Annotated in this window: 209 protein-coding genes, 1 tRNA gene, 1 pseudogene and 1 riboswitch (2 of these 212 only partly in view); of the genes and pseudogenes, 89 read left to right on the top strand and 122 right to left on the bottom strand. The window is 65.8% G+C overall.

Annotated elements, in window-relative coordinates; all coding sequences use genetic code 11:
* From rplT to QZ471_RS12105, 5 genes are all read right to left on the bottom strand, one after another.
* Positions 1–196 carry the 5' portion of a 50S ribosomal protein L20 gene (gene rplT, locus QZ471_RS12125; RefSeq protein WP_058762410.1) on the bottom strand. Its footprint begins 161 nt before the window's first position, so the window shows 196 of its 357 coding nt (coding positions 1–196); it begins with the start codon at positions 194–196; its stop codon lies beyond the left edge, outside the window.
* Between the two features lie 30 nt (positions 197–226).
* Positions 227–421, bottom strand: a complete 195-nt coding sequence (gene rpmI / locus QZ471_RS12120) for a 50S ribosomal protein L35 (protein WP_007159200.1) — start codon at positions 419–421, stop codon at positions 227–229.
* 61 nt (positions 422–482) lie between these two features.
* Positions 483–1016 (bottom strand): translation initiation factor IF-3, encoded by a 534-nt coding sequence (gene infC, locus QZ471_RS12115; protein WP_295464006.1) that lies wholly within the window; start codon positions 1014–1016, stop codon positions 483–485.
* A gap of 20 nt (positions 1017–1036) precedes the next feature.
* Positions 1037–2959 (bottom strand): threonine--tRNA ligase, encoded by a 1923-nt coding sequence (thrS, locus tag QZ471_RS12110; RefSeq protein WP_295464004.1) that lies wholly within the window; start codon positions 2957–2959, stop codon positions 1037–1039.
* Positions 2960–3165: 206 nt separating this feature from the next.
* Positions 3166–3447, bottom strand: a complete 282-nt coding sequence (locus QZ471_RS12105) for a hypothetical protein (protein WP_295464002.1) — start codon at positions 3445–3447, stop codon at positions 3166–3168.
* A 416-nt stretch (positions 3448–3863) separates the two neighbouring features.
* On the opposite strand from QZ471_RS12105, the gene QZ471_RS12100 reads away from it, so the two are divergent.
* Positions 3864–4586, top strand: a complete 723-nt coding sequence (locus tag QZ471_RS12100) for a YfdX family protein (RefSeq protein WP_295463999.1) — start codon at positions 3864–3866, stop codon at positions 4584–4586.
* A gap of 194 nt (positions 4587–4780) precedes the next feature.
* Here QZ471_RS12100 and QZ471_RS12095 read toward each other — a convergent pair.
* From QZ471_RS12095 to QZ471_RS12080, 4 genes are all read right to left on the bottom strand, one after another.
* A tRNA-Val gene (locus tag QZ471_RS12095) sits at positions 4781–4857 on the bottom strand.
* A gap of 89 nt (positions 4858–4946) precedes the next feature.
* Entirely contained in the window at positions 4947–5459 is a 513-nt protein-coding gene (locus QZ471_RS12090; protein ID WP_295463997.1) for a DUF2937 family protein, read from the bottom strand.
* Between the two features lie 18 nt (positions 5460–5477).
* Positions 5478–6251, bottom strand: a complete 774-nt coding sequence (locus QZ471_RS12085) for a class II glutamine amidotransferase (RefSeq protein WP_295463995.1) — start codon at positions 6249–6251, stop codon at positions 5478–5480.
* A gap of 98 nt (positions 6252–6349) precedes the next feature.
* Positions 6350–6823: an MFS transporter gene (locus tag QZ471_RS12080; protein ID WP_295463993.1), complete on the bottom strand. Its 474-nt coding sequence runs from the start codon at positions 6821–6823 to the stop codon at positions 6350–6352.
* Between the two features lie 89 nt (positions 6824–6912).
* On the opposite strand from QZ471_RS12080, the gene QZ471_RS12075 reads away from it, so the two are divergent.
* The 9 genes from QZ471_RS12075 to QZ471_RS12035 all read left to right on the top strand — a co-directional run bounded on the left by QZ471_RS12075 (position 6913) and on the right by QZ471_RS12035 (position 17144).
* Positions 6913–8934, top strand: a complete 2022-nt coding sequence (locus tag QZ471_RS12075) for a S9 family peptidase (RefSeq protein ID WP_295463992.1) — start codon at positions 6913–6915, stop codon at positions 8932–8934.
* Between the two features lie 59 nt (positions 8935–8993).
* On the top strand, positions 8994–9749 hold the full coding sequence (locus QZ471_RS12070) for an SRPBCC family protein (protein ID WP_295463989.1): 756 nt from the start codon (positions 8994–8996) through the stop codon (positions 9747–9749).
* Positions 9750–9951: 202 nt separating this feature from the next.
* Positions 9952–10803: a MurR/RpiR family transcriptional regulator gene (locus QZ471_RS12065; RefSeq protein WP_042135834.1), complete on the top strand. Its 852-nt coding sequence runs from the start codon at positions 9952–9954 to the stop codon at positions 10801–10803.
* A 41-nt stretch (positions 10804–10844) separates the two neighbouring features.
* A complete protein-coding gene (gene ddpX / locus QZ471_RS12060; protein WP_295464696.1) occupies positions 10845–11420 on the top strand; it encodes a D-alanyl-D-alanine dipeptidase in 576 nt (191 codons plus the stop codon).
* A gap of 251 nt (positions 11421–11671) precedes the next feature.
* Positions 11672–13237, top strand: a complete 1566-nt coding sequence (locus QZ471_RS12055) for an ABC transporter substrate-binding protein (RefSeq protein WP_295463986.1) — start codon at positions 11672–11674, stop codon at positions 13235–13237.
* Between the two features lie 48 nt (positions 13238–13285).
* Positions 13286–14302 (top strand): ABC transporter permease, encoded by a 1017-nt coding sequence (locus tag QZ471_RS12050; protein WP_295463984.1) that lies wholly within the window; start codon positions 13286–13288, stop codon positions 14300–14302.
* Between the two features lies 1 nt (position 14303).
* Positions 14304–15179, top strand: a complete 876-nt coding sequence (ddpC, locus tag QZ471_RS12045) for a D,D-dipeptide ABC transporter permease (protein WP_295463982.1) — start codon at positions 14304–14306, stop codon at positions 15177–15179.
* Position 15180: 1 nt separating this feature from the next.
* Complete coding sequence (locus QZ471_RS12040) at positions 15181–16164, top strand: ABC transporter ATP-binding protein (protein WP_295463980.1); 984 nt, start codon at positions 15181–15183, stop codon at positions 16162–16164.
* Entirely contained in the window at positions 16161–17144 is a 984-nt protein-coding gene (locus tag QZ471_RS12035) for an oligopeptide/dipeptide ABC transporter ATP-binding protein (RefSeq protein ID WP_295463978.1), read from the top strand. Before QZ471_RS12040 ends, QZ471_RS12035 begins: the two co-directional genes overlap by 4 nt.
* Positions 17145–17158: 14 nt before the next feature.
* On the opposite strand, the gene QZ471_RS12030 is transcribed toward QZ471_RS12035, so the two are convergent.
* A complete protein-coding gene (locus tag QZ471_RS12030; protein ID WP_295463976.1) occupies positions 17159–17608 on the bottom strand; it encodes a YcgN family cysteine cluster protein in 450 nt (149 codons plus the stop codon).
* 136 nt (positions 17609–17744) lie between these two features.
* Between QZ471_RS12030 and QZ471_RS12025 the strand changes: the two genes are divergently transcribed.
* Complete coding sequence (locus QZ471_RS12025; protein ID WP_295463974.1) at positions 17745–18341, top strand: nitroreductase family protein; 597 nt, start codon at positions 17745–17747, stop codon at positions 18339–18341.
* Here the strand turns inward: QZ471_RS12025 and QZ471_RS12020 are convergent.
* From QZ471_RS12020 to rnd, 3 genes are read right to left on the bottom strand one after another with little or no spacing between them, the layout of a single operon-like run.
* Positions 18326–19267 (bottom strand): D-2-hydroxyacid dehydrogenase, encoded by a 942-nt coding sequence (locus tag QZ471_RS12020; protein WP_295463972.1) that lies wholly within the window; start codon positions 19265–19267, stop codon positions 18326–18328. The two genes, QZ471_RS12025 and QZ471_RS12020, sit on opposite strands and share 16 nt — an antisense overlap.
* On the bottom strand, positions 19264–19566 hold the full coding sequence (locus tag QZ471_RS12015) for a YcgL domain-containing protein (protein ID WP_295463970.1): 303 nt from the start codon (positions 19564–19566) through the stop codon (positions 19264–19266). Before QZ471_RS12015 ends, QZ471_RS12020 begins: the two co-directional genes overlap by 4 nt.
* A complete protein-coding gene (gene rnd, locus QZ471_RS12010) occupies positions 19563–20717 on the bottom strand; it encodes a ribonuclease D (RefSeq protein ID WP_295463968.1) in 1155 nt (384 codons plus the stop codon). Before rnd ends, QZ471_RS12015 begins: the two co-directional genes overlap by 4 nt.
* A 284-nt stretch (positions 20718–21001) precedes the next feature.
* Between rnd and QZ471_RS12005 the strand changes: the two genes are divergently transcribed.
* Entirely contained in the window at positions 21002–22309 is a 1308-nt protein-coding gene (locus tag QZ471_RS12005; RefSeq protein WP_295463966.1) for an outer membrane protein transport protein, read from the top strand.
* 54 nt (positions 22310–22363) lie between these two features.
* On the opposite strand, the gene QZ471_RS12000 is transcribed toward QZ471_RS12005, so the two are convergent.
* The gene (locus tag QZ471_RS12000; RefSeq protein WP_295463964.1) at positions 22364–23383 is read right to left on the bottom strand and encodes an NAD(P)-dependent alcohol dehydrogenase; all 1020 of its coding nucleotides are present in this window, start codon (positions 23381–23383) and stop codon (positions 22364–22366) included.
* 102 nt (positions 23384–23485) lie between these two features.
* Between QZ471_RS12000 and QZ471_RS11995 the strand changes: the two genes are divergently transcribed.
* Complete coding sequence (locus tag QZ471_RS11995) at positions 23486–24415, top strand: LysR family transcriptional regulator (protein WP_295463962.1); 930 nt, start codon at positions 23486–23488, stop codon at positions 24413–24415.
* 6 nt (positions 24416–24421) lie between these two features.
* On the opposite strand, the gene QZ471_RS11990 is transcribed toward QZ471_RS11995, so the two are convergent.
* From QZ471_RS11990 to cobO, 11 genes are all read right to left on the bottom strand, one after another.
* The gene (locus tag QZ471_RS11990) at positions 24422–26572 is read right to left on the bottom strand and encodes a bifunctional diguanylate cyclase/phosphodiesterase (RefSeq protein WP_295463960.1); all 2151 of its coding nucleotides are present in this window, start codon (positions 26570–26572) and stop codon (positions 24422–24424) included.
* A gap of 164 nt (positions 26573–26736) precedes the next feature.
* Positions 26737–27468: an adenosylcobinamide-GDP ribazoletransferase gene (locus QZ471_RS11985; RefSeq protein ID WP_295463958.1), complete on the bottom strand. Its 732-nt coding sequence runs from the start codon at positions 27466–27468 to the stop codon at positions 26737–26739.
* On the bottom strand, positions 27468–28019 hold the full coding sequence (gene cobC / locus QZ471_RS11980) for an alpha-ribazole phosphatase family protein (RefSeq protein ID WP_295463956.1): 552 nt from the start codon (positions 28017–28019) through the stop codon (positions 27468–27470). The genes QZ471_RS11985 and cobC overlap by 1 nt, the downstream gene beginning before the upstream one ends.
* Positions 28012–29070, bottom strand: a complete 1059-nt coding sequence (gene cobT / locus QZ471_RS11975) for a nicotinate-nucleotide--dimethylbenzimidazole phosphoribosyltransferase (protein ID WP_295463954.1) — start codon at positions 29068–29070, stop codon at positions 28012–28014. Before cobT ends, cobC begins: the two co-directional genes overlap by 8 nt.
* Positions 29067–29588 carry a bifunctional adenosylcobinamide kinase/adenosylcobinamide-phosphate guanylyltransferase gene (cobU, locus tag QZ471_RS11970; protein WP_295463952.1) on the bottom strand — a complete coding sequence of 174 codons (522 nt, stop codon included), beginning with the start codon at positions 29586–29588 and terminating at the stop codon, positions 29067–29069. The genes cobT and cobU overlap by 4 nt, the downstream gene beginning before the upstream one ends.
* Positions 29589–31040, bottom strand: coding sequence for a cobyric acid synthase (locus tag QZ471_RS11965; protein WP_295463950.1), 1452 nt, complete (start codon positions 31038–31040; stop codon positions 29589–29591).
* Complete coding sequence (gene cobD, locus QZ471_RS11960) at positions 31037–32026, bottom strand: threonine-phosphate decarboxylase CobD (protein WP_295463948.1); 990 nt, start codon at positions 32024–32026, stop codon at positions 31037–31039. The genes QZ471_RS11965 and cobD overlap by 4 nt, the downstream gene beginning before the upstream one ends.
* Positions 32019–32927, bottom strand: a complete 909-nt coding sequence (gene cbiB, locus QZ471_RS11955) for an adenosylcobinamide-phosphate synthase CbiB (RefSeq protein WP_295463946.1) — start codon at positions 32925–32927, stop codon at positions 32019–32021. Before cbiB ends, cobD begins: the two co-directional genes overlap by 8 nt.
* Entirely contained in the window at positions 32924–33574 is a 651-nt protein-coding gene (gene bluB, locus QZ471_RS11950) for a 5,6-dimethylbenzimidazole synthase (RefSeq protein WP_295463944.1), read from the bottom strand. Before bluB ends, cbiB begins: the two co-directional genes overlap by 4 nt.
* Entirely contained in the window at positions 33571–34869 is a 1299-nt protein-coding gene (locus QZ471_RS11945; protein WP_295463942.1) for a cobyrinate a,c-diamide synthase, read from the bottom strand. The genes bluB and QZ471_RS11945 overlap by 4 nt, the downstream gene beginning before the upstream one ends.
* The gene (gene cobO, locus QZ471_RS11940; RefSeq protein WP_295463940.1) at positions 34863–35489 is read right to left on the bottom strand and encodes a cob(I)yrinic acid a,c-diamide adenosyltransferase; all 627 of its coding nucleotides are present in this window, start codon (positions 35487–35489) and stop codon (positions 34863–34865) included. Before cobO ends, QZ471_RS11945 begins: the two co-directional genes overlap by 7 nt.
* Positions 35490–35583: 94 nt before the next feature.
* Positions 35584–35779, bottom strand: a riboswitch (cobalamin riboswitch).
* A 97-nt stretch (positions 35780–35876) separates the two neighbouring features.
* Between cobO and QZ471_RS11935 the strand changes: the two genes are divergently transcribed.
* The 4 genes from QZ471_RS11935 (at position 35877) to QZ471_RS11920 (ending at position 38366) form a co-directional block, all read left to right on the top strand.
* The gene (locus QZ471_RS11935; RefSeq protein ID WP_295463938.1) at positions 35877–36206 is read left to right on the top strand and encodes a four-helix bundle copper-binding protein; all 330 of its coding nucleotides are present in this window, start codon (positions 35877–35879) and stop codon (positions 36204–36206) included.
* A gap of 139 nt (positions 36207–36345) precedes the next feature.
* A complete protein-coding gene (locus QZ471_RS11930; protein ID WP_059227978.1) occupies positions 36346–36714 on the top strand; it encodes a YggL family protein in 369 nt (122 codons plus the stop codon).
* Between the two features lie 68 nt (positions 36715–36782).
* Positions 36783–37616 (top strand): metallophosphoesterase, encoded by an 834-nt coding sequence (locus tag QZ471_RS11925; RefSeq protein WP_295463935.1) that lies wholly within the window; start codon positions 36783–36785, stop codon positions 37614–37616.
* 132 nt (positions 37617–37748) lie between these two features.
* Complete coding sequence (locus QZ471_RS11920) at positions 37749–38366, top strand: DedA family protein (protein WP_295463933.1); 618 nt, start codon at positions 37749–37751, stop codon at positions 38364–38366.
* Here QZ471_RS11920 and QZ471_RS11915 read toward each other — a convergent pair.
* The 9 genes from QZ471_RS11915 to ttcA form a co-directional block, all read right to left on the bottom strand.
* Positions 38363–40606: a molybdopterin cofactor-binding domain-containing protein gene (locus QZ471_RS11915; protein ID WP_295463931.1), complete on the bottom strand. Its 2244-nt coding sequence runs from the start codon at positions 40604–40606 to the stop codon at positions 38363–38365. The genes QZ471_RS11920 and QZ471_RS11915 overlap by 4 nt on opposite strands.
* Positions 40603–41079 (bottom strand): (2Fe-2S)-binding protein, encoded by a 477-nt coding sequence (locus QZ471_RS11910; RefSeq protein ID WP_295463929.1) that lies wholly within the window; start codon positions 41077–41079, stop codon positions 40603–40605. The genes QZ471_RS11915 and QZ471_RS11910 overlap by 4 nt, the downstream gene beginning before the upstream one ends.
* Before the next feature lie 2 nt (positions 41080–41081).
* Positions 41082–42308 (bottom strand): cytochrome c, encoded by a 1227-nt coding sequence (locus QZ471_RS11905; RefSeq protein ID WP_295463926.1) that lies wholly within the window; start codon positions 42306–42308, stop codon positions 41082–41084.
* A 290-nt stretch (positions 42309–42598) separates the two neighbouring features.
* Positions 42599–42919, bottom strand: a complete 321-nt coding sequence (locus QZ471_RS11900) for a hypothetical protein (protein ID WP_007159236.1) — start codon at positions 42917–42919, stop codon at positions 42599–42601.
* Positions 42920–42973: 54 nt separating this feature from the next.
* Complete coding sequence (locus tag QZ471_RS11895; protein WP_295463922.1) at positions 42974–43510, bottom strand: C40 family peptidase; 537 nt, start codon at positions 43508–43510, stop codon at positions 42974–42976.
* Between the two features lie 97 nt (positions 43511–43607).
* Complete coding sequence (locus QZ471_RS11890) at positions 43608–44279, bottom strand: NlpC/P60 family protein (RefSeq protein WP_295463920.1); 672 nt, start codon at positions 44277–44279, stop codon at positions 43608–43610.
* 69 nt (positions 44280–44348) lie between these two features.
* Entirely contained in the window at positions 44349–45113 is a 765-nt protein-coding gene (locus tag QZ471_RS11885; RefSeq protein WP_295463918.1) for an NAD-dependent protein deacylase, read from the bottom strand.
* A complete protein-coding gene (locus QZ471_RS11880) occupies positions 45110–45781 on the bottom strand; it encodes a DNA-3-methyladenine glycosylase I (RefSeq protein WP_295463916.1) in 672 nt (223 codons plus the stop codon). Before QZ471_RS11880 ends, QZ471_RS11885 begins: the two co-directional genes overlap by 4 nt.
* Positions 45781–46605: a tRNA 2-thiocytidine(32) synthetase TtcA gene (gene ttcA / locus QZ471_RS11875; RefSeq protein WP_295463914.1), complete on the bottom strand. Its 825-nt coding sequence runs from the start codon at positions 46603–46605 to the stop codon at positions 45781–45783. The genes QZ471_RS11880 and ttcA overlap by 1 nt, the downstream gene beginning before the upstream one ends.
* A gap of 97 nt (positions 46606–46702) precedes the next feature.
* On the opposite strand from ttcA, the gene QZ471_RS11870 reads away from it, so the two are divergent.
* On the top strand, positions 46703–47323 hold the full coding sequence (locus QZ471_RS11870; RefSeq protein WP_295463912.1) for a DNA-J related domain-containing protein: 621 nt from the start codon (positions 46703–46705) through the stop codon (positions 47321–47323).
* A 19-nt stretch (positions 47324–47342) separates the two neighbouring features.
* On the top strand, positions 47343–47843 hold the full coding sequence (locus QZ471_RS11865; protein ID WP_295463910.1) for a SprT family zinc-dependent metalloprotease: 501 nt from the start codon (positions 47343–47345) through the stop codon (positions 47841–47843).
* A gap of 45 nt (positions 47844–47888) precedes the next feature.
* On the opposite strand, the gene QZ471_RS11860 is transcribed toward QZ471_RS11865, so the two are convergent.
* The gene (locus QZ471_RS11860) at positions 47889–48626 is read right to left on the bottom strand and encodes a dienelactone hydrolase family protein (RefSeq protein WP_295463908.1); all 738 of its coding nucleotides are present in this window, start codon (positions 48624–48626) and stop codon (positions 47889–47891) included.
* A gap of 55 nt (positions 48627–48681) precedes the next feature.
* Entirely contained in the window at positions 48682–50586 is a 1905-nt protein-coding gene (gene htpG / locus QZ471_RS11855) for a molecular chaperone HtpG (RefSeq protein WP_295463906.1), read from the bottom strand.
* Between the two features lie 299 nt (positions 50587–50885).
* Here htpG and QZ471_RS11850 point away from each other — a divergent pair, with 299 nt between their 5' ends.
* Together QZ471_RS11850 and QZ471_RS11845 are read left to right on the top strand one after the other, a co-directional pair.
* On the top strand, positions 50886–51659 hold the full coding sequence (locus QZ471_RS11850; RefSeq protein ID WP_295463904.1) for a hypothetical protein: 774 nt from the start codon (positions 50886–50888) through the stop codon (positions 51657–51659).
* Positions 51660–51830: 171 nt separating this feature from the next.
* Positions 51831–52112 (top strand): hypothetical protein, encoded by a 282-nt coding sequence (locus QZ471_RS11845; protein WP_295463902.1) that lies wholly within the window; start codon positions 51831–51833, stop codon positions 52110–52112.
* Between the two features lie 56 nt (positions 52113–52168).
* Here QZ471_RS11845 and brnQ read toward each other — a convergent pair whose 3' ends face one another.
* The 10 genes from brnQ to sdhC all read right to left on the bottom strand — a co-directional run bounded on the left by brnQ (position 52169) and on the right by sdhC (position 64995).
* Positions 52169–53512, bottom strand: coding sequence for a branched-chain amino acid transport system II carrier protein (gene brnQ / locus QZ471_RS11840; RefSeq protein WP_295463900.1), 1344 nt, complete (start codon positions 53510–53512; stop codon positions 52169–52171).
* A gap of 205 nt (positions 53513–53717) precedes the next feature.
* Positions 53718–54605: a succinate--CoA ligase subunit alpha gene (gene sucD, locus QZ471_RS11835; RefSeq protein ID WP_295463897.1), complete on the bottom strand. Its 888-nt coding sequence runs from the start codon at positions 54603–54605 to the stop codon at positions 53718–53720.
* Entirely contained in the window at positions 54605–55771 is a 1167-nt protein-coding gene (gene sucC, locus QZ471_RS11830; RefSeq protein WP_295463895.1) for an ADP-forming succinate--CoA ligase subunit beta, read from the bottom strand. The genes sucD and sucC overlap by 1 nt, the downstream gene beginning before the upstream one ends.
* A 183-nt stretch (positions 55772–55954) precedes the next feature.
* Positions 55955–57391 (bottom strand): dihydrolipoyl dehydrogenase, encoded by a 1437-nt coding sequence (gene lpdA / locus QZ471_RS11825; protein ID WP_059226985.1) that lies wholly within the window; start codon positions 57389–57391, stop codon positions 55955–55957.
* 79 nt (positions 57392–57470) lie between these two features.
* The gene (odhB, locus tag QZ471_RS11820) at positions 57471–58694 is read right to left on the bottom strand and encodes a 2-oxoglutarate dehydrogenase complex dihydrolipoyllysine-residue succinyltransferase (RefSeq protein ID WP_295463892.1); all 1224 of its coding nucleotides are present in this window, start codon (positions 58692–58694) and stop codon (positions 57471–57473) included.
* 42 nt (positions 58695–58736) lie between these two features.
* Complete coding sequence (locus QZ471_RS11815; RefSeq protein WP_295463890.1) at positions 58737–61568, bottom strand: 2-oxoglutarate dehydrogenase E1 component; 2832 nt, start codon at positions 61566–61568, stop codon at positions 58737–58739.
* A 186-nt stretch (positions 61569–61754) separates the two neighbouring features.
* Complete coding sequence (locus QZ471_RS11810) at positions 61755–62459, bottom strand: succinate dehydrogenase iron-sulfur subunit (RefSeq protein WP_007159253.1); 705 nt, start codon at positions 62457–62459, stop codon at positions 61755–61757.
* A gap of 11 nt (positions 62460–62470) precedes the next feature.
* Positions 62471–64243 (bottom strand): succinate dehydrogenase flavoprotein subunit, encoded by a 1773-nt coding sequence (gene sdhA, locus QZ471_RS11805; RefSeq protein WP_295463887.1) that lies wholly within the window; start codon positions 64241–64243, stop codon positions 62471–62473.
* Between the two features lie 3 nt (positions 64244–64246).
* A complete protein-coding gene (sdhD, locus tag QZ471_RS11800; protein ID WP_027596955.1) occupies positions 64247–64615 on the bottom strand; it encodes a succinate dehydrogenase, hydrophobic membrane anchor protein in 369 nt (122 codons plus the stop codon).
* Positions 64609–64995 carry a succinate dehydrogenase, cytochrome b556 subunit gene (gene sdhC / locus QZ471_RS11795; RefSeq protein WP_177339194.1) on the bottom strand — a complete coding sequence of 129 codons (387 nt, stop codon included), beginning with the start codon at positions 64993–64995 and terminating at the stop codon, positions 64609–64611. The genes sdhD and sdhC overlap by 7 nt, the downstream gene beginning before the upstream one ends.
* Positions 64996–65341: 346 nt before the next feature.
* Between sdhC and gltA the strand changes: the two genes are divergently transcribed.
* Positions 65342–66622 carry a citrate synthase gene (gene gltA / locus QZ471_RS11790; protein ID WP_295463881.1) on the top strand — a complete coding sequence of 427 codons (1281 nt, stop codon included), beginning with the start codon at positions 65342–65344 and terminating at the stop codon, positions 66620–66622.
* A 132-nt stretch (positions 66623–66754) separates the two neighbouring features.
* Here the strand turns inward: gltA and QZ471_RS11785 are convergent, their stop codons facing one another.
* The 6 genes from QZ471_RS11785 to ppsA form a co-directional block, all read right to left on the bottom strand.
* Positions 66755–67810: an OmpA family protein gene (locus QZ471_RS11785; RefSeq protein ID WP_295463878.1), complete on the bottom strand. Its 1056-nt coding sequence runs from the start codon at positions 67808–67810 to the stop codon at positions 66755–66757.
* 100 nt (positions 67811–67910) lie between these two features.
* Positions 67911–68495 (bottom strand): RNA polymerase sigma factor SigX, encoded by a 585-nt coding sequence (sigX, locus tag QZ471_RS11780; RefSeq protein WP_295463876.1) that lies wholly within the window; start codon positions 68493–68495, stop codon positions 67911–67913.
* Between the two features lie 56 nt (positions 68496–68551).
* Entirely contained in the window at positions 68552–69376 is an 825-nt protein-coding gene (locus QZ471_RS11775; protein ID WP_295463875.1) for a mechanosensitive ion channel domain-containing protein, read from the bottom strand.
* 5 nt (positions 69377–69381) lie between these two features.
* Positions 69382–69642 carry a hypothetical protein gene (locus QZ471_RS11770; RefSeq protein WP_059226964.1) on the bottom strand — a complete coding sequence of 87 codons (261 nt, stop codon included), beginning with the start codon at positions 69640–69642 and terminating at the stop codon, positions 69382–69384.
* 48 nt (positions 69643–69690) lie between these two features.
* Positions 69691–70692, bottom strand: a complete 1002-nt coding sequence (locus tag QZ471_RS11765; protein ID WP_295463872.1) for a zinc transporter ZntB — start codon at positions 70690–70692, stop codon at positions 69691–69693.
* A gap of 137 nt (positions 70693–70829) precedes the next feature.
* Positions 70830–73199: a phosphoenolpyruvate synthase gene (ppsA, locus tag QZ471_RS11760; RefSeq protein WP_295463870.1), complete on the bottom strand. Its 2370-nt coding sequence runs from the start codon at positions 73197–73199 to the stop codon at positions 70830–70832.
* Positions 73200–73326: 127 nt separating this feature from the next.
* Here ppsA and QZ471_RS11755 point away from each other — a divergent pair, with 127 nt between their 5' ends.
* A complete protein-coding gene (locus tag QZ471_RS11755) occupies positions 73327–74145 on the top strand; it encodes a pyruvate, water dikinase regulatory protein (protein ID WP_295463868.1) in 819 nt (272 codons plus the stop codon).
* A gap of 48 nt (positions 74146–74193) precedes the next feature.
* Positions 74194–74823 (top strand): LysE family transporter, encoded by a 630-nt coding sequence (locus QZ471_RS11750; protein WP_295463866.1) that lies wholly within the window; start codon positions 74194–74196, stop codon positions 74821–74823.
* Between the two features lie 14 nt (positions 74824–74837).
* Here the strand turns inward: QZ471_RS11750 and QZ471_RS11745 are convergent, their stop codons facing one another.
* The 6 genes from QZ471_RS11745 to QZ471_RS11720 all read right to left on the bottom strand — a co-directional run bounded on the left by QZ471_RS11745 (position 74838) and on the right by QZ471_RS11720 (position 82525).
* Positions 74838–75827, bottom strand: a complete 990-nt coding sequence (locus QZ471_RS11745) for a hypothetical protein (RefSeq protein WP_295463864.1) — start codon at positions 75825–75827, stop codon at positions 74838–74840.
* Positions 75828–76018: 191 nt separating this feature from the next.
* Positions 76019–76519, bottom strand: a complete 501-nt coding sequence (locus QZ471_RS11740; protein ID WP_295463862.1) for a GNAT family N-acetyltransferase — start codon at positions 76517–76519, stop codon at positions 76019–76021.
* Between the two features lie 91 nt (positions 76520–76610).
* Entirely contained in the window at positions 76611–79013 is a 2403-nt protein-coding gene (locus QZ471_RS11735; RefSeq protein WP_295463861.1) for a TonB-dependent siderophore receptor, read from the bottom strand.
* 434 nt (positions 79014–79447) lie between these two features.
* On the bottom strand, positions 79448–81442 hold the full coding sequence (locus QZ471_RS11730) for a CHASE2 domain-containing protein (protein ID WP_295463859.1): 1995 nt from the start codon (positions 81440–81442) through the stop codon (positions 79448–79450).
* A gap of 10 nt (positions 81443–81452) precedes the next feature.
* Positions 81453–82082, bottom strand: a complete 630-nt coding sequence (locus QZ471_RS11725) for an OmpA family protein (protein WP_295463856.1) — start codon at positions 82080–82082, stop codon at positions 81453–81455.
* Complete coding sequence (locus QZ471_RS11720; RefSeq protein WP_295463854.1) at positions 82079–82525, bottom strand: FecR domain-containing protein; 447 nt, start codon at positions 82523–82525, stop codon at positions 82079–82081. Before QZ471_RS11720 ends, QZ471_RS11725 begins: the two co-directional genes overlap by 4 nt.
* A 272-nt stretch (positions 82526–82797) precedes the next feature.
* Here QZ471_RS11720 and QZ471_RS11715 point away from each other — a divergent pair, with 272 nt between their 5' ends.
* The gene (locus tag QZ471_RS11715) at positions 82798–83364 is read left to right on the top strand and encodes a fructose-2,6-bisphosphatase (RefSeq protein WP_295463852.1); all 567 of its coding nucleotides are present in this window, start codon (positions 82798–82800) and stop codon (positions 83362–83364) included.
* A 6-nt stretch (positions 83365–83370) separates the two neighbouring features.
* Here the strand turns inward: QZ471_RS11715 and QZ471_RS11710 are convergent, their stop codons facing one another.
* Positions 83371–83754, bottom strand: a complete 384-nt coding sequence (locus tag QZ471_RS11710; RefSeq protein WP_295463850.1) for a DUF1090 domain-containing protein — start codon at positions 83752–83754, stop codon at positions 83371–83373.
* Positions 83755–83840: 86 nt separating this feature from the next.
* The gene (locus QZ471_RS11705; RefSeq protein ID WP_295463848.1) at positions 83841–84650 is read right to left on the bottom strand and encodes an inositol monophosphatase family protein; all 810 of its coding nucleotides are present in this window, start codon (positions 84648–84650) and stop codon (positions 83841–83843) included.
* A gap of 267 nt (positions 84651–84917) precedes the next feature.
* Between QZ471_RS11705 and QZ471_RS11700 the strand changes: the two genes are divergently transcribed.
* The 9 genes from QZ471_RS11700 to xylB all read left to right on the top strand — a co-directional run bounded on the left by QZ471_RS11700 (position 84918) and on the right by xylB (position 93904).
* Positions 84918–85358 carry a hypothetical protein gene (locus tag QZ471_RS11700; RefSeq protein ID WP_295463846.1) on the top strand — a complete coding sequence of 147 codons (441 nt, stop codon included), beginning with the start codon at positions 84918–84920 and terminating at the stop codon, positions 85356–85358.
* Between the two features lie 162 nt (positions 85359–85520).
* A complete protein-coding gene (locus QZ471_RS11695) occupies positions 85521–85766 on the top strand; it encodes a hypothetical protein (protein WP_295463844.1) in 246 nt (81 codons plus the stop codon).
* 153 nt (positions 85767–85919) lie between these two features.
* Positions 85920–86237, top strand: a complete 318-nt coding sequence (locus QZ471_RS11690) for a hypothetical protein (protein WP_295463842.1) — start codon at positions 85920–85922, stop codon at positions 86235–86237.
* A 214-nt stretch (positions 86238–86451) separates the two neighbouring features.
* Entirely contained in the window at positions 86452–87777 is a 1326-nt protein-coding gene (locus tag QZ471_RS11685) for a sugar ABC transporter substrate-binding protein (RefSeq protein ID WP_295463840.1), read from the top strand.
* Positions 87778–87898: 121 nt separating this feature from the next.
* Entirely contained in the window at positions 87899–88831 is a 933-nt protein-coding gene (locus QZ471_RS11680) for a sugar ABC transporter permease (RefSeq protein WP_295463838.1), read from the top strand.
* Positions 88832–88841: 10 nt separating this feature from the next.
* Complete coding sequence (locus QZ471_RS11675) at positions 88842–89675, top strand: carbohydrate ABC transporter permease (protein WP_295463836.1); 834 nt, start codon at positions 88842–88844, stop codon at positions 89673–89675.
* A 19-nt stretch (positions 89676–89694) separates the two neighbouring features.
* On the top strand, positions 89695–90792 hold the full coding sequence (ugpC, locus tag QZ471_RS11670; protein WP_295463834.1) for a sn-glycerol-3-phosphate ABC transporter ATP-binding protein UgpC: 1098 nt from the start codon (positions 89695–89697) through the stop codon (positions 90790–90792).
* 68 nt (positions 90793–90860) lie between these two features.
* A complete protein-coding gene (locus QZ471_RS11665; protein WP_295463832.1) occupies positions 90861–92336 on the top strand; it encodes a mannitol dehydrogenase family protein in 1476 nt (491 codons plus the stop codon).
* A 71-nt stretch (positions 92337–92407) separates the two neighbouring features.
* Positions 92408–93904 (top strand): xylulokinase, encoded by a 1497-nt coding sequence (gene xylB / locus QZ471_RS11660; protein ID WP_295463830.1) that lies wholly within the window; start codon positions 92408–92410, stop codon positions 93902–93904.
* 56 nt (positions 93905–93960) lie between these two features.
* On the opposite strand, the gene ybaK is transcribed toward xylB, so the two are convergent.
* Together ybaK and QZ471_RS11650 are read right to left on the bottom strand one after the other, a co-directional pair.
* Positions 93961–94431: a Cys-tRNA(Pro) deacylase gene (gene ybaK, locus QZ471_RS11655; protein ID WP_295463828.1), complete on the bottom strand. Its 471-nt coding sequence runs from the start codon at positions 94429–94431 to the stop codon at positions 93961–93963.
* Entirely contained in the window at positions 94428–95492 is a 1065-nt protein-coding gene (locus tag QZ471_RS11650; RefSeq protein ID WP_295463826.1) for a diguanylate cyclase, read from the bottom strand. The genes ybaK and QZ471_RS11650 overlap by 4 nt, the downstream gene beginning before the upstream one ends.
* A gap of 224 nt (positions 95493–95716) precedes the next feature.
* Here QZ471_RS11650 and QZ471_RS11645 point away from each other — a divergent pair, with 224 nt between their 5' ends.
* The gene (locus QZ471_RS11645) at positions 95717–96154 is read left to right on the top strand and encodes an HPF/RaiA family ribosome-associated protein (protein WP_295463824.1); all 438 of its coding nucleotides are present in this window, start codon (positions 95717–95719) and stop codon (positions 96152–96154) included.
* Between the two features lie 82 nt (positions 96155–96236).
* The gene (locus QZ471_RS11640; RefSeq protein ID WP_295463822.1) at positions 96237–97295 is read left to right on the top strand and encodes an oxidoreductase; all 1059 of its coding nucleotides are present in this window, start codon (positions 96237–96239) and stop codon (positions 97293–97295) included.
* On the opposite strand, the gene QZ471_RS11635 is transcribed toward QZ471_RS11640, so the two are convergent.
* Both QZ471_RS11635 and rlmKL read right to left on the bottom strand, forming a co-directional pair.
* Positions 97289–98323, bottom strand: a complete 1035-nt coding sequence (locus tag QZ471_RS11635; protein WP_295463820.1) for an acyltransferase — start codon at positions 98321–98323, stop codon at positions 97289–97291. The two genes, QZ471_RS11640 and QZ471_RS11635, sit on opposite strands and share 7 nt — an antisense overlap.
* 169 nt (positions 98324–98492) lie before the next feature.
* A complete protein-coding gene (gene rlmKL / locus QZ471_RS11630; RefSeq protein ID WP_295463818.1) occupies positions 98493–100664 on the bottom strand; it encodes a bifunctional 23S rRNA (guanine(2069)-N(7))-methyltransferase RlmK/23S rRNA (guanine(2445)-N(2))-methyltransferase RlmL in 2172 nt (723 codons plus the stop codon).
* Positions 100665–100983: 319 nt separating this feature from the next.
* Here rlmKL and rmf point away from each other — a divergent pair, with 319 nt between their 5' ends.
* Positions 100984–101199, top strand: coding sequence for a ribosome modulation factor (rmf, locus tag QZ471_RS11625; RefSeq protein ID WP_074529880.1), 216 nt, complete (start codon positions 100984–100986; stop codon positions 101197–101199).
* Positions 101200–101314: 115 nt separating this feature from the next.
* Here the strand turns inward: rmf and QZ471_RS11620 are convergent, their stop codons facing one another.
* Positions 101315–102334, bottom strand: coding sequence for a quinone-dependent dihydroorotate dehydrogenase (locus QZ471_RS11620; RefSeq protein ID WP_295463817.1), 1020 nt, complete (start codon positions 102332–102334; stop codon positions 101315–101317).
* A 314-nt stretch (positions 102335–102648) separates the two neighbouring features.
* Here QZ471_RS11620 and QZ471_RS11615 point away from each other — a divergent pair, with 314 nt between their 5' ends.
* Positions 102649–103524: a hypothetical protein gene (locus tag QZ471_RS11615; RefSeq protein WP_295463816.1), complete on the top strand. Its 876-nt coding sequence runs from the start codon at positions 102649–102651 to the stop codon at positions 103522–103524.
* A gap of 6 nt (positions 103525–103530) precedes the next feature.
* On the opposite strand, the gene QZ471_RS11610 is transcribed toward QZ471_RS11615, so the two are convergent.
* The 4 genes from QZ471_RS11610 to QZ471_RS11595 form a co-directional block, all read right to left on the bottom strand.
* Complete coding sequence (locus QZ471_RS11610; RefSeq protein WP_295463815.1) at positions 103531–104100, bottom strand: biliverdin-producing heme oxygenase; 570 nt, start codon at positions 104098–104100, stop codon at positions 103531–103533.
* Between the two features lie 12 nt (positions 104101–104112).
* The gene (locus QZ471_RS11605) at positions 104113–106524 is read right to left on the bottom strand and encodes a response regulator (RefSeq protein WP_295463814.1); all 2412 of its coding nucleotides are present in this window, start codon (positions 106522–106524) and stop codon (positions 104113–104115) included.
* Between the two features lie 102 nt (positions 106525–106626).
* Entirely contained in the window at positions 106627–107088 is a 462-nt protein-coding gene (locus tag QZ471_RS11600; RefSeq protein ID WP_295463813.1) for a response regulator, read from the bottom strand.
* A gap of 8 nt (positions 107089–107096) precedes the next feature.
* On the bottom strand, positions 107097–109346 hold the full coding sequence (locus QZ471_RS11595) for an ATP-binding protein (protein ID WP_295463812.1): 2250 nt from the start codon (positions 109344–109346) through the stop codon (positions 107097–107099).
* 214 nt (positions 109347–109560) lie between these two features.
* On the opposite strand from QZ471_RS11595, the gene QZ471_RS11590 reads away from it, so the two are divergent.
* Complete coding sequence (locus QZ471_RS11590; protein ID WP_295463811.1) at positions 109561–110589, top strand: alpha/beta hydrolase; 1029 nt, start codon at positions 109561–109563, stop codon at positions 110587–110589.
* A 94-nt stretch (positions 110590–110683) separates the two neighbouring features.
* Here QZ471_RS11590 and QZ471_RS11585 read toward each other — a convergent pair whose 3' ends face one another.
* From QZ471_RS11585 to QZ471_RS11575, 3 genes are all read right to left on the bottom strand, one after another.
* Positions 110684–115531, bottom strand: coding sequence for an NAD-glutamate dehydrogenase (locus tag QZ471_RS11585; protein WP_295463810.1), 4848 nt, complete (start codon positions 115529–115531; stop codon positions 110684–110686).
* A 192-nt stretch (positions 115532–115723) separates the two neighbouring features.
* Entirely contained in the window at positions 115724–115933 is a 210-nt protein-coding gene (locus QZ471_RS11580; RefSeq protein WP_059232214.1) for a SlyX family protein, read from the bottom strand.
* Positions 115930–116346 (bottom strand): HIT family protein, encoded by a 417-nt coding sequence (locus tag QZ471_RS11575; RefSeq protein WP_295463809.1) that lies wholly within the window; start codon positions 116344–116346, stop codon positions 115930–115932. The genes QZ471_RS11580 and QZ471_RS11575 overlap by 4 nt, the downstream gene beginning before the upstream one ends.
* 372 nt (positions 116347–116718) lie before the next feature.
* Between QZ471_RS11575 and QZ471_RS11570 the strand changes: the two genes are divergently transcribed.
* Together QZ471_RS11570 and QZ471_RS11565 are read left to right on the top strand one after the other, a co-directional pair.
* Positions 116719–118008 carry an OprD family porin gene (locus QZ471_RS11570; RefSeq protein ID WP_295463808.1) on the top strand — a complete coding sequence of 430 codons (1290 nt, stop codon included), beginning with the start codon at positions 116719–116721 and terminating at the stop codon, positions 118006–118008.
* 155 nt (positions 118009–118163) lie between these two features.
* On the top strand, positions 118164–119870 hold the full coding sequence (locus tag QZ471_RS11565) for a proline--tRNA ligase (protein WP_295463807.1): 1707 nt from the start codon (positions 118164–118166) through the stop codon (positions 119868–119870).
* A 16-nt stretch (positions 119871–119886) separates the two neighbouring features.
* Here QZ471_RS11565 and QZ471_RS11560 read toward each other — a convergent pair whose 3' ends face one another.
* Together QZ471_RS11560 and QZ471_RS11555 are read right to left on the bottom strand one after the other, a co-directional pair.
* Positions 119887–120174: an acylphosphatase gene (locus QZ471_RS11560; RefSeq protein ID WP_295463806.1), complete on the bottom strand. Its 288-nt coding sequence runs from the start codon at positions 120172–120174 to the stop codon at positions 119887–119889.
* Positions 120171–121424, bottom strand: coding sequence for a YihY family inner membrane protein (locus QZ471_RS11555; protein WP_295463805.1), 1254 nt, complete (start codon positions 121422–121424; stop codon positions 120171–120173). Before QZ471_RS11555 ends, QZ471_RS11560 begins: the two co-directional genes overlap by 4 nt.
* 91 nt (positions 121425–121515) lie before the next feature.
* Here QZ471_RS11555 and arsC point away from each other — a divergent pair, with 91 nt between their 5' ends.
* Complete coding sequence (gene arsC, locus QZ471_RS11550; RefSeq protein ID WP_295463804.1) at positions 121516–121869, top strand: arsenate reductase (glutaredoxin); 354 nt, start codon at positions 121516–121518, stop codon at positions 121867–121869.
* On the top strand, positions 121866–122465 hold the full coding sequence (gene wrbA / locus QZ471_RS11545; RefSeq protein WP_295463803.1) for an NAD(P)H:quinone oxidoreductase: 600 nt from the start codon (positions 121866–121868) through the stop codon (positions 122463–122465). Before arsC ends, wrbA begins: the two co-directional genes overlap by 4 nt.
* 15 nt (positions 122466–122480) lie before the next feature.
* On the opposite strand, the gene hda is transcribed toward wrbA, so the two are convergent.
* Both hda and QZ471_RS11535 read right to left on the bottom strand, forming a co-directional pair.
* Positions 122481–123185 carry a DnaA regulatory inactivator Hda gene (gene hda / locus QZ471_RS11540; protein WP_295463802.1) on the bottom strand — a complete coding sequence of 235 codons (705 nt, stop codon included), beginning with the start codon at positions 123183–123185 and terminating at the stop codon, positions 122481–122483.
* Positions 123186–123282: 97 nt separating this feature from the next.
* Positions 123283–124353, bottom strand: coding sequence for a DUF2066 domain-containing protein (locus tag QZ471_RS11535; protein WP_295463801.1), 1071 nt, complete (start codon positions 124351–124353; stop codon positions 123283–123285).
* Between the two features lie 269 nt (positions 124354–124622).
* Here QZ471_RS11535 and purM point away from each other — a divergent pair, with 269 nt between their 5' ends.
* The 3 genes from purM to QZ471_RS11520 are packed head-to-tail and all read left to right on the top strand — an operon-like array spanning position 124623 to position 127075.
* Positions 124623–125684: a phosphoribosylformylglycinamidine cyclo-ligase gene (purM, locus tag QZ471_RS11530; protein WP_295463799.1), complete on the top strand. Its 1062-nt coding sequence runs from the start codon at positions 124623–124625 to the stop codon at positions 125682–125684.
* Positions 125681–126346: a phosphoribosylglycinamide formyltransferase gene (purN, locus tag QZ471_RS11525; protein WP_295463797.1), complete on the top strand. Its 666-nt coding sequence runs from the start codon at positions 125681–125683 to the stop codon at positions 126344–126346. The genes purM and purN overlap by 4 nt, the downstream gene beginning before the upstream one ends.
* A gap of 15 nt (positions 126347–126361) precedes the next feature.
* Positions 126362–127075, top strand: a complete 714-nt coding sequence (locus QZ471_RS11520) for a DUF3108 domain-containing protein (RefSeq protein ID WP_295463795.1) — start codon at positions 126362–126364, stop codon at positions 127073–127075.
* A gap of 74 nt (positions 127076–127149) precedes the next feature.
* On the opposite strand, the gene QZ471_RS11515 is transcribed toward QZ471_RS11520, so the two are convergent.
* A complete protein-coding gene (locus QZ471_RS11515; protein ID WP_295463792.1) occupies positions 127150–127635 on the bottom strand; it encodes a GNAT family N-acetyltransferase in 486 nt (161 codons plus the stop codon).
* A gap of 217 nt (positions 127636–127852) precedes the next feature.
* Between QZ471_RS11515 and QZ471_RS11510 the strand changes: the two genes are divergently transcribed.
* The gene (locus QZ471_RS11510) at positions 127853–128032 is read left to right on the top strand and encodes a hypothetical protein (RefSeq protein ID WP_295463789.1); all 180 of its coding nucleotides are present in this window, start codon (positions 127853–127855) and stop codon (positions 128030–128032) included.
* A 236-nt stretch (positions 128033–128268) separates the two neighbouring features.
* Here the strand turns inward: QZ471_RS11510 and QZ471_RS11505 are convergent, their stop codons facing one another.
* Genes QZ471_RS11505 through QZ471_RS11495 form a run of 3 tightly spaced genes read right to left on the bottom strand, consistent with a single transcriptional unit; the run spans position 128269 to position 132004 of the window.
* A complete protein-coding gene (locus tag QZ471_RS11505; protein WP_295463787.1) occupies positions 128269–130494 on the bottom strand; it encodes a xanthine dehydrogenase family protein molybdopterin-binding subunit in 2226 nt (741 codons plus the stop codon).
* Positions 130491–131477, bottom strand: coding sequence for a xanthine dehydrogenase family protein subunit M (locus tag QZ471_RS11500; protein WP_295463774.1), 987 nt, complete (start codon positions 131475–131477; stop codon positions 130491–130493). The genes QZ471_RS11505 and QZ471_RS11500 overlap by 4 nt, the downstream gene beginning before the upstream one ends.
* The gene (locus tag QZ471_RS11495; protein WP_295463771.1) at positions 131474–132004 is read right to left on the bottom strand and encodes a (2Fe-2S)-binding protein; all 531 of its coding nucleotides are present in this window, start codon (positions 132002–132004) and stop codon (positions 131474–131476) included. The genes QZ471_RS11500 and QZ471_RS11495 overlap by 4 nt, the downstream gene beginning before the upstream one ends.
* A 318-nt stretch (positions 132005–132322) precedes the next feature.
* Here QZ471_RS11495 and paoA point away from each other — a divergent pair, with 318 nt between their 5' ends.
* The 3 genes from paoA to QZ471_RS11480 are packed head-to-tail and all read left to right on the top strand — an operon-like array spanning position 132323 to position 136201.
* Positions 132323–132991, top strand: coding sequence for an aldehyde dehydrogenase iron-sulfur subunit PaoA (gene paoA, locus QZ471_RS11490; RefSeq protein ID WP_295463767.1), 669 nt, complete (start codon positions 132323–132325; stop codon positions 132989–132991).
* On the top strand, positions 132988–133968 hold the full coding sequence (locus QZ471_RS11485) for a xanthine dehydrogenase family protein subunit M (RefSeq protein WP_295463766.1): 981 nt from the start codon (positions 132988–132990) through the stop codon (positions 133966–133968). The genes paoA and QZ471_RS11485 overlap by 4 nt, the downstream gene beginning before the upstream one ends.
* A gap of 10 nt (positions 133969–133978) precedes the next feature.
* Positions 133979–136201: a xanthine dehydrogenase family protein molybdopterin-binding subunit gene (locus QZ471_RS11480; RefSeq protein ID WP_295463763.1), complete on the top strand. Its 2223-nt coding sequence runs from the start codon at positions 133979–133981 to the stop codon at positions 136199–136201.
* A 10-nt stretch (positions 136202–136211) separates the two neighbouring features.
* On the opposite strand, the gene QZ471_RS11475 is transcribed toward QZ471_RS11480, so the two are convergent.
* Positions 136212–137522, bottom strand: coding sequence for an SGNH/GDSL hydrolase family protein (locus QZ471_RS11475; protein WP_295463761.1), 1311 nt, complete (start codon positions 137520–137522; stop codon positions 136212–136214).
* 106 nt (positions 137523–137628) lie between these two features.
* On the opposite strand from QZ471_RS11475, the gene QZ471_RS11470 reads away from it, so the two are divergent.
* Positions 137629–138534: a LysR family transcriptional regulator gene (locus QZ471_RS11470; protein WP_295463759.1), complete on the top strand. Its 906-nt coding sequence runs from the start codon at positions 137629–137631 to the stop codon at positions 138532–138534.
* Here QZ471_RS11470 and QZ471_RS11465 read toward each other — a convergent pair.
* A complete protein-coding gene (locus QZ471_RS11465) occupies positions 138531–139424 on the bottom strand; it encodes a DMT family transporter (RefSeq protein ID WP_295463757.1) in 894 nt (297 codons plus the stop codon). The two genes, QZ471_RS11470 and QZ471_RS11465, sit on opposite strands and share 4 nt — an antisense overlap.
* A 22-nt stretch (positions 139425–139446) precedes the next feature.
* Entirely contained in the window at positions 139447–140349 is a 903-nt protein-coding gene (locus tag QZ471_RS11460; protein ID WP_295463755.1) for a DMT family transporter, read from the bottom strand.
* A gap of 104 nt (positions 140350–140453) precedes the next feature.
* On the opposite strand from QZ471_RS11460, the gene QZ471_RS11455 reads away from it, so the two are divergent.
* The 5 genes from QZ471_RS11455 to QZ471_RS11435 all read left to right on the top strand — a co-directional run bounded on the left by QZ471_RS11455 (position 140454) and on the right by QZ471_RS11435 (position 143443).
* The gene (locus QZ471_RS11455) at positions 140454–141410 is read left to right on the top strand and encodes a LysR substrate-binding domain-containing protein (protein WP_295463753.1); all 957 of its coding nucleotides are present in this window, start codon (positions 140454–140456) and stop codon (positions 141408–141410) included.
* A gap of 55 nt (positions 141411–141465) precedes the next feature.
* Complete coding sequence (locus QZ471_RS11450) at positions 141466–141846, top strand: lysozyme inhibitor LprI family protein (RefSeq protein WP_295463751.1); 381 nt, start codon at positions 141466–141468, stop codon at positions 141844–141846.
* 70 nt (positions 141847–141916) lie between these two features.
* Complete coding sequence (locus QZ471_RS11445; RefSeq protein WP_295463749.1) at positions 141917–142573, top strand: DUF2726 domain-containing protein; 657 nt, start codon at positions 141917–141919, stop codon at positions 142571–142573.
* 16 nt (positions 142574–142589) lie between these two features.
* Positions 142590–142916: a hypothetical protein gene (locus QZ471_RS11440; RefSeq protein WP_295463747.1), complete on the top strand. Its 327-nt coding sequence runs from the start codon at positions 142590–142592 to the stop codon at positions 142914–142916.
* A gap of 53 nt (positions 142917–142969) precedes the next feature.
* Positions 142970–143443 (top strand): GNAT family N-acetyltransferase, encoded by a 474-nt coding sequence (locus tag QZ471_RS11435; protein ID WP_295463745.1) that lies wholly within the window; start codon positions 142970–142972, stop codon positions 143441–143443.
* Between the two features lie 133 nt (positions 143444–143576).
* Here QZ471_RS11435 and QZ471_RS11430 read toward each other — a convergent pair whose 3' ends face one another.
* A complete protein-coding gene (locus QZ471_RS11430) occupies positions 143577–144593 on the bottom strand; it encodes a LacI family DNA-binding transcriptional regulator (RefSeq protein ID WP_295463743.1) in 1017 nt (338 codons plus the stop codon).
* Positions 144594–144779: 186 nt separating this feature from the next.
* On the opposite strand from QZ471_RS11430, the gene QZ471_RS11425 reads away from it, so the two are divergent.
* Together QZ471_RS11425 and QZ471_RS11420 are read left to right on the top strand one after the other, a co-directional pair.
* Positions 144780–145313 (top strand): gluconokinase, encoded by a 534-nt coding sequence (locus tag QZ471_RS11425; RefSeq protein WP_295463742.1) that lies wholly within the window; start codon positions 144780–144782, stop codon positions 145311–145313.
* A 61-nt stretch (positions 145314–145374) separates the two neighbouring features.
* A complete protein-coding gene (locus QZ471_RS11420; RefSeq protein ID WP_295463740.1) occupies positions 145375–146727 on the top strand; it encodes a GntP family permease in 1353 nt (450 codons plus the stop codon).
* A gap of 4 nt (positions 146728–146731) precedes the next feature.
* Here QZ471_RS11420 and QZ471_RS11415 read toward each other — a convergent pair whose 3' ends face one another.
* From QZ471_RS11415 to QZ471_RS11400, 4 genes are all read right to left on the bottom strand, one after another.
* Entirely contained in the window at positions 146732–148285 is a 1554-nt protein-coding gene (locus QZ471_RS11415; protein ID WP_295463738.1) for an alkaline phosphatase D family protein, read from the bottom strand.
* Positions 148286–148349: 64 nt separating this feature from the next.
* Positions 148350–148652 (bottom strand): putative quinol monooxygenase, encoded by a 303-nt coding sequence (locus QZ471_RS11410; RefSeq protein WP_295463736.1) that lies wholly within the window; start codon positions 148650–148652, stop codon positions 148350–148352.
* 86 nt (positions 148653–148738) lie between these two features.
* Positions 148739–149140: an RcnB family protein gene (locus QZ471_RS11405; protein WP_295463734.1), complete on the bottom strand. Its 402-nt coding sequence runs from the start codon at positions 149138–149140 to the stop codon at positions 148739–148741.
* 79 nt (positions 149141–149219) lie between these two features.
* Positions 149220–149474, bottom strand: coding sequence for a hypothetical protein (locus tag QZ471_RS11400; protein WP_295463733.1), 255 nt, complete (start codon positions 149472–149474; stop codon positions 149220–149222).
* Positions 149475–149637: 163 nt separating this feature from the next.
* Here QZ471_RS11400 and QZ471_RS11395 point away from each other — a divergent pair, with 163 nt between their 5' ends.
* From QZ471_RS11395 to trmA, 3 genes are all read left to right on the top strand, one after another.
* Positions 149638–151029: an MFS transporter gene (locus QZ471_RS11395; RefSeq protein ID WP_295463731.1), complete on the top strand. Its 1392-nt coding sequence runs from the start codon at positions 149638–149640 to the stop codon at positions 151027–151029.
* Between the two features lie 124 nt (positions 151030–151153).
* Complete coding sequence (locus QZ471_RS11390) at positions 151154–152449, top strand: NCS2 family permease (RefSeq protein WP_295463729.1); 1296 nt, start codon at positions 151154–151156, stop codon at positions 152447–152449.
* Positions 152450–152706: 257 nt separating this feature from the next.
* A complete protein-coding gene (gene trmA / locus QZ471_RS11385) occupies positions 152707–153795 on the top strand; it encodes a tRNA (uridine(54)-C5)-methyltransferase TrmA (RefSeq protein WP_295463727.1) in 1089 nt (362 codons plus the stop codon).
* A gap of 378 nt (positions 153796–154173) precedes the next feature.
* Here the strand turns inward: trmA and QZ471_RS11380 are convergent, their stop codons facing one another.
* Together QZ471_RS11380 and QZ471_RS11375 are read right to left on the bottom strand one after the other, a co-directional pair.
* Entirely contained in the window at positions 154174–155094 is a 921-nt protein-coding gene (locus QZ471_RS11380) for a Gfo/Idh/MocA family oxidoreductase (protein ID WP_295463725.1), read from the bottom strand.
* A gap of 50 nt (positions 155095–155144) precedes the next feature.
* Positions 155145–156029, bottom strand: a complete 885-nt coding sequence (locus tag QZ471_RS11375) for a LysR family transcriptional regulator (RefSeq protein ID WP_295463724.1) — start codon at positions 156027–156029, stop codon at positions 155145–155147.
* A gap of 109 nt (positions 156030–156138) precedes the next feature.
* Between QZ471_RS11375 and QZ471_RS11370 the strand changes: the two genes are divergently transcribed.
* Together QZ471_RS11370 and QZ471_RS11365 are read left to right on the top strand one after the other, a co-directional pair.
* Positions 156139–157284, top strand: coding sequence for a YbfB/YjiJ family MFS transporter (locus QZ471_RS11370; protein ID WP_295463722.1), 1146 nt, complete (start codon positions 156139–156141; stop codon positions 157282–157284).
* Positions 157285–157436: 152 nt separating this feature from the next.
* Positions 157437–159083 carry an acetolactate synthase large subunit gene (locus QZ471_RS11365; protein WP_295463721.1) on the top strand — a complete coding sequence of 549 codons (1647 nt, stop codon included), beginning with the start codon at positions 157437–157439 and terminating at the stop codon, positions 159081–159083.
* Positions 159084–159235: 152 nt separating this feature from the next.
* On the opposite strand, the pseudogene QZ471_RS11360 reads toward QZ471_RS11365, so the two are convergent.
* The 3 genes and pseudogenes from QZ471_RS11360 to QZ471_RS11350 all read right to left on the bottom strand — a co-directional run.
* Positions 159236–159564 (bottom strand): annotated as a pseudogene (locus QZ471_RS11360) (M24 family metallopeptidase); the annotation flags it as partial.
* Positions 159565–159666: 102 nt separating this feature from the next.
* The gene (locus tag QZ471_RS11355; RefSeq protein ID WP_295463719.1) at positions 159667–159819 is read right to left on the bottom strand and encodes a hypothetical protein; all 153 of its coding nucleotides are present in this window, start codon (positions 159817–159819) and stop codon (positions 159667–159669) included.
* 150 nt (positions 159820–159969) lie between these two features.
* Positions 159970–160326 carry a YajD family HNH nuclease gene (locus QZ471_RS11350; protein ID WP_295463717.1) on the bottom strand — a complete coding sequence of 119 codons (357 nt, stop codon included), beginning with the start codon at positions 160324–160326 and terminating at the stop codon, positions 159970–159972.
* Positions 160327–160551: 225 nt separating this feature from the next.
* Between QZ471_RS11350 and QZ471_RS11345 the strand changes: the two genes are divergently transcribed.
* Positions 160552–160827, top strand: coding sequence for a metal/formaldehyde-sensitive transcriptional repressor (locus tag QZ471_RS11345; protein ID WP_295463715.1), 276 nt, complete (start codon positions 160552–160554; stop codon positions 160825–160827).
* A 7-nt stretch (positions 160828–160834) separates the two neighbouring features.
* On the top strand, positions 160835–161761 hold the full coding sequence (dmeF, locus tag QZ471_RS11340; RefSeq protein WP_295463712.1) for a CDF family Co(II)/Ni(II) efflux transporter DmeF: 927 nt from the start codon (positions 160835–160837) through the stop codon (positions 161759–161761).
* A 49-nt stretch (positions 161762–161810) separates the two neighbouring features.
* Here the strand turns inward: dmeF and QZ471_RS11335 are convergent, their stop codons facing one another.
* The 3 genes from QZ471_RS11335 to QZ471_RS11325 form a co-directional block, all read right to left on the bottom strand.
* Positions 161811–163430, bottom strand: coding sequence for a bifunctional aspartate transaminase/aspartate 4-decarboxylase (locus QZ471_RS11335; protein ID WP_295463710.1), 1620 nt, complete (start codon positions 163428–163430; stop codon positions 161811–161813).
* A 16-nt stretch (positions 163431–163446) separates the two neighbouring features.
* Positions 163447–165144 carry an aspartate-alanine antiporter gene (gene aspT / locus QZ471_RS11330; RefSeq protein ID WP_295463708.1) on the bottom strand — a complete coding sequence of 566 codons (1698 nt, stop codon included), beginning with the start codon at positions 165142–165144 and terminating at the stop codon, positions 163447–163449.
* A gap of 385 nt (positions 165145–165529) precedes the next feature.
* Positions 165530–165961, bottom strand: a complete 432-nt coding sequence (locus tag QZ471_RS11325) for a carboxymuconolactone decarboxylase family protein (RefSeq protein ID WP_295463706.1) — start codon at positions 165959–165961, stop codon at positions 165530–165532.
* Between the two features lie 206 nt (positions 165962–166167).
* Here QZ471_RS11325 and QZ471_RS11320 point away from each other — a divergent pair, with 206 nt between their 5' ends.
* From QZ471_RS11320 to QZ471_RS11305, 4 genes are all read left to right on the top strand, one after another.
* Positions 166168–167571: a PLP-dependent aminotransferase family protein gene (locus QZ471_RS11320; protein WP_295463704.1), complete on the top strand. Its 1404-nt coding sequence runs from the start codon at positions 166168–166170 to the stop codon at positions 167569–167571.
* A gap of 389 nt (positions 167572–167960) precedes the next feature.
* Positions 167961–169592, top strand: a complete 1632-nt coding sequence (locus tag QZ471_RS11315; RefSeq protein WP_295463702.1) for a methyl-accepting chemotaxis protein — start codon at positions 167961–167963, stop codon at positions 169590–169592.
* 252 nt (positions 169593–169844) lie between these two features.
* On the top strand, positions 169845–170552 hold the full coding sequence (locus tag QZ471_RS11310) for a hypothetical protein (RefSeq protein WP_295463700.1): 708 nt from the start codon (positions 169845–169847) through the stop codon (positions 170550–170552).
* Between the two features lie 134 nt (positions 170553–170686).
* Complete coding sequence (locus tag QZ471_RS11305; RefSeq protein ID WP_295463698.1) at positions 170687–171880, top strand: DUF2252 family protein; 1194 nt, start codon at positions 170687–170689, stop codon at positions 171878–171880.
* Between the two features lie 8 nt (positions 171881–171888).
* Here the strand turns inward: QZ471_RS11305 and QZ471_RS11300 are convergent, their stop codons facing one another.
* Positions 171889–172593, bottom strand: a complete 705-nt coding sequence (locus QZ471_RS11300; protein ID WP_295463696.1) for an MgtC/SapB family protein — start codon at positions 172591–172593, stop codon at positions 171889–171891.
* 406 nt (positions 172594–172999) lie between these two features.
* On the opposite strand from QZ471_RS11300, the gene QZ471_RS11295 reads away from it, so the two are divergent.
* A complete protein-coding gene (locus QZ471_RS11295; protein WP_295463694.1) occupies positions 173000–175612 on the top strand; it encodes an excinuclease ABC subunit UvrA in 2613 nt (870 codons plus the stop codon).
* Here the strand turns inward: QZ471_RS11295 and QZ471_RS11290 are convergent.
* Positions 175609–176742, bottom strand: coding sequence for an MFS transporter (locus QZ471_RS11290; RefSeq protein WP_295463692.1), 1134 nt, complete (start codon positions 176740–176742; stop codon positions 175609–175611). The two genes, QZ471_RS11295 and QZ471_RS11290, sit on opposite strands and share 4 nt — an antisense overlap.
* Before the next feature lie 329 nt (positions 176743–177071).
* Between QZ471_RS11290 and cobF the strand changes: the two genes are divergently transcribed.
* From cobF to QZ471_RS11270, 4 genes are all read left to right on the top strand, one after another.
* On the top strand, positions 177072–177833 hold the full coding sequence (gene cobF, locus QZ471_RS11285) for a precorrin-6A synthase (deacetylating) (protein ID WP_295463690.1): 762 nt from the start codon (positions 177072–177074) through the stop codon (positions 177831–177833).
* A gap of 162 nt (positions 177834–177995) precedes the next feature.
* On the top strand, positions 177996–178406 hold the full coding sequence (locus QZ471_RS11280; RefSeq protein WP_295463688.1) for a hypothetical protein: 411 nt from the start codon (positions 177996–177998) through the stop codon (positions 178404–178406).
* An 87-nt stretch (positions 178407–178493) separates the two neighbouring features.
* Entirely contained in the window at positions 178494–179870 is a 1377-nt protein-coding gene (locus tag QZ471_RS11275) for a PepSY-associated TM helix domain-containing protein (RefSeq protein WP_295463686.1), read from the top strand.
* 759 nt (positions 179871–180629) lie between these two features.
* Entirely contained in the window at positions 180630–181238 is a 609-nt protein-coding gene (locus QZ471_RS11270; protein WP_295463684.1) for an NAD(P)H-dependent oxidoreductase, read from the top strand.
* 133 nt (positions 181239–181371) lie between these two features.
* Here QZ471_RS11270 and hutH read toward each other — a convergent pair whose 3' ends face one another.
* The 4 genes from hutH to QZ471_RS11250 all read right to left on the bottom strand — a co-directional run bounded on the left by hutH (position 181372) and on the right by QZ471_RS11250 (position 190228).
* The gene (hutH, locus tag QZ471_RS11265; protein ID WP_295463683.1) at positions 181372–182904 is read right to left on the bottom strand and encodes a histidine ammonia-lyase; all 1533 of its coding nucleotides are present in this window, start codon (positions 182902–182904) and stop codon (positions 181372–181374) included.
* Positions 182905–183546: 642 nt separating this feature from the next.
* Entirely contained in the window at positions 183547–184428 is an 882-nt protein-coding gene (locus tag QZ471_RS11260) for a transglutaminase family protein (RefSeq protein WP_295463681.1), read from the bottom strand.
* A complete protein-coding gene (locus QZ471_RS11255; RefSeq protein ID WP_295463679.1) occupies positions 184428–186908 on the bottom strand; it encodes a circularly permuted type 2 ATP-grasp protein in 2481 nt (826 codons plus the stop codon). The genes QZ471_RS11260 and QZ471_RS11255 overlap by 1 nt, the downstream gene beginning before the upstream one ends.
* 11 nt (positions 186909–186919) lie before the next feature.
* On the bottom strand, positions 186920–190228 hold the full coding sequence (locus QZ471_RS11250; protein ID WP_295463677.1) for a transglutaminase family protein: 3309 nt from the start codon (positions 190226–190228) through the stop codon (positions 186920–186922).
* Positions 190229–190431: 203 nt separating this feature from the next.
* Here QZ471_RS11250 and QZ471_RS11245 point away from each other — a divergent pair, with 203 nt between their 5' ends.
* On the top strand, positions 190432–191631 hold the full coding sequence (locus tag QZ471_RS11245) for a putative zinc-binding peptidase (RefSeq protein WP_295463675.1): 1200 nt from the start codon (positions 190432–190434) through the stop codon (positions 191629–191631).
* A 13-nt stretch (positions 191632–191644) separates the two neighbouring features.
* Here the strand turns inward: QZ471_RS11245 and QZ471_RS11240 are convergent, their stop codons facing one another.
* Positions 191645–192025, bottom strand: coding sequence for a diacylglycerol kinase (locus tag QZ471_RS11240; RefSeq protein WP_295463673.1), 381 nt, complete (start codon positions 192023–192025; stop codon positions 191645–191647).
* A 136-nt stretch (positions 192026–192161) separates the two neighbouring features.
* The gene (gene erdR / locus QZ471_RS11235; protein ID WP_295463671.1) at positions 192162–192812 is read right to left on the bottom strand and encodes a response regulator transcription factor ErdR; all 651 of its coding nucleotides are present in this window, start codon (positions 192810–192812) and stop codon (positions 192162–192164) included.
* A gap of 181 nt (positions 192813–192993) precedes the next feature.
* Between erdR and QZ471_RS11230 the strand changes: the two genes are divergently transcribed.
* On the top strand, positions 192994–193890 hold the full coding sequence (locus QZ471_RS11230) for a DMT family transporter (protein WP_295463669.1): 897 nt from the start codon (positions 192994–192996) through the stop codon (positions 193888–193890).
* Here QZ471_RS11230 and QZ471_RS11225 read toward each other — a convergent pair.
* Positions 193883–194620, bottom strand: a complete 738-nt coding sequence (locus QZ471_RS11225) for a tRNA-uridine aminocarboxypropyltransferase (RefSeq protein WP_295463667.1) — start codon at positions 194618–194620, stop codon at positions 193883–193885. The genes QZ471_RS11230 and QZ471_RS11225 overlap by 8 nt on opposite strands.
* 141 nt (positions 194621–194761) lie before the next feature.
* Here QZ471_RS11225 and QZ471_RS11220 point away from each other — a divergent pair, with 141 nt between their 5' ends.
* On the top strand, positions 194762–195169 hold the full coding sequence (locus QZ471_RS11220) for a quorum-sensing-regulated virulence factor family protein (protein ID WP_295463665.1): 408 nt from the start codon (positions 194762–194764) through the stop codon (positions 195167–195169).
* A 14-nt stretch (positions 195170–195183) separates the two neighbouring features.
* Entirely contained in the window at positions 195184–196263 is a 1080-nt protein-coding gene (locus QZ471_RS11215; protein WP_295463663.1) for a TIGR00730 family Rossman fold protein, read from the top strand.
* A 525-nt stretch (positions 196264–196788) separates the two neighbouring features.
* Here the strand turns inward: QZ471_RS11215 and recX are convergent.
* From recX to QZ471_RS11200, 3 genes are all read right to left on the bottom strand, one after another.
* Positions 196789–197241, bottom strand: coding sequence for a recombination regulator RecX (gene recX, locus QZ471_RS11210; protein WP_295463661.1), 453 nt, complete (start codon positions 197239–197241; stop codon positions 196789–196791).
* Between the two features lie 66 nt (positions 197242–197307).
* Positions 197308–198351, bottom strand: coding sequence for a recombinase RecA (gene recA / locus QZ471_RS11205; protein WP_295463659.1), 1044 nt, complete (start codon positions 198349–198351; stop codon positions 197308–197310).
* 87 nt (positions 198352–198438) lie between these two features.
* The gene (locus QZ471_RS11200; RefSeq protein ID WP_295463657.1) at positions 198439–198939 is read right to left on the bottom strand and encodes a CinA family protein; all 501 of its coding nucleotides are present in this window, start codon (positions 198937–198939) and stop codon (positions 198439–198441) included.
* 165 nt (positions 198940–199104) lie between these two features.
* Between QZ471_RS11200 and QZ471_RS11195 the strand changes: the two genes are divergently transcribed.
* The 9 genes from QZ471_RS11195 to fdxA all read left to right on the top strand — a co-directional run bounded on the left by QZ471_RS11195 (position 199105) and on the right by fdxA (position 209152).
* Entirely contained in the window at positions 199105–200145 is a 1041-nt protein-coding gene (locus QZ471_RS11195) for a substrate-binding domain-containing protein (protein ID WP_295463655.1), read from the top strand.
* A 56-nt stretch (positions 200146–200201) separates the two neighbouring features.
* Entirely contained in the window at positions 200202–200984 is a 783-nt protein-coding gene (locus QZ471_RS11190) for a TIM barrel protein (RefSeq protein WP_295463653.1), read from the top strand.
* Positions 200977–201906: a sugar kinase gene (locus QZ471_RS11185; RefSeq protein ID WP_295463651.1), complete on the top strand. Its 930-nt coding sequence runs from the start codon at positions 200977–200979 to the stop codon at positions 201904–201906. The genes QZ471_RS11190 and QZ471_RS11185 overlap by 8 nt, the downstream gene beginning before the upstream one ends.
* Positions 201907–201950: 44 nt before the next feature.
* Positions 201951–203234 carry an MFS transporter gene (locus QZ471_RS11180; RefSeq protein WP_295463649.1) on the top strand — a complete coding sequence of 428 codons (1284 nt, stop codon included), beginning with the start codon at positions 201951–201953 and terminating at the stop codon, positions 203232–203234.
* Positions 203235–203249: 15 nt separating this feature from the next.
* Complete coding sequence (locus QZ471_RS11175; protein ID WP_295463647.1) at positions 203250–204233, top strand: D-glycerate dehydrogenase; 984 nt, start codon at positions 203250–203252, stop codon at positions 204231–204233.
* A 52-nt stretch (positions 204234–204285) separates the two neighbouring features.
* On the top strand, positions 204286–204492 hold the full coding sequence (locus QZ471_RS11170; RefSeq protein WP_295463645.1) for a hypothetical protein: 207 nt from the start codon (positions 204286–204288) through the stop codon (positions 204490–204492).
* Positions 204493–204559: 67 nt separating this feature from the next.
* Entirely contained in the window at positions 204560–206092 is a 1533-nt protein-coding gene (locus QZ471_RS11165) for an ATP-binding protein (RefSeq protein ID WP_295463643.1), read from the top strand.
* 91 nt (positions 206093–206183) lie between these two features.
* Entirely contained in the window at positions 206184–208760 is a 2577-nt protein-coding gene (gene mutS, locus QZ471_RS11160) for a DNA mismatch repair protein MutS (RefSeq protein ID WP_295463641.1), read from the top strand.
* Positions 208761–208828: 68 nt separating this feature from the next.
* A complete protein-coding gene (gene fdxA, locus QZ471_RS11155) occupies positions 208829–209152 on the top strand; it encodes a ferredoxin FdxA (RefSeq protein WP_059226533.1) in 324 nt (107 codons plus the stop codon).
* Between the two features lie 432 nt (positions 209153–209584).
* On the opposite strand, the gene rpoS is transcribed toward fdxA, so the two are convergent.
* The 8 genes from rpoS to QZ471_RS11115 form a co-directional block, all read right to left on the bottom strand.
* Positions 209585–210577 carry an RNA polymerase sigma factor RpoS gene (gene rpoS, locus QZ471_RS11150; protein ID WP_295463638.1) on the bottom strand — a complete coding sequence of 331 codons (993 nt, stop codon included), beginning with the start codon at positions 210575–210577 and terminating at the stop codon, positions 209585–209587.
* A gap of 110 nt (positions 210578–210687) precedes the next feature.
* Positions 210688–211476 (bottom strand): peptidoglycan DD-metalloendopeptidase family protein, encoded by a 789-nt coding sequence (locus QZ471_RS11145; RefSeq protein ID WP_295464694.1) that lies wholly within the window; start codon positions 211474–211476, stop codon positions 210688–210690.
* A gap of 225 nt (positions 211477–211701) precedes the next feature.
* Positions 211702–212340 (bottom strand): protein-L-isoaspartate(D-aspartate) O-methyltransferase, encoded by a 639-nt coding sequence (locus QZ471_RS11140; protein WP_167371488.1) that lies wholly within the window; start codon positions 212338–212340, stop codon positions 211702–211704.
* A gap of 38 nt (positions 212341–212378) precedes the next feature.
* On the bottom strand, positions 212379–213134 hold the full coding sequence (gene surE, locus QZ471_RS11135) for a 5'/3'-nucleotidase SurE (protein ID WP_295463636.1): 756 nt from the start codon (positions 213132–213134) through the stop codon (positions 212379–212381).
* On the bottom strand, positions 213122–214180 hold the full coding sequence (truD, locus tag QZ471_RS11130; protein WP_295463634.1) for a tRNA pseudouridine(13) synthase TruD: 1059 nt from the start codon (positions 214178–214180) through the stop codon (positions 213122–213124). Before truD ends, surE begins: the two co-directional genes overlap by 13 nt.
* Positions 214177–214650 carry a 2-C-methyl-D-erythritol 2,4-cyclodiphosphate synthase gene (ispF, locus tag QZ471_RS11125; RefSeq protein WP_295463631.1) on the bottom strand — a complete coding sequence of 158 codons (474 nt, stop codon included), beginning with the start codon at positions 214648–214650 and terminating at the stop codon, positions 214177–214179. The genes truD and ispF overlap by 4 nt, the downstream gene beginning before the upstream one ends.
* A gap of 209 nt (positions 214651–214859) precedes the next feature.
* Positions 214860–215714, bottom strand: coding sequence for an S-formylglutathione hydrolase (gene fghA, locus QZ471_RS11120; RefSeq protein WP_295463629.1), 855 nt, complete (start codon positions 215712–215714; stop codon positions 214860–214862).
* A 38-nt stretch (positions 215715–215752) separates the two neighbouring features.
* Complete coding sequence (locus QZ471_RS11115) at positions 215753–216865, bottom strand: S-(hydroxymethyl)glutathione dehydrogenase/class III alcohol dehydrogenase (protein WP_295463627.1); 1113 nt, start codon at positions 216863–216865, stop codon at positions 215753–215755.
* A 101-nt stretch (positions 216866–216966) separates the two neighbouring features.
* On the opposite strand from QZ471_RS11115, the gene QZ471_RS11110 reads away from it, so the two are divergent.
* Together QZ471_RS11110 and QZ471_RS11105 are read left to right on the top strand one after the other, a co-directional pair.
* On the top strand, positions 216967–217872 hold the full coding sequence (locus QZ471_RS11110) for a LysR family transcriptional regulator (protein ID WP_295464691.1): 906 nt from the start codon (positions 216967–216969) through the stop codon (positions 217870–217872).
* A gap of 108 nt (positions 217873–217980) precedes the next feature.
* Positions 217981–219147, top strand: a complete 1167-nt coding sequence (locus QZ471_RS11105; protein ID WP_295463625.1) for a hypothetical protein — start codon at positions 217981–217983, stop codon at positions 219145–219147.
* Here the strand turns inward: QZ471_RS11105 and ispD are convergent.
* From ispD to tilS, 6 genes are all read right to left on the bottom strand, one after another.
* Positions 219144–219875 (bottom strand): 2-C-methyl-D-erythritol 4-phosphate cytidylyltransferase, encoded by a 732-nt coding sequence (gene ispD, locus QZ471_RS11100; RefSeq protein WP_295463623.1) that lies wholly within the window; start codon positions 219873–219875, stop codon positions 219144–219146. The two genes, QZ471_RS11105 and ispD, sit on opposite strands and share 4 nt — an antisense overlap.
* Positions 219876–219879: 4 nt before the next feature.
* A complete protein-coding gene (locus QZ471_RS11095; RefSeq protein ID WP_007159473.1) occupies positions 219880–220158 on the bottom strand; it encodes a septum formation initiator family protein in 279 nt (92 codons plus the stop codon).
* 165 nt (positions 220159–220323) lie between these two features.
* Complete coding sequence (gene eno / locus QZ471_RS11090; protein WP_295463618.1) at positions 220324–221613, bottom strand: phosphopyruvate hydratase; 1290 nt, start codon at positions 221611–221613, stop codon at positions 220324–220326.
* Positions 221614–221692: 79 nt separating this feature from the next.
* The gene (gene kdsA / locus QZ471_RS11085) at positions 221693–222541 is read right to left on the bottom strand and encodes a 3-deoxy-8-phosphooctulonate synthase (protein ID WP_295463616.1); all 849 of its coding nucleotides are present in this window, start codon (positions 222539–222541) and stop codon (positions 221693–221695) included.
* 2 nt (positions 222542–222543) lie between these two features.
* The gene (locus QZ471_RS11080) at positions 222544–224172 is read right to left on the bottom strand and encodes a CTP synthase (protein ID WP_295463614.1); all 1629 of its coding nucleotides are present in this window, start codon (positions 224170–224172) and stop codon (positions 222544–222546) included.
* A 142-nt stretch (positions 224173–224314) separates the two neighbouring features.
* Positions 224315–224513 carry the final stretch of a tRNA lysidine(34) synthetase TilS gene (tilS, locus tag QZ471_RS11075; protein WP_295463612.1) on the bottom strand. It continues 1118 nt past the right edge of the window, so only the last 199 of its 1317 coding nucleotides appear in the window; the start codon falls outside the window, past its right edge — the gene reads right to left on this strand; it ends in the stop codon at positions 224315–224317.

Raw genomic sequence — 224513 nt, 5'->3', positions numbered from 1 at the left:
TGATACGAGCGATCCACAGAGCGCGGAACTGACGCTTACGCTGACGACGGTCACGGTAGGCGTATTGGCCTGCCTTGATTACCGCTTGCTTAGCGACGCGGAAGACGCGCGAACGGGCACCGTAGTAGCCTTTGGCGAGCTTCAGGATTTTCTTGTGACGGCGACGAGCGATGACGCCACGCTTAACACGAGCCATGGGTAACTTCCTTTAAATTCTTGACCAGGATTAACGAAGGCGCAGCATGCGCTCGACCTTTTGGACGTCGGATGCATGCATCAGCGACGTACCGCGCAGCTGACGCTTACGCTTGGTGGTCATCTTGGTCAGAATGTGGCTCTTGAAAGCGTGCTTGTGCTTGATGCCACCAGCAGTTTTCACGAAGCGCTTCGCAGCGCCGCTTTTGGTTTTCATCTTTGGCATGTTCGGATACTCCGCATTGAGTGATTACGCATAACAGCAAGGCCTGCCAGTGCCCTGGTAGTTACTTTTTCTTCTTGGGGGCGATGACCATGATGAGTTGGCGTCCTTCCATCTTAGGATGCTGCTCAACGGCGCCATGTTCGGCGAGGTCGGCTTCGACCCGCTTCAACAGCTCCATGCCCAGCTCCTGGTGGGCCATCTCCCGGCCGCGGAATCTCAACGAGACCTTGGCTTTGTCCCCCTCGGTTAGGAAACGTACCAGGTTGCGTAGTTTTACCTGGTAATCCCCTTCTTCCGTCCCTGGACGAAACTTGATTTCTTTGACCTGAGCCTGCTTCTGGTTCTTCTTCGCCGCCGCGACTTGCTTCTTCTTCTCGAAGACGTGCTTGCCGTAGTCCATGATCCGGCAGACCGGGGGTACGGCGTCGGCGGTGATTTCCACCAGATCCAGCTTGGCGTCTTCGGCAGCCTGCATGGCCTCCTGGATGGAGACGATGCCTACTTGCTGACCATCGGCGCCAATAAGGCGAACTTCCCGGGCGGTGATATTTTCGTTGATCGGTGCCCGAGGTGCGGCTCGCTTGTCTTGTCTCATGTCACGCTGCTTGATAGTGATTACTCCGATTCTTGCCGGCCACGCCGGGAAACCGCTTGCGTGAGCAGCTCGCGGAAACGCTCGATGGGCATGGAGCCCAGGTCAACGCCTTCACGGGTACGCACGGCAACGGATCGTGTCTCAACCTCCCGGTCTCCAATAACCAGGAGATAGGGAACCTTGAGCAAAGTATGCTCGCGGATTTTAAAGCCGATCTTCTCGTTTCTCAAGTCGGCCTTCGCGCGGAAGCCCTCGGCGTTCAATTCGCCGACGACCTGCTGAGCGAAATCGGCCTGCTTGTCGGTGATGTTGAGCACCACCGCCTGGGTCGGCGCGAGCCAGGCCGGGAACTGGCCGGCATAGTGCTCGATGAGCATGCCGATGAAGCGCTCGAAGGAACCGAGGATGGCGCGGTGCAGCATCACCGGGCGCTGACGGCTGTTGTCTTCGGAGACGTAGCTGGCGTCGAGGCGCTCGGGCAGGTTGGGATCGTACTGCAGGGTACCACACTGCCAGTTACGACCCAGGCAATCCTTGAGGGTGAACTCGATCTTCGGCCCATAGAAGGCGCCCTCACCCGGCTGGTATTCCCAGTCCAGACCCGAGGCATTGAGGGCGTCGGCCAGTGCCTTCTCGGCGCGATCCCACAGCTCTTCCGAGCCAACGCGCTTGGCGGGCCGGGTAGAGAGCTTCATGGCCACGTCGGTGAAACCGAAGTCGGCGTAGACCTTCAGGGTCAGTTTGATGAAGTCGGCCGCTTCCTTCTCCACCTGCTCCTCGGTGCAGAAGATGTGGGCATCGTCCTGAGTGAAGCCGCGCACGCGCATGATGCCGTGCAGGGCGCCGGACGGCTCGTTGCGGTGGCAGGCACCGAATTCGGCCAGGCGCAGCGGCAGGTCGCGGTAGGACTTCAGGCCCTGGTTGAACACCTGCACGTGGCATGGGCAGTTCATCGGCTTGACCGCGAAGTCACGGTTTTCCGAGGCCGTGGTGAACATGTTCTCGGCGTAGTTGGACCAGTGCCCGGAACGCTCCCAGAGGATGCGGTCGACCACCTGGGGCGTCTTGATCTCCTGGTAGCCGTGCTCGCGCTGGACCTTGCGCATGTACTGCTCGAGCACCTGATAGACGGTCCAGCCGTTGGCGTGCCAGAACACCATGCCGGGGGCCTCTTCCTGCAGGTGGAAGAGATCGAGCTGCTTGCCGATGCGGCGGTGATCGCGCTTCTCGGCTTCCTCGATGCGCTGGATATAGGCGGCCAGCTGCTTCTTGTCGGCCCAGGCGGTGCCGTAGATGCGCTGCAGCTGCTCGTTCTTGGCGTCGCCGCGCCAGTAGGCGCCGGACAGTTTGGTCAGCTTGAAGGCCTTGAGGAAGCGGGTGTTCGGGACATGCGGGCCCCGGCACATGTCGACGTATTCCTCGTGGTAGTACAGGCCCATGGCCTGCTCCTCGGGCATGTCGTCGATCAGGCGCAGCTTGTACTCCTCACCCCGGGCCTTGAACACCTCAATGACCTCGGCGCGCGGCGTCATCTTCTTGATGACGTCGTAGTCCTTGTCGATCAGTTCGCGCATCCGCGTCTCGATGGCCGAGAGGTCATCGAGGGTGAAGGGACGCTCGAAGGCGATGTCGTAGTAGAAGCCTTCGTCGATCACTGGACCGATGACCATCTTGGCGGTCGGGAACAGCTGCTTGACCGCATGACCCACCAGGTGGGCGCAGGAGTGGCGGATGATCTCCAGCCCGTCCTCGTCCTTGGCGGTGATGATCTGCAGGTTCGCATCCTGATCGATGAGATCGCTGGCATCGCGCAACTGGCCGTCGACACGGCCGGCGATGGTGGCCTTGGCGAGACCGGCACCGATGGACTGGGCGACTTCGGCTACGGTGACGGGCTTGTCGAATGGACGTTGGCTACCGTCGGGGAGAGTAATGACAGGCATGGCGCCTCCTCAACTCAGTGGTGACCCATACCAAGGGCCACATGGTGGGATTGGCCAGTAAGCAGCCGCACCGCTGGAAATCCTGCCGCACAGTGGCAGGGCCGCAAGGCATTCCGAGGCGACGCGAAAGGATCACTGGAAGTTTGGGACGGAAATCCTTTCAGAAACGGCCACCTGGCGCAACTCCGCGAAGGCGGCCGAGCGGATCAGCGCGGGGCGCCGGGATACTTCTTGAGGAATTGCTTCTGCATTTCCTGGCAGTTTTCCATCAATGCCTGGCGATCGGCTGGCGAGGTATCCGGGGCGTTGGCGCGCGCCAGGCATTGGTCGATGGCCTGCTGCTCATTGGCACGATTGGTGGGTGTGGCATTGTGGCGATAGACGTAGATGATGGAGCCGAAGACCACCACTGCGAACAGGATCGACAGCAGGATCAAGCCCAGGCAGCCCCCCTTGCCAATCTGCCGTCCTTCACCCACTTGAGACATCGCCCTCTCCTCGTCGCTACGGACCGCCCTGCGCCGCTGTCACGGATCAGCTGGCGGTCCCGGAAAAAATCGTCCGCCAGTCTACGTGAAAACGTCCGGTGCCACGAAGGAGGCAAGAGGTCACATCCCGGTAGTGCAGTCTTTACCCGCAGCAACATTCAATTTTCGACCAGGCGTTAAGCCCTCTATAACTTCGTACCCAATCCCGGAACACCTTCCTTAACTAATCTTAAGATTAAATACGCCAGACTAATTTCCTCAACAAATCTGTTCAGCCCGCATTCAAGAAATCACCCAAAACTGTTAATCCGGACTTAAGACGCAAGGCGGAGTATCGATCCCAGGCACTACAGAACTTGGTTCTGGTACCTGAGCGATAAACTTACTTCAATTGCATATCCCGCTGGAGGCAGCAAATGAACGTCAAGAACAAACTGGCAAAGAGCATGCTGGTAGTCGCCATCGTAGCCGCCTGCTCGTCCGCTGCAGTGTACGCCGCCACCGAAACGCCCGCCGCGAACGAGCTGAGCAGCTTCCAGGCGCTGTCCACGGAAGGCCAGAAAGCGTTTTCGGATATATCCAATGCACGCGTCGAGTTATTCCAAGGCCACCCGAAGAAGGCCGAGGAACAGGTCAAGGCAGCCCAACATGCGCTTAAACTTGCGCAAACGGATAATACGTCCTTCATCAAGGCCGCCAAGGATCTGAATGCCAAAGACAGCCAGGGCACGGCCGATATGGATACTACCGGAAAGACCTGGCTACCCATCTGGGGTGACACCATTATCCAGGACAACTACTTGGCCAGCCCGCAGAAAGTCAAGGCGGTTGCCGACGCCAACCAGAAACTCAAACAGGGTGATGCCAAAGGTGCCGCGGAAGTGCTACGCCTGGCCGGCGTCAACGTCGACACGTCCATTGCCTTGGCGCCGCTCAAGCAGACCATCGCCGATGTCGATCAGGCGGCGAAGCAGCTAGGCAACAACAAGTACTACGAGGCCAATCTGACCCTCAAGCAGGCTCAGGACGAGGTACGTTTCGCCTCGACGGACGTGAACTTCGTCCCGAACGGCAAAGGCCTGCAGCCCGTAGGCTCCTTCACCGAAACGGTCACCCCGACCACCAGCCAGTCGAAGTAGCGACTCGAGCTGTCCGGCGCCCTCTGCGGCGCCGGAGGCGCGAACCGACCAACCTCAAGAGAGGCCATCCAACCGGAACGCCTCTCGGTTTTTTGGATAGGGACCCGAGGCATTCGGATAAGACAGGCAAACGAAAAAGGGCGACCCTCTCGGATCGCCCTTTTTCGTTACCCGCCAGCAGTGCGGGTTTTGTTTGGTAGGCACGATTGGATTCGAACCAACGACCCCCACCATGTCAAGGTGGTGCTCTAACCAACTGAGCTACGTGCCTGCTGTGGGTGCGCATTCTACAGAGCGGCACCGGAGCGTCAAGCCCTTTTTTCAGCTAAACGCCTGAAAACGTGAATTTTTTTCTGCGACCTAGGAAATCCGCCGCGCCGGTCGCCTGGGGTAGAGCAGGATCGACAGCCACAGGGCGAGGGTTTCCAGGATCACCGCCAGCGCCAGGCCGAGTCCGACGCCCCAGGCGATGGCCGCTGGGGTAAGTACGACCTGATAGCGGTACTGCCGCAGGGTCTCGTCACGCAGCTCGGGATTGGGACGCACCAGGATGCGCCAGGCCTTCTCGTACCAGGGCCCCTGCAACGCCTGCCACTCTTCGTCGAACAGGGCATTGCGGCGCATCAGTATGCCGAGGCTGTCGGCGTCGCTGCGGAAGACCGGGTCGTCGCTCGCCTGGTAGTGGGCCAGCAGGCGCTCGAGGCTGCCCTCGAAGTATTGCTCCGCGGTGCGCCGGAAACCGCTCAGGGACTGCTCGGACTCCAGCCGATGGGCATCCACCCGCTGCTCGTAGTCGAGCATGAATCCTGGCACCTGGACCCCGACCAGCAGGGCCACGGAGAACAACAGCATACGGATATAGCTACGCAACATCGCCGGTGAGGTTCCTATTCAGACGCGGCCCTGGGTGACGATCTCGCCATTCCACCAGAGATGCCATTCGCCAGGCTGGTGCAGGGTCCAGACCTCGTCGGAGGTCAGGGGTTCGGTGGCGACAATGGTGACCACGTCGTCGGGGGTGGTCTCGGCCTTGAAGTCGACATGGACTTCGGCATCGCGCAGGTGAGCCGGCCCGAAGGGTGCACGACGGGTAATGTGGCCCAGCTTGGTGGTGCAGAAGCTGAACAGCCAGTCACCGTCGCTGAGCAGGCAATTGAAGACGCCCTTCCGGCGAAAGCCGTCGCAGGCATTCACCAGTTGGGGCAGCAGCATCTCCACCGGTACCGGCTCGGGAAAGCGCTCGCGGACCTGGTCCAGCAGGCTGCAGAAGGCCGCCTCGCTGTCGGTATCCCCGACCGGGCGGTAGAAGCGCGGCTCCGGCCAGAAGTCCTGCAGTTGGCCGTTGTGGGCGAAGCTCCAGTAGCGGCCACCCAGCTCGCGCACGAAGGGATGGGTGTTGGCCAGATTGACGCCCCCGACATTGGCATGACGGATATGGCCGATCACGGTGTGGCTCTTGATCGGATAGCCCTGGACCAGCTTGGCCACCTCGGAGTCGGCGCCCGGCAGGGCGTCCTTGAACAGGTGCAGCCCCCTACCCTCGTAGAAGGCCACGCCCCAGCCGTCGCGGTGCGGACCGGTGCGGCCGCCGCGTTGCATCAAGCCCTGGAGACTGAAGACCAGATCCGTGGGCACGTTGGCACTCATGCCCAGCAATTCACACATGTCCGTCCCTCCGGGGTGGCTGCCTGATTCGATCGCGGCTGCCGCCGCTGCCCATGGCAAGCATGCTGAATGGGTGACGCCCCGGGCGCAAGCCTGGATTAAAGCCGGGGTTCGACGCGCTCGCCACGGCCACGGGTTTCGCGGCGCTCGGCGGGTGCGGGGGCTCCGCGCCGTGCGGCGGGCGCTTCCGGCAGCGGGTCGTCCGCGGGGTCGGTCGTGGCAACGGCGGCCGTCTTCGGCCGTGAACGCCAGTACAGCCAGCGAACGATGACGAAGACCAGGTAGAGCACAAGGGCGAGGGCCCCGGCGACGGAGAGGTCCGCCACCGCCGACCAGGCGCTGTTACCCACCTTGAACACCAGGTCGAGCACGGTCACGGCGATGGCCGGCGCATAGAAGCTGTGCTCCGGGTCGGCGATGGTCGGGGTCAGCAGGAGTACCGCCGCGACCAGGCGAATGGGTTCGCGCAGCCAGCGCCAGAGCCAGCCGGTGGCCTTGAAGGTCACCACCAATAGCAGCAACGCGGCGATGGCGTAGACGGCCCAGGCGATCAGGTACTCTTGCTCGGTCATTGCGATCCATGGCGATAGCGGGAAGGGGAAGCCTATGATAACGGTTTTGCCCCGACCGCGTGCTTCCACGCGGCGCACAAGGAGCCCGCATGACCCAAGCCCCCACCGCTCGCCGCGCCCCTGGTGACGACCCTTACGTCTGGCTGGAACAGCGCGACGCTCCCGAGGTGCTGGCGCACCTGGAGGCAGAGAACGCCTATCTGGAGGCCGAGCTGGCGCCCCAGGCCGCCCTGCGTGAGCAACTGTTCGAGGAGATCCGCGCACGCATTCGCGAGACGGACCTGTCGCTGCCGGTCCCGCGTGGCGACTATCTCTATTACCAACGCACCCAGGCCGGCGACGAATACGGCCGCAACTACCGCTGCCGCCGTCCGGCCGCTGGCGACCTGACGCCGGATGCCGCGAGCGAGGAACTGCTGTTCGATGGCAACGCCATCGCCGATGGGGGCTTCCTCTCCGTCGGTCGCTTCACCGTCAGTCCGGACCAAAGCAAGCTCGCCTACAGCCTGGATCAGGTCGGCGACGAGACCTACCGGCTCTATGTGAAGGATCTGGTCACCGGCCAGGTGACCGAGCTGCCCTTCGAAGAATGCGACGGCAGCCTGACCTGGGCCAACGACAGTCGCACCCTGTTCTTCGGCGAGCGGGACGACGCCCATCGTCCGCACAAGCTCTATCGCTATCACCTGGGCGATGCCGAGCCGCAGCTGGTCTTCCACGAGACCGATGGCCGCTTCTTCCTCGGCTGCTATCGTTCCAGTTCCGAGCGCAAGCTGTTGCTGCTGTCCCACAGCAAGACCACCAGCGAGGCCTGGGTGCTGGACGCGGATCGGCCGGACGAGGCCTTCGTCTGCCTGGCGCCGCGTGAGGAAGGCCATGAGTATTTCCCCGACCATGGCGTCGATGGCTGGTACGTGCGCAGCAACCAGGACGGCATCAACTTCGCGCTGTACCGGGCTGCCGAAGAGCGTCCCACGCGAGCGCATTGGGAGTTGCTGGTGCCTCATGATCCGGAGGTGATGCTGGAGGACGCGAGCCTGGGCGCCCATGCCCTGGTGCTGAGTCTGCGCACCGCCGGCCTGCCGATCCTGGAGGTCCGTCCCTACGGCCAGGCGCCCTATCGCGTCGAGCTGCCGGACGAGGTCTACAGCCTGGATGCGATGGACGTGCTGGAATTCCACAGTCCGGTCATGCGCCTGCGCTACGAGGCGCTCAATCGTCCGGCGGAGATTCGCGAGCTGGAGCTGGCCAGCGGCACCCAGCGGGTGCTCAAGCAGGTGCCGGTGGAAGGCCCCTTCGATGCCGATGCCTACGAGAGCCGCCGCCTGTGGGCGACCGCGCCCGACGGCACCCGTATCCCCATCAGCCTGGTCGGCCGACGCGACCTGCCGCAGAGCGCCCCACTCTACCTCTATGGCTATGGGGCCTACGGCCACAGCCTCGACCCCTGGTTCTCCCATGCCCGCCTGAGTCTGCTGGACCGTGGCGTGCGCTTCGCCATCGCCCATGTGCGTGGCGGCGGCGAGCTGGGCGAAGCCTGGTATCGCAGCGGCAAGCTGGAGCACAAGCAGAACACCTTCGACGACTTCATCGCCTGCACCGAGCACCTGCTGGAGCAGGGCCTGACGACACCAGAACGGATCGTCATCAGCGGCGGCAGCGCTGGCGGGCTACTGATCGGCGCAGTGCTCAACCAGCGGCCCGACCTCTATGCCGCGGCCATCGCCGAGGTACCCTTCGTCGACGTGCTCAACACCATGCTCAAGCCGGACCTGCCGCTGACCGTGACTGAGTACGACGAGTGGGGCGATCCGAACCAGCCGGAGGTACGCGAGCGCATCGCCGGCTACGCGCCCTATGAAAACGTGAAGGCCCAGGCCTATCCGGCGATCCTGGCGGTGGCGGGCTATCACGACACCCGGGTGCAGTATTGGGAAGCGGCCAAGTGGGTGGCGCGATTGCGCGAGCGGCGTACCGACCAGGCACCTTTGCTGCTGCTCAAGACCGAGTTCGGCGCCGGGCACGGCGGCATGAGCGGGCGCTACCAGGCCCTGCGCGATGTGGCGCTGGAATATGCCTTCGTCTTCCGTGTCCTCGGTCTGAACAGCTAGACGCAGGGAACGGCGGGGGCTCTGGGCAGGTCTTTTCCACAGTTGAAGGAGAACCTGACATGCATCTAGACGCCCCCACCCCCCCTCTCGCCCCCCCAACCCGCGACGACGCCGCCGTGCGCGGCGTGGAACGCCTGGCCTCGCTGGCGGGCGGTGGCCTGCTGCTGAGTCGCGGCCTGGCACGCGGCGGCCTGCTCGGCCTGCTCAGCGGGGCGACCGGCGCCTGGCTGCTGACTCGCGGCCTGCGCGGGCGCTGCCCGGTGCGCCGGGTGGTGGCCAACACACGTTTCGAACGCGACGTGCGCCGCTCGCTGGCCTGGCATTCGGCTGCCTCCCAGACCCGCCGGATCGTCATCGCCCGCCCCCGCGATGAGCTCTATCGCTTCTGGCGAGACTTCTCCAACCTGCCGATCTTCATGCGCCACATCGAACGGGTGGACGTGCTCAACGACCGCTACTCCCACTGGGTGGTCAAGGCGCCCATGGGGCGCTTCGAATGGGACGCGGAGGTCACCGACGACATCCCTGGCCAGCTGATCGGCTGGCGCTCCTGCGGCTATGCCGGCCTGAACAACCTGGGCTGGGTCAGTTTCGCCGAGGTGCCAGGTGGCACCGAGGTGACGGCGGTGATGGCCTACGAACCCCCGGCCGGTCGCCTGGGCCATCTCTTCGCCCGCCTGCTGCGCCGCGATCCCGGTACCCGCATCGCCCAGGACCTGGCCGAACTCAAGGTCCTGCTGGAGCGGGCCCACGCGGTAAGCGACCGCTATGGCGCGGTGGAGCGCACCTCGCACATGGAGTCGCCCCTGGGCTGACACTCCTGTTGCAGCGGCGTCTCGCCCGAGACGCCGCCTGATCCATCCCTTCCCCGCGCTTATCTCCAAGCGACACCTCTCCCCTCTTTACGACACTCCCATGACAGTCGGCCTCCGGCTGCTTGCGATGCCTGGAAAAGCGATGTTAGCTTGAGAACAACAGAGAGATAAATGACAGCTAGATAACATTGCAGGCCTCGGCGTGACCAAACCCCTCTTCTTCCAAGCCCTCGAAGGTGCCTTCGCCGACCTCACGCCCACCGGCAAGAGAGTCGCGGGTTACCTGTTGGCCAATCCGGAGAAGCTACCCTTCGAGACCGCCGACAGCATCGCCCAGCGCACCAACACCACCGGTATCTCCGTGGGCCGGCTGCTGCGTTCCCTGGGCTATCGCAACCTCGACGAGGTCAAACAGAGCCTGAGAGACGAAGGTCTGGAAGCCTGGCGCATCACCGACCGCTTCAGTGCCTTTCGCCAGCAGAGCGGACGCAGCGATGCGCTGGACCGCTCCCTGGCCGCCGAGCTCGCCGCCATCGAGGACGTCTACCAGCTGGCCCGCGGCCCGGTATTCGAACAGGTGGTCCGGCAGCTGACTGGCGCGGACGCGGTGTTCATCGCCGGTATCCAGACCACCCGCGGGGTGCTCGGCAGTTTTCACAGCCTGCTTGAATACATCCGGCCCAAGGCTTTCTACGTCGATGGCCTGTCGGGCACCTACGCCGACATCTTCAACAGTGGCTTCGCCCAGCCCTACCTGGTGGTAGCCGACTTTCGCGCCTATTCGAGTGTTGCTCGCAAGCTGTGCGAAGCCGCACGCGATGCCAGGCTGCCCATGGCGCTGATCACCGACTACCACTGCCCCTGGGCGCGGGACTATCCCGCCGACCTGCTGCAGCTGCGCCCGGAGGTCGACCAGTTCTGGGAGTCACCAGCCCCTCTCGCCTGCCTGCTCAACCTGCTGGTGTCAGCGGTGGCGGATCGCTCCGGCGATGCCCTGGAACAACGGGTGGCCAGCAACCGCGCCCTGCAGCAGCGCTTCGGGCAATTCGAATGAGCCCCGACACCCCTCTTTATTCCAAGGAAGCTCCCCGTACCGTGAACCATCCAGAACTCGTCGAGATCGACGCCCACCGCTACGGCGTGGACATCCACCTGGTCTATGCGACCGCCGACAACCTGGCCGGCAAGGTGCTCTACCAGGACGCCCACTGCCTGCTGCACCAGGATGCCGCCGCCCGCCTGAAGCGGGCCAGCGAATTGGCACGCCAGGCTGGCCTGCGCCTGCAGGTGCTGGACGCCTACCGTCCGCCCTACGCCCAGCAGCTGCTCTGGCGCGTGCTGCCGGATGCCCAATACGTGAGCGATCCGGCCCTGGGCTCGCATCACAGCCGTGGGGTGGCAGTGGACGTCACCCTGCTCGACGAGGCCGGCGTCCCCCTGGACATGGGCACCGGTTTCGACGACATGCGCGAACTCTCGCACCTGTTCAATCCGGCCGTTCCCGCCGCCGCGCAGCGCAATCGCCTGCTGCTGCTGGGCGTGATGCAGAGCGCCGGCTTCACCTTCATTCCCAGCGAGTGGTGGCATTTCGAGCTGCCCGACGCACGCCGCTATGCCTTGATCGACTACCACCACCTCAGCCCGGAGGATCTCGCCGCCCTGCTGAGCTGATCCAGCCGGCGACCGGATCGTTCGAATCCGGCGCCGCGAGCCCAACGCTCGATAACCTTGCCCACTGCCGAAACACCCTTAGAGCCTGTTCAAAGGCTGCTGCGCGTCGGCCAAACGGCGTTGAAAATGCCTTCGGAATGCTCGTTTACCGCTCGTAAACTCCGCTTCCTCAAGCATTTTCGCCTTGTTTGGCTCTAGCTCGCGAGACTTTGGACAGGCTCTTACAACCCCAAACAATCCGAGGTACCGGCATGTTTTCGTCTTCGCGCACCTTCGTTTCATCGGCGTCCCGCCTGCTTGCCCTGGTTTCCCTGCTGGGCCTCGGCGCCTGGCAACCGGCCAGCGCTGCCACGGCCGCCGACACTCTGGTCATCGGTAAGCCGGCGGATCTGCAGACCGTCGACCCGGGCGTGACCTTCGACAACAACGACTGGACGGTGACCTACCCGGCCTACCAGCGCCTGATGCGCTACAAGGTGGAAGACGGCAAGGGCAGCACCGACGTCGAGGGCGATCTGGCCAGCGGCTGGACCGTGTCCCCGGACAACCTGGTGTGGACCTTCACCCTGAAGCCCGGCAACAAGTTCGACGACGGCAGCGAGGTCACCGCCGAGGCGGTCAAGTTCTCCATCGAACGCCTGATGAAGCTCAAGCAGGGCCCGTCCAGCATCTTCCCGGCAGACATGACGGTGACCGTGGTGGACCCGCAGACGATCAAGTTCACCCTGCAGAAACCCTTCGCGCCTTTCCTCTTCGCCCTGGCCCACGACGGCGCCAGCGTGATCAACCCCAAGGTGGCGAGCACCCATGGCAAGGACGTGGACGCCTGGCTGGCCGGCCACACCGCCGGCTCCGGTGCCTATCGCCTCGCCGCCTGGCAGAAGGGCCAGTCGCTGACCCTGGAGCCCAATCCGCACTACGCCGGCAAGGCACCCACCCTCAAACAGGTGGTGATCCGCATCATCGCCGAGCCCTCGGTACGCCGCCTGCAACTGGAACAGGGTGACCTGGACATCATCGAGGACCTGCCGGAAGACCAGGTCAAGGCCCTGGCGCAGAAGCCTGGCTTCGTCACCACCGCCTACCCCTCGCTGCGGGTGACCTACCTCTACCTGAACAACAAGCGCGCCCCCATGAACGACGTGCACGCGCGCAAGGCGGTGGTCGACTCCCTGGATTACCAAGGCATCGTGGAAGGCATCGCCATGGGCAAGGCCAAGCTGATGAACGGCCCGATCCCGGACGGCATGTGGGGCCACGATCCGAGCCTGCCGTTGCCCAAGCAGGACCTGGAAGCCGCCCAGGCCGCCCTGGGCAAGGCACCCAAGGTACGGGAGCTGCAATTCCTCTACTCGGACAAGGACCCGGCCTGGGAGCCCATCGGCCTGACCCTGCAGGCGGGGCTGAGCACCCTCGGCGTCAACCTCAAGATGGAGAAGCTGGCCAACGCCACCTTCCGCGAACGCCTGGGCAAGGGCGACTTCGACGTCGCCATCGGCAACTGGAGTCCGGACTTCGCCGATCCCTACATGTTCATGAACTTCTGGTTCGACAGCGCCAACGCCGGCCTGGCCGGCAACCGCTCCTTCTACAGCAATCCCAAGGTGGACCAGTTGCTGCGCGACGCCGCCAGCGTCAGCGACGTGGCCCAGCGCAAGGCGCTGTACCAGGAAGCCCAGAAGATCGTGGTGGGCGATGCCGCCTACGCCTACCTCTACCAGAAGGCCTACACGGTGCCGATGCGCGCCGCGGTCAAGGGGTACGTGTTCAACCCCATGCTCGAACAGGTCTTCGATTTCGCTGCGATGTCCAAGTAAGGGCGACGGGCGCCGGCCCGCTCCGGCGCCCGCCTCGCGAGGTAAGCCATGGCCTTCTTCCATCTGCTGCGCAAGCAGTTGACCGATATCCTCATCGTGGTGATCGGAGTCTCTCTGATCACCTTCGTCATCTCCCACCTGATCCCCGGTGATCCGGCACGGCTGATCGCCGGCGAGCGCGCCAGCGATGAGATCGTCGCTGGCATCCGCCATCAGCTGGGTCTGGACCTGCCGCTGTACCAGCAGTACTTCCGCTACATGGGCGACCTGCTCCAAGGCGACCTGGGCCAGTCGATCCGCACCCATCGCCCGGTGCTGGAGGACCTCAGGCTGTTCTTCCCGGCCACCCTGGAGCTGGCCCTGGCGGCGCTGCTGCTGTCGATCCTCATCGGCGTACCCCTGGGCGTGCTCTCGGCGGTCTACAACAACCGCTGGATCGACCATATCAGCCGTACCCTGGCGGTGGCCGGCATCTCCACCCCGGCCTTCTGGCTGGGCCTGGGGCTGATCGTGCTGTTCTACGGTCATCTCGGCTGGCTGCCCGGCGGCGGTCGCCTGGACCAGGGGCTGACGCCACCGCCTTCGGTGACCGGCTTCTATCTGATCGATACCCTGCTGGCGGGCGATCTCACCGGTTTCGTCAGCGCGGCCAAGCACCTGTTGCTGCCGGCGGTCACCTTGGCTTTCGTCAACCTGGGGGTCATCACCCGGCAGATCCGCGGCGCCATGCTCGAACAGTTGGGCGAGGACTACATCCGCACCGCCCGCGCCTATGGCCTGTCGCAGACCACCGTGGTGCTGCGCCATGCGCTGCCCAATGCGCTGATCCCCTCCATCACGGTGATCGGCCTGGCGCTGGGCGACCTGCTCTATGGCGCGGTGCTCACCGAGACGGTATTTGCCTGGCCGGGCATGGGCGCCTATGTGGTCAAGTCGATCCAGGCGCTGGATTTCCCGGCGGTGATGGGCTTCGCCATCGTGGTGTCCTTCATCTATGTGCTGCTCAACCGCTTCATCGATCTGCTCTACCGGCTGGTCGATCCTCGCATCGGCAAGGTGAACTAGCATGACGACCCTGACCGCTTCGCGCCCCCTTTGGCGGGAGCAACTCGCCTGGCTGGCCTGGCGCATCCGCCGCAATCCACTGATGCTCACCGGCCTGCTGATCACCCTGCTGGTGCTGCTGTGCATGGTCGCCGCGCCCTGGCTGGCACCCTATCAGCCCAACGCCCTGAAACTCACCGCGCGCCTGCAGGCACCTAGCGCCCTGCACTGGTTCGGCACCGACGAAGTGGGCCGCGACCTGCTCAGCCGGGTGATCTACGGCAGCCGCCAGTCGGTGGGCGTCGGTCTGTTCGTCGCCTTTGCCGCCTGCGCCAGCGGCGGCCTGCTCGGCTGCCTGTCGGGCATCGTCGGCGGCGCCTTCGACCGGCTGATGATGCGCCTGATGGACATCATCCTCTCGGTGCCTTCGCTGGTGCTGATCATGGCCCTGGCCGCCGCCCTCGGGCCGAGCCTGTTCAACGCCATGCTGGCCATCACCCTGGTGCGCATCCCCTTCTATGTGCGCCTGGCGCGTGGCCAGACCCTGAGCATCCGCCAGCTGGCCTATGTCCAGGCAGCGCGTACCTTCGGCGCCGGCAAGTGGCACCTGGTGCACTGGCACGTGGCGCGCAACGCCCTGCCGCCGCTGCTGGTGCAGTTCAGCCTGGACATCGGCAACGCCATCCTCATGGCCTCGGCGCTGGGCTTCATCGGCCTGGGAGCCCAGCCGCCCACCGCGGAATGGGGCGTGATGGTCGCCAGCGGCCGCAATTTCATCCTCGACCAGTGGTGGTACTCGACCTTCCCCGGCCTGGCCATCCTGGTCACCGCCATCGGTTTCAACCTGCTGGGCGATGGCATCCGCGATCTGCTCGATCCTCGCCAAAAGGGCAAATGACATGGGCCAGCCCGTACTGCACATCGACCAGTTGAACCTGGAATTCCCCGGCTTCCGCAGCAGCGCCAAGGCGCTCAATGGCGTCAGCCTGAGCGTGGCCCCTGGCGAGATCGTCGGCGTGGTGGGCGAGTCCGGCTCCGGCAAGTCGGTCACCGCCATGCTCACCCTCGGCCTGCTGCCGCCCGGCAGCTACCGGGTCACCGGCGGTAGCGTCAACCTGGTGGGTCGCGACATGCTGGCCTTGAGCGAGCGCCAACTGATGGAGGTGCGCGGTCGCGAGGCGGCGATGATCTTCCAGGAGCCGATGACCGCACTCAATCCGACCCGGCGCATCGGCCAGCAACTGTTGGACGTGATCCGGCGCCATACCAGGCTGGATGCCGCCCAGGCCCGCGCCAAGGCGATCGAGTTGCTCAAGGACATGCACATCGCCGATCCCGACCAGATCCTCGAACGCTATCCCTTCGAGCTGTCCGGCGGCATGCGCCAGCGCATCATGATCGCCCTGGCCTTCTCCTGCGATCCCCAGCTGTTGATCGCCGACGAGCCGACCACGGCGCTGGACGTGACGGTGCAACGCCAGGTCTTGCTGCTCTTGCGCGAGAAGGCCCGAGCGCGCGGCACCGCCATCCTGCTGATCACCCACGACATGGCCCTGGTGTCGCAATTCTGTGACCGCGTCTATGTGATGTATGCCGGCGGTATCGTCGAACAGGGCATCACCGCCACGGTGATGCAGGCGCCGCAGCACCCCTATACCCAGGGCCTGCTGGCCTGCCTACCGGAGAAGGCTGTGCCGGGTAGCGACCTCGCCAGCATCCCCGGCCAGGTGCCCAACCTGGCGCAACTGCCCGGCGGTTGCACCTTCAAGGACCGCTGTGCCCGACGCCATGGGCGTTGCGAAACGCGCCCGCCGCTGCTGGCCACCGCCACCCCCGATCACCTGAGCGCCTGCTGGTTGCAGGCGGAGGACGCCCCGGCATGACCCCTCTTTCTCCTTCCGCCATGCCGCTGCTGGAGCTCAGCGGCGTCGAGGTGCGCTATCCTGTGGGCCGCGACTGGCTCGGCCGCGGCAAGGGCCAGGCCCACGCCCTCAATGGCATCGACCTGCGACTCTTACCTGGCGAAACCCTGGGCGTGCTGGGCGAATCCGGTTGCGGCAAGAGCACCCTGGCCCAGGTACTGATGGGGCTGGTGGAACCGGTCAGCGGTTCCCTTCAGGGCACGGCGCGCGGCGAGCGCAACATCCAGATCGTCTTCCAAGACCCGCAATCCTCGCTGGACCCGCGCCTGCCGGTGTGGAAGCTGATCACCGAGCCGCTGGTGGTGCGCGGTCGCCGCTCCACGGCAGAATTGCGCACCGTCGCCGAACGCCTGGCGCGCCAGGTGGGCATCCGTCCGGAATACCTGGATCGCTATCCGCACCAGTTCTCCGGCGGTCAGCGCCAGCGCATCGCCATCGCCCGGGCGCTGTCGTCCGATCCGGATATCATCATCCTCGACGAACCTACCTCGGCGCTGGACATCTCGGTGCAGGCGCAAATCCTCAACCTGCTGGCCCAGCTGCAACGCGAACGCGGCCTGACCTTCGTGCTGATCTCCCACAACGTCTCGGTGGTGCGCCACCTGGCCGACCGGGTAGCGGTGATGTACCTGGGGCAGATCGTCGAGCTGGGCGCCGCGGCGGAGGTGCTGGAGCAACCCAGTCATCCCTACACTCGGCTCTTGCTCGAAGCGGTGCCGCGGCTGGATCAGCCCTTGACCGGCGACGCCGCCGCCCAACGCACCGAGTTGCCGGGCAATCGGGTGCTGCCGAGTGGCTGCTTCTTTCGGGATCGCTGCCCCCAGGCCGGCGCCGGCTGCGAAAGGCCCCAGGCCTTACTGCCGGCGACGCGGGTGGCGGTGCGCTGCCATCGCGCGGCTGGCCTGGAGTCGCCGTTGCTGATGAATGCCGCGCAGGCCTGAGCCCTAGGCGGCGCCTAGCCGGCGCGGAAGATCAGATAGTCTTCCCAGTCATCCTCGGCTACCTGGGTCTCGCTGAGCATGCGGCCGGACTGGGAGATGCCGGCCTTGTGCACCGCCTCGCGATCATCGCAGATCAGCGGGTGCCACTCGGGCAGGTCCTTGCCTTCGGCCACCAGGCGATAGCCGCAGGTGGGCGGCAGCCAGGCGAACTGGTCGGCCTGGGCCGGGGTGAGCTGGATGCAGTCGGGGACGAAGCGGGTACGCTCGGCGTAGCGGCTGCACTGGCAGGTCTTGAGATCCAGCAGCTTGCAGGCGATGCGCGTGTAGTAGACGGCGCCATGGTCTTCGTCTTCCAGCTTCTGCAGGCAGCACAGGCCACAGCCGTCGCACAGCGACTCCCATTCCTGGGCATCGAGCTGGTCGAGGGTCTTGCGCTTCCAGAACGGCTGGGTGATGGCGGCCATGGCAGAGGTCGTGCAAAGAAAGGGGGCGCGCAGTCTAGTGCCGCACGCCGCCAGCGCCAAGCACCGTTCGCGCCCTTGTCGGCTCCGCCCGGCCGGATTACCGTGCGGGACTCTCCTTTCCCACCGTGGTGAAGCCATGACCAGCAGCAGCCGTACCCCGCAATACCCCGTCGATGAACAATTCGTGCAGCGTTGGTCGCCGCGCGCCTTCGCACCGGTCGAGATCGAAGAAGAAACTCTGCTCGGTTTCATCGAAGCCGCCCGCTGGGCGCCTTCCGCCTTCAACGCCCAGCCCTGGCGCTTCCTCTATGCCCGCCGCGGCGATGCCCACTGGGAGCTGTTCCTCAGCCTGCTGGCCGAGTTCAACCGCGGCTGGGCCCAGCACGCCTCGGCCCTGGTGATCATCCTGTCGAAGACCACCCACACCCGCGCCGGCAGCGGCGAGGAAGTGCCCTTCCCCAGCCACAGCTTCGATGCCGGCGCCGCCTGGGCCTATCTGGCGCTGCAGGCGACCAACGCCGGCTGGCACGCCCACGGCATGGCGGGTATCGATCGCGAAGGCATCCAGCACGAACTCAAGGTGCCGGCCGCGTTCAAGGTCGAGCTGGCGGTGGCCATCGGCAAGCTGGGCGACAAGGCCAGCCTGCCGGAGTCCTTGCAGGGACGCGAATTGCCCAGCCCACGCCTGACCATCGAAGAACTGGCGGTGGCCGGTCCCTACACCCTCGGCTGAGCCGCGAGATCGACGGCGCCGCGCAGGGGTTGCCGCTGTTGCAGGCGCTGGAGATTGTCGAGGAACAGCTGGACGGCCGCCGCTGGTGGCGTAGGCCCGGCGACATGGGCAGTGAGTTGCAGGTTGGGCGCCTGCCAGAAGGGATGCTCGGCCGGCAACGGCTCCTGGCGAAACACGTCCAGCACTGCCCCGCCCAGTTGGCCGCTTGCCAAGGCCGTGATCAGCGCCGCGTCCACCACACTGGTGCCCCGTCCGGCATTGATGAACAGGGCGCCCGCGGGCAGGGCCGCGAAGAAGTCCGCGTCATAGAGATCCCGGGTGCTGGGGCTGTCCGGCAGCAGGTTGACCACGAAGTCCGCCGCGGCTGCGGCTTCCTGCAATGCCGTCAGCGGCACGACCCGCGCGAAGCCGGGGATCGTCCGTGCACTGCGGGCGACACCGGTGATGCTCAGGCCGAAGGGCGCGAACAGCCGGGCGATGTCCTGGCCGATGTCCCCTGCCCCGACCAGCAGCAGACGCCGCCCGGCCAGGGTACCCGGCGCCCGGGTATCCCAGCGGCGCTCGCGCTGGCTGAGCTGGCGCGCGGCTACCTGACGCTCGTGCTGCAGCAGGTAGGTGAGCACGTATTCGCCAATGCTCTGGCCGAACAGCCCCACGGCGCGGCTGAAGCGGTAGTCGCAAGGCAGATCCGCCGCCAGCAGCGGCGCATAGCCGGCCCAGGTGGATTGCAGCCAGGTCGGCTTGGCGCCACGGCGCAGCAAGTCCGCCGCCCGGTCAGGCTGCCCCAGCCAATAGCATGTCCCTCCAGCCAGGCACTCGGCCTCGGCCAGATCCCGAGCCACCCGCAGGTCGAGGCCGGGGGCCTGTGCCTGCCAGGCGTCGACGTAGCCGGCTGGCTCGGACTCCAGCAGCAGGACGGCGGTCATAGCGGATCGTTGAGCCGCAGCAGTTCTTCGGGCAGGTGCTCGATATAGTCGTCGCGTTCCAACTCCGGTGGCGGCATCTGCAGGTGATAGCCCTGCTTGTCGATGTTCTCGAGGACCTTGGCGACATCTTCCCGCGCCAGCTTGCGCTCCGGGGTGAGCACGAACTCGAAGGCCAGGGCCGGAGGGCCGAAGGCGGTGAGCAGGCCCTCGGGGACGCGACTCAGGCCCTTGAGCTTGTCGACATAGAGGTACATTTCCGGCTTGCGCGGGCTGCGATAGATGGAGCAGAGCAATTTCATGGGGCGTTTTCCAGGGGCGCCGGCGTGGTGCGTTGCGCCTGCAGGTGGTCGAGAAGGGCCTGGCCGAAGCGCTCGCGACGCCAGCCACGCAGGTTGTCGGGCAGGCGGTATTCGCCATCGGGCCAACCGGTGCGCAGCAGGGCTTCGAGCACCTTCTTGCGCAGCATCAGCTCGGGCGCCATGCCCAGCGCCTGGGCATCACGCTCGCCGATGGCACGCAAGGCCTTGAGCAGCGGCGATACCTCATGGGGCAAGGGCTCGCCCTGCAAGTCCGGCCACTGCTCGGCGGGCGTGGCGGCACCCTCGGCGATCAATTGCAGGAGGGTATCGCCATCCTGGCGCACGGTGCGCGGATGCATGTCGTCGATGCGCGCCAAGGCCTGCTTGTCGGTAGGCTGGAAGCGCGCCAGCGGCCACAGCGAGCGCTCGCGTAGCACATGGTTACGGGGCTGGTCGCGCTCGCGGGCGGTGACCTCGCGCCAGTGGCAGAGCACTTTCAAAACCGCCAGTTGCTGACGCGACAGCCGCCAGGCCAGCTTGACCTCGCGGTAGGCCTCCCAGGGATCGCTGGTGCGACGCAGATTGGCCACCAGTTCGGCACCGTCTTCCAGCAGCCAGGTACGGCGCTGGTCATCCAGGCGGGCGTCCAGGTACTGGTAGACGTCGACCAGATGGGTCACGTCGGCCGCCGCGTAGCGTTCCTGCAGGGGCGTCAGGGGTCGTTGCAGCCAGTCGGAGCGGGTCTCGTCCTTGGGCAGGTCGATCTGCAGCACCTCGGCCACCAGCCGCGAATAGCCCATGGAGTGCGCCAGACCCAGGTAGGCCGCCGCCAGTTGGGTGTCGTACAGCGGCTGCGGCAGGCTTCCGGTCAAACGCAGCAACACTTCCAGGTCTTCGCTGCAGGCATGCAACACCTTCACCACGCCGACGTCTTCCAGCAGCGCGGCAAAGGGTGCCCAGTCGCCGATGCACAGGGGATCGACCAGATAGGCCTGCTCGCCGTCGCCGATCTGGATCAGGCCGGCCTTGGGATAGAAGGTATCGACCCGCATGAATTCGGTGTCGAGGGCGATGAAGGGCAAGGTCCGGCAACGCTGGCAGAGCGCCGCCAGCGAGGCGTCGTCGCGAATCCAGTGGGGGGTGGAAGTCAAGGGCTCACTCCAGGCAAGAGAGCCGACAGTATAAGCCACCCGGCCGGCGGGCATCGGCTCTCGTCACGGGCCTCGCCCGAGCCGACGGGTGAGCCTTCCAGCGTCTTTCCGGGTGGGTTCGTCGGCTGAACGCCCGATGAACCCGCCGGACCAAACGTGACCGAATAGTTTTTTTTGTATTCGTAAGCGCGGCCTGCTAAAAGCAGAGTGTGCGCAGGTACTCACTCGGACTTGGGAATCCGCGGAGGTAAGCGCTTCTCGCCTTTCAATGGAGCTGCAAGAGCATGAAAACAATAAAACTCACCCTACTTGCATTGGCCGTCTCGAGCGCTTCCGGCTATGCACTGGCCAACGGCCTGGCCATCAACGAACAGAGCATCAGCGGGATGGGCACCTCCTTCGCCGGACGCTCTTCTTCCGCGCAGGACGCCTCCACCATCTATGGCAACCCGGCCGGCATGTCGCGCCTGGGACGTGAAGTGTCCGTGGGTGGCGCCTACATCCATGCCAAGGTGGACATCAAGGACGTCAACGCCCGCTATGCCAACGGTCAGCAGGTGCCCGGTACCAACGACGGCGACATGGTGCCCAACTCGGTGGTGCCCTTCGGCTACTTCGTGACGCCAGTGGATGATCGCCTGCACTTCGGCCTGGGCGTCTATGTGCCCTATGCGCTGATCAGCAACTACGAGCACGCCTTCCAGGGCCGCTACCAGGGCCAGGCGAGCAAGGTGGAAGTCATCACCGTGCAGCCCACCGTCAGCTACAAGATCACCGACAAGGTCTCCATCGGCTTCGGTCCGACCATCAACCGCATCGAAGGCAAGCTGAACAGCAACCTGAGCGCCGGTGCCTTCGGTGGCGGCGATGCCCAGGTCAAGATCGATGGCGACGACACCGCCTACGGCTTCAACGTCGGGGTCCTGGCGGACCTGACCGACGACCTGACCTTCGGCCTGACCTATCACTCCAAGGTCAGCTACGAACTCAAGGGCCATACCGAAGTCAGCGGCGCCGGCAGCGCCGTCCCGGCCTTCAACTCCATCCTCAGCCGGCTCAACGGCAAGTACGATGGCAGCCTGGATCTGACCCTGCCGGAAAGCACCGACGCCTCCTTCACCTATCGCCTGAACAACGCCTGGACGCTGTATGCCGGCGCCACCTGGACGCGCTGGAGCCGCCTGCAGTCCATCACCGTGGAGAACGAAGGCACTCCCACCCTGCCGGTGCTGGGCAACCGCCTGGGCGAGATCACCGAGGAGTTCAACTGGAAGGACACCTGGTCCTACGCCGTGGGCGCCGCCTATCAGCTGAATCCGCAATGGGTGCTGCGCGCCGGCATGGCCATCGACCCCTCCCCGGTGGACAACGCCGACCGCAACGTGCGCGTCCCGGTGGGCGATCGCAAGACCTTCTCCCTGGGCGCGGGCTGGTCCCCGACCAAGGAGATGACCATCGACGTGGCCTACGCCTACCTGTGGGAAGACAACGTCAAGGTCAACCGTGCCCCCGACGCCCTGCGCGGTGGCTACAGCGCCAAGTACGACAACAGCGCCCACGGCCTGGGCGCCCAGCTGACCTACCGCTTCTAAGCGCCAGGTTCCGCTGTCACGAAGCCGCCGCGAGGCGGCTTCGTGCTGTTCGGCTCACGCCATACGTACCACCACCTTGCCGAAGGCACCGCGGGCCAGGTGTTCCAAGGCTGCGGGCAGTTCGGCCAGGGTGTATTCAGCGGCCACCACGGGCGTGATGCCTGCCTGGTCGATCCAGCGTATCAGGTCTTCCAACTCACGACGGCTGCCAACACTGACGCCCTGGATGCGGGCGCGCTTGGCGAACAGCGTCGCGCAGGGAACCTGCAGCTGGAAGCCTTCCAGCACCCCGACCATGGCGATCACCCCACCCGGCGCCAGGCTATCCAGGGTCGGGCCCAGATCACCGCTGGCGAGCGCCACGGCGACATCCACTCCGCGGCCACCGGTGGCCTGCCAGACCTCTTCGGCCCAATCGGGGCGGCTGCGATCCACCACTCGCTGGACGCCCAGGGCCTGTGCCTGGGCGCGCTTCTCGGCGCTGGCGCTGGTCAGCACCACCTGGGCACCGAGGCTCAGCGCGAGCTGGGCAGCGAACAGCGCCACACCACCGCTGCCCTGTACCAGCACCCATTGGCCTGCTCGCAGCCGCCCGACCTCCAGCAGGCTGTGCCAGGCGGTGAGGCCCGCGCAGGTCAGGGTGCTGGCACCGGCGTCGTCCAGGGTCTCCGGCGCGGCGACCATGTTGTCCTCGTGCATCACCACGTACTCGCCTAGTACGCCAGGCAGCTCCGCGCCGCCGAAGGCCGCATCGGGCGCCCGCCCCGGCAGGGGCTCATCGAGCCAGTGGCGCCAGAAGGTGTTGATCACCCGCTGGCCGAGCCCTACCCGGCGAACGCCTGCCCCGAGTGCCACCACTTCGCCAACCAGATCCGAACCGGGCACCAGGGGGAAAGGCAGCGGACTGCCCATGCCGTTCTCCAGCACCAGACGGTCGCGATAGTTGAGGGATACCGCTCGCACCCGAACCAGCACCTCCCGGTCAGCGGGCTGGGGAACGGGCGCTTCGACCAGGCGGAGGTGGGCGGCGCCATAGGCGTGCAATTGCCATTGCCGGGCGGAGATCGGATGCATGGGAATTTCCTCGGTGGGTAGTTCCGCACAGCTTATTGAATAGCCCGGCGCGCCAGTTGCGCGACAAATTCTCAGGATCGAATAGCCAGACACGACAATCCCATGATCAGAGCGGACTCCCTGGGCGGCATCGCCGCCTTCGTCCAGGCCGTGCAGTCGGGCAACTTCAGTAGCGCGGCACAGCGGCTGCATCTTTCCCGCTCGGCGGTCGGCAAGGCGGTAGCGCGCCTGGAAGAACAGCTGGGCGTCCAGCTCTTCCAACGCACTACGCGCAGCCAGAAACTCACGGCAGAGGGCGAGCTCTTCTATCAGCGCTGCCTGCGCATCCTGGCCGAACTGGAGGGTGCCGAGGAAGAACTCGGCGGAGACCACCAGAGTCCACGCGGACGGCTACGGCTGAGCATGCCGGTGCTGTTGGGCCGCCGCTGCCTGGCGCCGATCCTGTTGGAACAGGCCGAGCGCTGGCCCGACCTGCAACTGGAGCTCTCCTTCAGCGACCGCAAGGTGGACCTGTTGGAGGAAGGTATCGACTTGGCCATCCGTAGCGGTTCGCTGGACGATACGCCCGGTCTGCGGAGCCGCAGCCTGGGACGGCATCTCATGGTGGTCTGCGCGGCACCCGCCTGGCTGGCTCGCCACGGCACACCACAGAGCCTGGACGAGCTGGCGCAGCAGCCGGCAGTACTCTATGGCCGCGGTACCCAAGGGGCGAGCTGGGCCTTCCAGGACACCGCGGGCAAGTTGCTCGAGATCCGGCCACCGGCCCGGCTGCTCCTGGACGACCTCGAGGCCATGCTCCAGGCGGCTTGTCGGGGGCTCGGGGTCACGCGTCTGCCGAGCTGGTTGGTCGAGGCGGCGCTGCGCGAAGGCGAACTGGTGGCCCTCACCTTCGCCGAGCGTGCCCAACCCATCGAGATCCAGGCGATCTGGCCGGCCATGCGACAACTGCCCTTGCGGGTGCGTCTGGTGCTGGACGAGTTGGTGGAGCGCCTGCCGCCATTGCTCGGCGGGGCGGCGGTCAGCCAGCCCTGAGCCCGCTCAGGCGAGCACCGCCCAGCGCCCCTGGTGCGCGCCGTACCAGGCCTCGAACACCTCCCTGGGCATGGGGCCAGCCACCAGCAGCCCCTGCAACTGGTCACAGCCCATGGCCGTCAGCAAGGCGGCAGCTTCGGGCGTCTCCACCCCTTCGGCCACCACTCGCAGCCCGCGCAGTTGACCCAACTGGACCAGCAGGCGAATGACTTCCTGATCGCCCGGCAGTTGAGAGTGCTCGATGAACTGCTTGTCGATCTTCAACTCGTCGATGGGGAAGCTGCTCAGGCAGGCCAGCGAGGAATGGCCGGCGCCGAAGTCGTCCAAGGCCAGTTCGAAGCCCATCGCCTTGAGTTGCCTCAGACAGTCGAGCACCTGGACCGGATTGCTCATGGCGCGCGACTCGGTGATTTCCAGGCAGAAGCTCTGGGCGATGGCGCCGGTCTCGTCGAGCAGGCGGCCGATGCGGCCGATGAAGGCCGGATGTTCGAGATCCAGCAGCGAGAGGTTGACGTTGAGCGTGAGCGAGCCCAGCGGCCAATCGCGCTGCAGCCGCATGCAGCGCTCGAGAATCCAGAGGGTGATGTCGCAGATCTTGCGACTCTGCTCGGCGATGCCGACGAAGACCTCCGGCCCAAGCAGACCAAGTTCCGGGTGCTGCCAGCGGATCAGTACCTCGGCACCGGCGATGCGCCCGTCCGCCAGGGAGATCTTCGGCTGCAGATAGAGCCGCAGCTGATCGTGATCCACAGCCAGGTCCAGGGCATCGAGCAGGGCGATGCCGAGTTGGCGCTGGCGCTCCTGCTCCGGGTCGTGGAAGGCATAGGGCAGCTGTCGCCGCCGGGCCTCCTGCAGGGCGGTCTCGGCGTTGGCCAGCAGCCCCTCGGCACCCTCGCCATGCTCGGGATAGCAGGCGATGCCGAAGGTGATGCGCAGGGAGACGCGCTGATTGCCGCTGACCACCGGTTTTTCCACCAGGTTGCGCAGGGAGAGCAGCGCCGCCTCGGCGGAGCCGGCATCGAACCAGGGCAGCAGGAGCACGAAGGTGTCGGCACCGATCCGGGCCACGCCATTCTCCTCCGGCGCCGCGACCCTGAGGCGCCGGGCCAGATGACGGAGGATCTTGTCGCCGCCTTCCTGGCCGAGCAGTTCGTTGATGTTACGGAAGTTGGCGACATCCAGCAGCAGCACGGCGAAGCGCCCCAGGGGGGCCTGCTCGATGCGCTGGCGCAGCTCCAGCACCAGGCGGGTCTGGTTGGGCAGCCGGGTCAGCATGTCGCGGAACGCCAGCTGGCTGATGCGGCGCTCCCGGGCGGCCAGGGCGGCGCCCATCTGGTTCATGGCCCGCCCCAGGCGGCCCACCGGATCTCGCCCCTCCTTGAGCCCGAGCTGGTAATCGCCGTCGGCGATGCGCTCGGTAGCCTGCCCGAGGCGCAGCAGGTAGCGATTGAGCGCTCCCGCCAGGATGCGCGCGACCAGCGCACCCAAGGCGAAGATGAGCACCCCGATGAGCAGCGACTCCAGCAGCGCCGAGCGCTCCGCCGCTGCTATGCCTTCCATGAACATATCCGCCCCCATGACGACCACTTGCCCGTCCCGGCCGGGAACGGCCAGGAACAGGGAACGAAAATTACCGAAACCATCCTGGTATTCGGCGAAACGGGGTTGGTGATCGGTGAACACCGCGCGCAGCTCCGGCGGAGCCTGCTCGTAGACCTGGCGATAGTCGCCGTAGTAGCCGATGCGGATGTCCTCTTCGCTGGCCGAGTCCATGATGAAGCGGAACTCGTCGCCATCCTCGACGAAGGCGTAGAGCGCTGCCAGACCCGCCTTCTGCGCATAGCGATCGAGGGTCACGAGGGTGCGGTGATAGCGCTGCGGATCGGCTTGCGCGGGATCCTGCAGTTGCGCCAGGTAGTCCTCGCCGAGGATCTCGGGCAAGGCCAGGGCAGCGCTCATCAACCGGTAGTCGATGCTCTGGCTGCTGACGTCACGCGCCTGGCGATAGCTGTGCAGGGTGAACAGCGTGGTGCCCAGGGCATCCACCAGGATGAAGGCCAGCAGAAACTTGGCGAACAGACTGCGAGGCTTGAAACGAAGGCGGGGTTCGGCGGCGATTTCCTTGGCCGAATCCGCGCGCGAATACGCACCGGGCATTAGGGCTCCTTGTCCTGCTGACGACGACTCCCTCCGGACCCGCGCGTGTCTTGGGTGGCTGTCGCATCAGGGCGATACCACAGGCCTTCTTAGCGGTTAACGGGGCAAGCTTCAAGGCGCACGGTGGCAAACTTCCCGCCATCTCACAGTTAGGCCGAGTATTTTCAGTGCGCCACCAAGGCCAGGACGACCAGCACCGCGGTTTCGCTCAGCTCCAGCAGGGCCCCGGCAGTGTCGCCGGTAGTGCCGCCGAGGCGCTGGCGGAAGGCCCGGCGCGCCAGCAGCGCGATCGCGGCGGTGGCGATCAGGGCGAATCCGCCGAGGGGCAACAGCAGCAACAGCACCGCGCCGCCGACCAGTACCCCGCGCAGGGTCGCCCGCGGCAGGTGGCGACTGAGCAGTTCACCGAGTCCGCCCGGGCGGACGTAGGCCGTGGTCAGCAGCAGCCAGGGCAGCGCCAGGCGCCCGGCCAGGGGGGCCAGCCACAGGCAGCTGGACGACTGCGGCAGCAGCACGACCAGGGCGCTCCACTTGAGCAACAGGGTCAACAGCAGCGCCAGCACGCCCATGGGGCCGCAGGCCGGGTCCTTCATGATCGCCAGGGTGCGCTCGCGATCACCATAGCCGCCGACCCAGGCATCGGCGGTATCGGCCAGGCCGTCCAGGTGCAGGCCGCCGGTCAGCATCACCCAACCCGCCAGCACCAGCGCCGCCTGCAGGAACACTCCACTCCCCGCCCCCAACCAGGCGATCAGGCTCAGCAGCCCCCCGAGCAGCAAGCCCACCACCGGATACCAGAGCACCGAGCGGCCCACGGCCTCCGGCGGCGGCATCCCCGGCAGGCGAACCGGCAGGCGGGTGAGGAATTGCACGGCGATCAGCAGCGGCAAGGGCATCAGCAGGGCTCCAGCGTCAACGCTTGCAGCGTCGCGTAAGGCGCCTCGACCTGCAGCAGGTCCTTGGGCGCAAGACCGAGCTGGCGGGCCAGCAGCAGACGGATCACACCGCCATGGGTGACGATCAGGCTGCGCCGCTCTTGCAGCCGCGGCTGCCAGCGCGCCACGGCGCCGAGCACCCGTTCGGCGAAGGCGGCTACCGGCTCGCCCCCGGGCGGCGTATAGGCATAGGGATCGGCCCAGAACCGCCCGAGGGCCTCGGCCTGCTCCTGCATCAGGTCGGCGGCGCTACGTCCTTCCCACTCGCCAAAATCCAGCTCGCGTAACGCTGGCTCCAGGTGCAGCGTGGCGCCCTGCTCCGCCGCCAGCCACTCGGCGAAACGTGCACAACGCTGCTGTGGTGAACTCAGGATCAGGGCGAACGGTGGCAGCTCGGCGACGGCCGCGCGCAGCTGCGCCCAGCCCTGCGCCGACAGTGGCGGATCAAGGCGACCGCGAAAGCCCTCCGGACCTTCGGTAACGCCATGGCGCAGCAGCCAGCAATCAGTCATGGGCACGGTCGGAGACGCTGGCTTCGGCGAAGGTCGCCATCTCGCTGTGCAGGCGACAGGACAGCTGTAGCAAGGGAACGGCCAGGGCCGCGCCACTGCCCTCGCCCAGGCGCAGGCCCAGGTCCAACATGGGCTCGCCGCCTAGGGCTAGCAGCACGGCGGCATGGCCGGGTTCGGCGCCGCAGTGGGCGAACAGCAGCCAGTCCCGGGTATCGGGTTGTAGGCGCAGGGCGCAGAGCGCCGCCACCGAGCAGATGAAGCCGTCCACCAGGGTCGGCAGGCCCTGCTGGGCGCAGGTCAGGTAGGCACCGGTCAGGGCCGCCAGCTCGAAGCCGCCCAACCGGCGCAGCAGTTCGTAGGGATCCTGTAGCGCTTCGCCGTGGCGCAGCAGGGCGCGCTGGATGACCGCGACCTTGCGTGCCACGCCGCTGGCGTCCAGACCGGTGCCCGGGCCGGCCAGGGCCTGGGGCGAGGTATCCAGGAGCACGCTGGCCAGGGCGCTGGCGGCGGTGGTATTGCCGATGCCCATCTCGCCACCGATGAACAGGTCGGCGCCGTGCGCCCGGGCGCGCAGCACGGCATCGCGGCCGGCCTGCAGCGCGGCCTGGCACTGTTCGTGGGTCATGGCCGCGGTCAGGGTGAAGTTGGCGGTGCCGGGGCCCAACGGCAGGTCGATCACCCCCGGCAGCGCCTCCAGGGGCGTGACGGTACCCAGGTTGACCACTTCCAGGGTGGCGTCGAGTTGCCGGGCCAGCACGCTGATGGCCGCCCCGCCGCGGACGAAATTGCGCACCATCTCGGCGGTGACGGCCTGCGGATAGGCCGAAACGCCCTCCTCCACGACCCCGTGGTCGCCGGCGAAGACGGCGATGGCCGTGCGCTCCAACACGGGCCGGGAGGTGCCCTGCAGGGCTGCCATCTGGATGGCCAACGCCTCCAGGTCGCCGAGCGAGCCGCTCGGCTTGGTCAGGACCGCCTGCCGCTGGCGCGCAGCCTCGGCGGCGGCGGTATCGGGTTGGCGGCAGGGTCCTTGCCACCAGGGCATGCTCATAGCGGGGTTCCTTTGAGGATGAGGGGTAGCCCGGCCACGGTCAGTACCACGCGGTCGCAACGCGCAGCCAGGGCTTGGTGCAATTCGCCAGCGGCGTCGACGTAGCGCCGCGTCAGCTCGCCCAGCGGGACGACGCCCAGGCCGGTTTCGTTGCTGACGAAGATCAGTCGGCCAGGCAACTGCGGCACGGCATCGAGCAGTTCGGCACAGGCCTGGTCGAGACGCTGGGGATCGTCGAGCAGCAGCAGGTTGGTCAGCCAGAGGGTGAGACAGTCCACCAGCAGGCAGCCGTCCGGCGCGGCCAGGGCGCGCAGCCGTTCGGCCAGCGCCAGGGGTTCCTCCACCAGCGCCCAGTGCGCCGGCCGGCGGGCGGCATGGCGCTCGATGCGCCGCGCCAGCTCAGCGTCGCTGCCGCCGGCGGTGGCGATGTAGGTGACGGCGAGGCCGGACTCGGCGGCCAGGCGCTCGGCCAGGGCGCTCTTGCCGGAGCGAGCGCCGCCGAGGATGAATTCGCGCATCTAGAGCTCGCAGAGGGCGCGCAGGCGCCCGGTGTCCAAGTGGTGTTCGACCAGATCGGCCAGGCGCTCCAGATCGCGTTCGCGCAGGGCGTGGTAGTCCAGCTGTTCGGGCTCGGCCAGGCCGGCCCAACGCAACAGCGCGACGCTGGCCGCGGGCGATTCGAACAGGCCGTGCAGATAGGTGCCCAGCACCTGGCCGTCGGCGCTGAGGCTGCCGTCGACCCGGCCATCGGCGAAGCGCAGCACCGGGCGCTCCAGCGCCGGGCCCTGGCTGACGCCGGCATGGATCTCGTAGCCGACGAACTCGGCCCCGCCGTCGCACAGCGAGCCACGCACGTTACGCAGCTGCTTTTCCGCCGCCAATTCGGTGGTCATGGCCAAGAGCCCCAGACCGGCGCTATCGCCCGGTGTCCCTTCCAGGCCAAGAGGGTCGGCGATGCACTCGCCGAGCATCTGGAAACCGCCGCAGATACCCAGCACCCGGCCGCCGTAGCGCAGATGACGGGCAATGGCCGTGTCCCAGCCCTGGGCGCGCAGGAAGGCCAGGTCGCTGCGCACGCTCTTGGAACCGCCGAGGATGATCAGGTCCGCCGCCGGCAGGTCTTCGCCCTGGCGCACGAACAGCAGCTCGACCTGGGGATGCAGGCGCAGTGGGTCGAAATCGGTGTGATTGCTCAGCCGCGGCATCACCGGTATCGCCACCCGCAGGCGCGGCCCCTGCTTGGCGACCTGGCCGGTGGCCAGGCGATCCTCGGCTTCCAGGTGCAGGTCGTGGAGATAGGGCAGCACGCCGAGCACCGGCTTGCCGGTGCGCGCTTCCAGCCAGTCCAGTCCCGGTTGCAGCAGGGCCAGGTCGCCGCGGAAGCGGTTGATGATGAAACCGGCGACGCGCGCCTGCTCGCTGGGTTCGAGCAGGTCCAGGGTGCCGACCAGATGGGCGAAGACGCCGCCGCGGTCGATGTCGGCCACCAACAGCACGGGGCAGTCCACCGCCTCGGCGAAGCCCATGTTGGCGATGTCGCCCTGGCGCAGGTTGATCTCGGCCGGCGAGCCGGCGCCCTCCACCAGCACCACCCGATACTGCGCCGCCAGCCGGGCATGGGAGGCCAACACGGCTTCGCGCGCGATGGGCTTGTAGGCGTGGTAGGCCTTGGCGTCCATGCTGGTGACGGCGCGACCATGGATGATCACCTGGGCGCCGACATCGGTGTTGGGCTTGAGCAGCACCGGATTCATATCGGTATGCGGGGCGAGTCCGCAGGCTTGAGCCTGGACCGCCTGGGCGCGACCGATCTCGCCACCGTCGGCGGTCACGGCGCTGTTGAGCGCCATGTTCTGCGGCTTGAAGGGCACCACGCTCACGCCCTGGCGATACAGCCAGCGGCACAGCGCGGCCACCAGGGTGCTCTTGCCGGCGTCGGAGGTGGTGCCCTGCACCATCAAGGTACTCATGAGGAACTCCGGTAGCGGGCCAGGCCCTGGTCGAGGCGCTGCCAGCCGGACTCGTCGGCGGGCAAGCCGAATCTCAGGGCACTCAGGGCGGGAAACAGCCGGGTGAAGATCGCCTGGCGCGCCAGGTGTTCATGCAGGGCCGCGGCGTCCGGGCGGCGCAGCAACTGGAACAAGGCACAGCCGCCGCTGGGCGGCAGGTGGTGGGCGGCGAGCAGGGTCGCCAGCCGATCGCCGGCCTGGAGCAAGGCCGTGCGTTGACACTCGTGCGCCGCGACATCCGCCAGCACCTGCCGGGCGAGATAGCGACTCGGGCCATTCACCGTCCAGGGACCGAGGTACTCGTCGAGGCGCGCCAGGAAATCGGGCGCGGCGAGCACGAAGCCCAGGCGTAGGCCAGCCAGGCCGAAGAACTTGCCGAAGGAGCGCAGCACGATCAGCCCGGGCAGATCGCTGTAGGGCGCCAGACTCAGGTCTGGCGTCGGGTCCATGAAGGCCTCGTCGACCACCAGCCAACCGCCGCGCCGTTCGAGCCGACCGTGCCAGTCCAGCAGCCGCGCGGGCGGTAGTTGCTGTCCGGTGGGATTGTTGGGATTGACCACCACCAGCACGTCGAGCGAATCGAGTCCGGCCGTGATCTGCTCCTCGCTCAGCTCAAGCACCTCGTGCCCGGCGCGACGCCAGGCCAGGGCGTGCTCGGCGTAACAGGGGGCGAGCACCGCGATGCGCGCGGGTGCCCGCAGGGTCGGCAGCGCCTGGATGGCGGCCTGGGAGCCTGCCACCGGCAAAGCGATAGGTGCACGGTAGTAGGCGCAGGCAGCCTCCACCAGGCCATCGTCGGGCTCGGGCAGGCGCGCCCAGGAACTGGCGGGAATCTCCGGCAGCGGCCAAGGCCAGGGCGCGAGTCCAGTGGACAGGTCCAGCCAGTCTGCCAAGGGGATATCGTAAGTACGCGCCGCGCGGCGCAATCGACCGCCGTGCTCAAGCAAGCAGCAACCCTCCCAGGGCGATCAGCGCTGTCCATAGCCAGGCACCGCGGCGGACCAGCTTGAGGGCTCGGGTGATGGCCAGGAAGGTCGGTGCCGGGCCGCGCCCGAGCACAGGACGCTCGTGCCACTCACCGTGGTAGCGCGCCGCCCCGCCCAGGCTCACGCCCAGGGCACCGGCGCCAGCGGCCATCACCGGACCGGCGTTGGGGCTGTCCCACAACGGTGCCTGGGTGCGCCAGCATTCGATGGCGTTCCAGAAGCGGCCGAGTCCGGCGTAGGTCAGGGCGACCAGGCGCGCGGGGATATAGTTGAGCACGTCATCGAGACGCGCCGCGGCCCAGCCGAAGCGCTCCAGGCGCGGGGTGCGATAGCCCCACATGGCATCCAGGGTATTGGCCAGGCGATAGAGCACCACGCCCGGCGCGCCGAGCAGGGCGAACCAGAACAGCGCGGCGAAGACGGCATCGCTGCCGTTCTCCAGCACCGATTCGGTGGCGGCGCGGGCGACGGCGGTCTCGTCCAGCTCCGCGGTTTCACGGCTGACCAGGTAACCGACCCGCTGCCGTGCCTCCGGCAGATTATTGCGCTGCAGGGCGCGTGCCACCGGTTCGGCATGCTCGCCCAGGCTGCGCAGCCCTATGGCCAGGTAGAGCGCCAACGGCTGGATGATCCAGGCCAGCCAGCCGATCTGGCAGAGCAAGGCGGTGAGCAGCACCCAGGGCAGCACGGCAAGACTCCAGGCCATGACTCCGTGGCTGCGCCAGCCGCGACCCCCGGGATTGAGACGCGCCTCCAGGCCGTCGGCGAAGCGCCCGAACAGCACCAGGGGATGGGCGCGCCGCGGCTCACCGAGCAGGAGGTCGAGCAGCATCCCGACCACCACCGTGAACGCCAACATCATGGTTTCCGGCCCCAACGATTCTCGAAGACCAGTTCTTCCAGGGGACGGCCCTGCCGCCAGCCCTCTTCTTCCAACATCGGCCGCTCATAGAAGGCCTCGACCGGCCCCAGGCAGAGAATGGCCGCCGGCTGGGAGCCTTCGGGCATCCCCAGCAGGCTGCGCACGGCTTCCGGTTCGAACAGCGAGACCCAGCCCATACCCAGGCCTTCGCAGCGCGCCGCCAGCCAGAGATTCTGGATGGCGCAGGACAACGAGGCGAGATCCATCTCCGGCAGGGTACGCCGCCCGAAGATGTGGGTTTCACGGCCGTCCATGAGGGCCGCCACCAGCACTTCGGCGCAATCGAGGATGCCCTGCACCTTGAGCTTCATGAACTCGTCGCTGCGCTCGCCAAGGGCCTCGGCGGTGGCACAGCGCTCCTCTTCCACCAGCTCGTGCAGCCGCTGGCGCAAGGCCGGATCGGTGATGCGCAGGAAGCGCCAGGGCTGCATCAGCCCCACGCTGGGCGCGTGATGAGCCGCGCTCAGCAGGCGCGCCAATTGTTCGGCGGGCACCTCGCCACCGCAGAAATGCCGCATGTCGCGGCGCTCGGCAATGGCTCGGTAGACGGCGGCTCGTTCGGCGGGGGTATAGGGCGTCGTGGTCACGGCTTGAACATCGCGGCGGCCGCGGCGGGTGCCGACGGCATGTAGAAGTGAATATAGCTGGCGGTAAGGCGACCGTCGCGGTAGACCGCCTCGGCCACCGCCTTGCCATTGGGGCACAGCCCGCGCGCCCAGGGCGCTTCCGGGGACTCCAGGGCGGAATGGTGATAGGTGTGGCCGCGCAGGGTGCCCTGCTCGAATTCCACCGACTGCAACGCCAGGGCGGTCAGCCGCGCCTGCATCCGCGCGCTGCCCGGCAGCAGGCCGAGCATGGTGGCGGACTCACCGGCCTTGTCGGTCAGTTCATCGAGCAGATAGAGCATGCCACCGCATTCGGCCAGGATCGGCTTGCCGGCGGCGTGGTGAGCGCGGATGGCCGCGCGCATGCCCAGGTTGTTGGACAGTGCCTGCAGGTGCAGCTCGGGATAGCCGCCGGGCAGATAGAGGCTATCCACCTCGGGCAGTTGGCTATCTGCGAGTACGGAAAAGAAGGAAAGCTCGGCGCCCAAGGCGCGCAAGAGATCGAGGTTGGCCTGGTAGATAAAGGCCAGAGCCGCATCCCGTGCCACGCCGATACGCACCCCGGCCAACAGCGGTTCGACGGACGTTGGCTGCGGGGCGGCAAAGGCTACGGGTGGCGGCAATTCGATATCGGAACTGGCCGCCAGGGCGTCGGCAGCGGCGTCGAGACGGCGATCCAAATCGGTGACCTCGTCGGCCTGGATCAGCCCGAGATGGCGACTGGGTAGTTCGATGCCGGCATCCCGCGGCAGGCTGCCGAAGAAGGTCATACCCGCCGGTAGGCTGCCCCGGATCAACTGGGTCTGCCGCGAACTGCCACTGCGATTGGCCAGCACCCCGGCGAAGGGCAGACTCGGCCGGTAGTGGGCCAGGCCATAGGCCAGGGCGCCAAAGGTCTGCGCCAGGCCGGCGGCGTCGATTACCCCCAAGACCGGCACGCCGAAGCGCTCGGCCAGGTCCGCCGCGGAGGGCTGACCGTCGAACAGGCCCATGACCCCTTCGATGAGGATGAGATCGGCCTCCCCCGCCGCTTCCCACAGCAGCCGCCGACTCTCGGCTTCGCCGATCATCCAGAGATCGAGCTGGTAGACCGGCGCGCCGCTGGCGCGGGCGAGGATCATCGGGTCGAGGAAGTCCGGACCGCACTTGAATACCCGCACTCGTCGGCCCTGACGAGCGTGCAGCCGGGCCAGGGCGGCGGTGACGCTGGTCTTGCCCTGGCCGGAGGCCGGGGCGGCGATCAGCAGCGCCGGGCAATGCCGCGTTGCCCCTACCATTCGATGCCCTGCTGGGCGCGGACGCCGGCCTGGAAGGCATGCTTGACCAGGCTCATGTCGGTCACGGTATCGGCGGCCTCGACCAACGCCGGCGGAGCGCCGCGGCCGGTGACCACCACGTGCTGATGGGCTGGACGCCCGGCGAGGTCAGCGAGCACCTGGTCGACGTCCAGGTAGCCATGCTTGAAGGCGATGTTGAGTTCGTCCAGCAGCACCAGGCCGATGGCCGGATCGCGCAGCAGCTCCACCGCCACCGCCCAGGCCGCGGCAGCCGATTGCAGGTCGCGGGCACGGTCCTGGGTGTCCCAGGTGAAGCCCTCGCCCATGACGTGGTAGCGCACCTCGTCCGGGAAGCGCTTGAAGAAGAGTTGCTCGCCGGTGTCACGACGGCCCTTGATGAACTGCACTACCCCCACCTTCATGCCGTGGCCGAGGGCGCGTGCCGCCATACCGAAGGCCGAGCTGCTCTTGCCCTTGCCGATGCCGGTATGCACCAGCAGCAGGCCGCGTTCCTCCTGGGCGTCGGCGATGCGGGCACCGATCACCGCCTTCTTGCGCACCATGCGCGCCCGGTGGCGCTCGTCGCGCTCATCGCTGGAAGTATCGGGGGTATCGGTCATGGCGGTTCTCCGGATGCGGGCGCGGCGGAGAAAAGGGCAGAGACGCCGCCCGCACAAGGCAGGTGACGACGCCGCGCGACGCCCTCCGCATCGCCGAGATGAACGCAAGCGTGGCCGGTCTCCGGGCTGGTGAGTCGATACCCTGGGGCATCCACTGCGCCCCTTCCCGGCCGGGGCCAGTGGGTGTCGCGCAGCTACTACTCAACTACCGTTGCGGGGGCAGCGCCGGCTCGACCGGCTTCCCTGTTTCACCCCGGCTCAGGCGGGGCACCACGTGCAAGGGCGCAGGGTACGGACTAGCCCGGAGAGCGTCAATCGATCGCTCGGCTCGAACTCGACGTCTGGCGAATGGGTCCACCCTAGGCACCCACCGTAAGGAGCTACCGGATGACCGATGCCACCCTCGCCGCCTGCATCAAGGCCTGCCTCGACTGCGCCGCGGCCTGCGAAACCTGCGCCAGCGCCTGCCTGAGCGAAGCCCATGTCGACATGATGCGCGACTGCATTCGCCTGGATCGTGACTGCGCCGACGCCTGTCGCCTGGCCGCCACCTTCATGCAGCGCGGCAGCGACCGCGTCGCCGAAGCCTGCGCCCTGTGCCTGGCCACTTGCCGCGCCTGTGCCGCAGAGTGCGGCAAGCACAAGGCCGACCACTGCCAGGCCTGTGCCCGCGCCTGCGAAGCCTGTGCCGAGGCCTGCGCGGCCATGGCGGCCTGAGAGCGCTCAAGCTGGTAGTGCGCGCTCTGGTCGCAGCCAAAAGGTGCCTGCCGACCTGCCGCTAACGCGGTCGGCATTGGCATTAGCGACCGACGCCAGGGATAATGCCCGCCCTTTCATCGACATCCAGGCCTTCGCCATGACCGATACCAACCAAGATCCCCGTTTGAGCCGCATGAAGCGTCGCCTGCGCAAGAAGCAATACCTGGGCGAATTCCAGGAACTGGCCTTCGAAATCAAGGTGAGCTTCAAGAACGAACTCAGCGAAGACGATCTGGACACCTTCCTGGGCGACTTCATCGACTACGTCGAAGAGCGCAAGCTGGACTACATCGGCGGCTTCGACAACGCCTGGGTCGAAGGCACCATCATGGCCAACAAGCGCTACACCTCGCCCACCGCGGAAGACCGTACCGCGCTGCTGGACTGGCTGAAGGCCCGCGCCGAAGTCGGTGAAGCCAGCGCCAGCGAACTGCATGATGCCTGGCATCACGACGGCGAAGTCTAACTAGACTCGCCGGATAGCTTGGCGCCCGTTGCGGTCGTAAAGGGGAATCCGTTGGAAACCAGGTCCTCATGACGACCCTCCTGCAAATCTCCGATACCCACTTCGGCACCGAGCAACCCGCTGTGGTCGCGGCCCTGGAGGCCCATGTCCGCGAACACGGCGCCGATGTCCTCATCCTCTCCGGGGACATCACCCAACGCGCCCGCCGCGAACAATTCGCCGCCGCCAAGACCTTCGTCGAACGCCTGGAAAGCTATGGCATTCCCCGCACCCTGGTGATCCCGGGCAATCACGACCTGCCGCTGTACAACGTCTTCGCTCGCTTCCTGACGCCCTATGGCAACTATCGCCGCCACTTCGGCCAGGACTTGGAGCCCAGTTTCGAGAACGACGAGCTGCTGCTGGTCGGTCTCAACACCACCGCCCCGCAACGCCACAAGGATGGCGCGGTGAGCCCTGAGCAGATCGAGCGCGTGGCCGAGCGTCTGCACCGCGCTGGACCCGCGAAGCTGCGCATCGTCATTGCCCACCAGCCGTTCGGCGCTCTCGAACTCAGCGACCTGAGCAACCTGCAGCACAACGCCGACCAGGCCCTGGCCACCTGGGCCGATGCCGGACTGGACCTGGTGATGGGTGGGCACATCCATTTGCCCTACGTCCTGCCGCTGAGCCGCCAGTACCCGGCCCTACCCCGCGAGGTCTGGATCGTCCAGGCTGGTACCGCTCTGTCTTCCCGCGTCCGCGGCACCTCGCCCAACTCCTTCAATCGCCTGCTGGTCGGCGAAGGCGCGGAAAAGACGGTTGACGTGGAGCGCTGGGATTTTCAGGGCGATCGTTTCGTGGTCGGCGAACGGCACGAATTGCGCTGGCAGGCAGCCCAAGACGCCCTGGCCTCGACCTGAGGGACTTACCTGGGCCCGTCTATTGCGGGCTCCTGCGCACTTTCAGCAATGGAAATTGATTCAAGCTGTTGAAACGGCTGGCAGACTTCGAGCGCCGCGTAGTCTTAGGACTTTCGGCAGGAGAGGCCACCCATGGAATCCTTGACTCAATCGCTGCTCGGTTTCATCGAAACCCATCAGGCCTGGGCGCCGCTGATCGTCGGACTGCTCGCCTTTGGCGAGTCCCTGGTGTTGCTTGGCGTCTTCATCCCGGCTACGGCGCTCATGCTGGTGGTCGGGGGCCTGGCCGGCTCGGGTGTGCTGTCCCCGGCACCTCTGGTGCTGGCCGCCATCATCGGCGCCATCCTCGGCGACATCTGCTCCTACATCATCGGCCGCTGGCTCGGGCCCAGCATCGTCCACCGACCGCCCTTTCGCCGCTATCGCAAGCAGGTGGCCCGGACCCGGCTGTTCTTTCGCCGCTATGGGTTCTTCGCGGTATTCGGCGGGCGCTTCCTGACCATGATCCGCAACACCGTGCCCCTGGTGGCCGGGATGATGGCCATGAACCAGCTGCGCTTCCAGTCGGCCAACGTGCTCTCGGCCATCGTCTGGGCGCCGCTGATGATGGCGCCGGGGTATCTGGCCGCCAAGGGCGTCGATCACTTCAGCTTCGCCGGCAACGAACCGCTGTGGATCGGCGCCGGCGTGGTGGCCCTGCTGGGTGCGGGTGGGGTGCTGTTCTTCAAGCAGCGGATCAGGCGCGCCTAGCCGTCGGCCAGCGCCGCGAGCAGACGCGCCCGGGTCAGGGGCGCCTCGCGCAGGCGTACGCCGGTCGCGGCGGCTACCGCATTGGCGATGGCCGCCGGGATCGCCGCCGTGGTGGCCTCCCCGGCGCCTACCGAGGGCTCTTCCGGGCGGTCGAGCAATTCCAGCTCCAGCTCGGGCAAGTCGCTGAAGGTCAGCGGTGGATAGGCGCCCCACTCCAGGCTGGTCACCCCCTGGTGATCGAACTGCACCTCCTGCTTGAGGGTGCGGGCGATACCCTGCACCACGCAGCCCTCCAACTGGTTGCGTAGGCCATCGGGATTCACGATCAACCCGCAATCATGGGCCACCACCACCCGGGTGACGCGAATGCCAGTCGCCCGACTCACCGCCACCTCCACCACCGCCGCCACATAGGCGTTCTCGTTTTCGTAGCGTAGGAAAGCCAGGCCCTGTCCGATGGCGGGACTGCCGTCCCAGGCGGACTTGCGCACCGGCGCCAGTTGCCAACCGGCCTTGGCCGTGGCGGCCTGCAGTACCGCCCGCGCCCGCGGGTCCTGCAGATAGCGCAGGCGGAATTCGAGGGGATCGACGCCCGCGGCCAACGCCAGCTCGTCCATGAAGGATTCGTTGGCAAAGGTATTGCCGACCGCTCCCAGGGCGCGCAGGGCCGAGGGCCGTAGCGGCGAGTCGCTAGCCTCCAGCCAGTGAGTGGACACCTGGATGTTGACCAGATCGTAGTCCAGCGGCGCATTGCGATTGCCACCCCCACGACCACCCTTGAGCGGCAGGTTGTAGGCCAGCTGCCCGGCGAGCAACGCTGCCGCGCCAGTCTGGCCATTGGGGCGAGTCAGATGGGTAGGCGTCCAGTTGGCGAAGCGCCAGGCGAGCAGATCGCCTGCGGCGCTCAGGCCGCCGGCCAGGCGCATCAGCATCGCCGGGCCCTTGGGATTCCAGCCATGCTCGTCGGCGCGACTCCACTGCACCCGCACCGGGCGACCGCACAGCTTGGACAGCAACGCCGCATCGGCCGCCGCGTCGTCCGCGCCATTGTGACCGTAGCAACCAGAGGCCTGCTGGTAGATGACGTGGATGCCGTCTTCCGGCAGCCGCAGGAGCTCGGCCAGTGCCGCGCGCAGTTGATAGACGCCCTGGGTGCCGCTCCAGACGGTGGCACCTTCGGCGCGCACGTCCGCCACCGCACAGGAGGGGCCGATGGAGTCGTGGTTCTGGTAGGGCCAGCGGTACTCCGCCGTCAGCCGCTGCGCCGCGTGCTGCAGCTCCTGCTCGACGTCGCCTACCTCCTGCTGGACGTCCGCCGGACCGCCCTTGGCTTCCAGATGTCCATAGAGCTCGCCCGGTAGCGGCAGGTCCGGCACCAGGCTCCAATCCACCCGTAGCGCCGCCGCGCCTTGCCGCGCCAGCCACGGCTGCTCCGCCAGCACCGCGACGAAGGCGCCCTCGTAGACCAATTGCGCCCCGGCGGGCAGCGCGCTGGCGTCGAGGCCACGAATGCTCACCCCCGCCAGGCGCGCCGAGCCGGTACAGGGCGGACGCACCACACAGCCGTGCAGCATGCCGGGCAGGCGCAGGTCATGGACGTAGTCAAAGGTGCCGAACAACTTGGCGGGAATGTCCTCCCGCGGTACCGAGGTACCCACCAGGCGATAGTCCTTGGTCGCCCGGGTGCGCACGCCCTGATTCACCAGCCGTCCCAGGGGCCGCCCGCCGACCAATTCGCCATAGCTGACGAAGCGCCCCGTAGGATCGCCGCGGTACACCACGCGCCCGTCCACCGTATCCACCACCGCCAGGTCCAGCCCCAGCCGCCGGGCCCCTTCCAAAAACAGGAATTGCCGCGCGCTGGCGGCGGCCTTGCGCAGTTGCGCACCGCCCACCTGCAGACTCTTGCTGCCGGCGGTGATGCCCTGGTCGGGAGTCAACCGGGTATCGCCCTGGATCAGGTGGGTGGCACTGAAGGCCACACAGAGTTCTTCGGCCACGATCTGGCGTAGCGCCGTGCTGACCCCGGTCCCCAGTTCTACTTTACCGCTATAGACGGTGACCTGACCCTGGATGTCTATCGCCAGCCAGGCATCCAGTTGCCGCTCGTCGAGGGTCTTGGCGAGACTGGCGGCATCGCTAGGCGTGGGTAGCACCTGGGCTGCGACCGGGCGCTGCAGACTCAACCCGAGCAGCAAGACCGCCCCACCACCGAGGAAGGCGCGTCGTGACAGACTCATGCCTGACGCTCGCGCAAGAGCACCGCCGCCCGCTTCACTGCGCGCAGAATCCGATAGTGGGTGCCGCAACCGCAGAAATTGGCCGCCAGCGCCTGGCGAATCTGGCTATCGCTCGGCTCGGGGATCCGCTCGAGCAAGGCCTTGGCGGTCATCACCATGCCCGGGATGCAATAGCCGCACTGGGCCGCCTGCTCCTCGATGAAGGCCTGCTGCAGCGCATGGGGCGCTTCCGGCGTCCCCAAACCTTCCAGGGTGAGCAACTCCCGCCCAACGAAGGAGGTGGCGGGCAACAGGCAGGCGCGTACCGGCTTGCCATCCGCCAGCACCGTACAGGCGCCGCATTCGCCCAGGCCGCAGCCGAATTTCGGCCCCTTGAGCCCCAGCTCGTCACGCAGGGCCTCCAGCAGGGGCATGCGCGGATCGACGTCGAGTTGCCTGGCCTCGCCGTTGACCCTGAGTTCGATGGCCGCCACCGCTATTTCTCCTGTTCCCGCGCCGCCGCCACGTCCGCGGGACGGACGTCGGCAGCCTGGCCGCCGAAGTGGCGGCCGATGTAGTTGGCCAGGTCGGCGAGCTGCTGGTCACTGAGCAGATCGCGATAGGCCGGCATGAAGGCATGCTCGGTACGCCCCTGACGGTCTATCCCATCGAGTAGCACCCGTATCAGGTTGGTCCCTGCCGGGTCGCGCACCGCCGAATAGTTGCTGAAGGATTTGGGATAGGGCCCCGCCGGTCCCCGGTCGTCTGGCGAATGGCAACTGGCGCAGGCCGACTGCAACAGGGCGGCGCTTTCCGCCTCGGCAGCGCTGAGTGATCCGCCCTCCCCGGGCGGCTGTACCTCGGCGCGCGCCGGCACCGCACCGGGCTTGGCCGGCAGCGTTCGCAGGTAGGCGACCAGGGCACCGAGATCGGCATCGCGCAGATAGCGGGTACCGCCACTCACCACCTCGGCCATGGGCCCCGCCGCCACCGCCTCGCCCCGCTGATGGCCTTCGCGCAGGTAGCTGGCGAGCTTGGCATCGCTCCAGCCAGCGAGGCCGCGCGGATCGCTGGTGAGATTCCAGGCGGCCCAGCCCTGCTGGGTCGCCCCGGCATAGGCGCGATCTCTGTCCAGCCCCTGGCTCCAGGTGCGCGGCGTATGGCACTCCTGGCAATGCCCGACCGCCTCGGCCAGGTAGGCACCGCGCGCCACCTTGGCATCCGCCAGGGCAGGCAGCGGACCTGGGGTGAAATTCAGCCATTTCCATCCGCGGATCAGCGCGCGCTGATCGAAGGGAAAGCGCAGGGCATTGGCAGGCGGCGCATAGGGTATCGGACGCTGCACCTGCAGGAAGGCGAAGATGGCCGCTACGTCTTCATCGCTCAGGCGGGTATAGGCCGTATAGGGAAACGCAGGATAGAGCTGCTCGCCATTCCGGCCGAGGCCTTCATGCAACGCGCGGCGAAACTCCGCTACCGTCCAGGCACCCAATCCCTGCTGGCGATCAGGGGTGATATTGCTCGAATAGAGCCGGCCGAAGGGAGTGTCGAAGGCTACACCCCCGGCGAAGGGCGCGCCGTCGGGCCGCGTATGACAACCCTGGCAATTGCCCAGGCGAGTCAGGTACTCGCCACGCGACAGCGTCGTCTCGTCCGCCCGCGCCAGGCTGACGGTAGACAGAAGCAGGGTCCCTGCCAGACACGACAGGGCGAGGGATCTCATCGGCTCTCCTTCTGAGCGCGAACCGGGCGACCGATTGCGTCTGGTTTTTCTTCATCCTAATCGGCAAGTCGGCTGCTTGCGGTACTCGACCCCGGAGGTGAGATGCAGGCGACAGTTTGCGCTCAGGCCGTGACGTGCGGCTTTACAAAGCCAGACGAGGCTCTCGCTGCAGATTCTCGCTCGGGGGCTAGCACCTCGCCCCGGCTATCGTTCGCCCGCAAGCGCAGCGCGCGCACCCACCGGACAGGACGGGACAAGGGCATAATTCCGAACTATAGGGGTGGTATTATTCAACGCTTGGGCACGAAGCCATCGGGCTTGGCGGCCAGCCAGTCGACGAACTGGCGAATGCGGGCATCGCTCAGCAACAACTCGCGACTGTTGTATTCCAGCGCCAGGGTCTTTTCGTCGAAGGTCTGATGGATGTGGTTGTGGCAGGGCCGGCAGACCCAGAGGGTGGCGGTGATGCGGCTGACGCGGTCAAATCTTTTGCGCACGTAGGCCTTGTCGTGCAGCGAGCGAGGAATCAAGTGATGACGGGTGAGCGGCGCCGCCCGACCGCACAGCTCGCAACGAGCCGGCTGGGGCGGCAGACGTATCGCCTGGGGCATGCTGGGCTCCGGTCGGGCTGGATACTCATTCGAGCGGCCCGGGCGGAACGGGGTTCAATAGCCGCCGGCGAGACTCGGCGTGACCAGCACCCGCTTGGCCTGCAGATAGCTCTTCTGCCAGTAGGGCTTGGCCAGGCTGTCCAGCCGCACCGTACCGCCCGTACGCGGCGCATGAACGAAGCGCCCCTCGCCCACGTAGATGCCGGCATGGCTCACTTCGCGTCCACCCGCCGTAGCGAAGAACACCAGATCGCCCGGCTGCAGGGCATTGCGTGCCACGTTGGGCGAACCCAGGGTGATCATCTCCCGAGTCGAGCGTGGCAGGGTGACCCCCGCCGCGTCGCGGTAGACATAGCCGATCAGGCCGCTGCAGTCGAAGCCGCCGGCCGGGGTGTTGCCGCCATAGCGATAGGGTGTCCCGACCAGGCCGATGGCCCGGAAAAGCACGTCGTTGGCCGCCTGAGCCTGGCTTTCGAGCAACGGACGGGAGACCACCGGCGCGGTTGGTGCTGGGGGCTGGGGCGGGCTACCGGCGCAGGCGGCCAGCAGCAGAAAGACGCAATACAATCCTAGGCGAGCCGCCTGCGGCATGGATGAGATCCTTAGTTGTCCATCGATCGCCGTCGGCCTGCCACGCAGCACCTACGGGTCCTCGCGGCCTACCGGGCGAACATCGCGACAGTAGACCTCAGCGCAGTACGCGCTTGCCTTCCAGGAAACTCACCTTCCAGTACTGGTCGTCCAGGCTGTCCACCCGCACTCCCCCGCTACGACGGCTGGAGGAATGGATGAACTTGCCTTCGCCCATGTAGATACCAGTGTGACTGACCCGGCCACGGCCGTTGCTATTGAACAGCAACAGATCGCCGGGTTCCAGATCGTTCTTGCTGACTACCGGTACCTGGAGGTCGATGATTTCACGCGTGGAGCGCGGCAGCTTCATGCCGGCCCGCTCGCGGAACACGTAATTGACGAAACCGCTGCAATCGAAACCGGCCAGGGTGCTGCCACCCTTGCGATAGGGCGTACCGACCAACTGGGTGGCGCGGTTGAGAATCTGATCCGCCAGATTCGGCAGTGCCTGGCGCGGACCGACCTCACGATCCCAGTCGAGCTGACGCGGCGACTGGCTGTGGGGGAACGGCGGGCGCGGCTGCGCACCCTCGGCTTCCGCGGCCGCCGGCTCCAGACCGGTCGAGGTGCCGAGCGTGCCATGCAGAGCGGCGGTCTGCAGCGGCTGCGCGGAGGTGGAACGAGCTTGGTCAACGACGGCGTCGGAGGACTGCGGGACACTCGCGCAAGCGGCGAGGAGGCAGACCAGCGTCAGGGGCACGAGGGGTGCGAGGCGATTCCTTGGCATGGGCACGACCGTGTCGTTTTTTCAAAGTTTCGACACCTTGCCGACCTGAGTCACAGTTGGCAAGTTTTTTTAGCCGCCGATGTGACTCAAAAGCCAAGGAAGGACGTCTACGGCCCTTTTTCTCACCTGAACGGTCGCCAGACCGCTCAGCGCGGAACGGTCCGGATTGATCTCGACGAGGTCCCCGCCCTGGGCCAGGGTCCGCCCCACCGGCTCCTGGATGTAGGCGAAAGCCGCTGTCGTGCCCACGGCGATCACCAGGTCGAATCCCTGATCCACCGCCGCATGCAAACGTAGCAATTCGGCACCCGGCAGAGCCTCCTCGAACAGCACCACCGGTGGTCGCAGGATACCACCACAATTCGGGCACCGCGGCGGTAGCGGTCCCGCCAGGCAGGCCCCGGCATCCGCCACCGGCAGCGCGCACGCCATGCAGGCCAGCGGCTCCAGCTGGCCATGGATCTCGATCAGCCGCTCGGGCGGAAAACCCGAGCGGCGATGGAAACCGTCGATGTTCTGGGTCAATACCCAGCTCCCGAGCTCACGGCGGCCGAAGTCGGCGATCGCCTGGTGCGCCGCATTGGGCGCCGCCGCGGCGCAGGCCCGCCCCAGCTGGGCGAGATAGCGCCAGCAGACCTCGGGACGCTGGCGCAGCATGCTGCCCGACAGCGCCGCCTCGATGGGAATCCCCTCGTCGGTGAGACCGTTGTACAACCCGACCAGGCCGCGATACGTCGGCAGACCGGAATCGGCGGAGAGTCCCGCTCCAGTGATGAACAGCACCCGTTCGGCGCGCTCGAGCAATCGCCGGGCACGCCCCAGGGCGTCGCTCAATGATTCACCGTGTGGGCCAGCATCACCGACAGCTGACACAGTGGCCGCCCGCTCTGCTCCTGCCAGAGATTGAAGGCTTCCTGCATCTTCTGCCGGTCACGCTTGGCGGTGGGTGCCTTGTCGAGGATGTTCTGCGCCTTGAGCGCCGCGACCACGTCGTCGGTGGCGACGAAGGTGTCCTTACCGGCCATGCGCAGGAAGCGTTGCGCCGACAGACCGCCCAGCTGGTTGCCGCGCTTGGTCAGCAGCTCCCACAGTCCGACGATGTCCCGTTCCGGCCACTCGGCCAGCAGGCGGCCGAAGCTGCCGTGGGTGCGCTGCAGATCGAGGATAATCTGGGCATTGATCGGCACGCTGCGCAACTTGCCCAGGTGGCGGATCAGCCGGGCGTCCTGCATCAGCCGCTCCAGGTGCTCACCGCCCATGAGCACCACCTTCTCCGGATCGAAGCCGAAGAAAACCTCCTCGAAGGCCGGCCACTTGGCGTCCACCAGGCTGTGCTTGAGCCCGGCGCGAAAGATGCGCCGGGTCAGCAGCGACAGGTAGCGGTCATCCCCCACGGACTTCAGGGCCGCGGCGTCCACCGGTTGCGGCAGGCGCGCCTCCAGGGCGGCCAGCGAGCCGAAGCGATTGACAGAGTACTCCAGCAGCCAGGCGTAATCCCGCATCAGAGATTCATCACCTGGACGAAGCGCGGCGTGGCGCTGTCGTCGACCTTGAGGCTGGCGAAGTCGAACAGCTCGCGATCGGCGAGTTGCGACGGCACCACGTTCTGCAGCGCGCGGAACATGATCTCGGTACGGCCTGGGGTCTTGCGCTCCCACTCCAGTAGCATCTCCTTAACCACCTTGCGCTGCAGGTTTTCCTGGGAGCCACAGAGGTTGCAGGGAATGATGGGGAATTCGCGCAGCACGGCGTAGGCCTCGATGTCCTTCTCGCTGCAATAGGCCAGCGGGCGGATCACCACGTTGCGGCCATCGTCGGCGCGCAGCTTGGGGGGCATGGACTTGAGGGTGCCGCCATGGAACAAATTGAGGAAGAAGGTTTCTACCATGTCATCGCGATGATGGCCGAGCGCCATCTTCGTCGCGCCGATCTCATCGGCAAAGGTGTAGAGAATGCCCCGCCGCAGGCGCGAGCACAGCGAGCAGGTGGTCTTGCCCTCCGGGATCTTCTCCTTCACCACGGAATAGGTATCACGTTCCAGAATGTGGTACTCGATCCCCAGCTCCTTCAGGTACTGAGGTAAAACGTGTTCAGGAAAGCCCGGCTGCTTCTGGTCGAGGTTGACCGCCACGATCTCGAAATTGATCGGCGCGACCTTCTGCAGATAGAGCAGCATGTCGAGCAGGGTGTAGCTGTCCTTGCCACCGGACAGGCAGACCATGACCTTGTCGCCGTCCTCGATCATGTTGTAGTCGGCGATGGCTTCGCCGGTAAGACGGCGCAGGCGTTTCTGCAGCTTGTTCTGGTTGACCGAAAGGGTGCCCATGGATGAATCCGCGAAAGGAAAAAACGAAAGGCCGGCATTTTACGCTCAAAGCGCTCCGCGCCCTACCCCGAACGTCAGCCGGGAGCGACCAGCGACCATGAATGAGGCGCTGGAATTGAAGACGGCCCTGCATCGTGAGCTGCTGCGCGCCGGGACCTGCCTGTCGGAATACGAGCTGCTGCAGGCGCTGCGCCGGTCCGGCTCGCCCTTGGTGCCACCGCGCCCGGTCACCGACAACTACGAGCTCTTCCAGCTGCACTTCCGCGTCTTCAACGCCCTCTATCTCCTGCGCGATGAATTGCGTGCCGAACAACGCGCCGAGCTGGTCATCAGTGCCTTGCGCATCGAATTGCGACCCTATCTCAGCGCCCGCCCCGGCCTGGTGGTGGCCGACTCGCTACGCGCCTATTACCTGGACCTCAGCCAGCTGGATACCACCACCCCAGAAGACGTGGCCAACTTGCTCAATCATTTCTGGGCCCTGGTGAATGGCGAGTCCGATCTGCTGGAAGCCCTGCGCCTGCTCGGCCTGGACCGATCGGCGGACTATGGCCAGATTCGCCGACGCTATCGGCAACTCGCCAGCCGGCATCATCCCGACCATGGCGGCAGCACCGGCCGTCTGCAGGCCATCAATGCCGCCATGGATACGCTGAGACGTCACTATGGTCATCAGCCGACCGCGGACGCTAGGGCTCAGGCGCCGGCTTCGGCATAATCACTCGCCTCGCCAGAGGTTGCCCATGCCTGAACAACTCACAGAACGGGTCGAAGACTGCTATCGGCAGGCCGAGGCCTTCTTCAAACGCCGCTTCCCTCGTCCGGAAGTCAGCCTGGCCTTGCGCGGCCAGCGCGCCGGCGTCGCCCATCTCACCGAGAATCGGCTGAGATTCAATCGGCAGCTCTACCAGGAAAATCGTGCCCACTTTCTCGAGCAGACCGTGGCCCACGAGGTGGCGCATCTGGTGGCTCATCAGCTGTTCGGTGGAGCCATCCGTCCCCATGGCGAAGAGTGGCAACTGATCATGCGGGGGGTTTATGGCCTGCCGCCGGATCGCTGCCACACCTACGAATTGCCGCAACGGACGCGCACCCTCTACCTGTATCGCTGCAGTTGCCCGGATGGTCGCTTCGAATTCACCGCCCAACGTCACGCCCTGGTACGCAAGGGGCGCCGCTATCTCTGCCGGCGTTGCCGCGGCCCCCTGGACTTCACCCAGGAAGTCATCCAGGGCTGATACCTGCCGAAGCCTGGAACGGCTCCGGCGGGATCAGACCAGGACTCAGCCCTGAGCGAAGACTTCGTCGAACAGATTGTGCATCGCCAGGAAGGCCCGCTTGGCCACCACCGGGTGGTACTGCTGCTTGCCGGGGTTATTGGCTTCGGGATCGGTGAAGGAATGCACCGCGCCGCCGTAGCTCAGCAGTTGCCAATCCACCTGGGCGGCATCCATCTCCTGGCGGAAACCGGTGAGTTGCTCGTCCGGCACCAATGGATCGGAAGCACCGTGCAGGATTAGCACCGGACCGGTGATGCGAGCCGCATCGGCCGGGTTGGGCGTGTCCAGATTGGCGTGGAAGGTCACCACGGCGCTCAGGGCCGCACCGTCGCGAGCCAGTTCCAGCGCCGCGCAACCACCGAAGCAGAAGCCGATGGCGGCGATCTGATGGACGTCCACCGCGGCGGTTTCCGCCTGGGCGATCAGCGCGGCATAGGCCGCCTGCATACGCTGGCGCAGCAGGGCACGATCGGAGCGAATCGGCGTCATGGCCGCCAGGGCTTCGTCGGCGTTCTGCGGACGAACGTCACGGCCATAGAAGTCGACCACGAGATAGGCCAGGCCGTCGGCCTCGGCCAGGCGCTTGGCCTGCTCCACGGCGCCATGGGAAACCCCCATCCAGTTCGGCGCGAGCAGCACGCCCGGCCGGGTGGGCGTACCACTGGTGGCATACACCAGCTGGCTCTCGAACGTCTGCCCATCGATTTCGTAGGAAACGGGTTTTACAGTGACATCGACCATGGGGTCCTCCGATGAGTGAAAAGAGAAAAGCCCGCCGAGGCGGGCTTCTGCATCTTTAAGCGGACAATTCCACCAGCAATTTGTTTAACCGGCGGACGTAGGCGGCGGGGTCCTTGAGGCTATCGCCCGCGGCCAGCGCAGCCTGATCAAACAGGATGTGCGACAGGTCGGCGAAGCGGTCCTCGTCGGGCTCGCCATCGAGTTTCTCGATCAGCGGATGCTGCGGGTTGATCTCGAAGATCGGCTTGGAATCCGGGGCCTTTTGGCCGCTGGCTTCCAGGATGCGGCGCATCTGCAAACCGAGGTCCTGCTCGCCGATGGCCAGGATCGCCGGCGAATCGGTCAGGCGATGGGAGACGCGTACCTCGCTAACCTGGGCATCCAGAGCCTGCTTGAGGCGCTCCACCAGCCCTTCCTTGGTCTTGGCGACCTCTTCCTGGGCCTGCTTGTCTTCTTCACTGTCCAGCTTGCCGAGATCCAGATCGCCACGGGCGACGTCGACGAAGTGCTTGCCGTCGAATTCGGTGAGGTAGCTCATCAGCCACTCGTCGATGCGATCGGTCAGCAGCAGCACCTCGACCCCCTTCTTGCGGAAGACCTCCAGGTGCGGGCTGTTCTTGATCTGGGCGTGGCTCTCGCCGGTCAGGTAGTAGATCTTGTCCTGGCCTTCCTTCATCCGGCCGAGGTAGTCGGCCAGGGAAACGTTCTGGGCATCATCGCCGTTGTGAGTCGAGGCGAAGCGCAGCAGCCCGGCGATCTTCTCGCGGTTGGCGAAATCTTCCGCCGGACCTTCCTTGAGCACCTGGCCGAAGTGGCCCCAGAACGACTGATACTTCTCCGGCTCGCTCTTGGCCAGCTTCTCCAGCATATCCAGCACCCGCTTGGTCAGCGCCGACTTCATGGAGTCGATCACCGGATCCTTCTGCAGGATCTCGCGGGAGACGTTCAGCGACAGGTCGTTGGAGTCCACCACACCCTTGATGAATCTCAGGTACAGCGGCAGGAACTGGTCGGCCTGGTCCATGATGAAGACGCGCTGCACATAGAGCTTGAGGCCCTTGGGCGCCTCGCGCTGGTACAGATCGAAGGGCGCGCGCGCCGGAACGTACAGCAGCGAGGTGTATTCGAGCTTGCCCTCGACCTTGTTGTGGCTCCAGGTCAGGGGATTCTCGAAGTCATGACCGACGTGCTTGTAGAACTCCTGGTAGTCCTCGTCCTTGAGCTCGGTACGCGGACGGGTCCAGAGCGCGCTGGCACGGTTGACGGTTTCCCACTCGGGCTCGGCGGGCTGCTCCTCGTCGCTGCCGTGGTGCTCCTTGGGCAGTTCAATGGGCAGGCCGATGTGGTCGGAGTACTTCTTGACCACATTGCGCAGGCGCCAGCCATCGGCGAATTCGCTCTCCTCGGGCTTGAGGTGCAGCACGATGCGGGTACCGCGCTCGGGCTTGTCGATGGTCGCGACCTCGAACTCCCCTTCACCCTTGGACGACCAGTGCACGCCCTCACTGGTGGGCTGGCCGGCGCGACGGGTATAGACATCGACCTGGTCGGCGACGATGAAGGCCGAGTAGAAGCCGACGCCGAACTGACCGATGAGGTTGGAATCCTTCTTCTGGTCGCCGCTGAGGTTCTTCAGGAAGTCAGCGGTACCGGACTTGGCGATGGTGCCGAGGTGGGCGATGACCTCTTCACGGCTCATGCCGATGCCGTTGTCTTCGAGGGTGACCGTACCGGCCTCCTTGTCGAAGCTCAGGCGAATCTTCAGCGTATCCCCACCTTCCAGCAGTTCGGGCTTGGACAGCGCCTCGAATCTGAGCTTGTCGGCCGCGTCGGAGGCGTTGGAAATCAATTCGCGCAGGAAGATTTCCTTGTTGGAATACAGCGAGTGAATCATCAGGTGAAGCAGCTGCTTCACTTCGGTCTGGAAGCCTAGGGTTTCCTTTTGAGTCTCCACACTCATGCTACGAACTCCGCTATCGATAGATACGCACCAGTTGGTCTGGCGATGAGGCGGAGATGGGGGCTGACGGCGGTATTTCAAGCCTGGCGCTCGGCGGGAGGCTGTCGTTCGTAGCCCCTTTCCCATTCCTGCCAAGACGGGTCCAGCGCCTCGCGCGGGCGGCGTATAAGCCAACTTTCCTGGCAAGGCAATAGCGAATCTGACCGATTGCGCGCGCCTGGCTACCGGCCGATGGTGCCGCTCGAGCACCAGCGACCGAGACGCCCGAGCGTCGGTCGATAGCCGCCCCAGGAGCCCCCATGCCGCAGCCTTCCTTGCCCACCGCCCTGCTTCTCGCGACCACCCTGACCCTGGTGGCCTGCGATCCGCCTGCGGAGCCAGCCAAGACCGCTCCTCGAGCCACCGAGGCGCCCCAGACGAACAACGCCGCCATCAGCGCCCTGCCCGCTCTGCATGTCGTCCTCACCTGGGAATCGCTTCCCAATGGTGAAAATATGGTGCTCAAGAACTATCGGGCGAAGCTCGACGCCTGTCAGGGCTCCGGCTGGCCCACCCGGGCGCTGTCGGCGGAAGAGGAAGCCAAGCTTGGCAAAGGCGAGGTCGACATTGCCATCGATGCCCGCCGCCAGGCCGCGCGCCAGATCCAATGGAGCTTCGGCACTGCCGGCGACGATGAGCAAAGTACCTGCCTGATCACGCTGGACGCGCACGAGGACCAGAGCGAGATCGAAGACAAGGACGGCATTTACGAAGCCATCGACGACGCCACCCGCAACCAAGATCGACTGACCTACCAGGCCGCTGGCTGGACCTTGCTGGGCGAAGCCGAGATCCAGGGCCAGCCCTGTACCCGCTGGCGGAACGAGCGTCAGGAGGTCTGCATGTGGTCCGGCGGACTGAAGTGGGGCTTCAGCGAAGCGCCGGCCGATGTAGCGGGCTGCACCGTCGATGGCGCCGGCGACTATCTGACCGATATTCCGCTGCTGGGCCAGCCCTCGCCGGGCGGTGGTGGCTGCCGCTTGCAGGTCAAGACGTTCAGCCTTGGCCAGGGGCTGCTACCGACCAGCCAATGAGGCGTCGGACCCAGGCCGCGAGTGCTCTCCACGCCACGAAGCCCCAGCTAGACGCCTGTCTTCGTTAGTGAAGCCGCACCTAATTCTGCAGATCAAAGTGAGGAAGCGAGGAACTTAACTTTTACCCCGGCGCTCGAACGGGCTGTCGTGTAGTTCATAAGGAGAAAACACATGAAAAAGCCCTTCGCTCTTGCCCTGCTGTTCACTGCCGCCTTCGGTCTCGCCGCCTGTGACAAGCCTTCCGAAAACAAGGCTCAGGATGCTGCCAAAACCGAGCAAAAAGCTCAGGAAAACCTGAACAAAGCCGCTGAGCAGAGCAACAAGGCTGCCGAACAGCGCAATGAAGCCGCCGCCGAGGCCGCCAAGGAGCAATCCAAAGGCGAGGCCACTTCGGTCAACCCGGCTACTGGTACCACCAACAGCACCGCGCCGGCTACCCAGCCCAAGCCGTAAGCTGATCGGATACGAAAAAAGCCCGCTAATGCGGGCTTTTTTGTGTCTGGCCGGAATCAGGAACGCGCGGGGCGCGCCTCGACTTCCGTCTCGTCCGCCTGCCTCCTGCTTCTCAGGCCTTCCAATCCCAGGGCGACGAGCCCCACCGCTACCGCCGGCAGCAGCCAGCCCAGGCCCGAGTCGGCCAGGGGGAGCCAGAGTACCGCGGCATTCAGATAGGGCACCGTCAGGTGTGCAGCCTGCAGGCCATCGAGAACACCGAAGGCCAGGGCCACCAGCAGCACCGGCCCGATGATGCGACCGGGCGCCGCCCAGCGCGCACTGAAGAAGCTCAGTACCACCAGGGCAATGCACGGTGGATAGATGGCGGTCAGGATCGGCACCGAGATCTGAATCAGCTGCGTCAGCCCCAGGTTGGATACCAGCAGCGAGAAGGCGGCCAGCAGAACCACCAGGCTGCGATAGCTGAACGGCAGGAACTCGCTGAAGAACTCCGCGCAGGCGCAGGTCAGGCCCACCGCCGTCACCAGGCAGGCCAGGGTGATCAGCACCGCCAGGAAATCACTGCCGACACTGCCAAAGGTGTGCTGCACATAGGCATGCAGGACCTCGGCACCATTGCTGGCATGGGGCACCAGGGCGCCGCTGCCGGCGCCGAGCTGGAACAGGCTCAGATAGACCAGTACCAGGCCGACCCCGGCGATCAGGCCGGCGATGATGGTGTAGCGCGTCAGCAGCTGCGGCGCCGTGACGCCCCGCGCGCGGATGGCGTTGACGATGACGATACCGAATACCAGGGCGCCGAGGGTATCCATGGTCAGGTAGCCGTTGACGAACCCCTGAGACAGGGCGCGCGAAGCGTATTCGGGCGCCGCGGTCGCCGGGCCGCCGGCCGGCCAGAACAGCGCCGCGCCACCCAGCACCGCCAGCGCCAGGATCTTCAGTGGGCCGAGGAAACGGCCCACGGTGTCGAGCAGGCGGCCCGGATAGAGGGACACCAGCAGCACCACCAGGAAGTACGCCAGGCTGTACAGGAACAGCGGGATAGGGCCATTGCCCAGCAGCGGCGCGACACCGACCTCGAAGGACACGGTCGCAGTGCGCGGCGTGGCGAACAGCGGCCCTACCGAAAGGTAGCAAACGATGGCCAGCGCCCGGGCTGCCGTGCGGCCGAGAGGCCTGCTCAGGGCATCCATGCCGCCACCGACCCGTGCCAGGGCGATCAGGGTCAGCACCGGCAGACCGACCGCGGTCAGCAGGAAGCCCAGGGCGGCGCTCCAGACATGCTCGCCGGCCTGCAGGCCGACGATGGGGGGAAAGATGATGTTGCCCGCGCCGACGAACAACGCGAACGTCATGAATCCAAGGGCCAGGACGTCCCGGCTTTGCAAAGCTTTCATGGAAGGCAGTACCAGCAATGAGGAAAACGAGGCAGCCCGCCCTCGTGGGAGCAGGTCTTGGTAAAGCCACGGCGTGGCCGATGGAGCGGAAAGGTTGTCATCCTAACGAATTAGCCGCGAAAAGGCAGCCGGCAGGCGATGAGGCGTACGGCGCCCCACAACGAAAAAGGCCGCCCGAAGGCGGCCTCTTCCCAGTCAGTCAGGCTCAGGCCTTCTTGACTTCCCAGCCGGTCAGCTCGGCCAGGGCCTTGCCGATGTCAGCCAGGGAACGCACGGTCTTCACACCAGCGTCCTGCAGGGCGGCGAACTTCTCGTCCGCAGTGCCCTTGCCGCCGGAGATGATGGCGCCGGCGTGGCCCATGCGCTTGCCGGGCGGTGCGGTGACACCAGCGATGTAGGACACCACCGGCTTGGTCACGTTGGCCTTGATATAGGCCGCGGCTTCTTCCTCGGCGCTGCCGCCAATCTCGCCGATCATCACGATGGCTTCGGTCTTCGGATCGTCCTGGAACAGCTTCAGGATATCGATGAAGTTCGAGCCCGGGATGGGGTCGCCGCCGATGCCCACGCAGGTGGACTGGCCGAAGCCGGCGTCGGTGGTCTGCTTCACGGCTTCATAGGTCAGGGTGCCGGAACGCGACACGATACCGACCTTGCCCGGCAGGTGGATGTGACCGGGCATGATGCCGATCTTGCACTCGCCGGGGGTGATGACGCCGGGGCAGTTCGGGCCGATCAGGCGTACGCCCAGCTCGTCGCACTTCACCTTGGCATCCAGCATGTCGAGGGTGGGGATACCCTCGGTGATGCAGACGATCAGCTTGATGCCACCGAAGGCTGCTTCCAGGATGGAGTCCTTGCAGAAGGGAGCCGGCACGTAGATCACCGAGGCGTCGGCGCCGGTGGCTTCCACGGCTTCGCGCACGGTGTTGAACACCGGCAGGCCCAGGTGGGTGGTGCCGCCCTTGCCGGGAGTCACGCCGCCGACCATCTGGGTGCCGTAGGCGATGGCCTGTTCGGAGTGGAAGGTACCCTGGCTACCGGTGAAGCCCTGGCAGATGACCTTGGTGTCTTTGTTGATCAGGACGCTCATTACTTACCCTCCGCGGCCTTGACGACCTGCTGGGCAGCGTCGGTCAGGCTGGTTGCCGCGATGATGTTCAGGCCGCTTTCGGCCAGGACCTTGGCACCGAGTTCGGCGTTGTTGCCTTCCAGGCGAACCACGACCGGCACCTTCACGCCGACTTCCTTCACGGCACCGATGATGCCTTCGGCGATCATGTCGCAGCGCACGATGCCGCCGAAGATGTTCACCAGAACGGCCTTCACGTTGCTGTCGGACAGGATGATCTTGAAGGCTTCGGTCACGCGCTCTTTGGTCGCGCCGCCGCCGACGTCCAGGAAGTTGGCCGGCTTGCCGCCGTGCAGGTTGACGATGTCCATGGTACCCATGGCCAGACCGGCACCGTTGACCATGCAGCCGATGCTGCCTTCCAGGGCCACGTAGTTCAGCTCCCACTTCTGCGCATGGGCTTCACGGGCGTCGTCCTGCGACGGGTCGTGGAAGGCGCGCAGCTTGGGCTGACGGTAGATGGCGTTGCTGTCGATGTTGATCTTGGCATCCAGGCAGTGCAGGTTGCCGTCTTTCTTGATCACCAGCGGATTCACTTCCAGCAGGGCCAGGTCGTAGTCCTGGAACAGCTTGGCCAGACCGACGAAGATCTGGGTGAACTGCTTGATCTGGTCACCTTTCAGGCCCAGCTGGAAAGCCAGGTCGCGGCCCTGGTAGGGCTGAGCGCCCACCAGCGGATCGACGGTTGCCTTGAGGATCTTCTCCGGAGTGTCGTGCGCGACTTTCTCGATGTCCACGCCACCTTCGGTGGAGGCCATGAACACGATGCGGCGGCTGGAACGATCGACCACGGCGCCCAGATAGAGCTCCTTGTCGATGTCGGTGCAGGATTCGACCAGGATCTTGCTGACCGGCTGACCGTTGGCGTCGGTCTGGTAGGTCACCAGACGCTGGCCCAGCCACTTGGCGGCGAATTCCTTGGCTTCTTCCTTGCTCTTGACCAGCTTCACGCCACCGGCCTTGCCGCGGCCACCTGCGTGGACCTGGGCCTTGACGACCCACTCGTCGCCGCCGATACGGCCGCAAGCCTCGTAGGCCTCCTGGGGGGTGTCGACAGCGTAGCCTTTGGAAACGGGCAGGCCGTATTCAGCGAACAGCTGCTTACCCTGATACTCGTGGAGATTCATGCTTGTCTACCGTCTTCGTTGGGTATTGCGCATTCGACGCTGTGCGTTCTCCGAGCCGTCCTCCGGACGGTCGCGGGCACCGCGCCACCTGTGACCCCTGCCTTGCAAGAGTCCGAGGCGCCTTCCAGCGGTGGAGCCCTAAGGCTCCACGGCGGTCGGCCACCCCGTGGTTCTGTCAATCTCTTACCGCTTCTTGCGATTCACCGCGTGGATCGCATGACCATTCACCGCCAGAGCCGCTTCGTGCAGCGCCTCGGACAGGGTCGGGTGCGAGAACACCATCATGCCCAGGTCTTCGGCGCTGGAGCCGAATTCCATGGCGATGGCGCCCTGCTGGACCAGTTCCGCCGCGCTCGGGCCAACCACATGGACACCCAGGACGCGATCGGTCTTGGCATCGGCCACGACCTTGACGAAACCGGCGGTGTCGTTGGCTGCCAGGGCACGACCGCTGACCGCGAAGGGGAAGGTGCCGACGTTCACTTCGACGCCTTCGGCCTTCAGGGCCTGCTCGGTCTTGCCGACCCACGCGATTTCCGGGTGGGTGTAGATCACCGAGGGCACCAGGTCGTAGTTCATCTGCGCCTTGTGACCGGCGATGCGCTCGGCGACCATCACGCCCTCTTCCGAGGCCTTGTGCGCCAGCATCAGACCGCGCACGCAGTCACCGATGGCGAAGACGCCCGGCACGCTGGTGGCGCAGTAGTCGTCGACGTAGATGTAGCCACGTTCGTCGCTTTCCACACCGCTGTCGGATGCCAGCAGGTCGGTGGTGACCGGACGGCGGCCCACGGCGACGATCAGGCGATCGAAGGTGATCTGCTTCTCTTCACCGCCTTCGGTGTAGTTGACGGTGACTTCCTCACCCTTGACCTCGGAACCGGTCACGCGGGCGCCCAGACGGATGTCCAGACCCTGCTTGGAGAGGATCTTGTAGGCTTCCTTGGAGACCTGGTCATCGGCGGCGACCAGGAACTTGTCCAGGGCTTCCAGCACGGTGACTTCGGCACCCAGGCGAGCCCAGACCGAACCCAGTTCCAGGCCGATGACGCCGGCACCGATCACGCCCAGACGCTTGGGCACGCTCTGGAATTCCAGGGCGCCGGTGGAGTCGACGATGACCTTCTGGTCCACCGGAGCCGGCGGGATGTCGATGGGACGCGAGCCGGACGCCAGGATGACGTTCTCGGCCTCGACCACCTGGACGTTGCCGTCCAGACCGGTGACTTCGACCTTCTTGCCGGACAGCAGCTTGCCGTTGCCTTCCAGCAGGGTCACGCCGTTGGCCTTGAACAGGGTAGCCACGCCGCCGGTGAGGTTCTTCACGATCTGGTCCTTGCGGCCGATCATGGTGGGCACGTCGATGGTGACGTTCGGCGCGTCGATGCCGTGGACCTTAAAGCCCTCGTGGGCCTCGTGGTACTTGTAGGAGCTGTCCAGCAGCGCCTTGGACGGAATGCAACCCACGTTCAGGCAGGTACCGCCCAGGGCGATCTTGCCTTCCTTGCCCTTGTAGCGCTCGACACAGGCGGTCTTCAGACCCAGCTGCGCGGCGCGGATGGCGGCCACATAGCCGCCAGGGCCGGCGCCGATCACCACTACGTCGAATTTGTCGCTCATACACTAATCCCCTTGGAGCAGCTTCAGGCATGAAAACTTGAGCGGTGCGAGGCCCCTGCCCCGCACCGCGAAAGCCGGATCAGATGTCCAGCAGCAGACGCGCCGGATCTTCCAGCAGGTCCTTCATGGTGACCAGGAAGGTCACGGCTTCCTTGCCATCGATCAGGCGATGGTCGTAGGACAGCGCAAGATACATCATCGGCAGGATCACTACCTGGCCGTTCACCGCCATCGGACGCTCCTGGATCTTGTGCATGCCCAGGATCGCGGTCTGCGGCGGGTTGACGATGGGGGTGGACAGCAGCGAACCGAAGACACCACCGTTGGAGATGGTGAAGGTACCACCCTGCATGTCTTCCAGGGTCAGCTTGCCGGCCTTGGCCTTCTTGCCGAACTCGGCGATGGTGCCTTCCACCTCCGCCAGGCTCATGAACTCGGCGTTGCGCAGGACCGGAACCACCAAGCCACGGTCGCTGGACACGGCGACGCCGATGTCCTGGTAGCCGTGATAGACGATGTCGTTGCCGTCGATGGAGGCGTTGACACCCGGCTGACGCTTGAGCGCCTCGGTAGCGGCCTTGACGAAGAAGGACATGAAGCCCAGGCGCACGCCATTGTGCTTCTTCTCGAACAGGTCCTTGTACTTGGAGCGCAGGTCCATGATCGGCTTCATGTTGACCTCGTTGAAGGTCGTCAGCATGGCCATGCTGGACTGGGCTTCGACCAGGCGCTCGGCGACCTTGGCGCGCAGGCGGGTCATGGGCACGCGCTTCTCGGTGCGGTCGCCCGCGGCGGTCACCACCGGAGCGGCGGCGGCAGCGGCCGGCTTGGCAGCCGGAGCGGCGGCGCCGGACTTCTTGGCTTCTACCGCGGCGACGGCGTCTTCCTTGGTGATGCGACCGCCCTTGCCGGTACCGACCAGGGTGGCCGGATCGATGCCGTTCTCTTCGGCGATCTTGCGCGCGGCCGGCGCCAGGATCGGGTCTTCGTCGCTACCGGCGGCAGCGGGCGCAGCGGCCGGGGCACTGGCAGCGGCCGGCTGGGCAGCCGGAGCAGCGGCGGTAGCGCCCTCTTCCACGCGAGCGATGACTTCTTCGCTCAGCACGGTGTCGCCTTCGTTCTTGATGACCTCGGCCAGGACGCCATCGGCAGGTGCCACGACTTCCAGCACGACCTTGTCGGTTTCGATGTCGACCAGCAGTTCGTCACGCTTGACCGCTTCACCGGGCTTCTTGTGCCAGGTGGCGACGGTGCCGTCAGCGACCGATTCCGGGAAGGTAGGGGCTTTGATCTCGATAGCCATTCTATGAATTTCCTTAGTGATCTCTAGTAGTCGCGTGGCGAATCAAACGGAGAACGCATCTTGCAGCAGTTTTTCCTGCTGCTCGGCGTGCATGGAGGCATAGCCGCAGGCCGGAGCGGCGGACGCGTCGCGACCGGCGTATTCCAGACCCAGGCCCTGCTTGTAACCGGACACGGCGCGGCGCATGTGATGCTGGCTGCAGTACCAGGCGCCCTGGTTCATCGGCTCTTCCTGGCACCAGACCACGCGCTCCAGGTTCGGGTAGCCGGCGAGGACCTCGGCCAGGTCGTCTTCCGGGAACGGATAGAGCTGCTCCAGGCGGACGATGGCGATGTCCTGGCGATTCTCGCTGCGGCGCTTCTCCAGCAGGTCGTAGTAGACCTTGCCGCTGCACAGCACCAGGCGCTTGACCTGCTGGGCGTCGATGGGGTCCAGCTCGTTGATCACGGTCTGGAAGGAGCCATGGGCCAGGTCCTCCAGGGTCGAGATGGCCAGCTTGTGGCGCAGCAGCGACTTGGGCGTGAGCACCACCAGAGGTTTGCGCAGCGGGCGGATCACCTGGCGACGCAGCAGATGGTAGATCTGCGCCGGAGTGGTCGGTACGCAGACCTGGATGTTCTGCTCGGCGCACAGCTGCAGGTAACGCTCCAGACGGGCCGAGGAATGCTCCGGCCCCTGGCCTTCGTAGCCGTGGGGCAACAGCATGGTCAGGCCGCAGAGACGACCCCACTTGATCTCGCCACTGGTGATGAACTGGTCGATGACGACCTGGGCACCGTTGGCGAAGTCACCGAACTGGGCTTCCCAGACCACCAGCGCGTTGGGCGTGGTGGTGGCGTAGCCGTATTCGAAGCCGAGTACCGCTTCCTCGGAGAGGAAGGAGTCGTAGATCTCGAACGAGGGCTGGTTTTCCGCCAGGTGCTGCAGGGGCACGTAGGGCACGGCGTCCTTCTGGTTGTGCAGCACCGCATGGCGGTGGGAGAAGGTGCCACGACCGACGTCCTGACCGGTGATGCGGATCGGATGGCCTTCGTGCAGCAGGGTGGCGTACGCCATGGTTTCGGCGAAGCCCCAGTTCAGCGGCAGGCCGCCGGCAGTCATCTTCTGGCGATCCTCGAGGATCTTGCCGACCTGACGCTGGACGACCACGCCTTCCGGGATCTGCAGCAGCTTGTTGGCCAGGTCCTGCAGGGTCTTGAGGTCGAAACCGGTGTCGTGGCGCGCGGTCCAGGCATGACCCAGGTAGGGCTTCCAGTCGACGAACAGGTCGCGATTGGGCTCCTTGACCAGGCTGGCCACCACGTGACGGCCCTCGTCGAGGGCGCCGCGGTAGGCTTCGAACTGCGCCTGAACCTGCTCGGCGTTGACCACACCGGCCTGGGTCAGGGCATCGGCGTAGAGGTCGCGGGTGGTACGCTGCTTGGCGATCTGCTGGTACATCAGCGGCTGGGTGCCGCTCGGCTCGTCGGCCTCGTTGTGACCACGACGGCGGTAGCAGACCAGGTCGATGACGATGTCACGCTTGAACTGCATGCGGTAGTCGACCGCCAACTGGGTGACGAACAACACCGCCTCGGGATCGTCGCCGTTCACGTGGAAGATCGGCGCCTGGATCATCTTGGCGACATCGGTGGCGTACTCGGTGGAGCGCGCATCTTCCTGGCGATTGGTGGTGAAGCCCACCTGGTTGTTGATGACGATGTGCAGGGTGCCGCCGGTCTTGTAAGCCCGGGTCTGCGACATCTGGAAGGTTTCCATGACCACGCCCTGGCCGGCGAACGCGGCGTCGCCGTGGATGGCTACGGGGACGACCTTGTCGCCGGTACGATCGCCGCGGCGATCCTGGCGGGCACGCACCGAACCTTCCACCACCGGAGAGACGATCTCCAGGTGCGAGGGGTTGAACGCCAGCGCCAGGTGGACTTCGCCACCCTGGGTCATGACGTTGGAGGAGAAGCCCTGGTGGTACTTCACGTCACCGGAGCCCAGCTCGACCAGCTTCTTGCCTTCGAACTCGTCGAACAGGTCGCGCGGATTCTTGCCCAGGGTGTTGACCAGGACGTTCAGGCGGCCGCGGTGGGCCATGCCGATCACCAGTTCCTTGACCCCATAGGAGCCGGAACGCTGGATGATCTCGTCGATCAGCGGGATCAGGCTCTCGCCGCCCTCCAGACCGAAACGTTTGGTGCCCGGGTACTTGGTGCCCAGGTACTTCTCCAGGCCTTCGGCAGCGGTCAGACGCTCCAGCAAATGGGTGCGGACTTCGGCGGAGTATTGCGGGCGGCCACGGACGCTTTCCAGACGCTGGAGGAACCAGCGGCGCTCTTCGGAATCGACGATGTGCATGAACTCCGCACCGACCGTGCGGCAATATGTCTCTTGCAGCGCATCCCGGATTTCGCGGAGAGTTGCCTCCTCCTTGCCGATGAACAATTCACCGGTACGGAAGGTGGTATCCAGGTCGGCGTCGGTCAAACCGTAGTGGTTGAGCAGCAGATCGGCAGGCGGTTGACGCTTCCACAGCCCCAGCGGATCAAGCTGGGCGGCCTGATGGCCCTGCAGACGGAACGCCTGGATCAGCCGCAGAACTTCGACCTGCTTCTTCTCGTGTTCGGAGCTGACGGTACCGGCCGATACCGGTTGAGCGCGCCGCTGGTTCTTGCCCAGCAGGACGAAATGGTCGCGAATCGCAGAGTGCGCGACGTCCGGCGAATTGCCGGTTACCGCGGGCAGCTTCTGGAAGTAGGTACGCCATTCTTCCGGTACTGCATTGGCATCGTGCAGAAACAGCTCATAGAGCTCTTCCACGTAGGCAGCATTACCGCCGGACAGGTGAGCGCTGTCCCACAGTTGCTGCATCTGACTTTCGTGCATCTAGTTCACCCCTTCGGCAGAGATAGCATCAGCCGATGACCCAACCCATACCTGAGGCCTGGTCGCTTTGCGGCTGCGCCGACGCCCGGATGGAATTCCGGGTATCCCTGAATGGACGTTGGTTGACTCAAACTATCAAGGTCACTAACGAACCCGCCCGGCACAACTGGCCGGGCGGGACGTGGATCAGGTACCGCTCTGCAGCAGCATCGCCCGAACGTGGCCGATGGCCTTGGTCGGGTTCAGCCCCTTGGGACAGACCGCCACGCAGTTCATGATCGAACGGCAACGGAACACGCTGAACGGATCGTCCATGGCGGCCAGACGCTCCTGGGTCTTGGTGTCGCGACTGTCGGCCAGGAAACGATAGGCCTGTAGCAGCGCAGCGGGGCCGAGGAACTTGTCGGGATTCCACCAGAAGGACGGGCAGGACGTCGAGCAGCAGGCGCACAGGATGCACTCGTAGAGGCCGTCGATCTTCTCGCGATCTTCCGGGCTCTGCAGGCGCTCGATGGCGGGTGCCGGGGTCTCGTTCTGCAGGAACGGCTTCACCTTCTCGTACTGCTTGTAGAAGATGCTCATGTCCACGACCAAGTCACGGATGACCGGCAGACCGGGCAGCGGACGCACCACCAACTTGTCGTTCTTGACCACGGCCGACAGCGGCGTGATGCACGCCAGGCCGTTCTTGCCGTTGATGTTCATGCCGTCGGAGCCGCACACGCCTTCGCGGCAGGAACGACGGTAGGAGAAGCCTTCATCCTGCTCTTTGATCAGAGCCAGGACGTCCAGCACCATGAGGTCCTTCCCACCGGTATCGACCTGGAACTCCTGCATGGACGGCAGGCCGTCCTGATCCGGGTTGTAACGATATACGCTGACTTTCAACATGGTGGTCACCTTTAGTAAGTCCGAACCTTGGGTTCGAACATCGGTACGGTCTTGGGCGCGAAATTGACTCCACGCTTGGAGACCCGCTTTTCACCGGGGAAATAGAGGGTGTGGCACAGCCAGTTCTCGTCGTCACGCTCTTCGAAGTCTTCGCGAGCGTGGGCGCCGCGGGACTCCTTGCGGTTCTCGGCGGCGATAGCGGTCGCTTCGGCCACTTCGAGCAGGTTCTGCAGCTCGAGGGCTTCGATGCGGGCGGTGTTGAAGCCCTGGCTCTTGTCGTTGATCTTGACCTTGGCGATGCGCTCGCGCAGCTGGGCCAGCTCGGCGATGCCCTTCTGCATGTACTCACCGGTGCGGAACACCCCGAAGTAGTTCTGCATGCAGGTCTGCAATTGCTTGCGCAGGGTCGCGACGTCTTCGCCGGTGGTGCGCTCGTTGACGCCGGACAGGCGCTGCAGCGAGGCCTCCAGGTCGGTCTCGGAAGCACCGCGGTGCTCGATGCCGTCCTTGAGCGCCTTCTCCAAGTGCAGGCCAGCCGCACGGCCGAAGACCACCAGATCGAGCAGCGAGTTACCACCCAGGCGATTGGCACCGTGCACGGACACGCAGGCTACTTCGCCCACGGCGAACAGGCCTTCGATGATCTTGTCGTTGCCGTTGGCGTCCTGAGTGATGGCCTGGCCATGAATGTTGGTGGCGATGCCGCCCATCATATAGTGGCAGGTGGGGATCACGGGAACCGGTGCGACGACCGGATCGACATGGGCGAAGGTCTTGGACAGTTCGCAGATGCCGGGCAGGCGGCTGTGCAGCACCTCTTCGCCCAGGTGGTCCAGCTTCAGCAGCACGTGGTCGCCATCGGGACCACAGCCATTGCCGGCCAGCACTTCCTTGACCATGGAACGGGCGACCACGTCGCGACCGGCCAGGTCCTTGGCGTTGGGCGCATAACGCTCCATGAAACGCTCGCCGTGCTTGTTGATCAGGTAACCACCCTCACCACGGCAACCTTCGGTGACCAGTACCCCGGCGCCGGCGATGCCGGTCGGGTGGAACTGCCACATCTCGATGTCCTGCACCGGCACGCCGGCGCGCAGGGCCATGCCGACGCCGTCACCGGTGTTGATCAGGGCATTGGTGGTGGAGGCATAGATACGGCCAGCACCGCCGGTGGCCAGCACGGTGGCCTTGGCCTTGACGTAGACGGTCTCGCCGGTCTCGATGCAGATGGCGATGACGCCGACGACGACGCCGTCCTGGTTCTTCACCAGGTCCACGGCGTACCACTCGTTGAGGAACACGGTGTTGTTCTTCAGGTTGCCCTGATAAAGCGTGTGCAGCAGGGCATGACCGGTACGGTCGGCTGCGGCACAGGTACGGGCAGCCTGGCCACCCTTGCCGTAGTCCTTGGACTGGCCACCGAAGGGACGCTGATAGATGCGGCCCTGTTCGGTACGGGAGAACGGCAGACCCATGTGCTCGAGTTCGAACACCGCTTCCGGGCCTACGGAACACATGTATTCGATGGCGTCCTGGTCACCGATGTAGTCGGAGCCCTTGACGGTGTCGTACATGTGCCAGCGCCAGTCGTCGTTCGGGTCGGCCGAGGCGATGGCGCAGGTGATGCCGCCCTGGGCGGACACGGTATGGGAACGCGTCGGGAAGACCTTGGTGATCACCGCGGTCTTGTGTCCGGACTGGGCCAGTTGCAGGGCTGCGCGCATACCGGCGCCGCCGCCACCTACGATGATGGCATCAAACGAAATATGACGAATTGTGGACATAGATCAAACACCCCAGAAGATCTGCACGCCCCAGACGAAGAACGCGAACATCGCGAACCCGCATACCGCCTGGAAGAGGAAACGCACGGCGGTGGCACCCTTGCCGATCGCCATGGTGGTCAGGTAGTCGGTGGAGATGGTCCACATACCGACCCACGCATGAACGCAGATGGACACCAGCGCCAGCAGGCTGAAGATGCGCATCAGGGTGTGGGAGAACAGGCCATGCCATTGCTCGAAGGTGAGCCCTGGGTGAAGGATCAGATAGCCGATGATGAAGAGGAAGTAGACCGCGAGGACGACTGCCGAGACCCGTTGCGCCATCCAGTCGTAGAGACCGGAACGCGAAAGATTGGTGACGTTGGTTACCATACCCAAACCCCTGCCAGAATGATCAGAACTGCGGAAATGACCAGCACTAGCTGCGCGCCCAGCTTGCCACCCTGCAGGGTTTCGCCGGCACCACCGTCCATGATCAGGTGCCGAATGCCGGCGACCAGGTGGTAGAGCAACGCGGACAGCAGACCCCAGATCACGAGCTTGACCAGCGGATGCGCCAGAAAAGCTTTCACCTGACCGAAGCCTTCCTCGCTACCCAGCGACAGGTGCAGCCCATAGAGCATTACCGCGATGCCGAGGAACAGGATGACGCCGGAGATACGGTGAAGGATCGAGGTATAAGCTGTGATAGGAAGTTTGATGGTCCTGAGATCTAGGTTTACAGGTCGTTTGCTATTCACGGCTTCTTTCACACTGAGGGCCCAATTGCGGTCGGGCTAGTTATAGGAGATCCCACATCTGCTAAGCGCTTCCGCAAGGAAGCGCCGACCGCTCGGCATCAGGCTTACCGACCCGGTACGGTCGGGCGAGAATTATAGACAGTTAGCCTACTCATGACAAACGCGGATGCCCGATTCCGACGTCGCCAGCTGATATTCAGAAGCCTGCGTGTTAATGTCTTTTCGCCGCACAATCTGCCCAGAAAGAGCCTTTAGGGTGATATTTTCGTAAATTGACTTTCAAATTTATCCCTCTATAGTAAGCGAGGCCCTGAGTGGAGGGTTTATTGATGATTTCAAAGCAAAATAAGGAGGCCTAATGGCTGACAAGAAAGCGCAGTTGATCATCTCGGGAGCGGATCCGGTTGACCTGCCCGTTATGTCCGGCACGCTTGGCCCGGACGTGATCGATGTTCGCAACCTCACCTCCACTGGTGTGTTCACCTTCGACCCGGGCTTCATGTCCACCGCGTCCTGCGAGTCCAAGATCACCTACATCGATGGTGACAAGGGCATCCTGCTGCACCGCGGCTATCCCATCGAGCAATTGGCGGAGAAATCCGACTATCTCGAGACCTGTTACCTGCTGCTCAAGGGTGAATTGCCGAACACGCAAGAAAAAGCGGAGTTCGTCGATACCATCAAGAACCACACCATGGTTCACGAACAACTGAAGAACTTCTTCAACGGCTTCCGCCGCGACGCCCACCCCATGGCCATCATGTGCGGTGTGGTCGGCGCCCTCTCGGCCTTCTACCACGACTCCCTGGACATCACCGATCCGCAGCACCGCGAGATCTCGGCGATGCGCCTGATCGCCAAGATGCCGACCCTGGCCGCCATGGTGCACAAGTACTCCATGGGCCAGCCGATGATGTACCCCCGCAACAACCTGGGGTATTCGGAAAACTTCCTGCACATGATGTTCAACACCCCGTGCGAGGAAAAACCGATCAGCCCGGTGCTGGCGCGCGCCATGGATCGCATCTTCATCCTGCACGCCGATCACGAGCAGAATGCCTCCACCTCCACCGTCCGCCTGGCCGGTTCTTCGGGTGCCAACCCCTTCGCCTGTATCGCCGCGGGCATCGCCGCTCTTTGGGGTCCGGCGCATGGGGGCGCCAACGAGGCGGTGCTGAAGATGCTGGACGAGATCGGTGACGTCGCCAACATCGACAAGTTCGTGGCCAAGGCCAAGGACAAGAACGATCCGTTCAAGCTAATGGGCTTCGGCCATCGCGTGTACAAGAATTTCGATCCGCGTGCCACGGTGATGAAGAAGACCTGCGACGAGGTCCTGGCCGAACTGGGTATCAACGATCCGCAGCTGGAACTGGCCATGCGCCTGGAAGAGCTGGCCCGGAAGGATTCCTATTTCGTCGAGCGTAACCTCTACCCGAACGTGGACTTCTACTCCGGCATCATCCTCAAGGCGATCGGTATCCCGACCAGCATGTTTACCGTGATCTTCGCCATGGCCCGTACCGTTGGCTGGATCTCGCACTGGCAGGAAATGCTGTCCGGTCCGTACAAGATCGGCCGCCCGCGCCAGCTGTACACCGGCGTGACCCAACGCGACATTCCGGACGATCGCGGCTGATTCAGTCGCGTCGTGCAGAACCCCGCCTCGGCGGGGTTTTTTATGGCTGCCTTCCGCCCGATTATGGAACGGAATCGGCAGGCACAAAAAAGCCCGCACTAGGCGGGCTTTTTTGCATCTAGATCAGGCTAATTACTTGGCCTGAGCTTCGACTTCAGCTTCTACGCGACGGTTAACGGCGCGGCCAGCTTCGGTGGAGTTGTCCGCAACCGGACGGGACTCACCGTAACCAACGGCGTTAACGCGGCTGCCTTGCACGCCGTACTGGTTGACCAGCACGTTACGCACGGCATTGGCACGACGCTCAGACAGCTTCTGGTTGTAGGCGTCGGTGCCGACGGAGTCAGTGTGGCCTTCAACGGTAGTAGTGGTCTGCGGGTACTGCTGCATGAAGTCAGCCAGGTTCTTGATGTCGGCGTAGCTGTTGGGCTTGACCACGGCCTTGTCGAAATCGAATTTCACGTCCAGCTCGACGCGAACGGTTTCGGCAGCAGCCGGGCAGCCGGTAGCGTCAACGGTGACGTTGGCCGGGGTGTTCGGGCACTTGTCGACGTTGTCGCAGACGCCGTCGTTGTCGGAGTCGGTGCAGACGTCGGCAACGGGAGCCGGGGCCGGAGCCGGGGCAACGGCTTTCTTGGTGGAACCACCGAAGTTCAGACCAACACCTACAGCAGCGCTCCACTCGGTGTCGCCGTAGTCGATGTTGTAGTTGGCTTGTACGCCGGTACGGGCGTACAGGTTCTCGGTGAAGTAGTACTTCAGACCAGCGCCGACGTTGGCGTAGGTGGAACGGTCACGACCACCTTCGTTGATGTCGCGGTTGCTGATGGACTGGTGAGCGAAGCCACCGGACACGTAGGGACGCAGGCCCACACCCGGCTGACCGAAGTGGTAGTAGGCGTCCAGAGCGGCCAGGCTGCCCTTGATGTTCTTGTGGCCCAGGTCATGGTCGCCACGGGCGTTGTGGTACTCACCGTAGGACAGCGCCAGCTCGACGTCGTCGGTCAGGAAGTAGCCAACGGAGCCACCGTAGAGGTCAGCATTGGTCATGTTGCGCTGGCTGTCGGTGAACAGACGGCTGCCGAACAGCTCAGTCTCGACGGCGCCTTGACCTTGTGCCAGGGCGCTCAGCGAGGCGCTTGCCAGCAGGGAGCCGATAACGACGCCCAAGGTGCTCTTCAGTTTCATCCTTTGTATCCCCATTCTAGTGGTACTAATTCCGGCAATCTCCGGAGGCTTCGACAACAAGTTTTCGTGAAGTTCAAAAACTTACGGCAGACTCATCCCGTCAGCTCTCAACTTCAGCTGCGAACTTGTCACGCAGTTTGTCGAGTGCCCGCTTGTATCGCATCTTGGTGGCGCTGAGGCCCATGTGCATGATATCGGCGATCTCCTGGAACTCCAGCTCGGCGACGAAGCGCAGCACCAGAATCTCCCGATCGACCTGCCCCACATGGACCAGCCAGCGATCCATCCCTCCCTTTTCTTCCAGCTTCGGCGCCCGTTCTTCCGAGGCTTCTTCCATCGGATCCAGGCTTAATGCCTCCACCAGTCGCCGCTTGCGGCGCTCCTTGCGGTACTGAGTGATGCACTCGTTGTACGTAATGCTGTACAGCCAGGTCTTGAATTTCGATTTCCCCTCGAAATTCTTCAAACCGTAAAGCACCTTCAGCATGATCTCCTGGCAGACATCGTCCGCATCCCGGTCGTTCCCCAGGTAGCGGGCGCAGACGTTGAACAGGGTGCGCTGATAGCGGCGCATGAGTTCTTCGTAGGCTCGCGTCACGTGGAAGAGTTCACCATGCGCACGCTGCACCAGCTCTTCGTCACTGAGCGAGGTCGGGTCGTAGGCATAGGGGGCGGACTTGTTCAAGACGGAAGATGACTACCAAAAATTGGCGGGCATGATAGCCATCTCCGCAGCGCCTGTCAGCGGCTGCGCACCTGAGCCTCCAGTAATAGACGGTTCGGCAGCGAAACGATATCGCCCTCCTCGGTCAAGATGAGGGTTTTTGCGGTACCGATTTCCTCGATCTCGCCTTCGACGTCCGCCAGGGTCACCCACTGGCCCACTTCATAGAGTTCGCGCACATAGATGCCGGCCAGAATCTGCGAGACCAGCCCCCGGCTACCGAGCCCCAACGCCAGGGCCGCGGCCAGGGCGAAGGCGGTGAGCACGATGGCGATGACCATGTTCAGCAGTTCGGTCTTGATCTCCAGTTGGCCGACGGCGACCGAGATCGAGATGATGATCACCAGGCCCTGGGCGAGACGCCCCAGGCCCGCGGCGTAGTCCAGGCCGACGCCCTCGGCCGCGCCATGGACCAGGCCGCTGACCAGCTGTGCCAGCAGCACACCGACGATCAGCACCAGGGCCGCGCCGAAGATCTTCGGCACATAGAGCGCCATGACATCCAAAGTGGAAGAGACGCGCTGCAGACCCAGGGACTCGGCGGCCGAGACCAGGAACACCAGCAGCACGAACCAGTAGACGATGCGGCCGATCAAGGTGGTGACCGGCATGCGGATGCCGATCTTGGCCAGTTGCTTGGTGACCCCGGCGCCGGCGAGTACCCGGTCCAGGCCGAGCTTGGCCAGCACCTTGGAGAGTACGGTATCGAGGATCTTGGCGACGGCGAAACCGGCCAGGATCACCACCAGGGCGCCGAACACATTGGGAATGAAGCCCGCCACCTTGCTCCACAGGGTGGTCATGGCGGACAGCAGGCTTTGGGTCCAGATATCGAATTCCATCTACTTCAGGATCTCCGCGAAGAAGGATCGGTCCGCCCGGTGCGACGGGACCGCGGCTTCAGATGAGGGGCGCCATTGCCCAGCGCCATCAGCAGCGCCGACATCCAGTGGCGGCCGATCAGATCGAAGAGCGCGCCGGCACCGACCTGGCGGTTGGCGGTCTTGAGCACCCGATGCAATCGGGCCTGATCATCGCCCTCCTCGTCCTGGGCTTGCGCCGGGGTATTGAGGAGCGCCTTGAGGGACGCTTCGAAGGGATCGTGCATAGGCACCTCGCTGGTCGTGTTCTCTTGACGCAGCGAGGTGGAAGCGGGTCACAGCCAACGCAGTCGCCGGAACAACCAGACCTGGAAGAGCGACACCGCGGCGATCAGCAGGCAAGCGGCTACGAAGCCGAAGGGTGACGAGGATCCCGGCAGGCCGCCCATGTTCATCCCCAGCAGGCCGGTGATGAAGCTGATGGGCAGGAAGAAGCCGGTGATGATGGCGAGCAGATAAAGGGTGCGATTGGTCTTTTCGGTGGTCGCCCGCTGTTCGGCGTCCTGCAGCAGCGCGACCCGCTCGCGCATGACCTCGAGTTCTTCCAGATTGCGTACCAGGCTGTTGTGCAGTTCGCTCCAGTAGCCCTGGCTGTCCGCCTCGACGAACCAGGCGGGCTTGCCGCGGGCGAGATCGGCGTAGATGTCGCGTTGCGGGGCCAGGTAGCGCCGCAGTCCGGTCGCCCGGCGCCTGAGGGTCAGCACCTGGGCGTGATCGGGCAGGCTGCTCTCGTCCTGGTCGACCTGCTCTTCGAGACCATCGAGCTGATCGGAGAGACCCCGCACCAGATCGTCGACCCGGCTGGTCATGTAGCTGGCGAGGTAGAGCACCAGGTCTCCGGCGCTCTGGGCACCGATGCCCGCCTCCAGGTCCTCCTGGACCTCGGCAGCGGCCTTCATGGGTCTCATGCGCAGGGAGATCACTCGACGTCGGTCGACGAACACCCGCAGCGAGACCATGTCTTCGGGGACGGCACCGGGGTTGAGGTTCACCCCGCGCAGGAACAGCAGCAGACTGTCGTCAGGCTGATTGACCAGGCGTGGACGGGTCGCCTCTTCGAGCAACAGGTCGCAGGCGAACTCGCTCAGGCCGCTGGACTGGCGCAGCCAGGCCTGGGCCTCGGGGACGCTACGGTCCCAGTGCAACCAGAGGGTTTCATTGGGTGCGGGTTCTACATCAGCCAGTTCGCGCCGGCTCAGGCGGCGACCACCGCCACGGCCATCGAGGAGATAGCCATAGATCAGGCCCTGTTCCACATCGCTGTCGTACTGCTGCATCTGGCGTCTCTTGCAGGGATCGCCAGGCGATCCGGTGGACGCGGCCCTGTGAGCGCAACGGCCGCGTCCGGGGAAAAATGAATGGTTTGATCCCTGGAGGGGTCACCCCGCCCTTCGGCAGCGGGGTGACCCTGGGATCAGGCGTTGCCTTCGGCCAGGAAGAACCAGGTGTCGAGCACGGAGTCGGGGTTCAGCGAGACACTCTCGATGCCCTGCTCCATCAGCCACTTGGCCAGGTCGGGGTGGTCCGAGGGGCCCTGACCGCAGATGCCGATGTACTTGCCGGCCCGGTTGCAGGCGGCGATGGCATTGGCCAGCAGCTTCTTGACCGCCGGATTCCGCTCGTCGAACAGGTGGGCGATGATGCCGGAGTCGCGGTCCAGGCCGAGGGTAAGCTGGGTCAGGTCATTGGAACCGATGGAGAAGCCGTCGAAGTGTTCGAGGAACTCGTCCGCCAGCAGGGCGTTGGAAGGCAGCTCGCACATCATGATGACGCGCAGGTCGTTCTCGCCACGCTTGAGACCGTTCTCGCCGAGCAGCTCGACCACGCGCGCCGCCTCGTCCAGGGTGCGCACGAAGGGCACCATGAGTTCGACGTTGGTCAGGCCCATCTCCTCGCGCACCTTCTTCATGGCGCGGCATTCCAGCTCGAAGCAGTCGCGGAAATTCTCGCTGATGTAGCGGGAGGCGCCGCGGAAGCCCAGCATGGGATTCTCTTCCTCGGGTTCGTAGAGCTTGCCGCCGATGAGGTTGGCGTACTCGTTGGACTTGAAGTCCGACAGGCGCACGATGACCTTCTTCGGCCAGAAGGCGGCGGCCAGGGTGGAGACCCCTTCCACCAGCTTCTCGACATAGAAGCCGACCGGATCCGAGTAGCCGGCGATGCGCTTGTCGACGCTTTCCTTCACGTCGAAGGGCAGGCTGTCATAGTTGAGCAGGGCCTTGGGGTGCACGCCGATCATGCGGTTGATGATGAATTCGAGGCGCGCCAGCCCCACGCCAGCATTGGGCAACTGGGCGAAGTCGAAGGCGCGGTCGGGATTACCGACGTTCATCATGATCTTGAACGGCAGCTCGGGCATGGCATCCACCGAGCTCTGGCGGATGTCGAAGTCCAGCTCGCCTTCGTAGATCAGGCCGGTATCGCCCTCGGCACAAGAGACGGTGACGGTCTGGCCATCCTTGAGCAGGCTGGTGGCGTTACCGCAGCCGACCACCGCCGGGATACCCAGCTCGCGGGCGATGATGGCGGCATGGCAGGTGCGACCGCCGCGGTTGGTGACGATGGCGCTGGCGCGCTTCATCACCGGCTCCCAGTCGGGGTCGGTCATGTCGGAAACCAGGACGTCACCGGGCTGGACACGATCCATCTCGCTGACGTCGCGGATGATCTTGACCTTGCCGGCACCGATGCGCTGGCCGATGGCACGACCCTCTACCAGCACCTGGCCCTTGTCCTTGAGCAGGTAGCGCTCCATGACGGTGGCGCTGGCGCGGCTCTTCACGGTCTCGGGGCGGGCCTGGACGATGTAGAGCTTGCCGTCGTCACCATCCTTGGCCCACTCGATGTCCATGGGGCGACCGTAGTGACGCTCGATGATCAGCGCCTGCTTGGCCAGTTCGGTGACCTCGGCGTCGGTGATGGAGAAACGGGCACGGTCGGCGGGCTCGACGTCGACGGTACGCACGGAGCGACCCGCCTTGGCTTCTTCGCCATAGACCATCTTGATGGCCTTGCTGCCCAGGTTGCGTCTGAGGATGGCCGGGCGACCGGCTTCCAGGGTGGGCTTGTGGACATAGAATTCGTCCGGGTTGACCGCACCCTGCACCACGGTCTCGCCCAGGCCATAGGCGGCGGTGACGAAGACTGCATCGCGGAAGCCGGACTCGGTGTCCAGGGTGAAGAGCACGCCGGCGGCGCCGGTCTCGGAGCGCACCATGCGCTGCACCCCGGCGGACAGGGCGACCAGCTTGTGATCGAAGCCCTGGTGCACGCGGTAGGCGATGGCGCGGTCATTGAAGAGGGAGGCGAAGACTTCCTTGGCCGCGCGGATGACGTTGTCGACGCCACGGATGTTGAGGAAGGTTTCCTGCTGGCCGGCGAAGGAGGCATCGGGCAGGTCTTCGGCGGTGGCCGAGGAACGCACGGCGACGGCCAGGTTGGGGTTGCCGGCGGAGATCTCGGCGAAGGCCTTGCGGATCTCGCTATCCAGACGCTCAGGGAAGGGAGCGTCCATCACCCACTGGCGGATCTGGGCGCCGGTCTTGGCCAGGGCGACGACGTCATCGACATCCAACGCATCGAGGGCCGCATGAATGCGATCGTTCAGGCCGCTCTGCTCGAGGAAATCGCGGTAGGCCTGGGCCGTGGTGGCGAACCCGCCCGGAACGGAGACGCCCGCGCCGGCCAGGTTGGCGATCATCTCGCCGAGGGATGCGTTCTTGCCGCCCACACGCTCGACGTCATGCACGCCGAGCTGCTCCAGTGAAATTACATATTCGTCCAAGGTCTTCTCTCCATCTTGTGTCTTTGTGGGAAAGCAGTACGCCTCGGCGCTCGCCCCATGGACAGTGGACGGCGGTGGGTTACAGTGCAGCGATCCCTGCTCCGTACGCCACCAGGACGTCCATGCCATGCAACGAACCGCCTTCTTCATTTCCGACGGTACCGGCATCACGGCCGAAACCCTCGGTCAGAGCCTCCTGGCCCAGTTCGGGGACATCACCTTCAGGAAGGTCACGCGACCCTACGTGGATACGCTGGACAAGGCCAGGGCCATGGTACAGCAGATCAATGCCGCGGCCGTGCAGGACGGCGCGCGGCCCATCATCTTCGATACCATCGTCAACCGTGACATCCGGGCCATCCTGGACCAGTCGAACGGGTTCATGATCGACATTTTCTCGACCTTTTTATCCCCACTCGAACGGGAACTTTCCGCCGAATCTTCGTATTCGGTAGGGAAGTCACATTCGATCATGCACAACAGCCACTACATGGAGCGCATCGAGGCCGTCAATTTCGCACTCGAAAACGACGATGGTGCCCGCACCACCCACTATGCGCAGGCCGATCTCATCCTGGTGGGGGTCTCGCGCTGCGGCAAGACGCCGACCTGTCTCTACATGGCGCTGCAATACGGCATCCGCGCGGCCAACTATCCGTTGACCGAAGAGGATATGGAGCGCCTGCAACTGCCTGCATCGCTCAAGGCCTATCGCGACAAGCTGTTCGGTCTGACCATCGACGCCGAGCGCCTGGCCGCGATCCGTCACGAACGCCGGCCGAACAGTCGCTATGCGAGCTTTGCCCAGTGCGAATTCGAGTTGCGCGAGGTGGAGAGTCTGTTCCGCCGCGAGAACATCCCCTTCATCAACACCACGCATTTTTCCGTGGAGGAAATCTCGGCGAAGATTCTGGTGGAGAAAGGGGTGGAAAGGCGGTTTAAATAGCGCACCACCCTCCTCCTTCGCGCCTGCGTGGCGCCCCAGGCGACCGCCATGAATCTCGTCGATGCCCTGCTGTTCTTTCCGGTCGCCCTGCTCATCGCCCTGACGCCCGGCCCGAACAATTTCTGCTCGTTGAGCAACGGCATCCGCCATGGCGCCGTCACCGCGGGGCTGGCTGCCCTGGGGCGCGACCTGGCCTTCGTGGTGTTCCTGGTGATCTCGGCGGTGGGCCTGGGTGCCATGCTGCTGGCCTCGGAGACGGCCTTCACGGTGATCAAGTGGATCGGCGCGCTCTATCTGCTCTACCTGGGTGTGAAGAGCTGGCGCAGCCGGGCCTTCGATGGCCTGGACCTGGACGAGCCGGGCAATGCGCAGCCGCGCCCGCTGCACCGGCTGATGCTGCAGGAATTCCTCATCGGCATCAGCAACCCCAAGGCGATCCTGCTGTTCGCCGCGGTCTTCCCGCAGTTCATCGATCCCAACCAGCCCACTACCCAGCAGTTCGTCTACCTAGGCGGGACCCATCTGTTCGCAGAGCTGGTCGCGGCCTTCGTCTATGGGCTGTTCGGGCGGCAGATCCGCCGCTTCATCCGCGGCCCGCGGGGCATCCGTCGCCTCAACCAGGCCACCGGGGCGTTCTTCGCCAGCGCGGGTGGGCTGCTGCTGACCGCCCACCGCTAGCGAGCTCGCCGTCCTCAGCGAGCGGCGAGTCCGGCCTGGGCGCCCAGTTTCGCCAGGGCTGCCTCTATCGCCGACCAGGCTCTGTCCTGGTTGCCCGCCACTGCCGGCTTGGCTTCCGCAGCCGCACGGGCAGCCCGGACCAGTTCTCCGAATGCCGCCTGCGTAGCCGTCGACCACGCCTGGTCAGCTGCCAGCCAAAGGCGCTCCTTGAGACGCTCACCGGCCTGGCGGGCGAACTGCAACCGGCGCTCCCGTGCGCTGCCGTCCGCGTCATGCTGCTCGATCAGGCCAAGGGAGAGTGTCTTGTAGGCCGGCAAGCGGTCGAGGAGACCTTGTTGGACCTGGACGGTCGCGGGCCAGTCGACGTGCAGGCCCTCGACCGGCAAGCCGGTCGCCAGCCCCAGATTATCGCTCAGCTCACCGTCACGCACGGCCAAGAGCTTCTTGAGCGGCTCACGCTGCAGCAGGTTGTAGGCCCGCTCGAAGGCGGTCCGCCAGGCGAGCGGCAGCTCCAGGCTGAGGATGGGTTCGTCGATCTGGACCCACTCCACGCCCTGGGAGGCCAGCCGGGCGAAGATTTCACCGTAGACCGGCAGCAGCCGCTCGAGCAGCTCCAACCGGTCGAAGGCGGGATCGAGGGAGCGACCGAGCCACAGGTAACTCAGCGGCCCAAGGATCACCGGCTTGACGGCGAGGCCCAAGGCACGGGCCTCGGCCACCTCGGCGAACAGCTGATCCCAACCGAGCGCGAAGGCCTGGTCACGGCTGAATTCGGGAATCCGGTAGGTTAGCTCGCCCAAGAACCAGGGCGCCCGGACTTGCCGGACCTGGTTAGCCGCTTCGAGCGCTTCGCCCCCGGACACCTGCCCGACCAGATAGGAATGGGCGAGGATGCGATCGCCCCAACTGAAGTCAGCGACGCCGATCAGCTCGATGCCCGCCGCCTGTTGGGCGCGCCAGGCCTGCTGACGTTGCTGGCGGCCGGCTGCGACGAGATCGGCCACGGCGCGACCGGGATGCGGCCTGGTCGCCAAGGGGCCTTCGCCATCGCGTTCGAGCCAACCAGAACCTTGGGAATGAAGCCTGACCATCGCGCACCTCCAACTAACGAGGTGCCGATTGTCCTATCACGGGACACATGAGACAAACTCAGGTTTCTTGTATAGAACTCAAGTTTTTCTCATACAGCGGCTTGTCAGGATTTGAAGCGTGCCATGCTGTAGCAATCGACGAAGACGCCATCGCGCAACGCATAGCGGCGCAGCAGGCCCTCCTCCTCGAAGCCGAACTTGCGGTACAGCGCCAGGGCCGGCTCGTTGTCGCTGAAGACGGTCAGCTCCACTCGCTGCAGGTTCATCCAATTGTCGGCGAGGTCGAGCAGCGCGGCCAGCAGCTGGCTACCTATGCCCTGCCCCTGGCAATCCCGGGCGACGCCCATGCCGAGGGCACCACAATGCTGGCGGCGGATGCGTGGCTGCTGTTCGAGACTGGCGCTGCCCACTACCCGTTCCTGCAGCAGGGCGACCAGGGCTACCCGCCCCTCGCGTTCACCGCTCTGGCGCTGCCGCCATTGCTCGGCGGTCTGGTAGGGCAGCTGCAGCACCTGGCGGGCCACGGCCGGATCGCCATAGAGGGCGGCCAAGCCCTCGGCATGGCGGTCGGCATAGCGTTCGAGGTGGATGGCGGGACGGGACACGGGCGGCACTCCTTCGCGGAAGCCCGCAGCTTCGCCCAGGTCCGAGGCGTGGACAAGGGCGAAGCGAGAGTTGCCTAGGTCGGCAGCGGGGTCAGAGGGTCCACTTCAGACTGAGCATGACGTTGCGCGGATCGCCGTAGACGCCCTGACCAGTGCCTTCCGGAATACCCTGCCAGTACCTTTCGTCGAAGACGTTGTTGAGGTTGACGCGACCATCCCAGTGCTCGTTGAAGCGATAACCCGCCATCAAACCCATGACGGCATAGCTGTCCTGCTTGGCTTCGCCGTTGCCGACCCGCTGGAAGGTCTCACTCTGCGCCTGCATGTCCGCGCCGATCCGCCATTTGTTAAGGGCACCCGTCAATTGATAGCTGGTGGCGGCCTTGAACAGATGCTTGGGCTGATCCGGTGCGAAGCGACGATCCTCGAACTGAACATCCTTGGTGTATTCGCTCAACAACAGGGTATAGGCGGCCGAGGCCTGCCAGTTGGGCGCCAGTTGGCCGGAAATTTCCGCGTCGATGCCACGACTGCGGACTTCGCCGGCTGCACTGTAGCAACTCTGCGCCGGATAGCCGGGGCAGAAGGTGGCCTGGTTGGCCGGCAGGTAGGCGCGGTTTTCCTGGAGGGTATCGAACAGGGCGACGGAGGCGTTCAACGCACCCTCGAAGTAGCTGCCCTTGAGACCGATTTCGTAGCTCTTGCCGGTCATGGGCGCCAGGACCGAGCCAGCGGCATTCTGTTCGCTCTGCGGCTTGAAGATCTCGGTGTAGCTGGCGTATACCGAGTAGGTGTCGTTCAGGTCGTAGATGATGCCGGCGTACGGGGTGACTTCGCGTGTGGCCTTGTAGTCGTTGTCGCTGTACAGGTTATCGAAGTCGTACCAGCTGACGCGGCCGCCGACGATGACGTGCAGCGGATCGACGGGGTTGAAGCGCGCCGCCGCATACACCGCCTCTTCGGTCGTGGTGTTCTTGCTGGCGTAGGGCGTCAACGCGGCCTTGTCCGGTTTGACGACGCTGCTGGGCCGGAAGTTGAAGATGTCGACCGGAGTCACGCCCGAATAGCCCCCCCGTTGATAGAACTTTTCCTGGCGCCGACTGATCCCGGCTACCAGCTCGTGTTCTCGCCCCAGCAACTGGAACGGGCCGCTGACCGAGGCATCGAGATTGAGCTGGTCGGAATCGGTGCGGTAGGCGCCGGAGGCGGTGCCGAGGTCGCTGACGGAGGTGTAGCTGTAATCCGCCGCCGTGGAGGTCAGGTAGTTGGAGAAGGTATCGGAATTCGCCCAGACCTGTTGCGCCGCCAGCTTGGCCTTCCAGCCATTGTCGAAGGTGTGGGTGATGTCGGAGAACAGGGTGTAGGTGTCCTGATCCCAGTAGGACCAGTCGCCACTGAGGAAGGTGGAGCGTGACAGGTGCAGGTCTTCGCCGTTGGGTCCGCTAGGCAGGCTGCCCCAGTCGGAGGTCTTGTCCTCGCGCTGCTTGGACGCGCCTATGGTCCAGGTGGTGCTATCGGAGAGATCGGCTTCGAGCACGCCGTAGAAGGTCTGCCGCTGGCGCTCGCGTACGTCCTGGAAGCTGTGCCCGTCCTCATAGGCTGCGACGGCCCGGCCGCGCAGGGTACCGGCTTCGTTCAGCTTGTTGGAGGCATCGACCTCGGTGCGGTAGCGATCCCAGCTGCCGGCACTGGTGGTGACGCTGACTTGCGGGAAGGCGGTCGGCCGCTTGCGCACCAGGTTCAGGGTGGCCGAAGGATCGCCCGCGCCCGTCATCAGGCCGGTGGCGCCGCGCACCACTTCGACGCGATCGTAGAGGGCCAGGTCCGCCGAGGACAGGGTGTCCAGGGTGAAGGTACCCGCGGTGGTAGGCAGCCCGTCGTACATGATGTTGTCGATGCGGAAGCCGCGCGAGAGGAATTCCTGGCGATCGCCACCGAACTTGTTCAGCGTCACCCCTGGGGCGTAGCGCACGACGTCGTTGAGGTCGCTCATGCCCTGGTCTTCCATGCGCTGCCGGGTGATGACGCTCACCGACTGGGGCGTCTCGCGGATGGACAGCGGCAGGCCGGTGGAGGTGCTCATGGCCCCGGTGGTGTAGGAATGGGTGCCCTCGGTGGTCGCCCGGCCACTGAGCGAGCCGTCGTCGGCGGTGATGGTGGTGGCGTCAAGGGCCAGGCTCCCCGACGCCGCCTGGCTGGCCACCGGGGCGACGGTGGCGACGTTGCCCGTGACCGAGGCGGCCAGGCCGCTGCCGGCCAGCAGGCGTTGCAGGGCGATTTCCGGCTCCAACCGACCCGCTAGCGCCGGCGCACGCTTGCCCGCCAGGGCGGCAGGATCGTAGTTCACCTGCAGGCCACTGGCGCGCGCGAAGCTCTGCAAGGCATCGGCGAGCGGCTGCGCGGGTTGTGACAACGAAACGGGGGCGGCCTGGGCGAGCGCTGCCACGCCGAGCGAAACGGAGAGCGCCAGGATGCGCACGGAAAAGAGCTGCATGTCGTTGGTCGTCCTATCGAGAGGCTACCGACCCGTCCGTACCCCACGTAAGGACTCGCTGGAGGCTTTCCAGGGACCGGCAGCCGATGCCGTCTTGCGCGGCGGACGCAGGCTAAGCAACTCCAATGCGTATGTAAATGCAAATTAATATCATAAGTGACACCATATATTCATTTGTTCGCCGCGGACCGCTCAAGAACGCGACTTTCCGGCCAGCGGCCATCGGTCAAAATTTTCGCCGTATTTTCAAGAAGATGTTGCGAGAAGCAGCGGCACAGCGCTGGATGAAAGTAGCCTTTGGCGGTCGCGGCTCTGCAGGCTCAACCGGCCAGTGTAGGAGTCCCCTGGGAACCAGGCGCAGCCGCCTCCCCTTGCGGAAAGGCTTAGAGGCACGCAAGAACAGCTAGGTAGAGCCGGCGAAGCCTGGGATTCGCTCAGAGCAGGCGGCGGGTGCCGCTGCTTTCGTCGCGGAAACGCTTGGCGATGGCCAGGATCTGCGGCTCGATGGCGAGGAAGGCATCCAGTATCCGCGGCTCGAAGGTACTGCCGCTCAACTCTCGCATGAGCTCCAGGGAGTGCTCGTGGCTGAAGGGCTCCTTGTAGCAGCGCCGGCTGATCAGGGCGTCGTAGATGTCGGCCACCGCCATGATGCGCCCGGCCAGGGGGATGTCGGTCCCGGCCAGCCCGTTCGGATACCCCGTGCCATCCCACTTTTCATGGTGGGTACCGGCGATGTCGGCGGCCAGGGCAAGGAAGTTGTCGTCCTCCAGGTGGCTGGCGGTATTGAGGATGATCTGGCGACCGAATTCGGCGTGCTTCTGCATCACCGCCATTTCTTCCGGAGTGAGTCGGCCCGGTTTCAGCAGGATGGCGTCCGGCACTCCGACCTTGCCAATGTCGTGCAAGGGCGCGGAGAGGAACAGCAGCTGGATGTATTCCGGCGTCAGCAGGTCAGGATCCTGGCCCGTGCGGTGCAGCTCCTCGGCGATGGCGCGCACATAGTATTGGGTGCGCTTGATGTGGGCGCCGGTTTCGGGATCACGGGTCTCGGCCACTGCAGCCATGGACTCGATGGTGACCTGGCGCGAGCGCTCCAGGCGTTTGCGCCAGCGCTGTTCGTGACGCTGGGCGACCACGATCCGCGTCACCATGGCGAGGCCGGAGAGCACCACCACCAGCAGCAGCGGGCCGGCCAGGGGCATGAAGATGCCGTGCGCCCCGAACAGCCAGGCGCCGATCAGCAGGGGCGCGACGATGAGGGTAACGGCCAGCAGCGCGAAGCGGCCCTGGCTGCGATTGACGAAGAAGCCGGCCGACAGCAGCAGACCGCAGAGCAGGCAGAGCGCCAGCTGCAAGGGACCGGCGAATTGCGGGACCCGCACCAGGGTGGCATCCAGCAGATCCTGGGCCAGGGCCGCCTGCAAGCGAGCGCCGGAAAAGATCTGCCCGAGTGCCGTGGCATGGAAATCGTTGAAGCCCGCCGCCGAGACGCCGACCAGCACGATTTTCCCACGGAGCGCGCCGTCCGGCAGGGCGCCCCTGAGCACATCCAGCGCGGAAGAGCGCGGATAGCGTTCGGCATCGGCATTCAATCGCAGTAAGGCCTGGCCCTGGTCGTCGATGGGCAGGCGCAGACTACCAAGCAGCAGGGTCGGTCCGATGGGGCCGGACTCGATCACGCCATGGGTCAAGCCGAGCGCCCGCATGGTAGCCGCCAGCGCCAGGCTCGGATGGACGATGCCCTGATGGCTCATGAGCAGGGGTACCCGGCGCACGACGCCGTCGCTGTCGCGCTGGCTGTTGATGAAGCCGCTGAATCGCGTCTGGCTGGCGATGGCGGGGACGCTGTCCAGCACGCCACTGGCCGTGGGCAGGCGGAGAGTATCGAGCGCCCCCTCGAAGCCGACACCGGTACGCAGACCGCTGGTGGGGGGGAGGCTTTTATCGAGGGCAAAAAAGCGCGCGCCGACCGCGCCTACCTGGTCCATGACGTGGCCGAGGTAGCCGTCGTTGTCCTGCAGGTCCACGGGCACGCCGGAAAAGCTCAGCTGCACGCCGAAATCGTCCTGGAAGGTCTGCTGCAAGGCCTTGAGCGAAGTCCGGTCGGGCTCGCTGAAGAGGATGTCGACGGCAATCGCCGCCGGCTGGGCTTCGGCGATCCGGCTCAACAGTTCGGCCACCCGATAGCGCGGCCAGGGCCATTGGCCAAGGGCCGCGAGGCTGGCTTCATCGATGCTCACCACCTGGACCCGGGTAGCGTCCCGATCCGGCGTGAAGAGCCGGCTGAGCTGGTCGTAGGAGAGTCGATTGAGATACTGCAGCGGAGCGACGTCAAGCAGGGCGCCGATGCCGAAGACCAGGGACAGCCCGAGACTGAGGGCGAACATCCAGGGAGCCCGGCGACGCAGCACGGAGGCGACGGAATTCATGCATCGGCCTCTAGAGGATCAGGATCTCGACCCGTCGATTGCGCGGCTCGGACTTGCCAGGGCGAGAGGGTACCAGCGGAACCTTGTCGCCGAAGAATTCGACGTTGATGGGCAGCTTGGGATCGAGACGCTGGAGCAAACCGGCGACCTTGCGCGCACGCTGGGCAGAGAGATCGAGGTTGTAGGCGGCGGTCCCGGACGCATCGGCATGACCGAACACCGAGATTTCGGTAGGCATCCGCTGGCGCGCCGTCTCCAGCACTTCGGGCAGCAGCGCCTTGGATTGCGCGGTGAGCTCCATGCTGTCGGAGAGGAAATTGAGGATGAACGTCTTGGGTGGGGAAGGCTGAGCCGCGAGTACCGCGCGATGCTGCTGTTCGAAGGCCGGCTGTCCCACTGCCTGCGGAGGCGTAGGCGCCTCACCCACGCGGCCAACGGTCACTTCGGCGAAGCCTTGATCGATCGACTGCTGCCCACCGGCATTGCGGACAGTGACCGCCCCGACGTGGCCGTCTTCGTCAGGCATCAGCGTCACGCGCGTTTGTGGTTGATTGGCGCAGCCCACCGTCAGCAGGGCCAGCAACAGGACGCTGGCCAGGCGAGCGCGGGAGGAAAGCCCGGAAAGGAAGGAAGCCTTCATTGCGCCTGGACCAGGAAACGGGTGCCGCGCACGCCTATGGTGGCGGTGGGTGTCTCGATCTTCACCGAATCCGGGGCGACCTTGCCGATCTTGCCGGAGGAGTAGATCGCCGATCCCTTGTGCAGATAGAGCGAAAAGCCATAGCGGCTGCTGCGCGGCTCGAAGACGTAATCACGCAGTTGGATATCAGCGCCGCTGCCCAGGGTGAGCAAGGTACCGTCGACGAAGACGATGGCCGCGGTAGCCTCGGGCCCGGCCTGCAGCCGGTCCGAGACCTGCAGGGTGTCTCCGGCGTGGGCATCGAGGGTCGTCGTCTGACGCTCTATCTTGACGCTGCCGGAAAGACTCTTGATCAGCGCCACATGGCCGTCTTCGGCAGCGAACAAAGGATTTGCCAACATCCACAACAGCAGCAACAACGAGGCGAGCGAAGGTCTTCTCATGGCGTCCTTGTCCCAAGACAGAGGGGCTCGGCGCGGCTCACGGGCTTAGGCCCGTGACCGGCGGAGAGCCAAGAGTCTGGCCGGGACAGCGATCCGTAAACAGCCTCTATGTCGCCATTTTCGTGATGCATGTCACCTTTTGTAGTTAAAAAAGCCAAGCGGCAGGTCAAAGGGTATGAGTGGCACATTGACATCATCGTCAGCCTTCGTACCCGTTCGAGACGAAAAGCCGTGGCTGCGGTCTAGAAGCCATCTTTCTCAAGGCAGGCGTCATGCACATCATCCTGGTCCGCCACGGCAAACCCGATCTCTCCAGCAAGGCTCGCTGCACGCCCCGGGAGATGAAGGAGTGGGTAGCCCGCTATCAGCAGGCCCCGGTACCCGGTGACCAGGTGCCTAGCGAGACACGCCAACTGGCGCAGCAGGCGGGTCAGGTCCTGAGCAGTCCGATCAGTCGTTGCGTACGTTCGCTGGAGTATCTGGTGGGCCACCCGAACAGTCCGACCGATGAAGTCTATGCGGAAGCGCACCTGCCCTATCTGGAAGTGGACGCCCCCCGGCTGCCGGTCAAGGCCTGGCGCCTGCTGTTTCGTTCGGCGTGGTTCCTAGGCTTCGCCGCCCATACCGAGTCCATCGGCAAATCATCCGTACGGGCGAGCGAGGCGGCCGAGCGACTAATCGAACTGGCCGAGCGGCACGGCTCGGTGCTCTTGATGGGCCACGGGATCATGAACGTGCTGATCGCCTGGCAGTTGCGCAAGCGCGGCTGGCGTGGCCCTCTGCATCTGCTGCTGAAGGACTACTGGCAGCCGAGCATCTATCGCCAGGACCAGCGCTGAAGCCGCTCAGCGCTGCAGTTCGGCACGCGCCTCCGCCAATTCCCGGCGAGCCTCGCTCAGTTTGTCGACGCGCTTCTGGATCTTGTCGGCGTCGCCCTCGGCGCGGGCTTCCTGCAACTCCCGCTCGCGCTCGCCGACCTGGCGGAGTTTGTCCTGGATGTCGTCGAGGCGCTGCTGACGCAGGCCGTCATCGGTGCAGGTCGCCTGCACCTGGCTCAGCGCCCGGCGCAACCCCGCCACCCGCCCGCGGTTGCCTTGCGCCTCGGCCGCGGCGATCTGGCGCTCCAGGTCGAGCCGCTTCGCGGCGCAACCCTTCGCCTCGGCCGCCTGGGCCCAGCCGGGCAACACCAAGACGGTAGCCAACAGCGTACCCATCAGCCTGGCGTTCATCGTCGTCTCCCCCTGCGAATGTTGCGGATTTGGACCAGCCGCTGCGGCGATCGTCCTGCCCACAGCGGTGGGAGGTCCCGGCGCCCTCAGCCGTCCAGCGAGGGACCGACCAGGGCGGCGAGCTGGTCGTAGACGCCGGGCGCCGCTACCAGCAGCGGATTGCCGTTGACCAGGCCGTCGTTGCGCAGGAAGGCATTGCGGCGGCCCCCAGCCTCCTGGATGAGGACCAGACCGGCCAGGCAATCCCAGCCATGGATGAGGGTTTCGTAGTAGCCGATCAGGCGTCCGGCCGCCACGTAGGCGGTCATCAAGGCACCCGAGCCGTTGCGGAAGAATTGGCCGCCCTCGGCCAGCAGGCCGGTGACGAAGGGCAGGAAGTGTTCCTTGCCGCGGCGGTGGGTAGTGCCCAGACCGGTGAGGCCCTGGCGGATGTCGGTGGCGGCATGGACACGCAGCGGCTGGTCGTTGACGAAGGCGCCGTGGCCGCGCAGGCCATGGAAGAGTTCGCCGTGATTGGGGTCGGCGATGGCACCGAGCAACGGCTCGCCGTCACGCATCAGACCGATGGAGACGCACCAGTTGTGCAGGCCATTGAGAAAGGGCGCGGTGCCATCGATGGGATCTATGACCCACAGATAGGGTGCGCTCAGGTCGGTGGCGCCGCCCTCTTCGCCCAGCAGCCCATCCTCGGGAAAGCGTTCGCTCAGGCGCTGGCGGATCAGGTCTTCCAGGGTCTTGTCGGCGATGCTGACCACGTCTTGCAAATCATCGCCCTTGTGATCCACCTGGAGGGCGCCGCGCTGCCGATAGAAATCGAGGCCGCGCTGAGCCGCCTCCCGGGCGATTTCCTGGACGGCAAGGTAGCGGGCGGCGATGGCGGGATCGAGAGTGGTCATGGGCGTTCCTGTGGCGATAAAGAGACCAGGGTGCCAGCTCGACGCAGGGAAAAGAATCCCTCGCGGGCCGAGAGGCCAAGCAACGCAGCGGTCCCGCTGGCCGCGACAGTGAAGTCTGACTTAAGGCCGTGGTCATTCCCATGTCATCTCCCTAATGCAGTCTGTCGGTTACCTACAGTCGATACGGCGAAATGCGTCAGTGGATCGCACCAAATCCGCTGGCAGCCGGTCAGAATCCTTGAGCGCTCGATGTACCCGGAGGACGCCATGACCGCCCAAACGTCGCTTTTCCAAGGCAATGGTCAGCTGCAGCAGCTGCGCCGACTGATTCCCAGAAAACATTTCGAAAACCTGGAGCGGCATCTCGAATTGCTGGCCCAAGAGTTCCCGCTGTTCGATCACCCTCCGCTGGTCATCGATTGCCCCGTTGCCGAAACCCTGGAAAACCTCGGTATCCGCGCCTTCCAATGGCAAGGCACAGGCGACATGCCGCAGCGCATGGCGCTGGGCAGTGCCCTCATGGGCGAAGGTTTCAAGGCACAGTCCAGCACGCCGGAATACACCCTCTATCTGAACAACCGCGGTGAAAAAGTGTTGTTACGTCAGGAACCCCAGGGCAGTCGGACGTTGCTGAGCCTGGTTTCGGACAGCACCGCCCTGTTCGCCTACCTGGCCGCTCAGCACAGCGAGGCCGCACCGGTCTGTTGAAGCACTAGCGCCCTGTTCGCTCCGGATCGCCAGCGGTGTGACAACCTAGCGATCCGGAGTGGAAAGCAGGTCACATTTGTGCATTAAGGTATAACTATTGGGGAACCAAAACCTACATGGAATGGTAGAGTCGCGGTTCAGATCCACCAGGAGACCCAAGGAATGGGAATTCGCACACTGGCCAGCGCCTTCGCCCTTTTCATCACCTTCGATGCTCAGGCGGCCACTCTTCCGTCAGTGCCCCAGCCCAGGCTCGCCGATCTCGGCCTCAAGGCCAACACCGCCCTCCCCCATGCCATCGTTCCCGGCGCCGACTCGCGTGCCGCTGGCGACAAGTCGGTTACCGATGAGGCGCGCTGGCTCAACGAGCGCCTGCCTTTAGCCCAGGAACAGCGCTGGGTTTTCTGAGCGCCATCGCCCGGGCAGGTAGTTGCCGACGAATGACACGGCGCTTCGCCTATTTTTCTTCCTGTCGTTGGAATGAAACGTTTTTTTGCAGGTCCGTCTGGATCTATAGGCAGTCTATTCGAACTGCCTTTTTGACGTGCCCTTGGAGCTGCCATGAAACGCCTATCCTTCGTACTGTCGCTCGTCGTTCTGTCGGGTTGCAGCTCGGCGCCCCCGTCCCCGCCAGCTGACCCCTCTCAATTCAGCGGTCGCTCCCAGGCGCAGCTCAGGCAAAGTTTTGGGACGCCTCAGCATGTATCGCAACTGGATTCGTTGATGGTCTATGAGTACCGCAACCTGCGTGCGCCCGGCAGTGCCACGCCCGTCTATTCCTTCCTGATCGAGAATGAGCGGGTAATCGAATCCACGCCCGGCACCTTGCAGCTGTATCGCGAAGACGGCATCACCAAGGTGAAGGCGCAAAGCCTCTGACGGGGTCGCGACTGATAGCCCTCTATAGCAAACCCTCCTGCTTGAGGTGCAAAAAAGTACAGTTTTTGGTGTCTTCGAGCATTTGTTTCCCACGCGCCATCGGGCTGTAATCCATCCATGGCTTCCGCTGCAAAGGCCGTCACCACGGGCTGCGCGGTGGGTTACAACAACAAGAAAGACGTCCGCTGCTTTTGCACAGGACGCGGAGTGCACGATGAAAACAACACCAAAAGCGCTTTTGTTGTCCGCGGTCACCCTCTCTGCCGGTATCACCTTCTCGCTATCGCTGCAGGCGGCCGAGACGGTCACCATCGCCACGGTCAACAACAGCGACATGATCCGCATGCAGCGGCTGTCCAAGACCTTCGAAGAACAGCATCCCGACATCAAGCTCAACTGGGTGGTGCTCGAAGAAAACGTGCTGCGCCAGCGTCTGACCACCGATATCGCCACCCAGGGCGGCCAGTTCGACGTCCTCACCATCGGCATGTACGAAACCGGTCTCTGGGGCGCCCAGAACTGGCTGGAGCCGATGAAGGATCTGCCCGCCAACTACGACCTGGAAGATCTCTTCCCCTCGGTGCGTGAAGGCCTGTCGGTCAAGGGCACCCTCTATGCGCTGCCCTTCTACGCGGAAAGCTCCATCACCTATTACCGCAAGGATCTGTTCAAACAGGCCGGCCTGACCATGCCCGCCCAGCCCACCTGGACGCAGATCGCCGAATTCGCCGGCAAGCTACACCAGCCGGACAAGGACCAATACGGTCTCTGCCTGAGGGGCAAGGCCGGCTGGGGCGAGAACATGGCACTGGTCACCACCATGGCCAATGCCTTCGGCGCGCGCTGGTTCGATGAGAAGTGGCAACCGGAATTCACCGGTCCGGAGTGGACCGCGGCGGCCAACTACTACGTCACCAACATGAAGAAGTACGGCCCGCCCGGCGCCTCCAGCAACGGCTTCAATGAAAACCTGGCGCTGTTCAACAGCGGCAAGTGCGCCATCTGGGTCGATGCCAGCGTGGCCGGTTCCTTCACCATGGACAAGAGCCAGAGCAAGGTCGCCGACAGCGTCGGTTTCGCCGCCTCGCCGCGGGAGGTCACCGACAAGGGCTCGTCCTGGTTGTACGCCTGGTCGCTGGGCATCCCGGCGACGTCCAAGCACAAGGACGCGGCCAAGACCTTCGTTACCTGGGCCACCTCCAAGGACTACGCCAAGCTGGTGGCGGACAAGGACGGCATCGCCAACGTGCCGCCGGGCACCCGCAAGTCCACCTACAGCCAGGCCTACATGGATGCGGCGCCCTTCGCCAAGGTGTCGCTGGAGATGCTGCAGCACGCCGATCCGGCGCATCCCTCGGCCAAGCCGGTGCCTTACGTGGGGATCCAGTACGTGACCATCCCCGAGTTCCAGGCCATCGGCACCTCGGTCGGCAAGCTGTTCGCCGCCGCCCTTACCGGGCAGATGGGGGTCGAACAAGCTCTGCAGGCCGCGCAGCAGTCCACCGCTCGGGAAATGAAGCGCGCCGGCTATCCCAAGTAGTCCTCGGCGCCGGGTACCGCCACGCGCGGTACCCGGCTTCGTGGCCTTTCCCGCCTGAACCGCCCCTGGCCTCGCGAGACGCCAGGGACCCGCCTCGGCCCCTGCCTTGCGGAGCATTGCCATGCAGACTTCTACGCTCAAGACGCCCGTCGTCGATACCCCCACCGCCCCTGTGCGCCGTCAACGCCGCCGCGCCAGCCCGGGCTGGTTCCTGATCAGCCCCTCGGTCGCCCTGCTGCTGGTGTGGATGCTGGTGCCCCTGGGCATGACCATCTGGTTCTCGCTGATCCGCTACAACCTGCTGTATCCCGGCGAGCACGCCTTCGTCGGCCTGGAAAACTTCGAATACTTCGTCACCGATGCCGGCTTCTGGCCCGGCATGACCAACACCCTGCTGCTGGTGGGCAGCGTGCTGGCGATCAGCGTGGTCTTCGGTGTGCTGATCTCGGCGCTGCTGGAGGCCAGTGAGTTCTTCGGCCGCGGCCTCGTGCGCGTCCTGTTGATCTCACCCTTCTTCATCATGCCCACGGTCAGCGCCCTGATCTGGAAGAACCTGATCTTCCACCCGGTCTCCGGCATCCTCGCCGCGGTATGGAAGCTGTTCGGCGCCACCCCGGTGGACTGGCTGGCCAGCCATCCGCTGCTGTCGATCATCCTGATCGTCTCCTGGCAGTGGCTACCCTTCGCCATCCTCATCCTGATGACCGCCATGCAGTCGCTGGACCAGGAACAGAAGGAAGCCGCCCGCCTGGACGGCGCCGGTCCGCTGGCGATCTTCTGGCACCTGACCCTGCCGCACCTGGCGCGCCCCATCGCCGTGGTGGTGATGATCGAGACCATCTTCCTGCTGTCGGTGTTCGCCGAGATCTACACCACCACCAGCGGCGGTCCGGGCTTCGCCTCCACCAACCTGGCCTACCTGATCTACAACCAGGCCCTGCTGCAATTCGACGTCGGCCTGGCCTCCGCCGGCGGCCTGATCGCCGTACTCATCGCCAACATCGCCGCCATCATCCTGGTACGGATGCTCGGCAAGAACCTGACCCAACAGTGAGGACCCCATCATGCTGACGCTCAAGCAATCCCGGCGCCTGCAGAGCCTGCTGCTGGGCCTGCTCGCCTGGCTGGTGGCGCTGCTGCTGTTCTTCCCGATCTTCTGGATGGTGCTGACCAGCTTCAAGACCGAGATCGACGCCTTCGCCACCCCGCCGCAATTCTTCTTCATGCCGACGCTGGAGAACTACCTGACCATCCAGGCGCGCAGCGACTACTTCCACTTCGCCCTGAACTCGGTGGTGATTTCCTTCGGCGCCACCTTCATCAGCCTGCTGCTGGCCCTGCCGGCCGCCTACTCCATGGCCTTCCACGAGACCCGCCACACCCAGCGTCTGCTGCTGTGGATGCTCTCCACCAAGATGCTGCCGGCGGTGGGCGTACTGGTGCCCATCTACCTGCTGGCCAAGCAGTTCGAGGTGCTGGACAGCCGGCTGCTGCTGATCGCCGTCTATACCCTGATCAACCTGCCCATCGTGGTCTGGATGGTCTACACCTACTTCAAGGACATCCCCAAGGACATCCTCGAGGCGGCGCGCCTGGATGGCGCCACCACCTACCAGGAAATCGTTCGGGTGCTGCTGCCGATCGCCAAGGGCGGCATTGCCTCCACCATGCTGCTGTCACTGATCCTGTGCTGGAACGAGGCCTTCTGGTCGCTGAACCTGACCTCCTCCAACGCGGCGCCCCTTACCGCGCTGATCGCCTCCTACTCCAGCCCCCAGGGCCTGTTCTGGGCCAAGCTCTCCGCCGTCTCGACCCTGGCCTGCGCGCCCATCCTGATCTTTGGCTGGATCAGTCAGAAACAACTCGTCCGCGGCCTGTCCTTCGGCGCGGTGAAATAAGAACAAGAGGATTCCCATCATGGCCAATCTGAAAATCCGCAGCCTGCGCAAGGGCTTCGACGCCATCGAGATCATCAAGGGTGTCGACCTGGACATCCACGACCGCGAATTCGTGGTCTTCGTCGGCCCGTCCGGTTGCGGCAAGTCGACGCTGTTGCGCCTCATCGCCGGCCTGGAGGAAGTCACCAGCGGCACCCTGGAACTGGACGGACGCGACATCACCGAGGTCTCGCCGGCCAAGCGCGACCTGGCCATGGTGTTCCAGACCTATGCCCTCTATCCGCACATGAGCGTGCGCAAGAACCTTTCCTTCGCCCTGGACCTGGCCAAGGTCGACAAGCAGGAAGTGGAGCGCAAGGTCAGCGATGCCGCGCGCATCCTCGAGCTGACGCCCTTGCTGGAACGCAAGCCGCGCCAGCTCTCCGGTGGCCAGCGCCAGCGGGTGGCCATCGGCCGGGCCATCGTTCGCCAGCCGAAGATCTTCCTGTTCGACGAACCCCTCTCCAACCTGGATGCCGCCCTGCGCGTGCAGATGCGCCTGGAACTGGCGCGGCTGCACCAGGAGCTGCAGGCCACCATGATCTACGTGACCCACGACCAGGTGGAAGCCATGACCCTGGCGACCAAGGTGGTGGTGCTCAACGGTGGCCGCATCGAGCAGGTCGGTTCGCCCCTGGAGCTCTATCACCATCCGGCCAACCTCTTCGTCGCCGGCTTCCTCGGCACGCCGAAGATGGCCTTCCTCAAGGGCAAGGTGGCCGCCACCGACGCCCAGGGCGTCGAGGTGGCGCTGGAGGCCGGCCCGCGCCTGCGTCTGCCGCGGCGGGGCGATGGCCTGGCGGTCGGCAGTCCGGTGACCCTGGGCATCCGCCCGGAACACCTGCGCCTGGCCGCCGATGGCCAGTTGCCGGTGATCACCGACGTGGCCGAGCGGCTGGGCAGCGACACCTATTGCCATATGGTCACCGAGGCCGAGGAACCCCTGACCGTACGGGTGCCGGGCGACTGCGCCGTGGCCTATGGCGAGCGCCAGCGCCTGGCGCTGGATGTGGAGTTCTGCCACCTGTTCGATGAGCAGGGCCGCGCCGTGGCACCGCTGCTGCGCCAGGCCGCCTGACCGTCATCTCCCTTTCCCGCCCCTGCCCGCCCCCAGTGGCAGGGACGCCGCCTTCCAGGATCGTCGTCATGAAACTCAATCGCCAAAATCTCGACCAGCTTCCCGACTACATCGCCAAGCCCGCCTACGCCGCCTGCGAGTTGCGCCAGGGCATCGTCCACATTGGCGTTGGCGGCTTCCACCGCGCGCACCAGGCCATCTATACCGAAGCCCTGCTCAACCAGGGCCGTGACCTGGACTGGAGCATCTGCGGCGTCGGCCTGCGCGCCGAAGACCGCGCCATGCGCGATGCCCTGGCCGGCCAGGACTATCTCTACACCCAGGTGGTGCTGGCCGACGAGCCGGACACCGAGGTGCGGGTGGTGGGCGCCATCAGCGGCATGCTGCTGGCCGAGGACGGCACCCAGACCCTGATCGACAAGCTGGCTCACCCCAGCACCCGCATCGTCTCCCTCACCATCACCGAGGGCGGCTACTGCATGGACGACAGCACCGGCGAATTCAACTTCAAGCTACCGCAGATCCAGCACGACCTGCAGCATCCGGGCGATCCGCGCAGCGTCTTCGGCTTCCTGCTGGCGGCCCTGGCCAAGCGCCGCGCCGAGGGCACCGGGCCCTTTACCGTGATGTCCTGCGACAACCTCCCGCACAATGGTCAGGTCACCCGCAAGGCCCTGCTGGCCTATGCCGCCCTGGTGGACGAAGAGCTGCACGGCTGGATCGCCGAACACGTCAGCTTCCCCAATGCCATGGTCGACCGCATCACCCCCATGACCAGCGCGGCCCATCGCGAGGCGCTGCTGGCCGAACACGGCGTCGAGGATGCCTGGCCGGTGGTTTGCGAGCCCTTCCTGCAGTGGGTACTGGAAGACAAGTTCGTCGCTGGCCGTCCGGCCTGGCAGGATGTCGGTGTCCAGTTCACCGACGACGTCACCCCCTACGAGGAGATGAAGATCAAGCTGCTCAACGGCAGCCACCTGGCCCTCACCTACCTGGGCTTCCTCAAGGGCTACCGCTTCGTCCACGAGACCATGGCCGATCCGCTGTTCGTGCGCTATATCCGCACCTACATGGACGAAGACGTCACGCCCCAGCTGGCACCGGTACCCGGGATCGACCTCAGCGACTACAAGGACACCCTGATCGAGCGCTTCTCCAACCGCGCCATCGCCGACCAGCTGGAGCGGGTCTGCTCCGACGGCTCCTCCAAGTTTCCCAAGTTCACCGTGCCGACCATCAATCGGCTGATCGAAGATGGCAAGGACCTGGATCGCGCCGCCCTGGTGGTGGCCGCCTGGGCGGTCTATCTGCGCGGTGTCGACGAGACCGGGGCGACCTATCGCATCCCCGATCCGCGGGCCAACTACTGCGAGGAGCTGGTGCAGGATCAGAAGAACCTCACCGAACGCCTGCTGGGTGCCGAGGAAATCTTCGGTAAGCACATCCCGAAATCCGCGGCCTTCGTTGCCGCCTTCGAGCGGCAGCTGTACAACTTGCGTACCCATGGGGTCAGCACGACCTTGCAGACCCTGCTCGGCGACTAGCCTTGGCAAAAGCTGCCTGGTCAGCGTCGATGATTCATACGAGCCCAAACAACAACAAGGAGCGGCCAGGCATGAAGTTTCTCGGGATAGACTGCGGCACCCAGGGCACCAAGGCGGTGATCCTGGATGTCGAGCAGGGTGTGGTCCTGGGTGAAGGCAGTGCGCCTCACCCCCTGACCGAGGGCGCCAATGGCTGCCGCGAGCAGAATCCGGCGGACTGGATCCGGGCGCTGGTGGCGGCCACCCGCGCTGCCCTGACCCAGGCCGGCAGCGATGGCCAGGACATCCTCGGCGTCGGCGTCTCCGGCCAGCAGCATGGCCTGGTGCTGCTCGACGACAGCGGTAAGGTGCTGCGTCCGGCCAAGCTCTGGTGCGATACCGAATCCACCCCGGAAAACCAGCGGCTCCTGGAACACCTGGGCGGCGTAGAGGGCTCCATCGAGCGCCTGGGCCTGGCCATCGCCCCGGGCTATACCGTCTCCAAGCTACTCTGGACCAAGGAGCAACACCCGGAGGTATTCGCTCAGATCGCCCAGGTGCTGTTGCCCCACGATTACCTCAATTTCTGGCTGACCGGGCGGGCCGTGGCCGAATACGGCGACGCCTCGGGTACCGGCTATTTCAACGTGCGGACGCGCCAGTACGACCTGGAGCTGCTGCGCCATATCGATCCCAGCGGTCGCCTGGAGCGCGCCCTGCCGGCCCTGATCGACGCCGACCAGCCGGTCGGGCGTCTGCGTCCGGAAGTCGCCAGCCAACTGGGTATCAATCCCCAGGCACTGGTCTCCAGCGGCGGCGGCGACAACATGATGGGGGCCCTGGGCACCGGTAACAGCCGCGCCGGCCAGATCACCCTGAGCCTGGGCACCTCGGGCACCCTCTATGGCTACTCCGACGAACCCCGCATCAGTGACCATCCTGCCGTCGCGGGCTTCTGCTCGTCCAATGGCGGCTGGCTGCCGCTGATCTGCACCATGAACCTGACCAACGCCAGCGGCCAGATCCGCGAGTTGCTCGGCCTGGACCTGGCCGAGTTCACCCGTCTGGTGGCCGAGTCGCCGGTCGGTGCCGAGGGGGTGCTGATGCTGCCCTTCCTCAATGGCGAACGAGTACCGGCGTTGCCGACCGCCACCGCCAGCCTGCACGGCCTGACCGCTACCAACCTGACCCGCGCCAATCTGTGCCGGGCGGTGGTCGAGGGGGTGAGCTTCGCCCTGAGATACGGTTTCGATCTGCTACGCGACCTGGGCATGCCCGGCGATACCCTGAGACTGATCGGTGGCGGCGCCAAGAGCCCGGTGTGGCGGCAACTGATCGCCGATCTGATGAACACCCCGGTGGTCTGCCCGGTCCATGGCGAAGCCGCGGCCCTAGGGGGCGCCCTGCAGGCCGCCTGGTGCTGGAGTCGCGAGCAGGGCCGCCCGGAGTCGCTGGACAGCCTCACCGAGCGCTGCGTGCACCTGGACCCAGCCAGCCGCGCCGAACCGGATGCCGCGCGGGTCGCCCAGTACGAGGCGGCCTACCAGCGCTATCGGCAGCAGTTGCGGGAGAGCTATGGGGTAGCCTAGCGGTGGGATGCGGTGGAAAACGCTACGCGGTTTTCCACCCTACCTGATGCAACAGCTCAAGCCTTGCCGATCGGCACGAAGGGGGCGTCCAGCAGGCGCGCCAGGTCCGTTGGTGCCAGAGCCACTTCCAGTCCGCGGCGACCGGCGCTGACATGGATGGTCGGCAATTCCGCCGCGGACTCATCGATGAAGGTCCGCAGCCGTTTCTTCTGCCCCAGCGGGCTGATGCCCCCTACCAGGTAGCCGGTGCTGCGCTGGGCCTGGTCGGGCTTGGCCATCTCCAGCTTCTTGACCCCAGCCGCCTGGGCCAGGGCCTTGAGATCCAGGGTGCCGGCAACGGGCACGATGGCCACCAGCAATTCCTGCTTTTCGCTTGCGGCCAGCAGGGTCTTGAACACCGTCGCCGGCGCCAGGCCAAGCTTTTCGACAGCTTCCAGGCCGTAGGAAGCCGCCTTGGGATCATGGTGGTAACTCAGGACTTCGTGGGGCACCTTGCTCTTCTTGAGCAATTCTATCGCGGGGGTCATGCCAGCACTCCTTGGGGATCGGCCACCTCCGCCCGCCCGCGGCCCTGGGCCTTGGCTCGGTAGAGCGCGAAATCGGCGGCCTGCAGCCAGTGGGCGACGTCATCGTAGACCCGTTCGAAGCCGGCGATGCCGCAGCTCAGCCCCACGCGCTCATTCTGCCGATCACCCGGTCCGCCCGCCTGCAGATCACGCAGCCGTTCCTGCAGCCGTCGGACCAGTTCGAGGGCCTGTTCGGGGGAGGTATCGGGCAACAGGATACCGAATTCGTCGCCGCCGAAACGACCGGCAAGGTCGCTGGTACGGATGGTCCGCGCCAGCAGACTGGAAAACTGGCGGAGCATCTCGTCTCCTGCCTGGTGGCCGAAGCGGTCGTTGATCGTCTTGAAGTTGTCCAGATCGATCATCACCAGGCTGGCCGTGGCGCCACTACGCTTGCAGCGAGCGAATTCCCGTTGCAGCAACTGATCCCAATGCGTGCGATTGTGCAGCCCGGTCATGCCATCCTGCTTGCTGAGCAGCTCCAGTTCCTGCTTGCGGCGAGACAGTTCCCGCGCCAATCGGTAGCTCACCCAACCCAGGGCCCAGGGATAGCCGACGATCATCGGCAGGCAGGCATAGATCTGCGTAGTGGTAGTTTCGGTGGCCACGGGATGCCGCAGCACCACCAGCCCGACGAGGATACCCGCGAGTTGCGCCAACAAGCCGCGGCGCCAGAAGCGCATGCCGCCCGCGCCCAGCATGTTCATGCCGGTCATGGCGAGCAGGGTCACGCTGGGCAGCAGATTGAAGCCCATGCTGGCGGCCCAGAATCCGGCCGATCCGCAATCCAGCAGCAGGTTGCGCAACTCCGTGCGGTAGGGATCCTTCGAGCGGATTGCCCAGAGGTAGGCCAGGGGGGACCACAGCAGGCCGTTGGCCAGCAACAGCAGCCACAGCCAGGCGGAGACGTGCTGGGTGATCTGGACCGACAGGATGCAGATCACACTCAGGATCAGGCCGATAGCCCGGGGCAGCCAGAGTCTTCGAGCGAAGCTGCGGCCACGGGCGAGCACATCCGGCATCAGAAAACCCCACTGCAACAAGCGATAGGCGAGCCGCGCATTATCGGGGGACCGCGGCAAATTGCCAGCACCCCAAGGCGCAAGCGCCGTTTTTCGCTAAGAACGACGTGAATGGACAGTGCCAGATGGAAACACGTCGTGACACGTCCTCCAGACGAACAGCCTTGAACCTCGGCTCTACCGGCCTCATCCAATTAGCAGGCCCGTCACATAGAGGAAGCCTCATGCAAGTTCAAGTCAACAGCAATCACCACATCGAAAGCAGTGCCGGCATGCAGAATTGGGTAGCGTCGGTGGTGGAAGACCGCCTCGACCGCTTCGACGAACTCCTCACTCGGGTCGAGGTGCACCTCAGCGACGAGAATGCCGCCAAGGCCGGTGCCCAGGACAAGCGCTGCCAGATGGAAGCCCGCATCAAGGGCCACCAGCCGCTGTCGGTGACGCACAAGGCCGAGTCGCTGGACCAGGCAGTGGACGGCGCGGCCGACAAGTTGCTGCGGGCCATTAGCAACCTTTCCGGCAAGTTGGAGAAAAAGCGCCTGTCCGGCGGCGAGCTCAATGATCCCATCGCTCTGGAGGACTCCGACGAATTCAAGGATTCCCTGCTCCAGGACGAATTCCTCGAGCGGGAGCAACTAGCCCAGGAACAGCAGCTGAAGTGATGCTGCGCTAAGCTCGCTCTTCCTACCGAGGCCGCTCACCGAGCGGCCTCGGTCTTTTTCCCGTCGGCAAAAGGATCAACGCATGTCCGCCCCCTTCCGCGTCGCCCTGATCGGTTATGGCTTCGTCGGCCAGACCTTCCATGGCCCGCTGCTGAATTCGATTCCCGGCCTGAGCCTGAGGCTGGTCGCCTCGCGCGACGCCGCCCGCGTCCAGGCCGATCTGCCCGGGGTACGGGTAAGCGCGGACTATGCGGCAGCCGTGCGCGATCCAGCCATCGACCTGGTGGTCATCGCCTCACCCAACCAGACCCACGCTCCGCTCGCCAGCGCCGCCCTGGCCGCTGGCAAGCACGTGGTGGTCGACAAGCCCTTCACCGTGACCCTTACCGAAGCCCGCCAACTGGCCCAGGAAGCCGAAGCAGCGGGCCGGCTGTTGTCGGTGTTCCAGAATCGGCGTTGGGACAGCGATTTCCTCGGGCTGCAGACAGTGCTCGCCAGCGGCGCCCTGGGCGACGTCACCAGCCTGGAATCACGCATCGAGCGGTTCCGCCCCCAGGTACGGGATCGCTGGCGCGAAGCCGACCTGCCCGGCAGCGGCCTCTGGTTCGACTTGGGGCCGCACCTGCTGGATCAGGCGCTCTGCCTGTTCGGCTTGCCGCAGCATCTGCAGGCCAGCCTGGTGCGCCAGCGCCCGGGCGCCCGCACCGACGACTGGTTCCAGGTACAGCTGGACTATGGGGCACTCCAGGTCACCCTGAGAGCCGGCATGCTGGCGGCTGGCGGCGTCCCGCGTTTCCTCGCCCAGGGCACCGCTGCCAGCTGGCTGAAGCTGGGCGCCGATCGCCAGGAAGACGCCCTCAAAGCGGGTGTTCGCCCGGGCGGTCCCGACTGGGGTCAGGATCCCGATCCGGGTTGGCTCATCGCGGCCGACGGCGAACGCCAGGCACTGCCGACTCCGGCGGGCGATCATCGGCGTTACTACCTGGCGCTGGTCGAGGCCCTCGCCGGCCGCGCGGCCAATCCCGTTCCGCCAGCCCAGGCCTGCGCCCTCATGGCCTTGCTGGAAACGGCGCAGCGTTCGTCGAGGGAAGGTCGCGCCCTGGCGCCCGAACTCGACGACGCCGAGCGCTCGGCCTACTGACTGCTCGCCCAGTGCGGACGCTTGACCAGCAGGCGTTCGCCGAGCTGGCGCAGTATCCGCGAGAGCCGCCGCTCGATCCATTCGTAGCTGGCCCAGGCCAGCAGCAGGATCACCGGCAGGCACACCGCCAGGGTCTGGTAAGGGGTGAGGCCCCATTGCTGATGCAGCCAGTAGTCGCCCAGCCAGAGCACGATGACGTGCACCAGGTAGACCGAGTAGGACCAGTCCCCCAGGGCCTTGCACAGCCGCGATCCAGCGAACCAGGGTTCGAGGATGACGCAGGCGCCGACCAGCACGGCGCTGGGCACGCCCCAGGTCAGCAAGCGCCAGGGATGATCGGCCGGGAAGGCGACCAGGCAAGCCAGCGCCAGCAACGCGGCCAACGATGCCATGGGCTTGGAACCCTGCAGCGCGCCGCGCCGGTAGAGCGCCGCCAGGCCTACGCCCAGGAGGAATTCGAAGATGATCGGATTGCGGTAGAAGTTGCTGACGAAGGACTCGCGCGTCAGTACCAGGCTGACCAGGATCACCAGCAGGCTGACCACCCCGATCCGCCAGCGCTCGGCCACCCCGAAGGACAGCGCGAAGAGCAGGTAGAACAACATCTCGAAGTTCAGCGTCCAGCCTACCGGCAGGATCGGATAGTGGCCGAAACCCGCGGGATTCTCGCTGGGGATGAAGAACAGGGAGAGCAGCAACTCGCGCGCCGCCAGGCCATAGACCGGCATCACATCGCTGGCGAGGTAGAGGATCAGCGCGGTCACCGCGGTATACAGCCAGTAGGCCGGGGCGATACGGGCGATGCGTTGCCAGAGAAAGGTGCTGCGCCGGATCGGACGGCCTGCGGTGGACAGCTGGATCACGAAGCCGCTGAGGACGAAGAAGATGTCGACCCCGACCTGCCCACGGGTGGAGAGCAGATGACCGCCGAGGCTGTCGGCGTGGAAATCGAAGAACACCTGCATGAAGTGATGGAAAACCACCAGCCAGGCGGCCAGGGCCCTGAGTGCCTGCAAGGAAACCAGCATGGAAAAACGCGCCCCTCCTGTCGTCCGCTCGAACACGGCCAAGCGCCGCGCCGTCATTCTGGACGGCACGGGCAGCTCATGCGGCAGCCGTGGCAGGCTGGGTTGCACGGGGTCACACCCTGGGCCGGTGGATGCCGACCCCGTTCAGCGCCAGTTCAGCCGTTGAGCGTCACTGCAGGGTGAGGCGCCAGGCTCTATGGATTTTCGGATTGCGGGCGAAATCCGGGTCCAGGGTGCTGGCGGTGATCTCCTCGACGCGATAGCGCTGGGTCAAGCCTTCGTCGAGTTCGAACTTGCGGAAGTTGTTGGAGAAGTACAGCACCCCGTTACGGCTCAGGTGAGCCATGGCCGAATCGATCAGCCCGACGTGGTCACGCTGGACGTCGAACACCCCTTCCAGGCGCTTGGAGTTGGAGAAGGTCGGCGGATCGACGAAGATCAGATCGTATTCACCGCGATCATTCTCCAGCCAGTGCAGCACGTCGCCCTGCTCCAGGCGATGCCGCTCGGAGAAACCGTTGAGTGCGAGGTTGCGCCGTGCCCAATCCAGATAGGTCCGCGAGAGATCCACGCTGGTGGTGGTGCGCGCCCCGCCCACGGCGGCCTGCACCGTGGCGGCGCCGGTGTAGCAGAACAGGTTGAGGAATCTCTTGCCCTGGGCCTCCTGACGCAGCCGCAGGCGCAGCGGGCGGTGATCCAGGAATAGACCGGTGTCCAGGTAGTCGGTGAGGTTGACCAGCAGCTTGGCATCGGCTTCCTCCACCTGCAGGAATTCACCCTGGGCGGCCTGGCGCTCGTACTGCTTGGTGCCGCTCTGCCGCTCGCGGCGCTTGACCACCACCCGCGAGGGATCGACACCGAGCGCCTGGGGAATGGCCGCCAGGGCATCGAGCAGGCGCGCCTGGGCCTTTTCCGGATCGATGGAGCGCGGCGGTGCGTATTCCTGCACATGGACGCGATCGCCATAGAGGTCCACGGCCACGGCGTACTCGGGCATGTCGGCGTCATAGAGGCGGTAGCACTGCACGCCCTGGTTGCGCGCCCATTTGCCCAGCTGCTTGAGATTCTTCTGCAGACGATTGGCGAACATCTGTCCACCTTCGCTGAGCTTCGCGGGTTCGGCGGCAGCGGTCGCCGCCGGGCGCTCGCCGTTGCGGCTGCCGGTCACGAACTGACGGGACTCGACCTCGAACATCAGCAGCTTGCAAGGCAGGGCGCCGTTCCAGAAGGCGTATTGCTTGTGGCTGCGGATGCCCATGCGCTTGCCCAATTCGGGCGCGCCGGTGAATACCCCCGCGCGCCAGCCCAGGCAGGCCTGGCGCAGCCGCTCGCCGAGATTCTGGTAGAGGTACAGCAGGCTGGCTTCGTCGCCCAGCCGCTCGCCATAGGGCGGGTTACAGATCACCAGGCCGGTCTGGCCCTTGTCCGGGCGCGGCTCGAAGCTAGCCACTTCACCCTGGTAGACCTTGATCCACTCGGAAAGCCCGGCCCGCTCGATGTTGTTGCGCGCCGGTTGGATCAGCCGCGGATCGGCCTCGTAACCGCGGATCCACAACGGCGTCCTGGCCAGGCCCGCAGCGGCTCGCGCTTCAGCCTCCTGGTGCAGTTGCTGCCAGAGGGCAGGCACATGGCCCAGCCAGCCGGAAAAGCCCCAGCGCTCGCGGCGCAGGTTGGGGGCGATGTCCGCCGCCATCAGGCCGGCCTCGACCAGAAAGGTGCCCACCCCGCACATGGGGTCGGCCAGGGCGCCACCGGCCGCGGCCAGGGCCGGCCAGCCGGCACGGATCAGTACCGCGGCCGCCAGGTTTTCCTTGAGCGGCGCCGCGCCCTGCTGCAGGCGATAGCCACGCTGGTGCAGGCTCTGACCGGAAAGATCCAGCGAGAGAATGGCCTGACCGCGCTCCAGGTGCAGGTGGACCCGCAGGTCAGGGGCGATCTTGTCCACGGTGGGCCGTTGCCCGGTGCGCTCGCGCAGGCGGTCGACGATGGCGTCCTTGACCTTGAGGGCGCCGAAATGGGTGTTGTCGATACCCGCGCCCTGGCCACTGAAGCCCACCGCCAGGGTACCCGTAGGCGCCAGGTGCTCTTCCCATTCCACGCCATGCACGCCCAGGTAGAGTGCCTGGGGGTCTTCCACCGGGAAGCGGGCCAGTACCAGCAGCACTCGGTTGGCCAGGCGTGACCAGAGGCACAGGCGGTAGGCATCCGCGAGACTGGCCTCGCCACGCACCGCCGCGGTCTGGCTGCGTGCCTCCTGCAGGCCGAGGCCCTGGGCCTCTTCCAACAGCAGGGTCTCGAGGCCCTTGGGGCAGGTGAGGATGAGTGAGTGCATCGCGGACATCTTTGAATCCATAGGTAGGAGGGCGGGAACTTTTCTGCCTTTGGTCGGATTACCGGGCGGAAAATACCCCCTCGAAGAAAGTTTGACTGCGTCTCAACAAGCCGCAGTGGCGGCATTCTGGCGACGACATATCGCCTTTTCATTTCGATCTGATTACGGCTTATAGCTAAATGGTCGTTCCCAGGTCACGTTTCATTGGTTAGTAATTGATCACCCGCGCTGCTCAGGCACGGGGCGGATGTCAGGAAGCCGGCTCTGGCATCCAGGCCTGCAACGGGCCATGGACAATCTGCAAGTCAACCGATGAGGGCACTACCCTATGAGAAGACTCAAGCGTGATCCAATGGAACGAGCTTTCCAACGTGGTTATCAGCACGGCATTGTGGGCAAATCCCGGGATCTCTGTCCCTTCACTCAGGACGCCGTTCGGCAGGCCTGGCTCAGTGGCTGGCGCGAGGGCCGTAGCGACCAATGGGACGGCTACGTGGGCACCGCCGGTCTTCAACGCATGAATCAACTTCAGGCCGCAGGCTAATTCGATTTCACTAGGGCAAGCCCCAGGGCTTCCATGACAGTCTGGTTTTCCAGTTAGATCCCTCTCCAGGATCTGGGACTAGGTCCCACGGGGGCTCGTGAAGAGCCCCCTCCCCTCAGGACCGAGCCGCCGCGATGGCGTCCACCGCCTCGCGAATCAGCGCCGGGCCACGGTAGATGAAGCCACTGTAGATCTGCACGAGACTGGCACCCGCCGCGATCTTCTCGGCGGCATCCTCGCCCGAAAGAATGCCGCCCGCGGCGATGATCGGCAGGCGACCGCCCAACTCACCCGCCAGCACCCGGACCACGTGGGTACTCTTCTCCCGCACCGGAGCTCCCGACAGCCCGCCCGCCTCGGCTGCATAGGGCAGATTCTCCACCCCCTCGCGACCCAGGGTGGTGTTGGTGGCGATGATGGCGTCCATCCCCGCATCGCGAATCGCCTGGGCGGTGAGCACGATCTCTTCGTCGGTCATGTCGGGCGCGATCTTGATGGCGATGGGCACCCGCCGCCCATGACGCGCCGCCAGGTCTTCCTGCCGTTGGCGCAGTGATTCCAGCAGACTCTTGAGCGCATCGCCGAACTGCAGGCTGCGCAGACCGGGCGTGTTGGGGGAACTGACGTTCACCGTGATGTAACTGGCGTGGGCATAGACCTTGTCCAGGCCGATCAGATAATCGTCCACCGCCCGCTCCACCGGGGTATCGGCATTCTTGCCGATGTTGATCCCCAGCACACCCTTGAAGCGCGCCGCCCGGACCCGCTCGATCAGGGCATCCACGCCCGCATTGTTGAAACCCATGCGATTGATGATGGCGTCGGCCTGTTCCAGGCGGAACAGCCGTGGCTTGGGATTGCCCGGTTGCGGACGTGGCGTCACGGTGCCGATCTCGACGAAGCCGAAGCCCAGGCCGGCAAAGCCGTCGATGGCAGTGCCGTTCTTGTCGAGGCCGGCGGCCAGGCCCACCGGATTGGGAAACTCCAGCCCCATGACCTGCACCGGCAGGCGACCCGGTTGTCGACCCAGCCCGGTCAGACCTAGGCGCCCGGCGGCGCCGATCAGATCCAGCGCGAGCTCGTGGGAGCCTTCCGGGGACAATTTGAACAGCAAAGGACGGAGCGCGTCGTACATGGCGGACTCACAGGCGATTCGGAAACCGCGCATTATACAGGCTTGCCACCTGCCATACGTCGCTCGCCACCAAGCAGCATGGTCGCTCATGCAAAAGATCGTACCTTTCGGGAATCATTTGACGATAATGCGGTCTTTGCCACGCTAGTCTGCGGTCTTGTGCAGTCGTAGCGATCCGGTAGGCCAAGGCCAGGCATGGCAGGGCCAGAACTGGTGAAGCCAACCGGATCGCGAATCGCCGCCTCTCACGGGCAGCCAGTACCAGCGCCACCGCTCCTGTATCGGTCATGCAGTTCCCTTTCGCCGGAGACCCCATGAGCAACAACGCCAACCTCCTGGGCGGCCCCTGGTCTTCGCTGGCGTTGCATCTGCATCCGTCGCTGGCGAGCCGGCGCATCCAGCGCTGCCTCGAGCGTCTGGCCGATGCCTTCACCCCCCTGCCCCCACCACGGGAGAGCCTTTGGTGGGATGACGGACATCCACTCCAGCTGCTCCTCGGCCTGCCCCGTGCGGCCCTGTCCGGCCCTACCCAGGAAATCAAGAGCGCGGCCCATGCGCTGCTGAGCCAACTGGTGGTCGCCGAGACGCTGCAGTCGCCCTCGTTCGACCTGCGCGCCCTGGATGGCCTTTGCCACCGCCCCCAGGAGCAGTTCCCGGACGACGCGGTGCACCTCGAGGAACTGGCAGCCCTGCCGGCGGCCCGCGAGCAGGTCCGCATCATCGGTTACCGCGATTTCCAGGCGGCGCTCTATCGCACCCTGCCCACACTGTCCTCCGAGCATCCATTGAAGCTGCGCCAGGCCAACTGGCGCGGCCAACGCTTCTTCCTCGACAACGACGCAGCCACCACCCTCGCCTTCGCCAGCATCGTGGCCTACGCGCGGATTCGCGGCATCGCCGTGGAAGTCCCGGTGCAGGTACAGCAGTTGCGGCTCGAGGCGGCGGCCATCGAGCGCCTACACGAGGCCTTCACCCTCTATGCGCTGCCCAATGCCGTGTGGAATCACCCGGACTTCATCCAGGTCCTGCTCGGCCTGAAGCTCGACTACGCCCGCCTGTCCATGGCGGCGCCGGGACAGGATCTGGAATGGCTGCTGTTACCCAATGCCGTGGCCGGCACCCGGATACTCGCGGAAAGCCTGGAGCGGCTGGGTGCCGCCGAGGTCATCAGCTACCTGAGAGGCTTCTGAGCGGCCTCAGGACGGCGACGCCGTGCTTGGCGCATAGCGCAGCCCTGCCTTCAGGAAGACCGCGAAGGCCAGACGCTGGCCGGCCAGCATCGCCGGGTGCAGCGCCGGATCATCACCGGCTTGGTCCAGACGCTCGAGAAAGGCTGGCCAGGCGCCCTTGGGAGGTACATGACCGAGATAGGCGCGCGCCTCGCGCACGCCTTCGTCCGGGCTCTCTGCCGCATGACGATCCAGCAGTCGCGATCCCAGCCGCGAGCCTTCCAGCACATAGGCCACACCCCAGCATTCGCCTTCATCGAGCGTCCGTTCGAAGACCTCGGCTGGCGGAGACGCGACCTGCAGGCGCTGCAGATCGATGCCAAGGGCCTGGGTACGCCGTCGCTCCGCCCAATCGGGTAACAACCGCTCGATACCGGATCGCTCCAACAGGGCTTCCAGACCGAACAGTGCCTGGGCATGGGCTTGCAGAAAGGCGATGTAGTCGGAGCGACTGTGCAGCGCATAGCGACCGAAAGCCGCATCGACCTGCCCATGCAGGGCACCGCCTTCGGCACGCAACATTTCACGGATGGACACGCAAATACCTCGTCAGGCCGGCGACGGCTGGGGCTTCTCGCCCCGCAGCGCGGCTTGCAGGCGCGCTGCCAGGTCCGCTTCACGGAAGGGCTTGGGAACGATGAAGGACTGTTCGGGATCGAGTTCGCCCAGCTCGGCATACCCAGTGATGAAGACCACCGGCAGCTGTGGCAGCCGCTTGCGCACCTGGCGCGCCAGCTCGGCGCCGTTCATGCCGGGCATGGCGAAGTCGGCCAGCAGCAGGTCGATCTGCGGATCGCGCTCCAGGGCACTTAGCGCAGCGAAGCCGTTACTGGCTTCCACCACCTGGTAGCCCAGATCGGCCAGCAGCGCCGCGGTCACGTTGCGGACTGCGTGATCGTCATCGACCAGCAGGATGCGCCGCTCGGCGGCCTGCTCGTCGCGCCCCAGAGTCGGCACGCCCACCGGATCCTGGGCCTCGTCGGCCTCGGTACGCGGCAGATAGACCAGCACCGTGGTGCCCGAGCCCATCCGCGTCTCGATGCGTACCCCACCCCCGGACTGCTTGGCGAAGCCGAAAACCTGAGCCAGCCCCAGTCCCGAGCCCTTGCCGACTTCCTTGGTGGTGAAGAAAGGTTCGAAGGCTTTGGCGAGCACCTCCTCGCTCATGCCGGTACCGGAATCCTGCACGGCCAGCAGCACGTACTCGCCCGGCTCCGGTTCTTCGGGCCGTTGCGGGGGCTCGCTGATCACCTGGTTCGAGGTGCTCAGGCGCAGGGTGCCCCCCACCGCCATGGCATCCCGGGCATTGATCGCCAGGTTGAGGATGATCAGCTCGATCTGGGTCGGGTCGACCAGGGCGTGCCAGCAGTCGGCGCGCAGGTGGGTTTCGATCCAGACACTGCCGCCCATGGTGCTGCGCAGCAGTTCGAGCATGCCCTCGACCGTCTCGTTGAGCTTGACCGGCTTGGGCGCCAGGCGCTGGCGCCGGGAAAAGGCCAGCAGCTGGGCGGTGAGCTTGGCGCCCCGCTCGCCCGCTTCGCGGATGTTCTGCACCCGCCCCTGGGTCTTGTCGCTGGCACCCAGGCGGCTCAGGTCGCGCTCGAGGAAACTGGCGCTGCTGAGAATGACGGTGAGCAGGTTGTTGAAGTCGTGGGCCACCCCGGCGGTGAGCTGGCCAACGGCTTCCAGGCGTTGCATCTGCTGCAGGGTCGCCTCCACCCGCTCGCGCTCGTCGATCTGCTCACGCAGTTGGCGGTTCGCCGCGGCCAACTCCTCCATCGCCAGGACCTCGGAGGAGATGTCCCGGCCGGAACAATAGGTCATGCCGGCATCCGGCACCGCGGTCCAGGAGATCCAGCGATAGCTGCCATCGAAATGGCGGATCCGGTTGACGAAGCGCTGGCTGGCCGCCCGCGTGGCCAGTTGCTTGAGTTCGTTGTCGGTGAGGCTGCGCTCGTCTGGGTGCACCAGGTCGAGCAAGGACGAATCGAGCAGTTGCATCCGCGACCAGCCGAGATTTTCTTCCCAGGCCGGGTTGAGCGCGACCAGGGTGCCGTCCGGCCGGCACACCAGCAGCAGATCGCGGGTGAGATCCCAGGTCCGGTCCCGTTCGCGCGTCCGTTCCTCGACCCGCTCACCGAGGCTGACGTTGAGTCGTTCGAGCTTTTCCGCCGCATCGCGCTGCTGGGTGATGTCGAGCATCACGCCGAGGAAACGGGTGCAGACCCCGGCGTCGAAGAACGGCTGGCCACGGGTCTCGACCCAGCGCTGGGCACCGTTGTCGAGGCGGATGCGGTATTCGCTGCGGTAATCGTCGTCGCGCTCGTCGGCACTGGCCTGACGTACGGTGTCGAGGAAGCGGTCGAGTCCATCGGCGCCACATAGCCGGGCGAATACCTTGAGATCCACCACGGCATCCGCCGGCAAGCCGAACATGGCCTTGCAGCGTTCGTCCCAGATCAGGGTCTGGCTGGCGGGCAGGTACTCCCACATGCCCAGTCGCGAGGCATCCATGGCCAGCCGCGAGCGGACCTCCAGGCTGTGCAGGGCTTCCTCGGCACGCCGCCGCTCGCGGCGCTCGTGCACCACCAGCAGGGCGCGCTCCACCGCCTTGGCCAGCAACTCCATGCTCTGCTTGAGCACATAGTCGTTGGCCCCCAGGCGCATCATCTCCACGGCGTGGACTTCGCCGAAGATCCCTGAGACGAAGATGAAGGGCGTGCCCGGCGCCAGGGCGCGGGCCACGCGCAACGCCTCGGCGCCCGAGAAGCCGGGGAGGATGATGTCGGAAAGGATGATGTCGTAGGTCTGCTGGCTCAAGGCCAGCGTCAGCCCGGTGCGCTCGTAGACGATCTTGGACTGGAGTTCGAAGCCGTGCCGCTCCAGCTCGATCAGGATCAGCTCCGCATCGAGCTTGCTGTCTTCCACCAGCAGGATCTTGATCTTCTTCGAGAGAGGCATAAACGGGCGTCGGCCTTGCAGCTGTTCGCTCAGGGAAACCGGATCGCGAGCGTCCGCCTGGCGCGAAGAATGGGCTGGAGGTAGATCTATCTTGCTCACTCGCTAGCGGCCGGTCCGGCGCGCCACGCGTCGCGAACCGGGTGGCGGCTCGTTGAGCACGGCCCAGAATACGCCGAGATCGCTGATCGCGGCGACGAAGTCGCGAAACTCCACCGGCTTGACCACATAGGCGTTCACGCCGAGGCCATAGGCCTTCTCGAGATCCGGCTCTTCGCGCGACGAGGTGAGCATCACTACCGGAATGCTACAGAGTTCCGGCGTTTCGCGGACCAGTTGCAGCACTTCCAGGCCATCGACCTTGGGCAGCTTGAGGTCCAGCAGCATCACCGCCGGATTGCCCGGCTCGCGGTCGGCATAGGGTGCGCGGCGCAGCAGGTAGTCGACCGCTTCGGCGCCATCGCGGAGCACCACCACGTCGTTGGCCAGCTGGCTGCGCTCCAGAGCCACCAGGGTGAGCTCCAGATCGTGCGGGTTGTCTTCGACCAGTACTATGGGCTTGAGCATGAACAGGACTACCTTTTGTGCACCGGCGACGGTCGTTGTTTGGGTAACGCGAAATAGAAGGTGGCGCCCTCGCCCACGGCGCCCTCGGCCCAGACCCGGCCATCGTGGCGCTCGATGATGCGTCTGACGCTGGCCAGACCGATACCGACACCCTCGAACTCGTCGGCATGGTGGAGGCGCTGGAACACGCCGAACAGTTTGTTCACGTAATCCATGTTGAAGCCGACGCCGTTGTCGCGCACGAAGACCACGTCTTCGGACTCACTTGGCAGCGTACCAACCTCAATCACCGCCGGGTCCGCATAGCGGCTGTACTTGATGGCATTGGCCAGCAGATTGCGCAAGGCCAGGTGGACGAAGGCCGCATCGGCGATGACCACGGGCAGCGGACCGATCCGCCACTCCACCCGCCGCTCGGCATAGTCCGGCGCCATTTCCTCGCGGATGGCTTCCACCAGCGCGGTCAGGTTGACGTCGGAATAGCGGATCGCCGCCCGGCCCATCTGCGAGAAGCTCAGCAGGTTGTCCACCAGGCTGCCGGCGAAGCGGGCCGAGGTGCCGATGTTCTCCAGGAAGCGGCGGCCGCGATCGGACAGCTTGCCGCCCTCGATGTCGCCCAGCAGCTCGGCATAGCCGGCGATGTGGCGCAGCGGGGCGCGCAGGTCATGGGACACGCTATAGGAGAAGGCGGCCAACTCCTTGTTACTGCGCTGCAGCTCCTCCGCCAGCTCGGCCATCTCCTCGGCCTTGCGCAGGACGATGCCGCGCACCGCGTTGCGCAGTTCCAGAGCGCTTTCCACTTCCAACGCGGACCAGGGCAGGGACAGCCCCCGTACCGTTTCCTGCCAGAGGGCGAAACTCTGGCGCGGCGACAGACGACCGTCGCCTTGATCCACCTTGCTGGGGCGACCCGCCCAGTTCACCACCTGCACCAGTTCGGAGCGGAACCAGATCAGGTAGTGGGAATGCAGCTCGGAGATCGGCACAGCGAGAATGCCCGCCGCATGCTGCGCCAGCTTCGGCAGCTCGGCGACGTCCTTGGCCAGGTTGTCGGTGAAGAAGTGGTCCTTGACGTTGGCCGACAGCCACTCGACCAATTCGTCCACCCGCTCGCGCGGCGGTGCCTGGCCGATCAGCTCGGTGCCGTCGGACGAGATGATCGCCGCGCCCTGGGCACGGGCGAAGTCCAGGTACACCTGCGGCAGGTCGAGCAGGCCCTGGCAGACGCTGTCGCGGTCGGCCATGGTCGAGAGCATCTGCACCATGGATTGGCGCAGGGCGAGACGTCGATCGGCCTCCGCGTGGGTCTCGGCCGCATCGATCTGCAGGGACAGCACCCGACCGAACAGCTCGCAAGCCGTGCGCGTCTGGAAGGAAACCCGCTGCGGCTGGCGATCATGGCAGAGCACCAGGCCCCAGAGCTGATCGCCGACCACGATGGAAATGGACATGGACGCCAGGGTGCCCATGTTCCTCATGTACTGCAGGTGCACCGGCGAGACGCTGCGCAGCTGGGCGAAGCTCAGGTCCAGCGGCTGGGCGGTCAGCGGGTTGATTTGCGGCTGCAAGGGCGACGGCTGGTAGTAGGCGTTGCCGATCACGCGAATACGGTTCGCCAGGTACAGCCGGCGGGCCTGGGCGGGGATGTCCGAGGCCGGGAATCTCAGGCCCAGATAGCTGGGCACGCCAGCATCACGCTCCTCGGCGAGGACCTGGCCGTGACCATCCTCGTCGAAGCGGTAGATCATGATGTGGTCGAAACCGGAGATCCGCTTTGCCTCGCGTACGGCGAGTTGGGCGATGGCGTCGACGGTCTCGGCCTGGTGCAGTTGCTCGATGAACACCCGCACCATGGGATACAGGGTATTGAGGCCGAGGTGGGTATCCACCGGCGCTTCGAATTCGACGATCAGTACCCCGGCGAAGCGATGCATGAACAGGGCATAGGTCTGCCGGGCCGGGCCGAGGGTCACCTCGCCCTGGTAGGAAGGATTCTGCTCTTCCTGATTCAAGGCCGCGAGCATCGCCGGCAGGTCCATCCCCGGCAGCAACTCGTCAAGGGTCCGGCCGAGGACCTCGTCAGGACCCACGCCCAGGTATTCGCGCACATTGGCGCTGGCCTGCACGATACGCAGCCCGGGCTCTTCCACGGCGAACAGGAAGCCATGTTCCTGGATACTGCCGGGAATATGGATCGGCTCATTGGCACAATCGGCCAAGGCATCGGGCTGTATCTGGGGCTGGGACTCAAGCGCCAAACCGGGGACCTCTCGTGATCGGAAAAAGCGCAGGAACGAGGTGCGCGCGAACGAAACAAACGATGTTCCAGACTATCAGACCCTGGCCTGGAGGCGAAGCGAATCGGTGCGGACGGCAGCCTGGACATCCGGGGCATTCGCTCATCTGACCTGCAGGAGGAATCTTGCTCCAGCACCATCGGTCGGAACTGTTTTGCCCTCACGGACTTCAACCATGCGCCTACGCCTCGTCCTCCCCTTGATCGCTATGCTGCTCAGCCCCGTTGCCATGGCGGATGCCGTTTACGGCGAGCGCCTGGAGGGCTTCGACTATGACTATCCCGTCCGGCAATTCACCTTCACCTCCCAACGCCAATCCCTGGAGATGGCCTATCTGGACGTGGCCCCGACCGGCAAGGCCAATGGGCGCACCCTGGTCCTGCTGCACGGCAAGAATTTCTGCGCCGGCACCTGGGCAGACAGCATCCGCATACTCGCCGCCAATGGCTATCGGGTGGTAGCGCCCGACCAGATCGGCTTCTGCAAGTCCACCAAGCCCGCTCACTATCAATACAGTTTCCAACAACTGGCGGCCAACACCCACGCCCTGCTCGAGCACCTGGGTATCGCCCGGGCGACCCTGATCGGTCATTCGACGGGCGGTATGCTGGCGACCCGTTACGCCCTCCTCTATCCCGAGACCACCGAACAGCTGGTGCTGGTCAATCCCATCGGCCTGGAGGACTGGCAGGCCAAGGGCGTGCCCTATCGCAGCGTGGATCAGTGGTATGAACGCGAGCTGAAGACCACCGCGGACGGCATCCGCGACTACGAACGCAGCACCTATTACGCCGGCCAATGGGCACCGCGCTACGAACGTTGGGTCGAGATGCTCGCCGGCCTCAATGCGGGACCGGGCAAGGATCGCGTGGCTTGGAACTCGGCGCTGATCTACGACATGATCCAGAACCAGCCAGTGGTGTACGAGTTGCCGCAGCTGCGCGTGCCCACCCTGCTGCTGATCGGCCAGCGCGACACCACCGCCATCGGCAAGGACGCCGCGCCAGCGGAGGTCAAGGCGCGCCTGGGCCACTATCCCGAATTGGGCAAGGCCGCGGCGAAGCTGATTCCCAAGGCGACGCTGGTGGAATTCGCCGACCTCGGCCACGCCCCGCAGATGCAGGCACCGGAACGCTTCCACCAGGCCTTGCTGCAAGGCCTGGCGAAACCGCGAAGCGAACGCTCGGCCAGTCCCACGCCATGAATGAAGAAGGCGGCGCCCCCTGGGGTACGCCGCCTTCACGCTGAACCGTCAGACCGGCGGCGTCATCGGCACCTGGCCAATGACGCCGTCCGCCTTAGGCGCTGCTGCTGGCCAGGTCCGCCAACTCCCGACTGGCCACGCTGTACATCGCGTAGTCCTGGCCGCTGGCGTTGCGCAGGTCTACCAGCAGACCACGCCAGCGCTCCACCGCCGCTCTATGCTGCTCCAGCCACAGCGACAGTCGCGCCTCCGGATCGCTGGACGCCTCGGCGAGATTGAGCATGCCGACGGTGATGGCGCGCTGCTGCACGTCCACCTCATCACGGAAGGCTTCCCGTGCCAGGGCCTGCCAGGCATTGGCGACCGGCAGCTGGTTGAGCTGCTGCTGGTACCAGGTCAGATCCAGGACGTCGCCTGCCGCGAACCAGGTGGCCGCCACTTCCAGCGGATCCTGGGCGGTGACGTCCGCCGCCTGGATCACCGGCAGCAGGGTATAGATGTGGTTGGTCCCCGCCACGACCCGCGCCAGCAACTCGGGAACCCCCGCCTCGGTGTAGGCGCGGAAGCGCTCTTCCCAATCCTGGCGCGGCTCGCCCTGCAGCAGTTCGTCCAGCCGCACGCCCAGGGCGGCGATACGCGGGCCGAAGAAGGCTGCGGCGGCACCGGCGTCCAGCCCGCTGCGATGGCTGCGCAGGAACCAGCGGGTCGCCCGGCGACCCAGGCGCATCAGCTCGCTCATCAGCCGGAGTTGCAGCTCGGCCGGCACCTGGTGATCCAGGGCCTCTACCTGGCGCCACCAGTGCGGCAGGTGCAGGACGTCGCGCATGACCACATAGGCCCGGGCCACGTCCGCCGCGCTCATGCCGGTGGACTCGCGCAGCCGCTGCACGAAGGTGATGCCCATATGGTTGATGAGGTCGTTGGCGATCTGGTTGGCGACGATCTCGCGCTTCAGGCGGTGACGGGCCATGGCCTCGGGGAATTGCTCGGTCAGGCGCTGCGGGAAGGCGCCCTGCATGTCCCTGGCGAGGTACTCATCGTCCGGCACCGAAGAGGCCAGCAGTTGCTCCTTGAGGTCGATCTTGCTGTAGGAGATCAGCACCGACAACTCGGCGCGGGTCAGCCCCTGCTCCTTGGCGGCGCGTTCGGCCAGGACCTCGTCGCTGGGCAGGAACTCCAGGGTGCGGTCCAGCTTGCCGCGGCTTTCCAGGTCGACGATCAGGCGCTGGTACTCGGCCAGGTGGGTCCGGGCACGGTACTCGGCGAGGGACAGGGCGCCGGTCTGCATATAGTTGTTGGCGACCACCAGCTCGCCGACCTCATCGGTCATCTCGACCATGAGGGTGTTGCGCTGCTTGACGGTCATGTCGCCCGCGGAGACCACATCGCCCAGCAGGATCTTGATGTTGACCTCGTGGTCGGAGCAGTCCACCCCGCCGGCGTTGTCGATGAAGTCGGTGTTGCAGGCACCGCCCTGCAGACCGAACTCCACGCGCGCCAACTGGCTCATGCCCAGGTTGCCGCCTTCGCCGATCACCTTGGCACGCAGGTCGCAGCCGTCCACCCGCAGGCCGTCGTTGGCCTTGTCACCGATGTCGGCATGGCTCTCGAAGCTGGCCTTGACGTAGGTGCCGATGCCGCCGTTCCAGATCAGGTCCACCGGCGCCTTGAGCAGCGCATGGATGAGTTCGGTGGGGGTCAGCTGGTCGGCCTGCAGGTCGAAGCGGGCCTTCATCTCGGGAGTGATGGCGATACGCTTGGCGCTGCGCGGGAAGATGCCACCGCCCTGGGAGATCAAGCTGGCGTCGTAGTCGGTCCAGCTCGACCGCGGCAGGTTGAACAGTCGCTCGCGCTCGGCGTAGCTGCGCTCGGCGTCCGGATTGGGATCGATGAAGATGTGCAGGTGATTGAAGGCCGCCACCAGTTGCAGGCTGCGCGAACGCAACAGGCCATTGCCGAAGACGTCGCCGGCCATGTCGCCGATGCCCAGCACCGTCACCGGGTCGCGCTGGACGTCGATGCCACGCTCGCGGAAATGTCGTTGCACGCTGACCCAGGCACCACGGGAGGTGATGCCCATCTTCTTGTGGTCATAGCCGGCCGAACCACCTGAGGCGAAGGCGTCATCCAGCCAGAAGCCGTAGTCCTGGGCAATGCCGTTGGCGATGTCGGAGAAGGTCGCGGTGCCCTTGTCGGCCGCCACCACCAGGTAAGGGTCATCGCCGTCGTAGCGCACCACCGCCGCCGGCGGCACGATCTCGCCGTCCTTGAGGTTGTCGGTGATGTCCAGCAGACCGCTGATGAAAATGCGGTAGCAGGCGATGGCCTCGGCCTGGATGTCGTCGCGGGAACCACCCAGGGGCAGGCGCCGCGGCACGAAACCGCCCTTGGCCCCGACCGGCACGATCACCGAGTTCTTCACCTGCTGCGCCTTCACCAGGCCCAGCACCTCGGTACGGTAGTCCTCTTCGCGATCCGACCAGCGCAAGCCGCCCCGGGCGACATTGCCGAATCTAAGGTGTACACCCTCGACGCGGGGGCTGTAGACGAAGATCTCGTAGCGTGGCACCGGCCGCGGCAACTCCGGAATAGCCTTGGGATCGAGCTTGAAGCTGAAGTAGGCCTTGGCCTTGCCGGCGGCGTCGGTCTGGAAGACGTTGGTTCTCAGGGTCGCCTTGATCAGGTCCAGGTAGCGCCTCAGAATGCGATCCTCGTTGAGCACCGCGACGTCGTCCAGGGCACTGAGGATGGCCTGCTCCAGGCGCTGCTGCTTGTCGTCCAGGTCGTCGCTGGTCATGCGCCGCGCCAGGTAGAACTTCATGCGGAACAGCCGCACCAGTTCCCGGGCGATGTCGACATGGGCATTGAGGGTGGCGGCGATGTAGCCGATGTCGAAACCGATGCGGATCTGCTTGAGGTAGCGGGCATAGGCACGCAGCACCGCCACATCGCGCCAGGGCAACCCGGCGGTGAGCACCAGGCGGTTGAAACTGTCGTTCTCCGCCTGGCCCTCGACCACCTGGACGAAGGCGTCCTGGAAGGTGTCGTTGAGCTGCTGGAGATCCAGCTCCAGGCCGGCCACGGTGGTGAAGGCGAAGTCATGAATCCAGTAGCGGCGGCCGTTGCGATGGCGCAGCTCGTAGGGGAATTCGCCAAGCACGCGCAGGCCGAGGTTTTCCAGGATCGGCAAGACGTCCGACAGCGCCAGGGGCGTATCGGCGTGGTAGAGCTTGCAGTGCAGGATGTTGTCGCCGACCTGGGTCAGCGGCTGGTAGAAGCCCATGGCCAGGCGGCGCTCATCGTTCAGCGCCAGCAGGTGGCGCATGTCCACCACGGCCAGGTGCGGCGCGAAGCGCTCGCGGTAGCCCGCCGGGAAGCCCAGCGGATAGTCGGCCAGGATGGAGGTGCCCTGGGCTTCGCCGAAGCTGTCCACCATCAGGCTGGCGAAATCATCCTTCCAGCTGCGGCAGGCCTGTACCATCTCCTGTTCCAGCCGCGCCGGATCGACGTCCTGGGGCTGCAACGGATCGACGCGCAGGATGAACTGCACCCGCGCCAGTACCGACTCGGAGAAGAAGGTCCAGAATTCGCAGTCGGTACCGTGCAGGCGATCCATGAGGATCTGCTGCATGCGCTGGCGGACTTCGGTGGAATAGATGTCGCGCGGCACATAGGCCAGGCAATAGAAGAACTGGCCGTAGGGATCGCGGCGCAGGAACACGCGCACCTTGCTGCGCTCCTGGATCTGCACGATGGCCATGGCGGTACTGAACAGCTCGTCCACCGGCGTCTGGAACAGATCGTCGCGCGGCAGGCCTTCGAGCACCTGGGCCAGTTCCTTGCCCAGGTGGGCGCTGCTGTCGAAATCGGCACGACGCCGTACCTCGTCGACCTTGCGCCGGATGTAGGGAATCTCGCGCACGCTGTCGTTGTAGACGCTGGAGGTGTAGAGGCCCATGAAGCGGTGCTCGCGCACCACCCGGCCGCTGGCGTCCACTTCGCGCAGGGAAACGAAGTCTGGATAGGCCGGGCGATGCACCCGACTCGGATCGGCGGCCTTGGCGAAGGACAGCAGCACCGGCTCGCGCAGATAGCGCAGCGGCTCGCCGGAAAGCGTCACCGTGGCGGTCTCCGGACTGCCTCTGAGCCGCCGCGACAGCCCCAGCAGGGACTCGGGCGCATAGCGCTGCACGGCGTTCTCGCCCTCGCCTGCCACGGTGAATTCCTCGTAACCGAGGAAGGTGAAACGGTCGCTGCGCAGCCAGTCGAGGAAGGCCTTGACCTCGGCCAGCTCCCCGTCCTCCACGCCCGCCGGACGCTGCTCCAGCCAGTCCAGCAACTCGCCAACCTTGGCCTTCATGGCAGCGAAGTCACCCACTGCCAGGCGCACCTCGCCGAGGATCTCCTGCAGCGACGCCTCCAAGGCACGCAATTCGCTGCTGGCCGCGCAGCGGTCGATCTCGAGGAACATCAGGGCTTCGCGGGTCACGCCCTCGCCTTGCTGGCCCTTGGGCAGCAGTTCGAGCAGCCGGCCCTGGGCATCGCGGCGGACGCTGAGCACGCTGTTCTGCAGGGTATGGACGCTGTAGCCCTGGCGATTGAGTTCCATGCGGATCGAATCCACCAGGAACGGCGAATCGGCGTGCAGCACCTCGACCACGGTATGGCTCGATTGCCAGCCGTGGCGTTCGTAATCGGGGTTGAAGACCTGGACCCGGGGCTCGGCTGGATCGAAGACGTCGAGCAGGCGCCAGGCCGAGAGCACGCAGCCGACCAGGTCGGAAAGACGGCGCTGGGTCAGCTCTTCCAGCGGGACGATGCCGAAGAACTGGGCGGTGAAGCGCTCCAGCTGTTCGAGGGTGGCCCCTTCGACATGGGCCGCGAGGGCATTATTGAGTTGTTGTTGGAAATCCGCTTGGCTGGCAGCGGTGAAAAACGCCATAACCGTACTCCGTCCTGAAGGTGCTGTGGGCTTCGCTCCGCAGAGGACAGGCCTCTCCCGGAGCGAGTTCCACGAAGGACGAGGCCGGACTGCACCAAAAAAGTGCAACAGTGCAGTACGGCTAGAGTAGCCCTCTATTCCGTCAACGCACGTATGTCAGGGCGACAACAAGATTCAGCTGCGGAACGGGTCTCAATAGTGAGGGGGCGGCGCCTCGTCCGGCAGGCCGCCGCCACCGGCGGTCTGCAGCTCCGCCTGGCGCTCGGCCAGCAGGCGGATCTGCGCCGCGCAGCGATCGAGCGCCTTCTGCTGCTCGACAATGATGTCGTTGAGGGTCTGGATGGTGTCGTCCTGGAAGGCCTGGCGCACTTCCAGTTCGGCGATGCGTTCTTCGAGCGTCATGACTTGGCCTCCTGTTCGAGCAATGTTCGCCAGAGCTTCAGCGCCGTGCGCCCCTCCTCATCGCCGTAGGGTTCGCGCGGCGAATGCCCCCAGACCGGCCCAGGCCAGGCCGGATCGGCCGCGTGGCGCAACACCAGGTGCACGTGCAACTGACTGACCACGTTGCCCAAGGCACCGATGTTCAGTTTTAGACCGGGCTGTGCCTGACGCAACACCTGGGCGACAAGTGTCACCTCTCGCCACAGTTGCGCCTGATCTGCTACCGACAGATCGAGAATCTCGGTAACACCTGTTTGGCGTGGCACCAAGATCAGCCAGGGGTAGCGGCGGTCGTTGAACAGCAACACCTGGCAGAGCGTCAAGGACGCCACTTCCAGCGTATCGCCGGCCAGCCGTGAATCAAGTTGGAACATCTCTACTCCTGCCAAATTAGGTCAGCACTAAAAATGTGCACGACTACCCGTAAGTGAAACCTTTGGTGTCACAAAGGTGCAACCACCTCTTCCGACACTGCAGCCATGCCTCGTCGAAAGCGCGCAATAGCTCGAATTGCCTACCGCTTCGCCTATTGTGCATGCTTCTTGCTAGCGGAATTCACGCGCGACGAACGGCGAGGAACTCTTAAGGCAAACTCTCAAGAGAACCGGTTAAATCAACGCCCGCAGACGCAAATTTTTGCCAAGGCCTATCGCCCCTCACGGAGAGGTGCTATACGTGCCGCCATTAGAACAAACAGCCACGGCTGACACGATGGCTGATCCTCAAAACCCAAAGGAGCATTTCTGATGCAAGCGATGAAGTGGAGCGTTATCGCCCTGGCTGTAGCTGCAGGGACCACTCAACTGGCTTTCGCCGACCAGCAGTCCGATTCCAAGGGCTTCGTCGAAGACAGCAAGCTGACCCTGTTGAACCGCAACTATTACTTCAACCGGGATCTGAAGAACCAGGCCAACGATCGTATCGACTGGAGCCATGGCTTCCTGATGAACTACGCATCGGGCTTCACCCAGGGTACCGTGGGTGTAGGTGTGGACGCCTTCGGCTACCTGGGTCTCAAGCTCGACGGCGGCGCCGGCACCTCCGGCACCGGCAACCTGCCGCGCAACAGCCGACTTGAGCCTGCTGACGAGTACTCCACCGCTGGCGCCGCGGTCAAAGTCCGCATCTCCAACACCGTCCTGAAGTACGGCAACCTGCAGCCCACCTCCCCGGTATTCGCCCTGGGTGGCAGCCGCCTGTTCCCGGCCAATGGCACCGGCTTCATGCTGACCAGCGAAGAAATCGACAAGCTGTTCCTCGAAGCGGGTTACTTCACCGCTACGCGTGATGGTATCCAGACCTTCCACGACGGCGACATCGGCACCTCCTACTCGGGCGAGACCGCCCGGTCCGCTGCCTATGGCGGTGGCAAATACAGCTTCAACGACCAGCTGTCCGCCTCGTTCTACTACGGCAAGCTGAAGGACCTCTGGAACCAGTACTACGGCAACGTGAACTACGTTCAGCCGCTGAGTGCCAACCAGTCGCTGACCTTCGATGCCAACTACTACTACACCGAAGATTCCGGCAGCTCCAAGCTGGGCAACATCAGCAACAACACCTTCTCCCTGGCAGCTGCCTACAGCATTGATGCCCACACCTTCACCCTGGGCTTCCAGAAGGTCAACGGCGATACCCCCTTCGATTACGCATCAGCTGAGACCCAAGGTGGTGGCGACGGCATCTTCCTGGCCAACTCCATCCAGTACTCGGACTTCAACGCACCTGGCGAGAAATCCTGGCAGGCTCGTTACGATCTGAACATGGCGACCCTGGGCGTTCCCGGCCTGAGCTTCATGACCCGTTATGTCTACGGTAGCGGCATCACCGACGACACCAACGGCGTCTACGGTGCCTACGCAGACGGCGCCAAAGAGCGCGAAACCAACGTCGAAGCCAAGTACAAGATTCAGAGCGGCCCGGCCAAGGACCTCTCCTTCCGCGTTCGTCAATCCTGGCACCGCGGCGACGCCACCACTGGCGGCACCGTCAACGAGTTCCGCCTGATCACCGAGTACCCGCTGAACATCCTCTAATAGAGGCCAGCGTACCTCGTACGATCCAGCAGCCCGGCTTCCGCCGGGCTGTTGCTTTTCCGGCTTCCGCCCGGCTCCGCCCGCGTCCCTGTACGCCCTGCCCCACCCCACCGTACAATGCCGGTCCCGTCTCGATGCCGACAGACCGCCTAGCCATGCGTACCAGCCAGTTCCTGCTGTCCACCCTCAAAGAAACTCCGTCCGATGCCGTGGTGATCAGCCACCAGTTGCTGCTGCGTGCCGGCATGATTCGCAAGCTGGCCTCGGGTCTCTACACCTGGCTGCCACTGGGCCTGCGCGTGCTGCGCAAGGTGGAAGCCGTGGTCCGCGAGGAAATGAACGCCACGGGCGCCCTGGAAGTGCTGATGCCTGCCATCCAGCCCGCCGAGCTGTGGCAGGAATCCGGCCGCTGGGAGCAATACGGCCCCGAGCTGCTGCGCCTGAAGGATCGCCACCAGCGCGATTTCTGCGTGGGCCCGACCCACGAGGAAGTCATCACCGACCTGATGCGCAACGAGCTGAACAGCTACAAGCAGCTGCCGATCAACCTGTACCAGATCCAGACCAAGTTCCGCGACGAGATCCGTCCGCGCTTCGGTCTGATGCGTGGTCGCGAATTCGTGATGAAGGACGCCTACTCCTTCCACCTGAACCAGGCCTCGCTGCAGGAAACTTATGACGCCATGTACCAGGCGTATTGCAACGTCTTCAGCCGCCTGGGCCTGAACTTCCGCCCGGTACAGGCGGACAACGGCTCCATCGGCGGCAGCGGTTCCCATGAATTCCATGTGCTGGCTAGCTCTGGCGAAGATGACATCGTCTTCAGCGACAGCTCCGACTACGCCGCCAACATCGAGAAGGCCGAAGCCCTGCCGCGGGAAATCGCACGCGGCGCTGCCACCGAAGAACTGCGTCTGGTCGATACCCCCGAGACCAAGACCATCGCTGATCTGGTGGAAAAATTCGGCCTGGCCATCGAGAAGACCGTGAAGACCCTGGTGGTCCGCGGCGCCGAGGAAGGCACCCTGATCGCCCTGGTGGTGCGCGGCGATCACGAGTTGAACGAAATCAAGGCGGCCAACCTGCCCGAGGTGGCGAGCCCCCTGGTGTTCGCCACCGAGCCCGAGATCCGCGCCGCCATCGGCGCCAGCCCTGGCTCCCTGGGCCCGATGAACCTGCCGATCCCCTGCGTCGTCGATCGCTCGGTCGCCCTGATGAGCGATTTCGGCATTGGCGCCAACCAGGAAGACAAGCACTACTTCGGCGTGAACTGGGAGCGTGACCTGCCGCTGCCCCAGGTCGCCGACCTGCGCAACGTGGTGGCCGGTGATCCGAGTCCGGATGGCCAGGGCACCCTGGTGATCAAGCGCGGCATCGAAGTGGGCCACATCTTCCAACTGGGTACCAAGTACAGCGAGGCCATGAAGCTGTCGGTCCTGGGCGAGGAAGGCAAGCCGACCACCCTGACCATGGGCTGCTACGGCATCGGCGTATCCCGCGTGGTGGCCGCCGCCATCGAGCAGAACCACGACGAGCGCGGCATTCGCTGGCCGGCCGCCCTGGCGCCCTTCCAGGTCGCCCTGGTGCCGATGAAGTACGAGAACGCCGCGGTGAAGGAGGCGACCGATCGTCTCTACGCCGAACTGAAAGCGGCAGGTTTCGATGTGCTGCTGGATGACCGGGACAAGAAGACCAGCCCCGGCGTGAAGTTCGCCGACATGGAGCTGATTGGCATCCCCCATCGCCTGGTGGTGGGTGAGCGTGGTCTGAACGAAGGCGTGGTCGAGTACAAGGGTCGTACCGACAGCGACAGCCAGAATGTCGCGCTGGCCGAGATCGTCGGCTTCCTCAAGGCCCGCTAAGGGCTACCGCTCCAGGTCAGGTGTCCGTGCGCCTGACCTGGAAGTCGGTCAGGCCTTCGCAGGCCACCTCCTCCAGCAGCACCTCGGTCACCGAGGCCGCTGTTGGCCCCTGCCAGAGCCAGCGCTCCATAGGGGTGAGTGCCTCGACCGGACCTTCCAGGTGGCACTCCACCCGGCCATCCGCCAGATTCCGTACCCAGCCGCTGACGCCCAGTCGCTGCGCCTCCTGCCGCGTGCTCTCGCGATAGTAGACGCCCTGGACGCGGCCACTGATCAGGGCACGCCGTGCTAATAAGCTAGTCATCCCCTGGTTGCTCCCCGCTCTTCCAATTGCGGTGTGACCTGCAGCCACTGGGCCACGCTGCCTGCCAGGATCTGGGAACGCTCCGCCTGCAGCCGCGCGAAGGCCTCCTGCAATTGCGGATACCAGTCACCGGGAAAACGCTCGGCCGCCGGCCAGCAGTCCGCCGCCGGCGGCGCCCAGGGCGAGCGATCCAGCAAATCCAGCAAGGCGTAACCATGCAGGTCGCGGCAGAGCACCCAGTGACCGCTGCCGTTCTGGCACACCAGCCGCTCCTGTTGCAGAAAGGCCAGCACCGCGTGCCATTCATGCTCGGGAAGCTTCCAACCGACATCGTGCAGCCGTCCCAGATGCAGACTGGAACCACTCTGCTGTCGCTCCAGGAAGGCACGCAGCACGGCCAGCAGGACGAAGAAGGCCGGCAAGGGCGCGCGGCGCCAGTGATGGGTGGTGGACAGGCTGCACACCACTTCGGCGCCTAGCAACACGATCAGCCAGCAGACATAGATCCAGACCAGAAACAGCGGCACCGTGGCGAAGGCACCGTAGATCAACTGGTAGCCGGGAAAGTAGAAGACATAGAGACCGAAGAGGCTCTTGGCCGCCTCGAACAGCACGCCGGTGAGGGCGCCGCCGATCAGCGCATGGCGCAACGGTACCCGGGTATTGGGTACGGCGGCGTACATCAGGGTGAAGGCGGCGATGCTGAACAGCAGGGGGGTCGCCTTGAGCAGCACCTGGGCGCCGGACATCCCATAGGAGCCGAACACCAGGGCCACCGAGGCCAGGTAGGTGCTCATGGCGAAGCCGGCGCCGAGCAGCAGCGGGCCGAGACTCAGTACTGCCCAATACAGCAGGAAGCTAGACACCCCACGCCGCGGGATACGCACCCGCCAGATATCGTTGAAGGTCTTTTCCACCGTTACCAGCATGAAGAAGGAGGTCACCGCCAGCAGGGCCACGCCGAGCCAGGTCAGGTGTCGTGCCTGCTCGATGAAATTGCGCAGGTATTCCTCCAGCGTCGCCCCGGTAGAAGGCACGAAATTACGGAAGATGAACGCCTGGATCTGGCCTTCCGTCCCCTGGAAGGCGGGGATAGCCGAGAGCATGGCGAAGGTCACGGTCATCACCGGGACCACGGCGAACAGGGTGGTGTAGGTCAGGGCCGCGGCATTGTTGGGCGCGCGGTCCTCGATGAAGCGGTCGGCGAGATAGCGCACGAAGGACCACAGTTCACGCAAGCGGGCCGGCATTGGCGGTTCCTCGAAAGGCACGGTCAAGGGCTGGCGCGGCGCTCCCCGCCAACCCGCTACAATGGGCATCTTACCTTCTATGGATCCGCCCATGAGTGAAATCGTCCTCTATCACAATCCGCGCTGTTCGAAATCGCGCGCGGCCCTGGAGCTCTTGCAAAGCCGCGAGCTAGCCGTGTCCGTGGTTCCCTATCTGGAAACGCCGCCAGATGCCGCGACCCTGCGCGCGCTGCTCGCCAAGCTGGGCCTGGGCGCGCGCCAACTGCTGCGTACCGGCGAGGACGCCTATCGCGAGTTGAACCTCGCCGATCCGGCGCTGGACGACGAAGCCCTGATCGCGGCCATGGTCACACACCCCAAGCTGATCGAAAGACCCATCGCCGTGTGCGGCGAACGCGCCGTCGTCGGTCGCCCCCCCGAGCGTGTCCTGGAGATCCTGCAATGACCCCCGAAGCCTATGTCCTGGTGCTCTACTACAGCCGCCACGGCGCCACCGCCGAAATGGCCCGCCAGGTCGCCCGTGGGGTGGAAATGGGTGGCCTGACCGCCCGCCTGCGCACCGTGCCGGCGGTCTCCGCCGAGTGCACCGCCGTTGCCCCGGCGGTACCCGAGCAGGGTGCGGTCTATGCGACCCTCGATGACCTGCGCGGCTGTGCAGCCCTGGCCCTGGGCAGTCCGACGCGCTACGGCAACATGGCCGCCGCCATGAAGTTTTTCCTCGATGGCACCAACAGCCTCTGGCTGACCGGCGCCCTGGTGGACAAGCCCGCCGGGGTCTTCACCTCGACCGCCAGCCTGCACGGTGGCCAGGAGAGCACCCTGCTGTCCATGGCGCTGCCGCTCTTGCACCACGGCATGCTCATCACCGGTCTGCCCTACAGCGAGAGCGCCTTGCTGGAAACCAAGGGCGGCGGCACGCCCTATGGACCGAGCCATTTCGCTGGTGCCGATGGCAAGCGGGCGCTGGACGAGCAGGAAATCACCCTGTGCCGGGCCATGGGCAAGCGCCTGGCAATGCTGGCGAGCAAGTTGCAGAAGTAGCCACAGACGGCGCGGCTACCAGCCCATGATTTCCTTGACGAAGGGAATGGTGAGCTTGCGCCGCGCCTGCAGCGAGGCCTGATCCAGGCGTTCGAGCATGTCGAACAGCGCATCCATGCTGCGGGTGTTGCGCGAGAGGATGAAGCGACCGACCTCGTCGGTCAGGTGCAGCCCGCGGCGGGAAGCCCGCAGTTGCAGGGCGCGCAGCTTGTCTTCGTCGGACAGCGGGCGCAACTGGAAGACCAGTGCCAGGGTCAGGCGCGATTTGAGGTCGGGGAGTTGCACCGGCAGGTGCCGCGGCGCGGCGGTACTGGAGATCAACAGCCGCTTGCCGGCATCGCGCAGGCGATTGAACAGGTGGAAGAGCGCCTCTTCCCAGCGGCGCTGGCCGGCCAGGGCGTCGAGATCGTCCAGGCAGACCAGCTCGCATTGTTCGAGGTTGTCGAACAGCTCCACACCGTAGTCGGCCAATTCGCCCATGGGCAGGTAGATGGCTCGGCCACCCAATTCTTCCAGCCGGTGACAGGCCGCCTGCATCAGGTGGCTGCGCCCGGCGCCCGCGCCACCCCAGAGATAGATCAGGCTTTCCGTCCAGCCGGCATCGGCGTCGCACAGACGCTCGACATAGCCCAGCGCCGCGGCATTGGCGCCAGGGTAGTAGTTGACGAAGGTGGCGTCGTCACGCAGACGAATGCCCAGGGGCAGCTGTAGAGGCATCATGCCGGCTGGAACGGCTCTTGGCAGTTACGCGAGGGCGCCAAGTCTAACCAAAACCCGGCTCCCTCGCAGCAGCCTCTTCAGCGGTAACGGCTTCCCCCTATGGCCAGCGGAAATACAGGGTCGTCCGGGCGGGTTGGGCAGCCGGGGCCGGCTGGGCCGTAGGGGCGCTCGGAGCGGCATTCGCATCCACTGGCGCGGTAGGCGCAGCAGCAGCCGGTGCGGAGGCGGGCTGCAGGCCGGCGAGGCCGAGTTGCGCCTGCAACTGATCGGGGTTGGCGGTGAGGTCGTAGGTCAGTTGGGTGCCCTCGACCTTCACCAGCCGACTCGACAGGGGTTCGAGCATCTTCTGCAACTGGGCATAACGCTCGAAGTTGGAGTTGTCGGCTACCAGTGTCAGCGGCTGGGTGGTGCCCGGACGGGAGACGAATTTCTTCGACAGCCGCGAAGCGACGTCCTGCAGGACGGTCGCCGCCAGGGCGTCCTGGTCGGCCGCCTCGCTGCTGCCCTGCTCGGCGGCACCGCCGTTCCACAGGCGCCACTGAGCCTGCCAGCCATTGCCCTGGGGCTTGGCATGTACGGCCAGCAGGGCATTGGCGCCATAGCGTTCGGAGGCCTGGCGCAAGGCGGTGGGATCCTTGGCGTCGATGTTGGCGGCAGTGCCAGCCAGTTGCTCGCTCAGGTCAGCGATGGGCAGACGGATCGGCAGGCCGGCCCGCTGGGCGCCGCGCTGCACGCCGGCACTGGCGGGCTGGCCATCGCCGACCAGGGTCGCGCCGCTGTCGACATCGTTGAGCCACCAGATCATCACCACCGGGCGATTGGCACCCCACACCGACAGCCCGGCCTGGCCGAGGGCGCGCTCGGCGGCAGCTGGGTCGAAGTTGACGACCAGCACTTCCGGCGGACCGGCGTCATAGCCGTACTGGGTGATCAGGGATTCCGGCGTGGCCAGGGCGCCGGCCAGGCCAGGGTTCTGGCCGGCCTGGGGATTGCCGGTGAGTCGCGTGGCGAGCACTTGAAAGGCGCGCTTCAAGGCGGCGTTGCGCTCGTCCGGCTGCTGCGAGGTCACGGGCTCGCGGACCTGATAGAGATTGTCGACCACCTCGGCGCGGGCCAGCGGACTCAGGACCAGCAGCGAAGCGAGCAACGAAAGGACGAGACGGCGCATGGTGATTCCATAGAGAGGGCAAGGGGCATACCTTAAAAGCCGCCTGTCTCGCGGGCAAGGTGCCTGCGCCGATAGCGCGAAGACGACCCGCTTGAGCACGAGCACGGCAGCCAAGCTGTGACCACACCCAGGTGGCCGGGTGCCATCCCGTCCCTGACCGGAGGCCACGGCTGACCGCGTGCTTTGGCACGGCTTCTGATAAAATCGCCCGCCTCATCGCCGGCTGGCGCCAGCCGGCTCGTTTCGCCATTCGCTAAAGGCCAGGATTCATGAGCAAACAACCCCAGCTGAGCTACAAGGACGCCGGTGTAGACATCGACGCCGGTGAGGCTCTGGTAGAACGCATCAAGGGCGTCGCCAAGCGCACCGCCCGCCCGGAAGTCATGGGCGGCCTGGGGGGCTTCGGTGCCCTGTGCGAGATCCCGGCCGGCTATCGCCAGCCGGTGCTGGTCTCCGGCACCGACGGCGTCGGCACCAAGCTGCGTCTGGCCATGAACCTGGCCAAGCACGACAGCATCGGCATCGACCTGGTGGCCATGTGCGTCAACGACCTGGTGGTCTGCGGTGCCGAGCCGCTGTTCTTCCTCGACTACTACGCCACCGGCAAGCTCAACGTCGACGTCGCCGCCCAGGTGGTGACCGGCATCGGTACCGGCTGCGAGCAGGCGGGCTGTTCCCTGGTAGGCGGCGAAACCGCCGAGATGCCCGGCATGTACGAAGGCGAAGACTATGACCTGGCCGGCTTCTGCGTCGGCGTGGTGGAGAAGTCCGAGATCATCGACGGCTCCAAGGTGGCCACCGGCGACGCCCTGATCGCCCTGCCCTCCTCCGGCCCGCACTCCAATGGCTATTCGCTGATCCGCAAGATCATCGAGGTGGCGGGTGCCGACATCGAGAACATCCAGCTCGACGGCCAGCCGCTGACCGACCTGCTGATGGCGCCCACCCGCATCTACGTGAAGCCGCTGCTCAAGCTGATCAAGGACACCGGCGCGGTCAAGGCCATGGCCCATATCACTGGCGGCGGCCTGCTGGACAACATCCCGCGCGTACTGCCCGAGGGTGCCCAGGCGGTGCTCGACGTGGCCAGCTGGCAGCGTCCGGCGGTATTCGACTGGCTGCAGCAGCAGGGCAACGTCGACGAGACCGAGATGCACCGCGTGCTGAACTGCGGCGTGGGCATGGTCATCTGCGTGGCCCAGGACCAGGTCGAAGGCGCCCTGAACGTACTGCGTGCCGAGGGTGAGCAGCCCTGGGTGATCGGCCGTATCGAACAGGCCGCCGCGGGAGCCGATCAGGTGGTGCTGAACAATCTGAAACAGCACGGATGAGTCAAGCCGACTGCGCCGTGGTGGTGCTTATCTCCGGCCACGGCAGCAACCTGCAAGCCCTGATCGACGCCGCGAGGCCGCCTGTGCGGATCGCGGCGGTGATCGCCAACCGCGCCGAGGCCTATGGCCTGGAGCGGGCCCGCCAGGCCGGGATCGCCACGGCGGTGATCGATCACCGCGAGCATGCCGACCGCGAGAGCTTCGATGCGGCCCTGGCGGCCAGCATCGATGCCCAGGGCGCCGATCTGGTGGTCCTGGCCGGTTTCATGCGTATCCTCACGCCAGCCTTCGTGCGGCGCTACCAGGGTCGCCTGCTCAATATCCATCCTTCGCTGTTGCCGCTGTACAAGGGCCTGCATACCCATCAGCGGGCGCTCGACGCCGGCGATGCCTGGCATGGTTGCAGCGTGCACTTCGTCACCGAGGAACTGGATGGCGGCCCGGTCGCCTTGCAGTCCCGGGTGCCGGTACGGGTCGACGATACGCCGGAAAGCCTGGCGACACGGGTACACGCCGCCGAGCACCTCCTTTATCCTGTGGCCGTGCGGCTCTATGCCGAAGGTCGTCTACGGCTGGGCACCGCGGGTGCCGAGCTCGACGGCCAGGCCTTGCCGCCGACCGGGGCCAACCTGCCTGAGCTGGCCACGGCCTCCCTTTCCTGAACCAAGGAGAACTCGATGCGACGTCTGTTGTTCCTACTGGCCGCCTTCTGCAGCGCGTCGGCTTTCGCCTTCGACCTGCAACCCTTCACGGCCAGCTACACCGCCGACTGGAAGCAGATGCCGGTCAGCGGTTCTGCCGAGCGCTCGCTGGAGAAAGAGCCCGATGGCCGCTGGGAGCTGAAATTCGAGGCCTCCATGCTGGTGGCCGGCCTTAGCGAGTCCAGTACCTTCCGCCATGAGGGCGACGCCTTCCTGCCGGATACCTACCAATACAAACGCAGTGGGCTGGGCAAGAGCCGCGAAAGCGAGCTGACCTTCGACTGGGCCGCCAAGAAGGTCACCGGCAAGGACAAGGACGATCCGGTCACCCTGCCGCTGGATCGCGGCCTGCTGGACAAGTCGACCTATCAGCTCAAGCTGCAACAGGACGTCGCCGACGGCAAGAAGAGCATGAGCTACCAGATCGCCGACGGCGACAGCATCGATACCTATGACTTCCGCGTCATAGGTCCGGAGCGTATCCGTACGCCGCTGGGCCTATTCGATGCCATCAAGGTCGAGCGCGTGCGCGACCCCACCAAGAGCAGCCGCAAGACTGAGCTGTGGTTCGCCAAGGACTGGGACTATCTGCTGGTGCGTCTCTACCAGCAGGAGAGCGACGGCAAGGAATACCAGACCAGCCTCAAGGAAGGCACGGTCAATGGGCGCACGGTGAAAGGCGCCAACTGATCCGGGTCTTGACCACGACGCCCTCTTCGGAGGGCGTTTTCTTTTCTGCCGGTTCAGCCCGCGATGGCCGTCCTTCAGGCGATGTCGCTGGCATCCCGTTCGAGGATGCGGGTCTTCTCATAGCGAACATCCGTGCCTTCCAGTTGGGCGACCCGTCGCCACCCCTGAGCCTCATAGAAGGCATTGGCCCCTACCGAGGAGGCCCCATCGGTGACCAGCCAGATCAGGGCATGGCGGCGAAACAGAGCCGTCTCGGCGGCGGCCAGCAGCCGGCTACCGATGCCCCGCCCCTGACAGTCGGGCCGGACGAACAGGGCGAAAACCTCGCCGGCGGCTAGATCCACCATGCTGAAGCCCACCACCTCCCCGCCCAATTCCAGCACCCAGGCGCAGGGTTCGGCGGCGAGGGCCGTAGCGATGGTGTCGGGAGTGATGCCCAGGTCGGCGAGTTGCCCTCGGGTCAGGGCGTTGTCCGCCACCGCGGTGCGGATGGCGAAGAGGGCCTCCACGTCGGCCAGGGTGGCGAGACGCAGGAGGCCATTGGCTGTCTGAGTGGTCACGGAGTGAAACTCGAAGGTAAAGGAAGTCGAAGGCGCGGAGCCGGCTTCACCCTTGGCGATGAGGCCGGGCTATCTCTCCACGACCGCGGAAACTGCGGCGGATTGTCGCAGAAGTTGTAACAGCTTGTTGCCGAGACGTGCCTTGGTCCCCAAGCGAAACGCTCTAGTATGGGGATCAAGCCCAGCCGTAGCGCGGGCTCGATCAAGGAGATACAGCATGACCATTACCGTAACCGAACGTGACGAAGACCATATGTCCCGCGAAGCCCGTGGCTTGGGCCTGCATCTCTGGGACGTGAAGCAAGAAGGTGAACTGGTCGGCGTCTACCAGAGCGAGGCCGCTGCCCTCGAATACAAGGAACAGATCGAGCACGACAGCGCGTCGCACGCGGAGTGAGTCGACCGGTTTCTTGATTGACTGCCTGAAAAAGGCCCGCCTCTTGGAGGCGGGCCTTTTTCGTTTCAGGATGGGGTACGGACGGCAAAGCCCAAGGCCACTCTGTTCAGCGGTACCCCGACATACCCTCACCACAACCCTCTCCCGAAGGGAGAGGGAGTAGCCTGCTGCAGGCGGGTGTTGCTTAGTTGGGCTGAGAAGGCTCCATCAGCGAAGCCCAACGGCAGCCTACCTTCCTAGTGCAACAGCTCGTCAGCGAAGACCTTGTCCAAGGTGATGGGCAGGTCACGCACCCGCTTGCCGGTGGCGTGGAAGATGGCGTTGGCGATGGCCGCGGCTACCCCGACGATGCCGATCTCGCCGATGCCCTTGGCGCCCAGCGGATTGACGATCTCGTCGTGCTCCTCGACGAAGATCACCTCCAGTTGCTGGACGTCGGCCTGTACCGGGAAGTGGTACTCCGCCAGGCTGTGGTTCATCCAGCGCCCCTTGGTGGTGTCCATCATCCCCTCTTCCTGCAGGCCCATGCCGATGCCCCAAACGATGCCGCCGGCCACCTGGTTCTCACCGGTCTTGAGGTTGAGGATACGGCCCGCGGCCACGGCGGTGACGACGCGGCTGACGCGGACGGTGCCGAAGTCCTCGTCCACCTTCACCTCGACGAACACCGCCGAATGGGTACCGGTGGCGTAGTCGTCACGCCCTTCCGCCGGTTCGGCGCTGGCCAGGGTTTCCATGGACGGCGAACCCGAGGCCTTGAGGATGGCGGTGAAGTCGAGGCGCTTAGCAGGATCGGTCTTGAGGCTGATGCCGCCGTCGGCGAACACCACCTGGTCCAATTCGGCCTTGGCCAAGGGCGAATCGTCCATTGACTGGGCGGCGTCCAGCAGTTGCTGGCGCAGCTGATCACAGGCCAGCTTCACGGCGGTGCCCACGGAAGACACGGTGAAGGAACCGCCCTCCAGGGGTGCCTTGGGCAGGGTGGAATCGCCCAGCTTGAAGGTGACCTTGTCCAGCGGCAGGCCGAGATTCTCGGCAGCGATCTGGGTCATCACCGTATAGGTGCCGGTGCCGATGTCGGCGGTAGCGCTGGCCACCACCAGGCTGCCGTCGATGTTCATCACCGCCTTGGCCGTGGCCGGTTGCTGCATTGCTTCCCAGACGCCAGTGGCCATGCCCCAGCCCACCAGCTGGTTGCCGTCGCGCATGGAGCGCGGCGCCATGCTGCGCTGGTGCCAGCCGAAGCGCTCGGCGGCCTGGCGATAGCACTCCAGCAATTCCTTGCTGGAATAAGGCTTGCCCTTGGCCGGATCGGTGTCGGTGAAATTGCGGATACGCAGCTCCAGCGGATCGATGTCGGCGGCGTAGGCCAGTTCGTCCATGGCGCTTTCCAGGGCATAGACCCCCAGCACGGCGCCGGGGGCGCGCATGTCCAGCGGGGTGTAGACGTCCAGCGCGGCCAGTTGATAAGCCAGCTTGACGTTGGGACAGGCATAGAGCGAAGCGGACCAGACCAGCACCATTTCGGTGAAGTCTTCGAAGCGCGAGGTGATGCCCAGGGCGCTGTGGTCGATGGCCAGCAGCTTGCCGTCGCGGTCACAGGCTAGCTTGATCCGCTGATAGGTCTCGGGGCGATAGCCGAAGGTGAACATCTGCTGGCGGGTCAGGGTCACCCGTACCGAGCGCTTGAGTTGCAACGCGGCCATGGTCGCCAGCACCAGCTGGTACTGGGGACGCAGACCGGAGCCGAAGGCACCACCGACGAAGGGCGAGATGACCTTCACGTCGCCCTCGCTCAGGCCGAAGATGTTGCTGACGAATTGGGCGCTGTTCTGCACGCCCTGGGTCTTGTCGTGCACCGTCAGCTTGCCGTCCTTGTGGTAGATGACGGTCGAGGCGTGCATCTCCATGGGATTGTGGAATTCCGCCGCGGAGTGGTACTCGGCTTCGATGCGCGTGGGCGCCGCGGCCCAGGCGGCCGGGGCATCGCCGCGATTGTCCGGCAGCTCCATGGGCGCTTCATGGGCCTGGTCACGAGCCTTGGCCAGGTCGGTGGCGTGATCTTCCTCGCTGTAGCGAGCGCGGATCAGGGAAGCCGCGTGGCGCGCGGCTTCGAAGGTCTCGGCGACCACCAGGGCGATGGGCTGGCCGCTGTAGAGGATGCGGTCGTTGTACAGCGGTCGGAAGGGCTTGCCATCCGCTGCGTCCATGTCGGTGTAGCTCTCGTCGTAGCTGGCCATCTTCGGACGATTGCGATGGCTGAGCACCTCGATCACCCCGGGCTGGGCCAGGGCCTCGCTGACATCCAGATCGAGCAGACGGCCCTTGGCGATGGTGGCGTTGACCACGAAGCCGAAGGCCAGGTCCGGCACGCTGAATTCGCCGGCATAGAGCGCCTGGCCGGTGACCTTGAGCGGACCGTCGACGCGGGGAACGGCTTTTTGCAGATGGACGACGGTCATTGCAGGGTACCTCCGGCGGCTTCGGTGAGGGCACGTACGATGGCGCGCCGGGCCAGTTCTATCTTGAAGGCGTTATGGGCGAAGCCCTGGGCGCCTTGCAGCAGGAGCTCGGCCAGTTGGCCGAAGGTGGCCTTGTCCGCCACCTGGCCAACGACGGCCTGTTCGGCCTCGGGCAGTCGCCAGGGCTTGTGGGCCACGCCGCCCAGGGCGACGCGGACCTGCTTGATGCGCTCGCCGTCCAGTTCCAGCGCCGCGGCCACCGAAACCAGGGCGAAGGCATAGGAGGCGCGGTCGCGGATCTTCAGGTAGGCACTGTGGGCGGCCAGGCCCTCGGCCGGCAGGGTCACGGCGGTGATGAGTTCGTCGGCGGCGAGGTTGGTGTCGCGCTCGGGCGTATCGCCCGGCAGGCGGTGGAAATCGGCGAAGTCGATGACGCGATCACCCTGGGGACCACTCACCTCGACGCGGGCGGCCAGGGCGGCCAGGGCCACGCACATGTCCGAGGGATGGGTGGCGATGCACTGCTCGCTGTGACCGAGGATGGCATGGATGCGATTCTGGCCGTCGCGGGCACCGCAGCCCGAGCCGGGCTCGCGCTTGTTGCAGGGGGTGCCCACGTCATAGAAGTAGTAGCACCGGGTACGCTGCAGCAGGTTGCCGCCGGTGGAGGCCATGTTGCGCAGTTGCGGCGAGGCACCGGCGAGGATCGCCTTGCTCAGCAGTGGATAGCGGCGCTGTACCTCGGGGTGATAGGCCACCTCGGCATTCTTCACCAGGGCGCCGATGCGCAGTCCGCCCTCGGCAGTGGTCTCGACCTCACGCAGCGGCAGGCCGTTGACGTCGATCAGCTGTTCAGGGCGTTCGACGTTTTCCTTCATCAGGTCCAGCAGGTTAGTGCCGCCGGCGATGAAATGGGTCTGGGGGCCGTGTTGGCGGATGGCATCGGGGACGGCATTGGGCTTGGCGTAACCGAAGCGGTTCATTCGCGGCCCTCCCCTTGCTGGCAGTCCGGGCGGGCCCGCTCGATGGCGGTGCGGATGTTGCGGTAGGCACCGCAGCGGCAGAGGTTGCCGCTCATCTGCTCGGCCACCTCGGCTTCGCTGTGGGCGTGACCTTCTTTGAGCATGCCGATGGCCGAGCAGATCTGCCCAGGCGTGCAATAGCCGCACTGGAAGGCGTCTTCGGCGACGAAGGCAGCCTGCATGGGGTGCAGTTGGTCGCCTTGGGCGAGGCCTTCGACGGTGGTGACTTCGGCCCCGTCCTGCATGACCGCCAGGGCCAGGCAGCTGTTGATGCGGGTGCCGTTGACCAGCACGGTGCAGGCGCCGCACTGGCCGTGGTCGCAACCCTTCTTGGTGCCGGTGAGATCGAGATGATCGCGCAGCAGGTCGAGCAGCGTGGTCCAGGGCTCGACGGCGAGTTGCAGCTGCTTGCCGTTGAGGGTCAGGGCGATGGTATGGGACTCGGGTTCGGCCAGGGGCGGGAGCTGGCGCGCGGGGGTGGCGTTCATGGCGGACCTCACGGTTAAAGCCGCGGGGTGCAGATTGCCCCCGTGGTCGGAATCAGGCGGTGGCAGCGAAAGGCCACCTCAGGTAAAGGACTGCCCTCGACCTGTAGCGGTTCAGCACCCCTGCCCAGCGGTATTCAACGTTACGTTGAGCCCTGTTCAGCTAAACGGCGAAAGCGCCGCGTTAGAGCCTTTTGCTGGGAGATGGACATATCTGGCAAAGGGCCCTGGTCCGTTAGCGCACTAGCGGCCTGAACCCCATCGGCAAAGGGGCAGTCATCAGAACTCCCGTGATGTGCCCCCAACGATGAGAACCCGACCATGGCCTCCGACTCCGATGCACGCTGGCGCCTGTCGCGACGCCAGTTCCTCGGCACCTCCGCGGTGCTGGTGGCGACTAGCGCCATTCCCGGCTATGCCTTTGCCCAGGCCAGCGGCGGCGCGCCCCTGACACCCAAGGCCATTGCCGCCCGACTGCCGCAATTACTGCCGCTGACCTTGCAGATCAATGGCGAAGCGCGCCGGCTCAAGGTCGACAGCCGCACCACCCTGCTCGATGCCCTGCGCGAGAACCTGCACCTGACCGGCACCAAGAAGGGCTGCGACCACGGCCAGTGCGGCGCCTGTACGGTGCTGGTGAACGGCCAGCGCATCAACAGCTGCCTGAGCCTCGCCGCCATGCACGAAGGCGACGCCATCACCACCATCGAAGGCCTGGGCAACGCCGAGCGCCTGCATCCGATGCAGGCGGCCTTCCTGGCCAAGGACGGCTTCCAGTGCGGCTATTGCACACCCGGGCAGATCTGCTCGGCGGTGGCCCTGCTGGACGAGGTCAAGGCCGGCATGCCCAGCCATGTCTCGGCGCGCCTCGACGGCCCGATGAAGCTCAGTGAAGAAGAGATCCGAGAGCGCATGAGCGGCAACCTCTGCCGCTGCAGCGCCTATCCCAATATCGTCGCGGCCATCCAGATGGCGGGGGGCCAGGCATGAGGGTCTTCGACTATCAGCGTGTGCAGAACGAAGCCGAGGCCAGCCGCCAAGGGGCCCAGGCCGGTAGCCGCTTCATCGCCGGCGGGACCAACCTGCTGGATCTGATGAAGCTGGAGATCGAAACGCCCAGTCAGGTGCTGGACATCAATCGCCTGAAGCTGGATCAGATCAGTGCCACCGGGGATGGCGGCCTGCGCATCGGCACCCTGGTGCGCAACTCCACCCTGGCCGCCGACGCCCGGGTGCGCGAGCGCTATCCGGTGCTGTCCCGCGCCCTCTTGGCCGGCGCCTCGGCGCAACTGCGCAACAAGGCCACCACCGGCGGCAACCTCCTGCAGCGCACCCGCTGCTCCTACTTCTACAACACCGCCATGCCCTGCAACAAACGCCAGCCCGGCAGTGGTTGCTCGGCCTTGGGCGGCTTCAATCGGATGAACGCGGTGATAGGCACAAGCGATCAGTGCATCGCCGTGCACCCGTCCGACATGGCGGTGGCCATGCGGGTGCTGGACGCGACGGTGGAGACCCGCGAAGCCACTGGCCGCACCCGCCGCATCCCTATCGCCGACTTCCATCGCCTGCCCGGCGCTACCCCCCAGATCGAGACGGTGCTGCAACCTGGCGAACTCATTACCGCCGTTACCCTGCCCCCACCGCCACCTGGCATCCAGGTCTATCGCAAGGTGCGCGACCGCGCCTCCTATGCCTTCGCCCTGGTGTCCATGGCGGCCATCGTCGAGCTGGACGGCAGCCGCATTCGTAGCGGCCGCGCCGCCTTCGGTGGCCTGGCGCACAAGCCCTGGCGGGTAGCGGCGGCCGACCAGGCCTTCGCCGGCCAGGCGGTGGACAGCGACTTGGCCGCGGTGGGCGATGCCCTGCTCGCCGGCGCCCGTGGCTATGGCCACAACGACTTCAAGCTCGAGCTGACCCGCCGCGTGCTGCGTGCCGGGGTGGCCGATGCCCGCCAACAGGCCTGAGGACAGCCCCATGGAAATGAATGAACCCGCGGGCCGCAACCTGATCGACGAGAATCGCGGCGGTCTGATCGGCAAGCCCATCGACCGCGTCGACGGCCTGCTCAAGGTCACCGGCCAGGCACCCTACAGCTTCGAATTCCGCAACGATCGCGTCGCCTACGGCTTCATCGTCGGCGCCACCATCGCCAAGGGCCGTATCGCTCGGCTGAATACCTCGGCCGCGGAGGGCGCGCCGGGCGTGCTCAGCGTCCTGACCTATCGCAACGCCCCGCGTCAGGCCGCGCGCGAGCCGGACAACAGCGCCCGCTTCACCCGACCCAAGCCCTACCTGGACAGCGACCAGGTGCGCTATTTCGGTGAACCGGTGGCCTTCGTGGTGGCCGAGAGTTTCGAAGAGGCGCGCCTGGCTGCGGCCTTGGTGGAGATCGACTATGCCGCCGAACCGGGCGTCTTCGACCTGGCCGCCAACCTCGGTCAGGCGGTGAAGCCGCCGGATGGCGACCAGCCCACCGATACCGCTTCGGGCGATGTGGATGCCGCCTTCGCCCGCGCCCCGGTCAAGCTCGACGAGCGCTACACCACGCCCTACCACATACATGCGCAGATGGAGCCCCACGCCAGCCTCGCCCAGTGGGACGGCGACCGGGTGACCATCTATTGCTCCACCCAATTCGTCGAGCAGGCACAGAGTTGCGTAGCCAATACCTTGCAGTTGCCCAAGGACAACGTCCGCATCGTGGCGCGCTACATCGGTGGCGGCTTCGGCGGCAAGCTGCCGATCTATGCCGACGCCCTGATCGGTGCCATGGCCGCACGCACCATCGGCCGCCCGGTGAAGGTCACCCTCACCCGCCAGCAGATGTTCCAGATCACCGATCACCGCTCGGCCACGGTGCAGCGCATTCGCCTCGGCGCCGACAACAACGGGCGTCTCCTGGCCATGGCTCACGAAGGCTGGTCCCACTCCGCTCGCGGCCTCGCCTACTACGAGCCCACCGGACTCTCGTCGCGCACCCTCTATGCCGGCGACGACCGCCTGGTGGCGCACCGCATGGTCGAGTTGGACCTCCCCGAATCCGGCTCCTGCCGTGCACCCGGCGAGGCGGTGGGCATGCTCGCCAGCGAGAGTGCCATGGACGAACTGGCGGTGATGCTCGATCTCGATCCCATCGAGCTGCGCCTGCGCAACGAACCCAGCCAGGACCCGGAAAAACACATCCCCTTCTCCACCCGCAAGCTGGTGGACTGCATGCAGGAAGGCGCCCGCCGCTTCGGCTGGGACCGGCGTAACGCCAAGCCAGGGCAGGTCCGTGACGGCGACTGGCTGGTCGGAATGGGCATGGCCGCGGCCAGTCGCGCCAACATGCTCAGGCCGTCCCAGGCCGGGGTACGGCTGGAAGCCGACGGTACCGCGACGGTGAAGACCTCCATGACCGATATCGGCACCGGAACCTATACCATCCTGGCGCAGATCGCTGGCGAATCCCTCGGGCTACCGGTAGAGCGGGTCAAGGTGCTGCTGGGCGACAGCGACGATCCGGCAGGCGCCGGCTCCGGTGGCTCCTTTGGCGCCGCCAGTTCCGGTTCCTCGGTCTATGTCGCCTGCGAGAATCTGCGTCTGAAAGCGGCCGAGGCAGCCGGCCTGGACCCCGCCAGCGCGCGCTTCGTCGGTGGTCGCCTGATCGCCGACAACGGCAGCCGCGACCTCGCCGAACTGGCCCGCCAGCACGATCTCCTGGCCATCGGCGAGATCAAGCCGGGGCAGACGCTCAAGGACTATTCCCAGCAGGGCTACGGGGCCTTTTTCGCCGAGGTGGGGGTGCATGCCATCACCGGTGAGATCCGCCTGAGACGCATGCTCGGGGTGTTCGCCGCCGGGCGCATCCTCAACGAGAAGACCGCCCACTCGCAGATGCTCGGCGGGATGATCTGGGGGGTAGGCAGCGCCCTACACGAAGAGGGCGTGATCGATACCCGCCATGGCCACTTCGTCAATCACGACCTGGCCGACTACCACTACCCTAGCCACCTGGACATCCCCGCCATTGAGGCCCACTTCCTGCCGGAAATGGACGACAAGGCCAATCCGCTGAAGATCAAGGGCGTCGGCGAACTGGGCATCTGCGGTGCCGGGGCTTCCCTCACCAACGCCGTCTACAACGCCTGCGGAGTGCGCATCCGCGACTATCCGCTGACGGTGGACAAGGTGCTGGCGGGGCTGCGGATGGCCTGACGTCTGGCTGTCAGGGCTGCGGCGCGCTGTCGATCTCGGGTAGCAGCGCCGCCAGATCCACCACCGCGGCCAGGGCGCGATTGCCCGCGTCGCCCGGATGCAGATGGTCACCGGAGTCGTAGTCGGGCGCGAGCCGTGTCGGTTGCTGGGGATCGCGCAACGCGGCGTCGGCATCCAGCAGCGCATCGAAGGCGCCGCCCGTGCGGATCCAGGCATTGAGGCGCTGGCGCAGTTCCTCCTTGGCCGGCTGGTAGTAGTCGGCCAGGGGCGTATCCGGTAGCGCGCCGGCGAAAGGCGTCAGGGTGGCACCCATGACTCGGAGCCCCCGGGCGTGGGCGCGCTGGATCAGCTGTCGGTAGCCGGCGATGAGTTCCTCCAGGGTCGGCCGCGAAGCCGTACGGGCGAAGGCGGTCCCCGGCCAGGCGATGTCGTTGATGCCCAGCAAAACGATGACGCTGGCCACCCCGGGCTGTGCCAGGACGTCACGCTCCAGTCGGTCCAATGCCTTGACCCCCATGCCGTCGCTCAGCAGCCGCGCCCCGGAGATACCGGCGTTGACCACTGCCACGCCTTGGGGGGCCAGGCGTTCGGCGAGGACGTCCGGCCAGCGCTGGTCCCGATCCAGGCTGGCCGTCGCGCCATCGGTAATGGAGTCGCCGATGACCACGACGCTGCGCCCAGGCGCGGCCGTCTCTACCTGGATACCCGCCAGCAGCGGTCGCGCGGTGGTCGCGAGGGTCTTGCCACTCTCCAGGTGAAAAGTGCGGGTTCGATCACCCGGCACGATCCAGCCGGTCTGCCGGCCATCCCAGTGGAAGGTGGTCATGGGTGTGGGCCGTGGCAGGTAGAAGCTGACGACGACCTGGGCCAAAGCCGCGACCGATAGGGCGACGGGATCGCTGAGCAATTCGCCGCCCGCGGGAATGATCGAGGTGGGCTGGCCGCTGAAGGTCACCGCCTTGAGGCTGTCCGCCGCGACACTGCCCGCCGTCGCGGCCGGCAGCGCCAGGGTCACCGGCCCGAGGGTAACGGCCTGCCGGCCATAGGCATTAGAAAACAGCACCCGCACCCGTTCGCCGCCAAGGCTCAGCCGCGCGACCTGGCGTACCGTCTGGTCGTGCAGGACGGGCGGCAACTGCGTGGGAAAGAGGAAATCCTCCGTCCAGACCGGCTGGGGACTGGCCTGCCAAGTCGCCACCCAGTGGGTAGGACGCACGGCTTCGCCAGCCCCGACAGCCTCGCCGGCCAACAGACCCAACACCAGGGTGCACAGCAGCGAACCGGCTTTCGCCAGGCTCGGGGAAACAGGAGGAACGGCCATCGTCAGGCTCCAGGGCGGGAAAACCCTATCCTGCCGTTGGCCACCAAAGACGAATAGACTGCCTCCTGGAATAGCATTGATGAACCAGATTCACAGGAGCACGGGGATGAGTGTCAATCGCTTCGGCGAACTGGAGGTCTTCGTGCGGGTGGTCGAAGCGGGCGGTTTTTCCAGCGCCGCTAGACTCAGCGGCCTGACACCTTCGGCCGTCAGCAAACTGGTTACCCGGCTCGAACAGCGCCTGGGCATCCGTCTGCTCAATCGCTCCACGCGACAACTGCAACTCACCGCCGAGGGCTGCGCCTTCTACGAGCGCGGCGTGCGGCTGCTCGCCGATCTGGAAGACGCCGAGCGCTGTGGCAGCGCCGGCAGCGCGCCGCGCGGACGGCTGCGGATCAACGCCAACGTGCCCTTCGGCCACCACGTGCTATTGCCGCTGCTGCCCGAGTTTCTCGACCGCTACCCCGAGGTGACGCTGGACCTGGTACTCACCGACGAGGTGGTCGACCTGCTGGAACACCGCACCGACGTCGCCATCCGCGCCGGGCGGCTGAAGGATTCCCAACTGGTCGCGCGCCGGCTAGGGACGACCCCCATGCTGATCGTTGGCGCACCCCGCTATCTGGCACGGCATGGGCTGCCGACCACGCCCGATGACTTGCTCAGGCACAACCGGCTGGGTGCGAACTACGCACGGGCACAACCGGGCTGGCCGTTGCGCCAGGGAGGTGAGCTCCTGACCCTACCGCTCACGGGCAACGTTCAGGCCAGCGATGGCGAGGCGCTGCGACACCTGGCGCTGGCCGGGGTCGGTCTGGCGCGCCTGGCGGCCTTCCAGGTCACCGAGGATCTCGCCGCGGGTCGCCTGCAAGTGGTGCTGCAGGACTGCAACCCCGGCGACCGCGAGGAGATCCACGCCGTCTACCTGGGCCAGGGCGGCGTCATGCCCCAACGGATACGGGTGTTTCTCGATTTCCTCGTCGAGCGGGTGGTGCTGGCCGAGCCCAGCTAGCTCACCTTGCGGCCCGTACGGGTAGCCAAAAGCACACCACCGATGGCGATAACCATGGCGACCCAAGCCAGCGGTGGCAGGGTTTCGCCCAGCAGCAGCCAGGCGCTCAGGGCGGCGCCCGGTGGGACGCAGAAGAACAGCGCGCTGACCCGCGCCGCCTCGCCGGCGCGGATCATCCATACCAGCAGGCTGATGGCCAGCAGCGAATTGGCCAGGACTAGGTAAGCCAGGGCGCCGATGAAGGCCGGCGCCCACTGCACCGGACTGTGCTCGAACAGCAGCGCCACCGGCGCGCAGCAGACCAGGCCGACGCTGTATTGCACCAGGTTGTTGGTCACCGGGTGCTGGGCCACGCCCAGGCGTTTTTCGTAGAGCACCGCGCTGGTCATGCCCAGCAGTGCGCCCACGGCCAGAAAGATGCCAGGGACGGATTCCACGGCGACACTGGCCCGCGCCAGGATCACGCCGATGGCACCGAGCAGACCCAGCGCCAGCCCCAGCCACTGCAGCGGCGCTACCCGCTCACCTACCAGCAGCGGTGCGCCCAGGGCCACCAGGATCGGCTGCAGCGAGGCGACCATGGCCACCACATTGGCCGAGGCGCCCAGCACCAAAGCGCCATAGCTCATGCCGAAATAGACACCCTGGATGAGAAAACCCACCACGGCGAGATTCGCCCATTCCCGTCGCGTGCGCGGCAGCGGCGGCCTCAGGATCAGGAAGGCCACCAACAGCACGCTGAACGCCAATGCATAACGCATTGCCAGCAGGGTGAAGGGCGGCGCATAGGCCAGGCCCACCTTGGACACGGCGAAGCCGGCGGACCAGAGGGCCAGGAACACCAGGGGGATGAGACGCAGCAGCCAGGGATTCAGCGGGGTGGACGACATCGGACTCTCGAAGCCAGGCGAATCAGCGGGACGCCACTCGCGAGCGGGAAGGATAGCTGACGATCAGCAGACCGCTGAGCACCAACGCCGCGCCGGCGAGAAACCCGGGGCCTGGCGTTTCATTCAGCAACCAGACCCCCATCAGCACACCGAACAGTGGCGTCAGCAGGGTCAGCACGCCCAGGGGCGCGGCGCGATAGCGACTGAGCAACACGAACCAGCCCAGCAGGCTGATGCCGGCGACGATGAACACCTGGAAGGCCAGACTCGACCAGGCCAGGGAATCCAAGCCGGCCAGATCCAGCCGCTTGCCGAGCGGCACGGCCAGCGCCAGCAGCACCACCCCGGTCACCCCGAGTTGATAGAAGAGGGTGCGCAGCGGCGGCGCCTCGGCCAGGGCGCTGCGGCGGATCAGTACCGTGGTGGCGCCCCAGGCGGCGCCGCCGGCCAGGCCGATCAGATCGCCCTGCCAACTGGTGCCGCCGCTCGGCTTGCCGATCAGGAAGGCGCAAACCACGCCACTGGCCGCCAGCACCATGCCCAGCCACTGCCGCCCCGACAGCCGCTCGCCAGGCACCAGCCAGTGCAGGCCGCAGGCGGCGAACAGCGGCGCCGTGTAGATGAATACCACCATGTGCGCGGCGCTGGTGTATTTCAGGCCCACCGCCATGCAAAGGAATTCCAGGGCGAACAGGGACCCGGCGAGCAGCCCGGGAATCAGCGTCTGATCGCGACCCAGGCAGCGGATACCGCGCCAGCGCGCCAGGCCATAGAGCAGTCCGGCCGCCAGCAGCGAGCGCCAACCGATCTGCAGCAGCGGGTCCACCTGCTCGGCGATGGCCTTGATCGCCGTCTGCTGCAGGCCCCATACCAGGCAGAGCGCCAGCATGACCAACACCGCCGTGGCATCCAGCTCCTTGCGCATGATCGTCTTTCCACAAAAAAGAGAGGCTGCATGGTGACGGTGGCTGAATAGGTCGGACAAACGATGTTTAATGGGCGTCAGGCTCAGGAAAACTAAGGCTCCGAGTGACGACCACTCTCCCCCTCAACGCTTTGCGCGCCTTCGCCGCGGCCGCGCGACACCAGCACTTCGCCAAGGCTGCGGACGAACTGCACGTCACCGCTGGGGCCATCAGCCGGCAGATCCGCCTGCTGGAGGAGGAACTGGGGCAGCCGCTGTTCGAGCGACTGCCCCAGGGCGTCCGCCTCACCGTGCAGGGTCGCGCCCTGGCCGCCGAGATCGCGCCCCACCTCGACGGCCTGACTCGCGCCGTGGCCCGGGCGCGGGTCAAGAGCAGCGTGCTCACCGTCAGCGCGCCGCCCACCTTCGGCCAGGAATGGTTGCTGCCGCGGCTGGAGGACTTCCAACGGCAGCATCCGGATATCGAGGTCTTCCTCGATGCCTCCTCCGCCATCGTGCCGCTGGGCACCGAGGGTGGCGCCCAGGCGGCGATTCGCTATGGCCGCGGCGACTGGCAGGACGGTGAGACCCGCCTGCTGCTGCGCGAATGGATCTTCCCGGTGTGCAGCCCGGCGCTGATCCCGACGCCCCTCGCCGAACCCAGCGCCTTGCTGGACTATCCCCTGCTGCACGCCGAATGGCCCGGCGGTTGGCGCGCCGGCCGCCCGAGCAGCCGTTTCAACGCCTGGCAGGACTGGTTCGCCAGCCAGGACGTCAGCCTCGCCGAAAACCTGCGCGGACCGCGTTATTCCCTCAGCGGCATGGCGCTGCAACAGGCGGCGGCAGGTAAGGGCGTCGCCCTGGGCGGCTGCGTGCTGGCTCAGCGCCTGCTGGCCAGTGGCGCCCTGGTCCGACCGCTGCCGGATCAATTCAATCAGCTCTCGCCCCAGGCCTACTCCCTGGTGTTGCCCAAGGGTCCGGTGGAAGCACCGGTTCAACGCTGGATCGCCTGGCTGCTGGAGCAGGTACGCAGCTTCCGCGATACCCACGATCAGCGACAGCAGACCGATGGTGCCTGGTGAGAACCTGGCAATTGGGTCAGTCTAGGCGGACTGCCCTCAAGCCAGCCTTCCCCGCATGATCGTCGCTCGCCACCTCTCCCTGCTGCTCGCCCTGCTGCTCGCGACCTCGGTGCACGCCGCGGAAATGCAGCCGGTCGACTGTGATCGCCAGGGCGATGAGCGCCAACTGGCCGCCTGCGCCGCGCAGGATCTGGCCGTCGCCGAAGCCCGGCTGGCTGACGTCTACGGCCGTCGGCTGGCCGCCCTCACCCCTGCGCAACGGCCTGCCTTCGAACGCCTGCAGCAGCTCTGGCAGGACGACCGCGCGCCCCGCTGCGCCAGCGCCACCCGCGGCTTCAGCGGCGCCATGCAGCAGTTGCAGTACCTGAGCTGTCTGAAATCCATGACCCTGCTGCGCCTGGACGACCTGCAGCGCCAGGTGCCACGCCACGACTGACCCTTCGTCGTCACCGCTGCCGTCCTGCGCCCCAACTCACTATCATGGCGCCCCGCTGTTGGAGTTCACGATGTACGAGCCTTACCTGCCCCTGGCGGTCCTGGTCGGACTGCTGCTGTTGGGGGCATCCTGGTGGTGGCAGCGCCGCCGCCAAGCCGCCTTTCCCTATCGCCAGGTCGAAGCCCTCTTCACCCCCGCCGAACAAGCCTTTCTCGCCGTGCTCGACGAAGCCGTGGGCGACGACTACCGGGTGTTCGGCAAGGTACGCATCGCCGATGTGGTCCAGACCCTGCCCTTGCGCGACCGCCGCCGCTACCTGGTCGCACAGAATCGCATCAACGCCAAGCACTTCGACTTCGCCATCTGCCGCCGCGACGACCTCGCGGTGCACGCCGTGGTGGAACTCAACGATCGTTCGCACCTGCAACGCCACCGTCAGCAACGGGATCGCTTCGTCCGCGCAGTGTGCGAGGCGGCTCAGTTGCGCCTGGTGGAGATCCCGGCCGCGGCGCGCTATTCCGCCGCTGCCGTGCGCGACGCCGTGTTCGGCGGGCGCCGCCCGCGCCATCGCGCGGTCGAGCCGAGCCAGGCGCTGGCTCCGCAATGCCCGGACTGCCAGGCCCCCATGGTGCGTCGCCGCGCCCGCAGCGGTCGCCACCAGGGCCGGGAATTCTGGGCCTGCTCGGACTATCCGGACTGCCGTGCCCTGCTCGACATCGACGACTGACGAAGGGGCCTCGCCCATGCGCTATCCCACTACCCCGGACGGTCGCTACTTCGTGGTCAGGGGGCGGCTCTGGCGCTGTACCGATCCCAGGCTTTCGAGCGAGCGCCGCGAGGCTCTGACGCACGACTTGATGGACGCGCGCCGCCAAGTGGGCGTTGCCAAGCGCCAGGACGACGCAGCCGCCCTGCGCAACGCCCGCGCTGCGGTGGACCAGGCCAAACGTGCTCTGGGCGAACGCGGCCCGGTCTGGTGGACCGACGGTGCTCCCGACTTCAACCGCCACCTGGCGAAGAACACGCCCTATGCCGACTGGTACGAGACACTGGACGCCGATGCTTCCTAACCCCACGGCCGGGGCGTAAGGTGAAGCCAGACTATTGCCTGCGAGACTCCTGCTTGCGTATCCGCCCCGCCTACGTCACCGATCTCGCCGCCATCTGCCGCCTGGCCGAACAACTCGCCGAGCAGCACCATGACCATGCCCCGGAAACCTTCGCCACACCCTCCGGTGGCTGGCGCGACCAGGACTACTGGGCGGCGCAGCTGGAGCCCGAGGACGGCGTGCTCTTCGTCGCCGAGGCGGATGACCAGCTGGTGGGCTTCGTCACCGCTCGGCTGTCCGATACCCGCGCCATCTCCTTCCTGCAGCCGCTGATCCTCTGCCGCATCGGGACCCTTGTGGTGGCCGAGAGCCACCGCCGCCATGGCGTCGGCGCCCGCCTGCTGGCCCAGGTGGAGGCCTGGGCCAAGGACAACGACGCCGACGAGATCCGCCTGGAAGTCATGGAATTCAACCGCGACGCCCAGGCCTTCTATGCCCGACAGGATTTCCACGGGCAATCGCGGATTCTGGCCAAGCCGTTGCGGTAGGGATAGGTTCAAGCAGGATCGCGGCCATGGGCCGCTCCTACAGGCTACCCAGCACTTGTAGGAGCGGCCCATGGCCGCGATGCCGAGATTCGATAGAAACTACCGTATCGGCGGACTGTAATCACCACGACAACTACACACTCTCCCGACTCACCAACTCGAACCCCAGATCCACGCAGCTCGGCTGGCTGCGGCCATCGAGCAGGCCCAGCAACAGCGTCGCCGCCTGGCGGCCGACCGCCGCGCGTGGCGTCTGGATGGACGACAGCCGCGGCACCGTGTGCGCCGAGCCGGGCAGGTCGTTGAAGCCGATCACCGAGATTTGTCCGGGAATGGCGATGCCCAGGCGCTGCGCCTCGAACAGCGCGCCCTGGGCCAGGTCGTCGTTGCAGAAGAATAGGCCGTCGACATCCGGGCGCCGAGCCAGCAGGGTGCGAAACTGCTCCGCGCCCAGGCCGACGGACGAAGGCTGGGGGTCCAGGACGTCCAAGCCTGGGTCGTAGCAACCGGCCTCGCGCAGCACCTGGCGAAAGCCCTCGCCCCGCGCCAGCGCCCGGGGGTCAAGTTGGGCAGCGACATAGCCCAGACGCCGGCGCCCCGCGGCCAGCAGATGGCGTGCAGCTGCCGCACCCGCTTCTCGCTGCGAGAAGCCCACGCTAGGCACCCCGGCGTCTGGATCGAGTTCCATCATGTGCACCCGCGGTACCCGGCTGGCGGCCAGCAGCTGCCGCGCTGTCTCGGTACGGTCGAAACCGGTCAGCAACAGACCCCGGGGCTGATAAGCCAGGTAGTTGCGGATCAGCTTCTCCTCCTCCTCGGGATCGTAGTGGTAGTTGCCGATCAGCACCTCGAGCCCACGCGGTCGCAGCACCTCGTGGATGGCTTCCAGCGGTTCGATGAACAGATGGTTGGAGAGCGAGGGCACCAGCACCACCACCGAATGGCCCTGGGCCGAGGCCAGGGCACGGGCGGCAGGATTGGTGACGTAGCCAAGCCGCGTAGCAGCCTCTTGCACCCGGGTCACCAGCTCGGGCGCCACGGTGGCGACGCCGCGCAGCGCGCGAGACGCAGTGATAGGAGAAACACCGGCTTCAAGGGCCACCTCGGTGAGGGTGGGCCGACCGGAACTACGAGAACCCGTTCGCTTCATTGTTGTGGTTTCAGGCTTGTCAGAGACGGAGAACGCGCCTAAGGTAGCGCTGTCTCACCAGACACTACAAGCCTGGCGTGCGCCTCTAGCGCCCGTTGGCATTCGGCTAACAAGATCGACAAGAACTGGAAGCCGCTACCTTTTTTACCTTTTCGGGGTAGCGCTGTCTCCAGACCGGAGGTGACGATGAACACTCCCATTCCCGCACTGGTGGTCATGGGCGTCGCAGGCTGTGGCAAGAGCAGCGTCGGCGCCGCCATTGCCCTGCAGGACGGTGGCCGCCTGATCGAAGGCGACGCCTTCCACCCCCCAGCCAACATCGCCAAGATGAGCGCTGGCATCCCCCTCGATGATGAGGATCGCGCCGGCTGGCTGACCCGTCTGGGTGAAGAGCTGGCCGCCGCCGTGGCCGCGGGCGAACGCCCGGTGCTCACCTGCTCCGCACTCAAGCGCCGCTATCGCGACCAACTGCGCCAGGCCGTGCCGGGCCTGGGCTTCGTCTTCCTCGAACTGACCCGCGAGACCGCCGCCCAACGCGTCGCCAATCGTCCGGGGCACTTCATGCCCGCCAGTCTGATCGACAGCCAGTTCGCCGCCCTCGAAGCACCCCACGGTGAACCGGCTACGCTGATAGTGGATGCCCGTGACCCACTGTCCGCCATCAGTACCCAGGTCACGGCCTGGTGGAACACCTCGACGCGCCTGGCTCAGCCGGCCTGACGAGACAGCGCTACCCAAGCACTTCCTCTAGCTCGCCCACAACAACAATAGGAGAGGCGCCATGTTCGGCATGGACCACAACAGTTTCCTTCTGCTCGACGCCGCGGTCACCATCATCGGCCTGGTGCTCTTGATCACCAAGTTCAAGGTCCATCCCTTCATCGCCCTGACCATCGCCTCGGGCTTTCTCGGCCTGACCTCCGGCATGCCGGTGGAAAAGGTCATGAAATCCTTCCAGGACGGCTTCGGTGGCGTGCTCGGCTTCGTTGGCATCCTGCTCGGCCTGGGCACCATGCTCGGCAAGCTGATGGCCGACTCCGGCGGCGCCGACCAGATCGCCCAGACGCTGATCCGCGCCTTCGGCATCAAGCGCGTGCACTGGGCGATGATGTTCGCCGCCTTCCTGGTGGGCATCCCGCTGTTCTTCGAGATCGGCTTCGTGCTGCTGGCGCCCCTGGTGTTCATCGTCGCCCGCCGCACCGGGCTGTCGCTGGTCAAGCTGGGCATCCCGCTGCTGGCCGGCCTGTCCGCCGTGCACGGTCTGGTGCCGCCGCACCCGGGTCCGCTGCTGGCGGTCGGGGTATTCGGCGCCGACATCGGCAAGACCATCTTCTACGGCCTGATCGTCGGCCTGCCCACCGCCATGATCGCCGGCCCCATCTTCGGCGCCTGGATTTCCAAGCGCATCCCCGGTTCGGCCAATCCCGAGCTGGTCGCCCAGATCGCCCAGGAAACCGACAACCGCAATCTGCCGGGCTTCGGCATCACCGTCTTCACCGTGCTGCTGCCGGTGATCCTGATGCTGCTCAAGGCCTTCGCCGACATCTTCTTCGCCGCCGACAACCATTTCCGCATCTGGATGGACTTCATCGGCCATCCCATCACCGCCCTGCTCGCCGCCCTGCTGCTGAGCTTCTACAGTTTCGGCACCGCCTGCGGCTTCTCCCGCGAGAAGATCGTCAAGCTGCTCGACCAGAGCCTGGCGCCGGTGGCGGCCATCGTGCTGATCGTCGGCGCCGGTGGTGGCTTCAAGCAGATGCTGGTGGCCAGTGGCGTCGGCGAGGTGATCGGCAACCTGGCGGTGCAGACGCAGATCTCACCGATCCTGCTGACCTGGCTGGTGGCGGCGGTGATCCGCGTCGCCACCGGCTCCGCCACCGTGGCGACCATCACCGGCGCCGGCATCGTCGCCCCCGTGGTGGCGCTGGTGCCCGGCGTGAACAAGGAACTGCTGGTATTGGCCGCCGGTGCCGGGTCGGTGATCCTCTCCCACGTCAACGACGCCGGCTTCTGGCTGGTGAAGCAATACTTCAACATGACCGTGGCCGAGACCTTCAAGACCTGGTCGATGATGGAGACCATCCTCTCGGTGGTGGCCCTGGCCTTCATCATGCTGCTGTCGCTGTTCGTCTGATCGGCTAGGCCGGGATAGCTCCCGGCCGTCCCGCCTCCACCACGAAACTCGCCCGGGTGCCGCGCTCGGCATCCGGGCGGGCGCGGTCGCTGATGGTGCGCAGGTCCACCTGCAGGCGCTCCCGCGTCAACTCCAGGGCCAGGTAGCCGCGCTGCCGGCTGTCGAAGAAGCGTACCTGGGGATTCTCCGGCAACAGCGCCTGGAAGCGGGCGTACTCGGGGCCGTCCGAGGTGATGGAGGTGCCGACGAATTCGCTCGCCACCACTGGGCTGGCTTCGCTCTCCGGCTCCCGGTGCAGATCCGTCACCCAGAAGGAATGGATGTCCCCGCCCAGGGTCACCGGATTGGCCAGGCGGCTGTCGGCCATGGCCGCCAGCAGGCGCTCGCGGGTCGCCGGATAGCCGTCCCAGCCATCGGTCCAGCGCGCCGGTTCGCCATTGGGCAGGCGTTGCCGCAGTGGCGCCAGCAAGAGGTCCTGGGCGATCAGATTCCACTGGGTGCTGTTGTGACGAAAGCCATCCATCAGCCAACTTTCCTGCGCCTGGCCGAGCATGCTGCGCCCGGCGTCGCGCAGGCCCGGGCAATCCGGGGCGACCAGATGGCCGCCGCGGGTCTGGGGCGTCGTGCAGGCCGGTTCGCTGCGGTACTGGCGGCCGTCGAGCAGGTGGATCTCGGCCAGATCGCCGAAGCGCCAGCGGTCGTAGAGACGCGTCTGCACGGCCTGAGTACGCCAGGCCCGCAGCGGTGCGTGCTCGCGAAAGGCCTGGTAGGCCGCCTGACGCCGCCGGGCGAAGGCCGCGGGACTGACAGTGGGATCGGCCGACCAGGCCGCGGAATAGTCGTTCTGCACCTCGTGGTCATCCCAGGTCAGCAGGCTGGTGACGTTGGCGTGCAGGTATTGCAGATCGGGATCGGTGCGATACAGGGCATAGCGCCGTCGGTAGCCAGCCAGGTCCTGGGCTTCCGGTAGGCCGTGTCGGCGCACCGCCGGCAGCCGCAGCGGTACGTTGTACTCATAGATATAGTCGCCGAGGAACAGCGCCAGGTCCGGTTGCTCGTCGGCCATGTGCCGATAGGCACTGAAGAAGCCCTTCTCGTAGTGCGAGCAGGATGCGGCCACCAGCTTCAGGCGTTGCGGCGCACTGGCGGGCAGCGGCAGGGTGGTGGCCCGCCCGATCCGGCTCTGGTGGCCCAGAGCGGTGAAGCGGTACCAATAGGGACGCCCCGGCGCCAGTCCGCTGAGGGTGACCGGCAGGCTGAAGGCCGCTTGCGGGTGCGCCGTCGCCGTCCCCCGCTGCACCACCTGGCGCAGGCCCGGGTCCAGCGCCACTTCCCAGCGTGACTCGACCGGGCTGCGCAGCCCACCCAGGCCGTCCGCGGCCAGGGGATCGGGTGCCAGACGGGTCCAGATGACGAAGCCGTCAGGGGTTGGATCGCCACTGGCGACGCCCAGGGTGAAGGGATCGGGCTGCGACTCACGAGCGCTGCAACCAGCGAACCAGGAAGCGCTCAGGCCTAAGCCGAGCAGACCGAGCGCTTGACGTCTTGAGGTGTTCATTCGAGCCTCCGCGAACAGGAGGCCCAGGGTGGACCCGTCGAATGACAAGCCGATGTCGTTTGCCTTAAGCCAGCGGCAGTTCTTCCAGAACCATTATCTGCGGCGGCTCGGCGAGCAAGCCATCCAGGTCGCCCAGCAACTGCTTGAAGTGCGCGGTCTGCTCGTGCTCGGCGAGGGCTTCGCGGCTGGCCCAACGCTCGATGAAGACATAACGACCTTCATGACTCGGATCGCGATGCGGGGTGTAGAAATGGCAAGCCGCTTCGGCGCGCGAGGGAGCGACGATGGCGCGCAAGGCGCGCTCGACCGCTTCGCCCTGGCCGGGCTGGGCCTGCAGGATGGCGACTACGCGAATCTCGGTGGTCATGCTGGAACTCCGGATGGGCGTTTCAGCATGACGCGTTAGCCATATGATTGCCAGGGGCCGACGTCGCATCGGCCTCCGGCCGGCCTTCAGGGCTTGGCCTTGACGATCTTGTCGATCACCGCATTACTGCGCTTGATCAGGACATAGTCCGAGCCGATCTTCACCCACTGGCTATCTTCACCGGGTTGTTCGAGGCCGTGCTTCTTCCAGTCCTTGATCACGTAGTCGTCGCGGATGTACTTGCGCGGCGCACGGCCACCCTCTTCTAACTCGAAGGTAGGATGGTCGGGATCATGGGTCACCGCCTCGCCCCCCTGGTTGCCTTCCTTCTTGTTCACCTTGTTCTGGTATTGCGGGCTGGTCGGCTCCGCGGCTTCCTTGTTGGCATCGGGCTTGACCGGCGTAGTCGACTCGGCCGCTTGCGCCTGCAGGGCGCCGCCCAGCACGACGGTACCCAGCACCAGGGAGAGCAGCGATTGTTTGATCATGGGGTGTTTCTCCTCTGCGTTCGAGGTTTTGACCCCACGGTCAGGGGAAAAGCTCCACAGCTACATACGGCCGCTGCGCCTAGCTCGGCGAAGACTCTTCCGCGGTCTTCACCAAGGTCAGCACCGGCGGCAGTTGCCGCGAGCGTCTGGTGGAAAAGGCATCCAGGGAGCAGCTCAGCCGAAAGGCCTGCTGGGTGAGCCGCGAGGTTTCCTGACGCAGGGTCAGAAAGTTGAGGAAATAGCGCTGGTGTTGTCGCTTGGCCTGGCTGCCGCGTTCGAGCAGGCGCTTGGCCTCTGCCATCACCAAGATGTGGCGATCTATCACGTCCTTCATGCACCGGCTTCCTCGTAGCGATAACGACTATCGAACCTTCCTGTCTCGACTCTAGCAGCTGGGCCAAGCGAGCGATGACAAATCAGCAGACTTTTACTGAGGCTGGCGTGTGCCGTCACGGCTCAGGCAGAGTAGCCCACCATTCCGACCAGAAAACAGACTCATGGAACGCTGGAAGATTCTCGCCTGCCTGGTGAGCTTCACCTTCTTCATGGAGAACCTCGACGCCACGGTCATCGCCACGGCCCTGCCGCAGATGGCCCTGGCCTTCGGTCGTGATCCCGTGGACCTCAACCTGGGCATCAGCGCCTATCTGCTGGCCATCGCCGTGGGTATCCCCGTGAGCGGCTGGATCGCCGAGCGCTTCGGGCCGCGACCGGTCTTTAGCCTGGCTATTGGTCTCTTCACCCTGGCCTCCCTGCTCTGCGGGATGGCACAGTCCCTGGAGCAGTTCATCGCCGCGCGCATTCTCCAGGGCATCGGTGGTGCCCTCATGGTGCCCGTGGGGCGCCTGGTGGTGCTGCAGGTGACCCAGAAGCACGAACTGGTGCGGGCCATCGCCCTCATCACCTGGCCCGGTCTGGTGGCGCCCGTGCTCGGCCCGCCCCTGGGCGGTCTGATCACCACCTACGCCGACTGGCGCTGGATCTTCTATCTCAACCTGCCACTGGGCGCGATCGCCCTGGTGCTGGCCTGGCGCCTGGTCCCGGCCGACATCCCCACCCGGCGGCATCCCTTGGACTGGCGCGGCTTCCTGTTGCTCGGCGGCGCCTGCGTTGCCTTCATGTGGGGCGTGGAGCGCCTCGGCCAGAATCAGGGCAGTCTGGGCAGCAACCTGGCCTGGATGGGGATCGGACTGCTTCTCGGCACCAAGGCGGTGCGTCATATGGCCCGTATCGAGCGCCCGCTGATCGATTTTGGAACACTGCGTATTCCCACCTACCGGGCCTCCATCCTTGGCGGCGGCCTGTTCCGCATCACCATCGCCACCGCGCCCTTCCTGCTGCCCTTGATGTTCCAGCTTTCGTTCGGCCTGGATGCCTTCCAGGCCGGCCTGCTGCTGCTGGCGCTGTTCGCCGGCAACCTCGCGGCCAAGCCCTTCACCACCGCCGCCATGCGCCGTTTCGGCCTGCGTCGCATCCTCACGGTGAACGGCCTGCTCAGCGCGCTCAGCCTGCTGGCCTGTGGTCTGCTCACCCCGGCTTGGCCACTGCCGCTCGTCATGCTCCTGCTGTTCGCCAGCGGCGTGTTCCGTTCGCTACAATTCACCGCCAGCAACGCCCTCGCCTTCGCCGATATTCCCAAGCCGCAGCTCAGCCACGCCTCCACCCTGTTCAGCACCAATTTCCAGCTCGCCATGGGCCTCGGGGTAGCCATCGCCGCCCTGCTGTTGCGCGCCTCGATGGAGTGGCATGGCCACCTCGATCCGCAGCTGACGGACTTTCGGCTAGCCTTTTGCATAGTGGCCGTGCTCGGCATCCTGAGCACCCTGGATGCCTTCCGCCTGGCCCGTAATGCAGGCGATTCGGTCAGCGGCCACACCCCAAAAAGTTGACCGACCAGTCAGTGCTCGATTTGATGCCGATTTGGGGGTAAACCTTAGCGTCTTACCCGTGTTAACCGACCTGTTATGATGCGCGCCGTTTTTTCCGATCAGACCGGCGCGCACGAGGCATCCCATGCTGGAAAGACTCTTCCAACTCAAGGCTCACAACACCTCCGTCCGCACCGAGCTGCTGGCCGGGGTCACCACCTTTCTGGCCATGGCCTACATCCTGTTCGTCAACCCAAGCATCCTCGGCGCGACCGGCATGGACAAGGGCGCGATCTTTGTCGCCACCTGCCTGGCCGCGGCCATCGGCTCGGCGCTCATGGGGCTCATCGCCAACTACCCCATCGCCCTCGCGCCGGGCATGGGCCTCAACGCCTTCTTCACCTACACCGTGGTGCTGCACCTGGGGCATACCTGGCAGGTCGCCCTGGGTGCGGTATTCCTCTCGGCGCTGATGTTCTTCCTGCTGTCGATCTTTCGCATCCGTGAATGGATCATCAACAGCATCCCGCTGCCGCTGCGCTCGGGTATCGCCGCCGGCATCGGCCTGTTCCTGGCACTGATCGCCCTGCAGACCGCCGGCATCGTGGTCGGCAATCCGGCCACCCTGGTCGGCCTGGGCGACCTGTCCAAACCCGGTCCGCTGCTGGCCATCCTCGGCTTCTTCTTGATCGTCGTGCTGGAGGCCCGCAAGGTCACCGGGGCGGTACTGATCGGCATCCTGGCGGTCACCGTCATCGCCATCGCCCTCGGCGTCAGCGCCTTCGGTGGCCTGGTGTCCATGCCGCCGTCGCTGGCCCCGACCTTCCTGCAGCTGGACATCAAGGGCGCCCTGGATGTCGGTCTGATCAGCGTCATCTTCGCCTTCCTGTTCGTCGACCTGTTCGACAACTCCGGCACCCTGATCGGCGTAGCCAAGCGCGCCGGCCTGATGGGCAAGGACGGCCACCTGCCGAAGATGGGCCGCGCCCTGATCGCCGACAGCACCGCCGCCATGTTCGGCTCGCTGCTGGGTACCTCCACCACCACCAGCTACATCGAATCCGCGGCGGGCGTCTCCGCCGGTGGCCGGACCGGCCTCACCGCCGTGGTGGTCGCCGTACTGTTCCTGCTGGCGCTGTTCTTCGCCCCCCTGGCCGGTAGCGTGCCGGCCTTCGCCACCGCCCCGGCGCTGTTCTTCATCGCCGTGCTGATGACCTCGGGCCTGGCCGAAATCGAGTGGGACGATCTGACCACCGCCGCCCCGGTACTGGTCACCGCCCTGGCCATGCCGCTGACCTACTCCATCGCCAACGGCATCGCCTTCGGCTTCATCACCTGGACCGTCATCAAGCTGCTCTCCGGCCGCACCCGCGAGCTGAATTCGGCGCTGATCGTCCTGTCGATCCTGTTCGTCATCAAGCTGGGCTGGTTCAACGCCTGACCCCTCCCCTCGGGGCTCCGGCCCCGAGTTCTTCCCCGGCTAGGTATTGGCCCGACGTTCGTCGCACATCGGCCGCGCGCTGTGGAAAAAGGCGCGGATCGCCAGCCCGGTCCGGGCGTTCCCCACGCACTGCTCATCCAGCCGCGGTAAACTCGCCCGCGCACCGGTCCTCTCGGCTCTTTTTGCGGGGCCGCCCTGGCCTTGTCTCTGGTGCGCGAGACATCGAAAAGCCTCTTACCCCCTGCTCGGATCTACCCATGTCCCAACCCTCCTTCGTTCCCGCCGACTACCAGGCGCAACTCGACGCCAAGGCCGACCGCCTGCGCGACCTGCTGGCACCCTTCCAGGCGCCCGAGCCGGAAGTCTTCGCCTCGCCGCTGCAGCATTACCGGCTGCGCGCCGAATTCCGCCTGTGGCGGGAAAACGAGGAACGTCACTACGCCATGTTCGCCCCGGGCGACAAGCACACGCCGATCCTCATCGAAGACTTCCCCATCGCCAGCCAGCGCATCAACGACCTGATGCCGCGCCTCAAGGCCGGCTGGCAGGGCGACGTGGCGCTGTCGTTCAAGCTGTTCCAAGTGGAATTCCTCACCACCCTGAGTGGTGATGCGCTGATCACCCTGGCCTACCACCGGCCGCTGGACGCTATCTGGCAACTAGCGGCGGAACGGCTTGCTCAGGCGCTAGGAGTCAGCATCATCGGCCGCTCCCGCGGCCAGCGCCTGGTGATCGGCCGCGACCATGTGATCGAGGAACTGGAGGTCGCTGGGCAGACCTATGGCTATCTGCAACCGGAAGGCGGCTTCACCCAGCCCAATGGCACGGTCAACCAGAAGATGCTGACCTGGGCCCACACCGCCCTGGGCGAGCGTGAAGACGATCTGCTGGAACTCTATTGCGGCAACGGCAACTTCACCCTGCCGCTGGCCAGCCGGGTGCGCCAGGTGCTGGCCACCGAGGTGAGCAAGACCTCGGTCAATGCCGCCCTGCACAACCTGGCCAGCAATGGGGTGAACAACGTCAGCCTGGTGCGGCTCTCCGCCGAGGAACTGACCCAGGCGCTCAACGAGGTCCGCCCCTTCCGCCGCCTGGCCGGTGTGGACCTGAAGAGCTATAACTTCGGTACCGTCTTCGTCGACCCGCCCCGCGCCGGCATGGACCCGGACACCTGCGAGCTGACCCGTCGCTTCGAGCGCATCCTCTATATCTCCTGCAACCCGGAGACCCTGGCCGAGAACATCGCCCAGTTGCACGATACCCACCGCATCACCCGCACTGCCCTGTTCGACCAGTTCCCCTGGACCCACCACATGGAAAGCGGCGTATTGCTGGAGCGGCGCTGAGGCTTGGGCCGTAGAAGCAACCGTCTTTATCGCGGCCATGGCGGTCCGCCGATGCGGCCGCTCCTACAAAAGCATCACCCTCTGTAGGAGCGGCCCATGGCCGCGATTGGTGTCCACCAGCAGCGGCCACATCAACGGGCCGCAAGGGTCGCTACCAACCTACGGCGGCCATCCACGTGGAAATGGCTGCGCCGTTTTCCACCCTACGCCTGAAGCCAAGCTGAGCGTCTCCCCCTGTGCCACCGGGAGAGGACTGGGGTGAAGGCAGCGGCGACCATAGCCCTCGCGTGGAAAAGGCTGCGCCGTTTTCCACCCTACGCCCCAAGCTAAGCTGAGCACCCCCTCTCCCGCCGGGAGAGGGCCGGGGTGAGGGCCGCCCTACTCGTGAAACTCCGCCACCGTCTCGCGCCGTCCATAGAGGAAGGCGTCGGCCACGTGCCGTAGCGGCGCGACGTCCACGTCGGAACGGTTCGCGGCCACCAGCTCGGCGAAGCGGGCATAGAGACCGGCGTATTCCCGGTCCGGGCCCTGGTGGGTCAGTTGGCCATCGAGATACAGCTCACTGCCGCCCTTGCTCAGGGTCAGGCGTCCGGCATCGGTGTCGACGTGGATGTCCCAGGTCTGGGGCCCGGTCTGCAGGAAGTCGAAGTCGGCGGCGATGGGCACGCCAGCGCTGTCGACGAAGGCCAGTTGCGCCGCCACCGGGGTCTGGCAGTTGCCCGGCACCTGCAGACTCGCCTCCTTGAGGAAGAACGGCCGCGGCAGGATGGCAGTCGCGATGGACAGCGCATTGATGCCCGGATCGAAGACGCCCATGCCGCCCGGCTCCCAGATCCAGGCCTGGCCGGGGTGCCAGACACGCACGTCTTCCTTCCACTCGATCCGCACCGCTTGGATGCGTTTGCCTTCCAGCCACTCGCGCGCCGGCTGCACGCCCTGGGCATGGCGCGAATGCCAGGTGGCGAACAGCGACAGCCCCGCCGCCTCGGCCTGGCGGGCCAGGGCCTCCACCTCGCTCAGGGTCGCGCCCGGCGGTTTCTCCAACATCACATGCTTACCGGCGGCCAGGGCCTCATGCGCCTGCTCGTAGCGCACCGCCGCGGGAGCGCAAAGGGACACGGCATCGATGGCCGGACCCTCTGCGAGCAGGGCGCTCAGGCTGGGATAATGGGCGATGCCGTCGAGCTGGGCGTTGCGGCTGGCCACGGCGACCAGCTCGTACTCGGAATTGCTCTGGAGCGCCGGCAGATGCTGGTCACGGGCGATCTTGCCCAAACCGACGATGGCTATTCTTATCATGATCGTCCTCGGTAGACGGTAGGAGTCCGCCGCCTAGGATCGGGCAATCATCACACCAAAGCAACAGATTCACGGTCGGGCTGCCGGCTCTCGCGCAACTCCAGCCAACTGCGCAGATTGGCGCCCTCGCGCCCCTTGCGCCACATCAGCCAGGTGGTGGTACTGGTGAAGCGCGCCTGGATATCGTGCCGGCGCACCCGCTCGCGGCCCGGCAGGCTGTCGAGCATGGACTCCGGCATCAACGCCACCCCACCGGTGATCACGCAGGCCAGCATGCTGTGGTAGGACTCGATCTCCATCACCGGCCCGCTGGGTACCCCAGCCGCGGCGAACCAGCTGTCGAGATAGCGGCGATAGGAACAGCCGGCGCGAAAGCCGAATACCGGCCGCCCGGCTACGTCGGCCGGGGTATGGACCGCGGGATGATCCAGTCCGGTGATGAGCACCAGTCGCTCCTCGAACCAGGGCTGGCCATCCAGCCCGGCATCCGGCACCGGGCCGTCCACCAGGGCGGCGTCCAGGCGCCCTGCCAGCAGGCCTTCCATCAACTCGCCGCTGGGTCCGCTGTGCACCTGCAGATTCACCTTGGGATGCCGCTGGTGATAGCGCGCCAGCAGCCCCGGCAGATGGATGGCGGCCGTGCTGAACATGGAGCCGAGCACGAAGGTACCCGCCGGCTCGCCATCCTGCACCGCACTGCGCGCCTCGTCAGCCAGGGCGAACAGTCGGTGCGCGTAGTCCAACAGGCGGTGGCCCGCGGCCGTCAGGTGCAGCCGCTGGCGCTCGCGCAGGAACAGCGCCACACCCAGTTTGTCTTCCAGCTGGCGCAGGCGCGTGGAGAGATTGGACGGCACCCGATTGAGCCGCTCGGCGGCCTTGACCAAAGACCCTTCTTCGGCCACCGCCTGGAAGATGCGTAGTTCGGCGAACTCCATCGATCACCACCTTTCTCTTTTGATGAATATCTATTTCTCTATTATTCGTTTTTATTGATCAACTTCAAGGCCTAGGCTGTACTCATCCGCTCGCTACTGGAGTCTTGCGATGACCGCCACTACCCGTCTCCTGGCCTGTCTGCTGGCCCTGGCCACCGCCATGGGCATCGGCCGCTTCGCCCTCACCCCGGCGCTGCCCCACTTGATCGCCGAAGGCCAGATCGACCTGACCGGTGCCAGTCTGCTGGCCGCGGCCAACTATCTGGGCTATCTGCTCGGCGCCCTGGATGCCCTCTTCGCCCGCCGCACCCATGCCCGCCTGGTCGGCGGCCTCTGGCTCTGCGCCGGCCTCACCCTGGCCTCGCTGCTGGCCGATGGCCTGGCGGCCCAGGCGCTGCTGCGCTTCGGCACCGGCCTGGCCAGTGCCTGGGTACTGGTGATGGTGACCGGCCTGAGCCAGCCGCTGGCCGCTGAGGCCGGTCGGCCACGCCTGGGCGCCCTGATCTTCACCGGGCCCGGCGTCGGTATCCTCATCAGTGGCCTCATGGCCCTGGTCAGCAATCTTCTGGGCGGCGGCTCCAGTCAGTTGTGGCTGAGCTACGGCCTGCTCGCCAGCGTCGCCACCCTGGCACTGCTGCCCCTGCTACCCCGCCGCGGTCCGGCCGCCCCGCTGCCCACCAGCGCCGCGCCTGCCACCTCTTCCCCGGCGTTCAACCGCCTGATCCTGGCCTATGGCCTGGTCGGGGTCGGCTACATCCTGCCGGCTACCTTTCTCTCGCAGATGGCCGCCAGCCGCTTCCATGGCCAGTGGCAGGCCGATCTCTTCTGGCCAGGCTACGGTCTGGCTGCGGCCCTCGGCGTGGTGCTGGTGAGCCTGAGACGTCCGGGCACCGATACCCGTCGCTGGTTGATCGCCACCCTCTGGCTGCAGGCCACCGGGGTGCTGCTCTGCCTGCTGCCGGGTAGCCTGGCGCTGTTCCTCGGCGTACTGCTCTGCGGGGGTCCCTTCCTCGCCTGCATGCAGCTGGTGATGCAGCACGGTCGCGAGCTGGCTCCCACCACCCCGCAGCGCAATGCCGGGGTGCTCACCGCCAGCTTCGCCACCGGTCAGTTGCTCGGTCCACTGCTCGGCGCGGCCAGCAGCCACTTCGCCGGCAACCTGCAACCGGCGCTGATCGTCGCGGCCTTCGGCCTGCTGCTCGCCGGCGTCCAGTTGCTGCGGCCCAAGGCGACGCTCCAGCGCTGCGCCGCCTGAATCGTTTCCGCTGTGACCATTCGTCACAGTTGCGGAACCTGGTCGCGCCTTGTTTTGAAATGTTTCGTCATTCCTGAGTACAGTTGCGGCTGCGCCTCATGAGGAGGCGCTTCAGGCGCTCGCCACCCACCCTTACAAGGAATACAAGACTCATGATGAAGGCCTCCGACCTGGTCGTTCGCTGCCTGGAAAACGAGGGTGTGGAATACATCTTCGGCATCCCCGGCGAAGAGAACCTGGACCTGCTGGAATCCCTGCGCCGCTCCTCGCAGATCAAGCTGATCCTGACTCGCCACGAGCAGTCCGCCGGCTTCATGGCCGCCACCTACGGCCGTTTCACCGGCAAGACCGGCGTCTGCCTCTCCACCCTCGGCCCTGGCGCGACCAACCTGGTCACCGCCGGCGCCTACGCCTACCTAGGCGGCATGCCCATGCTGATGCTGACCGGCCAGAAGCCGATCAAGAAATCCAAGCAGGGCCGTTTCCAGATTCTCGACGTGTGCCGCATGATGGCGCCCCTCACCAAGTACACCCATCAGTTCGCCTCCGCCGACAACATCCCGTCGCGCATCCGCGAGGCCTTCCGCCTCGCCGAGGAAGAAAAGCCCGGCTCCGTACACCTGGAACTGCCGGAAGACATCGCCGACGAGCACACCGAGAGCCTGCCGGTGCCGCCGAGCCTGAGCCGCCGCCCGGTGGCCGAAGCCAAGGCCATCGCCGCTGCCGTCTCCAAGCTGGAAAACGCCCGCAGCCCGGTACTGGTCTTGGGCGCCGGCACCAACCGCAAGATGACTGCCCGCGTCCTGCGCCAGCTGATCGAGAAGACCGGCATCCCCTTCGTCACCACCCAGCTCGGCAAGGGCGTGGTCGACGAGCGTCATCCGCGCTTCCTCGGCAACGCCGCCCTCTCCGCCGGTGACTTCGTGCACCGTGCCCTGGAGTCCGCCGACCTCATCGTCAACATCGGCCACGATGTGATCGAGAAGCCGCCGTTCTTCATGACCCGCGGCGGTACCGAAGTCATCCACATCAACTTCCGCTCCGCCGAAGTCGATCCGGTGTACTTCCCGCAGGTCGAGGTGGTCGGCGACATCGCCAACGCCATCTGGGAGATCAAGGAGCGCATTGAGGTCCAGCCGACCTGGGACTTCGATCGCCTGCTGCACATCCGTGAAGCCAACGAGGCCCATGTGGCCGAAGGCGCTACCGATGATCGCTTCCCGGTCTATCCCCAGCGCCTGGTGGCCGACCTGCGCAACGTGCTGCCCTCCGACGGCATCGTCGCCCTGGACAACGGCATCTACAAGATCTGGTTCGCCCGTAACTACAAGGCCTATATGCCCAACACGGTGCTGCTGGACAACGCCCTGGCCACCATGGGCGCCGGCCTACCCTCGGCCATGGCCGCGCGCCTGGTCCATCCCAACACCCCCATCGTGGCGGTGTGCGGCGACGGCGGCTTCATGATGAACAGCCAGGAGCTGGAAACCGCGGTGCGCCTGAAGATGAACCTGGTGGTCATCATCCTGCGCGACGACGGCTACGGCATGATCCGCTGGAAGCAGGCGCAGATGGGCTTCGAGGACTTCGGCCTGGACTACGGCAACCCGGACTTCGTCCGCTACGCCGAAAGCTACGGCGCCCAGGGCCACCGCGTGGAGAGCGCCGCCGCCTTCGCCCCGCTGGTGCAGCACTGCCTGGACACCCCCGGCGTCCACGTCATCGACTGCCCGGTGGACTACTCCGAGAACGACCGCATCCTGCACCAGGAGATCAAGGAGCGCAGCGCGGCGGTTTGACTGGGTAGGTTAGGTAGATAAAGGAACGCCCCGGCCGTGAGGTCGGGGCGTTTTTCATTGCCAGCGTGTTGCTACAAGCAGTCTTCCCGCAGGGAGTTTGGTCGACGGCTACCAGAGAGCCGGCACCGCCTCCGAAACTCGGGCGTGTGTCCCTACCCCGCCTCCGGCAGATCCAGCAACGGCGTACTGGACAGTTTCACCGCCTCTCCTGAGTGATCAACAATTGCTCTTCCAGCCTCACCCCTTCTGCCGCGCCCTGCTCGCCGATGTAGCTCTCCACCCAGATCACCCTGTTCTCTTCGAAGACGCCGTCGTAGCCCCACTCGGCGAAGTCGACCGCATAGGTCACGCTGGGCTATTCATCGGCCAGGCCACAGCCGTGAACCATCGTCGTGTAGCGGTTGTGCTCGAATTGCTTGGGTACCGGCCAGCAGCGCTCGGCGAATTCGCGCTAGGTCAAACCCGGCTTGATCGGATCAACGCCTGGCGGAAATCGGCCGGCGCGCGCGAGGCGGCGACCTGCGCAGCGAAGTATCCAGGCCCTATCCGAGGACAGTGAGGCCGGGGTCGCGGCGGCCCAGATTCAGCGGCCTGCCCCATCGGTGATGAAGTAGGTCGCCCGGTCGAGAGCTCGCGGTAACTGATCGAGTTCCTGGGTGATGAGCCCGAGGCGCTTGGCGGCCGTGTAGTCCAGGCGCCGCTGCTCAGGGCCTGGACCGCCAGGACCCAACCTCATTTAACCTCGCCCAGAACACATCGCGGCCATGGGCCGCTCCTACGGAAGCGTGATGCTCCCGTAGGAGCGGCCGCATCGGCGCACCACCATGGCCGCGATGAATAGCCGCTAACCGGTTGAGATCGTGCTCAACCCAACCTTCGCCCGGGATCAGTCCTTCTTCAACAACCCCGCCAGCCCGGCGAAGGGGTTGTGGGTGGCCTGGGCCACCTTGGGGGTGCTTAGGGAGCTGTCGCTGAAGTACTGCTGATCGGTGTAGCGGCTGTGCTCGTTGTCGTGGCAGTAGAGGCACAGCAATTCCCAGTTCGAGCCGTCCTGAGGATTGTTGTCGTGGTTGTGGTCACGATGGTGCACGGTCAGCTCGCTCAGGCGCTTGCCGGAGAATTCGCGGGCGCAGCGGCCGCAGACGTGGGGATACATCTTCAGCGCCTTTTCGCGGTAACCGCGTTCGCGCTCGCGCTGGGTCTCGGCGAGGATTCGATCCAGCTTCGAGGTATCGGTGGCCATGCTGCGTCCTGAGGGGTCATGTCGAGAGTCTCAGTATAGCCCGCGCCCGGCCTGGTGGGTGACGGCCAGCGGCTTGCGCGCCAGCCAAGGCAAAGTTCCGTGGCGGGGAATGACCTGCACCGCTCGGGCGCGAACGGTCCTGCCAAGGCCACCGCTTGGCAGCGCCCCCTTCCCCTGACTCGCCAACCGACCTAGAGTGAACACCATAGGATAGGGGGGTATGCTATGTCACACATGAAGGCTCACAAGGACGACTTGCTCAAGCGCGTGAAGCGGATCGCCGGCCAGGTCCAGGCCATCGAGCGGGCGCTGGAGGAGGAAGCCGATTGCGCCAAGACGCTGCATCTGGTGGCGGCCACCCGCGGCGCCCTCAATGGGCTGCTCGAGGAGATCATCGAGCAGCACGCGCGCGAGCATGTCGCCCGCCCCGAGTTGAGCGATGAGGCGCGCGCCGAAGGCGTGGAGCAGTTGCTCGAAGCCATTCGTCGCTATGCCAAGTGAGGAAAAGATGAACGACCACGCGCACAGCCATGACTTCCTGGGCACCCAGCACGAGCGCAATGCCCGCCGCACCCTCTGGGTGGTGTTGCTGACCCTGGTGATGATGGTGGGTGAGATCATCGCCGGCTATCTGACCGGGTCCATGGCGCTGCTGGCCGACGGCTTCCACATGGCGACCCATGCCGGCGCCCTGGGCATTGCCGTCGCCGCCTATGCCTTCGCCCGTCGCCATGCGGAAGATGCGGCCTACAGCTTCGGCACCGGCAAGGTCGGCGATCTCGGCGGCTTCGCCTCGGCGCTGATCCTCGGGCTCATCTCCCTGGGCATCGGCGTGGAATCGGTGTTCAGGCTGTTCCAGCCGACCGAGGTGCAATTCGGCACGGCCACCCTGATCGCCGTCGTCGGCCTGGCAGTGAACCTGATCAGCGCCTTGCTGCTGATGGGAGGGTCGGGTCATGGTCACCACCACCACGATCACCCAGCTGAACACGGTCATGGTCATGGTCATGGTCATGGTGAAGACAACAACCTGAGATCGGCCTACGTCCATGTGTTGGCGGATGCCGTGACCTCGGTACTGGCCATCATCGCCCTGCTGGCAGGCAAGCTGCTCGGCTGGGTCTGGTTGGACCCGCTGATGGGCATCGTCGGTGCCCTGGTGATCGCCCGCTGGGCCTGGTCACTGCTCAAGGATACCGCCGCCGTGCTGCTGGACCGGACCGACGCCCAGGTCGCCGCCGAGATCCGCGAGTTGCTCGCCGCTAAAGACCAGTTGGTGATCACCGACCTGCACGTCTGGCGCGTGGGGCCCGAGGCGCGTGCCGCCATCGTCAGCGTGAGCGGTCCGGCGGAAATGGCCGCTGCCGAAGTACGCCGCCGCCTGCAGCCGGCGCACGAGGTCACGCACCTGACGGTGGAGTATCGAATCGCCTGAACGGTGAGGCGCTGGCTGGCGCGCACCGGCCAGCGCCCTGCCGCGGCGGTCAGCTCGACGGTGTGGTCTGGTCGCCCTCCCCTTCGAATTCGGCGAAGTACTGCTCCGCCATGGCCCGCAGCGAGCGGCCGATGTTGGCGTATTCGTATTCGTTGAGGTTGGCGAGAGAGACCCGCGCCGCCGGTTGCTGGGTGCCGAAGCCCTTGCCGGGCAGGAGCACGATGCCGGTCTCCTTGGCGATGCGGAACAGCAGGTCGCCACTGCTGAACTTGGCCTTCACCCAGTTGGCGAAGGCGTCTCCATGGAGTTTGCGCGCCAGGTCTTCCAGATCCAGCAGGGTGTAGTAGTCGACGGCATTGGGATCGCTTTCCGGGGCAACGCCCAGTTCGCGATAGAGGGCGGCTTCGCGGCGGCGCACCAATTTCTTCAACTCGGTCTTGTAGCCGTCGCTTTCATCCATCAGGGCGAACAGCGCGAACAGCACCATCTGCACCTGCTGGGGAGTGGAGAGCCCGGCGGTGTGGTTGAGCGCCACGGTGCGGCTGTCGGCGACGAGCCGATCGAGGAACTTGAGGCCGCGCACGTCCGGCAGCAGGCTGCCATAGCGGCGGTCCAGAGAGGCCTTGGTCGCCTCGGGCAGTTCGGCCAGGGCCTGGTCGAAGATGCTGTCCTGGTGCGCTCCTATCACCCCCAGGCGCCAGCCGGTGGCACCGAAGTACTTGGAGAAGGAATACACCAGCAGGGTGTTCCGCGGGCAGGTGGCGAACAGCGAGCGGAAGTCGTCGGCGAAGGTGCCGTAGACATCGTCGGTGAGGATGAAGAGATCCGGGCGCGCCTCGGCGACGAGCCGGGCGACGGTGGCCAGGCTGCGGTCGTCCATCTTCACCGAGGCCGGATTGCTGGGATTGATGCAGAAGAAGATCTTGATCGCCGGATCGCGCAGCTTGTCGAGTTCGGCGTCGGGGTACTGCCAGTTCGCCTGCGGATCGGCGTGGATGTGCACCTGCTCCAGACCGAATTCTTCCAGCTCCGGGATCTCGATGTAGGGGGTGAAGGCCGGCATGCCGATGGCCACCTTGTCACCCCGCTTGACCAGGCCGTTCTGCTGCAGCGAGTGAAAGATGTAGGTCATGGCCGCCGTGCCGCCTTCCACGGCGAAGAGGTCGACGGAACCCGCGGCCACGTAGCCGCCGATCATCTCCTTGACGATGTAGTGGCTGACCACCTGCTCGGAGATCTTCAGCATGCGCGGCGGCACCGGGTAGTTGGCGCCGAGGATGCCTTCCACCATCTCGTGAAGAAAGGCTGAGGCCGAGAGCCCCAACTGGTCGCGCACGTAGCTCAGGCTCTTGGCCAGGAACAACACCCCGGGCTGGTCACGGTGCTCGGCTGTGTAGCGCTCGAAGCGTGCCTCTATGCCATCGATCTGCGGCAGCCCACCCACTCCGTGGGGCATGTAGGAATAAGACAGTTCGGCCTCGCTGGTGGCGAACAGGCCAAGGCGGAAGAAGGCCCGCCGCGGGAGGGTCGCCAGGAAGTTGGGATTACCGCGCCCGGCGTTGAGCATCAGGCGGTTCTCGCTGCCCGAGGCGAGCTTGATCAGTTCGTCCTTGAGTTCGAACGGACTCAGTTTGGCGTACTGGGCGTAATCGTCTTGAACTTCGCTCATGACTTGTTTCCTTCGGTTAGGCGAAGGCCACCACCAGTGGCCCGAGCAGGGTGAGAAACACATTGGCCAGGGCATAGGTGACCGCGAAGGGCACCGTGGGGATGGAGTTGCCGGCCTTGTCCAGCACCTCGCCGAAGGCGGGGTTGGCGCTGCGGGCACCGGCGACGGCCCCGGCGAACAGCGCCAGGTTGTCGTAACGCAGTAGGTAGCGGCCAACGAGGATGGTGATGACGATGGGCACCACGCAGACCACCACCCCGATCAGGAAGATGGAGAGGCCCTGGGTGGCGATGGTCTCCACCGCCTGGCGCCCGGATTGCAGTCCCACCACCGCCACGAAGCCGGCCAGGCCGAGGTCGCGCAACAGGGTCGAGGCCGGCAGCGGCAGGTTGCCGCGGGTCAGGTGGCGACTGCGGTACCAGCCGAACACCAGCCCGGCGATCAGCGCCCCGCCGCCGCTGCCCAGGGTGAGCGGGATGGCGCCGAGGCGGACGACGACCAGGCCGATGAGCAGCCCGACCGCCAGACCGAAGCCATGGAAGACGAAGTCGGTCTTGTCACTGGGGACGACGAGGGAGCCGACCTGCTGGGCGACCCGCTGGATGTCGTCCGGGGTGCCATAGAGGGTGACCAGGTCGCCTGCCTCTATGATGGTATCGGGCTCCAACGCCAGAGGCCGCCCGGCGCGTTTCACGCCGACCACGTAGACGCCGTGGCGCAGGGCCTGGCTGGCGGCCTGGCGGACCTCGGCCACGCGGCGGCCAACGAAGGCGGGATTGTCGAGGGCGACGTCGCGCTGCACCACCACCACGTCCATGTCGGGCGAGGATTGCAACTCGGTGCCCAGCTGCGCGGCAATGGCCACCACCCCGGCGCGGCGCCCCACGACCAAGACCACGTCGCCGGCTTCCAGCACGGTCGTCGGAGTCACGCCGACCAGGGCACCACCGCGCTTGATGCGCTCGATGGTCAGGGCCCCTTGGGGCTCGTCCGAACCTCTCACCTCCAGTTGCTCCACCGTCTGGCCGGCGGCCTGGTCGATGCGATAGAGGCGTCCCACCAGGGGCGGAACCGCCGGCAACTCTCCGGGCCCATAGACCTTGGCGCCAGCCAGCAACTCGGCCTCGGCCTTGGTGGCATCGTCGCGGATGCTGCGCCGCATGAACCAGGGCAGCACATTGACGCAGAGGATGATGGCACCGAAGGAGCCGAAGATGTAGGTCACCGCATAGCCCACGGCGACGTTGCCCTGCAGCACCTGGATCTGCGCCAACGGCAGGTCGAGCTTGGCGATGGCCGCGCTGGCGGTGCCGATGATGGCCGACTGGGTCATGGAGCCGGCGGCGATTCCCGCGGCGATGCCCTTGTCGAGGCCGAACAGCCGGGCGCAGGCGATGATGGTCAACAGGCCGCTCAGCGCCATCACCGCCGCCAGGACGATCTCGCGTAAGGATTGCCGCCCCAGGGAGCGAAAGAATTGCGGGCCGCTCTCGAAGCCCACGGCGTAGATGAACAGGGCGAAGAGCACCGACTTGATGCCGTTGTCGATGCTGATGCCGACCTGGCTGATGACCACCGCCACCAGCAGCGAACCGGCGACTCCACCCAATTGGAATTTGCCGAACTGGATGCTGCCGATCCAGTAGCCGAGGGCCAGGGAGAGGAACAGGGCCAGTTCCGGTGCCTGATTCAAGATCTGGTGGACGTATTCCATGGGGCTACCTTCGACCGGGATCCGAAAGCGGAAGAAGGTGAAGCGGGTATCTGGCCTGACACCTGAGCTGCCCGGAGAACCACGTTCCACCTGGTACGCTGCCTGTGCCCTGCAGGATTTCCCTGACCACGAGGGCGACCTGCTGAAAATAGTCATGTCATATGAAGACATAACTCAACAGGGCCCAAAGAACCTAAGCACAGCATTCCAGAGCTGTCAAAAGCGCGGCTGTGACGAGTCCGGGCCGTGAAAAGGTGGTTTTCAGCGGTGAATTCCGGACACCAAGGGCATCTCCCGGCCGCAGTCGACGAGGGTCCGAGCGCCCGCCGTCACTCGGGTTGCACCGCCTCGGGGCAAGCCATCATGGCGACCTTTCGTCCAGCCCCTAGAGCTTCATCCCCACCGCCAGACGATTGAAGGCATTCATTAACGCGACCGCCATCGTCAGGTCGGAGATCTCGGCGTCGCTGAAGTGCGCCTTGAGGGGCTCATAGAGGACGTCGGGTGCGCCCTTGTCACTGACGTGCGTGAGCGTCTCGGCCCACTCCAAGGCGGCACGTTCGCGGGCGTCGAACAGCTCGCTGATCCGCCAGCCGGCCAGGCGGTCCAGCTTGGCCTGGGCGACGCCCTGCTCACGCAGGGTCTGGGCGTGCTTGCCGAGGCAGAAGGCGCAGCCATTGATCTGGGAAATGCGCAGGTAGACCAGTTCCACCAGCGGCAGGCCGAGCGAACTGTCGGCCAGGACCTGGCTGGTGGCGACCAGGCCTTGGTAGGCAGTGGGGGACAGGGTGGCAAACGGCAGGCGTAGAAGACTCATGATTCACTCCGAAACGATCGTGGGGTAAGGCGCGAGATGGGGACGCAACTCGCTCATCAGCGCGAAGCTGGCCAGGCACAACGGGGAATCCGGTCCCACCAAGTGGAAGATGAGGGCCATGGGGCAGGTCTCCGATCAAGATGGCGCCACTCTAGCCAGCGAATGCCCTAGGCTGTAGGGCCAAGAAAACGACAAACGACTAGGCCATGATCCTTTCCGCCGCCCTCGACAAGCGTCTCGCCCTGCCCCTCTATCGGCAGCTGTACCAGCGCTTTCGCGACGCCCTGGACGAAGGCCGGCTGCACCCCGGCGACCGGGTACCAGCGGTGCGTGCCCTGGCGGCAGAACTCAACGTGGCGCGGGGGACGGTGGAGGCGGCCTACCAGCAACTGATCGCCGAGGGCTTTCTGGTGCCCCGCGGACCGGCGGGAACCATCGTCTCGCCGCAATGGAGCCGAGCTGCCCCGCTCGCTACCGCGACCACACTGTCCACCCCAGCCCCCGCAGTGACCCACCCCGGCGGCGCGGCTCTGCCCCTACAGCTGGGCCTCCCGGCCCTGGACGCCTTTCCGCGCAAACTTTGGAACCGCCTGGCCGCCCGCGAACTGCGCGGTGCCGGGTTGGATGGCCTGGTCTATCCCGACGCCCGTGGCCACGCCGGCTTGCGGGCGGCCATCGCCACCTACCTGGGGTTGTCGCGCGGGATCGCCTGTGCGCCCGAGCAGGTGTTCGTCTGCGCCGGCTATCGCGCCTGCCTGGACCTGGTGGTCCAGACCCTGCTAGCGCCCGGCGATCCCTGCTGGTTCGAGGAACCGGGTTACTTCATCGCCCGTCAGGCGCTGCAGGCCGCACGCCTGAAACTGGTCCCGGTGCCGGTGGACGCCCAGGGGCTGGACGTCGCCGCCGGTCTCGCCCAGGCCCCCCACGCCCGCTGCGCTTTGGTCACCCCGAGTCACCAGAGTCCACTGGGCGTCTCCCTCGCCCTGCCGCGACGGCTGGCACTGCTGGACTGGGCGCGCCGGGCCGACGCCTGGATCGTCGAGGACGACTACGACAGCGAATACCGCTACCTGGGCAAGCCGCTGCCGGCGCTCAAGAGCCTGGACGACGGCGGCCGGGTACTCTACACCGGCACCTTCAGCAAGGTGCTGTTTCCCGGCCTGCGCCTCGCCTATCTGGTGGTACCGCCGCGGCTGGTGGACACCTTCGTCGCCAGCGTCGACCGCCGGCACAACCATGTCCCGCAACTGTGGCAGGCCACGGTGGCGAGCTTCTTGGCGGAAGGCCACTTCGCCCGCCACCTGAATCGGATGCGCAAGCTCTATCGGCAACGTCGCCAGTGGCTGGCCGAGGCCCTGGGCGTCAGCCTCGGCGAGGGCGTACGGATCGAACTCCAGGCCGGCGGCCTGCACCTGCTGGCTCGCCTGGAGGGTGGCGACGACCGGGCCTGGGCGGCGGCGGCCCAGGCCGAGGGGCTGGCGGTCCAGGCCCTGTCGCCCTGGTATCTGGCCACGCCGCAACGCCAGGGATTGCTGCTGGGCTTCACCAACGTCGCCCAGCCCGACGAGGCCCTGGCCTTGGCCCAACGCCTGGCCCAGTTGAGGCCCTGAGCCGTCCCGCGGCGGTGCCTCCGGGGCGGTAACGGGTCACCACTCAGCCAACCTGCACGACCATCCATCGCTGACCGCTCTGCAAAGCCCGTCTTGCAGTCCCGTACGTATCCAGCACCAGGCTTGGCTTTCGGCTTTCGGGAAGGCCTCACTGGCCGCCGCGGTCGGAAAAATGCGTACCGAGTCACAGAAAACTTTTCCTACAGCTCTGCCTCCAAAAACGGTTCCTGCGGCTCTGGCAAGCACCTGCTGGCCGGTCGCCGTGCCCTTTTCAACCCGTCGGTCAGACACCGGCCAGACGACTGCACCTTGGCGTACGCCACGCCTGGAAGCCGCCACGTCGCCGCTGTCCGCCAGCACCGTCCCCATTGTCACCGCCCGAGGATTCCATGCTGAAACGCCTGACTATCTCGAAAAAACTCAACCTTGGCTTCGGCGCGATCCTGGTCATCATCCTGGCGCTGATCCTCGCCGCCAGCCGGGGCTTCACCGAGGTCAACTCGGCGGTCCGGCAAAACATTCACTCCTACCACGTGTTGCAGGATTCCGATGCGGCGCTGCTGGCACTGGTCAACATGGAAACCGGCATGCGCGGCTTCGCCCTGACCGGCAAGGACGACTTCCTCGCCCCGCTGAACGAAGGCGAGCGGCTATTCGCCGCGCAGTTGCAGGAGCTGCTCCAGCTCACCCGCGACAACCCCGAGCAGCAGCGCAGCCTGAGCCAGCTCGGCGCGGACAAGGCCACCTGGACCAACGATTCGGTGCAGCAGATCATCGCCCTGCGTCGGCAGGTCAACGCCGGCACCCTGCCCCTGGATACCCTCACCGCCCGCATCGCCACCGCCCAGGACAAGGCGAAGATGGACGCCATGCGCACGCTGCTGGGGCAGATCAAGGCCCGCGAGACCGAGTTGCTGGATGCCCGTACCCAGTCGATGGACGACGCCAAGCGCCAGGCCATGCTGACGCTCATCGTCGGCGGGGTGATTGCCGCTCTGCTGGCCCTCGGCATCGCCTGGTCGCTGTCGCGCACCATCGTCGGCCGCCTGGCCCAGGCGGTGACGGTGGCACGCAACATCGCCGACGGCCGCCTGGATTCGCCCATCAGCGAAAGCGGTGGCGACGAGGTGGGCCAGCTGCTCGGCGCTTTCAGGCTGATGCAGGAAAAGCTGCGCGAGATGATCCAGGGTATCAAGCAGGGCACCGACCAACTGGTCGCCGCCGCCCAGGGCATCTCGGCCAATTCGCAGCAACTTTCCGCCGCCGCCCAGGAGCAATCCAGCGCTGCCTCCAGCATGGCCGCCACCGTCGAGGAACTGACGGTGAGCATCAATCACGTGGCGGACAACGCCAACGAGGCTCACGACCTGTCCAGCCAGTCCGGTCGCCTCGCCCAGGATGGCGGTCACACCATCCAGGCGTCGGTGGACAGCATGAGATCCATCGCCGGCACCGTGCAGTCTTCGGCCGACCGCATCGGCGAACTGGGCGAACACTCCGAGCGGGTCTCTTCCATCGTCAGCGTGATCAAGGGCATCGCCGACCAGACCAACCTACTGGCGCTCAACGCCGCCATCGAGGCCGCCCGGGCCGGGGAACAGGGTCGCGGCTTCGCCGTGGTGGCCGATGAGGTTCGCCAGCTGGCGCAGCGTACCGCCAACTCCACCCAGGAGATCGCCACCATGATCGAAAAGATCCAGGCCGCCACCCAGGCCGCCATGGCCGACATGGACGTGGGCGTGCGCCAGGTCAACGCCGGCGTCGACCTGGCCAACCAGGCCGGCGAGGCGGTAGTCAGCATCAACGGCTCGTCGGACAACGTGGTGCGGGTGGTCAACCAGATCTCCCTCGCCCTGCGCGAACAGACCGCCGCCAGCCACGACGTGGCCCGCAACGTCGAACGCATCGCCCAGATGGCCCAGCAGAACAGCGAGGCCATCGGCGAGACGGTGCAGACGGCGGTATCCCTGGACGCCCTGGCCAAGGACCTCAATCGGCAGATCGGGCAGTTCAGGTGTTAAGGATTGCATCCCAAACGGAACCACGAGGGATAGTCAAAACGCCAAAACCTGGAATCCCCTACGTCGAGACGGGCGAATTTCAGGACATAGCGAGTTCCTACCGTTACAAAAATAGATGCAAAGCTTGACGACCGACCTACAGGACAGCTTTAGCTGCCCATAGAAGGCAATATCCAAATATCAAAGCAAGGGAATGCAATCTATGAACAACATCAAATTGAGAAAGGTGATTTATCGCGGAGAAGACGCCCGATGAACACCCAAGCTGTCACTTTTCTTTTCCCGCCCAAGCCGGAATGGCTGGGAAACGAACAGGGTTGCCCTCCGTTCGACGTGCTAAACAAAATGCTATACGACGCCGTTGTCACCCACCCCAGCAACACTGATCCATCGGCAATCATCGGCAAACTGCTACTCATAGGTCGCACTTATTCAGCGTCGGTGGAGCGCCGCAAAACCAATGGGGAGATGAAGGACGAGAGACAGGCACTCGAGGTCGTCATAGCCGCCGCGGAAGCTATCGCCAAATCTCAGTGCGCTCGGATGCTCGACGAATTCTCCTGGGATCAACGACTTACGCCTGAACGCCTGCCTGAGGTTGTTGCCATCCATCGCGAGCTATGTAGCGCCTTGCAGCTCGCCAATAATCGTGAAAACAGCAGTCTCGCGTCCAAATACTTACACTTTCACAGACCCGGCCTCTTTCCCATAGTCGACTCTTACGTTCGAGAAGGCTGGTCCTGGGTCATGGAGGAACTGGAGCAAAGTTATAGAGGCTGGCGCACCTTCGGACAGGTAAGTCGTTACCAAGATTGGTGCGTCCGCATTCTGACATTAAGAGACCTGCTGGAAAAGCATACTCGACAACCCATCAGTCTTCGCCGAGTCGACAACTATCTATTATCAATTATGTCTCTCGATGGGCAGGGTGGATGGGGCTTACCCAAGTTGCTTGGCTAGGCATTCACCAGACTAGCGCGATGACTCCTTGGTCACTGTGATGAGGTGATTTGATAGCCATTGCTTAGAAACAGCTTGAAACATCGTCTAGACGAAGCGGTCTGAAGAACTCCTCCTTCTGGCCGCCGTCCTGCATGAAAACCCCGCGTCCCGCCGATCGACTGCCCCGCCTCAACCAGCTGCGCAACCTGAAGATGGCCCGCTCCGCCCACGCCTATGTGCGCGGCAGCACCGTACAATTCTACGAGTGGCTGCACAGCCAGCCGGGGCGCAACCTGCCCAATGGACCGGCGGTATGGATCTGCGGCGATTGCCATGCCGGCAACCTCGGCCCGACTGGCGACCTCAAGGGTGCCACCGACGTCAATATTCGCGACCTGGACCAGACCGTGGTGGGTAATCCGGCCCATGACCTGGTGCGCCTGGCCTTGTCGCTGGCTACCGCGGCGCGCGGCTCCGATCTGCCCGGAGTGACCACCGCGCGGATGCTGGAAGAGATGATGCGCGGCTACGAGATCGCCTTCGAGGACGATCTCGAGCGCGAGGTGCCGCGCCCGGCCCAGGTCAAGGCCGGGATGCGCAGCGCGGTGCAACGCACCTGGAAACACCTGGCCCGCGAGCGCATGGAAAATACCCGGCCGAAGCTGCCGCTGGGCAAGCACTTCTGGCAGCTGAGCAAGGCCGAGCGCCAGGCCATCGCCGAACTGTGCCAGACGCCGGGTATTCATGCCCTGGTGACCTCGCTCAAGGGCCGCAGCCACGACAGCCGCGTGGAGCTGCTCGACAGCGCCTATTGGGTCAAGGGCTGCAGTTCCCTGGGCCTGCGCCGCTACGCCGTGCTGCTGGGGGTAGACGATGGCGACGATCAGGACTTCTGCCTGATCGACATCAAGCAGGCGGTAGCCGCCGCCGCACCACGGGCCGCCCACGCCGCCATGCCGCGCGACAACGGCAAGCGGGTGGTGGAAGGTGCCCGCCAACTCTCCCCCGCCCTGGGCAATCGCATGCTGGCGGTGCGCCTGCTGGAGCACTCCTTCTTCATCCGTGAACTGCTGCCCCAGGATCTCAAACTGGAGCTGGACGAGATCAGTGCCCGCGAGGCCATGGGCGCGGCGGCCTATCTGGCGCGGGTCGCAGGCCGCGCCCATGCCCGGCAGATGGACCTCGCCACCCGCGTGGAGTGGATGAGCGACCTGCAGCGCAACCGCACCCGGACCCTGGATGCGCCCTCCTGGCTGTGGAGCAGCGTGGTGCAACTGGTGGGCGCCCACGAGATGGGCTACCTGGAGCATTGCCGGCGCTATGCCCTGGAGCATGCGCAAGACTAGACAGGCTCCTACTCCAACCCCATCTCCCGTACCTGCCAGCGCGCCGAGCTCACCCCCTTCTCCTGGCAGATGCGGCTGACCAGGCGCTCCAGCTGCGCGGTGGCGCCGGAGTTGCCGAGCAGTTCGGCATGCACCTCCAGCCGGCTGGCGTTGGCCTGGTCCTGGCTGTGCAGGGACTGCAGGCGCAGGCCGCCGCCTTCCAGGCTGTGCAGCATCAGGCTGCGCACCTGGATCTCGTCCTCGGCGCGGCAGACGATCTCCACGCCGAAGTGCAGCTCCACCTCGCTGGCCGGCACCACGTCCTGATGATTCAGCCGCTGGGCCAGGTCACGCAGCAGGATATTGGCGCAGAGCACGACCAGGGTGCCGAGCCCGGCCTCGAGCAGCAGTCCCATGCTGCACAGCACGCCAATGGCAGCGGTGCACCAGAGGGTGGCGGCGGTGTTCAGCCCACGCACGTTGAGGCCATCACGCATGATCACGCCGCCGCCGAGAAAACCGATGCCGGAGACCACGTAGGCGGCAACGTGGGAGGCATCGGCCGCCATCCCGGGAACCGCCTGGGTCATCAGCACGAACAGGCAGGCCCCGGTGCTGACCAGGGCATTGGTGCGCAGCCCGGTGAGGCGCTGGCGCAACTGGCGTTCGGCGCCGATCAGGGCGCCCAGGGCGAGCGCCACGAAGGCGCGTAGCAGGAAGACTTTCCAATCCAAGATCCACCTCGCGTGCCGGCAGCTGCCGGCGGGGTCGTCGGCATGGCGGCCGACCGGGGCTTAGGGTGCAGGAAGATCGAGACAGCACGACGACGGCCCGCCCAAAGGGAAGGAGATCGGCGTGGAAGAGAGGAAGCGTATCGCCAAAGCGACGCTGCGCCACCGTTCGCCCGGGCAGCGAGACGGTGGCAGGAAAGCTGCCGCAGGACTCGCCGCTCAGGCCCGTCGAGATCGACCGGGTTGACTGTCCAAGGCAGGACTCCTGAGGGTTGCTGTAGACGCCGCGGAAGGTAGCGCCGCCCCTCCCGGCCGGTCAAGACGGCGGCGGCCGACCTATACCAATGCACGACGCAACCCGGCATTCTCGCCAGGGTCCCATCCCCTATACCCCCGTCCTGGATCTGCCATGCCCTCCTCCCCCCGCCCCGGTTTCGTCTCCGTCCGCGGTGCCCGCGAGCACAATCTGAAGAACGTCGACGTGGACATTCCCCGCGATGCCCTGGTGGTGTTCACCGGGGTGTCCGGCTCGGGCAAGTCGTCACTGGCCTTCGGCACCCTCTATGCCGAGGCCCAGCGGCGCTACTTCGAATCGGTGGCGCCCTATGCTCGGCGACTGATCGACCAGGTGGGCGTGCCCCAGGTAGAAGCCATCGAGGGTCTGCCGCCGGCGGTGGCCCTGCAGCAGCAACGCGGCCAGCCGAGCAGTCGTTCGTCCATGGGCAGCGTGACCGGGCTGTCCAGCCTGGTGCGGATGCTCTATTCCCGCGCCGGGCGCTATCCGGCCGGCCAGCCGATGCTCTATGCCGAGGACTTCTCGCCCAACACGCCCCAAGGCGCCTGCCCGAAGTGCCATGGCCTGGGCCGGGTCTACGAGGTGACCGAGGCCTCCATGGTGCCGGACCCCTCGCTGACCATCCGCCAGCGCGCCATCGCGGCCTGGCCCACCGCCTGGGGCGGGCAGAACCTGAGGGACATCCTGGTGACCCTGGGCTATGACGTCGACGTCCCCTGGCGCGACCTGCCGCAAGAGCAGCGTGACTGGATCCTCTTCACCGAAGAGCAGCCCACGGTACCGGTCTATGCCGGCCTCACCCCCGAGCAGACCCGCGCGGCGCTCAAGCGCAAGGCCGAGCCCAGCTACCAGGGCACCTACACCGGGGCGCGGCGCCATGTGTTGCACACCTTCGCCAACTCCCAGAGCGCCAAGATGAAGCAGCGCGCGGCGCGCTTCATGATCGGCCAGACCTGCCCGCTGTGCCACGGCAAGCGCCTGACCCGGGCGGCGCTCTCGGTGACCTTCGCCGGCCTGGACATTGGCGAGCTGTCGCGGCTGCCGCTGGACGACCTGACCGTGCTGCTGCGCCGGGTCGCGGCCGGCGATTTCGATGAGGCAAAAGACGTGAGTGTGCTGGACGCCAAGGCCGGCAAGCAGGACCGCGCCCGACGCAAGGCCGCCGGCGGCAGCGACCACGCCGGTGCGCCGGACGTGCGCCGCACCCCCGATCTCTCGCCGGAGAAACGCCTGGCGGCCCAACGTATGGCCACCGAATTGCTGGAGCGGCTGCAGACCCTGACCCGCCTGGGCCTTGGTTACCTGGCGCTGGAGCGCAGCACCACCACCCTCTCCTCCGGTGAATTGCAGCGGCTGCGCCTGGCCACCCAGCTGGTGTCCCAGCTGTTCGGCGTGGTCTATGTGCTGGACGAACCCTCCGCCGGCCTGCACCCGGCCGATGGCGAAGCCCTGCTGGAAGCCCTCGACGGCCTCAAGGCCCAGGGCAACTCGCTGTTCGTGGTGGAGCACGACCTGGCCACCATGAAGCGCGCCGACTGGCTGGTGGATGTCGGCCCGGCGGCCGGTGAAGGCGGTGGCCGGGTGCTCTACAGCGGTCCGCCCGCCGGCCTGGCCGAGGTCGAGGAATCGGTGACGGCACGCTATCTGTTCGCCGCGCCGCAGCGCGAGACCCGGCCACCCCGCGAACCCCAGGGTTGGCTACGCCTGGCGGGGGTCACCCGCAATAACCTGCAGGGCCTGGACGCCGCCTTTCCCCTGGGCTGCCTGACCGCGGTGACCGGTGTCTCCGGCTCGGGCAAGTCCAGCCTGGTCAGCCAGGCGCTGCTGGAATTGGTCGGCACCGAGCTGGGCCAGCGCGCCGCCGAGGACGGTGACGGGACCCCGGAACTGGAGGCCGACGCCCTGCCCGCCACCACCGGCCAGGTGGTCGGCGGCCTGGGCGGTATCCGCCGGCTGGTACCGGTGGACCAGAAACCCATCGGCCGTACGCCGCGCTCAAACCTGGCTACCTACACCGGGCTGTTCGACGGGGTGCGCAAGCTGTTCGCCGCCACCCCCGCGGCGCAGGAACGAGGTTTCGACGCCGGGCGCTTTTCCTTCAACGTCGCCAAGGGCCGCTGCCCGACCTGCGAGGGCGAAGGTTTCGTCAGTGTCGAACTGCTGTTCATGCCCAGCGTCTATGCCGCCTGCCCCACCTGCCAGGGCGCGCGCTACAACCCCGAGACCCTGGAGGTGCGCTGGCAGGGCAAGACGATCGCCGAGGTGCTGGGCCTGACCGTGGACGAGGCCCTGGCCTTCTTCGCCAAGGAAGCCCCGGTGGCGCGAGCGCTGCGGGTACTGACCGACATCGGCCTGGGCTATCTGCGGCTCGGCCAGCCGGCCACCGAACTCTCCGGCGGCGAGGCCCAGCGCATCAAGCTGGCCACCGAACTGCAACGCACCAGCCGCGGCACCACCCTCTATGTGCTGGACGAACCCACTACCGGTCTGCACCCGGCTGACGTGGAGCGCCTGATGCGCCAGCTGCACGGCCTGGTCGATGAAGGCAACACCGTGGTCCTGGTGGAGCACAACCTGCAGGTGGTGGCCGGCAGCGACTGGCTGATCGACATCGGCCCCGGCGCCGGCACCGCGGGCGGTCGCATCGTCGCCAGCGGCACGCCCCGCACGGTGGCGGATGACCCCGCCAGCCCTACGGCGCCCTATCTGCGGCCCTTGTTCGACTAGTCCGCCAGCGGTGCCACGCTGCGCCGGCAGGCCGCCAGCACCAGCAGCGTCAGCGCCGCCGCCAGGGCACCGAACTGGAAGGTGGCGGCGGAACCGAGGAAGTGCCAGAGCGCGCCGGCGATGCTGCTGGCCAGCAACAGGGCGAGGCCGCTGACCAGGTTGAACAGGCCAAAGGCGGTGCCGCGCAATTCGGCCGGGGCGGTGCGGGCGACCATGGCGGCGAGCAGCCCCTGGGTCATGCCCATGTGCAATCCCCAGAGCAGGATGCCCGCGGCCAGACCGGTCCAGTTGCTGCTGAAGGCCAATACCAGGTCAGCCACGATCAGCAGGACCAGGCCCCAGGCCAGCAATGCGCGGTGACTGACCCGGTCGGACAGCGCCCCAAGCGGATAGGCCGATAGCGAGAACACCAGCTGCATGCCCACCATCACCAAGGGGACCAGCGCCAGGGGCACGCCCACCTGCTCGGCCTTGAGCACCAGGAAGGCTTCGCTGAAGCGCGCCAGGGTGAAGACGCCGCCGAGCAGCGCCACCTGCCAGAAGGCCGCCGGCAACTTGCCCAGTTGGCTGCGGGTGAGTGGGTTGGTGCGCGCCTGGACGATGGCCGCCCTGGGTTCGTCCAACCCGAAATACAGCAGGGCCACGGCGATGAAGGCGGGAATCACCGCCACCCAGAACACCGCGCGGAAATCGTTGGCCCAGAGCAGCATCAGCCCCACCGCCAGCAGTGGGCCGAGAAAGGCGCCGAAGGTGTCCAGCGACTGGCGCAGGCCAAAGGCGGCGCCGCGGATCTCCGGCGGCGTCACATCGGCCACCAGGGCGTCGCGTGGCGCCCCGCGGATGCCCTTGCCGATGCGATCCAGGAAGCGCGCGCCGAACACCAGGCCGGCGCCGCTGGCCAGGGCGAACAACGGCTTGCTCAGGGCGCCCAGGCCATAGCCCAGCACCGCCAGGCCCTTGCGCTTGCCCAGGTAGTCGCTGAGTACGCCGGAAAAGATCTTGGTGATGAGCGCGGTCGCCTCGGCCACCCCTTCGAGGATGCCGATATAGAGCACGCTCAAGCCCAGACCGGTGGCCAGGAACAGCGGCAGCAGGCTGTGGATCATCTCCGAAGAGATGTCCATGAACATACTCACCCCACCCAGAATCCAGACCCCGCGGGGTATGCGTCGCCAGCTCGCCATCATCGTAGCTCTCCAGATGCCCTAATCCCGCCGCAGGCAAACCGCTGGAACTAGGCTTTGTCTGAAAAGTGCCTACGCTCGGTCATGCGGCGTTAAATATCAGCTCGGAATGCTCATTTACCACTCGTAAACTCCGCTTCCTCGCTGATTTTTGCCTTGCCTGACCTTCGCTCGGCGACTTTTCAGACAAGCCTTAGCATGCCGACTCCATACCGCTCTACCGAAAAGGCATCCCGGTTACACTGGCACTCATCTGCCCCAGTTGAGACACCCCCATGAAAACCCTCCTGGTCATCGGCATCGGCGCCGGCGATCCCGACTACCTGACCCTCCAGGCCATCGCCGCCCTCAATCGCGCCAGCACCTTCTTCCTGTTCGACAAGGGCTCGGAAAAGGACAGCCTGATCCACTTGCGCGAGACCATCTGCGCCCGCCACATCCGCCAGGCGGACTACCGCTTCGTCACCGCGCCCATCCCCGAACGTCGCCGCGAAGGTGACTATCGCCAGGCGGTGGACGACCTCAACGCCGCCAAGCAGGCGCTGATGGTGGAGATGATCGAGCAGGAGCTGGCGGACAACGAATGCGGCGCCTTCCTGGTCTGGGGCGATCCGGCGCTGTACGACAGCACCCTGCGCATCCTGGCGGCCATCAAGCGCGAGGGCCGGCTGGACTTCGACTATGAGGTGATCCCCGGCATCTCCAGCGTCCAGGCCCTGGCCGCGCGCCATCGGGTGCCGCTCAATCGCATCGGCCAGGCCCTGGAGATCACCCCGGGCCGGCGCCTGGAGCGCTTCCCCGAGCACCTGGACAGCCTGGTGGTGATGCTCGACTCCCACGAAGCCTATCGCCGCCTGGACGAGCCTGGGCTCTACATCTACTGGGGTGCCTACGTGGGCACGGCGGACGAGATCCTCATCGCCGGGCCGCTGCAGGAGGTGGCCGACGAGATCCACCGGGTGCGCAGTGCGGCGCGCGAAGAACACGGCTGGATCATGGATACCTATCTGCTCTGCCGGGGGCCGGCGGACGCGTGAGCCTTACCACGCCCACGTCAGCCCCTGTCCAGGATGACGGCTGGCGCCTCGCTCGAGGTCCCTGCGCCAACACCCACGGGGCGCGACATTTCGGCGCACGCCACCGGCCACCCGGTCAAGCTGGGCTGTGTGACGCTCGCGACGATGATAGAGTCCGCAGCCATGAAATCCGTCCGTTCCCCGCGCGCTTCGCTCGCCTGGATGCTGCTCGCCTGCATCCTGTTGAACGGACTCGTCTGCGCCCTGGGACATGGCCAGATGCTAGCCCGCTTCACCCAGCCATTGCCGCCCAGCGGTGTCCAGGCGCACGCGCATCATCATCACGACGCCCAGGCGCTGCCCATGCCGGCGGACATGGCCGGCATGCACGCCCAGGTGCCAGGCGGCAGCGTCACGACGCTCTCCCCCACCGGTGATTGCGTGTTCGCCGCCACCCTCTTGCTCATCACCCTGGCGGCCGTCGTACTGCAGTGGCTACTGCGCCCGAGCGATCCCCATCGGCGCCGCTATCTGAGCACCCTGCCGCCCCCACCTCGGGCGCGGCGCTCCGCGCTGCATCCCCAGGCCCCCTGACACCTCGGCTACGGAAACCTTCGTCCTTTTTTCCGTCACTCCGCACGTGGCCAGCCGCTGGCCGCGCGCCGATCCGTGGTGAACGCTATGACTTCGTACTCTTCCGCTCCGGCCAGCAAACCCGGACCGCTGTTGCAGCTGCTGGCGCGGCTGCACTTTCTCATCGGCCTGTTCGTCGGCCCCTTCCTGCTGGTGGCCGCCGCCAGCGGCCTGATCTATGCCCTCACCCCGCAACTCGAAGCCCGCCTCTATGCCGAGGCACTGCACACCCCCAGCCGCGGCGAGTCCCTGCCGCTGGCCGAGCAGGTCCGTGCCGCCCAGGCAGTGGCCGGTCCGACTGCGGTCGTGGCCGCGGTCCGTCCGGCCCCCGAGGCAGGCGACACCACCCGGGTGATGTTCAACGACCCCCCCCTGGGTGAATCGGCCCATCGCGCCCTCTTCGTCGATCCGGTCAATGGCACCATCCGTGGCGACCTGGCGGTCTATGGCACCAGCGGCATCCTGCCGCTACGCACCGCCCTCAGCCACTTCCACCGCACCCTGCTGCTGGGCGAATTCGGCAGGCTCTACAGCGAACTGGCCGCCTCCTGGCTATGGGTCGCCGCCCTCGGCGGCCTGACGCTCTGGCTGGTGCGTCGCCGCCAGCGGCGCCCGGCCCGGGGCCTGCGTGGTCTGCATGCCAGCACCGGGCTGTGGCTGTTGGCCGGCCTGCTGTTCCTGTCCGCCACGGGCCTGACCTGGTCGCGTTTCGCCGGTGACAACATCGGCGTCCTGCGCGCCCACTACGGCTGGTCCACTCCCAGCGTCAAGACGGCCCTGAGCCCGGCGACCATGCCCGCCATGAACCACGACGAGCATGCCGGCCACCATGGCCAGGCCAATACGCCCACACCGGCCGCTGGCCCGCTGGACCCGGCCACCTTCGACCAGGTGCTGGCCAGTGCCCGCGCTGCCGGCATCGATGCCGGCAAGCTGGAGATCCGCCCCGCCCGCAGCGCCGACAAGGCCTGGACGGTCAGCGAGATCGACCGCCGCTGGCCGACCCAGGTGGATGCCGTGTCCGTCGATCCGACGAGCCTGCGGGTGGTGGACCAGGTGCGCTTCGCCCAGTATTCCCTGCCAGCCAAGCTGACCCGCTGGGGCATCGACGCCCATATGGGCGTGCTCTTCGGCCTGGCCAACCAGTTGGTGCTAGTGGTCATCGCCCTCGGCCTGCTGGTGATGACGGTCTGGGGCTACCTGCTCTGGTGGCGTCGCCGCCCCACTCGCGATCCCGCGCAACCCGGCCTGATCGAGCTCTGGCGCCGACTACCGCCGCTGGCGCGGGTGCTGGTACCGATCGTGGCCCTGGCGCTCGGCCTGTGCCTACCGGTACTGGGCGGCAGTCTGCTGCTCTTCCTGCTGGTGGACGCCCTGCTCGGCCTGCGCGGCCCGGCCCTGCGCACGGAGGCCGGTTCGGCCTGAGATGGGGATGGCATAAGGGCTGGGTGAGGAGTCGTAGCGTGGAAAACCGCGCAGCGTTTTCCACTGGTGCCCAAACCGGACGCGTGGACAAGGCTGCGCCGTTGTCCACCCTAACGACGCACGCAGCCTCCCGCTTGCTCCAAATCGCCCCCTCTCCCCCTGGGAGAGGGCTGGGGTGAAGGCCCGCCCAACCTTCAGCCGCAGCGTTTTCCATCGGTGCCTACGCCGGACCCGTGGACAAGGCTGTGCCGTTGCCCGTTTTGTAGCGCACGCAACCTCCCACCTGCTCCACACCGCCCCCTCTCTCTCCGGGAGAGGGCTGGGGTGAGGGCCCCGCCCAACCTTCAGCCGCAGCGTTTTCCACTGGTGCCCAAACCGGACACGTGGACAAGGCTACGCCGTTGTCCACCCTACGACGCACGCAGCCTCCCGCCTGTACTAGGCTGCCCCCTCTCCCTCCGGGAGAGGGCTGGGGTAAGGGCCCGCCCAACCTTCAGCAGCAGCGTTTTCCATCGGTGCCTACGCCGGACCCGTGGACAAGGCTGTGCCGTTGCCCGTTTTGTAGCGCACGCAGCCTCCCGCCTGCTCCACACCGCCCCCTCTCCCTCCGGGAGAGGGCTGGGGTGAGGGCCCGCCCAACGCAATTAGTCACGCCGACAACCGCCTCCCAGACCATCCATCGGCACACCTCATTCCAGGCTGGCACCCTCGGATGATGCGCTTATAGTTATCGCAATTCCCATCCACAAGGATCTGCCGATGCCCCGCCTGCTGCACGTGATAGGTTCTCCCCGCCAGGATCGCTCCGCTTCCCTGGAAGTCGCCAACGCCTTCATCCAGGCCTGGCGACGGAAGCACCCGGATGGCGAGGTCGACACCCTCGACGTCTGGCATTGCGATCTCCCGGAATTCGACGGGCCCATCCTCGACGCCAAGTACGCTGGCATCCAGGGCCAAGCCCTGAGCCCCGAACAGCAGCATGCCTGGACGGTCGCCCAGCAGCTGGCGCAGCGTTTCAAGGCCGCCGACGTCCTGCTGTTCGGTGTGCCCTGCTGGAATTTCGGTATTCCCTACAAGCTCAAGCAGCTGTTCGACGTGGTCAGCCAGAAAGACCTGCTGTTCACCTTCGACGAGCGCGGCCTCAACGGCTTGCTTGGCGGCCGCCAGGCAGTGGTGATCGCTGCTCGCGGTGCGGCCTTGGATCGTCAGGAGCATCAGGAGTCCTATCTGCGCACCTGGTGCGAAATGGTCGGCGTCGACCGGATGCATACCCTGGTGCTGGAAAAGACCCTATTCGGCCCCGAGGTCGACCGGACCTCACGCGACCAGGCCAGTCGCGAGGCCGAAGCCTTGGCGAACAGACTCTGAGCCAAGGCGTCGCCGTTTCGCCCTGCAGCTTGGGCGGGTGACGCTGCGAACAGGCGTCACTCTGGCTGCGTTCACCCAGGCAGTCCTCGCCCCCCTGTCGTCTGCCGTGCTGCTCACCGGCGCCAGACGACGCTCAGAGACTAGGCAACAGCTGCGCCGGCACCAGTTCGTTCAGGCAGCCACTCGCCAGCAGGTCCACCGCACGCTCGATGTCCGGCGCGAAGAAGCGGTCCTCATGGTAGTAGGGTACTGCCGCGCGCAACAGGCCACGGGCGCGCTCCAGGGCCGGCGTGGTCTTGAGGCCGGTCCGGAAGTCCAGGCCCTGGCAGGCGCCCAGCCATTCGATGGCGAGAATGCCGCGCACATTGTCGGCCATGGCCCAGAGCCGCTTGCCGGCGTTGGGCGCCATGGATACGTGGTCTTCTTGGTTGGCCGAGGTGGGCAGGCTGTCGACGCTGGCCGGATGGGCCAGCGCCTTGTTGTCGCTGGCCAGGGCCGCGGCGGTGACCTGGGCGATCATGAAGCCGGAGTTGACCCCGCCATTCTCCACCAGGAACGGCGGCAGCTGGGACATGTGCCTGTCCATCATCAGCGAGATACGCCGCTCGGACAGCGCCCCGATCTCGGCCAGGGCCAAGGCCAGGTTGTCGGCGGCCATGGCCACCGGCTCGGCGTGGAAGTTGCCGCCGGAGATCACCTCGAACTCCTCGGCGAACACCAGCGGGTTATCGGAGACGGCATTGGACTCCACCTCCAGAACCTCGGCGGCCTGGCGCAGCTGGGTCAGGCAGGCACCCATCACCTGGGGCTGACAACGCAACGAGTAAGGGTCCTGCACCTTGTCGCAGTTGGCGTGGGACCGGGCGATCTCGCTGGTCTCGGTGAGCAGCGCCCGGTAGGCCGCCGCCGCATCGATCTGGCCGCGCTGCCCGCGGGCGGCATGGATGCGCGCATCGAAGGGAGCCCGCGAGCCGAGCATGGCCTCCACGCTGAGTCCGCCGCAGACGGTGGCGGCGGCATAGAGATCCTCGGCTTCGAACAGGCCACGCAGGGCGTAGGCGGTGGATACCTGGGTGCCGTTGAGCAGCGCCAGGCCCTCCTTAGCGGCCAGGGTCAGGGGTTCCAGGCCAGCTACCGCCAGGGCCTCGCTGGCCGGCAGCCACTGGCCGCGATGGCGCGCCTTGCCCTCACCTAGGAGTACCAGGGACAGATGGGCCAGGGGCGCCAGGTCGCCCGAGGCCCCCACCGAGCCCTTGAGTGGAATGTGCGGATAGACCTCGGCGTTGATCAAAGCCACCAAGGCATCGATCACCTGGCGACGGATACCGGAGAAGCCACGGGCCAGGCTGTTGACCTTGAGCCAGAGGATCAGCCGCACCAGGGCATCGTCCAGCGGCTCGCCAATACCGGCGGCGTGGGACAGCACCAGGGAGCGTTGCAGCTTCTCCAGGTCATGGGGCGCGATGCGGGTCGAGGCCAGCAGACCGAAGCCGGTATTGATGCCGTAGGCGGTGCGACCCTCGGCGAGGATGCGCTCGACGCAACCGACGCTGGCGTCGATGGCCGCCGCGGCGCTTTCGGCCAAAACCAGGGTAGCGGGCTGGCGATGGATGTCGCGGAGCTGGGCCAGGGTCAGGTGGCCGGGCTGCAGGGTGAAGCTCTTCATTCGGTGACTCCAGTGTCGATGATGGGCAGCGTCAGCCCCTGCTCCCAGGCGTGATCGATGGCGAGGTCATGCCGGCGTCGGCGTGACGGATCATCCCGGATGTCGGAAACAGCCCGGACCTGTCCCACCGCCCGGCTGCCGCGCCAAGGACATGGTCGTCCTGGACCCGAGATGACCGGCGGGTTAGCCATCGCTTAATGTATATACATTTATAGATAAGCAGCCACCTAGTCAAGCCATGGCCACCGAGACCGTTGCTACGGCCCCGCGCGGGATCGCGGATGGGACTCGGAAAGGCGCCATGAAGGCGCTGCAGCGCTTGGCCTATCCAGGTCGAGGAGCTGCATCAGGCTGCGGTGGATCTGGACCATCGGCCCAGCGCGCAGGCACCGAATCAGCCATATAGGCGGCAGGTAGCGGCTAAGACGCTGCCAAGCGTCGAGGAATGTCGTCCGGACGATCAGGACCCCAGGCAAAGGCCAAATAGCCAGCCAGCAAGGCCGGAGGATGCGACCCAAAGGCTCACCACCAGCCCGAGCAACGGATAGAGCCCAGGGTCGCCTCAACTGCGCTTGAGCTCACCGGGCGGGATGTCCAGCCCCGCACCGCCGTTCATACCCGGAATTCAGTCCTGGAAGAGAACTACAGCGGCGTCACCGTCACCTCGACTACCGGATCGTGATTCCCGCCGCCGAGGATCACCCCCCGCAGCGGCGAGACGTCGGTGAAGTCGCGGCCCCAGGCCAGGGTGATGTGCTCCAGGTCCGGCAGGACGTCATTGGTGGGGTCAAAGTCGACCCAGCCCAGCACCGGGCAATGCACGCTGACCCAGGCATGGGAGGCATCGGCGCCGATCAGCCGTGGCTTGCCGGGTGGCGGCTGGGTCAGCAGGTAGCCGCTGACGTAGCGCGCCACCAGGCCCAGGCCGCGCAGGCAGGCCAACATCAGGTGCGCGAAGTCCTGGCAGACCCCATGGCGATGCTCCAGCACTTCGCGCAAGGGCGTCGCCACCTGGGTGGCGGTGGCATCGAAGCGGAATTCGCGGTTGATCTTCTCCATCAACGCCTGGCAGCCCAGGAGCAACGGGCGGCCGGGCGGGAAGCAGTCCGCCGCGAAGCGGGAAAAGATCCGGTCGATGGGCACCGCCGGCGATTCAAAGCGGAAATGGTGGACGCCCAGCGCTACGCTGGGTGCCGGATAGCGCAGGCCATCGCGTACTTCTTCCCAGGCTGGCGAGTCTTCCAGCACCAGACCGGCGCGGGAGTCCACCTCCACCTCCAGGTCGGTGCCGACGTAGAGTTCATCGTGCGGGCGCTCGAAGGACAGCCGGGTCAGCGGATTGCCGAAGGCATCCCAGGCGTCGTGACGCTGGGTCGGTGCCGGCAAGATGGCCAGTTGCTGCGACAGGCAGCGCTGCCAGGCGCACTCACGCGGCAGCAGGTGGAGTAGCTGCTGCGAAAGCGACACCGGCGCTTCGTAACGGTAGTGGGTGTCGTGCTGGATGCGATAGCGAACCTGCTTCATCACATGGACACCGTGCGCTGGCTCACCACGTCGACATGGGCGAAACAGCGATAGATGACCCGTTCGGAAAGCTGGCCGCTGGCTTCGGCGATCTGCCGCAAGAGCCGCGCCAGGCCCTGCTGGACCTCGACCCGGCCGACGTCGCCGAACAGGGTGCTTTCCAGGGTGCCGAGATCGAAGCGGCGCAGGCGATCGTAGGCGTCGTTCAGGGCGGGATCGCGCGCCAGGCCGAAGTAGCGCTCCAGGTGTTCCACGGCGTTGATCAGGGCATGCAGCTGGAAGCGGATCGAATAGGGGTTGTGCTCATGCAGCATCAGCAGGTCCAGCACCGGGATGAGTTGCGGCGCCGCCTGGTAACGTGACCGGTAGGTGATGATGCTGTTACCCAGCTCCAGCAGCCACTCCAGCCCCGCCGCATCCCAGGTGGCGCCGCCTTCGAGGAACTGCGCCAGGCTGCCGGCGAGGAACTGCACCCGCTCGATACGCCGGCCGATCATCAGGAAGCGCCAGCTCTCGTCGTGGGTCATGTCGTCGAAGGTGAAGCCGGCCACCGCCGCCAGGGCCATCACCAGGCGGTTGAGGCTCTGCAGGGCTTCGCCCGGCTCGCTGCCCACCTGGCCCAGTCCGCGCGCCTCGCGCTCCACCTCGCGGATGGCGCGCCAGTTCTCCGGCGACAGCCGTCCCCGTACCTGGGCCGCGGCCCAGTGCAGGCGTTGCAGGTTGGCGCCGAGACCGCTGGGAAAATCGCCCGGGCCGAGCGCCGCATGCAGCTGTTCGGCGAGGGTACCCTCCTCCGGCAGTAACTCCAGGGCCATGGCCAGCTCGATGGCGGCCTGCACCGCCGGCCCCTGATCGTCGGCATCCAGGTAGCGGCTGAGCACGATGCGCAGCAGACGCGCGGCATCTTCGCAGCGCTCGCTGTAGCGCCCGTACCAGAACAGGTTCTCGGCGGTGCGCGAAGGCAGGAAGGGATCCTTGCGCACCAGGTCGCGCACCCCGAGCATCCGCGGTGCCGGCACCTCGGCAGCGCTGCGACTGCCGCCCAGCACCCAGGTGTCCTTGCTCGAACCGCCGCGCTGCATGGATACCACCTCGGCGCCCTCGTGGGCGACCCGAGTCAGGCCGCCGGGCATCACCCAGTAGCCGTCTTCGCTGGCCACCGCATAGACGCGCATGCCGATGGCCCGCGACTGCAGGCTGCCGCCCTGCCAGACCGGCGCCCGGGAGAGCTGGATGCGCTCCTGGGCGACATAGGCATGGGGACGCGCCTCGATGCGCTCGCGCAGGGCGGCGCGCTCCTCGGCATCCAAGGCCTTGCCGAATACCGGCTCGAAGCGCTGGGAGGGATAGGCCGGCTTGATCACCAGCTCGCCGAGGCGGGCCAGGGCCTCTTCCCGCACCGGCGTCTCGCCGCACCACCAGGTGGCGACCGCTGGCAGCGCCAGGGTCTCGCCCAGCAGCGCCTGGCAGACGCCGGGCAGGAAGCCCAGCAGGCCGGGTGACTCCAGCAGGCCGCTGCCCAGGGCATTGGCCATGATGACATTGCCCTGACGCACCGCTTCCAGCAGCCCGGGTACGCCCAGCGCCGAGTCGCTACGCAGCTCCAGCGGATCGCAGAAGTCGTCATCCAGGCGGCGGAACACCGCGTGGACCCGGCGCAGACCGCTCAGGGTCTTCAGGTACAGACAGGCATCGCGCACCGTGAGGTCCTGGCCTTCCACCAGCGGAAAGCCCAGTTGCCGCGCCTGGTAGAGGTGCTCGAAATAGGTCTCGTTGTAGCGTCCCGGGGTGAGCAGCACCGCCAGGGGTGCCTCGTCACCGGTATCCAGACCGGCGCTGAGGGTGCGCTGCAGGGCCTGGAAGTAGCCGTTGAGCGGCTGGACCTGCAGGTCGCGGTGCTGCTCGGGAAAGGCACGCGCCACGATGTGACGGTTTTCCAGGGCGTAGCCGGCGCCAGAGGGTGCCTGGGTACGGTCCGCCAGCACCCACCAGCGGCCATCCGGCGCCCGCGCCAGGTCCACTGCATAGACGTGCAGCCAGGTATCCCCCGGCGGCCGCAGGCCCTGGCAGGCCCAAAGGAAGTTGTTGTGGCCGAACACCAGCTCTGGTGGCAGCAGGCCCTCGCGCAGCAGCCGCTGTTCGCCATAGAGATCGCCCAGTACCCGATTGAGCAACCGTGCCCGCTGCGCCACTCCAGCCGCCAGCGGCGCCCACTCCTCCGCTGAGATCAGTTGCGGCAGCAGGTCCAGCGCCCAGGGCCGATCGCTGCCCTTGGGATCGGCGTAGACGTTGTAGGTCACGCCGTTTTCCTGGATCTGCCGGGCGATCAGCGCCTGGCGCTGGTCCAGCTGGGCCGGCCGCAGCCCGGCCAGGTGCCCGTAGAAGCGGCGCCAGGTCGGGCGGACGCCGCCGCGGGGGTCCCAGAGCTCGTTGAAGCTGCCGGCCGCCTCGAGGGCGGCGCGTGTGGAGGTTGGTTGCATGTCGGGAGCGGTCAGCTGACGTGGGTCTGGCGCAGATCCAGGGTGAAGGGCGCCTCCAGACTCGTCGCGAGAGAAGTCGGAACCTGCCGCCCCGGGGTATGCCCGAAGCGGAAGAAGCGCGCCAGGCGCCGACTTTCCGCCTCGTAGGCGTTGACCGGTAGCGTAGCGTAGTTGCGCCCGCCCGGATGGGCCACATGATACTGGCAACCGCCCAGGGAGCGCTGCATCCAGGTATCCACCAGATCGAACACCAGGGGCGCGTCCACGCCCAGGTTGGGATGCAGGGCCGACGCCGGTTGCCAGGCGCGGAAGCGCACCCCGCCGACATATTCGCCAACCCGCCCGGTCGGCCGCAGCGGCACCCGGGCGCCGTTGCAGGTCAAGGCGTAGCGATCCGGCGCGAGGCCAGTGACCTTGACCTGGACCCGCTCCAAAGAGGAATCGACATAGCGTACCGTACCGCCAATGGCGCCCTCCTCGCCCAGCACGTGCCAGGGCTCCAGCGCCTGGCGCAGCTCCAGCTCGATGCCCTTGACCGCGAAGTCGCCGTACTTGGGAAAGCGGAACTCGAAATGCGCGGCGAACCAGGCCGGGTCGAAGGCGTAGCCGGCGTCGGCCAGCTCGGCGAGCACGTCCCGGAAGTCATCCTGGATGAAGTGCGGCAGCAGGAAGCGGTCATGCAGCTCGGTGCCCCAGCGGGCCAGACGCTCCGGCGCATAGGGTTCGCGCCAGAACCGGGCGACCAGGGCGCGCAGCAGCAGTTGCTGCACCAACTGCAGGCGGCTGTGGGGTGGCATCTCGAAGGCGCGCAACTCCAGCAGACCGAGGCGGCCGCTGGCGCTGTCGGGGGAATAGAGCTTGTCGATGCAGAACTCGGCGCGGTGGGTGTTGCCGGTCACGTCCACCAGCAGGTTGCGCAGCAGGCGATCCACCAGCCAGGGCGGACAGGCAGTGCCCGGCGCCGGAAACTGGGCGAAGGCCAGTTCCAGCTCGTAGAGGGCGTCGTTGCGCGCCTCGTCGACCCGCGGTGCCTGGGAGGTCGGGCCGATGAAGAGGCCGGCGAACAGGTAGGAGAGTGACGGATGGTTGTGCCAGTAGCTGATCAGGCTGCGCAGCAAGTCGGGGCGGCGCAGGAAGGGCGAATCGGCCGGCGTCGCCCCGCCCAGCACGCAGTGGCTGCCGCCGCCGGTACCGGTGTGGCGACCGTCGACCATGAACTTCTCGCTGGTCAGGCGCGACAGCCGCGCCGCCTCGTAGAGAAATTCGCTTTGTTCGACCAGGGCGTCCCAGGTCGCCACCGGATGGATGTTGACCTCGATCACGCCGGGATCGGGGGTGACGCGGAAATTGATCAGGCGGGCATCGCGGGGCGGCTCGTAGCCTTCCAGCACCACCGGGCAGCCCAGGGCGGTGGCACTGTCCTCGATGGCGGCGACCAGCTCCAGGTAATCCTCCAGACGAGCCAGCGGCGGCATGAAGAGGTACAGCCGCCCCTCGCGCGGCTCGGCGCAGAAGGCGGTCCGGACGATGTCGCCCGCCGAGGCGAAGGGCGCCGGGGCGGTTGGGGCGCTGGTCGCCTCGACGCTGCGGACCGGTCGTGGCTGGCGCCAGCGCTCCTGCAGGCGGATGGGATCGGGCAGGGGCGGCAGTGGTTGGTTGGGGTCGGAGGGGTGCAGGTAGGGATAGTCCTCGTCGCGCACCCAGGGCTGGGAATCCAGCGGCAGGCGATAGCCCAGCGGCGAGTCGCCCGGCACCAGCCGGCACTGCTCCTCGCGCAGGAACCAGGGTCCGCTGCGCCAGCCATCCTCGGCAGCGGTGCGCGCCAGCGGTAGGACGTAGCCCACCACCCGATCCAGCCCCTGGCCGAACACCCGTCGTAGCCGCTCACGCTCCAGCGGATCGCTCAGCCGGGAATCCGTGGCATCGACGTTGCTAGGCAGGCGGCGCTCGCGCCAGAGGTAGTAGAGCCAGTCCTCGAAGGCCGGGAAGCGATGCTCATCGGCCACGCCCAGGCGCTGAGCCACTTCCTGCACGAAGCGTTCGGCCAGGGCGGCGTCGGCGCCGTAGTCGCGACGCTCGTCGGCCAGCAGGGCGGGATCGCGCCACAGTGGTTGGCCGTCGGCGCGCCAGAAGCAGTTGAGCGACCAGCGCGGCAGTTGCTCGCCGGGGTACCACTTGCCCTGACCGAAGTGCACCAGCCCCTGGGGCGCATAGTGCTGGCGCAGGCGGTGGAACAACTCGGTGGCCAGGCGACGCTTGTTCGGTCCCAGGGCGGCGGTGCTCCACTCCTCGTCATCGGGGTAGTCGAGGGCGACGAAGGTCGGCTCGCCACCGAGGGTCAGGCGCACGTCCTGGGCCTGCAGGTCGCCGTCCACCCGGCGGCCCAGGGCAAGGACGTCCTGCCACTGGCGCTCGTCGTAGGGCCGCGTGACCCGCGGGGCTTCCCATAGGCGCTCCACGGCCATGTGGTGGGTGAAGGTGCACTCGCTTTCGCTGACCAGGCCGGAAATGGGCGCGGCCGAAGCCGGCTCCGGGCTGCAGGCCAGGGGGATATGCCCCTCACCCGCCAGCAGGCCGCTGGTGGGATCGAGCCCGATCCAGCCCGCGCCAGGCAGATAGACCTCGCACCAGGCGTGCAGATCGGTGAAGTCCACCTCGGTGCCGGAGGGGCCGTCCAGGGCCTTCTGGTCAGCCGTCAGCTGGATCAGATAGCCGGAGACGAAGCGCGCCGCCAGACCCAGGTGGCGCAACAGCTGCACCAGCAGCCAGGCACTGTCGCGGCACGAGCCGGAGCCCTTCTCCAGGGTCTCCTCCGGGGTCTGCACCCCGGGTTCGAGACGGATCAGGTAGGCCACGTCGCGGCTCAGGCGCTGGTTCAGCGCGACCAGGAAATCCAGGGTGGGCACCGGCTCGCGGGAGATATCCGCCAGGTAGCGGGCGAAATCCGGCGTGGCCGGCAGGCATTCACGAAAGGCGCTCAGCTCGCGACGCTCTTCCTCGGCATAGGCGAAGGGAAAACGCTCGGCGTAGGGTTCGAGGAAGAAGTCGAAGGGGTTGAACACCGCCATCTCGGCGACCAGGTCGACCTCCACGCGGAATTCGCGGGTCGGCTCCGGGAACACCAGGCGGGCCAGGTAGTTGCCCTGGGGGTCCTGCTGCCAGTTGATGAAATGCTGCTCCGGCTGGACCCGCAGCGAATAGGACAGGATGCGCGTCCGGCTGTGGGGCGCCGGGCGCAGGCGCACGATCTGCGGGCCCAGTTCCACCAGGCGATCGTAGGTGTAGTGACTGACATGCTGCAGGGCGACATGGATGGACACAGGGAGACTCCGTTCACCGGTTAGGTAGCAATGAAGAGCAAATCTCGTGCCCCGACACCCTGAGGGGCGCCGCAGAGGGCTTGCCATGGGACCAGGCGACGAACAACCCGGAACTCGGATCACCGTGCGCTCGCCTAAAACGCTAGCAAGACGCCAGCGTTCCGCTCGGTGTCCGACGCGGTCGTCCTCGCCAGGTATCCAATATGCGCAATTTTCTCGGAAGCTACAGCTCGAACCGTCTCCAGCGCAACGCCCTGCGTGCGTTGCCCTCCCAACGCAAGGTCGGCAGTTGCACCTGTGGGCAGGCCATCTTCTTTCCCAACAGTGAGTGCCTCGCCTGTGGCGCTGCCCTCGGCTATGCCCCGGATCAGGGCACGCCTACGGCGCTGCAACCCAGCGAAGGCGGTCTCTGGCAATTGCCCGATGCCAGCAGCGGCCTTTATCGCCGTTGCGCCAACCTGGATACCCCGGCAGCCTGCAACTGGCTGGTACCCGCCGATGCGGGCAGTGATTTCTGCCTGGCTTGCCAACTCAACCACACCATTCCCGATCTCACCTTCGAGGGCAACGGCGAGCGCTGGCGCAAGCTGGAGCTGGCCAAACGGCAACTGGTCGCGCAATTGCTGGGCCTGGGCCTGCAGGTGATTCCGCAAAGCGTCGATGCCGAGCACGGGCTGGCCTTCGACTTCCTTGCCCCGGACGCTAACGGCACGCCCACCACCGGCCATGCCAACGGCCTCATCACCCTGAACATCCTCGAAGCGGACGACGCCCACCGCGAGAAAGTACGGGCCGACATGCACGAGCCCTATCGCACCCTGCTCGGGCACTTCCGCCACGAAGTCGGCCACTACTACTTCGACCGATTGGTTGCTGGCACCGAATGGGAAGAACCCTTCCGCGCTCTGTTCGGTGACGAACGTGCCGACTACGGTCAGGCGCTGGAGCGCCACTATCAGCAGGGCGCACCGGCGGATTGGGAAACTCAGTACGTCAGCGCCTACGCCACCATGCATCCCTGGGAAGACTGGGCGGAAACCTGGGCCCACTACCTGCACATGATGGATACCCTGGCCACGGCGGCCAACCTGGGGATGAACGCCACCACCACCCAGCTGGACTTCCAGCCCTTCACCCGCGAGGCGCTGTACGAGGCCGAAGACCGCAGCGACGACGAATTCCTCGGCTTCGCCAACGCCTGGATCGAACTCGCGGCCATGCTCAACGAGCTGTCGCGCAGCATGGGCCAGCCGGACTTCTACCCCTTCGCCCTACCGGCGCCGGTGATCGCCAAGCTGCACTTCATCCACAAGGTCATCCATTCGGCGCAGCCCAGCGTGCTGGAACAGGGCATGGCCAGCGACGAAACCGCCGCCGGTGCCACCCTGGGCGCAACGGTCTGAGTGGTCGTCCTGCTCAGCCGAGCAGGACGACGCCCCACACCGCGGCGATGATGATCATGGCCACGAACTGCGCGGCACTGCCAAGATCCTTGGCATTCTTCGACAGTTCGTGCCAGTCCAGCGAGATGCGATCCACTACCGCCTCGATGGCGGCATTGAACAGCTCCACCACCAGCGATAGCAGGCAGACCGCCACCAGCAGAGCCCGCTCGCCACGGCTGACGTCCAGCCAGAAGGCGATGGGCAAGAGCACCACGTTGAGCGCTACCAGGGAGCGGAACGCCGCCTCCTGACGAAAAGCCGTACGTAGCCCGGCCAGGGAATAACCCGTTGCGTTGATGACCCGGCGCAGACCGGTCTTGCCTTTGTAGGGAGAGATCACCTGGAACTCCATTCAGCGTGGTCGAACCGCCGACGATAAGGGGCGGCAGGTGCATGAAGCGGGAAGATCGGCAGCCTCGCCGGACGGACGTGGAGCGCCGGACCAGTAGGCACGGGCCGAGCGCCCGCGCCTGAGGTGCCGGGTCGGCCTAGCTGGAGGTACTCTCCAACTGCTGCAGCAGCAGCGCCGCCTGGGTACGGGTGCGGACGCCAAGTTTACGGAAGATGGCCGTGGCATGGGCCTTCACCGTGGCTTCGGAGACATTCAGCTCGAAGGCGATCTGTTTGTTGAGCAAGCCTTCGCAGAGCATGGTCAGGACGCGGAATTGCTGTGGGGTGAGGCTGGCGAGTCCGGCGCTGGCGGCCTTGGCTTCCTCGCTCAGGGCAGCGGCGCCTTCCACCTGCGGCGGCCACCAGGTATCGCCGTCCAGCACCTGGCTGACCGCCTGTTGCAGGGTGCTCAGATCGCTGGACTTGGGAATGAAGCCGCTGGCGCCGAATTCCCGGGCGCGCTGCACCACGGCGGGTTCTTCCTGCGCCGAGATCATCACCACCGGCACCTGCGGATACTGACCGCGCAGCAACACCAGTCCGGAGAAGCCGTAGGCACCGGGCATGTTCAGGTCCAGCAGCACCAGGTCCCAGTCAGTGCTCTCGGCGAGACAGGCCTGGAGCTCGGCGATATCGGCCACTTCGGTGAGCCGCGCCTGAGCCCCTAGGCCCAGGGTGAGCGCCTGCTGCAGCGCGCTGCGAAACAGCGGATGATCGTCCGCGATCAGGATCTGGTAGGCAGCCGCCATGGTGTAGCTTTCCTTGTTGTCATGAGGCGGCGAACACCCGGCACCAGGCGCGCCGGCAGCGTTCGCGCTCGCCTCAGCATGCCGAACGACGCGGGCGGGAGCAAGGCCGAAGGGTATCCGAGCGGTAGGCAAGGCCCGCCGGTTGCGGCACAGTTGCGCTTTTTTGCCCAAGAGATACCCGATGCCCAGCGCCGCTCTCCGTGCCGATCTGCTCATGCTGCTCACCGCCATCATCTGGGGCAGCGCCTTCGTCGCCCAGACCGGCGGCATGGCCCACATCGGTCCCTTCCTCTATACCGGCCTGAGATTCGCACTGGGCGTCCTCACCCTGTTGCCGCTGCTGCTGTTCCTGCGCCGTGGTGGCCGCCAGCAGGCCTTCACCCGCGACACCCTCAAAGGTGGCCTGCTGATGGGCCTGGTGCTGACCCTAGGCATCAACCTGCAGCAGGTCGGCCTGCTGTTCACCAGCGTGACCAACTCCGGCTTCATCACCGGGCTCTACGTCATCGTGGTGCCGCTGCTGGGACTGGCGCTGGGCCAGCGCAGCCACATCGGGACCTGGGTCGGCGCCTGCCTCGCGGTGGTCGGCATGGGCCTGTTAAGCATCGGCGAGAACTTCCAGGTGGCCTCGGGCGATCTGCTGCAACTGGCCGGCGCCCTGGCCTGGGGCGTACACGTGCTGCTGGTGGGGCACTATTCCAGTCGCCATGATGCAACCCTGCTGTCCATCGTGCAGTTTCTGGTCTGCGCCGCCCTGAGCCTGTTGCTGGCACTGATCTTCGAGCCGATCCAGGCCGGCCAGATCGCCCTCGCCCTGCCCGAATTGCTCTATGGCGGAGTGATCGCCGCGGGCATCGGCTACACCCTGCAGGTCTTCGCCCAGCGTGGCGCCATCGCCTCCCACGCGGCGGTGATCTTTTCCCTGGAAGCGGTGTTCGCCGCCTTCTTCGGCGCCTGGCTGCTGGGTGAGTCTCTCAGCGGCCGTGGCTACCTGGGCTGTGCGCTGATGTTCGCCGGCATGTTGGCCGCGCAACTCTGGCCGCGGCAGGCGCCGGTGGAGGTCAAGCCGGTCAACTAGCGCTCAAGGCGATCAGGTGCTGGCTGGCCGGACTGTCCGCCGCCAGCGGCAGGTGGTGCTTGGCATCCAGATAGCGCTCGCTGAAGACGTCCAGATAGGCCTCCAGCAAGCGACCGACCGGCGCCTCCCCGGCCAGCTCCAGGCACAGCGCCGCCACCTCGGCGGTACAGAGGTGCTCGCCCCGAGTGGAACGGCGTAGTCGATAACGCGACAGCGCCGAGGGCTGGAAACTCAGCACCGGCAGGGCATCCAGATAGGGACTCTTGCGGAACATCTTGCGCGCTTCGGTCCAGGTGGCATCCAGCAGCACGAACAGCGGCCGCTGCCCAGGCGCGAGCGGCAAGGTCTCCACCACCCGCTCGGGCGCGGCGTACTCGCCAGGAAACACCAGCAGCGGCTGCCACTCGGGTTGTTCCAGCAAGGCCGGCAGACGCGGATCGACGGCAGTACGACTCCAGCCGAAGGCATGGGTGTCGGCCACCACGTCGGCGATCAGCCAGCCGGTGTTGCTCGGCTTGAGCGGCTCCACGTCGTGCATCAGCAGGCACATCCCGGCCCGGGTCTGACGCAACGGACGCAGCTCGCACAGGCAATGGCTCGGGGCCAGGCGGCAGGTCGGGCAGCGCGCCATGCGTGAACCTCGGGCGACGAAGGGCTTGATGCTGCGCGCCAGGCGCTCCTGGCGCAGGCGAGCCACGGCATGAAGGGAGATATCTGAGGTCGGGGGCATGCCGGGCTCTTGGGCAAAAACGCAGTTTACCAGAGCGACCGGGATGCTCGCGGCGGCCAGGCAAGGTACCCTGGGTAGACGCCTTGCGAACCCCTGCCCGCGACCACGGTCGAAACGGGCTTCCCTACGCTGGAGAACACGATGCCTCGTTTTGCCTTGCTCGCCCTGACGCTCGCCCTGCCCTTCACCGCCCAGGCGGCCGAGTCGCTCAAGGATCACGAGCTCAACCAGATGCTGCGCAAGGTCGCCGCCGAGAGCAGCCAGGGGACGCCCCGCGCCATCAACGAAGACATCCTCGACCGTGGCTACACCGTGCAGGGCAAGCAGCTGATCGACCACCTCAGCGTGCGCCCGGCCCACGCCGCCCGCATGCGCGAGAATCCGGCGACGGTCCGCGTCCAGCTCGCCGAGAGCGTCTGCCAGAACAACGGCTACCGTCAATTGCTGGCCCGCGGCGCTACCCTGGTCTATGACTTCACCGAATACCAGACCAACAAGCCGATCATGGTCGAGCGCTTCCAGGCGGCCGACTGCGGCCTGGGCAAGTAACGGGAGTTCGCGCCATGACCGAGGACAGTGACGACAGCTACCTGGCCCGCCACGTGGAGCCCAGCGCCGCCGATCTCGGTCAGCGCATCGACGACTTGCTGGAGCATGCCCTGCCCGGCGGCAGTCCCAACCTGGGCCTGTACCGCGAGATGCTGGTGACGGTGGTGCGCATGGCGCAGACCAACCCGGCGCGCTGGGACGCCAAGATCATGCTGCAGACCCTGAAGGAGCTGGAGCAGGCCTTCCGCACCCTGGAGCGCTTTCGGCGGCGGCGCAAGGTCACGGTGTTCGGCTCGGCGCGTACCCGCATCGACCATGCTCTGTATGGGCTCGCTCGCGAGCTGGGCAGCGCCCTGGCGCGGCGCGACATGATGGTCATCACCGGCGGCGGCGCCGGCATCATGGGCGCGGCCCACGAAGGCGCGGGCCCCGAAGCCAGCCTGGGTTTCAACATCACCCTGCCCTTCGAGCAGCGGGCCAATCCGACCATCGAAGGCACGGATCACCTGCTGTCCTTCCACTTCTTCTATGTGCGCAAGCTGTTCTTCCTCAAGGAAGCCGATGCGCTGGTGCTCTGCCCTGGTGGTTTCGGCACCCTGGACGAAACCTTCGAGGTGCTCACCCTGATCCAGACCGGCAAGAGTCCGCTGGTACCCCTGGTGCTGCTGGACACGCCCGACGGTCATTTCTGGGACGACACCCTGGCCTATCTGCAGCGCAACCTGCTCGACGAAGGCTACATCCTGCCCGCCGATCTCAAGCTGGTCCGCCTGGTGCGTTCCGCCGAGGCGGCCGCCGCGGAGATCGAGCAGTTCTACGGCAACTACCACTCCACCCGCTGGCGTGATCAACGCTTCTACATCCGCCTGAAGCACGCGCTGACCCCCGCCTGCCTGGAAAGACTGGCGACAGACTTCGCCGATCTCTGCCGCACTCCCGGCTTCACCCAGCTAGCACCCGGCGAAGGCGGTGCCGACGAAGCCGAATTCGCCCACCTGACGCGTCTTACCTTCGACTTCCATGGTCGCCACTACGGCCGGCTGCGCGAGTTGGTGGACGAGCTTAATCGACCGGAGTCGTGGGTATCCCCGTAGGCTGGTTAGGGCGCAGTGAAGCCCAGCGTATTCCGCCAGCAGAGTTGATGTTGGGCTTCGCTTAAGTCAGCGCCAACCTGCGCGACCGAGGTCGATCGATGCCATCGCGGCCATGGGCCGCTCCTACAGAGGATGAGGCTTTTGTAGGAGCGGCCGCATCGGCGGACCGCCATGGCCGCGATAGTCCAAGCCAGAGCGGTCCCTAGGGCGCACCGGCATGGCCGCGATAAGACAGTTGCTCCTAAGGGTACGTCGAGCGCCTGCAGGAGCGGCCGCATCAGCGGACCGCCATGGCCGCGATGGCTCTGAACTTGATTCCCTTCCTACAAACGCATGGGAAAACGGCGCCTACTTTCCACTCGGGCACCGCCGCGAAGCGCGCCCTCACCCCCACCCTATCCCTGAGGGAGAGGGGGTTAGCCATGCGAGCTTTCGTTTTCCGCGATCAGTCGCTCACCGTGGGCGAGATGGACCTGTGGGCCGGGTCGAGCGCAGCGAAGCCCAGCACCCCAGGCCCATTCCCCTCTACCGCCGGCTCAGCACCCGATTGATCCCGTCCATGGCATAGCCACGGTAGGCCAGGAAGCGGCCTTGCTTGGCGCGCTCCTTGGCATCGGTAGGCGGCGTACCGAACTTCTTGCGCCAGACGGCTTCCAGCTGTCCTTGCCAGTCCACGTCCGCGTCGCGCAGCGCTGCCTCTATCTGCTCCCGCTTCAGGCCGCGCTGACCCAGTTCCTCGCGGATACGCAGGGGGCCATAGCCGGCCCGGGCGCGGCTGGCGATGTAGCTCTCCAGATAGCGACTCTCGTCGAGCAGACCATCCTCGGCCAGGCGATCCAGCACCGGACCGAGCAGGCTCTCCTCGGCCCCGCGCCGTCGCAGCTTGCGCGACAGCTCTTCGCGCCCGTGCTCACGCCGCGCCAGCAGGTCCATGGCGGCCAGGCGGATGGCGGCGGTGGTATCCAGTGGATTGCCCAAGATGCTTCCTCCTCAATGCGAAAACCCCCGCACAGGGCGGGGGTCGTCTCAAGCGTGGGTACGCGATCAGAAGTCGACGTCGGCGTCTTCTTCCTGAGCTACCTCGGCCTTCTGGTTGCTCGGCTGGTTCAGCAGCTTCTCGCGGATCGCCTTGTCCAGCGCTCCCTTGATCTCGGGGTTGTCGTCCAGGAACTTGGCGGCGTTGCCCTTGCCCTGGCCGATCTTGCTGCCCTGGTAGCTGTACCAGGCACCGGACTTCTCGATCAGGCCCAGTTGCACGCCGAGGTCGATGATCTCGCCGTTCAGGTAGATGCCCTTGCCGTAGAGGATCTGGAACTCGGCCTGGCGGAACGGTGGCGAGACCTTGTTCTTGACCACCTTGACGCGGGTTTCGCTACCGACCACCTCGTCGCCTTCCTTCACCGCGCCGATACGGCGGATGTCCAGACGGACCGAGGAGTAGAACTTCAGGGCGTTACCGCCGGTGGTGGTCTCGGGGTTGCCGAACATCACACCGATCTTCATGCGGATCTGGTTGATGAAGATGACCAGGCAGTTGGCGTTCTTGATGTTGCCGGTGATCTTGCGCAGCGCCTGGGACATCAGACGCGCCTGCAGACCCACGTGCATGTCACCCATCTCGCCTTCGATCTCGGCCTTAGGCACCAGGGCCGCCACGGAGTCGACGATGATCACGTCGACCGCGTTGGAACGCACCAGCATGTCGGTGATTTCCAGGGCCTGTTCGCCGGTGTCCGGCTGGGAAACCAGCAGGTCGTCGACGTTGACGCCCAACTTGCCGGCATAGTCCGGGTCGAGCGCGTGCTCGGCGTCGACGAAGGCGCAGGTGGCGCCCTGCTTCTGGGCCTGGGCGATGACCGACAGGGTCAGGGTAGTCTTACCCGAGGACTCGGGACCGTAGATCTCGACGATCCGGCCCTTGGGCAGGCCGCCGATGCCGAGGGCGATGTCCAGGCCCAGGGAGCCGGTGGAGATCGCCGGGATGGCCTGGCGCTCGTGATCGCCCATGCGCATCACGGTGCCCTTGCCGAATTGCTTTTCGATCTGTCCCAAGGCCGCGGCCAGGGCGCGCTTTTTGTTGTCGTCCATTAGATTCCTCTCGAAGAAAGAAGGGGCCAGACGGCCGTGGATACCTGTATAAGTGAACAGTATTAAACCATAGTCGCCACCAGGTTGCTACACCTGAGCGGCTTTTTCCTCGTCCAACAGCGCCAGCAAAACCTCCAGGGCACGGACCTGGGTCTGGTGGCGAACTGCCGCACGATCACCGGCAAAGACCTGTCGCTCGGTGTGCAACTTTTCCCCGTCCACCCAGGCCAGCCAGACGGTACCCACCGGCTTGCCCGGTACCGCGCCGCCCGGTCCGGCGATACCGCTCACCGCCACGGCGAAGCGAGCAGCGGCGCGCCGTTGGGCGCCCCGGGCCATGGCCGTCACCACCTCTTCGCTGACCGCGCCGACCTGCTCGAACAGCGCGGCCGGCACGTCCAGTTGCGCCGTCTTCTGGCGATTGGAATAGGTCACGAAACCGGCCTCGAACCAGGCGGAGCTGCCCGGGATGCGGGTGATCGCCTCGGCGATGCCGCCCCCGGTACAGGATTCGGCGGTGGTGACCTGGGCACCAGCGGCTTGCAGGGCTTCGCCCAGGCGGGTGGCGAGACTGTCGATGGCGTCCATCGGAACCTCTTTTGCACAGACGGATATAAGAAGGTGACCACCCCAGACGAACAGCTGCGGCGACCACTGGTCGGCAGGCACCTTAGACCGGCTTGCCCGCCACGGGGAGAAAAGATTTACTGAAACCGGTTTCAGGCACCTACAAAATTCCAACAGCGGTACGCCATGAACAACTTCTTCACTCCCGGTGCGCGTCCCTCCTCACGCGCCACCATCGCCGAAGTGGCCGCCGCTGCCGGCGTGTCCAAGGCCAGCGTGTCCCGCTACATCGGCGGTGACCGTCGCCTGCTGTCGGACGCCCTCGCCGCGCGTATCGAGGCGGCCGTGGTCGCCCTGGACTTCCAGCCCAACCAGATGGCGCGCGGCCTCAAGCGCGGGCGCAGTCGCCTGATCGGCATGCTGGTGGCCGACATGCTCAACCCCTACTCCACCGCGGTGATGCATGGCGTGGAAACCGCCTGCCGCCAGCAAGGCTATTCGCTGCTGGTGTGCAACACCGACCAGGATGCTCAGCAGGAGCGCCAGCAACTGGCCGCCTTGCAGTCCTACAGCATCGAAGGCCTGATCGTGAACACCTTCGGCCAACACGCGGCCGACCTGCAGCAGCTGGGCAAGGCGTTGCCACTGGTGCTGCTCGACCGCGAATTGCCGGGCGTCGAGGCCGATCTGGTCGGGCTGGACAATCACGAGGCCATCGAGACCGGCCTGAATCATTTGCTGGAGCAGGGCTATCGCGATCTCTTGCTGGTGAGCGAGCCGCTGGACGGCACCAGCTCGCGCCAGCAGCGCCTGGCCGCCTTCGCAACCAGATTGGCGGCCCAACCCGGCTGCCGCGGCAGCCACAGCACCCAGGCGGACCAGCCCCTGGCACTGCAGACCGACCTGGCGGCCTTTCTGGCGAAGCCGGGACCGGGCCCCAAGGCCATTCTCACCGCCAACGGCGTGGCCACCCTGGCGACCACCCTGGCCCTGCAGGCCCTGGGCGAACCTCTGTTCGAACGCCTCGGCCTGCTCGCCCTGGACGACCTGGACTGGTTTCCCCTAGTCGGCGGCGGCATCAGCGCCCTGGCCCAGCCGACCCATGCCCTGGGGGTAGCGGCCTTCGAGCGCCTGCAACGGCGAATCGAGGGTGATCGCAGCGCGCCGGTGCGGCAGACCTTCGCCGCGGAACTGCACATCCGCCGATCCACGCGCGCGCGAACCTGAGGCACCTTTCCCCTTTTTGCTCGTCTGTTGATGAAACCGGTTTCAGGAGAACAACAATGCCACCGGAGATTGCTATCACCACCTCGGCCTTCGGCGCCGACGTGGTCCGCCCCCAGGGCCAGGCTGCCTGGCTCGACCTCATCGCCGCCGCCGGTGCCTCCCACGTGGAGATTCGCGCGGAGCTGTTCGACGGCGAACCCGATTTCGACGCCCTGCGCGACGCCATTGCAGCCGCCGGCCTGGGCTGCGTGTATTCCGTGCCGCTGGAGCTCTGGCCTACCGCCGGCGGGGCCTTGTCGCCACGGCTGTTCACTGCCCTGGACGAAGCCCGCCGCCTGGGCGCCGATACCCTCAAGGTGTCGCTCGGTCACTACCGCCCTGCGGCTGACCTGACCGCCCTATCCGCCTTGCTGGCGGACGAGGGCCCGCAACTGCTGGTGGAAAACGACCAGACCGTGCAGGGCGGCCGTCTCGAACCCCTGCGCGCCTTCATCCAGGCGGCGCGGGCTGCGCAACTGCCGGTGGGGCTGACCTTCGACATCGGCAACTGGCGCTGGCAGAACGAGGACCCGCTGCAGGCCGCCCGCCTGCTCGGCGCGGACGTACGCTATCTGCACTGCAAGGCGGTGCGCCGGCGCGCCGGTGGGCTGCATGCCGTACACCCAGAAGCCGCCGACCTGCTGGCCTGGCAGGGCCTGATGGGCTACTTCCCCGCTGGTCTGCGGCGGGCCATCGAGTTTCCCCTGATGGGTGCCGATCTGCTCGCCGAAGCCCGGCGCCAGGTAGCGACGCTACGCACCTTCGATAACCAGCAGCAGGAGATGCGCCGCCATGGCTGAGTTCGACATCCTCGCCTTCGGCGAAACCATGGCCATGTTCGTGGCCGAAACCCCGGGCGATCTGGCCAGCGTCGGCCAGTTCGGCAAGCGCATCGCCGGCGCCGACAACAACGTGGCCATCGGCCTGAGTCGTCTCGGCTTCAAGGTGGCCTGGCTGTCGCGGGTGGGTGACGACTCCTTCGGTCGCTTCGTCCGCGCCAGTCTCGAAGCCGAGGGACTGGACTGCACTCGGCTCAAGGTCGATCCCAGGCATCCCACCGGCTTCCAGCTCAAGTCCCGTGTCTTCGATGGCAGCGATCCGGTGGTTGAGTATTTCCGTCGCGGTTCGGCGGCCAGCCACCTCAACATCGAGGAAGACTTCGACCCCAGCCTGCTGCAGGCGCGCCATCTGCACGCCACCGGCATCCCGCCGGCATTGTCGCCCAGCGCCCGCGCCTTCAGCCGTCATCTGCTGGAAGCCATGCGCGGTGCCGGTCGCAGCGTCTCCTTCGATCCCAACCTGCGCCCGTCGCTGTGGGACAGCGAGGCCCAGATGCGCCGGGAGCTCAACGAACTCGCCAGCCTGGCCGACTGGGTATTGCCCGGCCTGGCCGAAGGGCGTCTGCTGACCGGCTACGACACGCCCGCCGACATCGCCGCCTTCTACCTCGACCGCGGCGCCCAGGCCGTCGCCATCAAGCTCGGTCCCCAGGGCGGCTACTGGCGCACCCCGGAGGCCGAGGGCAAGGTGCCGGGCGTGACGGTGGCCGAGGTGGTGGACACCGTCGGCGCTGGCGACGGCTTCGCCACCGGTTTCGTAAGCGCCATGCTCGATGGCCTGGACGTGGCTGCCGCCGTCGCCCGCGGCAACTGGATCGGCGCCCGCGCCGTGCAGGTGGTCGGCGACATGGAAGGCCTGCCCTACCGCCACGAGCTCCGCTGATCCTCTCCCACACCCCTGACAAGAACAATCAAGCAGGTGACCCCATGAACGCTTCCTCCCTCGCTCCCCGCCGCTGGTGGTATCTGATGCCGGTGGTCTTCATCACCTACAGCCTGGCCTATCTTGATCGGGCCAACTATGGCTTTGCCGCTGCCTCCGGCATGGCCGACGATTTGGGCATCACCCCGGCGATGTCCTCGCTGCTCGGTGCGCTGTTCTTTCTCGGCTACTTCTTCTTCCAGGTGCCCGGCGCCATCTATGCCGAGAAGCGCAGCGTCAAGCGGCTGATCTTCTGGAGCCTGATCGCCTGGGGCGGCCTGGCCACCCTGACCGGCATGGTGCCCAACGTCACCTTGCTGATCGCCATCCGCTTCCTGCTCGGTGTGGTGGAAGCCGCAGTGATGCCGGCGATGCTGGTCTATCTCTGCCACTGGTTCACCAAGCGGGAGCGCTCGCGGGCCAATACCTTCCTGATCCTCGGCAATCCGGTGACCATCCTCTGGATGTCGGTGGTCTCGGGCTATCTGATCCATGCCTTGGACTGGCGCTGGATGTTCATCATCGAAGGTCTGCCGGCGGTGATCTGGGCCTTCATCTGGTGGCGCCTGGCCGCCGAGCGCCCCAAGGACGCCACCTGGCTCGACGCCCAGGAAAAGGCCCGCCTGGAAGCGGCGCTCAAAGCCGAGCAGCAGGGCATGAAGCCGGTGAAGAACTACGCCGAGGCCTTCCGCTCGCCCAAGGTGATCCTGCTGTCGCTGCAGTATTTCTGCTGGAGCATTGGCGTCTACGGTTTCGTCATCTGGCTGCCGTCGATCCTGCGCCAGGGCGCCCACTTGGACATCGTCCAGGCTGGCTGGCTGTCCTCGCTGCCCTATCTCGCCGCCGTGCTGGCCATGGTCGGCGTCTCCTGGGCATCCGATCGGCTACAGAATCGCAAGCTGTTCGTCTGGCCGCCGCTGCTGATCGCCGCCCTCGCCTTCCTCGGCTCCTTCGCCCTTGGCCCGCACCACTTCTGGTGGTCCTATGCGCTGCTGGTGGTCGCCGGCGCCTGCATGTACGCCCCCTATGGCCCCTTCTTCGCCATCGTCCCGGAAATCTTGCCGGGCAACGTCGCCGGTGGTGCCATGGCGCTGATCAACAGCATGGGCGCCCTGGGCTCCTTTGCCGGCTCCTACCTGGTGGGCTATCTGAATGGCGTCACCGGCGGACCCGGCGCCTCCTTCGGCTTCATGGGCGGCTCTCTACTGGTGGCGGTGGTCTTGACCCTGTTGCTGCGCCAGGAGCCGGTCACCCGTACCGCGGCACTCAACCCTGCCACCAGCCACTGAAAGGATGGCCCGCCCATGAAAAAGAAGGTGATCCATTACAAGGCCCTGTCCCCCGCCCTCACCGCGCGCCTGGAGGAAGCCTTCGACCTGGAGTTTGTCGATCTCAAGGCACCAGGCGGCGAAGTCCGCTTGCGCGAGCGATTGCCCGAGGCCCAGGGCCTGCTCGGCTCCAGCTTCAAGCTGACGCCGGAGCTATTGGACCTGGCGCCCAAGCTGGAAGCCATTGCCAGCGTCTCGGTCGGCTTCGACAGCTATGACCTGTCCTACCTGGAACGTCGTGGTATCCTGCTCTGCAATACCCCGGACGTGCTCACCGAGAGCGTGGCCGACGCTGCCTTCGCCCTGCTGCTGGCCACGGCGCGGCGCATCGTCGAGCTGGCCGACTGGGTCCGCGCCGGCCACTGGCAGGCCAGCCTGGGCGAGGCGCACTTCGGTTGTGACGTCCACGGCAAGACCCTCGGCCTGGTCGGCATGGGCCGCATCGGCCAGGCCATCGCCCGCCGCGCCCACCTGGGCTTCGGCATGCAGGTCCACTACACCGCCCATGCCGCCAAGCCCGCGGTGGACGAGCGCTACGGGGCACGCTTCCTGCCGCTGCCGGAACTGCTGGCGAGCTGCGACTTCCTCTGCGTCACCGTGCCCCTGAGCGACGAGACACACCATCTGCTCGGCGCCGCCGAACTCGCTCGGCTACCGGCCCACGCCATCCTGATCAACGTCTCGCGCGGGCCGGTGATCGACGAGACCGCCTTGATCGCGGCCCTGCAAGAAGGACGCTTGCGCGGCGCCGGGCTGGACGTCTTCGACCGCGAGCCGGTAGCGCCGGACTCACCGTTTTTGCAGTTGTCCAACGTGGTGCCCACGCCGCACCTGGGCTCGGCGACCCACGAGACCCGCGAGGCCATGGCCCGCTGCGCGGTGGACAACCTGCTCGCCGCGCTGTCCGGCCAGCGCCCGGCCAATCTGGTCAATCCACAGGTTTGGCGTCGGCCCGAATGAGTCTTGGCAGCAGATTGTGGTCAGACGTCTATCACCCCACCGGAGAACGACCATGACCGCCTTCGACGATCCCCAAGCCTTCGTCAACCGCGTGCGCGAACAGGCTGCCGATGCCGAGCGCACCGGTGACATTCCGCGCCTGCTGCAACTGGTCGACGAACTGGCGAACGCCTTCGAGCGCCAGGCGCAGAGCACTGCACGTGATAACGCCGAAGTCGCCCGGGCGGTGGAAGAATACGAACGCCACGAAGGCACCTGAACGACCCGCGTCTTTCGTTCACCGCCCAGGTCACGCGCTGGATCAGCGTCCCGAGGTCTAGGAGCCATTGCCCATCTTCACCCCCACCCTGCTCGGCCGGCTGCTGCAGCTGGCCCCGCGGGACGCCCCCGCGCCCCTGCGTTACCTCGGCGCCACCCTACTGATCGGCTTGGCGGCGGTCATCCGCCTGAGCCTGGACATCGATAGCCTGCCCTATCTGTTGTTCATCCCCTTCATCATGACGGCGGCCTTCTGGTTCGGCCTGGGTCCCGGGGTGTTCGCCACCCTGTTCGCGGTCCTGCTGGCGGAGACGCTGTTCGTCAAAGCGCCCGCTTATTTCGCCCTGTTCTCCGAGCGCTGGGTGTCCCATGCGCTGTTCGTCTTCGTCAACGTCGTCATGGCGGTGGTGTGCGCCGCCCAGCGCCGTAGTCTCGAATCCCTCTACCGCTTCGCCGGCAGCCTCGACGAACAGGTGACGCTGCGTACCCGCCAACGCGACCTCATCTGGCAGGCCAGCCCCGACCTGCTCTGCACGGCGACTCCGGAAGGCCAGCTACTCGACCTCAACCCGGCATGGACCGCCACCCTCGGCTGGACGGCTGAAGAGCTGCGTCGCGAACCCTTCATGGCCTTCATCCACGTCGACGACCGCGAGCGCACCGAGGTCGCCGTGAAGCACCTGCTGGCCGGTGAACCCCTGTTCGGCTTCGAGAACCGCTATCGCCACCGCACGGGCGGCTATCGCTGGTTCTCCTGGAATGCCGTGCTGCAGGACGGGCTCATCTACGCCTCGGTGCGCGAGATCACCGCCATCCGCGAACAGCAGCAAGCCCTGCAACAGGCCGAGGAACAGTTGCGCCAGAGCCAGAAGATGGAAGCCGTGGGCCAGCTCACCGGTGGTATCGCCCACGACTTCAATAACCTGCTGACTGGCGTGATCGGTAGCCTCGACATGCTGTCCCTGCGTCTCGACCAGGGCCGTTTCACCGATCTGCAGCGCTACGCAAGTGCCGCCAAGGGCGCGGCGGAGCGCGCCGCCGCCCTCACCCAGCGCCTGCTGGCCTTTTCCCGCCGCCAGGCCCTCGAACCTACCGCCACCCACGCCAACGACCTGGTACTGGGCATGGAAGAGCTCATTCGACACTCGGTGGGTTCACTCATCCAGATCCATACCGAACTGGCCGAGGACTTGCATCTCACCTTGTGCGATCCGCATCAGTTGGAGAACGCCCTGCTCAACCTGTGCATCAACGCGCGCGATGCCATGCCTGGCGGCGGCCTGCTGCGCATCGTCACCGCCAACCGTCGGCTGAACGAGGCCCAGGCGACCACCCTGGAGTTGCCGGCTGGCGACTATGTGACCCTGGCGGTGCTCGACACCGGTTTGGGGATGCCACCCGAGGTCCTGGCTCGCGCCTTCGATCCCTTCTTCACCACCAAGCCGGTCGGCATGGGCACCGGCCTGGGCTTGTCGATGATCTATGGCTTCGCCAAGCAGTCCGGGGGCCTCGCCCACCTCGCCTCGGCGCCGGGGACGGGAACCACCGTCACCCTCTACCTGCCGCGCCTGGCAGCGGCCGAGCCAGCGCCACCGCGCTAACCCGCCGCCTGAACGATCCGGGGCCGACAAAAGCCGCGAGTTATTGGACAATACGCGGCTCTCCAACAGCCCACCGGATCGAATTACCCGCATGAGCGATCTCTCCGCGCACACGCCCATGATGCAGCAGTACCTCAAGATCAAGCAGCAGCATCCCGAGCAGCTGCTGTTCTATCGCATGGGCGATTTCTATGAGTTGTTCTACGACGATGCCCGCCGCGCGGCGAAATTGCTCGACATCACCCTGACCGCCCGCGGCGCCTCGGCCGGCAAGTCCATCCCTATGGCCGGCATCCCCTTCCACTCCGCCGAAGGCTACCTGGCCAAGCTGGTCAAGCTCGGCGAGTCGCTGGTGATTTGCGAGCAGATCGGCGATCCGGCCACCAGCAAGGGCCCGGTGGAGCGTCAGGTGGTGCGCATCATCACCCCCGGCACCGTCAGCGACGAAGCCCTGCTCGACGAGCGCCGCGACAACCTGCTGACCGCCGTGCTGGGCGACGAGCGCCTGTTCGGCCTGGCCGTGCTGGACATCGCCAGTGGCCGTTTCACCGTGCAGGAACTGGCCGGCTGGGAAACTCTGCTAGCCGAGCTGGATCGGCTCAATCCCGCCGAATTGCTGATCCCCGACGACTGGCCCGCCGGCCTGCCCGCCGAGAAGCGCCGCGGTGTGCGTAGACGCGCGCCCTGGGACTTCGATTGCGACTCGGCGCTCAAGAGCCTCTGCCAGCAATTCGGCACCGGCGATCTCAAGGGCTTCGGCTGCGACAAGCTGGGCCTGGCCATCGGCGCCGCTGGCTGCCTGCTGGCCTATGCCAAGGAAACCCAGCGCACCGCCCTGCCGCACCTGCGCAGCCTGAGGCACGAGCGCCTGGACGACACCGTCATCCTCGACGGCGCCAGCCGGCGCAACCTGGAACTGGACGTCAACCTGGCCGGCGGTCGCGACAACACCCTGCAATCGGTGGTCGACCGCTGCCAGACCGCCATGGGCAGTCGCCTGCTGACCCGCTGGCTGAATCGCCCGCTGCGCAATCGCGCCATCATCGAAGCCCGCCAGGACGCCATCACCTGCCTGCTGGAAAGCTATCGCTTCGAGACCCTGCAGCCGCAACTCAAGGACATCGGCGACCTGGAGCGCATCCTCGCCCGCATCGGCCTGCGCAACGCCCGCCCGCGCGATCTCGCCCGTCTGCGCGATGCCCTGGCCGCGCTGCCGGCGTTGCAGGAAGGGCTGACGCAGATGATCGCCCCGCACCTGCTCGACCTGGCCAAGAGCATCCAGACCTATCCGGAACTGGCGGCCACCCTGGCCCGCGCCATCATCGACAACCCGCCCGCGGTGATCCGCGACGGCGGCGTCATCAAACGCGGCTACGACGCCGAGCTGGACGAGTTGCAGACCCTCAGCGAGAACGCTGGCCAATTCCTCATGGACCTGGAAACGCGCGAGAAGGCCCGTACCGGCCTGCAGGGCCTCAAGGTCGGCTACAACCGCGTCCACGGCTACTTCATCGAGATCCCCAGTAAGCAGGCCGAGTCGGCGCCGGCCGACTACATCCGCCGCCAGACCCTCAAGGGTGCCGAGCGCTTCATCACCCCGGAGCTCAAGGCCTTCGAAGACAAGGCGCTGTCGGCCCAGAGTCGCGCCCTGGCGCGGGAGAAGGCCCTCTACGAAGCCCTGCTCGACGAGCTCATCGGTCACCTGGCACCCCTGCAGGACAGCGCCGCCGCCCTGGCCGAGCTGGACGTCCTGGCCAACTTCGCCGAGCGGGCGCTCAACCTGGACCTGAACAAGCCCCGCTTCGTCGCGGAACCCTGCCTGAAGATCGGCCAGGGTCGCCACCCGGTAGTGGAACAGGTGCTGGACACGCCCTTCGTCGCCAACGACGTCACCCTGGACAACGACACCCGCATGCTGGTGATCACCGGGCCGAACATGGGCGGTAAATCCACCTACATGCGCCAGACCGCACTGATCGTGCTCCTGGCGCATGTCGGCAGCTTCGTCCCGGCGGCCAGTTGCGAACTCTCTCTGGTGGATCGCATCTTCACCCGCATCGGCTCCAGCGACGACTTGGCCGGTGGTCGCTCCACCTTCATGGTGGAGATGAGCGAGACCGCCAACATCCTGCACAACGCCAGCGAACACAGCCTGGTGCTGATGGACGAGGTGGGGCGCGGTACCAGTACCTTCGACGGCCTCTCCCTGGCCTGGGCCGCCGCCGAGCAGTTGGCGCGGCTGCGCGCCTGGACGCTGTTCGCCACCCACTACTTCGAATTGACCGTGCTGCCGGAAGGCCAGCCGAGCGTGGCCAACGTCCACCTCAACGCCACCGAGCACAACGACCGCATCGTCTTCCTGCACCATGTGCTGCCCGGTCCGGCCAGCCAGAGCTATGGCCTGGCCGTGGCGCAGTTGGCGGGTGTGCCGGAAGACGTCATCTTGCGCGCCCGCGAGCATCTCGCGCGCCTGGAAGCGGCCAGTTTCAACGGTGAGGTGGGTACGGCGCTGCCGGTCAGCGCGCCGCCCAAGGACCGCCCGCTGCAGGCCGATCTGTTCGCCAGCGCCGCCCATCCTCTCATCGAGGAACTGGAACGCCTGCAACCGGACGACATCACACCCAGACGGGCCCTGGAGCTTATCTACGAATGGAAAAAGCGTATCTGAGTTAACGGATACGAGGGTTCCGGCAATGCTGCTAGAATCCGCCGCCTTAGCCTGAGGAGAACGAGCAGATGACCTTCGTCGTCACTGACAACTGCATCAAATGCAAATATACCGACTGCGTGGAAGTCTGCCCGGTGGACTGCTTCTACGAAGGCCCCAACTTCCTGGTGATCCACCCGGACGAGTGCATCGACTGCGCCCTGTGCGAGCCCGAGTGCCCGGCCCAGGCGATCTTCTCGGAAGACGAGGTGCCCGCCGGCCAGGAAGCCTTCATCGAGCTCAACAGTGAGCTGGCCAATATCTGGCCGAACATCACCGAGAAGAAGGATGCCCTGCCCGACGCCGCCGAGTGGGATGGCAAGCCCAACAAGCTCGCCCAACTCGAGCGCTAAGCCGCGTCAGAAAGGCCCGGGCAATAAAAAAGGGGGCGGATCGCTCCGCCCCCTTCGTCCCTGTCCCTGCATTCCTGTCACCGTCCTGGTGAACTTCGTCCTGAAGTGTTCCTGATCCGCATCCTGCCGATCCGTGTCGTCCCAGACACAGCGCCGATACTACCCTGCTCTCCGCGACTGGCAATCTGCCACGATAGGACCGAGCAGCGCCAAGCGCGCGATCACGTTGTTTTGCCGGAAACAAAAAACCGTTATGTAGCAAGCAGTTGCCTATTGGTCTTGCTGATCAGGCGGGGCTTTCCCGCAGCCTCCCATGCCTCCTGCTTACGCAGTCTGTAAGCCCTGGCTTACAACGACACGCAGAAAAAAGCCCGGAAAAATCCGGGCTTCGTTTGGCTGACATTCAGCTAGCGGTGATCAGCACCAAGGTGGTCAGAACAGGGCATCACTGGACAGCCCGTTGCGTTCGAAGATCTCCCGTAGCCGCCTGAGCGCCTCGACCTGGATCTGCCGAACCCGCTCGCGGGTCAACCCTATCTCCTGACCGACCTCCTCCAGGGTACTGGCCTCATGACCGCGCAGGCCGAAGCGACGTACCACCACCTCGCGCTGCTTCTCCGGCAGCTCCAGCAGCCACTGGTCGATGCTCTGGTTGAGGTCGGAGTCCTGCAGCAACTCGCAGGGATCTGTGGGTCTGTCGTCGGTGAGGGTATCGAGCAGGGTCTTCTCTGAGTCCGGCCCCAACACCATGTCCACCGAACTGATGCGCTCGTTCAGGCCCATCACGCGCTTCACGTCTGCCACCGGCTTCTCTAGCAGCGCCGCGATTTCCTCCGGTGAGGGCTCGTGGTCGAGCTTCTGGGTCAACTCCCGAGCGGCACGCAGGTGAAGATTCAACTCCTTCACCACGTGGATCGGCAGGCGAATGGTGCGGGTCTGATTCATGATCGCCCGCTCGATAGTCTGCCGAATCCACCAGGTAGCATAGGTAGAGAATCTGAAGCCCCGCTCGGGATCGAATTTTTCCACTGCGCGAATCAGGCCGAGATTGCCCTCTTCGATCAGATCGAGCAGCGACAGGCCGCGATTGATATAGCGTCGGGCGATCTTCACCACCAGGCGCAGGTTGCTCTCGATCATGCGCTTGCGACCGGCAGGGTCGCCGCGCTGGGCCAGGCGGGCGAAATGCACCTCTTCCGCAGGCGAGAGCAGTGGCGAGAAACCAATTTCGTTGAGATAGAGCTGAGTGGCGTCCAGTGCCCGTCCGTAATCAGCCAGCTTCGCCCCACGGACGACCTGGTTGCCACGCCCGGAAAGCGCCTTGCTCATGGCGGTATCGGCGGATTCCTCACTGAAGGGATTGGAATCGAGAAGCAGGACATCGTCGCCGAGGTCGTACTCGGTTTCTTGTTTGTTCTGGATCATCTTGAGTAACCCTTGCTCGTCTGTGCTTCGAGCCAGGGCGTATCGATACGTTGCCGATGCGCCATGACTCACCCCCAAAGGACTGCGGGATCGAGTCGGCGCCTAGCGAATCAGCGATTGGGCAGGAACTGCAAGGGATCCACCGGTTTGCCCTGGCGGCGGATCTCGAAATGGAGCTTGACCCTGTCGGTACCGGTCGAACCCATCTCGGCAATCGTCTGCCCTATCTTGACACGCTCACCTTCCCGAACCAGCAACCTACGGTTGTGACCGTAGGCACTGACGTAGGTTTCGCTGTGTTTGACGATAACCAGTTCACCATAGCCCCGTAGACCATTTCCCGCATAGACCACGGTACCGTCGGCGGCGGCCATCACGGGCTGTCCTTCCTGGCCGGCGATGTCTATTCCCTTGTTCAGGCTGCTGCTGGTCCCGAAGCGACTGATCAAGGTACCTTTCGTCGGCCAAGCCCAACCGGCGGCGGATTGGGGGACGTCCCGGGTGGGGGTCTGGGCCGGCGTCACCGGGGTCGGCGGCGGTGCGGCGGGCAGATTCGAGGTCACCACCGGGGTCGCGGCGGTGGGACTCGAGGTGACCGGCGGCGGGATCGGGACCGGAGTGGCAACCGGATTTCCCGGTGCCGGAGCGGAAGCCACGGTCGCCGGCCGCCGGATGATGCGACTGGAGCTACTGGCGGTGGCGGACGAGCCGCTGCCGAAGCGGATGACTTGGCCGACGTGGATCACATAGGGCGCACTGAGGCCATTCTGGGCCGCCAGGGCACGCCACTCCCAGCCATTACGGGAGGCGATGGAGAACAGGGTGTCACCGCGCTTGACGCGATACTGCCCGGAAGTGACCTGGGGCACGCCGCCGCGGCCATCGCCGCGCTCGACCACCGGCGCACGCGAACCCGAGGTGGAGCAACCCGTCAGCAACAGCGCCACGAGCAACCCTGCCAGCCAACCCGCTCGCCCTCGTCCTGAAAATCCTTGCGCTCGGGCCTTCACCCGTTCCTCCCGCCGTGTTTGATCTCGTACCGACCAGTCATCCGGCCGGCCTCAGGCGACCGCAGCCGTCTGGCTGCCTTGGAGCCCGGTGCACCGGTAACGTTCCCGGGTCTCTCACTGGGCCAGGGGCCCATTGAGCAGCGGGACGAACCGCACTGCGTTGAGTTCGTGACGCACGAAGCCGTCGTCCTGCCGAACGATCAGCAAAAGCTTCTGCTCCTCGTCCACGCCGACCGGAATGACCAGCCGACCACCGGGAGCCAGCTGATCCAACAGCGCCTGGGGCACCTCGCGGGCCGCGGCGGTGACGATGATGCCATTGTAGGGTGCCAAGGCCGGCCAACCCTCCCAGCCATCGCCCCAACGGAACACCACATTGCGCAGATTCAGTTCGAGCAGGCGTTCCTTGGCGCGATCCTGCAGCGATTGGATGCGCTCCACGGAAAACACCCGTTCCACGGTCTGCGCCAGGATGGCGGTCTGGTAGCCGGAACCTGTGCCTATCTCCATGACCTTGTCCAGCGGGCCGCCGGCGAGCAGCAGCTCGGTCATGCGCGCCACCATGAACGGCTGGGAGATCGTCTGGTTGTGGCCGATGGGCAGCGCGGTATCCTCGTAGGCCCGGTGGGCCAGGGCCTCGTCGACGAACAGATGACGCGGCGTGCGACGGATCACCTCCAGCACCTGAGCGTTGGACAGCCCCTCCTCGTAGAGACGCTGGATGAGCCGCTCGCGGGTACGCTGGGACGTCATGCCGATGCCGTGTCTTTGCATATGCTCTTGCCCCTGATTCATGCCAGCAGCTCCGTGAGAACCGCCAGCCCGGCGAAGCCCTCGCGGAAGGTGCGATCGAACTGCAGTGGCGTGACCGACACATAGCCTTCCAGCACGGCATGGAAGTCGGTGCCCGGTCCGCCGTCCACCGCATCACCGGATACCGAGATCCAGTAGCCCGCCTTGCCGCGTGGATTGATCTCGCGCACCGGCGGCTTGGCCTGGGCGCGATGGCCCAGGCGCGTCAGCTGCAGGCCCTTGATCTGCTCCAGCGGCAGGTCCGGGATGTTGACGTTGAGGACGGTACGCGGCGGCAGGTCGAAGCTTTCGTGGACGGCGACGATGCGGGCAGCGATTTCCGCGGCCACGGCCATATTGTCCGCGCTGCGCGAGACCAGCGAGAAGGCGATGGCCGGACGGTTGAGGAAGCGTCCTTCCATGGCCGCGGCCACGGTGCCGGAATAGAGGACGTCGTCACCCAAATTGGCGCCCAGGTTGATACCGGCCACCACCATGTCCGGCGTCTCTTCCAGCAGTCCGTTCAGGCCAAGGTGGACGCAATCGGTAGGCGTGCCATTGACGCCCAGGTAGCCATTGGGCAAACGCTGCGGGTGCAGCGGCCGGTCCAGCGTCAGGGCACTGCTCACGCCACTCATGTCATAGAGCGGCGCGACCACCTGGCACTCGTAGTCCGCACGGGCGGCGAGCGCGGCATGCAGCGCGGCGATACCGGGGGCTAGTACCCCATCGTCGTTGGCGATCAGAAGTCGCATGGATGTTCCGTCTGCCCTGCCTCGCCGAGCGTTACCAGCTCGCGAACCACTGCGGTGGCGAAACAGCCGGCCGGCAGGACGAATTCGAGTTGCAGAATGTCAGGAGCGGGATAATGCCACGTCAGGCCGCCGATGGGGAGGCGCAGGATGCGCCGTTCATGCGAGAGGCCGGCACCGGCCAGCCAGGCGAGCAGCTCTCCAGCGGCGTTTGCCACGCTTCGCTCGAGGCCAGCGGCCGGTCCCTGTACCGGCGACTCCCCCTGGCCCCACAGCGGCCCGGTGGGGTGCAGGTCGAGGGCTACCAGACGCGGGTCCGCCAGATCGGCGGCGGTCGCCGGGAAATGGCTGCGGCTATCGGTGAAGGCCAGCAGGTCGCCCTCCTGGGCCTGATTCCAGGAACCCGCGGCGACGCGCTGCGCCAACACCTGATTGAACAGCCAGCTGCGCGCGGCGGACAGGGTCCGCGAACGGCGATTGCGCTGCTCGGGCAGACGCTGGTCACGGGCGCACTCCTGGGCATCAACCAGGTTGCCACCTTGATAGCCGAAGCGCTGCGGACCGAAGTAGTTGGGTACGCCCTGGGCAGCGATGGCCTGTAGCCGAGCCTCCAGCGCCGCGGGATCGGCCTGGAGTCCGGTCAGGCGCAGGCGGAAGCCGTTGGCGGAATGGGCGCCCCGCTGCAGTTTGCGGCGATGCCGGCCCTGCTGGAGGATCACCAGCGTCTCGTCACAGGCCGCCGTAAGGTCCGGATCGGCCTTGCCGGGCAGGTGCAGGCTGAACCACTGGCGGGTCAACGCCTGACGATCCTTGAGTCCGGCGTAGCTGATCGCCCGCTGCGGCACGCCGGCGGCACGGGCCAGGCGGCGCACGGCCTCCTCGGTATTGAGGCCACGCTTCTCGACCCACAGCCAGAGGTGCTCGCCATCGCCGCTGAGGGGGATGTCCAGCACCTCGTCCACCTGGAAGTCCTCGGCACTGGCCTTGAGGATCGCCTGGCCGCAAGGTTCGCCATGGGCGCGCGGCCCGAGCAGTTGGTCTTCGGTCATAGGGGCAGCAGCAGAGCCACGGCGTGCACGGCGATTCCCTCTTCGCGCCCGACGAAGCCCAGGCGTTCGGTGGTGGTGGCCTTGACGTTGACCTGGCCCAGCTCGACCTGCAGGTCTTCGGCGATGGCCTGGCGCATGGCTTCGATGTGTGGCGCCATCTTGGGCGCCTGGGCGGCGATAGTGCCGTCGACGTTACCCACCCGCCAGCCCTGCTCACGCACCAGACCGACCACGTGGCGCAAGAGCACCCGACTGTCGGCGCCCTTGAAGCGCGGATCGGTATCGGGGAAATGCTTGCCGATGTCGCCCAGCGCCGCGGCGCCCAGCAGGGCATCGGCCAGGGCGTGCAGCAGCACGTCGCCATCGGAGTGGGCGACCAGGCCGTGGTGGTGAGGGATGCGAATACCGCCGAGGGTGATGAAGTCGCCCTCGCCGAAGGCGTGAACGTCGAAACCGTGACCTATGCGCATGAAGAGAGACGCCCTGGAAAATGACAGGGCGTCGATTCTACCGGCTGGTAACAGCTCCCGTCGCCCTTAGGCTCTGTACCAAAAGTGCCTGCGCTCGGTGATGCTTCGTTGAAAAAGGCTTCGGAATGCTCATTTACCGCTCGTAAACTCCGCTTCCTCAGCCTTTTTCGCCTCGCCTGACCTTCGCTCGGCGACTTTTCGTACAGAGCCTATGGGGCAGTGAGAGCCGCCGCATGGTGCCGCAGATGATCGTCGATGAAGCTGGCGACGAAGAAATAGCTGTGGTCGTAGCCGGGCTGCAGACGCAGTTCCAGTGGATGGCCGACGGCTTCCGCGACGCGTTGCAGCGCCTGGGGCTTGAGCTGCTCGGCGAGGAAGCTGTCCTGCTCCCCCTGATCGACCAGCAGCGGCAGCCGCTGCTCGGCCTTCTCCAGCAGCGCACAGGCGTCCCACTCGGCCCAGGTACTGCGGTCCTCGCCCAGGTAGTTCGAGAAGGCCTTGTGCCCCCAGGGACAATCCAGCGGATTGACGATGGGCGAGAAAGCCGACACCGAGCGATAGCGGCCCGGATGGCGCAAGGCGCAGATCAGGGCGCCATGGCCGCCCATGGAGTGACCGCTGACGCCGCGACGATCCGAGACCGGAAAATTGGCCTCGATCAGCGCCGGTAGTTCTTCCACCACGTAATCGTGCATGCGGTAGTGCTTGGCCCAGGGCTGCTGGGTGGCATTGACGTAGAACCCCGCCCCCAGGCCGAAATCCCAGGCCTTCTCGGGATCGTCCGGTACGCCTTCGCCACGCGGACTGGTATCCGGCGCCACCAGCACCAGACCCAACTCAGCGGCCAGGCGCTGGGCGCCGGCCTTCTGCATGAAGTTCTCGTCGGTGCAGGTCAGCCCCGACAGCCAGTAGAGCACCGGCAGGTCGTTGCGCGCCTCCGCCTGGGGCGGCAGGTAGACGGCGAAGGTCATGTCGCAGTCGAGGCTGCGAGCACGATGGCGATAGCGTTTGTGCCAACCGCCGAAACTCTTGTTGCTGGAGAGCAGTTCGAGACTCATGGTCATCTCCCGCGCAAAGGGCGCACTGGGCGCCCTCCCGCCAATCAGTAGTGGACGACGGTGCGGATGCTCTTGCCTTCGTGCATCAGCTCGAAGGCTTCGTTGATCTGCTCCAGGCCCATGGTGTGGGTGATGAAGGTGTCCAGCGGAATCTCGCCACTCTGCGCCTTGCGCACGTAGCCCGGCAGTTCGCTGCGGCCCTTGACGCCACCGAAGGCGCTGCCGCGCCAGACGCGCCCGGTCACCAGCTGGAACGGCCGGGTGCTGATCTCCTGGCCGGCACCGGCCACGCCGATGATCACCGACTCGCCCCAACCCTTGTGGCAGCATTCCAGCGCTGCGCGCATCAGATTGACGTTGCCGACGCACTCGAAGCTGTAGTCGACGCCGCCGTCGGTCAGCTCGACGATGACCTCCTGGATCGGCTTCTGGTGATCCTTGGGATTGACGAAATCGGTGGCACCCAATTCACGGGCGATGTCGAACTTGGATGGGTTGATGTCGATGGCGATGATGCGGCTGGCCTTGGCCATCTTGGCGCCGATGATGGCTGCCAGGCCAATACCGCCCAGGCCGAAGACGGCGACGGTGGCGCCCTCTTCTACCTTGGCGGTGTTGAGCACGGCGCCGATGCCGGTGGTCACGCCGCAACCCAGCAGGCAGACCTTCTCCAGCGGCGCCTCCTGGGGGATCTTGGCTACCGAGACCTCTGGCAGCACCGTGTATTCGGAGAAGGTGGAGCAGCCCATGTAGTGGTAGATCGGCTCGCCGTTGTAGGAGAAACGGGTGGTGCCGTCGGGCATCAGGCCTTTGCCCTGGGTGGCGCGCACCGAGCTGCAGAGGTTGGTCTTGCCGGATTTACAGAATTTGCACTGGCCGCACTCGGCGGTGTACAGCGGGATGACGTGATCGCCCACCGCGACCGAGGTCACGCCCTCGCCCACCGCCTCGACGATGCCACCGCCCTCGTGACCGAGGATGCAGGGGAAGACCCCTTCGGAGTCCTGGCCGGACAGGGTGTAGGCATCGGTATGGCAGACGCCGGTGGCGACGATGCGGATGAGCACTTCGCCGGCCTTGGGCGGCTCGACGTCCACTTCGACGATCTTCAGGGGCTCGTTGGGCGCGAAGGCTACGGCGGCGCGGGACTTGATCATGGTCGACTCCGACAGGACGAAAAAACGAAGGAACCAGTGTAGACGCCTGAAATCCTGGAACAATCGGGCATACTGGAATTCATTTTTGCCACAGAGAAACAATCATGGGTTGGGAGGGGATCGACGAATTCGTCGCGGTGGCGAGCACCCTGCACTTCGGCCATGCCGCCGACCGCCTGGGCACCTCGACCTCCCACGTCAGCCGCCAGGTGGCGCGCCTGGAAGAGCGCCTGCAGGCGCGGTTGCTCTATCGCAGCACCCGTAGCGTGGCCCTCACCGAGGCCGGTCATACCTTTCTGCAACACTGCCGACGCTTGCAGGAAGCCCGCGACGAAGCCCTGCGCGAGGTGAGTGATCTCTCCAGCCAACCCAAGGGGCTGATCCGTATGACCTGCGCCGTGACCTATGGCGAGCGTTTCGTCGTGCCCCTGGTCAACGACTTCCTCGCTCGCCATACCGAAGTCAGCCTGGAGCTGGACCTGACCAATCGCACCGTCGACCTCTTGCACGAAGGCTACGACCTGGCGATCCGCCTGGGTCGCCTGGCCGACTCGCGGCTGGTGGCGACGCGGCTGGCGCCGCGGGAACTCTATCTGTGCGCCGCGCCGAGTTATCTGGAACGCTACGGCGCGCCCCATACCCTGTCCGAATTGAGTCGCCATCGTTGCCTGGTGGGTACCAGCGACATCTGGAGTTTCCGCGAAGAGGAGCGCGAGGTGCTGCACCGGGTGCAGGGTTCCTGGCGCTGCAACAGCGGCCAGGCGGTGCTGGACGCCGCCCTGCGTGGCTTCGGCCTGTGCCAGTTGCCGGACTACTACGTGCTGCCGCACCTGGCTCGCGGCGAGTTGCGCGCCCTGCTGGAAAATCGCCAGCCACCCAACACCGCGGTCTGGGCCCTCTATCCACAGCGACGCTTTCTCTCGCCCAAGATCCGCCTGCTGGTGGAGCACCTGAAACAGGGGCTGAGCACACCGCGCCCCCGTGGGCGCCACCCATCCGGAAGCTGAGCGCAGCGGAGGAACCGCGCCTTTCCACGAGCCTTCGAAACAGGTGTCGGTCGTCGCGGCACCGCCCCTTCCGGTGGCCCCGCGGCGTCTCTTGCAGCCGGAGGTCCCATGAACGACACCCTCGATCATCACGCACTCGCCACCTGGATGAAGGCAGCGGTGCCGCCCTGCCTGTCGCTCTATTTGCCCACCGAGCGCGCCTTTCCGCAGCGCGAGCAGAACGTCATCCGCTTCAAGAATCTGCTGCGCACCGTCGAAGCCGAGGTGCGCCAGCGCTTCCCCGAGGCCGATACCACCGCCCTGCTCGCTCCCCTGACCGCCCTGATCGACGACACCGACTTCTGGAATCATCCACGCGGCGGCCTGATCATCCTGCGGGACCGCGATCATCTGCACCTGCTCAAGGTAGCCGGTGGCGTACCGGAAACGGCGATGGTCAACCACCACTTCCACCTGCAGCCCCTCCTGCAACTGGCCCAGACCACCGGCCGCTATCAGGTGCTTTGCCTGTCCCGCGACCATGCCCGTCTGTTCGAAGGCAGCCGCGACAACCTGGTGGAGATCGAACTGGCCGAAGGTGTGCCCCGCACCCTGGAAGAGGCCCTGGGTACCGACCTGACCGAAGGCAACCAACGCGGCCTGCCCCAGGGCTTCGGCCGGGCCAGCGAGCGCGGCGACGCCATGCAGCACAATGCCGGCGGCATCAGCAAGCATGACGAGCAGAACGTCGATCGTGAACGCTATTTCCTCGCCCTGGATCGGGCCCTCACCCGCGAGCACTCGCAGCCGAGCAAGCTGCCCCTGCTACTCGCCGCCCTGCCGGAGCACCAGGCGGTCTTTCGCCGGATCAGCAACAACCCTCTGCTACTGGACGAAGGTCTCAGCGGCGATCCGGGACCACTCGACAACGAATCCCTGAGACGCAAGGCCTGGGCGGTGATGGAGCCGCATCTGGATCGACATCTGGCCGACTTGCTGGACACCTATGCCCAACGCCAGGGGCAGGGCTTGGCTTCGGATCGGTTGGAGGAGATCGGCGGCGCCGTGCTGGACGCCCGGGTCGATACTCTCCTAGTGGAAGCCGAGCGGCGCATTCCCGGCCATCTGGACGTCGACCGCCGCCTGCTGGTGCCCACCGACCCGGCCGGCGCCAACACTGAGGACCTGCTGGACGAACTCAGCCTGCAGACCCTGCAACAGGGTGGCCAGGTACTGGTACTGCCGCGTGAACGGATGCCGGGCAGGACGGGTGCTGCAGCCATCTATCGCTTCTAGGACGTCGGGTTCCCAGGATCCGCCAAGGCATCCAGTTGCCAGCTGCGGCGCAGCCATTCCAGGTCTTCCGGCCGGGTGATCTTGAGATTGTCCGGCCGGCCTTCCACCAGGCGCGGCGCCAGGCCCGCCCACTCCATGGCCGAGGCCTCGTCGGTCACCGCGACACCGGCCGCCAAGGCGTCGGCCAGGGCCCGACTCAGCGGCCCGAGGCGGAACATCTGCGGCGTATAGGCCTGCCAGACCAGGCTGCGATCCAGGGTGGCAGCGACCCGACCATCGGCGCCAGCGCGCTTGAGGGTATCCCGTACTGGCACCGCCAGCAGGCCACCCACGTCATCGGTGGCCAGGCTGGCCAACAGATGATCGATATCACTGCGTTGCAGATTGGGCCGTGCAGCGTCGTGCACCAGCACCCAGGCATCATCCGCCACGCCCTGGGCGGTCAGCAGCAACAGCGCCGACAGCACCGAGCTGGCGCGCTCGGCACCGCCTTCGGCGCAACGGATGCGCGCGTCCTGGGCAAGGGGCAACTGGGGCCACCAGGGATCGTCGCTGGCCAGCGCCACCACGATGCCCAAGGTGCCAGGATGCTCCAGGAACGCCGTCAGGGTGTGCTCGATGACGCTACGGCCGGCCAATTCGAGGTACTGCTTGGGCCGATCCGCACGCATGCGCGAACCGACGCCGGCGGCCGGCAGGACGGCCCAGAACGAGGGTGCAGGAGTCATCTACTTATTTGGATTGCAGGAAGAGGGTTTCGCCCTGTTTGACCATACCGAGTTCGTGGCGGGCACGCTCCTCGACGGTCTCCATGCCTTTCTTGAGCTCGACGACCTCGGCTTCGAGGATCTCGTTGCGCTCCAACAGGCGCTTGTTCTCGCCATTCTGGTCGGCGATCTGCTGCTTGAGTTCGCGCACCTGGGCGAAGCTGCCGTCACCGACCCACAGGCGATACTGGAGACCGCCGAGCAGCAGGAGCAGGAAGGGAAACAGCCAGTAGGGACTTCGCATGGACGGTAAGGATTCGCGGACGGCGGATGCCACAAGGGGCGGCGGCAAAAACGAAAACAGGATAGAAGCCCGGCTCTACGCTTGTAAACTGGGCATCTATCCTGTGTTCGTCGGACGATTCAGGAGGCGACGATCTGCATCGCCGCCTCCGCGTTCACGCTGCCCTTAGCTACGGAACTCGGCACGGCCGCGATAAGGCGCCTTGGCACCCAGTTGCTCTTCGATGCGCAGCAGCTGGTTGTACTTGGAGACGCGGTCGGAACGGCACAGCGAACCGGTCTTGATCTGACCGGCGGCGGTGCCCACGGCCAGGTCGGCGATGGTGGCGTCTTCGGTCTCGCCGCTGCGGTGGGAGATCACCGCGGTGTAGCCGGCGGCCTTGGCCATCTGGATGGCTTCCAGGGTCTCGGTCAGGGAGCCGATCTGGTTGAACTTGATCAGGATCGAGTTACCGATGCCCTTCTCGATGCCTTCCTTGAGGATCTTGGTGTTGGTGACGAACAGGTCGTCGCCCACCAGCTGCACCTTGCTGCCGATCTTGTCGGTCAGCGCCTTCCAGCCGGCCCAGTCGGACTCATCCATGCCGTCTTCGATGGAGATGATCGGGAATTGCTCGGTCAGGCCGGCCAGGTAGTCGGCGAAGCCATTGGCGTCGAAGGCCTTGCCTTCGCCGGACAGGTCGTACTTGCCGTCCTGGTAGAACTCGCTGGAGGCGCAGTCCAGGGCCAGGGTCACGTCGGTGCCCAGCTCGTAACCGGCGTTCTTCACGGCTTCGGCGATGGCGGCCAGGGCGTCGGCATTGGAGGCCAGGTTCGGTGCGAAGCCGCCTTCGTCACCCACGGAGGTGCTCAGGCCACGGGCCTTGAGCACAGCTTTCAGGTGATGGAAGATCTCGGCGCCCACGCGCAGGGCATCGGCGAAGCTCTTGGCGCCGACCGGCTGGACCATGAACTCCTGGATGTCGACGTTGTTGTCGGCATGCTCGCCGCCGTTGATGATGTTCATCATCGGTACCGGCATGGAGTACTGACCGGGGGTGCCGTTCAGGTTGGCGATGTGGGCGTAGAGCGGCAGGTCCTGGTCTTCGGCGGCAGCCTTGGCGGCAGCCAGGGACACGGCCAGGATGGCGTTGGCGCCTAGCTTGGCCTTGTTGTCGGTGCCGTCCAGCTCGATCATGGCGCGGTCCAGGGCCTTCTGGTCGGAAGGATCCTTGCCCAGCAGCAGGTCACGGATCGGGCCGTTGATGTTGCCGACGGCCTTCAGTACGCCCTTGCCCAGGTAGCGGCTCTTGTCGCCGTCGCGCAGCTCCAGGGCTTCGCGCGAACCGGTGGACGCGCCGGACGGCGCAGTGGCGCGACCGACGATGCCATTGTCCAGGATAACGTCCGCTTCAACGGTGGGGTTGCCGCGGGAATCCAGGACTTCACGTCCCTTGATGTCGACGATCTTAGCCATTTTTGTATCGATCTCCATGTTACCGGTCATTGACGGATCAGCCTTCGGCTGTGCCTGGGCCTTTTGGTTCAGCGCTTGCTCAGGCAGTTTCGATCGGCGTGAACGACTTCACCAGTTCGTCCAGCGCCTTGAGCTGGGCCAGGAAGGGCTCCAGCTTGTCCAGGCGCAGGGCGCAGGGGCCGTCGCACTTGGCATGTTCGGGATCGGGATGGGCTTCGAGGAACAGGCCGGCCAGGCCCTGGCTCATGCCCGCCTTGGCCAGGTCGGTGACCTGGGCGCGGCGGCCGCCAGCGGAATCGGCGCGCCCGCCCGGCATCTGTAGGGCGTGGGTCACGTCGAAGAACACCGGGTAGCCGAAGCTCTTCATGATGCCGAAGCCGAGCATGTCGACCACCAGGTTGTTGTAGCCGAAGGAGGAGCCCCGCTCGCAGAGGATCAGCTGGTCGTTACCGGCTTCTTCGCACTTGGCGAGGATGTGCTTCATCTCCTGGGGCGCGAGGAACTGGGCCTTCTTGATGTTGATCACGGCGTCGGTCTTGGCCATGGCCACCACCAGGTCGGTCTGCCGCGAAAGGAAGGCCGGCAGCTGGATGATGTCGCATACCGCCGCCACCGGGGCGGCCTGGTAGGGCTCGTGGACGTCGGTGATCACCGGCACGCCGAAGGTGGCCTTGAGTTCTTCGAAGATGCGCAGGCCGGCTTCCATGCCCGGACCGCGGTAGCTGGTCACCGAGGAACGGTTGGCCTTGTCGAAGCTGGCCTTGAAGACATAGGGGATGCCCAGCTTCTCGGTCACCTTGACGTATTGCTCGCACACCTGCATGGCCAGGTCGCGGGATTCCAGCACGTTCATGCCGCCGAACAGCACGAAGGGCTTGTCGTTGGCGATCTCGATGCTGCCGACGCGGACGATCTTCTGAGCGGTCATGATCAATCCTTCTTGGCGTAGCGCAGGGCGGCGTTGACGAAGCCGCTGAACAGCGGGTGGCCGTCACGCGGAGTGGAGGTGAACTCCGGGTGGAACTGGCAGGCGACGAACCAGGGATGATCCGGGGCCTCCACCACCTCCACCAGGGCACCGTCGCCCGAGCGACCGGAGATCTTCAGGCCGGCGGCCTGGATCTGCGGCAGCAGGTTGTTGTTGACCTCGTAGCGGTGACGATGGCGCTCGACGATGACGTCCTGGCCATAGCAGTCGTGCACCAGGGTGCCGTCGCTGAGCTGGCATTCCTGGGCGCCCAGGCGCATGGTGCCGCCCAGGTCGGAGCCTTCGGTGCGGATCTCGGTGGCGCCGGTGGCGTCGTGCCATTCGGTGATCAGGCCGACCACCGGGTGGCCGCTGGCCTTGTCGAACTCGGTGGAGTTGGCGTCCTTCCAGCCCAGCACGTTACGGGCGAATTCGATCACCGCCACCTGCATGCCCAGGCAGATGCCCAGGTAGGGAATCTTGTTCTCGCGGGCGTACTGCACGGTGGCGATCTTGCCTTCCACGCCACGCAGGCCGAAGCCGCCGGGAACCAGGATGGCGTCGACGCCCTTGAGCAGGTGGGTGCCCTGCTGCTCGATGTGCTCGGAGTCGATGTATCTCAGATTGACCTTGGTGCGGCTCTGGATGCCGGCGTGGGTCATGGCCTCGATCAGCGACTTGTAGGCGTCGAGCAGTTCCATGTACTTGCCGACCATGGCGATGGTGACTTCGCGCTCGGGATTGAGCTTGGCGTCCACCACCCGGTCCCACTCGGACAGATCGGCCGGTTTGCACTCCAGGCCAAAGCGCTCGACGACGAATTCGTCCAGGCCCTGGGCATGCAGCACGGAGGGAATGCGGTAGATGGTGTCGACGTCTTCCAGGGAGATGACCGCGCGCTCTTCGACGTTGGTGAAGAGCGCGATCTTGCGCCGGGACGAGCTGTCGACGGTGTGGTCGGAACGGCAGATCAGTACATCGGGCTGCAGGCCGATGGAGCGCAGCTCCTTGACCGAATGCTGGGTCGGCTTGGTCTTGGTCTCGCCAGCGGTGGCGATGTAGGGCACCAGGGTCAGGTGCATCAGCATGGCGCGGCGCGCGCCGATCTCCACCCGCAGCTGGCGGATGGCTTCGAGGAAGGGCTGCGACTCGATGTCGCCGACGGTGCCGCCGATCTCCACCAGGGCCACGTCGGCATCGCCGGCGCCCTTGATGATGCGTCGCTTGATCTCGTCGGTGATGTGCGGGATCACCTGCACGGTAGCGCCCAGGTAGTCACCGCGCCGCTCCTTGCGCAGGACGTCCATGTAGATGCGGCCGGTGGTGAAGTTGTTGTTCTGGGTCACCGTGGTGCGGATGAATCGCTCGTAGTGACCCAGGTCCAGGTCGGTCTCGGCGCCGTCATGGGTGACGAACACCTCGCCGTGCTGGAAGGGGCTCATGGTGCCGGGGTCCACGTTGATGTACGGGTCCAGCTTGAGCATGGTGACCTTCAGCCCTCTCGCTTCCAGAATGGCGCCCAAGGAGGCCGAGGCGATGCCTTTCCCCAAAGAAGAAACAACACCGCCCGTGACGAAAATAAAGCGCGTCATGAAAATTCCTAGAATCTGCGTTGAGGCGGAGAGCCGCCGATGAAAGCGAGAGCGGTCGGCATGGCGCCGGACCAATGCACACCGTCCACTCGGAGCGAGCGGAAAATGCGGTACAAGACGGGAGCGTAGTCTAGCCTAAAGGTCATGGCAGCTCAAACCCGGCCACACCGTCTGCGGGCTGCCACTCAAGCCGCCCGCCCCCTGGCAGGCCGTCCAGGCCGGGAAGATTGGCCACGGCCAGCAGTTCGTCGCCACGCCAGAGCAGCGGCAACCGCTCCCGCAGGAAGGTCGGCACTCCACGCTCATTGAGCAGGCGCTTCAGATCGCGAGTACCCCGCCCG

It is taken from the genome of uncultured Pseudomonas sp., from assembly GCF_913774235.1.
Taxonomy (GTDB): Bacteria; Pseudomonadota; Gammaproteobacteria; order Pseudomonadales; family Pseudomonadaceae; genus Chryseomonas.
The sequence above is the reverse complement of the archived record's forward strand: the minus strand, read 5'-3'. Positions and strand labels throughout refer to the sequence as shown.

Excerpts from the sequence above, each read along its gene's own strand:
- rpmI (WP_007159200.1), bottom strand. The coding sequence starts at position 421 with ATGCCAAAGATGAAAACCAAAAGCGGCGCTGCGAAGCGCTTCGTGAAA.
- infC (WP_295464006.1), bottom strand. The coding sequence starts at position 1,016 with ATGAGACAAGACAAGCGAGCCGCACCTCGGGCACCGATCAACGAAAAT.
- thrS (WP_295464004.1), bottom strand. The coding sequence starts at position 2,959 with ATGCCTGTCATTACTCTCCCCGACGGTAGCCAACGTCCATTCGACAAG.
- QZ471_RS12105 (WP_295464002.1), bottom strand. The coding sequence starts at position 3,447 with ATGTCTCAAGTGGGTGAAGGACGGCAGATTGGCAAGGGGGGCTGCCTG.
- QZ471_RS12100 (WP_295463999.1), top strand. The coding sequence starts at position 3,864 with ATGAACGTCAAGAACAAACTGGCAAAGAGCATGCTGGTAGTCGCCATC.
- QZ471_RS12090 (WP_295463997.1), bottom strand. The coding sequence starts at position 5,459 with ATGTTGCGTAGCTATATCCGTATGCTGTTGTTCTCCGTGGCCCTGCTG.
- QZ471_RS12085 (WP_295463995.1), bottom strand. The coding sequence starts at position 6,251 with ATGTGTGAATTGCTGGGCATGAGTGCCAACGTGCCCACGGATCTGGTC.
- QZ471_RS12080 (WP_295463993.1), bottom strand. The coding sequence starts at position 6,823 with ATGACCGAGCAAGAGTACCTGATCGCCTGGGCCGTCTACGCCATCGCC.
- QZ471_RS12075 (WP_295463992.1), top strand. The coding sequence starts at position 6,913 with ATGACCCAAGCCCCCACCGCTCGCCGCGCCCCTGGTGACGACCCTTAC.
- QZ471_RS12070 (WP_295463989.1), top strand. The coding sequence starts at position 8,994 with ATGCATCTAGACGCCCCCACCCCCCCTCTCGCCCCCCCAACCCGCGAC.
- QZ471_RS12055 (WP_295463986.1), top strand. The coding sequence starts at position 11,672 with ATGTTTTCGTCTTCGCGCACCTTCGTTTCATCGGCGTCCCGCCTGCTT.
- QZ471_RS12050 (WP_295463984.1), top strand. The coding sequence starts at position 13,286 with ATGGCCTTCTTCCATCTGCTGCGCAAGCAGTTGACCGATATCCTCATC.
- ddpC (WP_295463982.1), top strand. The coding sequence starts at position 14,304 with ATGACGACCCTGACCGCTTCGCGCCCCCTTTGGCGGGAGCAACTCGCC.
- QZ471_RS12040 (WP_295463980.1), top strand. The coding sequence starts at position 15,181 with ATGGGCCAGCCCGTACTGCACATCGACCAGTTGAACCTGGAATTCCCC.
- QZ471_RS12035 (WP_295463978.1), top strand. The coding sequence starts at position 16,161 with ATGACCCCTCTTTCTCCTTCCGCCATGCCGCTGCTGGAGCTCAGCGGC.
- QZ471_RS12030 (WP_295463976.1), bottom strand. The coding sequence starts at position 17,608 with ATGGCCGCCATCACCCAGCCGTTCTGGAAGCGCAAGACCCTCGACCAG.
- QZ471_RS12025 (WP_295463974.1), top strand. The coding sequence starts at position 17,745 with ATGACCAGCAGCAGCCGTACCCCGCAATACCCCGTCGATGAACAATTC.
- QZ471_RS12020 (WP_295463972.1), bottom strand. The coding sequence starts at position 19,267 with ATGACCGCCGTCCTGCTGCTGGAGTCCGAGCCAGCCGGCTACGTCGAC.
- QZ471_RS12015 (WP_295463970.1), bottom strand. The coding sequence starts at position 19,566 with ATGAAATTGCTCTGCTCCATCTATCGCAGCCCGCGCAAGCCGGAAATG.
- QZ471_RS12005 (WP_295463966.1), top strand. The coding sequence starts at position 21,002 with ATGAAAACAATAAAACTCACCCTACTTGCATTGGCCGTCTCGAGCGCT.
- QZ471_RS12000 (WP_295463964.1), bottom strand. The coding sequence starts at position 23,383 with ATGCATCCGATCTCCGCCCGGCAATGGCAATTGCACGCCTATGGCGCC.
- QZ471_RS11995 (WP_295463962.1), top strand. The coding sequence starts at position 23,486 with ATGATCAGAGCGGACTCCCTGGGCGGCATCGCCGCCTTCGTCCAGGCC.
- QZ471_RS11990 (WP_295463960.1), bottom strand. The coding sequence starts at position 26,572 with ATGCCCGGTGCGTATTCGCGCGCGGATTCGGCCAAGGAAATCGCCGCC.
- QZ471_RS11985 (WP_295463958.1), bottom strand. The coding sequence starts at position 27,468 with ATGCCCTTGCCGCTGCTGATCGCCGTGCAATTCCTCACCCGCCTGCCG.
- cobC (WP_295463956.1), bottom strand. The coding sequence starts at position 28,019 with ATGACTGATTGCTGGCTGCTGCGCCATGGCGTTACCGAAGGTCCGGAG.
- cobT (WP_295463954.1), bottom strand. The coding sequence starts at position 29,070 with ATGAGCATGCCCTGGTGGCAAGGACCCTGCCGCCAACCCGATACCGCC.
- cobU (WP_295463952.1), bottom strand. The coding sequence starts at position 29,588 with ATGCGCGAATTCATCCTCGGCGGCGCTCGCTCCGGCAAGAGCGCCCTG.
- QZ471_RS11965 (WP_295463950.1), bottom strand. The coding sequence starts at position 31,040 with ATGAGTACCTTGATGGTGCAGGGCACCACCTCCGACGCCGGCAAGAGC.
- cbiB (WP_295463946.1), bottom strand. The coding sequence starts at position 32,927 with ATGATGTTGGCGTTCACGGTGGTGGTCGGGATGCTGCTCGACCTCCTG.
- QZ471_RS11945 (WP_295463942.1), bottom strand. The coding sequence starts at position 34,869 with ATGGTAGGGGCAACGCGGCATTGCCCGGCGCTGCTGATCGCCGCCCCG.
- cobO (WP_295463940.1), bottom strand. The coding sequence starts at position 35,489 with ATGACCGATACCCCCGATACTTCCAGCGATGAGCGCGACGAGCGCCAC.
- QZ471_RS11935 (WP_295463938.1), top strand. The coding sequence starts at position 35,877 with ATGACCGATGCCACCCTCGCCGCCTGCATCAAGGCCTGCCTCGACTGC.
- QZ471_RS11930 (WP_059227978.1), top strand. The coding sequence starts at position 36,346 with ATGACCGATACCAACCAAGATCCCCGTTTGAGCCGCATGAAGCGTCGC.
- QZ471_RS11925 (WP_295463935.1), top strand. The coding sequence starts at position 36,783 with ATGACGACCCTCCTGCAAATCTCCGATACCCACTTCGGCACCGAGCAA.
- QZ471_RS11920 (WP_295463933.1), top strand. The coding sequence starts at position 37,749 with ATGGAATCCTTGACTCAATCGCTGCTCGGTTTCATCGAAACCCATCAG.
- QZ471_RS11915 (WP_295463931.1), bottom strand. The coding sequence starts at position 40,606 with ATGAGTCTGTCACGACGCGCCTTCCTCGGTGGTGGGGCGGTCTTGCTG.
- QZ471_RS11905 (WP_295463926.1), bottom strand. The coding sequence starts at position 42,308 with ATGAGATCCCTCGCCCTGTCGTGTCTGGCAGGGACCCTGCTTCTGTCT.
- QZ471_RS11900 (WP_007159236.1), bottom strand. The coding sequence starts at position 42,919 with ATGCCCCAGGCGATACGTCTGCCGCCCCAGCCGGCTCGTTGCGAGCTG.
- QZ471_RS11895 (WP_295463922.1), bottom strand. The coding sequence starts at position 43,510 with ATGCCGCAGGCGGCTCGCCTAGGATTGTATTGCGTCTTTCTGCTGCTG.
- QZ471_RS11890 (WP_295463920.1), bottom strand. The coding sequence starts at position 44,279 with ATGCCAAGGAATCGCCTCGCACCCCTCGTGCCCCTGACGCTGGTCTGC.
- QZ471_RS11880 (WP_295463916.1), bottom strand. The coding sequence starts at position 45,781 with ATGCGGGATTACGCCTGGCTGCTGGAGTACTCTGTCAATCGCTTCGGC.
- ttcA (WP_295463914.1), bottom strand. The coding sequence starts at position 46,605 with ATGGGCACCCTTTCGGTCAACCAGAACAAGCTGCAGAAACGCCTGCGC.
- QZ471_RS11870 (WP_295463912.1), top strand. The coding sequence starts at position 46,703 with ATGAATGAGGCGCTGGAATTGAAGACGGCCCTGCATCGTGAGCTGCTG.
- QZ471_RS11860 (WP_295463908.1), bottom strand. The coding sequence starts at position 48,626 with ATGGTCGATGTCACTGTAAAACCCGTTTCCTACGAAATCGATGGGCAG.
- htpG (WP_295463906.1), bottom strand. The coding sequence starts at position 50,586 with ATGAGTGTGGAGACTCAAAAGGAAACCCTAGGCTTCCAGACCGAAGTG.
- QZ471_RS11850 (WP_295463904.1), top strand. The coding sequence starts at position 50,886 with ATGCCGCAGCCTTCCTTGCCCACCGCCCTGCTTCTCGCGACCACCCTG.
- QZ471_RS11845 (WP_295463902.1), top strand. The coding sequence starts at position 51,831 with ATGAAAAAGCCCTTCGCTCTTGCCCTGCTGTTCACTGCCGCCTTCGGT.
- brnQ (WP_295463900.1), bottom strand. The coding sequence starts at position 53,512 with ATGAAAGCTTTGCAAAGCCGGGACGTCCTGGCCCTTGGATTCATGACG.
- sucD (WP_295463897.1), bottom strand. The coding sequence starts at position 54,605 with ATGAGCGTCCTGATCAACAAAGACACCAAGGTCATCTGCCAGGGCTTC.
- sucC (WP_295463895.1), bottom strand. The coding sequence starts at position 55,771 with ATGAATCTCCACGAGTATCAGGGTAAGCAGCTGTTCGCTGAATACGGC.
- lpdA (WP_059226985.1), bottom strand. The coding sequence starts at position 57,391 with ATGAGCGACAAATTCGACGTAGTGGTGATCGGCGCCGGCCCTGGCGGC.
- odhB (WP_295463892.1), bottom strand. The coding sequence starts at position 58,694 with ATGGCTATCGAGATCAAAGCCCCTACCTTCCCGGAATCGGTCGCTGAC.
- QZ471_RS11815 (WP_295463890.1), bottom strand. The coding sequence starts at position 61,568 with ATGCACGAAAGTCAGATGCAGCAACTGTGGGACAGCGCTCACCTGTCC.
- QZ471_RS11810 (WP_007159253.1), bottom strand. The coding sequence starts at position 62,459 with ATGTTGAAAGTCAGCGTATATCGTTACAACCCGGATCAGGACGGCCTG.
- sdhA (WP_295463887.1), bottom strand. The coding sequence starts at position 64,243 with ATGTCCACAATTCGTCATATTTCGTTTGATGCCATCATCGTAGGTGGC.
- sdhD (WP_027596955.1), bottom strand. The coding sequence starts at position 64,615 with ATGGTAACCAACGTCACCAATCTTTCGCGTTCCGGTCTCTACGACTGG.
- gltA (WP_295463881.1), top strand. The coding sequence starts at position 65,342 with ATGGCTGACAAGAAAGCGCAGTTGATCATCTCGGGAGCGGATCCGGTT.
- QZ471_RS11785 (WP_295463878.1), bottom strand. The coding sequence starts at position 67,810 with ATGAAACTGAAGAGCACCTTGGGCGTCGTTATCGGCTCCCTGCTGGCA.
- QZ471_RS11775 (WP_295463875.1), bottom strand. The coding sequence starts at position 69,376 with ATGGAATTCGATATCTGGACCCAAAGCCTGCTGTCCGCCATGACCACC.
- QZ471_RS11770 (WP_059226964.1), bottom strand. The coding sequence starts at position 69,642 with ATGCACGATCCCTTCGAAGCGTCCCTCAAGGCGCTCCTCAATACCCCG.
- QZ471_RS11765 (WP_295463872.1), bottom strand. The coding sequence starts at position 70,692 with ATGCAGCAGTACGACAGCGATGTGGAACAGGGCCTGATCTATGGCTAT.
- QZ471_RS11755 (WP_295463868.1), top strand. The coding sequence starts at position 73,327 with ATGCAACGAACCGCCTTCTTCATTTCCGACGGTACCGGCATCACGGCC.
- QZ471_RS11750 (WP_295463866.1), top strand. The coding sequence starts at position 74,194 with ATGAATCTCGTCGATGCCCTGCTGTTCTTTCCGGTCGCCCTGCTCATC.
- QZ471_RS11735 (WP_295463861.1), bottom strand. The coding sequence starts at position 79,013 with ATGCAGCTCTTTTCCGTGCGCATCCTGGCGCTCTCCGTTTCGCTCGGC.
- QZ471_RS11730 (WP_295463859.1), bottom strand. The coding sequence starts at position 81,442 with ATGAATTCCGTCGCCTCCGTGCTGCGTCGCCGGGCTCCCTGGATGTTC.
- QZ471_RS11725 (WP_295463856.1), bottom strand. The coding sequence starts at position 82,082 with ATGAAGGCTTCCTTCCTTTCCGGGCTTTCCTCCCGCGCTCGCCTGGCC.
- QZ471_RS11720 (WP_295463854.1), bottom strand. The coding sequence starts at position 82,525 with ATGAGAAGACCTTCGCTCGCCTCGTTGTTGCTGCTGTTGTGGATGTTG.
- QZ471_RS11715 (WP_295463852.1), top strand. The coding sequence starts at position 82,798 with ATGCACATCATCCTGGTCCGCCACGGCAAACCCGATCTCTCCAGCAAG.
- QZ471_RS11710 (WP_295463850.1), bottom strand. The coding sequence starts at position 83,754 with ATGAACGCCAGGCTGATGGGTACGCTGTTGGCTACCGTCTTGGTGTTG.
- QZ471_RS11705 (WP_295463848.1), bottom strand. The coding sequence starts at position 84,650 with ATGACCACTCTCGATCCCGCCATCGCCGCCCGCTACCTTGCCGTCCAG.
- QZ471_RS11700 (WP_295463846.1), top strand. The coding sequence starts at position 84,918 with ATGACCGCCCAAACGTCGCTTTTCCAAGGCAATGGTCAGCTGCAGCAG.
- QZ471_RS11695 (WP_295463844.1), top strand. The coding sequence starts at position 85,521 with ATGGGAATTCGCACACTGGCCAGCGCCTTCGCCCTTTTCATCACCTTC.
- QZ471_RS11690 (WP_295463842.1), top strand. The coding sequence starts at position 85,920 with ATGAAACGCCTATCCTTCGTACTGTCGCTCGTCGTTCTGTCGGGTTGC.
- QZ471_RS11685 (WP_295463840.1), top strand. The coding sequence starts at position 86,452 with ATGAAAACAACACCAAAAGCGCTTTTGTTGTCCGCGGTCACCCTCTCT.
- QZ471_RS11680 (WP_295463838.1), top strand. The coding sequence starts at position 87,899 with ATGCAGACTTCTACGCTCAAGACGCCCGTCGTCGATACCCCCACCGCC.
- QZ471_RS11675 (WP_295463836.1), top strand. The coding sequence starts at position 88,842 with ATGCTGACGCTCAAGCAATCCCGGCGCCTGCAGAGCCTGCTGCTGGGC.
- ugpC (WP_295463834.1), top strand. The coding sequence starts at position 89,695 with ATGGCCAATCTGAAAATCCGCAGCCTGCGCAAGGGCTTCGACGCCATC.
- QZ471_RS11665 (WP_295463832.1), top strand. The coding sequence starts at position 90,861 with ATGAAACTCAATCGCCAAAATCTCGACCAGCTTCCCGACTACATCGCC.
- xylB (WP_295463830.1), top strand. The coding sequence starts at position 92,408 with ATGAAGTTTCTCGGGATAGACTGCGGCACCCAGGGCACCAAGGCGGTG.
- ybaK (WP_295463828.1), bottom strand. The coding sequence starts at position 94,431 with ATGACCCCCGCGATAGAATTGCTCAAGAAGAGCAAGGTGCCCCACGAA.
- QZ471_RS11650 (WP_295463826.1), bottom strand. The coding sequence starts at position 95,492 with ATGCCGGATGTGCTCGCCCGTGGCCGCAGCTTCGCTCGAAGACTCTGG.
- QZ471_RS11645 (WP_295463824.1), top strand. The coding sequence starts at position 95,717 with ATGCAAGTTCAAGTCAACAGCAATCACCACATCGAAAGCAGTGCCGGC.
- QZ471_RS11640 (WP_295463822.1), top strand. The coding sequence starts at position 96,237 with ATGTCCGCCCCCTTCCGCGTCGCCCTGATCGGTTATGGCTTCGTCGGC.
- QZ471_RS11635 (WP_295463820.1), bottom strand. The coding sequence starts at position 98,323 with ATGCTGGTTTCCTTGCAGGCACTCAGGGCCCTGGCCGCCTGGCTGGTG.
- rlmKL (WP_295463818.1), bottom strand. The coding sequence starts at position 100,664 with ATGTCCGCGATGCACTCACTCATCCTCACCTGCCCCAAGGGCCTCGAG.
- rmf (WP_074529880.1), top strand. The coding sequence starts at position 100,984 with ATGAGAAGACTCAAGCGTGATCCAATGGAACGAGCTTTCCAACGTGGT.
- QZ471_RS11620 (WP_295463817.1), bottom strand. The coding sequence starts at position 102,334 with ATGTACGACGCGCTCCGTCCTTTGCTGTTCAAATTGTCCCCGGAAGGC.
- QZ471_RS11615 (WP_295463816.1), top strand. The coding sequence starts at position 102,649 with ATGAGCAACAACGCCAACCTCCTGGGCGGCCCCTGGTCTTCGCTGGCG.
- QZ471_RS11605 (WP_295463814.1), bottom strand. The coding sequence starts at position 106,524 with ATGCCTCTCTCGAAGAAGATCAAGATCCTGCTGGTGGAAGACAGCAAG.
- QZ471_RS11600 (WP_295463813.1), bottom strand. The coding sequence starts at position 107,088 with ATGCTCAAGCCCATAGTACTGGTCGAAGACAACCCGCACGATCTGGAG.
- QZ471_RS11590 (WP_295463811.1), top strand. The coding sequence starts at position 109,561 with ATGCGCCTACGCCTCGTCCTCCCCTTGATCGCTATGCTGCTCAGCCCC.
- QZ471_RS11585 (WP_295463810.1), bottom strand. The coding sequence starts at position 115,531 with ATGGCGTTTTTCACCGCTGCCAGCCAAGCGGATTTCCAACAACAACTC.
- QZ471_RS11580 (WP_059232214.1), bottom strand. The coding sequence starts at position 115,933 with ATGACGCTCGAAGAACGCATCGCCGAACTGGAAGTGCGCCAGGCCTTC.
- QZ471_RS11575 (WP_295463809.1), bottom strand. The coding sequence starts at position 116,346 with ATGTTCCAACTTGATTCACGGCTGGCCGGCGATACGCTGGAAGTGGCG.
- QZ471_RS11570 (WP_295463808.1), top strand. The coding sequence starts at position 116,719 with ATGCAAGCGATGAAGTGGAGCGTTATCGCCCTGGCTGTAGCTGCAGGG.
- QZ471_RS11565 (WP_295463807.1), top strand. The coding sequence starts at position 118,164 with ATGCGTACCAGCCAGTTCCTGCTGTCCACCCTCAAAGAAACTCCGTCC.
- QZ471_RS11560 (WP_295463806.1), bottom strand. The coding sequence starts at position 120,174 with ATGACTAGCTTATTAGCACGGCGTGCCCTGATCAGTGGCCGCGTCCAG.
- QZ471_RS11555 (WP_295463805.1), bottom strand. The coding sequence starts at position 121,424 with ATGCCGGCCCGCTTGCGTGAACTGTGGTCCTTCGTGCGCTATCTCGCC.
- arsC (WP_295463804.1), top strand. The coding sequence starts at position 121,516 with ATGAGTGAAATCGTCCTCTATCACAATCCGCGCTGTTCGAAATCGCGC.
- wrbA (WP_295463803.1), top strand. The coding sequence starts at position 121,866 with ATGACCCCCGAAGCCTATGTCCTGGTGCTCTACTACAGCCGCCACGGC.
- hda (WP_295463802.1), bottom strand. The coding sequence starts at position 123,185 with ATGATGCCTCTACAGCTGCCCCTGGGCATTCGTCTGCGTGACGACGCC.
- QZ471_RS11535 (WP_295463801.1), bottom strand. The coding sequence starts at position 124,353 with ATGCGCCGTCTCGTCCTTTCGTTGCTCGCTTCGCTGCTGGTCCTGAGT.
- purM (WP_295463799.1), top strand. The coding sequence starts at position 124,623 with ATGAGCAAACAACCCCAGCTGAGCTACAAGGACGCCGGTGTAGACATC.
- purN (WP_295463797.1), top strand. The coding sequence starts at position 125,681 with ATGAGTCAAGCCGACTGCGCCGTGGTGGTGCTTATCTCCGGCCACGGC.
- QZ471_RS11520 (WP_295463795.1), top strand. The coding sequence starts at position 126,362 with ATGCGACGTCTGTTGTTCCTACTGGCCGCCTTCTGCAGCGCGTCGGCT.
- QZ471_RS11510 (WP_295463789.1), top strand. The coding sequence starts at position 127,853 with ATGACCATTACCGTAACCGAACGTGACGAAGACCATATGTCCCGCGAA.
- QZ471_RS11505 (WP_295463787.1), bottom strand. The coding sequence starts at position 130,494 with ATGACCGTCGTCCATCTGCAAAAAGCCGTTCCCCGCGTCGACGGTCCG.
- QZ471_RS11500 (WP_295463774.1), bottom strand. The coding sequence starts at position 131,477 with ATGAACCGCTTCGGTTACGCCAAGCCCAATGCCGTCCCCGATGCCATC.
- QZ471_RS11495 (WP_295463771.1), bottom strand. The coding sequence starts at position 132,004 with ATGAACGCCACCCCCGCGCGCCAGCTCCCGCCCCTGGCCGAACCCGAG.
- paoA (WP_295463767.1), top strand. The coding sequence starts at position 132,323 with ATGGCCTCCGACTCCGATGCACGCTGGCGCCTGTCGCGACGCCAGTTC.
- QZ471_RS11485 (WP_295463766.1), top strand. The coding sequence starts at position 132,988 with ATGAGGGTCTTCGACTATCAGCGTGTGCAGAACGAAGCCGAGGCCAGC.
- QZ471_RS11480 (WP_295463763.1), top strand. The coding sequence starts at position 133,979 with ATGGAAATGAATGAACCCGCGGGCCGCAACCTGATCGACGAGAATCGC.
- QZ471_RS11475 (WP_295463761.1), bottom strand. The coding sequence starts at position 137,522 with ATGGCCGTTCCTCCTGTTTCCCCGAGCCTGGCGAAAGCCGGTTCGCTG.
- QZ471_RS11470 (WP_295463759.1), top strand. The coding sequence starts at position 137,629 with ATGAGTGTCAATCGCTTCGGCGAACTGGAGGTCTTCGTGCGGGTGGTC.
- QZ471_RS11465 (WP_295463757.1), bottom strand. The coding sequence starts at position 139,424 with ATGTCGTCCACCCCGCTGAATCCCTGGCTGCTGCGTCTCATCCCCCTG.
- QZ471_RS11460 (WP_295463755.1), bottom strand. The coding sequence starts at position 140,349 with ATGCGCAAGGAGCTGGATGCCACGGCGGTGTTGGTCATGCTGGCGCTC.
- QZ471_RS11450 (WP_295463751.1), top strand. The coding sequence starts at position 141,466 with ATGATCGTCGCTCGCCACCTCTCCCTGCTGCTCGCCCTGCTGCTCGCG.
- QZ471_RS11445 (WP_295463749.1), top strand. The coding sequence starts at position 141,917 with ATGTACGAGCCTTACCTGCCCCTGGCGGTCCTGGTCGGACTGCTGCTG.
- QZ471_RS11440 (WP_295463747.1), top strand. The coding sequence starts at position 142,590 with ATGCGCTATCCCACTACCCCGGACGGTCGCTACTTCGTGGTCAGGGGG.
- QZ471_RS11430 (WP_295463743.1), bottom strand. The coding sequence starts at position 144,593 with ATGAAGCGAACGGGTTCTCGTAGTTCCGGTCGGCCCACCCTCACCGAG.
- QZ471_RS11425 (WP_295463742.1), top strand. The coding sequence starts at position 144,780 with ATGAACACTCCCATTCCCGCACTGGTGGTCATGGGCGTCGCAGGCTGT.
- QZ471_RS11420 (WP_295463740.1), top strand. The coding sequence starts at position 145,375 with ATGTTCGGCATGGACCACAACAGTTTCCTTCTGCTCGACGCCGCGGTC.
- QZ471_RS11415 (WP_295463738.1), bottom strand. The coding sequence starts at position 148,285 with ATGAACACCTCAAGACGTCAAGCGCTCGGTCTGCTCGGCTTAGGCCTG.
- QZ471_RS11410 (WP_295463736.1), bottom strand. The coding sequence starts at position 148,652 with ATGACCACCGAGATTCGCGTAGTCGCCATCCTGCAGGCCCAGCCCGGC.
- QZ471_RS11405 (WP_295463734.1), bottom strand. The coding sequence starts at position 149,140 with ATGATCAAACAATCGCTGCTCTCCCTGGTGCTGGGTACCGTCGTGCTG.
- QZ471_RS11400 (WP_295463733.1), bottom strand. The coding sequence starts at position 149,474 with ATGAAGGACGTGATAGATCGCCACATCTTGGTGATGGCAGAGGCCAAG.
- QZ471_RS11395 (WP_295463731.1), top strand. The coding sequence starts at position 149,638 with ATGGAACGCTGGAAGATTCTCGCCTGCCTGGTGAGCTTCACCTTCTTC.
- QZ471_RS11390 (WP_295463729.1), top strand. The coding sequence starts at position 151,154 with ATGCTGGAAAGACTCTTCCAACTCAAGGCTCACAACACCTCCGTCCGC.
- trmA (WP_295463727.1), top strand. The coding sequence starts at position 152,707 with ATGTCCCAACCCTCCTTCGTTCCCGCCGACTACCAGGCGCAACTCGAC.
- QZ471_RS11380 (WP_295463725.1), bottom strand. The coding sequence starts at position 155,094 with ATGATAAGAATAGCCATCGTCGGTTTGGGCAAGATCGCCCGTGACCAG.
- QZ471_RS11375 (WP_295463724.1), bottom strand. The coding sequence starts at position 156,029 with ATGGAGTTCGCCGAACTACGCATCTTCCAGGCGGTGGCCGAAGAAGGG.
- QZ471_RS11370 (WP_295463722.1), top strand. The coding sequence starts at position 156,139 with ATGACCGCCACTACCCGTCTCCTGGCCTGTCTGCTGGCCCTGGCCACC.
- QZ471_RS11365 (WP_295463721.1), top strand. The coding sequence starts at position 157,437 with ATGATGAAGGCCTCCGACCTGGTCGTTCGCTGCCTGGAAAACGAGGGT.
- QZ471_RS11355 (WP_295463719.1), bottom strand. The coding sequence starts at position 159,819 with ATGAGGTTGGGTCCTGGCGGTCCAGGCCCTGAGCAGCGGCGCCTGGAC.
- QZ471_RS11350 (WP_295463717.1), bottom strand. The coding sequence starts at position 160,326 with ATGGCCACCGATACCTCGAAGCTGGATCGAATCCTCGCCGAGACCCAG.
- QZ471_RS11345 (WP_295463715.1), top strand. The coding sequence starts at position 160,552 with ATGTCACACATGAAGGCTCACAAGGACGACTTGCTCAAGCGCGTGAAG.
- dmeF (WP_295463712.1), top strand. The coding sequence starts at position 160,835 with ATGAACGACCACGCGCACAGCCATGACTTCCTGGGCACCCAGCACGAG.
- QZ471_RS11335 (WP_295463710.1), bottom strand. The coding sequence starts at position 163,430 with ATGAGCGAAGTTCAAGACGATTACGCCCAGTACGCCAAACTGAGTCCG.
- aspT (WP_295463708.1), bottom strand. The coding sequence starts at position 165,144 with ATGGAATACGTCCACCAGATCTTGAATCAGGCACCGGAACTGGCCCTG.
- QZ471_RS11325 (WP_295463706.1), bottom strand. The coding sequence starts at position 165,961 with ATGAGTCTTCTACGCCTGCCGTTTGCCACCCTGTCCCCCACTGCCTAC.
- QZ471_RS11320 (WP_295463704.1), top strand. The coding sequence starts at position 166,168 with ATGATCCTTTCCGCCGCCCTCGACAAGCGTCTCGCCCTGCCCCTCTAT.
- QZ471_RS11315 (WP_295463702.1), top strand. The coding sequence starts at position 167,961 with ATGCTGAAACGCCTGACTATCTCGAAAAAACTCAACCTTGGCTTCGGC.
- QZ471_RS11310 (WP_295463700.1), top strand. The coding sequence starts at position 169,845 with ATGAACACCCAAGCTGTCACTTTTCTTTTCCCGCCCAAGCCGGAATGG.
- QZ471_RS11305 (WP_295463698.1), top strand. The coding sequence starts at position 170,687 with ATGAAAACCCCGCGTCCCGCCGATCGACTGCCCCGCCTCAACCAGCTG.
- QZ471_RS11295 (WP_295463694.1), top strand. The coding sequence starts at position 173,000 with ATGCCCTCCTCCCCCCGCCCCGGTTTCGTCTCCGTCCGCGGTGCCCGC.
- QZ471_RS11290 (WP_295463692.1), bottom strand. The coding sequence starts at position 176,742 with ATGTTCATGGACATCTCTTCGGAGATGATCCACAGCCTGCTGCCGCTG.
- cobF (WP_295463690.1), top strand. The coding sequence starts at position 177,072 with ATGAAAACCCTCCTGGTCATCGGCATCGGCGCCGGCGATCCCGACTAC.
- QZ471_RS11280 (WP_295463688.1), top strand. The coding sequence starts at position 177,996 with ATGAAATCCGTCCGTTCCCCGCGCGCTTCGCTCGCCTGGATGCTGCTC.
- QZ471_RS11275 (WP_295463686.1), top strand. The coding sequence starts at position 178,494 with ATGACTTCGTACTCTTCCGCTCCGGCCAGCAAACCCGGACCGCTGTTG.
- QZ471_RS11270 (WP_295463684.1), top strand. The coding sequence starts at position 180,630 with ATGCCCCGCCTGCTGCACGTGATAGGTTCTCCCCGCCAGGATCGCTCC.
- hutH (WP_295463683.1), bottom strand. The coding sequence starts at position 182,904 with ATGAAGAGCTTCACCCTGCAGCCCGGCCACCTGACCCTGGCCCAGCTC.
- QZ471_RS11260 (WP_295463681.1), bottom strand. The coding sequence starts at position 184,428 with ATGAAGCAGGTTCGCTATCGCATCCAGCACGACACCCACTACCGTTAC.
- QZ471_RS11255 (WP_295463679.1), bottom strand. The coding sequence starts at position 186,908 with ATGCAACCAACCTCCACACGCGCCGCCCTCGAGGCGGCCGGCAGCTTC.
- QZ471_RS11245 (WP_295463675.1), top strand. The coding sequence starts at position 190,432 with ATGCGCAATTTTCTCGGAAGCTACAGCTCGAACCGTCTCCAGCGCAAC.
- QZ471_RS11240 (WP_295463673.1), bottom strand. The coding sequence starts at position 192,025 with ATGGAGTTCCAGGTGATCTCTCCCTACAAAGGCAAGACCGGTCTGCGC.
- erdR (WP_295463671.1), bottom strand. The coding sequence starts at position 192,812 with ATGGCGGCTGCCTACCAGATCCTGATCGCGGACGATCATCCGCTGTTT.
- QZ471_RS11230 (WP_295463669.1), top strand. The coding sequence starts at position 192,994 with ATGCCCAGCGCCGCTCTCCGTGCCGATCTGCTCATGCTGCTCACCGCC.
- QZ471_RS11225 (WP_295463667.1), bottom strand. The coding sequence starts at position 194,620 with ATGCCCCCGACCTCAGATATCTCCCTTCATGCCGTGGCTCGCCTGCGC.
- QZ471_RS11220 (WP_295463665.1), top strand. The coding sequence starts at position 194,762 with ATGCCTCGTTTTGCCTTGCTCGCCCTGACGCTCGCCCTGCCCTTCACC.
- QZ471_RS11215 (WP_295463663.1), top strand. The coding sequence starts at position 195,184 with ATGACCGAGGACAGTGACGACAGCTACCTGGCCCGCCACGTGGAGCCC.
- recA (WP_295463659.1), bottom strand. The coding sequence starts at position 198,351 with ATGGACGACAACAAAAAGCGCGCCCTGGCCGCGGCCTTGGGACAGATC.
- QZ471_RS11200 (WP_295463657.1), bottom strand. The coding sequence starts at position 198,939 with ATGGACGCCATCGACAGTCTCGCCACCCGCCTGGGCGAAGCCCTGCAA.
- QZ471_RS11195 (WP_295463655.1), top strand. The coding sequence starts at position 199,105 with ATGAACAACTTCTTCACTCCCGGTGCGCGTCCCTCCTCACGCGCCACC.
- QZ471_RS11190 (WP_295463653.1), top strand. The coding sequence starts at position 200,202 with ATGCCACCGGAGATTGCTATCACCACCTCGGCCTTCGGCGCCGACGTG.
- QZ471_RS11185 (WP_295463651.1), top strand. The coding sequence starts at position 200,977 with ATGGCTGAGTTCGACATCCTCGCCTTCGGCGAAACCATGGCCATGTTC.
- QZ471_RS11180 (WP_295463649.1), top strand. The coding sequence starts at position 201,951 with ATGAACGCTTCCTCCCTCGCTCCCCGCCGCTGGTGGTATCTGATGCCG.
- QZ471_RS11175 (WP_295463647.1), top strand. The coding sequence starts at position 203,250 with ATGAAAAAGAAGGTGATCCATTACAAGGCCCTGTCCCCCGCCCTCACC.
- QZ471_RS11170 (WP_295463645.1), top strand. The coding sequence starts at position 204,286 with ATGACCGCCTTCGACGATCCCCAAGCCTTCGTCAACCGCGTGCGCGAA.
- mutS (WP_295463641.1), top strand. The coding sequence starts at position 206,184 with ATGAGCGATCTCTCCGCGCACACGCCCATGATGCAGCAGTACCTCAAG.
- fdxA (WP_059226533.1), top strand. The coding sequence starts at position 208,829 with ATGACCTTCGTCGTCACTGACAACTGCATCAAATGCAAATATACCGAC.
- rpoS (WP_295463638.1), bottom strand. The coding sequence starts at position 210,577 with ATGATCCAGAACAAACAAGAAACCGAGTACGACCTCGGCGACGATGTC.
- QZ471_RS11140 (WP_167371488.1), bottom strand. The coding sequence starts at position 212,340 with ATGACGTCCCAGCGTACCCGCGAGCGGCTCATCCAGCGTCTCTACGAG.
- surE (WP_295463636.1), bottom strand. The coding sequence starts at position 213,134 with ATGCGACTTCTGATCGCCAACGACGATGGGGTACTAGCCCCCGGTATC.
- truD (WP_295463634.1), bottom strand. The coding sequence starts at position 214,180 with ATGACCGAAGACCAACTGCTCGGGCCGCGCGCCCATGGCGAACCTTGC.
- ispF (WP_295463631.1), bottom strand. The coding sequence starts at position 214,650 with ATGCGCATAGGTCACGGTTTCGACGTTCACGCCTTCGGCGAGGGCGAC.
- fghA (WP_295463629.1), bottom strand. The coding sequence starts at position 215,714 with ATGACCATGAGTCTCGAACTGCTCTCCAGCAACAAGAGTTTCGGCGGT.
- QZ471_RS11115 (WP_295463627.1), bottom strand. The coding sequence starts at position 216,865 with ATGATCAAGTCCCGCGCCGCCGTAGCCTTCGCGCCCAACGAGCCCCTG.
- QZ471_RS11105 (WP_295463625.1), top strand. The coding sequence starts at position 217,981 with ATGAACGACACCCTCGATCATCACGCACTCGCCACCTGGATGAAGGCA.
- ispD (WP_295463623.1), bottom strand. The coding sequence starts at position 219,875 with ATGACTCCTGCACCCTCGTTCTGGGCCGTCCTGCCGGCCGCCGGCGTC.
- QZ471_RS11095 (WP_007159473.1), bottom strand. The coding sequence starts at position 220,158 with ATGCGAAGTCCCTACTGGCTGTTTCCCTTCCTGCTCCTGCTGCTCGGC.
- eno (WP_295463618.1), bottom strand. The coding sequence starts at position 221,613 with ATGGCTAAGATCGTCGACATCAAGGGACGTGAAGTCCTGGATTCCCGC.
- kdsA (WP_295463616.1), bottom strand. The coding sequence starts at position 222,541 with ATGACCGCTCAGAAGATCGTCCGCGTCGGCAGCATCGAGATCGCCAAC.
- QZ471_RS11080 (WP_295463614.1), bottom strand. The coding sequence starts at position 224,172 with ATGACGCGCTTTATTTTCGTCACGGGCGGTGTTGTTTCTTCTTTGGGG.